Origin of the sequence: Dactylosporangium sp. CA-139114 (genome assembly GCF_050955725.1) — a bacterium.
Taxonomy (GTDB): domain Bacteria; phylum Actinomycetota; class Actinomycetes; order Mycobacteriales; family Micromonosporaceae; genus Dactylosporangium.
The window spans coordinates 9,640,919-9,863,382 of sequence record NZ_CP192080.1 but is presented as its reverse complement, the minus strand read 5'-3'; the positions used below and the strand labels follow the sequence as shown (position 1 = coordinate 9,863,382).

The 222,464-nt window shown below is 71.8% G+C and carries 214 protein-coding genes, 5 tRNA genes, 1 other RNA gene and 6 pseudogenes (1 of these 226 cut by a window edge); 130 read left to right on the top strand and 96 right to left on the bottom strand.

Features of this window, described 5'->3' with window-relative positions; all coding sequences use genetic code 11:
- The first annotated feature begins 2 nt into the window (after positions 1-2).
- Both ACQP2P_RS44430 and ACQP2P_RS44425 read left to right on the top strand, forming a co-directional pair.
- Positions 3-1,061, top strand: coding sequence for a Glu/Leu/Phe/Val dehydrogenase dimerization domain-containing protein (locus ACQP2P_RS44430; RefSeq protein WP_433611486.1), 1,059 nt, complete (start codon positions 3-5; stop codon positions 1,059-1,061).
- A 230-nt stretch (positions 1,062-1,291) separates the two neighbouring features.
- A complete protein-coding gene (locus ACQP2P_RS44425; RefSeq protein ID WP_350620607.1) occupies positions 1,292-1,516 on the top strand; it encodes a DUF3073 domain-containing protein in 225 nt (74 codons plus the stop codon).
- Positions 1,517-1,821: 305 nt separating this feature from the next.
- Here ACQP2P_RS44425 and amcA read toward each other — a convergent pair whose 3' ends face one another.
- The 5 genes from amcA to ACQP2P_RS44400 all read right to left on the bottom strand — a co-directional run bounded on the left by amcA (position 1,822) and on the right by ACQP2P_RS44400 (position 6,633).
- Positions 1,822-2,031: a multiple cyclophane-containing RiPP AmcA gene (gene amcA, locus ACQP2P_RS44420; RefSeq protein WP_433081323.1), complete on the bottom strand. Its 210-nt coding sequence runs from the start codon at positions 2,029-2,031 to the stop codon at positions 1,822-1,824.
- Positions 2,015-3,106 carry a cyclophane-forming radical SAM peptide maturase AmcB gene (gene amcB, locus ACQP2P_RS44415; RefSeq protein ID WP_433619535.1) on the bottom strand — a complete coding sequence of 364 codons (1,092 nt, stop codon included), beginning with the start codon at positions 3,104-3,106 and terminating at the stop codon, positions 2,015-2,017. Before amcB ends, amcA begins: the two co-directional genes overlap by 17 nt.
- A 182-nt stretch (positions 3,107-3,288) precedes the next feature.
- A complete protein-coding gene (gene purM / locus ACQP2P_RS44410; RefSeq protein WP_433611483.1) occupies positions 3,289-4,443 on the bottom strand; it encodes a phosphoribosylformylglycinamidine cyclo-ligase in 1,155 nt (384 codons plus the stop codon).
- A 47-nt stretch (positions 4,444-4,490) separates the two neighbouring features.
- A complete protein-coding gene (purF, locus tag ACQP2P_RS44405) occupies positions 4,491-6,053 on the bottom strand; it encodes an amidophosphoribosyltransferase (RefSeq protein WP_433081319.1) in 1,563 nt (520 codons plus the stop codon).
- Between the two features lie 226 nt (positions 6,054-6,279).
- Positions 6,280-6,633 (bottom strand): sterol carrier family protein, encoded by a 354-nt coding sequence (locus tag ACQP2P_RS44400; RefSeq protein ID WP_433611481.1) that lies wholly within the window; start codon positions 6,631-6,633, stop codon positions 6,280-6,282.
- A gap of 314 nt (positions 6,634-6,947) precedes the next feature.
- Here ACQP2P_RS44400 and ACQP2P_RS44395 point away from each other — a divergent pair, with 314 nt between their 5' ends.
- Positions 6,948-9,050, top strand: a complete 2,103-nt coding sequence (locus ACQP2P_RS44395; protein WP_433611479.1) for a carboxypeptidase-like regulatory domain-containing protein — start codon at positions 6,948-6,950, stop codon at positions 9,048-9,050.
- A gap of 52 nt (positions 9,051-9,102) precedes the next feature.
- Here the strand turns inward: ACQP2P_RS44395 and ACQP2P_RS44390 are convergent, their stop codons facing one another.
- The 5 genes from ACQP2P_RS44390 to ACQP2P_RS44370 form a co-directional block, all read right to left on the bottom strand.
- Positions 9,103-9,267: a hypothetical protein gene (locus ACQP2P_RS44390; protein WP_433611477.1), complete on the bottom strand. Its 165-nt coding sequence runs from the start codon at positions 9,265-9,267 to the stop codon at positions 9,103-9,105.
- Positions 9,268-9,284: 17 nt separating this feature from the next.
- The gene (locus tag ACQP2P_RS44385; RefSeq protein WP_433611475.1) at positions 9,285-9,458 is read right to left on the bottom strand and encodes a hypothetical protein; all 174 of its coding nucleotides are present in this window, start codon (positions 9,456-9,458) and stop codon (positions 9,285-9,287) included.
- Positions 9,459-9,893: 435 nt separating this feature from the next.
- Positions 9,894-10,817, bottom strand: coding sequence for an anti-sigma factor RsbA family regulatory protein (locus ACQP2P_RS44380; protein WP_433611473.1), 924 nt, complete (start codon positions 10,815-10,817; stop codon positions 9,894-9,896).
- Positions 10,814-11,686, bottom strand: a complete 873-nt coding sequence (locus ACQP2P_RS44375) for an MEDS domain-containing protein (protein WP_433611471.1) — start codon at positions 11,684-11,686, stop codon at positions 10,814-10,816. Before ACQP2P_RS44375 ends, ACQP2P_RS44380 begins: the two co-directional genes overlap by 4 nt.
- A 41-nt stretch (positions 11,687-11,727) precedes the next feature.
- The gene (locus ACQP2P_RS44370) at positions 11,728-12,399 is read right to left on the bottom strand and encodes a hypothetical protein (RefSeq protein ID WP_433611469.1); all 672 of its coding nucleotides are present in this window, start codon (positions 12,397-12,399) and stop codon (positions 11,728-11,730) included.
- Positions 12,400-12,863: 464 nt separating this feature from the next.
- Between ACQP2P_RS44370 and ACQP2P_RS44365 the strand changes: the two are divergent.
- Together ACQP2P_RS44365 and ACQP2P_RS44360 are read left to right on the top strand one after the other, a co-directional pair.
- A pseudogene (locus ACQP2P_RS44365) lies at positions 12,864-13,817 on the top strand (helix-turn-helix domain-containing protein); the annotation flags it as partial.
- Between the two features lie 239 nt (positions 13,818-14,056).
- Positions 14,057-14,761 (top strand): HAD family hydrolase, encoded by a 705-nt coding sequence (locus tag ACQP2P_RS44360; RefSeq protein WP_433611467.1) that lies wholly within the window; start codon positions 14,057-14,059, stop codon positions 14,759-14,761.
- 28 nt (positions 14,762-14,789) lie between these two features.
- On the opposite strand, the gene ACQP2P_RS44355 is transcribed toward ACQP2P_RS44360, so the two are convergent.
- Both ACQP2P_RS44355 and ACQP2P_RS44350 read right to left on the bottom strand, forming a co-directional pair.
- Positions 14,790-15,443, bottom strand: coding sequence for a peptide deformylase (locus tag ACQP2P_RS44355; RefSeq protein ID WP_433611465.1), 654 nt, complete (start codon positions 15,441-15,443; stop codon positions 14,790-14,792).
- A 257-nt stretch (positions 15,444-15,700) separates the two neighbouring features.
- Positions 15,701-16,129: a pyridoxamine 5'-phosphate oxidase family protein gene (locus tag ACQP2P_RS44350; protein WP_433611463.1), complete on the bottom strand. Its 429-nt coding sequence runs from the start codon at positions 16,127-16,129 to the stop codon at positions 15,701-15,703.
- Positions 16,130-16,415: 286 nt separating this feature from the next.
- Between ACQP2P_RS44350 and ACQP2P_RS44345 the strand changes: the two genes are divergently transcribed.
- From ACQP2P_RS44345 to ACQP2P_RS44335, 3 genes are all read left to right on the top strand, one after another.
- Positions 16,416-17,528: a globin domain-containing protein gene (locus ACQP2P_RS44345; RefSeq protein WP_433611461.1), complete on the top strand. Its 1,113-nt coding sequence runs from the start codon at positions 16,416-16,418 to the stop codon at positions 17,526-17,528.
- Positions 17,529-17,592: 64 nt separating this feature from the next.
- Positions 17,593-18,354 carry a CPBP family intramembrane glutamic endopeptidase gene (locus ACQP2P_RS44340; protein ID WP_433611459.1) on the top strand — a complete coding sequence of 254 codons (762 nt, stop codon included), beginning with the start codon at positions 17,593-17,595 and terminating at the stop codon, positions 18,352-18,354.
- 28 nt (positions 18,355-18,382) lie between these two features.
- Complete coding sequence (locus ACQP2P_RS44335) at positions 18,383-21,280, top strand: S8 family serine peptidase (protein ID WP_433611457.1); 2,898 nt, start codon at positions 18,383-18,385, stop codon at positions 21,278-21,280.
- 10 nt (positions 21,281-21,290) lie between these two features.
- Here the strand turns inward: ACQP2P_RS44335 and ACQP2P_RS44330 are convergent, their stop codons facing one another.
- Together ACQP2P_RS44330 and ACQP2P_RS44325 are read right to left on the bottom strand one after the other, a co-directional pair.
- The gene (locus ACQP2P_RS44330) at positions 21,291-22,433 is read right to left on the bottom strand and encodes a mannosyltransferase family protein (RefSeq protein WP_433611455.1); all 1,143 of its coding nucleotides are present in this window, start codon (positions 22,431-22,433) and stop codon (positions 21,291-21,293) included.
- A gap of 400 nt (positions 22,434-22,833) precedes the next feature.
- The gene (locus ACQP2P_RS44325; protein WP_433611453.1) at positions 22,834-23,946 is read right to left on the bottom strand and encodes an EcsC family protein; all 1,113 of its coding nucleotides are present in this window, start codon (positions 23,944-23,946) and stop codon (positions 22,834-22,836) included.
- Positions 23,947-24,068: 122 nt separating this feature from the next.
- On the opposite strand from ACQP2P_RS44325, the gene ACQP2P_RS44320 reads away from it, so the two are divergent.
- Together ACQP2P_RS44320 and ACQP2P_RS44315 are read left to right on the top strand one after the other, a co-directional pair.
- A tRNA-Ser gene (locus ACQP2P_RS44320) sits at positions 24,069-24,159 on the top strand.
- Between the two features lie 45 nt (positions 24,160-24,204).
- Positions 24,205-24,277, top strand: a tRNA-Arg gene (locus tag ACQP2P_RS44315).
- Here ACQP2P_RS44315 and ACQP2P_RS44310 read toward each other — a convergent pair.
- On the bottom strand, positions 24,251-25,819 hold the full coding sequence (locus ACQP2P_RS44310) for a tyrosine-type recombinase/integrase (RefSeq protein WP_433611451.1): 1,569 nt from the start codon (positions 25,817-25,819) through the stop codon (positions 24,251-24,253). The genes ACQP2P_RS44315 and ACQP2P_RS44310 overlap by 27 nt on opposite strands.
- A gap of 262 nt (positions 25,820-26,081) precedes the next feature.
- On the opposite strand from ACQP2P_RS44310, the gene ACQP2P_RS44305 reads away from it, so the two are divergent.
- The 9 genes from ACQP2P_RS44305 (at position 26,082) to ACQP2P_RS44265 (ending at position 33,934) form a co-directional block, all read left to right on the top strand.
- A complete protein-coding gene (locus ACQP2P_RS44305) occupies positions 26,082-26,963 on the top strand; it encodes a helix-turn-helix transcriptional regulator (RefSeq protein ID WP_433611449.1) in 882 nt (293 codons plus the stop codon).
- 214 nt (positions 26,964-27,177) lie between these two features.
- On the top strand, positions 27,178-28,212 hold the full coding sequence (locus tag ACQP2P_RS44300; protein WP_433611447.1) for a zinc-binding dehydrogenase: 1,035 nt from the start codon (positions 27,178-27,180) through the stop codon (positions 28,210-28,212).
- On the top strand, positions 28,209-28,598 hold the full coding sequence (locus tag ACQP2P_RS44295; protein WP_433611445.1) for a DUF2255 family protein: 390 nt from the start codon (positions 28,209-28,211) through the stop codon (positions 28,596-28,598). Before ACQP2P_RS44300 ends, ACQP2P_RS44295 begins: the two co-directional genes overlap by 4 nt.
- Positions 28,599-28,612: 14 nt before the next feature.
- Complete coding sequence (locus ACQP2P_RS44290; RefSeq protein WP_433611443.1) at positions 28,613-29,380, top strand: carboxymuconolactone decarboxylase family protein; 768 nt, start codon at positions 28,613-28,615, stop codon at positions 29,378-29,380.
- A gap of 4 nt (positions 29,381-29,384) precedes the next feature.
- Positions 29,385-30,407 carry an aldo/keto reductase gene (locus ACQP2P_RS44285; RefSeq protein WP_433611441.1) on the top strand — a complete coding sequence of 341 codons (1,023 nt, stop codon included), beginning with the start codon at positions 29,385-29,387 and terminating at the stop codon, positions 30,405-30,407.
- On the top strand, positions 30,404-30,811 hold the full coding sequence (locus ACQP2P_RS44280; protein WP_433611439.1) for a (R)-mandelonitrile lyase: 408 nt from the start codon (positions 30,404-30,406) through the stop codon (positions 30,809-30,811). Before ACQP2P_RS44285 ends, ACQP2P_RS44280 begins: the two co-directional genes overlap by 4 nt.
- On the top strand, positions 30,808-31,692 hold the full coding sequence (locus ACQP2P_RS44275) for an aldo/keto reductase (protein WP_433611437.1): 885 nt from the start codon (positions 30,808-30,810) through the stop codon (positions 31,690-31,692). The genes ACQP2P_RS44280 and ACQP2P_RS44275 overlap by 4 nt, the downstream gene beginning before the upstream one ends.
- Positions 31,693-31,704: 12 nt before the next feature.
- Positions 31,705-32,358 carry a flavodoxin gene (locus ACQP2P_RS44270; RefSeq protein WP_433611435.1) on the top strand — a complete coding sequence of 218 codons (654 nt, stop codon included), beginning with the start codon at positions 31,705-31,707 and terminating at the stop codon, positions 32,356-32,358.
- Positions 32,359-32,515: 157 nt separating this feature from the next.
- Positions 32,516-33,934, top strand: a complete 1,419-nt coding sequence (locus ACQP2P_RS44265) for an MFS transporter (RefSeq protein ID WP_433611433.1) — start codon at positions 32,516-32,518, stop codon at positions 33,932-33,934.
- A gap of 86 nt (positions 33,935-34,020) precedes the next feature.
- On the opposite strand, the gene ACQP2P_RS44260 is transcribed toward ACQP2P_RS44265, so the two are convergent.
- The 3 genes from ACQP2P_RS44260 to ACQP2P_RS44250 all read right to left on the bottom strand — a co-directional run bounded on the left by ACQP2P_RS44260 (position 34,021) and on the right by ACQP2P_RS44250 (position 38,018).
- Positions 34,021-36,051 (bottom strand): DUF4209 domain-containing protein, encoded by a 2,031-nt coding sequence (locus tag ACQP2P_RS44260; RefSeq protein ID WP_433611431.1) that lies wholly within the window; start codon positions 36,049-36,051, stop codon positions 34,021-34,023.
- Between the two features lie 151 nt (positions 36,052-36,202).
- Complete coding sequence (locus ACQP2P_RS44255) at positions 36,203-36,517, bottom strand: hypothetical protein (protein WP_433611429.1); 315 nt, start codon at positions 36,515-36,517, stop codon at positions 36,203-36,205.
- A gap of 472 nt (positions 36,518-36,989) precedes the next feature.
- Entirely contained in the window at positions 36,990-38,018 is a 1,029-nt protein-coding gene (locus tag ACQP2P_RS44250; protein WP_433611427.1) for a LacI family DNA-binding transcriptional regulator, read from the bottom strand.
- 89 nt (positions 38,019-38,107) lie between these two features.
- Between ACQP2P_RS44250 and ACQP2P_RS44245 the strand changes: the two are divergent.
- Positions 38,108-38,188, top strand: a pseudogene (locus ACQP2P_RS44245) (hypothetical protein); the annotation flags it as partial.
- A 32-nt stretch (positions 38,189-38,220) separates the two neighbouring features.
- On the opposite strand, the gene ACQP2P_RS44240 reads toward ACQP2P_RS44245, so the two are convergent.
- Positions 38,221-38,454, bottom strand: a complete 234-nt coding sequence (locus ACQP2P_RS44240; RefSeq protein WP_433619594.1) for a hypothetical protein — start codon at positions 38,452-38,454, stop codon at positions 38,221-38,223.
- Here ACQP2P_RS44240 and ACQP2P_RS44235 point away from each other — a divergent pair.
- The 3 genes from ACQP2P_RS44235 (at position 38,453) to ACQP2P_RS44225 (ending at position 41,422) form a co-directional block, all read left to right on the top strand.
- The gene (locus ACQP2P_RS44235; RefSeq protein ID WP_433619533.1) at positions 38,453-39,223 is read left to right on the top strand and encodes a class I SAM-dependent methyltransferase; all 771 of its coding nucleotides are present in this window, start codon (positions 38,453-38,455) and stop codon (positions 39,221-39,223) included. The genes ACQP2P_RS44240 and ACQP2P_RS44235 overlap by 2 nt on opposite strands.
- Before the next feature lie 491 nt (positions 39,224-39,714).
- Entirely contained in the window at positions 39,715-40,698 is a 984-nt protein-coding gene (locus ACQP2P_RS44230; RefSeq protein WP_433611425.1) for a hypothetical protein, read from the top strand.
- A 4-nt stretch (positions 40,699-40,702) separates the two neighbouring features.
- Positions 40,703-41,422: a hypothetical protein gene (locus tag ACQP2P_RS44225; protein WP_433611423.1), complete on the top strand. Its 720-nt coding sequence runs from the start codon at positions 40,703-40,705 to the stop codon at positions 41,420-41,422.
- A 110-nt stretch (positions 41,423-41,532) separates the two neighbouring features.
- Here the strand turns inward: ACQP2P_RS44225 and ACQP2P_RS44220 are convergent, their stop codons facing one another.
- The 3 genes from ACQP2P_RS44220 to ACQP2P_RS44210 form a co-directional block, all read right to left on the bottom strand.
- A complete protein-coding gene (locus ACQP2P_RS44220; protein WP_433611421.1) occupies positions 41,533-41,988 on the bottom strand; it encodes a hypothetical protein in 456 nt (151 codons plus the stop codon).
- Between the two features lie 375 nt (positions 41,989-42,363).
- Complete coding sequence (locus tag ACQP2P_RS44215; RefSeq protein ID WP_433611419.1) at positions 42,364-43,200, bottom strand: hypothetical protein; 837 nt, start codon at positions 43,198-43,200, stop codon at positions 42,364-42,366.
- 128 nt (positions 43,201-43,328) lie between these two features.
- The gene (locus ACQP2P_RS44210) at positions 43,329-46,379 is read right to left on the bottom strand and encodes a BTAD domain-containing putative transcriptional regulator (protein ID WP_433611417.1); all 3,051 of its coding nucleotides are present in this window, start codon (positions 46,377-46,379) and stop codon (positions 43,329-43,331) included.
- Here ACQP2P_RS44210 and ACQP2P_RS44205 point away from each other — a divergent pair.
- The 3 genes from ACQP2P_RS44205 (at position 46,373) to ACQP2P_RS44195 (ending at position 49,861) form a co-directional block, all read left to right on the top strand.
- A complete protein-coding gene (locus tag ACQP2P_RS44205; protein ID WP_433611415.1) occupies positions 46,373-46,933 on the top strand; it encodes a hypothetical protein in 561 nt (186 codons plus the stop codon). The two genes, ACQP2P_RS44210 and ACQP2P_RS44205, sit on opposite strands and share 7 nt — an antisense overlap.
- Positions 46,934-48,011: 1,078 nt before the next feature.
- Positions 48,012-49,157: a sensor histidine kinase gene (locus ACQP2P_RS44200; protein ID WP_433611413.1), complete on the top strand. Its 1,146-nt coding sequence runs from the start codon at positions 48,012-48,014 to the stop codon at positions 49,155-49,157.
- Positions 49,154-49,861: a response regulator gene (locus ACQP2P_RS44195; protein ID WP_433611411.1), complete on the top strand. Its 708-nt coding sequence runs from the start codon at positions 49,154-49,156 to the stop codon at positions 49,859-49,861. Before ACQP2P_RS44200 ends, ACQP2P_RS44195 begins: the two co-directional genes overlap by 4 nt.
- Here ACQP2P_RS44195 and ACQP2P_RS44190 read toward each other — a convergent pair.
- The gene (locus ACQP2P_RS44190; protein ID WP_433611409.1) at positions 49,809-50,618 is read right to left on the bottom strand and encodes a CPBP family glutamic-type intramembrane protease; all 810 of its coding nucleotides are present in this window, start codon (positions 50,616-50,618) and stop codon (positions 49,809-49,811) included. The genes ACQP2P_RS44195 and ACQP2P_RS44190 overlap by 53 nt on opposite strands.
- 745 nt (positions 50,619-51,363) lie before the next feature.
- Between ACQP2P_RS44190 and ACQP2P_RS44185 the strand changes: the two are divergent.
- The 3 genes and pseudogenes from ACQP2P_RS44185 to ACQP2P_RS44175 all read left to right on the top strand — a co-directional run.
- Positions 51,364-51,561, top strand: a pseudogene (locus ACQP2P_RS44185) (cold-shock protein); the annotation flags it as partial.
- 36 nt (positions 51,562-51,597) lie between these two features.
- Positions 51,598-51,789: pseudogene (locus ACQP2P_RS44180) on the top strand (cold-shock protein); the annotation flags it as partial.
- Positions 51,778-52,341: a cold-shock protein gene (locus ACQP2P_RS44175; protein ID WP_433619531.1), complete on the top strand. Its 564-nt coding sequence runs from the start codon at positions 51,778-51,780 to the stop codon at positions 52,339-52,341. The pseudogene ACQP2P_RS44180 and the gene ACQP2P_RS44175, both read left to right, overlap by 12 nt.
- Before the next feature lie 548 nt (positions 52,342-52,889).
- On the opposite strand, the gene ACQP2P_RS44170 is transcribed toward ACQP2P_RS44175, so the two are convergent.
- The 3 genes from ACQP2P_RS44170 to ACQP2P_RS44160 form a co-directional block, all read right to left on the bottom strand.
- Positions 52,890-53,369, bottom strand: a complete 480-nt coding sequence (locus tag ACQP2P_RS44170; RefSeq protein ID WP_433611407.1) for a polyketide cyclase — start codon at positions 53,367-53,369, stop codon at positions 52,890-52,892.
- Between the two features lie 10 nt (positions 53,370-53,379).
- Complete coding sequence (locus tag ACQP2P_RS44165; RefSeq protein WP_433611405.1) at positions 53,380-54,129, bottom strand: class I SAM-dependent methyltransferase; 750 nt, start codon at positions 54,127-54,129, stop codon at positions 53,380-53,382.
- A 132-nt stretch (positions 54,130-54,261) separates the two neighbouring features.
- The gene (locus ACQP2P_RS44160) at positions 54,262-54,810 is read right to left on the bottom strand and encodes a TetR/AcrR family transcriptional regulator (protein WP_433611403.1); all 549 of its coding nucleotides are present in this window, start codon (positions 54,808-54,810) and stop codon (positions 54,262-54,264) included.
- 386 nt (positions 54,811-55,196) lie between these two features.
- On the opposite strand from ACQP2P_RS44160, the gene ACQP2P_RS44155 reads away from it, so the two are divergent.
- Positions 55,197-55,613, top strand: coding sequence for a hypothetical protein (locus ACQP2P_RS44155; RefSeq protein ID WP_433611401.1), 417 nt, complete (start codon positions 55,197-55,199; stop codon positions 55,611-55,613).
- A gap of 22 nt (positions 55,614-55,635) precedes the next feature.
- Positions 55,636-55,764: a hypothetical protein gene (locus ACQP2P_RS44150; protein ID WP_433611399.1), complete on the top strand. Its 129-nt coding sequence runs from the start codon at positions 55,636-55,638 to the stop codon at positions 55,762-55,764.
- A gap of 52 nt (positions 55,765-55,816) precedes the next feature.
- Here ACQP2P_RS44150 and ACQP2P_RS44145 read toward each other — a convergent pair whose 3' ends face one another.
- Together ACQP2P_RS44145 and ACQP2P_RS44140 are read right to left on the bottom strand one after the other, a co-directional pair.
- A complete protein-coding gene (locus ACQP2P_RS44145; RefSeq protein WP_433611397.1) occupies positions 55,817-56,878 on the bottom strand; it encodes a DUF2461 family protein in 1,062 nt (353 codons plus the stop codon).
- Entirely contained in the window at positions 56,875-57,228 is a 354-nt protein-coding gene (locus ACQP2P_RS44140; protein WP_433611395.1) for a VOC family protein, read from the bottom strand. Before ACQP2P_RS44140 ends, ACQP2P_RS44145 begins: the two co-directional genes overlap by 4 nt.
- A gap of 112 nt (positions 57,229-57,340) precedes the next feature.
- Between ACQP2P_RS44140 and ACQP2P_RS44135 the strand changes: the two genes are divergently transcribed.
- Together ACQP2P_RS44135 and ACQP2P_RS44130 are read left to right on the top strand one after the other, a co-directional pair.
- Entirely contained in the window at positions 57,341-58,273 is a 933-nt protein-coding gene (locus ACQP2P_RS44135; protein ID WP_433611393.1) for an RNA polymerase subunit sigma-70, read from the top strand.
- A 1,016-nt stretch (positions 58,274-59,289) separates the two neighbouring features.
- Positions 59,290-60,039: an SDR family NAD(P)-dependent oxidoreductase gene (locus ACQP2P_RS44130; protein WP_433611391.1), complete on the top strand. Its 750-nt coding sequence runs from the start codon at positions 59,290-59,292 to the stop codon at positions 60,037-60,039.
- A 362-nt stretch (positions 60,040-60,401) separates the two neighbouring features.
- Here ACQP2P_RS44130 and ACQP2P_RS44125 read toward each other — a convergent pair whose 3' ends face one another.
- Entirely contained in the window at positions 60,402-62,360 is a 1,959-nt protein-coding gene (locus ACQP2P_RS44125) for an IPT/TIG domain-containing protein (RefSeq protein ID WP_433611389.1), read from the bottom strand.
- 348 nt (positions 62,361-62,708) lie between these two features.
- Here ACQP2P_RS44125 and ACQP2P_RS44120 point away from each other — a divergent pair, with 348 nt between their 5' ends.
- The 4 genes from ACQP2P_RS44120 (at position 62,709) to ACQP2P_RS44105 (ending at position 65,760) form a co-directional block, all read left to right on the top strand.
- Positions 62,709-62,840 carry a hypothetical protein gene (locus ACQP2P_RS44120; RefSeq protein ID WP_433611387.1) on the top strand — a complete coding sequence of 44 codons (132 nt, stop codon included), beginning with the start codon at positions 62,709-62,711 and terminating at the stop codon, positions 62,838-62,840.
- Positions 62,841-63,249: 409 nt separating this feature from the next.
- Positions 63,250-63,765 carry a SigE family RNA polymerase sigma factor gene (locus ACQP2P_RS44115; RefSeq protein WP_433619529.1) on the top strand — a complete coding sequence of 172 codons (516 nt, stop codon included), beginning with the start codon at positions 63,250-63,252 and terminating at the stop codon, positions 63,763-63,765.
- Positions 63,758-64,963 carry a hypothetical protein gene (locus ACQP2P_RS44110; protein WP_433611385.1) on the top strand — a complete coding sequence of 402 codons (1,206 nt, stop codon included), beginning with the start codon at positions 63,758-63,760 and terminating at the stop codon, positions 64,961-64,963. The genes ACQP2P_RS44115 and ACQP2P_RS44110 overlap by 8 nt, the downstream gene beginning before the upstream one ends.
- 35 nt (positions 64,964-64,998) lie before the next feature.
- Positions 64,999-65,760 (top strand): SDR family NAD(P)-dependent oxidoreductase, encoded by a 762-nt coding sequence (locus ACQP2P_RS44105; protein WP_433611383.1) that lies wholly within the window; start codon positions 64,999-65,001, stop codon positions 65,758-65,760.
- On the opposite strand, the gene ACQP2P_RS44100 is transcribed toward ACQP2P_RS44105, so the two are convergent.
- The 3 genes from ACQP2P_RS44100 to ACQP2P_RS44090 are packed head-to-tail and all read right to left on the bottom strand — an operon-like array spanning position 65,757 to position 67,259.
- Entirely contained in the window at positions 65,757-65,939 is a 183-nt protein-coding gene (locus ACQP2P_RS44100; protein WP_433611381.1) for a hypothetical protein, read from the bottom strand. The two genes, ACQP2P_RS44105 and ACQP2P_RS44100, sit on opposite strands and share 4 nt — an antisense overlap.
- Positions 65,936-66,409, bottom strand: a complete 474-nt coding sequence (locus tag ACQP2P_RS44095) for a hypothetical protein (protein WP_433611379.1) — start codon at positions 66,407-66,409, stop codon at positions 65,936-65,938. The genes ACQP2P_RS44100 and ACQP2P_RS44095 overlap by 4 nt, the downstream gene beginning before the upstream one ends.
- Before the next feature lie 10 nt (positions 66,410-66,419).
- A complete protein-coding gene (locus ACQP2P_RS44090) occupies positions 66,420-67,259 on the bottom strand; it encodes a sigma-70 family RNA polymerase sigma factor (protein ID WP_433611377.1) in 840 nt (279 codons plus the stop codon).
- Between the two features lie 102 nt (positions 67,260-67,361).
- On the opposite strand from ACQP2P_RS44090, the gene ACQP2P_RS44085 reads away from it, so the two are divergent.
- Positions 67,362-67,823: a carboxymuconolactone decarboxylase family protein gene (locus ACQP2P_RS44085; protein ID WP_433611375.1), complete on the top strand. Its 462-nt coding sequence runs from the start codon at positions 67,362-67,364 to the stop codon at positions 67,821-67,823.
- A gap of 3 nt (positions 67,824-67,826) precedes the next feature.
- Here ACQP2P_RS44085 and ACQP2P_RS44080 read toward each other — a convergent pair whose 3' ends face one another.
- On the bottom strand, positions 67,827-68,003 hold the full coding sequence (locus tag ACQP2P_RS44080) for a hypothetical protein (RefSeq protein WP_433611373.1): 177 nt from the start codon (positions 68,001-68,003) through the stop codon (positions 67,827-67,829).
- Between the two features lie 97 nt (positions 68,004-68,100).
- On the opposite strand from ACQP2P_RS44080, the gene ACQP2P_RS44075 reads away from it, so the two are divergent.
- The gene (locus ACQP2P_RS44075) at positions 68,101-68,484 is read left to right on the top strand and encodes a hypothetical protein (RefSeq protein ID WP_433611371.1); all 384 of its coding nucleotides are present in this window, start codon (positions 68,101-68,103) and stop codon (positions 68,482-68,484) included.
- On the opposite strand, the gene ACQP2P_RS44070 is transcribed toward ACQP2P_RS44075, so the two are convergent.
- Positions 68,404-69,075 (bottom strand): class I SAM-dependent methyltransferase, encoded by a 672-nt coding sequence (locus ACQP2P_RS44070; RefSeq protein WP_433611369.1) that lies wholly within the window; start codon positions 69,073-69,075, stop codon positions 68,404-68,406. The genes ACQP2P_RS44075 and ACQP2P_RS44070 overlap by 81 nt on opposite strands.
- 277 nt (positions 69,076-69,352) lie before the next feature.
- On the opposite strand from ACQP2P_RS44070, the gene ACQP2P_RS44065 reads away from it, so the two are divergent.
- The 15 genes from ACQP2P_RS44065 (at position 69,353) to ACQP2P_RS43995 (ending at position 87,728) form a co-directional block, all read left to right on the top strand.
- Entirely contained in the window at positions 69,353-69,859 is a 507-nt protein-coding gene (locus ACQP2P_RS44065) for a hypothetical protein (RefSeq protein WP_433611367.1), read from the top strand.
- Between the two features lie 96 nt (positions 69,860-69,955).
- A complete protein-coding gene (locus ACQP2P_RS44060) occupies positions 69,956-72,193 on the top strand; it encodes a hypothetical protein (protein ID WP_433611365.1) in 2,238 nt (745 codons plus the stop codon).
- A gap of 193 nt (positions 72,194-72,386) precedes the next feature.
- Entirely contained in the window at positions 72,387-73,430 is a 1,044-nt protein-coding gene (locus ACQP2P_RS44055; protein ID WP_433611363.1) for a suppressor of fused domain protein, read from the top strand.
- A 57-nt stretch (positions 73,431-73,487) separates the two neighbouring features.
- Positions 73,488-74,477, top strand: a complete 990-nt coding sequence (gene mgrA / locus ACQP2P_RS44050; protein ID WP_433619527.1) for an L-glyceraldehyde 3-phosphate reductase — start codon at positions 73,488-73,490, stop codon at positions 74,475-74,477.
- Positions 74,478-74,544: 67 nt separating this feature from the next.
- Positions 74,545-74,886: a YciI family protein gene (locus ACQP2P_RS44045; protein WP_433611361.1), complete on the top strand. Its 342-nt coding sequence runs from the start codon at positions 74,545-74,547 to the stop codon at positions 74,884-74,886.
- Positions 74,883-76,097 (top strand): RNA polymerase sigma factor, encoded by a 1,215-nt coding sequence (locus tag ACQP2P_RS44040; protein ID WP_433611359.1) that lies wholly within the window; start codon positions 74,883-74,885, stop codon positions 76,095-76,097. Before ACQP2P_RS44045 ends, ACQP2P_RS44040 begins: the two co-directional genes overlap by 4 nt.
- Before the next feature lie 47 nt (positions 76,098-76,144).
- Positions 76,145-76,471: a DUF5808 domain-containing protein gene (locus tag ACQP2P_RS44035; RefSeq protein ID WP_433611357.1), complete on the top strand. Its 327-nt coding sequence runs from the start codon at positions 76,145-76,147 to the stop codon at positions 76,469-76,471.
- 354 nt (positions 76,472-76,825) lie between these two features.
- Positions 76,826-78,634 (top strand): molecular chaperone HtpG, encoded by a 1,809-nt coding sequence (gene htpG / locus ACQP2P_RS44030; RefSeq protein ID WP_433619526.1) that lies wholly within the window; start codon positions 76,826-76,828, stop codon positions 78,632-78,634.
- Between the two features lie 13 nt (positions 78,635-78,647).
- Positions 78,648-79,832, top strand: a complete 1,185-nt coding sequence (locus ACQP2P_RS44025; RefSeq protein ID WP_433611355.1) for an aminoglycoside phosphotransferase family protein — start codon at positions 78,648-78,650, stop codon at positions 79,830-79,832.
- 68 nt (positions 79,833-79,900) lie between these two features.
- Positions 79,901-80,392, top strand: coding sequence for a hypothetical protein (locus tag ACQP2P_RS44020; protein ID WP_433611353.1), 492 nt, complete (start codon positions 79,901-79,903; stop codon positions 80,390-80,392).
- Entirely contained in the window at positions 80,392-81,738 is a 1,347-nt protein-coding gene (locus tag ACQP2P_RS44015) for a hypothetical protein (RefSeq protein ID WP_433611351.1), read from the top strand. The genes ACQP2P_RS44020 and ACQP2P_RS44015 overlap by 1 nt, the downstream gene beginning before the upstream one ends.
- The gene (locus ACQP2P_RS44010) at positions 81,735-83,045 is read left to right on the top strand and encodes a vWA domain-containing protein (RefSeq protein WP_433611349.1); all 1,311 of its coding nucleotides are present in this window, start codon (positions 81,735-81,737) and stop codon (positions 83,043-83,045) included. The genes ACQP2P_RS44015 and ACQP2P_RS44010 overlap by 4 nt, the downstream gene beginning before the upstream one ends.
- A gap of 9 nt (positions 83,046-83,054) precedes the next feature.
- Complete coding sequence (locus ACQP2P_RS44005) at positions 83,055-84,167, top strand: ATP-binding protein (RefSeq protein WP_433081194.1); 1,113 nt, start codon at positions 83,055-83,057, stop codon at positions 84,165-84,167.
- Entirely contained in the window at positions 84,164-86,959 is a 2,796-nt protein-coding gene (locus tag ACQP2P_RS44000; protein ID WP_433611347.1) for a hypothetical protein, read from the top strand. Before ACQP2P_RS44005 ends, ACQP2P_RS44000 begins: the two co-directional genes overlap by 4 nt.
- Before the next feature lie 88 nt (positions 86,960-87,047).
- Entirely contained in the window at positions 87,048-87,728 is a 681-nt protein-coding gene (locus ACQP2P_RS43995) for a hypothetical protein (protein WP_433611345.1), read from the top strand.
- Positions 87,729-87,734: 6 nt separating this feature from the next.
- On the opposite strand, the gene ACQP2P_RS43990 is transcribed toward ACQP2P_RS43995, so the two are convergent.
- Positions 87,735-88,556, bottom strand: coding sequence for an SDR family oxidoreductase (locus tag ACQP2P_RS43990; protein ID WP_433611343.1), 822 nt, complete (start codon positions 88,554-88,556; stop codon positions 87,735-87,737).
- 58 nt (positions 88,557-88,614) lie between these two features.
- On the opposite strand from ACQP2P_RS43990, the gene ACQP2P_RS43985 reads away from it, so the two are divergent.
- Positions 88,615-88,995, top strand: coding sequence for a winged helix-turn-helix transcriptional regulator (locus ACQP2P_RS43985; protein ID WP_433611341.1), 381 nt, complete (start codon positions 88,615-88,617; stop codon positions 88,993-88,995).
- Here the strand turns inward: ACQP2P_RS43985 and ACQP2P_RS43980 are convergent.
- The 5 genes from ACQP2P_RS43980 to ACQP2P_RS43960 all read right to left on the bottom strand — a co-directional run bounded on the left by ACQP2P_RS43980 (position 88,992) and on the right by ACQP2P_RS43960 (position 96,562).
- Positions 88,992-90,365 (bottom strand): FtsX-like permease family protein, encoded by a 1,374-nt coding sequence (locus ACQP2P_RS43980; RefSeq protein ID WP_433611339.1) that lies wholly within the window; start codon positions 90,363-90,365, stop codon positions 88,992-88,994. The genes ACQP2P_RS43985 and ACQP2P_RS43980 overlap by 4 nt on opposite strands.
- Positions 90,362-91,039 (bottom strand): ABC transporter ATP-binding protein, encoded by a 678-nt coding sequence (locus tag ACQP2P_RS43975; protein ID WP_433611337.1) that lies wholly within the window; start codon positions 91,037-91,039, stop codon positions 90,362-90,364. Before ACQP2P_RS43975 ends, ACQP2P_RS43980 begins: the two co-directional genes overlap by 4 nt.
- Entirely contained in the window at positions 91,036-91,971 is a 936-nt protein-coding gene (locus ACQP2P_RS43970; RefSeq protein ID WP_433611335.1) for an efflux RND transporter periplasmic adaptor subunit, read from the bottom strand. The genes ACQP2P_RS43975 and ACQP2P_RS43970 overlap by 4 nt, the downstream gene beginning before the upstream one ends.
- 158 nt (positions 91,972-92,129) lie before the next feature.
- Positions 92,130-94,037 (bottom strand): IPT/TIG domain-containing protein, encoded by a 1,908-nt coding sequence (locus tag ACQP2P_RS43965; protein WP_433611333.1) that lies wholly within the window; start codon positions 94,035-94,037, stop codon positions 92,130-92,132.
- Positions 94,038-94,246: 209 nt separating this feature from the next.
- Positions 94,247-96,562 carry an AbfB domain-containing protein gene (locus tag ACQP2P_RS43960; protein WP_433611331.1) on the bottom strand — a complete coding sequence of 772 codons (2,316 nt, stop codon included), beginning with the start codon at positions 96,560-96,562 and terminating at the stop codon, positions 94,247-94,249.
- A 952-nt stretch (positions 96,563-97,514) separates the two neighbouring features.
- Here ACQP2P_RS43960 and ACQP2P_RS43955 point away from each other — a divergent pair.
- The 3 genes from ACQP2P_RS43955 to ACQP2P_RS43945 all read left to right on the top strand — a co-directional run bounded on the left by ACQP2P_RS43955 (position 97,515) and on the right by ACQP2P_RS43945 (position 100,849).
- Entirely contained in the window at positions 97,515-98,159 is a 645-nt protein-coding gene (locus ACQP2P_RS43955) for a DUF6230 family protein (RefSeq protein ID WP_433611329.1), read from the top strand.
- 62 nt (positions 98,160-98,221) lie between these two features.
- Positions 98,222-99,673, top strand: a complete 1,452-nt coding sequence (locus tag ACQP2P_RS43950; RefSeq protein WP_433611327.1) for a DUF6114 domain-containing protein — start codon at positions 98,222-98,224, stop codon at positions 99,671-99,673.
- A gap of 132 nt (positions 99,674-99,805) precedes the next feature.
- Positions 99,806-100,849 carry a PHP domain-containing protein gene (locus tag ACQP2P_RS43945; protein ID WP_433611325.1) on the top strand — a complete coding sequence of 348 codons (1,044 nt, stop codon included), beginning with the start codon at positions 99,806-99,808 and terminating at the stop codon, positions 100,847-100,849.
- Between the two features lie 72 nt (positions 100,850-100,921).
- Here the strand turns inward: ACQP2P_RS43945 and ACQP2P_RS43940 are convergent.
- A pseudogene (locus ACQP2P_RS43940) lies at positions 100,922-101,659 on the bottom strand (DMT family transporter); the annotation flags it as partial.
- 158 nt (positions 101,660-101,817) lie between these two features.
- Between ACQP2P_RS43940 and ACQP2P_RS43935 the strand changes: the two are divergent.
- Complete coding sequence (locus tag ACQP2P_RS43935; protein ID WP_433611323.1) at positions 101,818-103,488, top strand: DUF885 domain-containing protein; 1,671 nt, start codon at positions 101,818-101,820, stop codon at positions 103,486-103,488.
- On the opposite strand, the gene ACQP2P_RS43930 is transcribed toward ACQP2P_RS43935, so the two are convergent.
- The 3 genes from ACQP2P_RS43930 to ACQP2P_RS43920 form a co-directional block, all read right to left on the bottom strand.
- The gene (locus ACQP2P_RS43930) at positions 103,485-104,438 is read right to left on the bottom strand and encodes a hypothetical protein (protein ID WP_433611321.1); all 954 of its coding nucleotides are present in this window, start codon (positions 104,436-104,438) and stop codon (positions 103,485-103,487) included. The two genes, ACQP2P_RS43935 and ACQP2P_RS43930, sit on opposite strands and share 4 nt — an antisense overlap.
- 63 nt (positions 104,439-104,501) lie before the next feature.
- Complete coding sequence (locus ACQP2P_RS43925; RefSeq protein ID WP_433611319.1) at positions 104,502-105,170, bottom strand: VanZ family protein; 669 nt, start codon at positions 105,168-105,170, stop codon at positions 104,502-104,504.
- 44 nt (positions 105,171-105,214) lie between these two features.
- Positions 105,215-105,658, bottom strand: coding sequence for a hypothetical protein (locus ACQP2P_RS43920; RefSeq protein ID WP_433611317.1), 444 nt, complete (start codon positions 105,656-105,658; stop codon positions 105,215-105,217).
- A 107-nt stretch (positions 105,659-105,765) separates the two neighbouring features.
- Between ACQP2P_RS43920 and mtnA the strand changes: the two genes are divergently transcribed.
- Positions 105,766-106,755 carry an S-methyl-5-thioribose-1-phosphate isomerase gene (mtnA, locus tag ACQP2P_RS43915; RefSeq protein WP_433611315.1) on the top strand — a complete coding sequence of 330 codons (990 nt, stop codon included), beginning with the start codon at positions 105,766-105,768 and terminating at the stop codon, positions 106,753-106,755.
- Here mtnA and ACQP2P_RS43910 read toward each other — a convergent pair.
- Positions 106,714-107,718, bottom strand: coding sequence for a prephenate dehydrogenase (locus ACQP2P_RS43910; RefSeq protein WP_433611313.1), 1,005 nt, complete (start codon positions 107,716-107,718; stop codon positions 106,714-106,716). The genes mtnA and ACQP2P_RS43910 overlap by 42 nt on opposite strands.
- 114 nt (positions 107,719-107,832) lie before the next feature.
- On the opposite strand from ACQP2P_RS43910, the gene ACQP2P_RS43905 reads away from it, so the two are divergent.
- The 5 genes from ACQP2P_RS43905 (at position 107,833) to ACQP2P_RS43885 (ending at position 110,887) form a co-directional block, all read left to right on the top strand.
- The gene (locus ACQP2P_RS43905) at positions 107,833-108,966 is read left to right on the top strand and encodes a hypothetical protein (protein ID WP_433611311.1); all 1,134 of its coding nucleotides are present in this window, start codon (positions 107,833-107,835) and stop codon (positions 108,964-108,966) included.
- 22 nt (positions 108,967-108,988) lie between these two features.
- Complete coding sequence (locus tag ACQP2P_RS43900) at positions 108,989-109,498, top strand: hypothetical protein (protein WP_433611309.1); 510 nt, start codon at positions 108,989-108,991, stop codon at positions 109,496-109,498.
- Between the two features lie 47 nt (positions 109,499-109,545).
- Positions 109,546-109,713, top strand: coding sequence for a hypothetical protein (locus ACQP2P_RS43895; RefSeq protein ID WP_433611308.1), 168 nt, complete (start codon positions 109,546-109,548; stop codon positions 109,711-109,713).
- A 155-nt stretch (positions 109,714-109,868) separates the two neighbouring features.
- Positions 109,869-110,396, top strand: a complete 528-nt coding sequence (locus tag ACQP2P_RS43890) for a tRNA adenosine deaminase-associated protein (RefSeq protein ID WP_433611306.1) — start codon at positions 109,869-109,871, stop codon at positions 110,394-110,396.
- Positions 110,397-110,416: 20 nt separating this feature from the next.
- Positions 110,417-110,887 (top strand): nucleoside deaminase, encoded by a 471-nt coding sequence (locus ACQP2P_RS43885; RefSeq protein ID WP_433611304.1) that lies wholly within the window; start codon positions 110,417-110,419, stop codon positions 110,885-110,887.
- On the opposite strand, the gene ACQP2P_RS43880 is transcribed toward ACQP2P_RS43885, so the two are convergent.
- Genes ACQP2P_RS43880 through ACQP2P_RS43865 form a run of 4 tightly spaced genes read right to left on the bottom strand, consistent with a single transcriptional unit; the run spans position 110,801 to position 113,762 of the window.
- Positions 110,801-111,292: an acyl-CoA thioesterase gene (locus ACQP2P_RS43880; protein ID WP_433611302.1), complete on the bottom strand. Its 492-nt coding sequence runs from the start codon at positions 111,290-111,292 to the stop codon at positions 110,801-110,803. The genes ACQP2P_RS43885 and ACQP2P_RS43880 overlap by 87 nt on opposite strands.
- Positions 111,292-111,918 carry a TetR/AcrR family transcriptional regulator gene (locus ACQP2P_RS43875; RefSeq protein ID WP_433611300.1) on the bottom strand — a complete coding sequence of 209 codons (627 nt, stop codon included), beginning with the start codon at positions 111,916-111,918 and terminating at the stop codon, positions 111,292-111,294. The genes ACQP2P_RS43880 and ACQP2P_RS43875 overlap by 1 nt, the downstream gene beginning before the upstream one ends.
- Before the next feature lie 42 nt (positions 111,919-111,960).
- Positions 111,961-113,109, bottom strand: a complete 1,149-nt coding sequence (locus tag ACQP2P_RS43870; RefSeq protein WP_433611298.1) for a sensor histidine kinase — start codon at positions 113,107-113,109, stop codon at positions 111,961-111,963.
- Complete coding sequence (locus ACQP2P_RS43865; protein WP_433611296.1) at positions 113,106-113,762, bottom strand: response regulator transcription factor; 657 nt, start codon at positions 113,760-113,762, stop codon at positions 113,106-113,108. The genes ACQP2P_RS43870 and ACQP2P_RS43865 overlap by 4 nt, the downstream gene beginning before the upstream one ends.
- A gap of 88 nt (positions 113,763-113,850) precedes the next feature.
- Between ACQP2P_RS43865 and ACQP2P_RS43860 the strand changes: the two genes are divergently transcribed.
- From ACQP2P_RS43860 to ACQP2P_RS43845, 4 genes are read left to right on the top strand one after another with little or no spacing between them, the layout of a single operon-like run.
- The gene (locus tag ACQP2P_RS43860) at positions 113,851-114,342 is read left to right on the top strand and encodes a hypothetical protein (protein ID WP_433611294.1); all 492 of its coding nucleotides are present in this window, start codon (positions 113,851-113,853) and stop codon (positions 114,340-114,342) included.
- Positions 114,339-115,367, top strand: coding sequence for a peptidoglycan-binding protein (locus tag ACQP2P_RS43855; protein ID WP_433611292.1), 1,029 nt, complete (start codon positions 114,339-114,341; stop codon positions 115,365-115,367). Before ACQP2P_RS43860 ends, ACQP2P_RS43855 begins: the two co-directional genes overlap by 4 nt.
- Entirely contained in the window at positions 115,364-116,014 is a 651-nt protein-coding gene (locus tag ACQP2P_RS43850) for an ABC transporter ATP-binding protein (RefSeq protein WP_433611290.1), read from the top strand. Before ACQP2P_RS43855 ends, ACQP2P_RS43850 begins: the two co-directional genes overlap by 4 nt.
- Entirely contained in the window at positions 116,011-117,174 is a 1,164-nt protein-coding gene (locus ACQP2P_RS43845) for an ABC transporter permease (protein WP_433611288.1), read from the top strand. The genes ACQP2P_RS43850 and ACQP2P_RS43845 overlap by 4 nt, the downstream gene beginning before the upstream one ends.
- 194 nt (positions 117,175-117,368) lie before the next feature.
- On the opposite strand, the gene deoD is transcribed toward ACQP2P_RS43845, so the two are convergent.
- Positions 117,369-118,076, bottom strand: a complete 708-nt coding sequence (gene deoD, locus ACQP2P_RS43840; protein WP_433611286.1) for a purine-nucleoside phosphorylase — start codon at positions 118,074-118,076, stop codon at positions 117,369-117,371.
- 67 nt (positions 118,077-118,143) lie between these two features.
- Between deoD and ACQP2P_RS43835 the strand changes: the two genes are divergently transcribed.
- A tRNA-Ser gene (locus tag ACQP2P_RS43835) sits at positions 118,144-118,233 on the top strand.
- 161 nt (positions 118,234-118,394) lie between these two features.
- Here the strand turns inward: ACQP2P_RS43835 and ACQP2P_RS43830 are convergent.
- From ACQP2P_RS43830 to ffs, 4 genes are all read right to left on the bottom strand, one after another.
- Positions 118,395-118,850: a hypothetical protein gene (locus tag ACQP2P_RS43830; RefSeq protein WP_433611284.1), complete on the bottom strand. Its 456-nt coding sequence runs from the start codon at positions 118,848-118,850 to the stop codon at positions 118,395-118,397.
- 35 nt (positions 118,851-118,885) lie between these two features.
- Positions 118,886-119,476, bottom strand: a complete 591-nt coding sequence (locus ACQP2P_RS43825; protein ID WP_433611282.1) for a helix-turn-helix domain-containing protein — start codon at positions 119,474-119,476, stop codon at positions 118,886-118,888.
- A gap of 279 nt (positions 119,477-119,755) precedes the next feature.
- Entirely contained in the window at positions 119,756-122,452 is a 2,697-nt protein-coding gene (locus tag ACQP2P_RS43820) for a DNA polymerase III subunit gamma and tau (protein ID WP_433611280.1), read from the bottom strand.
- Positions 122,453-122,541: 89 nt separating this feature from the next.
- Positions 122,542-122,635: signal recognition particle sRNA small type (gene ffs, locus ACQP2P_RS43815), an RNA gene on the bottom strand.
- Positions 122,636-122,689: 54 nt separating this feature from the next.
- On the opposite strand from ffs, the gene ACQP2P_RS43810 reads away from it, so the two are divergent.
- The 5 genes from ACQP2P_RS43810 to ACQP2P_RS43790 all read left to right on the top strand — a co-directional run bounded on the left by ACQP2P_RS43810 (position 122,690) and on the right by ACQP2P_RS43790 (position 125,493).
- Positions 122,690-122,774 (top strand) — tRNA-Ser (locus ACQP2P_RS43810).
- Positions 122,775-123,237: 463 nt separating this feature from the next.
- Positions 123,238-123,510, top strand: a complete 273-nt coding sequence (locus ACQP2P_RS43805) for a hypothetical protein (protein ID WP_433611278.1) — start codon at positions 123,238-123,240, stop codon at positions 123,508-123,510.
- 278 nt (positions 123,511-123,788) lie between these two features.
- Positions 123,789-124,064 (top strand): DUF6232 family protein, encoded by a 276-nt coding sequence (locus ACQP2P_RS43800; protein WP_433611276.1) that lies wholly within the window; start codon positions 123,789-123,791, stop codon positions 124,062-124,064.
- Positions 124,065-124,328: 264 nt separating this feature from the next.
- Positions 124,329-125,240 carry a helix-turn-helix domain-containing protein gene (locus ACQP2P_RS43795; RefSeq protein WP_433611274.1) on the top strand — a complete coding sequence of 304 codons (912 nt, stop codon included), beginning with the start codon at positions 124,329-124,331 and terminating at the stop codon, positions 125,238-125,240.
- A 70-nt stretch (positions 125,241-125,310) separates the two neighbouring features.
- Positions 125,311-125,493, top strand: a complete 183-nt coding sequence (locus tag ACQP2P_RS43790) for a DUF397 domain-containing protein (protein ID WP_350618998.1) — start codon at positions 125,311-125,313, stop codon at positions 125,491-125,493.
- On the opposite strand, the gene ACQP2P_RS43785 is transcribed toward ACQP2P_RS43790, so the two are convergent.
- Entirely contained in the window at positions 125,490-125,723 is a 234-nt protein-coding gene (locus ACQP2P_RS43785; protein ID WP_433611272.1) for a DUF397 domain-containing protein, read from the bottom strand. The genes ACQP2P_RS43790 and ACQP2P_RS43785 overlap by 4 nt on opposite strands.
- A gap of 128 nt (positions 125,724-125,851) precedes the next feature.
- Complete coding sequence (locus ACQP2P_RS43780) at positions 125,852-126,325, bottom strand: DUF6232 family protein (protein WP_433611270.1); 474 nt, start codon at positions 126,323-126,325, stop codon at positions 125,852-125,854.
- Between the two features lie 313 nt (positions 126,326-126,638).
- Between ACQP2P_RS43780 and ACQP2P_RS43775 the strand changes: the two genes are divergently transcribed.
- Positions 126,639-126,959: a YbaB/EbfC family nucleoid-associated protein gene (locus tag ACQP2P_RS43775; protein WP_350619114.1), complete on the top strand. Its 321-nt coding sequence runs from the start codon at positions 126,639-126,641 to the stop codon at positions 126,957-126,959.
- A 12-nt stretch (positions 126,960-126,971) separates the two neighbouring features.
- Positions 126,972-127,565 carry a recombination mediator RecR gene (recR, locus tag ACQP2P_RS43770; protein ID WP_433081113.1) on the top strand — a complete coding sequence of 198 codons (594 nt, stop codon included), beginning with the start codon at positions 126,972-126,974 and terminating at the stop codon, positions 127,563-127,565.
- Between the two features lie 8 nt (positions 127,566-127,573).
- Here the strand turns inward: recR and ACQP2P_RS43765 are convergent, their stop codons facing one another.
- The 4 genes from ACQP2P_RS43765 to ACQP2P_RS43750 all read right to left on the bottom strand — a co-directional run bounded on the left by ACQP2P_RS43765 (position 127,574) and on the right by ACQP2P_RS43750 (position 131,405).
- Positions 127,574-127,780: a hypothetical protein gene (locus ACQP2P_RS43765; protein ID WP_433611268.1), complete on the bottom strand. Its 207-nt coding sequence runs from the start codon at positions 127,778-127,780 to the stop codon at positions 127,574-127,576.
- Between the two features lie 218 nt (positions 127,781-127,998).
- Positions 127,999-128,676, bottom strand: coding sequence for an HNH endonuclease family protein (locus ACQP2P_RS43760; RefSeq protein ID WP_433611266.1), 678 nt, complete (start codon positions 128,674-128,676; stop codon positions 127,999-128,001).
- An 84-nt stretch (positions 128,677-128,760) separates the two neighbouring features.
- On the bottom strand, positions 128,761-130,467 hold the full coding sequence (leuA, locus tag ACQP2P_RS43755; protein ID WP_433611264.1) for a 2-isopropylmalate synthase: 1,707 nt from the start codon (positions 130,465-130,467) through the stop codon (positions 128,761-128,763).
- Between the two features lie 158 nt (positions 130,468-130,625).
- On the bottom strand, positions 130,626-131,405 hold the full coding sequence (locus ACQP2P_RS43750) for a hypothetical protein (protein WP_433611262.1): 780 nt from the start codon (positions 131,403-131,405) through the stop codon (positions 130,626-130,628).
- Positions 131,406-131,566: 161 nt separating this feature from the next.
- On the opposite strand from ACQP2P_RS43750, the gene ACQP2P_RS43745 reads away from it, so the two are divergent.
- From ACQP2P_RS43745 to ACQP2P_RS43730, 4 genes are all read left to right on the top strand, one after another.
- A complete protein-coding gene (locus ACQP2P_RS43745) occupies positions 131,567-132,832 on the top strand; it encodes an aspartate kinase (RefSeq protein WP_433611260.1) in 1,266 nt (421 codons plus the stop codon).
- A gap of 11 nt (positions 132,833-132,843) precedes the next feature.
- Positions 132,844-133,902 (top strand): aspartate-semialdehyde dehydrogenase, encoded by a 1,059-nt coding sequence (locus ACQP2P_RS43740; RefSeq protein ID WP_433611258.1) that lies wholly within the window; start codon positions 132,844-132,846, stop codon positions 133,900-133,902.
- Positions 133,903-134,041: 139 nt separating this feature from the next.
- Positions 134,042-135,556: an MFS transporter gene (locus tag ACQP2P_RS43735; protein ID WP_433611256.1), complete on the top strand. Its 1,515-nt coding sequence runs from the start codon at positions 134,042-134,044 to the stop codon at positions 135,554-135,556.
- Positions 135,534-136,118, top strand: coding sequence for a TetR family transcriptional regulator (locus ACQP2P_RS43730; protein ID WP_433611254.1), 585 nt, complete (start codon positions 135,534-135,536; stop codon positions 136,116-136,118). The genes ACQP2P_RS43735 and ACQP2P_RS43730 overlap by 23 nt, the downstream gene beginning before the upstream one ends.
- A 76-nt stretch (positions 136,119-136,194) precedes the next feature.
- Here ACQP2P_RS43730 and ACQP2P_RS43725 read toward each other — a convergent pair whose 3' ends face one another.
- Positions 136,195-137,835, bottom strand: coding sequence for a DNA repair helicase XPB (locus ACQP2P_RS43725; RefSeq protein ID WP_433081094.1), 1,641 nt, complete (start codon positions 137,833-137,835; stop codon positions 136,195-136,197).
- Between the two features lie 242 nt (positions 137,836-138,077).
- On the opposite strand from ACQP2P_RS43725, the gene ACQP2P_RS43720 reads away from it, so the two are divergent.
- On the top strand, positions 138,078-138,287 hold the full coding sequence (locus ACQP2P_RS43720) for a hypothetical protein (protein WP_433611251.1): 210 nt from the start codon (positions 138,078-138,080) through the stop codon (positions 138,285-138,287).
- Entirely contained in the window at positions 138,284-138,475 is a 192-nt protein-coding gene (locus ACQP2P_RS43715) for a hypothetical protein (protein WP_433611249.1), read from the top strand. The genes ACQP2P_RS43720 and ACQP2P_RS43715 overlap by 4 nt, the downstream gene beginning before the upstream one ends.
- Here the strand turns inward: ACQP2P_RS43715 and ACQP2P_RS43710 are convergent.
- Positions 138,472-140,841, bottom strand: a complete 2,370-nt coding sequence (locus tag ACQP2P_RS43710) for a helicase-associated domain-containing protein (protein ID WP_433611247.1) — start codon at positions 140,839-140,841, stop codon at positions 138,472-138,474. The two genes, ACQP2P_RS43715 and ACQP2P_RS43710, sit on opposite strands and share 4 nt — an antisense overlap.
- 78 nt (positions 140,842-140,919) lie before the next feature.
- The gene (locus ACQP2P_RS43705; protein ID WP_433611245.1) at positions 140,920-142,560 is read right to left on the bottom strand and encodes a glycosyl hydrolase family 18 protein; all 1,641 of its coding nucleotides are present in this window, start codon (positions 142,558-142,560) and stop codon (positions 140,920-140,922) included.
- Positions 142,561-142,674: 114 nt separating this feature from the next.
- Here ACQP2P_RS43705 and ACQP2P_RS43700 point away from each other — a divergent pair, with 114 nt between their 5' ends.
- Both ACQP2P_RS43700 and ACQP2P_RS43695 read left to right on the top strand, forming a co-directional pair.
- Positions 142,675-143,334 carry an HAD family hydrolase gene (locus ACQP2P_RS43700; RefSeq protein WP_433611243.1) on the top strand — a complete coding sequence of 220 codons (660 nt, stop codon included), beginning with the start codon at positions 142,675-142,677 and terminating at the stop codon, positions 143,332-143,334.
- Between the two features lie 76 nt (positions 143,335-143,410).
- The gene (locus ACQP2P_RS43695; protein WP_433611241.1) at positions 143,411-143,809 is read left to right on the top strand and encodes a cold-shock protein; all 399 of its coding nucleotides are present in this window, start codon (positions 143,411-143,413) and stop codon (positions 143,807-143,809) included.
- A gap of 37 nt (positions 143,810-143,846) precedes the next feature.
- Here ACQP2P_RS43695 and ACQP2P_RS43690 read toward each other — a convergent pair whose 3' ends face one another.
- The 3 genes from ACQP2P_RS43690 to ACQP2P_RS43680 form a co-directional block, all read right to left on the bottom strand.
- On the bottom strand, positions 143,847-144,665 hold the full coding sequence (locus tag ACQP2P_RS43690) for a 1,4-dihydroxy-6-naphthoate synthase (RefSeq protein WP_433611239.1): 819 nt from the start codon (positions 144,663-144,665) through the stop codon (positions 143,847-143,849).
- Between the two features lie 95 nt (positions 144,666-144,760).
- Positions 144,761-145,441: a futalosine hydrolase gene (locus tag ACQP2P_RS43685; protein ID WP_433611237.1), complete on the bottom strand. Its 681-nt coding sequence runs from the start codon at positions 145,439-145,441 to the stop codon at positions 144,761-144,763.
- On the bottom strand, positions 145,438-147,105 hold the full coding sequence (locus tag ACQP2P_RS43680) for an MFS transporter (RefSeq protein ID WP_433611235.1): 1,668 nt from the start codon (positions 147,103-147,105) through the stop codon (positions 145,438-145,440). The genes ACQP2P_RS43685 and ACQP2P_RS43680 overlap by 4 nt, the downstream gene beginning before the upstream one ends.
- A 71-nt stretch (positions 147,106-147,176) precedes the next feature.
- On the opposite strand from ACQP2P_RS43680, the gene ACQP2P_RS43675 reads away from it, so the two are divergent.
- Complete coding sequence (locus ACQP2P_RS43675; RefSeq protein ID WP_433611234.1) at positions 147,177-148,028, top strand: DUF3027 domain-containing protein; 852 nt, start codon at positions 147,177-147,179, stop codon at positions 148,026-148,028.
- Positions 148,015-148,725, top strand: coding sequence for a helix-turn-helix domain-containing protein (locus ACQP2P_RS43670; RefSeq protein WP_433611232.1), 711 nt, complete (start codon positions 148,015-148,017; stop codon positions 148,723-148,725). The genes ACQP2P_RS43675 and ACQP2P_RS43670 overlap by 14 nt, the downstream gene beginning before the upstream one ends.
- 77 nt (positions 148,726-148,802) lie before the next feature.
- On the opposite strand, the gene ACQP2P_RS43665 is transcribed toward ACQP2P_RS43670, so the two are convergent.
- Together ACQP2P_RS43665 and ACQP2P_RS43660 are read right to left on the bottom strand one after the other, a co-directional pair.
- Positions 148,803-149,186, bottom strand: a complete 384-nt coding sequence (locus tag ACQP2P_RS43665; RefSeq protein ID WP_433611230.1) for a VOC family protein — start codon at positions 149,184-149,186, stop codon at positions 148,803-148,805.
- A 9-nt stretch (positions 149,187-149,195) separates the two neighbouring features.
- Positions 149,196-149,438, bottom strand: a complete 243-nt coding sequence (locus ACQP2P_RS43660; protein ID WP_433619523.1) for a DUF2530 domain-containing protein — start codon at positions 149,436-149,438, stop codon at positions 149,196-149,198.
- 140 nt (positions 149,439-149,578) lie between these two features.
- On the opposite strand from ACQP2P_RS43660, the gene ACQP2P_RS43655 reads away from it, so the two are divergent.
- From ACQP2P_RS43655 to thpR, 5 genes are all read left to right on the top strand, one after another.
- Positions 149,579-150,010 (top strand): MarR family winged helix-turn-helix transcriptional regulator, encoded by a 432-nt coding sequence (locus tag ACQP2P_RS43655; protein ID WP_350619045.1) that lies wholly within the window; start codon positions 149,579-149,581, stop codon positions 150,008-150,010.
- Positions 150,007-151,314 (top strand): MFS transporter, encoded by a 1,308-nt coding sequence (locus tag ACQP2P_RS43650; RefSeq protein WP_433611228.1) that lies wholly within the window; start codon positions 150,007-150,009, stop codon positions 151,312-151,314. The genes ACQP2P_RS43655 and ACQP2P_RS43650 overlap by 4 nt, the downstream gene beginning before the upstream one ends.
- A 311-nt stretch (positions 151,315-151,625) precedes the next feature.
- On the top strand, positions 151,626-152,489 hold the full coding sequence (locus ACQP2P_RS43645) for a maleylpyruvate isomerase N-terminal domain-containing protein (RefSeq protein ID WP_433611226.1): 864 nt from the start codon (positions 151,626-151,628) through the stop codon (positions 152,487-152,489).
- A 1,548-nt stretch (positions 152,490-154,037) separates the two neighbouring features.
- Positions 154,038-154,622: a hypothetical protein gene (locus tag ACQP2P_RS43640; RefSeq protein WP_433611224.1), complete on the top strand. Its 585-nt coding sequence runs from the start codon at positions 154,038-154,040 to the stop codon at positions 154,620-154,622.
- Positions 154,623-154,716: 94 nt separating this feature from the next.
- The gene (gene thpR / locus ACQP2P_RS43635; protein WP_433611222.1) at positions 154,717-155,274 is read left to right on the top strand and encodes an RNA 2',3'-cyclic phosphodiesterase; all 558 of its coding nucleotides are present in this window, start codon (positions 154,717-154,719) and stop codon (positions 155,272-155,274) included.
- Between the two features lie 69 nt (positions 155,275-155,343).
- Here thpR and ACQP2P_RS43630 read toward each other — a convergent pair whose 3' ends face one another.
- The 4 genes from ACQP2P_RS43630 to ACQP2P_RS43615 form a co-directional block, all read right to left on the bottom strand.
- Positions 155,344-156,330, bottom strand: coding sequence for an aldo/keto reductase (locus ACQP2P_RS43630; RefSeq protein WP_433611220.1), 987 nt, complete (start codon positions 156,328-156,330; stop codon positions 155,344-155,346).
- A 32-nt stretch (positions 156,331-156,362) separates the two neighbouring features.
- Positions 156,363-157,451 carry a septation protein SepH gene (gene sepH, locus ACQP2P_RS43625; protein ID WP_433611218.1) on the bottom strand — a complete coding sequence of 363 codons (1,089 nt, stop codon included), beginning with the start codon at positions 157,449-157,451 and terminating at the stop codon, positions 156,363-156,365.
- 117 nt (positions 157,452-157,568) lie between these two features.
- On the bottom strand, positions 157,569-158,687 hold the full coding sequence (gene serC / locus ACQP2P_RS43620) for a phosphoserine transaminase (RefSeq protein WP_433611216.1): 1,119 nt from the start codon (positions 158,685-158,687) through the stop codon (positions 157,569-157,571).
- 94 nt (positions 158,688-158,781) lie between these two features.
- Complete coding sequence (locus ACQP2P_RS43615; RefSeq protein WP_433081062.1) at positions 158,782-159,888, bottom strand: citrate synthase 2; 1,107 nt, start codon at positions 159,886-159,888, stop codon at positions 158,782-158,784.
- Between the two features lie 138 nt (positions 159,889-160,026).
- Between ACQP2P_RS43615 and pdxH the strand changes: the two genes are divergently transcribed.
- The 12 genes from pdxH to ACQP2P_RS43555 all read left to right on the top strand — a co-directional run bounded on the left by pdxH (position 160,027) and on the right by ACQP2P_RS43555 (position 172,376).
- Positions 160,027-160,686: a pyridoxamine 5'-phosphate oxidase gene (gene pdxH, locus ACQP2P_RS43610; RefSeq protein WP_433611214.1), complete on the top strand. Its 660-nt coding sequence runs from the start codon at positions 160,027-160,029 to the stop codon at positions 160,684-160,686.
- Positions 160,683-161,945 (top strand): MFS transporter, encoded by a 1,263-nt coding sequence (locus tag ACQP2P_RS43605; protein WP_433611212.1) that lies wholly within the window; start codon positions 160,683-160,685, stop codon positions 161,943-161,945. The genes pdxH and ACQP2P_RS43605 overlap by 4 nt, the downstream gene beginning before the upstream one ends.
- 16 nt (positions 161,946-161,961) lie before the next feature.
- On the top strand, positions 161,962-162,897 hold the full coding sequence (locus ACQP2P_RS43600; protein ID WP_433611210.1) for an aldose 1-epimerase family protein: 936 nt from the start codon (positions 161,962-161,964) through the stop codon (positions 162,895-162,897).
- 9 nt (positions 162,898-162,906) lie between these two features.
- Complete coding sequence (locus tag ACQP2P_RS43595; protein WP_433611208.1) at positions 162,907-163,524, top strand: nitroreductase family protein; 618 nt, start codon at positions 162,907-162,909, stop codon at positions 163,522-163,524.
- 57 nt (positions 163,525-163,581) lie between these two features.
- The gene (locus ACQP2P_RS43590) at positions 163,582-163,872 is read left to right on the top strand and encodes a type II toxin-antitoxin system VapB family antitoxin (protein ID WP_350619071.1); all 291 of its coding nucleotides are present in this window, start codon (positions 163,582-163,584) and stop codon (positions 163,870-163,872) included.
- 17 nt (positions 163,873-163,889) lie between these two features.
- Complete coding sequence (locus ACQP2P_RS43585; RefSeq protein WP_433611205.1) at positions 163,890-165,062, top strand: acyl-CoA dehydrogenase family protein; 1,173 nt, start codon at positions 163,890-163,892, stop codon at positions 165,060-165,062.
- Between the two features lie 75 nt (positions 165,063-165,137).
- The gene (locus tag ACQP2P_RS43580; RefSeq protein WP_433611203.1) at positions 165,138-165,926 is read left to right on the top strand and encodes a DUF4230 domain-containing protein; all 789 of its coding nucleotides are present in this window, start codon (positions 165,138-165,140) and stop codon (positions 165,924-165,926) included.
- Between the two features lie 160 nt (positions 165,927-166,086).
- A complete protein-coding gene (locus ACQP2P_RS43575) occupies positions 166,087-167,409 on the top strand; it encodes an ABC transporter ATP-binding protein (protein ID WP_433611201.1) in 1,323 nt (440 codons plus the stop codon).
- Positions 167,410-167,555: 146 nt separating this feature from the next.
- Entirely contained in the window at positions 167,556-168,020 is a 465-nt protein-coding gene (locus ACQP2P_RS43570) for a DUF4442 domain-containing protein (protein WP_433611199.1), read from the top strand.
- Positions 168,021-168,117: 97 nt separating this feature from the next.
- Positions 168,118-169,596: a glycoside hydrolase family 3 protein gene (locus ACQP2P_RS43565; protein ID WP_433611197.1), complete on the top strand. Its 1,479-nt coding sequence runs from the start codon at positions 168,118-168,120 to the stop codon at positions 169,594-169,596.
- A gap of 125 nt (positions 169,597-169,721) precedes the next feature.
- On the top strand, positions 169,722-170,453 hold the full coding sequence (locus ACQP2P_RS43560; protein WP_433611195.1) for an LppX_LprAFG lipoprotein: 732 nt from the start codon (positions 169,722-169,724) through the stop codon (positions 170,451-170,453).
- Positions 170,454-170,867: 414 nt separating this feature from the next.
- Positions 170,868-172,376: an MFS transporter gene (locus ACQP2P_RS43555; RefSeq protein WP_433611193.1), complete on the top strand. Its 1,509-nt coding sequence runs from the start codon at positions 170,868-170,870 to the stop codon at positions 172,374-172,376.
- Here ACQP2P_RS43555 and ACQP2P_RS43550 read toward each other — a convergent pair.
- Both ACQP2P_RS43550 and ACQP2P_RS43545 read right to left on the bottom strand, forming a co-directional pair.
- Positions 172,373-172,759 carry a DUF6401 family natural product biosynthesis protein gene (locus ACQP2P_RS43550; RefSeq protein ID WP_433611191.1) on the bottom strand — a complete coding sequence of 129 codons (387 nt, stop codon included), beginning with the start codon at positions 172,757-172,759 and terminating at the stop codon, positions 172,373-172,375. The two genes, ACQP2P_RS43555 and ACQP2P_RS43550, sit on opposite strands and share 4 nt — an antisense overlap.
- Before the next feature lie 358 nt (positions 172,760-173,117).
- Complete coding sequence (locus tag ACQP2P_RS43545; protein ID WP_433611189.1) at positions 173,118-173,318, bottom strand: PspC domain-containing protein; 201 nt, start codon at positions 173,316-173,318, stop codon at positions 173,118-173,120.
- A 228-nt stretch (positions 173,319-173,546) separates the two neighbouring features.
- On the opposite strand from ACQP2P_RS43545, the gene ACQP2P_RS43540 reads away from it, so the two are divergent.
- A complete protein-coding gene (locus ACQP2P_RS43540) occupies positions 173,547-174,272 on the top strand; it encodes a CAP domain-containing protein (RefSeq protein WP_433611187.1) in 726 nt (241 codons plus the stop codon).
- An 86-nt stretch (positions 174,273-174,358) separates the two neighbouring features.
- Positions 174,359-174,877 (top strand): hypothetical protein, encoded by a 519-nt coding sequence (locus ACQP2P_RS43535; protein WP_433611185.1) that lies wholly within the window; start codon positions 174,359-174,361, stop codon positions 174,875-174,877.
- Between the two features lie 37 nt (positions 174,878-174,914).
- Here ACQP2P_RS43535 and ACQP2P_RS43530 read toward each other — a convergent pair whose 3' ends face one another.
- Positions 174,915-175,235, bottom strand: a complete 321-nt coding sequence (locus tag ACQP2P_RS43530) for a DUF6401 family natural product biosynthesis protein (RefSeq protein ID WP_350619099.1) — start codon at positions 175,233-175,235, stop codon at positions 174,915-174,917.
- Between the two features lie 126 nt (positions 175,236-175,361).
- Here ACQP2P_RS43530 and ACQP2P_RS43525 point away from each other — a divergent pair, with 126 nt between their 5' ends.
- From ACQP2P_RS43525 to ACQP2P_RS43510, 4 genes are all read left to right on the top strand, one after another.
- Positions 175,362-175,832, top strand: coding sequence for a DUF6328 family protein (locus ACQP2P_RS43525; protein WP_433611183.1), 471 nt, complete (start codon positions 175,362-175,364; stop codon positions 175,830-175,832).
- An 80-nt stretch (positions 175,833-175,912) separates the two neighbouring features.
- The gene (locus tag ACQP2P_RS43520) at positions 175,913-178,456 is read left to right on the top strand and encodes a glycoside hydrolase family 9 protein (RefSeq protein WP_433611181.1); all 2,544 of its coding nucleotides are present in this window, start codon (positions 175,913-175,915) and stop codon (positions 178,454-178,456) included.
- An 82-nt stretch (positions 178,457-178,538) separates the two neighbouring features.
- Entirely contained in the window at positions 178,539-179,390 is an 852-nt protein-coding gene (locus ACQP2P_RS43515) for a spermidine synthase (protein WP_433611179.1), read from the top strand.
- A gap of 68 nt (positions 179,391-179,458) precedes the next feature.
- Positions 179,459-180,553 (top strand): branched-chain amino acid aminotransferase, encoded by a 1,095-nt coding sequence (locus ACQP2P_RS43510; protein ID WP_433611177.1) that lies wholly within the window; start codon positions 179,459-179,461, stop codon positions 180,551-180,553.
- 56 nt (positions 180,554-180,609) lie between these two features.
- Here ACQP2P_RS43510 and ACQP2P_RS43505 read toward each other — a convergent pair whose 3' ends face one another.
- Positions 180,610-181,617: a coiled-coil domain-containing protein gene (locus ACQP2P_RS43505; RefSeq protein WP_433611175.1), complete on the bottom strand. Its 1,008-nt coding sequence runs from the start codon at positions 181,615-181,617 to the stop codon at positions 180,610-180,612.
- A 198-nt stretch (positions 181,618-181,815) separates the two neighbouring features.
- On the opposite strand from ACQP2P_RS43505, the gene ACQP2P_RS43500 reads away from it, so the two are divergent.
- From ACQP2P_RS43500 to ACQP2P_RS43470, 7 genes are all read left to right on the top strand, one after another.
- A complete protein-coding gene (locus ACQP2P_RS43500; RefSeq protein WP_433611173.1) occupies positions 181,816-182,043 on the top strand; it encodes a hypothetical protein in 228 nt (75 codons plus the stop codon).
- The gene (locus ACQP2P_RS43495) at positions 182,040-183,461 is read left to right on the top strand and encodes a hypothetical protein (protein WP_433611171.1); all 1,422 of its coding nucleotides are present in this window, start codon (positions 182,040-182,042) and stop codon (positions 183,459-183,461) included. The genes ACQP2P_RS43500 and ACQP2P_RS43495 overlap by 4 nt, the downstream gene beginning before the upstream one ends.
- Before the next feature lie 59 nt (positions 183,462-183,520).
- Positions 183,521-183,886, top strand: a complete 366-nt coding sequence (locus ACQP2P_RS43490) for a response regulator transcription factor (RefSeq protein WP_433611169.1) — start codon at positions 183,521-183,523, stop codon at positions 183,884-183,886.
- Positions 183,883-185,937 carry an ATP-binding protein gene (locus tag ACQP2P_RS43485; RefSeq protein WP_433611167.1) on the top strand — a complete coding sequence of 685 codons (2,055 nt, stop codon included), beginning with the start codon at positions 183,883-183,885 and terminating at the stop codon, positions 185,935-185,937. Before ACQP2P_RS43490 ends, ACQP2P_RS43485 begins: the two co-directional genes overlap by 4 nt.
- A gap of 83 nt (positions 185,938-186,020) precedes the next feature.
- Positions 186,021-186,995: a hypothetical protein gene (locus ACQP2P_RS43480; RefSeq protein ID WP_433611165.1), complete on the top strand. Its 975-nt coding sequence runs from the start codon at positions 186,021-186,023 to the stop codon at positions 186,993-186,995.
- Between the two features lie 81 nt (positions 186,996-187,076).
- On the top strand, positions 187,077-188,465 hold the full coding sequence (locus ACQP2P_RS43475; protein ID WP_433611163.1) for an MFS transporter: 1,389 nt from the start codon (positions 187,077-187,079) through the stop codon (positions 188,463-188,465).
- Positions 188,458-188,889, top strand: a complete 432-nt coding sequence (locus ACQP2P_RS43470; RefSeq protein ID WP_433611161.1) for a MarR family winged helix-turn-helix transcriptional regulator — start codon at positions 188,458-188,460, stop codon at positions 188,887-188,889. The genes ACQP2P_RS43475 and ACQP2P_RS43470 overlap by 8 nt, the downstream gene beginning before the upstream one ends.
- A 128-nt stretch (positions 188,890-189,017) precedes the next feature.
- Here the strand turns inward: ACQP2P_RS43470 and ACQP2P_RS43465 are convergent, their stop codons facing one another.
- Positions 189,018-189,266 (bottom strand): hypothetical protein, encoded by a 249-nt coding sequence (locus ACQP2P_RS43465; RefSeq protein WP_433611159.1) that lies wholly within the window; start codon positions 189,264-189,266, stop codon positions 189,018-189,020.
- A gap of 138 nt (positions 189,267-189,404) precedes the next feature.
- Complete coding sequence (locus ACQP2P_RS43460) at positions 189,405-191,303, bottom strand: CHASE3 domain-containing protein (protein ID WP_433611157.1); 1,899 nt, start codon at positions 191,301-191,303, stop codon at positions 189,405-189,407.
- Between the two features lie 42 nt (positions 191,304-191,345).
- Here ACQP2P_RS43460 and ACQP2P_RS43455 point away from each other — a divergent pair, with 42 nt between their 5' ends.
- Positions 191,346-192,017: a response regulator transcription factor gene (locus ACQP2P_RS43455; RefSeq protein WP_433611155.1), complete on the top strand. Its 672-nt coding sequence runs from the start codon at positions 191,346-191,348 to the stop codon at positions 192,015-192,017.
- Here the strand turns inward: ACQP2P_RS43455 and ACQP2P_RS43450 are convergent.
- From ACQP2P_RS43450 to ACQP2P_RS43410, 9 genes and pseudogenes are all read right to left on the bottom strand, one after another.
- Entirely contained in the window at positions 191,977-192,339 is a 363-nt protein-coding gene (locus ACQP2P_RS43450; RefSeq protein ID WP_433611153.1) for a response regulator, read from the bottom strand. The two genes, ACQP2P_RS43455 and ACQP2P_RS43450, sit on opposite strands and share 41 nt — an antisense overlap.
- A 165-nt stretch (positions 192,340-192,504) precedes the next feature.
- Positions 192,505-193,986: a DUF1996 domain-containing protein gene (locus ACQP2P_RS43445; RefSeq protein WP_433611151.1), complete on the bottom strand. Its 1,482-nt coding sequence runs from the start codon at positions 193,984-193,986 to the stop codon at positions 192,505-192,507.
- A gap of 146 nt (positions 193,987-194,132) precedes the next feature.
- Positions 194,133-195,011 carry a diguanylate cyclase domain-containing protein gene (locus ACQP2P_RS43440; RefSeq protein WP_433611149.1) on the bottom strand — a complete coding sequence of 293 codons (879 nt, stop codon included), beginning with the start codon at positions 195,009-195,011 and terminating at the stop codon, positions 194,133-194,135.
- A gap of 153 nt (positions 195,012-195,164) precedes the next feature.
- A complete protein-coding gene (locus ACQP2P_RS43435; protein ID WP_433611147.1) occupies positions 195,165-196,514 on the bottom strand; it encodes an FAD-binding oxidoreductase in 1,350 nt (449 codons plus the stop codon).
- Positions 196,515-196,558: 44 nt separating this feature from the next.
- Positions 196,559-199,840, bottom strand: coding sequence for an ATP-binding protein (locus ACQP2P_RS43430; RefSeq protein ID WP_433611145.1), 3,282 nt, complete (start codon positions 199,838-199,840; stop codon positions 196,559-196,561).
- Positions 199,841-199,889: 49 nt separating this feature from the next.
- The gene (locus tag ACQP2P_RS43425; RefSeq protein WP_433611143.1) at positions 199,890-200,930 is read right to left on the bottom strand and encodes a hypothetical protein; all 1,041 of its coding nucleotides are present in this window, start codon (positions 200,928-200,930) and stop codon (positions 199,890-199,892) included.
- Positions 200,927-201,415 (bottom strand): SigE family RNA polymerase sigma factor, encoded by a 489-nt coding sequence (locus ACQP2P_RS43420; RefSeq protein WP_433619521.1) that lies wholly within the window; start codon positions 201,413-201,415, stop codon positions 200,927-200,929. Before ACQP2P_RS43420 ends, ACQP2P_RS43425 begins: the two co-directional genes overlap by 4 nt.
- A 16-nt stretch (positions 201,416-201,431) precedes the next feature.
- Positions 201,432-202,187, bottom strand: a complete 756-nt coding sequence (locus ACQP2P_RS43415; protein ID WP_433619592.1) for a hypothetical protein — start codon at positions 202,185-202,187, stop codon at positions 201,432-201,434.
- 28 nt (positions 202,188-202,215) lie between these two features.
- Positions 202,216-202,738 (bottom strand): annotated as a pseudogene (locus ACQP2P_RS43410) (response regulator); the annotation flags it as partial.
- A 62-nt stretch (positions 202,739-202,800) separates the two neighbouring features.
- On the opposite strand from ACQP2P_RS43410, the gene nhaA reads away from it, so the two are divergent.
- The 3 genes from nhaA (at position 202,801) to ACQP2P_RS43395 (ending at position 204,992) form a co-directional block, all read left to right on the top strand.
- A complete protein-coding gene (nhaA, locus tag ACQP2P_RS43405; protein WP_433611141.1) occupies positions 202,801-204,708 on the top strand; it encodes a Na+/H+ antiporter NhaA in 1,908 nt (635 codons plus the stop codon).
- A gap of 17 nt (positions 204,709-204,725) precedes the next feature.
- Positions 204,726-204,851 (top strand): hypothetical protein, encoded by a 126-nt coding sequence (locus tag ACQP2P_RS43400; protein WP_433611139.1) that lies wholly within the window; start codon positions 204,726-204,728, stop codon positions 204,849-204,851.
- A 68-nt stretch (positions 204,852-204,919) separates the two neighbouring features.
- A tRNA-Arg gene (locus ACQP2P_RS43395) sits at positions 204,920-204,992 on the top strand.
- A 393-nt stretch (positions 204,993-205,385) separates the two neighbouring features.
- On the opposite strand, the gene ACQP2P_RS43390 is transcribed toward ACQP2P_RS43395, so the two are convergent.
- The 4 genes from ACQP2P_RS43390 to ACQP2P_RS43375 form a co-directional block, all read right to left on the bottom strand.
- A complete protein-coding gene (locus ACQP2P_RS43390) occupies positions 205,386-207,317 on the bottom strand; it encodes an ArnT family glycosyltransferase (RefSeq protein WP_433611137.1) in 1,932 nt (643 codons plus the stop codon).
- Positions 207,318-207,380: 63 nt separating this feature from the next.
- Positions 207,381-208,100 (bottom strand): enoyl-CoA hydratase/isomerase family protein, encoded by a 720-nt coding sequence (locus ACQP2P_RS43385; RefSeq protein ID WP_433611135.1) that lies wholly within the window; start codon positions 208,098-208,100, stop codon positions 207,381-207,383.
- Positions 208,094-209,563: a glutamate-cysteine ligase family protein gene (locus ACQP2P_RS43380; protein WP_433611133.1), complete on the bottom strand. Its 1,470-nt coding sequence runs from the start codon at positions 209,561-209,563 to the stop codon at positions 208,094-208,096. The genes ACQP2P_RS43385 and ACQP2P_RS43380 overlap by 7 nt, the downstream gene beginning before the upstream one ends.
- Positions 209,564-209,727: 164 nt before the next feature.
- A complete protein-coding gene (locus tag ACQP2P_RS43375) occupies positions 209,728-210,057 on the bottom strand; it encodes a hypothetical protein (RefSeq protein WP_433611131.1) in 330 nt (109 codons plus the stop codon).
- A gap of 307 nt (positions 210,058-210,364) precedes the next feature.
- On the opposite strand from ACQP2P_RS43375, the gene ACQP2P_RS43370 reads away from it, so the two are divergent.
- From ACQP2P_RS43370 to ACQP2P_RS43360, 3 genes are all read left to right on the top strand, one after another.
- Positions 210,365-211,510, top strand: coding sequence for a helix-turn-helix domain-containing protein (locus tag ACQP2P_RS43370; RefSeq protein WP_433611129.1), 1,146 nt, complete (start codon positions 210,365-210,367; stop codon positions 211,508-211,510).
- A 5-nt stretch (positions 211,511-211,515) separates the two neighbouring features.
- Complete coding sequence (locus ACQP2P_RS43365; RefSeq protein ID WP_433611127.1) at positions 211,516-212,736, top strand: hypothetical protein; 1,221 nt, start codon at positions 211,516-211,518, stop codon at positions 212,734-212,736.
- Between the two features lie 87 nt (positions 212,737-212,823).
- On the top strand, positions 212,824-213,354 hold the full coding sequence (locus tag ACQP2P_RS43360; protein WP_433611125.1) for a GNAT family N-acetyltransferase: 531 nt from the start codon (positions 212,824-212,826) through the stop codon (positions 213,352-213,354).
- On the opposite strand, the gene ACQP2P_RS43355 is transcribed toward ACQP2P_RS43360, so the two are convergent.
- The gene (locus ACQP2P_RS43355; RefSeq protein WP_433611123.1) at positions 213,336-213,521 is read right to left on the bottom strand and encodes a hypothetical protein; all 186 of its coding nucleotides are present in this window, start codon (positions 213,519-213,521) and stop codon (positions 213,336-213,338) included. The two genes, ACQP2P_RS43360 and ACQP2P_RS43355, sit on opposite strands and share 19 nt — an antisense overlap.
- A gap of 89 nt (positions 213,522-213,610) precedes the next feature.
- Between ACQP2P_RS43355 and ACQP2P_RS43350 the strand changes: the two genes are divergently transcribed.
- Genes ACQP2P_RS43350 through ACQP2P_RS43340 form a run of 3 tightly spaced genes read left to right on the top strand, consistent with a single transcriptional unit; the run spans position 213,611 to position 216,935 of the window.
- On the top strand, positions 213,611-214,810 hold the full coding sequence (locus ACQP2P_RS43350) for a DUF4407 domain-containing protein (RefSeq protein ID WP_433611121.1): 1,200 nt from the start codon (positions 213,611-213,613) through the stop codon (positions 214,808-214,810).
- Positions 214,811-214,868: 58 nt separating this feature from the next.
- Entirely contained in the window at positions 214,869-216,479 is a 1,611-nt protein-coding gene (locus ACQP2P_RS43345; RefSeq protein WP_433611119.1) for a glycoside hydrolase family 10 protein, read from the top strand.
- A gap of 36 nt (positions 216,480-216,515) precedes the next feature.
- Positions 216,516-216,935, top strand: coding sequence for an SPW repeat domain-containing protein (locus tag ACQP2P_RS43340; RefSeq protein ID WP_433611117.1), 420 nt, complete (start codon positions 216,516-216,518; stop codon positions 216,933-216,935).
- Between the two features lie 54 nt (positions 216,936-216,989).
- On the opposite strand, the gene ACQP2P_RS43335 is transcribed toward ACQP2P_RS43340, so the two are convergent.
- The 3 genes from ACQP2P_RS43335 to ACQP2P_RS43325 form a co-directional block, all read right to left on the bottom strand.
- Positions 216,990-217,184 (bottom strand): CsbD family protein, encoded by a 195-nt coding sequence (locus ACQP2P_RS43335; RefSeq protein WP_433080946.1) that lies wholly within the window; start codon positions 217,182-217,184, stop codon positions 216,990-216,992.
- Between the two features lie 25 nt (positions 217,185-217,209).
- Positions 217,210-217,809, bottom strand: a complete 600-nt coding sequence (locus ACQP2P_RS43330; RefSeq protein ID WP_433611115.1) for a DedA family protein — start codon at positions 217,807-217,809, stop codon at positions 217,210-217,212.
- A 71-nt stretch (positions 217,810-217,880) separates the two neighbouring features.
- Positions 217,881-218,843 carry a sigma-70 family RNA polymerase sigma factor gene (locus ACQP2P_RS43325; RefSeq protein WP_433611113.1) on the bottom strand — a complete coding sequence of 321 codons (963 nt, stop codon included), beginning with the start codon at positions 218,841-218,843 and terminating at the stop codon, positions 217,881-217,883.
- 36 nt (positions 218,844-218,879) lie between these two features.
- Between ACQP2P_RS43325 and ACQP2P_RS43320 the strand changes: the two genes are divergently transcribed.
- The 3 genes from ACQP2P_RS43320 to ACQP2P_RS43310 all read left to right on the top strand — a co-directional run bounded on the left by ACQP2P_RS43320 (position 218,880) and on the right by ACQP2P_RS43310 (position 222,024).
- Entirely contained in the window at positions 218,880-219,572 is a 693-nt protein-coding gene (locus ACQP2P_RS43320) for an RluA family pseudouridine synthase (protein ID WP_433611111.1), read from the top strand.
- Between the two features lie 75 nt (positions 219,573-219,647).
- Entirely contained in the window at positions 219,648-220,862 is a 1,215-nt protein-coding gene (locus ACQP2P_RS43315) for a glycosyltransferase (protein ID WP_433611109.1), read from the top strand.
- 112 nt (positions 220,863-220,974) lie between these two features.
- Entirely contained in the window at positions 220,975-222,024 is a 1,050-nt protein-coding gene (locus tag ACQP2P_RS43310; RefSeq protein ID WP_433611107.1) for a hypothetical protein, read from the top strand.
- Positions 222,025-222,124: 100 nt separating this feature from the next.
- Here the strand turns inward: ACQP2P_RS43310 and ACQP2P_RS43305 are convergent, their stop codons facing one another.
- Positions 222,125-222,464, bottom strand: partial view of a PaaI family thioesterase gene (locus ACQP2P_RS43305; protein ID WP_433611105.1) — the 3' portion only. 167 nt of this gene lie beyond the right edge of the window; only the last 340 of its 507 coding nucleotides appear in the window; its start codon lies beyond the right edge, outside the window — the gene reads right to left on this strand; it ends in the stop codon at positions 222,125-222,127.

The following is a 222,464-nucleotide window of genomic DNA, read 5'->3' as shown; positions in this document are numbered from 1 at the left end:
CCATGGGCGTCTTCCAGACCAGCCACGAACAGGTCGTGTTCTGCCACGACCAGCAGTCCGGCCTGAGGGCCATCATCGCCGTCTACTCCACCGCGCTGGGACCGGCGCTCGGCGGCACCCGCTTCTACCCCTACGCGTCCGAGGACGAGGCCCTGCACGACGTGCTGGAGCTCTCGCGGGGCATGGCCTACAAGAACGCGCTCGCCGGGCTGGACCTCGGCGGCGGCAAGGCCGTCATCTGGGGTGACCCGGACAGGGACAAGAGCGAGCCGCTCCTGCGCGCCTACGGCCGCTTCGTGCAGTCCCTCGGCGGCCGGTACTACACCGCCTGCGACGTCGGCACCTACGTGCGGGACATGGACGTCGTGGCGAAGGAGACCCGCTTCGTCACCGGCCGCTCGGAGTCCCACGGCGGCGCGGGCGACTCGTCGGTGCTCACCGCCTACGGCGTCTTCCAGGGCATGCGGGCCGCGGCCGAGCACCGCTGGGGCGCGCCCACGCTGGCCGGCCGCCGGGTCGGCATCGCGGGCCTGGGCAAGGTCGGCAAGCACCTCACCAAGCACCTGCTGGACGACGGCGCCTCGGTGGTCGCCACCGACGTGTCCGAGCGGGCCCGGGACTGGGCCGCCGCGACCTACCCCCAGGTCGAGCTGGTCGACGGCAACGACGACCTGATCGCCGCCCCGATCGACGTCTACGCCCCCTGCGCGCTCGGCGGCGCGCTCAACGACGACTCCGTCCCGCTCCTGCAGGCCAAGATCGTCGCCGGCGCGGCCAACAACCAGCTGGCCCACCCCGGCGTCGAGAAGCTCCTCGCCGAGCGCGACGTGCTCTACGTCCCCGACTACGTGGTCAACTCGGGCGGGGTCATCCAGGTGGCCGACGAGATCGAAGGCTTCAACTTCGCCCGGGCGAAGGAGCGTGCCGGACGGATCTACGACACCACGAAGCAGATCCTGGAGCTCGCCTCCGTCGAGGGCGTGCCCCCGGCGCTGGCCGCCGACCGCCTCGCCGAACGGCGGATGGCCGAGGTCGGAAGGCTCCGTACCATCCTGGTGTAACCATGTGCGAGAGCGCGCGGCGGGCGTGACGACCCGTCGACCGCGGTGGTGCTTACCCGGCGGGTACCCGACCGGTCCGGTCGGGTAAGCAACGCCACCGAAATGGTCGGCAGGGGCGAGATGCCGAAAGGTGCCCTCGACATGTACCGTAAGAGCCACGAGAGATGCCTGACGTTGTCGGGGCCTGCCGGTAATGGCTGCCCCGTAATTCTGTGCGAGGGGGTCGAGCCATGGGGCGCGGCCGTGCGAAGGCCAAGCAGACTAGGGTGGCCAGGGAGTTGAAATATCACTCGCCTAACACCGACCTCGAAGCGTTGCAACGAGAGCTCGCGGCGGGCAGCCCTAAGTCAAGCGACGACTACGCCGAGTATGACGGGGTCGACGAAGAGGCTGACGACGAGGACGACTACGACGACTCCCCCAGCGACGGTGATTGGCGCTCACGGGGTCGTTGACCATCGCACGCCCAGTCTGGCTCGAACGGCTCCGCGCCTCGACTCAGACCGGGCGTAACCCGGCTCACGGGCACGTGGACATCCACGTGCCCGAGTCGTGTCCACAGCACCCGCACGGCGGTCGTTCTCTCGACGGCCCGTCGTGCGGGTGTCTCGGCGTAGCCACAGCCCGAGTGAGTTCTCACCCGCTCGCGGCGACCGGAGGCGGTGCAGCGGTGCACCGCCTCCGGCGTGGGTGGACCCTGCGTCGGGGCCGTGGTCCTTACATCAGGCACCGTGCGTCGACGCCGCCTGCCCGCACACGACTACCTGGGACGGTTGTTCCAGTTGTAGAACGTCGGGATGTTCTCGAAGTGGTTCCACGCGCACACGGCGCTGGTGCCCTCCGGGTCCGTGGTCTCGGCACGGGCGGCCCGCGCCGCGGCGGCCTCGTCCAGCAGGGTTCTCAGGCCGTCGGCGGCCCGGTGGACGCGCTCGGCGACGGTGTCGACGGCTGAGTCAGCGTGCTCCGGCATGGTCCAGCACTCCCTCCAGAAGGCGAATCTTGCTGTTTCGGCAGTGATTCGTCTCGGTACCGTCGAATCTGCCGTGCTCGAAGTAGCGGTTGGCCGCGTGCGCGCCGCCGCAGAACCCGAAGTAGGGGCACGTGCGGCGGCAGGACTCGACGCCGCGGAGGTACTCGCCGATCCACGGGGCCGAACTCGCCGCGCCGGCCAGGATCTCCGCCAGCGGGGTCGCCAGCACACTGCCCGAGGAGAAGTCGCCGTACCGCGGGTCGGTGAACCCGGCCAGCTCGGGCGAGAGCAGGAAGACGCGCCCGTCCGCGGCGATGGTCGGGATCGGGTCGAGGGCGCCCGGCAGTAGCCCATCCGCGCGGTGGTCGAGCACGGCGCCGGCGTACCGCAGCGTCCACTCGATCTCGCGGACGTGGATGCGCGGATCGCGGCGCCACGCGGCCACGAGCTCGGCCCAGAAGGCGCGCACGGCCTCGTCGGCGAACGCGTTCGCCCGGGCGTTGACGCCCTCCTGCTCCTCGATGTTGATGCCCAGCACCTCGCAGCCGAGGTCCAGGAAGTACTCGTAGAGCTCCGCGGCCAGCCCGGGCCGGGGGTCGCTGACCACGCACAGCGCCGAGAAGGGCACCCCGTGGCGGCGCAGCGCCTCGATGCCGTGCTGGATCGCGCCGTACGCCGGAACGCCCCCGCGGTTCACCCGCTGCGCGTTGCGGGCCTCGGGCCCGTCGACGCTGACGCTCACCCGCATGCCGTGCTCGGCGAAGAACTCGCACCAGGCGTCGTCGATGAGCGTGGCGTTGGTCTGCACGTGGTGCTCGACCCCGGTGAACGGCGCCATGAGCCCGGCGAGCGCGGCCCGGCCGGCCGCGAGGGGTTCGCCCGCGTGCCAGACCACGGAGAAGCGCCGGTCGGCGGCCGCCCAGGGGTTCACGGACGCGGCGACCGCGGCGGCCACGGCGGGGCTCATCCGCTCGTTACGCGCGCGGAACGGCAGGTAGCAGTACGTGCAATCGAGGTTGCACAGGGTCGTCGGCTGCATCACGACATACCCAGGGATCGGCGAGATGCCCCGCATGCCGCTCCACGACACCGCCCCCTCCTCCTTTTGGGCGTAGGGACGTGTCGCTTCAGCCTAGGTCCATCGCGGCGCCGCGGTAAGCCCCAGTTGATCGACTACGCGAGTTCGCACATTCCGACACATTCAGAAAACGCCTGCGGGGGCGGTGCCGGTTGCACCACCCCCGCACGAAGACCGGGTCAGCCGCGAGTGTGCGAGCCGACCATCTGCACGGTGCCGGTGCCCTCGATGACCTCGCCGACCTGCCAGGCCTCGAGGCCGCGGCCGGCCAGGAAGGCCAGGGTGCGGTCGGCGTCCTCGGCGGAGACCACGGCCATCATGCCGATGCCCATGTTGAAGGTGCTCTCCATCTCGTTGTCGTCGATGCGGCCCTTCGTGTGCACCAGCTCGAAGATCGGCTGCGGGCGCCAGGTCGAGCGGTCCACGACGGCGTCGACGTGCTCGGGCAGGACCCGGACCAGGTTGCCCGGGATGCCGCCGCCGGTCACGTGCGCGTACGCGTGGATGTCGGCCTCCTTGATGAGGTCGAGGCAGTCCTTCGCGTAGATGCGGGTCGGGGTGAGCAGCTCCTCGCCGAGCGTGCGCTGCTGGCCGAACTCGTCGATCACGCTGTCCAGGCGCATCCGGCCGGCGCCGAGCAGCACGTGGCGGACCAGGGAGTACCCGTTGGAGTGCAGGCCCGTCGAGCGCAGCGCGATGACGGCGTCGCCGACCTCGACCCGGTCGCGGCCGAGGATCGCGTCTTCCTCCACGACGCCGACGCCGGTGCCGGAGATGTCGTACTCGTCCGGCCGCATCACGCCCGGGTGCTCGGCGGTCTCGCCGCCCAGCAGCGCGCAGCCGGCGTAGCGGCACCCGTCGGCGATGCCGGCGCCGATCTCCGCCACCCGGTCCGGCACGACCTCGCCGCAGGCGATGTAGTCGAGCAGGAACAGCGGCTCGGCCCCGCACGCGACGAGGTCGTCCACGACCATGGCGACGAGGTCGATGCCGACCGTGTCGTGGATGCCCATGGCCTGAGCGATCGCCAGCTTGGTGCCGACGCCGTCGGTCGAGGAGGCGAGGATCGGGCTCTTGTACTTCTTGAGGTCGAGCCGGAACAGCCCGGCGAACCCGCCGATGTCGCCCATCACCTCGGGCCGGTGCGTGCGGTGGACCTTCGTGCGCAGCAGCTCGACGGCCTTCTCGCCGGCGTGGATCGACACACCCGCGTCCGCGTAGGTCACGGTCTTGCGGCGGCTCCGGCCGTTGCCGGCGGTCCACAGTTGCCGCTCGGGGGTGCTGCCCTGACCGGACTTCCCGGTCTCGTCGGCGCGCTCGTCCACGTGCGTCACTTTCTCCCCTTTGATTGCCTCTGCGGGCGGCTTTGATGGATGGGCGGTCACGGGCGCAGCAGTGCGCCGGAACCTCCGACGCTGGCGGCGACACTCGGGACACCGTCAGCGGTGGTCGGTGCGGCCCCCGCGGCGCGCGCGACCCCTTCCAGGACGTGCTTGCCGATCACATTGTCGGCCGGAAGCTCGATCGGATACTGCCCGTCGAAACAGGCGGCGCAGAGCCGGCTGGCGGGCTGCTCCGTGGCGGCGATCAGACCCGGCAGCGACACGTAGCCGAGGGAGTCGGCGCCGATCGAGCGCCGGATGCCCTCGAGGTCGAGCCCGTTGGCCAGCAGCTCCGCGCGGGTGGCGAAGTCGATGCCGTAGAAGCAGGGCCACTTCACGGGCGGGGAGGAGATCCGCACGTGCACCTCGATGGCGCCGGCCTCGCGCAGCATGCGCACGATCGCCCGCTGGGTGTTGCCGCGCACGATCGAGTCGTCGACGACGACGAGTCGCTTGCCCCGCACGTTGTCGCGCAGCGGGTTGAGCTTGAGCCGGATGCCCAGCTGGCGGATGGTCTGGGACGGCTGGATGAAGGTCCGGCCGACGTAGGCGTTCTTGACCAGGCCGTGGCCGAACGGGATGCCGGACTCCTGGGCGTAGCCGATGGCGGCCGGCGTGCCGGACTCGGGCACCGGGATGACCATGTCGGCGTCGACGTGGTGCTCGCGCGCCAGGGTGCGCCCGATCGCGACCCGGGCCGCGTGCAGGTTGCGGCCCGAGATGTTGGTGTCGGGGCGGGCGAGGTAGACGTACTCGAACAGGCACCCCTTCGGATCGGGCGTGCCGAAGCGGCTCGAGCGCAGCCCGTGCTCGTCGATCGCGATGAGCTCGCCCGGCTCGATCTCGCGCACGACGCTGGCGCCGCAGATGTCCAGGGCGGCGGTCTCGCTGGCCACGACCCAGCCGCGCTCGAGGCGGCCGAGCACCAGCGGGCGCACGCCGTTGACGTCGCGCGCGGCGTAGAGGGTGTCCTCGTCCATGAAGACGAAGCTGAACGCGCCGCGCAGGGTCGGCAGCACCTCCAGCGCGGCGGCCTCGACGGAGAGGTCGGGCCGCGCGGCCAGCAGCGCCGTCACCAGGGCGGTGTCGTTCGTGGCGTTGATCGCGTCCGGCTCCATGTCGGGCAGCTCGGCCACCCGGCGGGCGAGCTCCGCGGTGTTGACGAGGTTGCCGTTGTGGGCCAGCGCGATGGTGGTGCCCGCCCGGTCGCCGCCGGCGCGGGTCGAGCGCAGCGTCGGCTGCGCGTTCTCCCACGTGGAGCCGCCGGTGGTCGAGTAGCGCGCGTGGCCGATCGCGATGTGGCCGCGCAGGCTCGCCAGGGTCGGCTCGTCGAACACCTGGGACACCAGGCCGAGATCCTTGTAGACCACCACACCGGATCCGTCGGACACCGCGATGCCGGCCGCCTCCTGGCCACGGTGCTGCAGTGCATACAGCCCGTAGTAGGTCATCTTGGCGACCTCTTCGCCCGGCGCCCAGACGCCGAACACACCGCACTTGTCCTGAGGACCTGGACGCTGGGGGTCGAGCTCGTGGCTCAACCGGCCATCGCCTCGGGGCACTTGCCGCTCCTGTCGTCGCAGTTGCCATGGGGGTGGCTGAAGGGAAGACGGTGGGTGGGTGTCAGGAAGATGGCCATCCGGTTGACGTCAGCCATCCGACCGCGGGCTGGTCGACGCCACACGCTGGGTCGCCGTCGCAGGGGCCAGTGTACGCGAGGTTTCGGGCATGACGCAGAGCGACGAATCGAGGCCCTTCGGTGACTCGCCCGCGTGGCGATTCGCCGGGTTACAAGGGCAGATAGGCGGATAAATCCGCCCGAACTCCGCTCGCGCGAATCTTCCCGGCCGTGACGGCTTCGTGCCACGATTTCCGACCCGTGGCGATCTCGATCCACGTGACCGGGTCGGTCTCGACGACGTTGGGTGGCGTACCTCTCGTATGTCTGGGCCCCTCGATGCACTGAATCGCGCCGTACGGGGGAACGCGCACCTCCACCGAACGTCCGGGTGCTCGTGTCCGCAGGTCCGCGAGGAGTTCCCGGACGCCGTCGCGAACCGCGATCCGGTCCGGAGCGGCTCCGTCGTTCAGGGCATCAAGGACGGATTGCACCGTGCCGGAATATCGGTGCGGAGTGGACATAGCCGGACGATACGACCGCTTGTATGGAGCTGGCAACACGACGCGGGTTTCGCCGACCCCCGCGGACAGGGCATAGTTTGCTGCGGCGCACCATGCAAGGCGAGTCTCGCTCGCATGTTGGACCATAGACAGACATGTTCGGCAGCGACGCTCGGGTGAAAGTCAAGATCCGGAGGGGTGTGGACGTGACCGCGCACCGACGAACCCTGCTCCTCAGAGCGGGGACGGTGGCTGTTCTGGCTGCAGGCGCTCTGCTCGGCATGGCGGCACCGGCCTACGCCGACGCCACCGTAGTGATCAGTGGCGCCCCAGATGTGACACTGACCGTAGGCGGCGGAGCGCAGACCGTCAATGTCCAGATCAAGAACACAGGCGACACGCCCCAGCTGACGCCGGTCAAGCTCACGATCGACATTCCCAGCGATCTCGGCCTCACGATCTCGAGCAAGCCCAGCGGCTGCGACGGCAGCGGCACCCACCTCACCTGCACGGTGGACGGGCCGCTCGCGAAGGACGCGACCAAGAACCTGCCGGTCGGCATCGCCCCGCCGGCGCAGAGCTCCATCCCGGCCGGGCAGAGCAAGCAGGGCAGCGGCCAGGTGATCATCACCGACGGCGGCTCCGACACCAAGGGCTTCAACGCCACCCTCAAGGCCCAGGCCGCTGCGCCGACCACGCAGGCGGCGCCGACCACGGTCACCGAGGTCTCCGGCACCATCACCGACTCGCAGACCGGCAAGGGCATCAGCGGCGCCACGGTGGTCCTCGCCGACGGCAGCGGCAAGGAAACCCAGATCACGTCGGGCTCCAGCGGCTCCTTCAAGTTCACCGGCAGCGAGGCCAAGCCGATCGCGCCCGGCGCGATGACGATTACGGTCGGCGCGGGCGGCTACGAGAACTCCAGCCCCAAGTCGGTCACCGGCACGGCCGGCAAGGCCACGACCGGCATCAAGATCGGGCTCGTGGTGCTCGCCGACACCGCCTCGGCGGCCCCGCTGCCGAGTGCCAACGACAACGCGTTCGCCGACGGTCAGTCGGCCGGCGGCGTCGTGCCCCAGAACACGGCCACCAACAACGCCTCCAACGACAGCGGCGGCGGGGTCTCCTGGATCCTGATCGCGCTCGGCGTGCTGCTGGTCGGCTTCGGCATCGTCGCGATCGTGCTGCTCCTGCGCCGCCGCGGCGATGACGACGACGAGCCCGAGGACGAGCCCGCGCCGCGCCGCGGCGGGCCCGGCGTGCGCCCCGGCTACGGCGGCCCGCAGGCCGACCCGACGATGGTCGCCGCGATGGGCCCGGCCGCGACGATGGTCAACCGGGGCGGCAACAACGACGCGACGGCGATCGTGCGGCCCGGCCGGGTCTTCGACGACGTTCCCCCGGACCCCTACGGCGCGCCGATGCCCGGCCCGGGCGGCTACCCGTCCGCGGGCGGCTACGACGACCGCGCCGGCTTCGCCGCCGGCGGGTACAACGGCGGCGGGGCCAACGGCTACGGCGGCCAGCAGGCCCGTCCGGCCCCCGGCCCGGCGGTCGACCCGTATGCGCCGGACTACAACGGCGGCGGAGGCGGCGGCTACGCGGACGCGACCCAGCGCTACGAGCCCGGCGGCAACGGCTACGGCGACGGGAACAACGGCTACAACAACAACCCGGCGACCGGCGGCAACAACTACGGCGGCGGCCAGGGCGGCTACGGCGGGAACAACGGCTACGACGGCCCGGCGACCGGCGGCGGCTACGGGGGCGGCCAGCGCGGCGGTTACGAGGCCCCGCCCACGACCATCGGCGGCTACGACGGCCCGGCGGCCGGCGGCGGCTACGGTCCCGGCGGCGGCGACCGCGGCGGCTACGGCCCCGGCGGTGGTGGCGGCGGGTACGACGACCGCGGCGGCTACGGCCCCGGCGGCGGCGACCGCGGGGGTTACGACGGCCCCTCGGCGGGTGGCGGCTACAACCCGGGCGGCGACCGTGGCGGCTACGGGCCGAACGGCGGCGCTGGCGGGAACAACGGCTACGACGACCGCGGCGGCTACGGCCCCGGCGGCGGTGGCGGCGGGTACGACGACCGCGGCGGCTACGAAGGCCCGTCGGCGGGTGGCGGCTACAACCCGGGCGGCGACCGCGGCGGCTACGGCCCGAACGGCGGCGGTGGTGGTGGTGCCGGCAACAACGGCTACGACGAGCAGCCCTACGCGGGTCGCGGCGGCTACGGCCCCAACGACCGCGGCGGCTACGAGCCGGCCGCGGGCTACGAGCGCGACGGCTACGAGCGCGTGCCGGAGCCCCCGCGGGCCGGCAACGGCTACGGCCCGAACGGCGGCGGTGGCGGCGAGTACGACCAGCGCGGCGGTTACGGCCCGAACAACAACAACGGTGGCGGCAACCGCCGCTCGCTGGACTGGCTGGACGACTAGCCGGCGGAATCAGTGAAGAGGGGCGGCCCGGGTGGCCGCCCCTCTCGCTGTCTCAGGCATCTTCGGCGCGGTCGCCGTCGCCGTCGGTGGCCGGCTCGGCGTCAACGCGGTCCCGCAGGTCGAGGTCGTTGCGCGTGTTGCGCAGGTCCACGGCGTGCCGCGGAATGTACTCGTCCTCGTCCGGGCGGCGCAGAACCTTCGTGTGGCGTCGCATCATCGCTGGTATCCCCGTGGCTATCCGATGGTGGGTGTGGCGGCGCGGCGGGCGGCGTCGAGCTGCGGGCTCATCGGCGCCGATTGCCGCGGGTGCGTCACCCGGAGCCAGCGCACCTTGCGCAGCATCCGGGTCGCCGGGCCGGCGGCCCGGTGCCGCGCGGCGTGGCCGATGCCGCTTCGTTGCATACTCACGCCACTGAGTGTGCGGGGACGGACACGGGTTCGTTAGACCACGAACAGTCCGGAGACGGCGACCGTCCGGATTCCCCTGGAAGTAGGTGAGTACCCGCCAACGGGGGCTGAGTAAGTCGCTGAGCTGCGCTGACGGCCCTCGATGCGGCCCCTTCGCTCAGCGCGACGATCTCGATTACTCAAGCGCGGGCCGCGTCAATCCAATGGGGTACGCCGTACGCCCGCCGCAAGCGAGCAGGTCCGGTGATGGTGTCCGCGTCCGGGCCGGTGCAAAGGTGAGGGCAATACCGAAATGGTCAGCCGAAAGGGGTTGGTGCGCATAGCGGTTCGCGTCTCGTGTGCTGGGGGTGGCCCACGAGAGGAATGGACGGGCGGCGGTGTCCGCGCGGGGTGCCGCCGCCCGTCCGTTCACCGGTGCGGTGCGCTTCGGCGCGTTCAGGAGGCGCGGCGTATGTGCAGGCGAACCGTCGTTCCCGGGCCGCCGGTGCGCATTTCGAGCAGATCGCAGATCTGGCGAGCGATCCAGAGGCCGTGGCCCTGGCCGGCCTGCGGATCGGAGCGCAGGAATCCGAGGAAATTGTCCTGCGCCCGGCCCTGGTCGACGATTTCGCAGACGACCCGGCGATCGGTCGCCCACAGGCGCACCTCGCCCCGGCCGGCGCCGTGGCGGACCGCGTTCGTGGCGACCTCGTTGACCGCGAGCGTGAAGTCGTCGAGACGGTCGGCCGGCACGCCGAGGCGCACCGCGTGGTCGGCGATGAACTGCCGTACCGATGCCATGTCCGTGAAGTCGGGGAGCCATTCGACGTCCCGCTCGGGGCGCGGCAGCAGCGGGGTGTTGCGCTCGGCGTAGTAGGAGGTCGGGTCGGCGAAGGCGGCGCTGACCTCGCTCTGCTCGCCGATCGCGAGCGCCGGGTGGGTGCGCCGGGCGTCGTCGACGATCGCGGGCGGCAGGGTCCGGGTGTCGTACCCGCACATCAGCCACGCCCGCGAGTCGGCCAGGGCGACGTTCATGACCGACTCGTACCGGCCCCACTCCGACGTCTCGAGCGGGTCCAGCCCGTCCCAGATCGGCTCGCCGAGCACCCGCAGGATGCCCGTCGGCCCGGACAGCGCGTCGATGCGCCGGTGGTGGGCGTCGAGCGTGCGGCCGGGGGAGTCGAACCAGCCCGCGGCCGGCAGGAAGGTGACCCGGTCCGCGTCGGCGCCGATCTGCTCGCGCAGCAGGGTCTCGTTCTCGTCCGAGGTGACCGCGAGCACCGTGTCTCCCCGGTGCAGGCCCTCGGTCACGAATGGCACCGCCGCCGCGAGGAAGACCGCGGCCGAGTCGAAGACGAGGGCCTGGTGGATGAGGTTCACAGGGACTCGTCCGCCTCTTGCAGCGTCCAGCGCGCGATGCGCAGGACCTTGCGCATCGAGCCGGGCATGTGGCGCACCAGCACCCGGCGCTCGGGCGCGACCGACTCGGCGAAGCGCACCAGCGCCCGGATCCCGGCCACGTCGATGAAGGTGAGCTCCGCGAGGTCGAGCACGAGCAACGGCTCCCCGGTGGGCCACTGCGCCGCGTGCGCGAGCGCCTCGGCGAGCGGCGCCGCGGTGGAGTCGTCGACGACGCCGGCGATGCGCAGCCCGCGCGGCGAGTAGATGGGGATGATCCGCAGCCGCCGGTCGTCGTGCAGCGGGTCGATGCAGACCACGCCCTGGTGCACGGACACGAGGCCGCTCAGGGCCGCCCGTTCGAAGAGCCGTTCGTCGTACTGACACACAGCCGCCAGATCGCCCGAGTCCACGAGCGTCTCGGAGACCCCGGTCTCGAACTCGTGCAGCCGTGTGGCCCCCGGCACCCCGCGCAGCGCCCAGCTCATCTCGCCGGTGAGCCGCAGCCCCTGGAAGCCCGCCGCGCGCGCGTCGCGCACCGCGTGCCGGATGCCCCCGACGACCTCGGCCGGGTCGAACCCGTCGCGCCCGTCGGCGGCGCGGACCTCGAGCTGGCCGCGGGCGATCGCGAGCGCCCCGTCCACGCCGCGGGGGCCGAGCCAGTCCTCCAGCACCTCGGGGTGGGTGCGGTCGGAGAAGTACAGCACGCGCTCACCCCGCCGCAGGCCGTCGGCGATGAACACGGAGACCACCTCGCGCTGCTCGGCATCGCTGGCGAAGGGCAGGCACAGGTGATCGCCGGGTCGGACCCGCCCGGCGTGCGTGGTGATCGGCTCGCTGATGTGCTTCAACCTACGTGATCTACCCACCTGGCGTGGTCCGCGAAACCTCGTCAGCGGATGCAGCAGGTGGTGCAGACCTTCGGGGTGGGCAGGGTGAAGGCGAGGCAGCAGGTCTTGCGCTGGATGTCGAGCCCGCCCCCGGCCCGGGGCGTCAGCTCCACCAGGTCGTCGGCGTCCAGCACCCCGAGGATTCGGTGCGCGATCTCCAGCGTCGGCCCCGGCAGCGAGTCGGCGGCCCGGGACAGGCCGTAGGCCACGCCCGACGCGACCGAGCCCCACAGCGTCCGCCGCCCGATCCGGGCCCGCTTGCGGAACTCCTCCAGCAGCGGCTCGAGGTGCGCGTCGACCAGCGAGCGCCGCAGCACCCCCAGCAGCTCGTCCTCGTCCTCGACGATGAGCAGCCCGGGCGCGTCGGTGGCCACGATCGGGTCGGTGGCCAGGACCGCCGTCACCGGGGAGCGCAGGGCGAGGGTCAGGAAGGGCCGGGGTTCGCCGTACCGCACCAGCACGTGATCCGGCGTCATGAGCGGGACCCGGCGCGAGGCGGCGAAGCCGAGCACGGCGGGCAGCGCGCACCAGTAGGCGTAGCACTTCCACGCGAGCGCGGCGGCGGCGTGCGGCTGGGCGCTCCAGCGGCGGGCCGCGGTGTCGAGCAGGTCGCTCACGTCGATCTCGGCCGCGGGGCGCCACTGCGGGCCGTGGGCGCCGACCAGATCGGGCACCAGCCCCTGGAGTGAATCCTCACCGTGCCGATTCCGCAGTGCGGCGAGGGTTGCGACGACCGGGCGGAGCGGTTCGACCCCCTCGCGACTGATGAGCGCGGTCACGTTGGGTCGCCGAACTCGGCCGGGGGCACGACTCGCAAGCACCGCGCCGCGGCGTCTGTCATGTGCGTGCGGATGGTGCTCACCACCGTCTCGTACCCCCAGAAGTGCATGCCAAGCGCCCACGATACAGCTATTAGGTAAGGCTAACCAGCCTCGCCCTGTCGCGTTGTGGCAACCGGGATGTCGTAACGTTGCGTCACCGGTCCGACGGCGGTTGGTGACGAAAATGGGTTGATCAAGACCGATCGAGCGGTGGTGTCAACCATTTTGTCAGGAATCTGTCCGGCCGGCCTGGTCGAGAGCCGGACTCGTGGACACTAACCGGACAGGGGCCGTCTCCCTGTAGGGCTGGACCGGACATGACCACGAGCGACCCTTCTCCCGTGCAGCGGGCGGCGGAGGCGTTCGTCGCAGAGTTCGCGCGGTGGCGCGTCGAGCGCGGCATGTCCAAGAAGCAGCTCGCCGCGGCCATGGGCTTCGACGCCTCCTACGTCAGCCACGTGGAGGCCGGCCGGCACCGCCCCACCGAGGACTTCGCCCGGCGCGCCGAGGCCATCCTGCAGAGCGGCGGCTCGGTCTGGCAGCGGTACAAGGAGTACGACGAACTGCGGGCGACCGCGCGCAGCCGCGTGGGCGTGCCCGGGCGCGACCCGCCGGTGCCGGACCAGTGGCTGCCGCCGGGCACCGGACTCGTGGTCGAGCGCGAGACGGCGCGGCTGTCGTACGTCGACGGGAAGTACCGCTGCACGGTTCGCCGCGCGCTGTACAACGCCGGCACGGAGCCGATCACGCGGTACCTCGTGCGGATCTCGGTCGACCGCTACCCGGACGACCCGGCCCGCTCCAACCGCCACCATCACGATCACCCGCTCTCCCTCGACGAGCTCTCGCTGGTCGCCTCGTGCGCCGGGGAGCCCATGGAGTGGCGGGCCAAGACCGACCGCGACACCCTCAAGGAGCTGTGGCTGCTCTTCGAGAACGCGCAGGGGCGTTTCCCGCTCTACCCGGGGCAGCGCACCACCATCGCGTACTCGTGGCACATCGGCATCGACAAGTGGGGCAACTGGTTCGAGCGGGCCATCCGCCTGCCCACCCGTCACCTCACGGTCGAGGTCGAGTTCCCGGCCCGCATGCGGCCGGTGGTGTGGGGCGTGCAGACGTCGCTGTCGGCCGAGGAGGTGCCGCTGCGCACGCCGATCACGCAGGAGCTCTCGGAGGACGGGCGCGCGGTCTTCTCCTGGCACACGGAGGCGGCCACGCTGCACGACTACTACCGGCTCGAGTGGCGCTTCCGGGGCAGCCGGCCCGAGGGCGCCGTGGAGGACGTCGACGACTGGCCGGACCCGCCGTTCGTCCCGCCGTCCGCGCACCAGCTCTCCGCCTGAGCCGGCGCGGGCGGCGGTACGCGATCTGTCCGCAGGGGCCAGGCGGCCGACGCGCGGACGACCGCGAAACGCAGCGCGGAGGGAATGGCTACGGTGGGTACACCGTTGGCGTGAAAATGGTGTACTCCGCGTGAGACTCAGTCAAGGGCGTCGCTACGATGGCGCGCGTGGCGGAAGCGGTCTTATTCGACCTCGACGGCACGCTCATCGACAGCGAGCCCATCTGGGCCGCCGCGAACACCGCCCTGGTGCGCTCCCGCCGCGCCGAGGTGACCGATGAGCTGCTGCGCGGCCTGAGCGGGCTCGATGCGACGGTGGCGATGCGGCGCATCCACGGGCACTACGGCTGGACCGGCCTCGACGTGCACGCCGACGTGGCGTTCGTGCAGCGCAGGGTCCACGAGTCGTACGCCCGGGGCGTCCACTGGCTGCCCGGCGCCCGGGCGCTGCTCGCCTCCGTGCGCGCCGCGGGGCTGCGGGTGGCGCTGGTCACGTCGACCTATCGGGAGCTCGTGCGGTACGTGGTGCGCGAGGCCGGCCCGGGCACCTTCGACGTGGTCGTCTGCGGCGACGACGGCCACCGGCCCAAGCCCGACCCGGCGCCCTACCTCGCCGCGATGGACGCCCTCGGGGTCGCCGCGGCGGACTGCGTCGCCGTGGAGGACTCGGCCGTCGGCGTCGCGAGCGCGCACGTGGCCGGCTGCGCGGTGCTCAACGTGGCGCCGATGATGCGCTCCGACCTCGCCCACACGTGGGCGCCGTCGCTCGGGTGCGTCGGGGTCGAGCAGCTGCGGGCCGCCCTGGGCGCCCGGGCCGCGCTGACCGGGCCCTTCCCGCTGAGCGTCGCGCCCAGCCCGGCGATCGCGCACTGACCGGCGAGTGCCGGGCGCCCCGGGGCGTTCAGGCCATCGAGACGGTCAGCGCGCCCGGCTCCACGTGGTCCACGTTCAGGATGCCGCCCAGGTGGTCGACCTCGTGCAGGACGTCGCGGGCCAGGCGGCCCCGGTCGAAGGTGGCGATCGCCTCGTCGCCCGCGATGGTCCGGTAGCTGATCACCGCGGTCCGCGGGCGGCGCAGGGTGCAGCGGAAGTCGAAGAAGCTCAGGCAGCCCTCCGTCGCCTCCTCCCAGTCCGCGTGGCTGTCCGGCCCGACCTCGAGGACCTGGGGGTTGATGAGCACCAGCTGCGGGGCGCCCGCGGCGCGGAAGATCGCGATCGAGCGCGGCTCGCCGATCTGCGGGGCGGCCAGGCCCATCGCGCCCGTGCTGAAGTCGTGCACCCGCATGACCGCGTCGGCGGTCGCGGTCAGCCGGTCGAGGATGCGCAGCGCCTCGTCGCGCTCGCGGGGCAGGTCGAAGGGGCGGGTCCTGGCCGTGAGCATCGGGTCGCCCAGCTGCACGATGCCGAGCGACGCCATCACCTCGCTCGGCCGCCGGGTGTCGGGGGCGAGGGCGTCGTCGGGCCGGAGGCCACCGCTCGGGCCGGGTGCGCCGCCGGGTCGGCGGGGCGCGGGGGCCGGGGCGGTCTTGCGGTCGTCTGCCACGTCGCTGGTCATCGCTGCTCCTTCAAGGGGCGGTTACTGCAATCGCCACGTGAATGGGCGCGAGCCAGATGCGCAAACGCCGCGGCCTGGCGGGGCCGCGGCGCGAAGAATCGTACGGGTACGAGTGCGGAAATGCGACGGCCCGGCTCAGCGCCATCCACCCAGTGTGAGCGGCGGTGAGCCGGGTGTGAACCCCTTTAGGTCTCGTTGAACGTGAATGAATGCGTGCGATTCTTATGCGCTTAGGTAACGTTTAGTGGCGACGGTGCTCAGTGGAGTTCGCCGGCCGCCGACAGGAACGCCTCCGCTACGTCAACGGTGATCCAGCGGGTCGGCCGGCGATCGGCTACCAGGTCGAGAGCGGGGTCGAGGTTCAGCGAGCGGCAGGCCCGCCGCATCGCGTCGTCGTCCAGGACCTTCGCCAGGCCGGTGACGTGCAGCCCGATCGCGCCGCGGGCGAAGTCGACGAACAACAGGCTGATGCGCGGATCGCGCTGAATGTCGGCGACCGCCGTGGAAAGGGTCGCGTCGTCGAACTCGGGCCACGCGAGACGATTCACGCTCAGTATTCGAACGAAGCCCGCGCCGCCGGTGACGAACGTGCAGTCGTGGCTCTCGTCCGGATCACCGGTGGCGACGAACATCATCTCCTGGCGGCGGACGAAGTTCTGCATCCGTTCGTCCAGGGCGGTGAGCACCTCGCGGTCTGGACCTGTGCGGGTCGATGCTGCGGACACGGGACACCTCCGGGTTGCGAACGCCTTGCCGCCACGGTGACACCGGCGCACGGAATCAGCCGGACAGCCGGTGCGACCCCGCCGTTCGGTCGATGCGACGCGGTCTGTCCAGTGCCCGGGATCGGCGCGTCGCGGGGAAATCCGGTCCCGGGCACGTCTCGTCGCACAGTCAGTGCGATGCATGGTCTCCGCAGGTAGTGACGCTGATGGACACCACGGCACCGTCGTTTGACCGCGAAGGGCACCGATGAGCAATCTGTCGCGATTACTGAAGGAGAGTTGGACACTCGTCGAGGAGCAGCAGGACAAGCTCGCGAGCTACTTCTACGCGCGCATGTTCCTCAACAACCCGCAGCTGCGGGACCTGTTCCCCGTGCACATGGACGTCCAGCGCTCCCGGCTGCTGGGTGCCATCGTCTCGGCCATCCAGACCGTCGACGACCCGGATCACTTCGAGGAGTACCTCCGGTCGCTCGGCCGGGACCACCGGAAGTTTCACGTGCAACCGGAGCACTACGAGGTCGTCGGCGAGGCGCTGGTCGAGGCCCTGCGCACCTACGCCGGCGACCAGTGGAGCATCGAGTTCGAGCAGGCCTGGTCCGACGCCTACGCGAAGATCGCGGAGGTCATGATCGCCGGGGCCGAGGCCGACTCCGGCAACCCGCCCTACTGGCACGCCGAGGTGCTCCACCACGAGCGCCGAAGCCGCGACATCGCGGTGATGACCTGCCGCCCGATGCAGCCGATGGAGTACCGTGCCGGGCAGTACGTCAGCGTCGAGACCAAGTACCAGCCGCGGCTGTGGCGGGTGTACTCGGTCGCGAACGCGCCCCGCAAGGACGGCTCGCTCGACTTCCACGTCCGCGCGGTGGGGGCCGGCTGGGTGTCGTCCGCCCTGGTCCGGCGGGTGCAGCCCGGCGACATGATCCGCTTGGGCGCCCCGATGGGCCAGATGACGCTCGACCGCCGCTCGACCCGCGACATCGTGTGCGTCGCCGGGGGCACCGGGCTCGCCCCGATCAAGGCGCTCATCGAGGAGATGACCCGCGCCAACCGGACCCGCTGGGTGCACGTGTTCTTCGGCGCCCGGGACCGCGAGGACCTCTACGACCTGGCCTGCCTCAACCGGCTCGCGGCCCGCTACCCGTGGTTGTCGGTCGTGGCGGCGACCAGCGACGACCCCGACTTCCCGGGCGAGCACGGCAACGTGTCCGACATCCTCGCGCGCTACGGGCCGTGGCAGGACCACGACTTCTTCGTCTCCGGCTCGCCGAGCATGGTGCGGGCCACCCTGCGAACCCTCGCCGAGATGCAGGTCCCGGCGATCCGGATCAAGTACGACGCCTTCGGTGATGGCTGAGCGCCGGCGGGCGGCCGATGGTGCGGTGACCGCCCGCCGGCGCTGAGACCAGTACAGTTGCGCCGTGATCGAGCGTGATCGGCGGGAACAGCGGGGCGTCCGGTCCGAGATCCTGCTCGTGCTCGGCGTCTCGCTGGGCAGTTCGGCGATCTACGCGATCCTCAACATCATCAACCGGCTGACCTACGTCAAGCCCCTGTCGGAGCAGACCGCGACCCTGAACCCCACGGTGGTCGCGGATCGGCCCTGGCTCGATCTGCTCTATCAGCTCGCCGGCATCCTGCTCGGCGTCGTGCCCGCCCTGCTCGCCGTGCACCTGCTGCGGCGGGCGCACGACCCGCTGGAGGTCGGCCTGGACGCGAGCCGGCCGGGCGGCGACGCGGTGCTGGGGGTCGGCCTGGCCGCGCTCATCGGGCTGCCCGGCCTGGGGCTGGTGTGGGCGGCCCGGCAGCTCGGCGTCAGCGCCCAGATCGTGCCCGAGGCGCTCGGCGAACACTGGTGGTCGGTGCCGGTGCTGATCCTCTCGGCCGTCGAGAACGGGGTGCTCGAGGAGGTCGTGATGATCGCGTACCTCCTCACGCGCCTGCGCGACCTGCGGCTGGGCTGGTGGACGGCGATCCTCATCAGCGCCGTGATCCGCGGCTCCTACCACCTCTACCAGGGCTTCGGCGGGTTCGTCGGCAACCTGGTGATGGGGCTGGTGTTCGGGTACTTCTTCCGCCGCAACCGGCGCGTGATGCCGCTGATCGTCGCCCACTCGATCCTCGACATCGTGTCGTTCGTCGGGTACGCGCTGCTCAAGGATCATCTCCGTTTCCTGAGTTAGGGCAAATCCGGACAATTAGTCTGGCTGCGTGGGCCGAATCCTTCTCGTCATCACCCTGGTGCTGACCACCGCGTTCGCCTTGCCCTCGACGGCCGGGTCTGCCAGCTCCGCCAAGGCGGGGACGACGCTCTACATCGTGCAGCTGGCCGGGGACCCCGCCCTGCGCACCGAGAGCGCCCGCGCCGCCGTGCGCGCGAACCGGGAGTCGGTGCTGCGCCGGGCCGGCATCGGCACCACGGTCGTGGACTACGAGACCGTCTTCAACGGCTTCGCCGCGGCCCTCACGCCCCAGCAGCGCGAGCGGGTCCAGCGCACCCCCGGCGTGCTGCGGCTGTGGAAGAACGAGCGGCGCACCACGCAGACCATCTCCACGCCCGCGTTCCTCGGGCTGGACGGCCCGGCCGGCGCGTGGGTGAAGGAGTTCGGCGACCCCGCGCACGCCGGCGAGGGCATGATCATCGCGGACATCGACACCGGGTTCTGGCCCGAGAGCCCCAGCCTCGCCGCGCTGCCCGAGCCGCGCCCCGACCAGGCCGTCATCGACGGCAAGTGGAAGGGCGCGTGCGTCGAGGGCACGGGCACGGCGCAGCAGAAGGTCACCTGCAACAACAAGGTGATCGGCGCCCGCTTCTACGACAGCAGCGGCTTCGGCGACTGGAGCGGCGAGTTCCGGTCCCCACGCGATTACGACGGCCACGGTACCCACACCGCCACCACGGCCGCCGGGGACCACAACGTGCCGGCGACCATCAACGGCAAGCCGGTCGGGAGCGTCTCGGGCATGGCCCCGGCCGCCCGGATCGCGGTCTACAAGGCGCTCTGGCGGCAGGAGGACGGCGAGGGCTCGGGCGGCACCGTCGACCTGCTGGCCGCCATCGACGACGCGGTCGCGGACGGCGCCGACGTCATCAACTACTCGGTTTCCGGCTCCAGCCGCCTGGTCATCGACCCGGTCAGCCTCGCCTTCTACAACGCGGCCGCGGCCGGGGTGTTCGTCGCCGCGGCGGCCGGGAACGACGGCCCGGACGCGTCCACGGTCGCCCACAACGCGCCCTGGATCACCACGGTCGCCGCGAGCTCGCACGACCGCGGCTCGGACAAGAGCGTGACGCTCGGCGACGGCCGGACGTACCAGGGCGTGGGGCAGGGCGACGCGGTGCCGGACGCGCCGCTGGTCGACTCGGTGAAGGCCGGGCTGGCGAGCGCCGCGGCGGACCGGGCCGAGCTGTGCTACCCCGGCGCCCTCGACCCCGCGAAGGTCAAGGGGAAGATCGTGCTGTGCAAGCGGGGCGTGAACCCGCGCACCGACAAGAGCGTCGCCGTGCGCGACGCCGGCGGGGTCGGGATGGTGCTCTACAACCCCACCGAGAACTCCCTCAACGCCGACTACCACGTCATCCCGACCGTGCACGTGGACGACAAGGCCGGGGCGGCGATCAAGCAGTACGCCGGCGGAACCAACGCTCACGCGGCGCTCTCCGCCACCACGGTCACCGTCGCCCGCGCGCCGGCCATGGCCGCGTTCTCCTCGGCGGGCCCGGCCGACGCCGGCGACGGGGACCTCATCAAGCCCGACCTCGCCGCGCCGGGGGTCGACATCGTCGCCGGCGTCTCCCCGGCCGGGCACCACGGGAACCTCTTCGACGGCGAGAGCGGCACCTCGATGTCGAGCCCGCACATCGCCGGCATCGCCGCGCTGCTGCGCGCCCGGCACCCGCGGTGGACGCCCGCCGAGCTCAAGTCCGCGCTGATGACGACGGCCGGCAACCTCGACAACACGGGCGCCTCGATCCAGCGGGGCGACCGGGTGGCCAACCCGTTCGACGACGGCTCCGGCCAGGTCCGTCCGGCCCGCGCGTTCGACCCCGGGCTCGTCTACGACTCGGGGGCGCAGGACTGGGCGCGGTACGCCTGCGGGATCGGCCAGATGCAGATCGCGAGCGACTGGTGCCCGGCGGTGGGCACCATCGACCCGAGCGACCTGAACTATCCGTCGATCGCGATCGGCTCGCTGCCCGGCACCCAGACCGTCACGCGCACCGTCACCAACGTGACGGACCTGCCCAGCGTGTACGTCGCCGCGGTGACGCCCCCGCCCGGCACCACGGTCGAGGTGAGCCCGTCGACCATGACCGTGCCCGCCGACGGCACCGCGACGTTCACGGTCAAGGTGACGCGGACCGACGCGGCGTACCGCGAATACACCTTCGGGTCGCTGACCTGGACGGACCTGCGCGGACACGCGGTGCGCAGCCCGATCGCGGTGCGGCCCGTCGCCCTGACCGGCCCGGGCGAGATCACCGGCACCGGCGCCTCCGGCCACGCGACCATCGACCTGACGGCGGGCTTCGGCGGCACGGTCACCGCGCACCCCTACGGCCTCGCGGCGTCGAACGAGCACGCCCAGAAGCTGGTCGGCAGCACCGCCGCGTTCATACCCTCGTCGCCGGGCCTGTCCCCGGCCATTTTCAGCTTCGAGTTCACGCTGCCGCCGGCGGTCAAGCTCGCCCGGCTCGCGACCTACGACGCCGACGTGGCGCCGGGCACCGACCTCGACCTGTACGTCTACCAGAACGACAAGCTCGTCGGGCGCAGCGACGGCACCACCTCCGACGAGGAGGTGCCGCTGACCGGGGGATCCGGGACCTATCAGGTGTACGTCGTGCAGTTCGCGCTGCCCCCGACGCTGACCGAGCAGGTGGCGAAGGCGCACCTGTTCGTCGTCGGCGCCCCGGTCACCGGCAACCTCACCGTGTCGCCGAAGACCCGTCCGGTGGCGCCCGGCGACACCCTGCACTACGACGTGAACTGGCAGGGGCTGGCGCCCGGGAAGCGGTACCTCGGGATGATCGAGTTCGGGGACGGGACGGCGGCGCGGGCCTGGACCACCGTGGCGGTCGGCCCGCAGCCTCCGACGATTCCGTGAGCCCGGCGGGCTACGCGACGAACTGGATCTTGAGCAGCATCTGGGCCAGGAACAGGGCCTGGGCCATGAGCGCCATGAACAGGTAGAAGCGCTCGAAGGTCCGGCTCCGGCCCAGCATGCCCAGGATGATGAAGGCGGGGAACCACTCCATCGCGATGCGCGGCGCCGACATCAGATAGTTGGGCCAGCCGGCCTCGGTGCACAGGTAGACCAGGATCGGCACGGCCGCGTAGACCAGCAGGTAGTTCTGGTCGGGCCGGAACCCGAACCGGCTCTTGCGGCGCAGGGCGAGCAGCAGCAGCGCGACGGCGCCGACCACCGAGATGAGGTTGAACAGCCCGAGCAGGCGCCAGTCCTGCAGGTAGGGCTTGTCGTTGAGCAGCTTGATGGTCTTCCAGACCGGCTCGCCGGGCCAGCCGTACTTGCGGTGCCAGCCGTCCTGGGCGTGGCTGAACGCCAGCCAGTCGCCGGTGACGCTGTGCAGGTAGATCGAGAAGGCGACGACGCCGGACGGGATGGCCAGGAACCCGAGCGCGTCCCAGCGGATCTTGCGGAAGCTCCAGCCGCGCTGCCGCATGTATTCGTAGGCGATCGGGGCGGCCAGGAGCAGGCCGAACAGGCGCGTCGAGCCGGCGAGCGTGGCCGCGGCGTTGGCGACCCAGAAGTGGCCCTTGCGCGCGGCGTAGAGGGCGACGAGCACCAGCGCGATGTAGAGCGACTCGTTGTAGGCCGCGAAGAGGAAGAACCCCGCGGGGAACGCGGCCAGGTAGAACGTCGTCCGGCTGGCGATCTTGTCGCCGAACTCCTCGTCCACGAGCCGGTGCAGCATCACCAGCGTGACCAGGGCGAAGAAGATGCTGATGGCCAGCGCCGCGGGCAGGCCCCCGCCCGGGAAGACCGGGTTGAGGATCTTGATCATGGCGGGGTAGAGCGGATAGAACGCCGGGGCGAACTTGTAGAAGAGGTACCCGTCATCGGCGATGCGTACGTAGAAGACGGTGTCGAAGCGGTACCAGGACCCGATGAGGTCGCTGACTCCCGGCGTCTGCCAGGGTGTCAGCCGGTAGGCGTAGATGTTGACCATCAGGTAGGCGGCCCCGGCGGCCAGCCACACCACGCCCGCGACCCTCAGTGAGGCGAGCCAGGGCACCATCCACGGGCGAACCTTCGATCGCATCCATGTCCGCCATTTGGGGGCGGCGGCCGGAGCGTCGGCGACTTCGAGTTCAGTCGATGCTTTGACGGGGGGTTCGTCGATGGTCCTCGCCGGTGAATCTCGCTCACCGTGCAATGCATCAATGTCGATATCGTTCACGTCGGCGGCGTCAGATTCGATAGCGCCAGAGGAGAGCGACACGGGGCATGACTATACATAAGCGCTGTTCACGTTGCTCGACCCCGGATCGGCCACGAATGGTCCGCACAGTGACCAAGACGTTGCGGCCTCGTTTCGGGTTGCTGTCCACGACAAATTTCGAATCCACGGCGACGGCGCTCCTCACTCCCCGTACACCCAGTTCTACCCCGCTTCCGCCAGCCGGGGTTCAGGTGCTTCAGGGCCGGAAGCCGCGGTAGTAGCGCACCGCGCGAGCGGCCAGACGTTCGGTGCTGCGGGCCGCTGTGACGGATCCCACGACGAGCCCGGCGCCGGGCACGAGGCGCCGCGCGAGCCGGGTCGCGGCGGCGCGCAGGAGGCCCGCCCCGACCATGCGAGCCAGCGGGCCGGCGAGGCGCTCGGCCGCGACGCGCCGGTTCGCCCGCCGGGAGGCCGGCCGCTCGGCGGCCCGCACCGCGGCCTCGGCGGTCTCGACGGAACCGTGCACCCGCTGCAGCACCAGCAGCTCGGCGGCGCGCCGGCGGTCCTCGGGGTTGTGGCCGTAGGCGGCGGCCAGGTGCAGCACGAGCTTGGCCTGCAGCCAGGCGACGCCGGCCGCCTCGACGACCAGGCCGGTGGGGCCGACGAGACCGGCCGCGAAGCCCTGGCGACGGGCCCGGCGGACGAACTCGTGGGTGATGGCGCGCGAGAGGGCGTCGCCGTCGGCGTCGGGGTAGGTGAGCTGATACCAGGCGATGCGACGGCGGGCTCCGGCCCCGAGCCGCTCGACCGCCGCGAGGGCGAGGCTCTCGGGGATGTAGGCGGGGTCGATTCCGTCCGTTTCGCGAATTTGTTCAGCATCTGAAACGGGTTGCGGCGGTTCGACGGGCCGCGACTCTTCGATCACGGGGCGTGGGGGCTCGATGATCGGCTCGGGCTCCGGGGTGGTCGCGGCCGTTTTCGTGGCCTTTGTCACAGCTGTCTTCTTGGCGGGTGCCTTCTTCGCGGCCGGGGCCTTCTTGGCCGCGGGGGCCTTCTTCTCGGCGGCCTTCTTCGCGGGCGCCTTCTTGGCTGCCGCCTTCTTGACCGGCGCGGTCTCGGTCTCGGGCTCAGGCTCGTTCTTCGGCGGCGTGACCTGCTTCGGTGGGACCGCCTGCTTCGGCGGAGTGGTTCGCAGCGGGGTCGACTCCACGGTCGGGGTCGGCGGCGCGAACGGCGTCGTGGCCGCGGGCGTACGCGGTCGCGGAGGCGCCTCGGGCGTGTCGTCGCCGGGCGTGTCGGCCGGGGGCGGCTCGAACCGCAGCGCCGTGTCTCCGAGCTTTTTCGGCGGTACCTTCGAGTCCTCTCCCATCTGCAAGAGCGTAATGGCCAAGCGCCCTGAGCACCCGTTCTGCGCTCAGGGCGTACCCGCTTTGCCCGGCTAGGATGGGGGGCTGTATCCTCGGACGGCAGTCCCCGGTGACGGGGGCGGCTGGAGGCTTCGCCTAGTTCGGTCTATGGCGCCGCACTGCTAATGCGGTTTGGGTCTTAAAGCCCATCCCGGGTTCGAATCCCGGAGCCTCCGCGCAAAACCTGGTGTGCAAGGGTGTGTATGCTAGGCGAGCAACAAGCGCCCGTAGCTCAACGGATAGAGCATCTGACTACGGATCAGAAGGTTAGGGGTTCGAGTCCCTTCGGGCGCGCTTGATCGACAGGGCCTGAACTGCAGCGATGCGGTTCGGGCCCGTCGTCGTTTCCGTCTCTTGTGGACGGTGGGTGTCACGTGGGTGCGATGTGGGGGCCGCCTTGGGGACGGTCGTTTCGCGGCTGGGCCGGCGCGTGACCTGTGGCTTTCCGGCACGCTTACGTTTGGTCGCGGCGGGAGCACCTGTTTTCGGTGCCGGGGCCGGAGCTGCCGTGTTGGGGCGGTCGGGCCGGTTCTTGCGGGCCTTGGTCTTGATCTTCTTGCGGGTGCGCCGCGCGGCGTTGAGCACCAGCTGAGCGGTGGCGTCGGCGCAGCGGCGTTGGATCTGGGGTAGGACGCTGGTGTAGGTGTCGGCGGTGACCACGATGCTGGAGTGCCCGAGCAGGTCCTGCAGTGTCTTGAGGTCCGCGCCGGCTTCGTGGGCGAGGGACGCGGCGCCGTGCCGGAGGTCGTGAAGTCGGACCGGTGGTAGCCCGGCCCGGCGGACGAGGAGCCGGAAGCGGGTGGTGGCGTAGTTCGGGTTGATCGGCATCCCGTCGGGTCGGGTGAACACGTACCCGGAGTTGGTCCATGGTTTGCCGTTCGCGGCAGCCTCGGCCCGCCGGTCCTGCTCGTATCGGCGGTGCACCCGCAGGATCTGCACGCTGCGCCGGTCGACGGCGACCGCTCGACGGCCGGCTGGGGTTTTCGGGTCGCCTTCGACGACCTGGTAGCCGGCGGTGGTGCGGTTGCGTTCGATGGTCAGCACGGCGCGGTCGAGGTCGATGTCGCTCCACCGCAGCCCGCAGAGTTCGCCGCGGCGCAGGCCGCGCAGGCCGGCCAGCCAGTAGAAGGCGAACAGCGGGTCGTCGTTGACACTGCCGAGGAACTCGGCGAGCTGGTCGGCGGTCCACACCGCGACCGCCGGGTGGATCCCGGTCTGCTCCCATGATTCGACGCGGGCGTCGGTCCAGACCTTGGCGTGGGGCTGCTGGTAGCCCTTGATCTCGATGTGCCGGGCCGGGTTGCAGTCCAGGACGCCTTCCTTGACGGCGAGGTTGAGCGCGGCGCGCAGGGTGGTGCGCAGGTGGTGCATCGCTGAGACGGACTGCGGGCGGCCTTTGGTGTTGCGGGTGTCGGCGATCGCGGCGAACACGGTCCGCAGCACGCTAGCGTCGAGGTCGGCGAGCCGGTACCGGCCGAGGTGGGGGATGAGGACGGTGTCGACGTCGCGGGTGTAGTGAAACCGTGTCGTGGGCCGGATGTTGGTCCGGGAGTCGAGCCAGTGCCGCAGCCACCGTTCGACCGTCCAGCCCTCGGCGGTGCGGTCGGCAGCGGTGCCGGCCAGGAACGCGTCCCGGGCCTGGCGGGCGGCGGTCTGCGACGGGTAGCCGCCGCGACGGGCCCGTTCCCGGCGGCCGAGCAGGTTGGTCGCCGAACAATGGAAGTACCAGGAGCCGTGCCCGCGCTCGGTGAGCCGTGGGCAGTGCTGCTCGAGCCGTCGCTGGCTGGCGTCGCGGCATCCGCACCGTTTGAAGATCACACCGTTGCTCGATCGCATGACCGCCACCTCTTCCGCCGGTTCCGTCTGCGGACAGCATGGAGAGGCGGGCGTGATCAGGTGGTCACTCGGCTAGGCGACACCGCCTCAGTTCGAGGGCGTGGTTGGGCGTTGCTGGTCGGTGCAGCTGGGCAAGTGCTACCCGAAGGACGGGGGCGACTCTTTAGCAGAACCGCATCTCGGCGCTGGTCAGGGAGTTGCTGCTGTTCGGGGTAATGGCAGAACCTCCCAGACGCGGCCGTGCGGTCGTAGCGTCGAAGGCGTGGACAGCCGAGCCGAGATCCGTGACTTTCTCACCACCCGCCGGGCCAAGGTCACTCCGGACCAGGCGGGCCTGCCGAACTACGGCGGGCACCGCCGGGTCAGCGGGCTGCGGCGGGAAGAGGTGGCGCTGCTGGCCGGGGTGAGCGTGGACTATTACACCCGCCTGGAGCGCGGCAACCTCTCCGGCGTCTCCGACGGTGTCCTGGAGGCCCTCGTGCGGGCGTTGCAGCTCGACGACGCCGAACGGGCGCACCTGTTCGACCTGGCCCGTGCGGCCAATACCACCGCTGCGACAGCTCGGGGTCGGCGCCGCCCGACGTCGCAGCTGCGGCCGGTTGTCCAGCGGCTGCTCGATGCGATGACGATGGCTCCCGCATACGTGCGGAACGGCCGTCTCGACGTGCTCGGCGCCAATCCGCTCGGGCGGGCGGTGTTCGCACCGCTGTTCGACACCGCAGCCGCGACGCCGAACATCGCCCGGTTCATCTTCCTGCACCCGGCCAGCCAGGCGTTCTACCACGACTGGGAGAACCTCGCCGGCGACACCGTGGCGCTGCTGCGTGCCGAGGCCGGCCGCGACCCGTACGACCGGGCGCTGACCGACCTGATCGGTGAGCTGTCCACCCGCAGTGACGTGTTCCGCACCTGGTGGGCGGCGCACAATGTGCGGCTGCACCGCTCCGGCGTCAAACACCTGCACCACCCGGAGGTCGGCGACCTTACGCTGGCCTACGAATCCCTGGACCTGACCACCGACGTGGGGCTGCGGCTCAACGCCTACACCGCCGAACCCGGCTCCGCCTCCCAGGACGCCCTCAATCTGCTGGCCAGCTGGGTCGCGGCCCCGCACGAGCGGCCTGTCGCCCGCCCGGCCGACTGACCGGCGCGAGGCTGAGGGGTTCTGGCAGTACCTGGAACGGCAGCCACTGCCAGATCGACCACGCCGCCGCTTGGATGGACAGCACAGGGGTAGCCGGTCACCGAAAGACAGCAGTACGCGTCTGCGCATTGACACGGCCGGATTAACACCACGCCGCGGCACTCACCCACGGGCCCGCGCGGTCCGCTTAACGGACATTTCGGAGGAAACAACCATGCGTGCAACGTTGATCTACGGTGCCGGCGACGTCCGGGTTGAGGAAGTTCCCGACCCGGTGCTGCGGGAACCGACCGACGCGATCGTCCGTGTCGTGCGCTCGTGCATCTGCGGCAGCGACCTGTGGCCGTACGGGGCCCGGGAGGCCACCAGCATGGGGGACAGGATCGGTCACGAGTTCCTCGGCGTCGTCGAGGAGACCGGCCGGGACGTGTCCGGCCTGCAGGCGGGCGACCTGGTCGTGGCGCCATTTGTGTGGGCGGACAACACCTGCGACTTCTGCCGCGAAGGGCTGCAGACCTCCTGCCGGCACGGCGGCATGTGGGCCCGCGACGGCGTCGACGGCGGCCAGGGCGAGGCCGTCCGGGTGCCGCAGGCGCAAGGCACCCTGGTGAAGCTGCCGGTCGGTGAGGACTCCGCGTTGCTGCCGTCGCTTCTCGCGCTGTCCGACGTGTACCCCACCGGCCACCACTGCGCGGTCACCGCCGGCGTGAACGCGCGGACCACCGTTACCGTGATCGGTGACGGTGCGGTCGGTCTGTCCGCTGTCCTCGCCGCGAAGCGCCTCGGCGCGGAGCGGATCATTCTGATGGGCCGGCACAAGGATCGCACCGACCTCGGCCGGGAGTTCGGTGCCACCGACGTCGTCGCCGAACGCGGCGCGGAGGGCGTGGAACGGGTCCTGGAACTGACCGACGGCGACGGCACCCACACCGTCCTGGAATGCGTCGGGCTCAAGCCGGCGATCGAAACCGCGTTCGCCGTCGTGCGCAACGGCGGCACGGTCAGCCGGGTCGGCGCCCCGCAGTACCCGGACGTGCCCGCCGACTTCGGGGTGTTCTTCCGCAACATCACCCTCACCGGCGGGGTCGCCCCGGCCCGCGCCTACATCGACGAGCTCCTGCCCGACGTGCTGGAGGGCCGCGTGCAGCCGGGCAAGGTCTTCGACCGCACCGTCACCCTGGACCAGGTCCCGGACGGGTACCGTGCGATGGCCGACCGCAGCGCCCTGAAGGTGCTGATCCAGCCGTGAGCACGCCAGCAGCGACCTGGACCGATAACGAGCTGCGCCGGGTCGGCCAGGCCGAGGAACTGCAGCTGGCCTCTCGACGCGGCGACGGCACCCTGCGCCCGTACGTGACCATGTGGGTCGTCCGCACCGGCGACGAGCTGTACGTGCGCTCCGCCTACGGCCCCGACAATCCGTGGTACCGGCGCGCCAAGGCGGCCGGTGCCGGGCGCATCCGCGCGGGCGGCTTCGAGCGGGACGTGACCTTCGCCGACGCCGGACCGGACGTGCATGCCGGTATCGACGCGGCCTACCACGCCAAATACGACCGGTACGGCCAGGCCATCGTCGGCTCCGTCGTCGGCGCCAAGGCCGTCCCGGTCACCGTCCGGCTCGTCCCCGCCTCCTGAAAGGGCCTCCGGCTGTGGCACCCAACGAGCAGGCCCGCCAACACCACGACGAACTGTTCCCCGGGCACACCTCGACCCTGGCGGTCACGGACCCGGAGCTGATCGAGTACTTCGACAACTTCGCCTTCGACGAGGTCCTGCGCTACGGCACGCTCGACACCCGCACCCGGCTCATGGTGCAGCTCGCCGCGCTCATCGCCGTACAGGGGCTCAGCGAGTACCGGGTCATGCTCGGCGCCGCCCTCACCGTGGGCGTGACGCCGGTCGAGGTGAAGGAGATCGTGTACCAGGCCGTGCCCTACGTCGGCATGGGCAAGGTCTTCGACTTCCTGCACGCCACCAACGACATCCTCACCGCCCGCGGCGTCGCCCTTCCCCTGGACGGCCAGTCGACCACCACACCCGAGACCCGCATGGAACAGGGCCTGGCCGTCCAGCGGACGATCGTCGGCGCCGAGGTGGTCGACGCCATGTACGCCGCCGCGCCGGCCGACACCGCGCACATCCAGCGGTACCTGTCCGGCAACTGCTTCGGCGATCACTACACCCGCGGCGGCCTGGACCTGCGGACCCGGGAGCTGCTCACCTTCGCGATGCTCATCGCGATGGGCGGCTGCGAACCGCAGGCCAAGGGCCACGTCGCGGCGAATCGCAACGTCGGCAACGACCGCGCGGCGCTGCTGTCGGTCGCGACCCAGCTGCTGCCGTTCATCGGCTACCCCCGCACGCTCAACGCGATCCGGCTCATCGACGAGGTCGTCCCGGCCTCGGACAAGGAGTAGATCCATGCAGTACCGTCCGCTCGGACGCACCGGCGTCCAGGTCAGCAACCTGTGCCTCGGCACCATGATGTTCGGCGCGTGGGGCACCAAGGACCACGACGAGAGCATCCGCATCATCCACCGCGCCCTCGACGCCGGCATCAACTTCGTCGACACCGCCGACGTCTACTCCCAGGGCGAGAGCGAGGAGATCGTCGGCAAGGCGCTCAAGGGCCGCCGCGACGACGTGGTCGTGGCGACGAAGTTCTTCATGCCGTTCGACGACGACCCGAACCACCGCGGCGGGTCCCGCCGCTGGATCATGACCGCGGTCGAGAACTCGCTGCGCCGGCTCGGCACCGACCACATCGACCTGTACCAGATGCACCGCTACGACCCCGCCGTCGACCTCGACGAGACCCTCGGCGCGCTCACCGACCTCGTCCGGGCCGGCAAGGTCCGCTACATCGGCCACTCCACGTTCCCCGCCTCCGCGCTCGTCGACGCGCAGTACGTCGCCCGGGACCGGGGCCGGGAGCGGTTCGTCACCGAGCAGCCCACGTACTCGATCCTGACCCGCAACATCGAGCACGAGGTCCTGCCGCTGACCCTGCGGTACGGCATGGGCGTGCTCTCCTACAGCCCCCTCGCCGGTGGGTGGTTGTCCGGCCGGTACCGCAAGGATGATCACTCCGGGCCGATGTCCGAGGCCCGCAAGCGCCTCGCCAACCGGTTCGACCTGTCGCTGCCGGAGAACCAGCGCAAGCTCGACGCCGCCGACGCCCTCGCCACGCTCGCCGACGACGCCGGTGTCAGCCTCATCGAGCTCGCGATCGCGTTCGTCCTGCGCCACCCCGGCATCACCTCGGCGATCATCGGCCCGCGCACCATGGACCACCTCGACTCGCAGCTGGCCGCCGCCGACGTCGAGCTCAGCGACGACGTGCTGGACCGCATCGACGAGATCGTGCCGCCCGGCGTGACGCTCAACCCGGCCGACAACGGCTGGGTCAGCCCCTACCTGAACAAGGAGGCCCGCCGCCGATGATCACCCGCAGCGGTTCGCAGCCGTCCACGCCCGGCCCGGCAGAGAACTTCACTGGCGACGTCCGCGTCCAGCCGCTCTTCGCCGCCGAGGACACCGCCCCGTACACCGGCGCGTACGTCACCTTCCAGCGCGGCGCCCGGTCGGCCTGGCACACTCACCCGGCCGGGCAGCGGCTCGTCGTCACCGACGGCGTCGGCCGCACCCAGTCCGAAGGCGGCCCGATCGAGGAGATCCGCGCCGGTGATGTCGTGTGGTGCCCGCCCGGCGTCAAGCACTGGCACGGCGCCTCACCCAGCTCACCCATGACCCACCTGGCGCTCACCGGCGTCCGCGACGGGCAGGCCGTGCTGTGGCTGGACAAGGTGACCGACGAGCAGTACGACCCGCAAGGAGACCACCGATGATCATCCCGCAGTTGACGCTGAACAACGGCGTCGCCATGCCCGCGCTCGGGTTCGGCGTCTTCCAGACCCCGCCCGAGGAGACCCGCGCCGCGGTCGCCGCGGCGCTCGACACCGGTTACCGGCAAATCGACACCGCCGCCGCGTACGGCAACGAACGGCAGGTCGGCGAGGCCATCGCCGCGTCCGGCGTTGATAGGGCCGAAGTGTTCGTCGAGACCAAGATCTGGATCAGCGACTACGGCTACGAGCAGACCCTGCACGGCTTCGACAAGAGTGCCCGCAAGCTCGGCCTCGACCAGATCGACCTGCTGATCTTGCACCAGGCCCTGCCGTCGGAGCTCGGCAAGACCCTGGAGGCGTACCGGGCACTGGAGGCGCTGCTGGCCGACGGCCGGGTCCGCGCCATCGGGGTCAGCAACTTCATGGTCGAGCACCTCACCGCGCTGCTCCACACCGCGACGGTCGTGCCGGCGGTCAACCAGATCGAGGTCCACCCGTACTTCCAGCAGCGCCAGGTGCAGGACTTCGGCGCCGAGCACGGCATCCTCACCCAGGCATGGGCCCCGATCGGCGGCATCACCTTCTACCGCGACAGCGGCCACCGCAGCACCCTCGACGACCCGGCCATCGGCGAGATCGCCACCGCGCACGGCAAGACACCGGCGCAGGTGATGCTGCGCTGGCACCTCCAGCAGGGCCGCTCCGCGATCCCGAAATCCGTCCGCCCGCAGCGCATCGCGGAGAACTTCGACGTCTTCGACTTCGAGCTCACCAGCGAGCAGCTCGCCGCGATCGACGGCCTGGAGACCGGCAAGCGCGGCGGCCCGGAACCCGCCGACGTCACCCTGGCCACCTTCGGCCGGCCGATCCCGGAAGACTGAGGACCCCCGGTCGTGGCGGTGAAGCGCCGTGCCGTGCTGGGCGGTGCCCTCCTCGCCGGTGGGGTGCTGCTCGGTTCGGCGGCAGCGGGCTGCGGCGCCGCCGAGCCGGAGCCGCAACGCCCACCGGGCTCGACCGGCCCGTCGGCGCGGCGGGTGCTGCTGGCCTACTTCTCCAGGGCCGGCGAGAACTACTGGTACGGCGGCCGCCGGACGCTGCAGGTCGGCAACACCCAGGTCGTCGCCGAGATGATCGCCGCGCTGGTGCGCGCGGACGTGTACCGCATCGAGGCGGCCGATCCGTACCCCGACAGCTACGACGCGACCGTCGAGCGCAACGTCGCCGAACAGCGCGCCGACACCCGCCCAGCCGTCGCCGGCGCCCTGCCCGACACCACCGGCTACGACGTCGTGCTCCTCGGCAGCGGCATCTGGAACGGCCGCCCGCCCATGATCATGAGCACGTTCGCCGAACGTGCCCGCCTCGCCGGCAAGACCATCTACCCGTTCATGACGTACGCCGTCAGCGGGCTGGGCGCCACCATCGAGGAGTACCGCCGGCTGCGCCCCGACGCGACGATCGGCACCGGCCTCGCCATCCGCGGCGAGGAAACCGCCGACGCCCGGCCACAGGCCGAAACCTGGCTGCAGGAGATCGGCCTGCACTGAGCCGGCCGCCGTAGGAGGGAGGTACTGCCAGTACCGGGCCCGACCGGCACTGCCTGACCTGCGAGTTCTCGGGTTGTCTTGAGGTATCAGCCGTCACGATGAAGGGAAGTGCCCGGTGCCGACACCGCGCCACCCGGCCCACCCAGCCCGACCGGCGATGATCCTCACGATCATCTGCCTCAGCTACTTCATGGTCATCCTGGACAACTCGATCATCTTCACCGGGCTGCCCAAGATCGAGCAGGCGATGCGCTTCACCCCGACCGGCCTCACCTGGGTCCAGGACGCCTACACCCTGGTGTTCGGCGGGCTGCTGCTGCTCGGCGCCCGCTCCGGCGACATCGTCGGCCGACGCCGCATGTTCGTCATCGGCCTCGTACTGTTCGCCCTCGCCTCGCTCCTGGTCGGGCTCGCCCCCTACGCCTGGTGGCTGATCGCCGCCCGCGCCTTCCAAGGCATCGGCGCGGCGATCCTGGCGCCGTCGTCACTGTCACTGCTGACCGCGAGCTTCGCCGAAGGCCACCCCCGGGCCCGCGCGGTGGCCGCATACAGCGCCGTCGCCGGGATCGGCGCCAGCGCCGGCCTGGTCGTCGGCGGCGTCCTGGCCGACCTGGTGTCGTGGCGAGCCGGGTTCTTCCTCAACGTGCCGATCGGCGCCGCAATGGTGTACGCCGCCTATCGGTACATCGGCGAGACCGAACGCCGCCGAGGCCGCTTCGACCTGATCGGCGCGCTGTGCGCCACCCTGGGCATGACCGCGCTGGTGTTCGGCATCGTCGACGCCGCCGAAGTCGGCTGGGCCGCCCCGAGCACCCTCATCGCGATCACGCTGGGCGTCGTCCTGCTGGCCGGGCTGGTCGCCAACGAGGCCCGCGCCGCGCAGCCGATCATGCCGCTGCGCCTGTTCGCCGACCGCCGCCGCACCGGCGCCTACCTCGTGCGGATGCTCTACCTCGGCGCGATGATCGGGTTCTTCCCCTTCACCTCGCAGTACCTGCAGGGCGTCCTCGGCTTCAGCCCGCTGCAGGCCGGGCTCGCGTTCCTGCCGATGTCCGCGGTCAACTTCGCCGTCGCCCTGCTGGTCAACCGGGTCCTGGGCCGCTTCGGCGCGACGCCGGTGCTCATCGCCGGGGTCGCCGCCACCCTCGCCGGCATGGCCTGGCTCAGCCGCGCCGACGCCGGCAGCGACTACCTCCTCGCCGTCGCTCTGCCGATGGTCCTCATCGGCATCGGGCAGGGCCTCGCGTTCGCGCCGATGACCTCCGCCGGGCTGGCCGGCGTCGACACCGCCGACGCAGGCGCCGCCTCCGGCCTGGTCAACACCTTCCACCAGCTCGGTAGCGCGCTGGGCCTCGCGATCCTGGCCGCCGTCGGCTCGGCCGCCGTGCCGTCCGGCGCCGGGGACACCGCCGCGCTCGTCGACCGGATCGCCGCCGCCCTGACCGGCGGCAGCGTACTGCTCGCGATCGCCCTGCTGCTGGTCCTCGCCCTCATCGCCGGCCGGCAGCGGCGTCGCCCCGCCGTGGGAGCCGACCGGGCCGCGCTACAGCAGCAGCCCGAGTACGCCCGCGGCTGACCCTGGCGAGCTGTCGCCGACCAGTTCCTGCAGTGCTGTGGTCGGAGACCGGCCGAGTGATCGATTGAAGCGGCGCATGCGTTGGATCAGGTGAGGTTTTTAGGCGTGCGGCGGCGGGCCAGACGTACGCGCAGCAGGTCGACTGTCCACGCCGCCCGGCCAAGTCGGCCGGCAACCCAGCCGAGGAGCCGGTCGCTCTTTCCGGAAAGCGGCATCGGGGAGGCGAGCATGTTGAGGACGGTCTCGCGGTCGCGCGTGATGTTGTTGGAGGTGTGGACCCGGGTGCTCGTCGCGCCAACGACGACGGCGAGAACGGACACGGCGCGCAGCGTGAGGACTGCGACGGCGGGTGACATCTCCGACGGGAGGCCGTGGGCGATCGTGTTCCGGATGTTCGCGCCGTAGGGTCCGCCGAGGAGCCACCGGAAGAAGTAGGCCCAGGATTCGTCGAGCGCGAGCTTCTCCAACTCGGAGATCAAGGTGTAGAGGCCGGGATATCCGCCGGGTTCCTTCTCGGCCTGGGCGCGGTAGATCCCTTCGTCGAGTTCGATGAGCAGGTTCCGTGCGGCGCCTTCGAAGGCGGGCGCAGCCAGGTGGATGCTGGACTCGTAGTCGCCGTGCCAGAAGTGCCGGAACGCCTTCGCCAGGGTCCGGGCCGCCCGGGGATCGCGGCTGCCCCGGGACATGAAGTAGTCGACGAGGTCGTCTTCGCTCGGAATGCCGTAGTGGGCGGCGAGCCGGTCGAGTCCCTCGGCGGTCAACCGGGCGATGTTTTCGGCCCGCACGCCCGCGAAGAAGCTCATCTCGTGCTTCTCGTGGTCCGCGGCGGTGGCGGCCCTCATCCGCGGCAGACCGCCAGCGAACAGGAGGGGCGGCAGGATCAGGCTCAGGCCGCTGCGCGCTTGCCGGGCGTGACTCCTGAGGTCGTCGATGTCTCCGCTCGGCGGGTCGGACGCCAGAAAGAAGTCCAGGCCGTCGCGCCAGTCCGGGGACCTGGTGTACGGGTGCAGAAAGCCCTCCGCCACGTGGGTCGGCAGGGGTTCGGAGGCCGAGACGATTTGGAACCCGAGGTCGGCCGGCTTGATCGCCTGCATCCCGGCGGCTGCGAGCCGTTCCAAGTCGGGAAGGGACCGCTTCTTCGCGATCTGCGCGGCCTCCTCCAATCGGATCATCCGGACGGCTGCCTGTGGTGCGGCATCAGCCGCTCGGAAGCAGGCGGCCACCTCTTCCCGAGCGATCGCCTCCCGGGCGACCGGGTCCGAGGTCCGCGGGCGACGCAACCGGGCGATCTCGGAGGCGTGGCGACCGTCGTGGCAGTCTACGGCCGCTTGGCGGAGGAGCCCGTCGACGTCAAGAGGGTCGACTGTGGGTGTGCCCTTCACCTCGAGCGGACCCGCCGCGAGCGCGGCCAGCATCGGCAGGACGACGCCCGGACGCTCGCCGGGCCGCGCCGCCATCACGTCGGACACGGCGGTGAACATCGCCGACCGCGCGTCGGCGTCGAGGCCGGAGTTTCGCACGTTCCGCGCGAGTGTCCATGCCCGGACCAGCATCTCGACCACGGGGATGTCGACGGCACGGCCGTGGACGGTGGTCAGATACGCTTCGCCGGACCGGGTCGCACGATCCCGGCCGTTACCGTCGCGGCGGCAGAAGAGCAGATCCTCGAAATGCGCGACCGCACCCGCGGCGGACACGCTGGCGGCGATACCGCGCCACAGCCGCACAACGTCGTCGGGGGTCCCCTGGATGGCCGCCAACCCGCCGCTGCCGCCGCCACGGTCCGCAGGGTCGAGGAAACAGCCCGCCTTCTCACCACCGGGAGCCAGACGCAACGAGTACGTGAGCGCGTCGACAAGAACGGCGCGCAGGGACGCCGCCCGAACCGTGCCCGTCGGAATTGCCGCTTTCATAATCGACAACCCGGCATCGAAGCTGTCGACGGCGGTGGCGAAGGCGTCGTCGACCATGGACACCGCGACCGACACGTGCGCGGCGTCGAACTCGTACGGACCGCGCACCACCTCTCCTGCCGAGTCAGCATCAGGTTGCACGGTCTCATCCTGTGAGTCGCCCGAGGCGATCGCCGCGAGCGGCGCAAGGTTCTCGTAGTTCATGGCCACCGAAGACTGCCACTTCTACAGCCAAAAATCACCTCATTAACCACCAAGGCTACATATGTGAACAACTCTCTGAAAGGCCGAAGATCGGACTCCGCTGGTCACCGCACAGCGGATCGAAATTCGTCGCGGCAGCTGAACCTGACCGCTAGGACCGCACGGTTTCAGGATCCCAGCCGAGCAGGTTGCCGTTGACGAGGCCGTCGATGGTGGCGAGGTCGTTGTCGGGCAGCTCGTCGTCGGGTGTTCCAGGCCTGAAGCCATCGACCGTAGGGTCGGTCGTTGGGATCGCGTTGTGTTCCTGACGTGATCGGACGTAGCGCAACTGTCGAGCACAACCCGGACCGAACCAGCTCGTACGCCAAGGGTCCGCGAGTCTGGCTGTTTCCACCGAACACGAGATCGCGTAGACCTGCGGATACGCGCCGTACCGTTCAAGTACCGAGCCCTTGCGAAACGACACGCTTTCGTGAGAAGCTAAAGAAGTAGAGGACTGTCCTGGGCATCTGACTACGGATCAGAAGGTTAGGGGTTCGAGTCCCTTCGGGCGCGCAACATCAAGAGGCGGTTGACCTGCGGAAACGTAGATCAACCGCCTCTCGCGTTTCGTCCACTGTGGACCTGTTGTGTTCCGAAAGGGATCCCCGGATCGTGATCCACGCCGGCGCCGACCGTCTTCAGTGAAGATCATCTGCCAGGTCGCATCGCTGTGCGGACGTCCGCGACAGTGCCGGCCGTCTGGGCGGCTGGCTCCATCGCGCCAGCCGCACCCCAGTCCCCGCACCCCGGCTGGGGCGCCACCGCCAAGCCGACCCCCGTCCGGGCCCCTCACCGCAGCTGGCGGCCGACCATCTGACCGCACCACCGCAGGCACCCCACCGCAGCCGATACGCATCCGGATCTGGCCGATGTGCGTGCATCGGCCAGGTACACCTTCAGGACTTTCGGTGCCCATCATGCGTTGCATGGCAGCCGCAACTGCGCCGCACGGTGAGCGTGAGCGGGTGCTGTCGAACGGTGGGCCCTGCCCCGGAGGGGTTGAGCACGGTGTCTACGGCGTCGGCACCGAGGGTGTCGAATGGGGCGGTGACGGCGGTCAGGGCAGGGGTGAGGTACGCGGCGAGTTCTGTGCCGTCGATGCTGACCAAGGCGAGGTCATCGCCGATTCGGCGGCCGATCTCGGTGGCGGCGCGCAGCGCACCCACGGCGTGTTCATCCGTGGTGGCGCAGATGGCGGTGATCTGCGGGTGTGTGGTCAGCAGGTCCAGGGTGGCCCGATATGCGTCGTCGCGCAGGTTCGGGAAGGGGCACGTGAGCATGGACCACGGCGGAAGCGGCCGGTCGTGTTCGGTCAGTGTCGCGCTGGCGCCGCGAGAGCGCAGGCTGACGGGATCTTCGGCTCGGCCCACGCCGAGCAGTGCGATGTAGCGATGTCCGTGCTGGAGGAGGTGCTCGGCGGCCTGGCGACCCGCGCTGACGTCATCGCCGGCAATGCAGACGGTGTCGGGATGGGTGCGGTGCACGAGTGCATGGGGGATTCGGGCGCGGCGGAGCAGGGTTATGGAGGATGTCGGGTCTTGGGAGGGCACGAGGAACGCCGCGTCGACGCGAGCGTCGAGTAGTGCACGGAGTTGTTCGTCTTCACGGTCGGCGTCGAAGTGGGCACTGCCGACCAGCAGCCGTAACCCGCGGGCGAAGGCGGCGTCCTCGATGGCTCGGGTCAGCTCGGCGAAGAACGGCTTGGCGAGGTCGGGTACGACGAGGCCGAGAGTGCCGGTGCGGTTGGCACGCAGTGCCCTGGCGAGGTTGTTGCGCCGGTAGCCGAGCTCAGCGACCGCGGCGAGGACCCGGGCCCGGGTGGCGGGCGCTACCGGCCGGGGGCCGTCGTTGAGCACGTAGCTGACCACGGCGGTGGAGGTGCCGGCGCGCGCAGCGACATCGCGGATCGTGGGTCCGGTCGCCACAGTCGCCCTCCTACGAGCCTGGACACCTTGTGATTGTCGCCTATCATGCTAATGAGGATCTAATCGTTTAGAACACCACGGTGAGGACCATGTCTGGACCGGCAAGCGTCTGGGAAGCGCTCGACGTGCTCGGGGCCCGCCGCATCGGCCACGGCGTGCGCAGCATCGGTGACGCCGCTCTGCTCGACCGCGTCCGCCGCGATCAGATCGCGCTCGAAACCTGCCCCGCTGCAATGTCCTCACCGGAGCCGTTCCCACGATCACCGCTCACCCCGCCGACACCACCCTCGACCGGGAATTCGCAACCCTCGCGGCGGCCTTCGGCTGGACCCGCGCCGAGGAAGAGCTCTGCCAAGCCAACGCGGCACGCGCCGCATCTGCCGACCCGGCCGGCGTTGACCACGATACCCACGTCGAACACAAGGACGGTCGCCATGCTGAAGCGGATTGACTACGACGTGCAGCAACACACGGTGTACTCGGCCGGCCGAGCGCTGACCGCGGAGCAGGCGCAGCTCTGGTCCGGCGTGTTCGCCACGTGGGCGGGCGCGCAGAAGCCGTTGACCGTATTGGACCTGGGATCGGGCACGGGCCGGCTCACGCCGATCCTGGCCGACACCTTCGGCGGCCCGGTCTACGGTGTCGAGCCGTCCGAGCGGATGCGGCAACAGGCCGAGCGGGCAGCAGGGCACCCAAATGTCCAGTACCTGGCGGGCAGCGCGGAAGCCATCCCGCTACCCGACCGGACATGCCGGCTTGTGTTGATGTTTCTCGTTTTCCACCACGTCACCGACCGCCGGGCCGCAGTGACGGAGATTCGTCGTGTGCTGCAGCCCGGTGGACGGATCCTGATCCGCAGTGCATTCTCCGACCGCATGCCCGACCTGCTGTGGCATCGGTTCTTTCCCCGCGCACGGCGCATCGAGCAGCAGGTGTTTCCCTCCCTCGCGGAGGTGACACGACTGTTCGAAGAGGCGGGAATGGCCGTCATCGGCATCGACCGGGTACGCGAAACGCTGGCCCCCGACCTCGCCGCCTACGCCCAGCGGTTGCGGCTACGGGCCATCTCCACATTCGAGCACCTGACCGAGGAGGAGACCCAGCACGGGTTCGCCGCCTTGGACCAGGCGGTCGCGGCCGAAGACACCCCGGGACCAATCACCATGGACAGCGACCTCCTTGTGCTCGGCGCGCCACCGGCATGACCACCGCACGGCCGCAGCGGCACCGATGTCCTCAGAGTTGCCGCCGCGCGACCATCCTCAACGACCTCCCGCCGTCGGCAGACGGGTCACAGGCCGCACGCAACGGGCCACGTTCGGCAGCACATGATCCACAAGCGCCGAAGGCGCCCCAGCGAGATTCACTGACCGGGACCGCTTGATTCGCTGCTATGCCGCCGATCGCGCACTGCGGCTCATCAGTAATCGTGACGCTCCGTACGCCCGCTGGAGCCTGCGTGCCCATCGTGTGTCCGCGGCCACGGAATACTGGCCGTTGACAGTCGTGCCCGTGCGGATGAGCGCGCATCGGATCTTCGCCGGTCCGCAATCGGGACGGAAGGTCGTGTCTTGCCGTCCCGGGTCTGCTTGTGCTGCCGATGCTGCTGGCGTAGGGCTCGCATGGCCGATCGTCCGAGGCCGACGCCTCCGGCGTCGCCCGTATGATCCGACGTGTTGCGCGGGCGGGAGGGGCGATGAGGCAGGACGACGTGCCGGTGGAGGTCACGCTGGCCTGGTCGGACGAGCGGTTGGAGACGGCGATGCGGGCGTTGCTGCACCGCGATGCCCGCCCCGGGCTGGCGCTGCTCGCGGCCACTCGGTCCGACCCGCACCGCCGGGCTCTGTACGTCGAGGTTCTCGGCAGCGTCGGTGAGCATGCCCTGCGTGACCTGCGGGCGCTGGCGCAGGAGGGCGAGGATCCCGACCGCTGGCTGCTCTTGGGTGCGGCCCTGTCGTCTGCCGCTGCGAGTGCCCGCGGCGCGGACATCATCTCCCGGACGAGCGACGAGCAGATCGAGGGCATGCTGAACCTCGCCGGTCACGCCCGCACGGCGCTCCGCCGGGCCGCGCATCTCGCCCCGGCTGACCCGGTGCCGTGGAGCGAGCTGTTCCGGTGCGCGATGGGGGCCGTCGAGCACGACCGGGAGCTCGACGAGGTGTTCGCCCAGGTCGAGCGGCGTGCCCCGGACCTCTACAACGCCAACATCTGGCGGCTCGTGTCGCTCACCCGCAAGTGGTACGGCAGCCAGGAGCAGGCGCTGACCTACGCCCGCGGCCGCACCGAACCGCTGCCTGCGGGCCACCCACTCTGGGCACTCGTCGCGTATGCCCACATCGAGGGGCTCGTCGACCTCACCATGCGGGGCAACGTGCTCTCGCGGTTCTGGCGGTACACCCGCTACACGTCGAACAAGACGGTGCGGGCCGAGGTCGACGCCGCGTCGGACCGGCTGCTCGCGGATGCTCACCGGTTCGCCGACCATCCCGCCACCCGCCCCGCACACCAGGCGTTCGCCACGTTCTACTACCAGGCCACCGTGCCCGAGCGGGCTCGGCCGCACCTCGAGCGCGGCGGCCCCCGCCCGGCAGTCATGCCGTGGGGGTACTTCGGCGACCACGCCGAGGTGTTCGCGGTGGCCCGCAAGGAGGCAGGCCTGCCCGATCCCGCCACAGGCTGAGACGGTGGGCTTCGAACGGAACGCCAGAATCGCGCGCGACCCCGCACGGTCGCCGGCGGACCGGATCCGGGCGCTGCGGCGGTGCGTGTCGAGCTACGCACCGTACGGGTACACCGCCACGCTCGATTACCTGCGGGAGCGGTTCGGTCCGCTGGAGGACCCAGCGCGGCTCGTACCCGCTGTGGAGGCACTCACCGCGAGCCGGGAAGCGTGGCTGGCCGAGGTCGCGGTGTTCGCCGACCACCGCCGCGCTGCGAAGGCCCGTGGCCGGCGGCGGCCGGCCGCGGCGGAGGTCGCGCTGTACCGGTCAACCGGCTGGCCCGGCGGCGGCGCAGCGGCCGACCGCGTGGTGAGCCCGGTGTTCCTGCGGTCCTACGGCATCGCGGTCTGGGAGCCCGTACCGGTGAACCACCGCCGGCGGCTGCGCCGGGTGCGGCGGGTCGCGTGGCCGTTCACGCTGCCGGCGACGGTGCTGGGCGTCGGGCTCGTGCTCCTGCCGATGCTCGGCCTCGCGCTGCGGGCGGTGTTCAATCCGCCGCCGATCGCACTGTGGTCGTTCGTTCTCACGGCGCTGGTCGCGCTGCCCGTCGCCGTGGTGAGCCAGGCCCCACCCGGGTCGCTCCGGCTGCGCGCGGTCCACGCCCGCAACCGCAGGGTGGTGGCTGCCGCCGAGGCCGCCGAACGCCGCCTGGCGCTCGATCGCTCAAAGACCTTCCACCTGTGACCCCGCCCCTCGGACCACCAGCCCTCCACGGTGTCCCGCCGACTGTCGGTCGTGGTCGGCTTCTACCGGGTTTGCGTCATCGACCAGATCCTGCCGCACTCGCCCGCCGACTACGCCCGCCGGCCCACGGTACCGGCCGAGTCCCCAACCCTCGGGTTGGGGCATCTGCAGTTCGAAGCGCTGATCACGACCGCCCGGTTGTCGGCCAACCCGAACGACTTCGCCCTGATCGCGCTCCTCGGCCTGCTCGGGTTGCGGATCTTCGAACCTGCGGCGCCAGCATCAGCGACCTCGGCGAAGAATACGGCCACCGCGTTACGGGTGCGCGTGGCGACGGTGTGCTGCTGCAAAGCGGACGGACTGGCGCCGTGCGCATGCAGCCGCGCGGCCGCCGCCGGATCCAGATCCTTCCAGGGGCGCACCGTCTCGGCGGTGAACCCGTGCGCGGCCCATTGCTTGGCCAGCGCGTTGACCCGGTCGCTGACATGCTCCGGAATCACATCTCGATCACCGCGCCGGTCGCCCAGCAGCGCGCGGGCAAGCTCGGTGAGCCCGGCAATCGGCACCCAGCTGACCGGCGAGTCAACCCCCCGCCCACGAGCGTTCATCGTCGTTGCCCGGCACACGAACGCACGATCAGACCCAAATCCATGCAACCATGATCCCTGTGGGGTGCCGAAACTCGGCCAAGCCTGTGACCTGGCACTACGTCGCCACTCTTGATCGACCTGAACGCGTTCAGGAACCGCATCTCGTTGCTTGAACGCGTTCATCTTCAGAACGCCGCCGGTCGCCGTGCTTCGGAGAATGCCCAGGGCGCGGGCTTGCCTGAGTATTGGCACCCCATAGGGTGGCATCGGCTCTCACGGGTGCCGGATTCGGACGTCGTGTTCGAGGCCGGTGTCGAGCCGATGGTGGAGAGGGTGTCGACACCGCGACACTCACGCGGGATCGATCCGCAGCAGCACGCTCTTCGCGCTGGTTTCGGTCTCGGGCGTCGTGGCGAAGAGCGCGTACAGGCTGATGCGAGCCGGCCTGCCGGGGACCCGTATCGCGTAACCGAGCGTGTGCGACGCGAACGGCCCGGTGCGCGGCAGCACGTTTGCCGGTCCGAACGTCTCGTCGAGTTCGCGCCGTGTCAGCGTGCCGACCGCGAATCGTAGCTCCACGCTCGCACGCGAGAGCTCGCCGGCCGTAACCAGGCATTCGCTCGCACCCAACGGCGGTGGGGTCGTCGGGATGCCGAGCGCGCTGCGGATCTCGGCCTCGCTGCCGGTCGCCACCGCGCACAGGCGTTCGCCCATCGCGCGCAGCGCACCGACAACGGACGGCCTCTCGGGCGCGTCCTTCAGGATCGGCGCGAAATAGACCTTCAGGCGCGCGAGCTCGGGGTGATCCGGCGCCACGCCGTGCGCGTAGATCGCGAGCCCCTCGCTCGCGTGTCGCGCTGCATCGGCGAACCGCCGCTGCGCGTGGAGCAGCTTCGCGTAGAACAGCCTGCGCGTGCCCAGGATCACGGGCCGAGCCGGCGTGACCTGTGTTTCCGCTTCGATCGCCTGGACGATCCGTTGCTCGCTGCGCTGCTCGTCGCCGAGATCCAGCCACAGCGCCGACACAGACGCATAGCTGTCGGCGCGCGCCTCCGCGTCGGCGTCCATATCGGCGAGCATCGCGTCCGCGGCCGTCACGAGTTCGAGTACGCGCACGCGATCCGTGTCCAGGCGCAGCAGAACCTGAGCTTCGGTGACCAGCTTCCTGACTGTCGCTCGTTCACTCATCGTCCCCACGTCCTCCAGTCGGTGAACGAAACGTCCGCGCCGTCTCCTCGCGTCGGTTCACGCCCGCGCGGTCGTTGGTCGAGGCCAGGCCGTTGGTGCGCAACAGTCCGGCACGGGGGAGGTCCCCGTCAGCGTCCGGCGGCTGGTTGTAGCAGGTCCGCGATCTGCCGCGCGTCGGGATGGCCGAGTTGCTCGTAGCGTTCGTACGCCTCCCACCACGCCTGTCGGGCGTGGTCGGGCTGGCCGGATTCGTGCAGCACGTGACCGAGTTCGACAAGCGTCGCCGCCTCGTTGTAGAGGTCGCCGAGGGTCTGGTAGAAACCGATGGCGTTGCGGTAGCAGCGGGTGGCCCGCTCGTGGTCGCCGAGGTGGCGGTGTGCGTGGCCGAGCGTGTCCCACGTGGCCGCGACCGCTGGGGGGTCGTCGACTTGCTGGAACATCGCCAGTGCCTGCTCGCAATGGTTGACGGCGTCGGTGTGGCGCCCGAGGAGGGTGTGGAACCAGCCGATGGCGTTGTGCAGCCGGGCCAGGCCGGTGGTGTGGCCGGCGGTCTCCGCGATCACGAGGGCCCGTTCGACGAGGGCGAGGCCGCGCTGCGCGTCACCTTCGGCCTCCGCTCCCCAGGCCATGTCCTCCAGCACGATGGTCTGCCCGGGGACGTCGCCGTCCGAGGTGAACAGGTCGAGCGCCTGCCGCAGCAGTGGTGCGGCTTCGTCGTGCTGCCCGGACCGTGCGTGGGCCATGCCCATGCCGTGCAGCGAGTGGGCCAGTGCCCCGCGGTCGCCCAGTCGCCGGGCCGCGTCCGCGGCGATCTGACCGGCGGCGCGCTGTGCCTGCCAGTGGCCCTGTCGCAGCAGGTACGACGTCAGGGTCCACACGAGCCGCCATGCGTGCTCGTCAAGACCGAGTGCTGCCGCTCGGGCGGCGGTGGCGGCCATCGACTCGTGTTCGGTGCGGAACCATGCGAGCGCGGCGTCGGCGTGACCCGGCGGCTCGGCCACGACATCGTCCCGCCGTGCGGTCAGCGTGATGGGCACCTGGAGCGGGTCGAGCAGGCGTGCGGCGGGGTGCGCGGTGTGCAGGTAGTGATCGGCCAGCCGAAGCATCGCCGCTCGGCGTTCCTCCGCGCTGTCGGTCGCCTGCGACTGCTCGGCAGCGTATGCCTTGAGCAGGTCATGAAGCACGTACCTTTTGGCGGTGTGCTCGCTGACGAGATGCGCCGAGACCAGCTCGGCCAGCAGCGAGCGGGTGTACACCGTCGGCAGGCCGGCCAGGCTGGCGGCCGCCAGCTCCCCGATGTCGGCGCCCGGATGCGTTCCGAGCAGGCGCAACAGCCGGGCGGCGTCCCGGCCGAGGGCCAGGTAGGACCACGACAGCACGGCCCGCAGGTCGGTGACGGGATCGCCGCCGTCGAGGGCGTCGAGCACCGTGGACGCGTCACGCAGTTCCGCCGTGGCCTCTGCAAGCGGCAGATGCCGGCGCGTGGTGATCCGGGCGGCCGCCACCGCCAATGCCAGCGGTAGCCGGGCACAACGCTCGACGATTTCGTCGATCAGGGGTTCCGCGGCATGCGGCGGGCCGCCGATGCGGCTCGTCAGCAGGTCCCGGGACTGCTCGACGGTCAGCAGGCCCAGGACCAGCGGGGTGGCGCCCTCGATCGCGACCAGTGACCGCAACGGGTCCCGGCTGGTCACCACGGTCAGGCAGCCCGCCGCGCCGGGCAGCAGCGGCCGCACCTGTTCCGCGTGGCGGGCGTTGTCCAGCACGATCAGCAGCCGGCGGCCGGCGATGGTGCTGCGGTACACGGCGGCGCGTTCATCGGGGTCGGAGGGGATCTGCTGCGCCGGAACGCCGAGCGTGTTGAGGAACGTGCGCAGCACCGCAGCCGGATCGAGCGCGGGACCCGACGGGTCGAAGCCGCGCAGGTTGACATGGAGCTGCCCGTCCGGGAAACGCACAGCGGCGGTATGTCCCCACCGTACGGCCAGGGCGGTCTTCCCCACGCCGGCGGTACCGGTAATCACCGCGATCGAGGTGCCCGCAGCATCCTGTTCCGTGTTGCGTGCGAGCGCGTCGAGCTGGGCCAACTGGGGTTCGCGGCCGACGAGACCCGCCATCGCCGGCAACTGCGCCGGCACGGGCGGGCGACGAGGACCAGGGTGCCGCTCCAGCGCCGGGTCCTGCTGGAGGATCTGCCGCTCGAGCCCGCGCAGCGCCGGCCCCGGGTCCAGGCCGAACTGTTCGGCGAGATGGTCGCGCAGCCGGTGGTAGACGGCGAGCCCCTCGGCGCCGCGCCCGCACCGGTACAGCGCCAGCATGAGCTGTCCGGCGAGCCGCTCGCGTGCCGGGTGCGCCGCGCACGCATCGGCGAGCTCGTCCAGCAGCCGGGCGTGCTGTCCCAACCGCAGCCGAATGTCGAAGCGGTCCTCCACAGCTCGGAGGCGGGACTCGGTGAGGCCCGCGCCGAGCCGGTCGCGTACGTCGGGTTCTGCGGCGTCGGCCAGCGGCGTGGTGCCACGCCACAGCGCGAGGGACTGGTCCAGCAAGGTCAGGCGGCGCTGGTCCGAGGTTTCGGTGTCGGCCTCGCCGAGCAGCGTGCGGAAGTGTTGCGCGTCGACCGCCATCGGGTCGATCCGCAGCGCATAGCCGCCGCCGACGGCGACGATCGCGGCGTCGGCGGCGCTCACGGGTGCGAACGCGGCGCGCAGCCCCGACGCGCACACCCGCACCGCGTGCCGGGCGGTACGCGGAGGCGCCGCCGGCCACATCAGGTCGACGATCCGATCGACCGAAACGTGCCGGTTCGCCTCCAGAGCCAGGATCGCCAGCAGTAGCCGCTGCTGGCGAGGCCCGAGGTGCAATGGCCCCTGCGGTGTGTGCGCCGACACGGCACCGAGCAGACACACCCGCACCGGTACGAGCGGTGGCTCGGTGGGCCGCGAACGCATGATCACCCGTCCCGCGTCGTGAGGTTGGCTGCCGCCGCTCGACGCTAGCTCGCCCTCGCAACCCGGACGCCGTCGCGGCTTTGAACTGACGCTGATGTCGTTCTGAACCCGTCTGCCCATCCTTGATCGGAATGGCCCGGACCGGGCCGGTTCGCCTGGCCCGCGCTTCGCGGGCCAGATTTCGTGATCGGAGGACGAGCATGCGCCCCGCAAGTGCGAAGCGCTTGACACATTGGACCCTGCTGGCCGCGCTCCTGGGCGCCACCCTCACCGGCTGCGGGGCAGGCGCGGAGGACACACCGGGCACCCCCGCGACCGCGCAGAACGCGGCCGGCAGCACGTACCCGAACACTGACGAAGGCGCCAAAGCCCTGATGCAGGCGCTGGGGACAGGCAACGACCCCACGCTCGTACAGCAGTTGGAGCCGACGACCGCGGACTACCAAGCCGTGTTCGAGGGCGACGTCGCGGCCAAGGCCGAGCAGTACTACAAGGCGAAGCTGTGGAACGGCAGCGAGGTCAAGATCGCCGCGAAACCGGAACAGACCGACCTGAAGGTCTTCAAGGCCACAACCGAGGAGATCCGGTCCTGGTCATCAGCCGTCGCGGCGAACTTTCCCGGCGGCTACCAGCAGATCGGCCCGCACCTGAAGCCCGGCCTCACCGTGTACCGCTGGAAGTACACCGAGCCGGGCGACGACCTCGGGCTCGCCTTCGAGGGCCTGGTCAACGTCAACGGGCGCTGGGTCTGGGTCCCCAAGGTGTGGCAGGTCCTGGAGAGCTGACGCTGCGCTTGCCGAGAATGTCATCCGGGCAGTTCAGGCGGCATGTTCGTATTCGTGGGGGATGCCGCCGAGGTCCACAGTGGACGGACAATCCACTGGATTTCCGGTGTAATCGGGCCTGCTGCGCGAAGCTGATCAAGGCTCTGACCGGGAACGCCGACTACGGATCAGAAGGTTAGGGGTTCGAGTCCCTTCGGGCGCGCAACATCAAGAGGCGGTTGACCTGCGGAAACGTAGATCAACCGCCTCTCGCATTTCGTCCACTGTGGACCTGTTGTGTTCCGAAAGGGATCCGCTGTTTCGCAACGGTCCAGGTCGGGGCGTGCCGGTAGGGATCCGTTCATGCCGGCTGGTCCGGATCTTGGACTGGGGTGCAACGGCGTCAGCCAAGATCAAGCAGGGTCCCCGGACCGTGGTCCAGGCCGGCACCGACCGTCTTCAGTGAAGATCATCTGCCGGGGTCGCATCGCCGTGCGGACGTCCGCGACAGCGCTGGCCGTCCGGGCTGTTGGCTCCATCGCGTCAGCCGCACCCTCTGTCCCCGTACAGCTGGCTGAGGCCCACCGCCAAGCCGACCCCTCGTCCGGGCCGCTCACCGCAGCCTGCCGCCAACCCATCTGACTGCACCACCGCAGGCACCCCACCGCAGCCGATACGCATCCGGATCTGCCGAGAAGAGTAAATTCGATCATGGCTGGCAAAAGACTGCTTCTGCGCTTTTTGAATTGCTTTCTGATCTGCTATTCAAGATCTCGTAATCCGATTTTCACCCTGCGGTGAGGTGTTCTTGAATGATTTCCTGAGCGGCCAAGACGCGGGCTCCGCGTTCCGGGACGCTTCGGCCTGGAAGGTGTTCAGACGCGCCGGATAACGGGCCGCCAGCTCATCATGACGCCGGGCGTGTCCCGGGCGTGTGGTGCTGGTTATGGTGATCGCCTATGCAGATCCGTGTGATCGCGAGTCGCGGACCATGGCTAGGCTGGGGCCGGTGAGGCGCCGGCACGGTGGGAGGGCTGTGGAACCAAGTACGGTCCTCGCGGCCCGAGCCGACCGATGGTCGCGGGCGCGTCCACTGCTGGTGGATGGCCTTCTCACCGGTGTGATGTGGCTGGTATTCGGTGTGTCCAGCGTGCTCGGCGGGCCCGCCGGACTTGTCGTGGGCACCGTGACTATTCTGCCGCTCGTTCTGCGACGCCGATGGCCGGCCGCCCTGCTGGCGTGGTTGGCTGCGATCTTCGTGGTCCAGCTCGTGGTGCTACCTATTCCGCTGCCGGCCAACGTCGCCCAAGCATTTGTGATCTACACGGTCGCCGCGCACGTCCCGTCGCTGCCGATCCGATTGTGTGCGCTCGGCGCAGGGCTGGCCGGCAGCCTCGCAGCCGGCTTCCGATGGGGCACCGAGCCGGACTACCCCCGCAACGCCCTGGTCATCGCCGTGTTTCTCGCCGTGTTCACCGGGTTGATCTGGCTGATCGGGAACGTCGTTCGGGGTCGCGAGACCAACATGAGAGCGCTGAGCGAGGCCTATGCGCGGCTGGAGGAGAACAGCCGGCAGCGCGAGCGGTTCTTGGCACAGCGGGAGCGGGTCGCGGCCGCCCGGGAGATCCACGATATTGTCGCCCACTCGCTCACCGTCGTCATCGTGCAGGCCGACGGGGCCGAGTACGCCGCCGAGCATGCGCAGCCGTGGGACCGTGACCAGGCCCGGACCGCCCTCGCCACGATCGCGCGGACCGCGCGGACCGCGCTGACCGAGGTACGCGGCGTCATCGACGTGCTCCGCGATCCCGAAGCGGCCGACGACCCGGCCGGGCCGCCGGTGGGCCTCGCCGACCTGGAGCAACTCGTTGCGGCGGTCCGGTCCGCCGGTCTGCCGGTCGAGGTCCACGTCGACCCCGCCGTGTTCGAACGCACGCCCGCCGCAGTGCGCTTCGCCGTGCTTCGGGTGGTCCGGGAGTCACTGACCAATGTCCTGAAGCATGCCGGGTCCCAGGCCGTGGCGCGGGTGGCCGTCGAGCGGGCACCGCAGGCCGTACGGGTGCGCATCGACGACGACGGCGTCGGCCGAGCCGTCGGCGTGGTGGCTGCCGCACCGGGTCACGGGCTCGATGGGATGCGGGAACGACTGCGTGCCCTCGACGGTGCTCTGATGGCCGGTCCGCGTCCGGGCGGCGGATTCGGTGTGCAGGCCACCATCCCGGTCGCCGTCCAGGACAGGCGATGATGAGCCGGCCAGAGCCGATCCGGGTCTTCCTCGTCGACGATCAGGACTTGGTCCGTGCCGGTTTCGCGATGCTGCTGGGCGCGACCCCGGACCTGCGGGTGGTCGGGTCGGTCGGTGACGGCCAGGCGGCACTCGACGCGCTTCGGCAACCGGAGCACCGCGCCGATGTCGTTCTGATGGACATACGGATGCCCGGCCTCGACGGGGTGGAGACGACCAGGCGGCTACTCGCCGCCGCGGATCCGCCGCGAGTCGTGATGTTGACGACATTCGACTCCGACGACCTGCTCGTTGCCGCGCTACGGGCGGGCGCGTCCGGATATCTGGTCAAGGACGCCGGCCCCGCGGAACTGCTGTCGGCGATCCGGGCCGCGGCGGCCGGCGAGTCACCTGTCTCGCCACGGCTAGTCCGTCGTCTGATCGACTCGTTCGTCCTCGTGGCGCCGGCCGGGTCCACCGAAGACCAGCCGACCGCCGCGCCGTCCACTCTGACGCGGCTCACCGCCCGCGAACGCGAGATTCTCGCGGCGATCGGGTTGGGGTTGACCAACGCAGAGATCGCCGCACGGCTGCACGTGGCGGAGTCGACCGTCAAGACGCACATCGGCTCGGTGCTGCGCAAGCTAGAGCTTCGTGACCGGGTGCAGGCCGTCATCCTCGCGCAGACGCTCGAAGTGACAGACGGGCCGCTCGCGCCCGGCTGACACCGATCGCGGCAGCGCACGCGGCGGTGCCAAGCATCACGAACAGCCCCGAGTCGCCGCTGAGGTATTCGTTGACCACCACCGGCTGCTCGGTGGCGATCGGGATGGTCAGGGCGGCGAATGTGGCGTTGTGCGCGAAGTGGGCCAGCACGGCTGGCCACACGCTGGCGGACATGGTCCGCAGGTAGCCGATCAGGAACGAGAACGCGATCACGGAGCCGCTGAACAGCGTGAGCACCACGACCCGGTTCCCGTCGCTGTGGTAGTTCGGCGTGAACAGGATGTACGGCAGATGCCAGCCGATCCAGACGACACCGACGATGAGCATTGCCGCCCGTTCGCCCAGGAAGGCAAGTCTCGGCTGCAGGTAGCCGCGCCAGCCGATCTCCTCCGCGAACGCCAGGACTGGGCCGGCGGCGCACAGCGCGAGCACATCGGCCAGCCACGGCTGCTGCGGGGCGGCGAACCGAGCAAAGCCGAACGCGACGACCCCCACGGTCGCGAGCAGGCAGACGCCTGCGGTGGTGGCGATCGTCAGCGGCCAGTAGCGCAGCCCGAGCCGGCCCATCCCGAGCCGACGCCAGCCGTCACGCGTGTAGCCCTCGCGGGTGACTAGAAGGAGCATCACCAACACCACGAGCAGCGGAGACAGGGCCAGGATCAGCCCTCCTGCGACGTCGGCGGTCCCCAGCGAGACCCCCAAAACCAACAGGACGAAGACGATCGACGCGGCGCGATCGGAAAGCCTGGCTAACACGGGCGGACCTGCTTTCAGTAAGGTCCGCCCAGTGTCGGCGAGCGTCCGCCCCCGGCCATCCACCTGCGATCGGAAACATCGAGGCACAGTGCATGCTGCCTCCGCCCAAGGTGCTAGCACCACCGTCGTACGACCCGGCGTCGGCGGACCGCCGAATGCGTGGCCGCCGATACACCGCTGAGGGTCGGCAGAGCCGATCACGCGCGGACACGGAATAGGAACGACTCAAGTTCGCGCATGAAGTCACGCGAGCAGGGACTGAGTCAACGAGTCATTGACCTGTTTCAGGCTCACGCTGGGGACAGTGGCTCACGCGCCGATCCAGAGACCTGATCGGTGAACAATGAATCGGGTCACGTGGCCAAGATCGGTTTAACTATCATGCCGCCGTTGGTGTGCGGCGGCGCGGATCGGCAGCGTTGTCCACTGTGGACCTGTTGTGTTCCGAAAGTGATCGGCCGTTTCGGAACGGTCCAGACCGGTCCGTGCTGGTCGGCGCGGGTCTGTGCCGCCTGGTCCATCGTTCCGAAAAGGGATCCGACGGGTGACGGCCGGTGCGCGGCATCTGACCGGTTGTGGATTTCGAAGCTGTTGAAGATCCATCCGGGTGGGGCGGCGGAGCAGGTTCGATCTTGGGGGCCGGGCCTGCGCGAGGCTGGGGGCCGGTGGCCGGTCCCGGTGGTCCCAGGCGCGACGCCGTGAGCGAGACTGAGAGCAATGCCGCTCTTACGACCTGGAGCTTTCTATGCCGCAGGGGATCGTCCGCTGGTTCGACGCCGAACGGGGGTTCGGCTTCCTCGCGCCTGAGGACGGCTCGCCAGACGTGTTCGTGCACGCCTCCGAGATCGTGGGTGAAGGCGGCCCGAAGGTGCTCCGCGAGGGCCAGGCCGTCGAGTTCGAGGCCGGCGAGAACGACCGCGGTCCCCAGGCGCTGCGCGTCCGCGTCACCGCTGAGCAGGCCGCCGGCGGCGCCGTGGGCCTGCTCGGCACGGTCAACTGGTACGAGCCGGCCAAGGGGTACGGGTTCGCGTCGCCGGACGGCGGCGGCGCCGACATCTTCGTGCACAGCTCGGCCATCGTGACCGGCGGTGTGGTCAGCGACGGGCAGCGGGTGGCCTTCGTCGTCGTCGAGGGCGAGCGCGGCCCGCAGGCCGCGCACGTGGTCCCGCTCGGTCCCGGGGCCGGCCTGCACGCCGGGGCCGGCGGTGCCGACGGGGCGGACGGAACCGTCTCCTGGTACGACGAGGACAAGGGCTTCGGCTTTATCGCTCCCGACTCCGGCGGCGGGGACGTCTTCGTCCACGCCCGGTCCCTGGCCGAGGGCCTCACCTGGCTGGCAGAGGGCGATCGCGTGGCGTACGAGGTCGTCAGCGGCGACAAGGGCCCGCAGGCCCGCGATGTGCAGTTGGTCCGAGGGGTCGAGCCCGTACCGCCACCGCGACGGGCGCCGGTCGGGCCGGCACCCGCCAGGAGGGAGCCGCCGTCACGGGGCGTGCCCGCACGCGCGGGCGAGGGCGTCGTCGCACGTTACGACGGCGACCGCGGATTCGGGTTCATCACCCCGGACGCCGGAGGTGACGACCTGTTCGTCCACGTGTCCGTGGTCGCGGGGTCGGAACCGCTGCAGCAGGGCGACCGGGTCCGGTACACGGTGCGTCAGAGCGACCGGGGCCCGCAGGCCGACCGCGTAGAGCGCCTCCGAGGCGCTCCTACTCTCACTTGATGGTGCCCGGGGGTGCCTCGGCGGGCCGGTAGCATCCGGCGGTATGCAGCCGCGTCGGCACCGGATGCGTCAACGATCACGCCCGGATTCGGCCCGGGCCTGGATCGCCTCCGGTGCCGCGGTCTCTGTCAAGGCGTACGCGAAGCGGTATGGCGTGGACCGGTACACCGCGTTCGACGATCTTGCAGCGCTCGGTGTCCCTCTGCCGGCCTCCGCGCAGCAGTGCCGGTTGGTCTGGATCTTGGACTGGGCGCCACGGCGTCAGCCAAGATCAAGCAGGGTCCCCGGATCGTGATCCAGGCCGACGCCGACCGTCCTCAGCGAAGATCACCTGCCGGGTCACATCGCCGTGCGGACGTCCGCGACAGCGCTGGCCGTCCGGACTGTTGGTTCCATCGCGTCAGCCGCACCCCAGTCCCCGCACCCTGGCTGGGGCACCACCGCCAAGCCGGCCCCGTCCGGGCCCCTCACCGCAGCCGGCCGCCGACCGTCTGACGGCACCGCCGGAGCCGATACGCATCCGAATCTGCTTGATATGCGAGTGATCGTCACTCCGTACCGGCTTCGGCGAGTTGCTTGAGGGTGAGTAGCTGCCGTCGGGCCATGACCAGGTCCCCGACGGACAACCCGAGAGCGATCACACGGTTTGTCCGCATCACGACCTTGAGCAGCAGGCGCGTGGTGTTGTGCTCGTCGGGTACCAAGACGTAGGACATGAAGGCATTCATGATGCTTCCGGTCAGTTGTTTCCCGGGCTCGACCGAGACGATTCTGCCCCGCTTCCGCCCACCAGCGGTGGTGAACGCCTCTCCCACTCGAGGTTCGGGGAGGCCGACCAGCTGCCGAGGTGAGCGGCGGCCGAGATTGTCGATCCAGTCATAGGAGTAGGGCGCCAGCCGCACCTGGGCGACCCACGGCCATACCACGGTGGCAGGCGTGTTCACTCGTACGCCTCGCCATGCCTGCAGTGTGGGTGAGACGACCAAGTCGTCGCACGGATAGGCGCGCAAGATCTCGCTGTCGGTCACGCCCCACCGGTCACCGAGCATGTATCCGCCCTCCAGCCTGGCCCAGCACCAGCGTGGTGCGCAGATCGAGTACGACGGTGCCGCCGAAGTCGTCGACCAGCCGGCCGAGGGCGGTCAGTCCACGCTGTTGCTGCTCCGGCGACCGGGACAGGTACGGCCCGAAGGTACGCACCAGGTCGAGATAGCGTGCCTTGTCGAGTGGCAGGTCGCGCCGGAAGACCTCCTTGCGGACGTTGACGAACCGCCCGTGGTCGACGACGTCCTGGTGGAACCAGTCCGCGGGCCGCTCCCGTACGGTGGGGTCGATAGCGTGCAGCGCGGATCGGATCGCCGCCCGCTGGCCTGGGTCGGCGTAGTCGTAGCGATGCCCGAAGAGCGCCAGTGTGCCGCCGGGGGCGAGTGCTTGCCGCGCGTGCGCGTTGCGGGTGGCCGGGTCCAGCCAATGCCAGGCCATGGCGCAGGCCAGCACTCCGGCCCCACCGGCAGGTGGCAGCCACCGTTCGAAGGTGCTGGCGATGACGTGAATGTCGGGAAATCGCGTGGCCAGCAACGCCGCCATCCGCGGATCGGGCTCCAGACAGGTCAAGGGTGCGCCGATGCGGGCGAGCACCTCGGTTCCCTTGCCAGTGCCGGCGCCGATCTCAACCACGGACGCCGGCGTGCCGCCGTGGTAGGCGACGATCTCCCCGGCGATCTCGGGCGGATAGCCCGGCCGGACGGTCTCGTACAGGTCGGCCACCGGCCCGAAGACGTCCACCATCTCACTCCTCTCGATCAAGGTCGATGTGTGCTGTTACCACCCCGGCCTGGTGCCGGAATCCGGCTGCCCGAGGGGTGGAACCGGTCCGCGCCGAAGAGGCCGCGCGGGGGGAACCTTTCGGCGGCCCCGGATTCACGTCGTCCGCCCCGGGCCTCGCAGGGAGTCGATCGCGGCCTGACTGCCCTCGCTCAGATCCACGCTCAACGCCTGCAGCATCACCACCAACGCGCCGAGCGCGAGCGTGTCCCGTAACTCCCGCGATTCCGCCGTGGACCAATGCGCAGCCTCGTCCAGGATCCCGCCGATCACCGCCCGGCAACGCGCCGCGACCGCCTCGTCGGAGCGGGCCGCCGCGCAGGCCTGCAACCACAGGCCGGTGACGACGCCGTCGGCGATCAATGCCCGGAAGTCTGCGCGCATCGCCGGCAGCGGGTCACCCGGGTTGTGGGCCGCCGCCTGCCGGAGCACCCGCCGAATACGGCCCTCCATCTCATCCACGCAGGCCAGAAAGAAGTCGCTCTTACTGCCGAACAGCCGGAAAACGTACGGCTGTGACACACCCATCTGGTCAGCCACCTTTTGCACCGACGCCGTCGTCAGTCCGTGGTCGGCGAAGACTCGCATGCCGATGTCGACCGCGTCCGCACGACGCCGCGGTGCTGTGCTGCGCTGCGTTCCCATGCCCGCAGCCTCGCATTAGTAAGCACTTACAAACAAGATCGGTGCGTGACGTACAGCATCCCGGGCCACTCCTGATCGATGCGCCATCCGCCACTGTCCGTGCTGCCGTGCTGCGAGCGTCGGTTGGAAACAGTGAAACAGGAGGTCGCCCGCGTGGTCCCGACACTCATCCTGTTCGGCCTTGCACTCGGACATTGGTGGCGGTTGTCACTCATCGCCGCCGCTGTGGGATGGCCAGTCCGCCGCATCGCGATCATCGCCCTGACACGTAGACATGGGATGTCTGCGGCGATCGGCGCGCCTATGGAAACGTGCGGGGCAATCATCATTCCGGCACTGGTGCGGACCAGCCCGCGGCGACGGCAACCAACAAACTGAACACTGCCGTGAGGCATCCCGACCGCGGCTACGGCTGCGACGCGGCGGCAACCACCCGATGGGACAGCCGGCGCACGATGGGCTCCGGTCCGCGCCGATCCGGCCCGCTCGCGACGGTCGATCACGATCCCGGTCACCACGTCCACGGCCACACCCGGGTGCTACGACCGCCGGCGCGCCGAGCATGGACGAACCGGTACGACGTTACGCGCTCGTCGCTTGCGCGGCGACGGTTCGCCGTGCTCGGCGTAGTGCTTGAGGTCCTCGAGCAGGAACCGGCCGTCCCGGGCCACCAGTGCCAGCAGCGGCCGCCTGGCCAGCACACCGAGCACACCCCGGGTTCACAACTCGCCGGCGTATCGCACCTGCGTCCGCTGATCGTCCAGTGGCCTGAGCAGTCGGCGGCCGACTTCGTGGATCGGTGACCGCATCATCAAGATTATCGGGGTGGCCGCGCACTTCGACGCCACCACCGAGGTAACCCTCAACCAGCTGCGCAACGAGCTGCGCATCGAGCTGAGCTGTCTGCTCGGCCAGGTCAGCGATGCGTTCTTCCGCGCGCCGGTCACCGGCTGAGCGGTGGTGCCGCCGGTCAGCCGCGGGTTGACGTCGCCGCCCGGGCAAACTCCTACCGTCGCCTCGTCACCGCCGCCGGCGTGGTGTGCTCGACCAGCCAATGCAGCACCGATCCCAACGGTGTCAGCCTCTCGGCGCACCAGTCGACGAATCCGGCGCTGTTGACCACCGGCGGCACCTGCTCGATCCGCATCACGTGGAAACCGTCCCGGATCGCCCACTGTGCGGCCGTCCCGCCGGCCGGGAACCCGGCCGGCGGCCGTCGTCGGGTGGGCGGTGACACGGTCGCCCCGGCTTCGGTCAGCGCGTCGACGTGACCGTCGAGCTCGGCGAGCGCGACGGGATCGTGCAGCGCCGCCCGGTAGCGGTCCAACGCCGGGCCGGCCCGGAGAAACACCCCGGTCCCCAGATGGACCTCCTCCGGAGTGAGCCGGATCAGCAGCGCCGGATCGGTTCGCGGGCCGGCGTCGCCGACCCACAAGGCCATGTCCACGTGCGGCTTGTACGGTGGCTGATCCCGGTTGAACCGCACGTCGTTGGCGATCCGGAACAGACTGCCGCCAACCCGCGGATCCACCCGCAGCCCGTCGATCCGCGGACGCAATGTGTCGGCGAGCGCCGTCACGAACGCCTTCGACGGCTCCAGCAGCTCCCGCCGGTAGGCGTCCCGGCCGGCGTCGAAGTACGTCCTCGTGTTCGTGTCGGCCAAGCCGGCCAGGAAGGTCAGCCCGAACCCGGCGAACCGTGGCCCGATCGGAGCGAGAACCTCGCCGGCCACGTGGGTCTTCGCCTCGGCGAGCAGATCCCGCCACAGCTCCTCATCCGGGCGAGGCAGCGCCACCCACTCCCGGAACGTGCGTCCGGCCGGTGCGAACGGCACCCCGACACCGCCCGCGACGAGGTCGGCGACCCGGCCGGGCGGCAGCTTCACCAGCAGGGCCTTCGTCCGGTGATCGAGCGAGGCGAAGAACCGCCCGTCAAGACGCACGCACGGCAGCCCCATCATCGTCGACCGCGTCACCGCCGGATCGGAGAACATCGGTTCGACCAGATCCCAGAACAATGGCTCACCGTCGACGTCGCCCTCGACGTCGACGGAGTCGTCCTGGGTCACGCCGCCGGCCCGGCCGGGACGAACAACGCCACCACCGCCCCACCCGGGTCGGCCACCAGGACAGCCGACCCTGCCGGCCCGGCCCGCTCCTCCCGCACCACGCGTCCACCGAGTTCCACCGCCCGCTTCGACGCCGCGGCGAGGTCGGCGACCACCACGTACGGCACCCAGCGGCCGGGCCGTTCAGCATCGACCGTCAGCCCGGCCCACGGCTGCTCTCCGTCGACCAGCCACCTGTCGTAGCCGCCCATCCCCGGTGCGGAGGTCCACCCGAACAGATCCCGATAGAAGTCGGCCACCTGCCCACCGTCGGCCACAGTCAGGTCGAACCACACGAACGGCGTCGTCATCCGCCCTACCCCATCCACGCTCACAGGCCCGGTCGAGCCTCCTACCCCGATAGATCCCGCCCGGGCGGTGAACTCATCGGTCCCGTCACACCGGGCAGGTACCGTCCGAAACGTGGATTCGGAATTCCAAGACCTCGTCGCACCGCATCTGCCAGCGCTGCAGCTGCACTGCTACCGGATGCTCGGCTCCTACCACGATGCCGAAGACGCGCTGCAAGACACCCTGCTGCGGGCCTGGCGAGGCCTACCCGGCTACCAGCACCGCGCGCCGCTACGGCACTGGCTGATGCGCATCGCCACCACCACCTGCCTCAAGGCCATCGAACGACGCGGCCGAACACCGGCTGCCACCGTCGAGATCACCTGGCTGGAGCCCTACCCGGACGCGCTCATCGACCAGCTCACCGACCCCGACGCCGACCCCGCCGCGATTGTCGGCAACCGTGAAAGCGTCGCCCTCGCGTTCATCGCCGCGCTGCAACTGCTCCCCGGCAGCCAACGCGCCGTCCTCATCCTGCGCGACGTCCTCTCCTGGCCCGCCGCCGACGTCGCCGCGCTGCTCGACACCACCGTTCCGGCCGTCAACAGCGCCCTGCAACGGGCCCGCGTCACCGTCACCAACGGCGCCGCGACGCCACGGCCTCTTGACGACCGGGACAAGGTCGTCCTCGACGCGTTCCTGCACGCCTGGCATACCTGCGACATCCCCGCCCTCGCCGCACTGCTGCGCGACGACGCCAGCCTCACCATGCCGCCCGAAGCCATCGAGATCACCGGGCGCGACGCGGTCGCCGCGTTCTTCGCCACCGTCCCCGCCAACGGCCGCCTCGACACGATCCCGCTCCTCGTCACCGCCGGCAACGGCCACCACGCCGTCGCCGCTTACCTGCCCGACCCCACCGGCACCTGCCGCGGGTACGGCATCATGCTCCTCACCACCCATGCCGGGTCCATCACCACCATCACCGGGTTTCCCAGCCCGACCCTGTTCCCGGTCTTCGACCTGCCGGCATCCCCGCAGGCAACACTTCGTTACAACCAGTGACGTCTCCGACGCGCGAGGCCCGTTCGGTCATCGACCGTGCAGGCGTTCGGCGGGATCGAAATGTGTTCCTGATGTGATCAGACGTAGCACAACCGTCGAGCACAACCCGAACCAAACCAGCACGGGCGCCCGCCGCCTGCGAGCCTGGCGCTGCCGGTGGGAAGGTGGATCGCGTGGATCTGCGGAGGGGTTCGAGTCCCTTCGGGCGCGCCACATCAAGAGGCGGTGACCTGCGGAAACGCTGATCAACCGCCTCTTGCGTTTCGTCCACTGTGGACCCGTTGGGTTCCGAAGGGGATCCGCTGTTTGGCAACGGTCCAGGTCGCGGGGCGTGCTTTGAGATCCGTTCGTGCCGGCTGGTCCGGATCATGGACTGGGATGCCATGACGTCAGCCAAGATCAAGTGGGTCCCCGGATCGTGGTCCAGGCCCAGTCCCCGCACCCTGGCTGAGGCACACCGCCCAGTCGACCCTCGTCCGGGCCGCTCACCGCAGCCGATACGCATCCGGATCTGATGCCGATGAGCGCGCACTCGATCTTGGTGGCAGCAACGCGGCCTGCTGGCTGTTGCACGTTGCACCTCCGAGCGCCTGGGCCGTCGTCGGCCAAGACCGGGCTCACCGGTCCGGCCGACCGCTCGAGTGGGTCACGCTGACCGGGACGGGCACGTTCCCGCACGCTAACGTCCGCCTCGACGCCCTACCGCGCTGGTGGAGGAGGCTCAGCTGGGCCTCGGCCGACGGCGACGCCGCAATTGCCAGGCCGGCCCTGGAATTCCTGCGCGGCTGCGACCCCACCGCCGTACCCTTCAGCGCCTCGACACCGCGCATCCGGAAGACGTCCGGGGCGAGGAAGGCACACTGCGCGTACGCCTCGCATCGCGTCAGGTTCACCACGACCCTCATGACCCCAGCGTCGGGCGAAACCGGCCCATCCCGCCCCGCCCCAACGGGTGAGGGTTGGGGCACGGGGTCGCGGAAAACTGGAACAAGGTCCTACGACGGGAGGGCATCCACATGACGCAGACCAAGGGCGCGGCGATCGTGACCGGTGCGAGCCGGGGGATCGGCGCCGCGATCGCGCAGAAGCTGGCCGATGACGGGTACGGCGTGGTGGTCAACTACGCCGCGGACGCCGACGGCGCCGAGTCCGTCGTCTCCGACATCCGGGGTCGCGGTGGGCGGGCCGTCGCCGTGCGCGCGGACGTCACGGCACCGCGCGACGTCGCGGAGCTGTTCGACCGGGCACGACAGGAGATCGGCCCGCTGGCCGCGCTGGTCAACAACGCCGGATCGGCCGGCGACCAGGCTCGTATCGACGAGCAGGATGCAGAGCACCTGACCCGCCTGATGCAGACCAACGTCGTGGGCCCCATGGTCTGCGCCAAGCACGCCGTGCAGGCGATGTCCACCGCGCGGGGCGGCACGGGCGGCTCGATCGTGAACATCGCCTCGATCGCCGCCCAGGCGCCCCCCGGCATCCAGGGATTCGTGCCGTACGAGGCCACGAAGGGCGCCGTGGTGTCGTTCAGCCGTGGCCTGTCGCACGAGGTCGCCCCCGAAGGGATCCGGGTCAACAGCGTCTCGCCAGGTGTCATCGACACGCAGATGTCGGCCGGAACTCGAGGAGCCAAGGAATCCGCCGTGAGTAGTCCACTCGGTCGCGCCGGTCGGCCGAATGAGATCGCCGACGCCGTGTCGTGGCTGATCTCCCCAGCGGCGTCGTACGTCACCGGCAGCGATATCACCGTCTCCGGCGGGCTCTGACCGACCGATCCCGGACGGGTGATCGCGTCAAAACGTGCGGCAACGCCGCCAACCTCCGCGCCTCACGCGACCGACGGCGCACCGCGAGACCAACCACCGACTGACCACGCACACAGCCAGCGAGAGCCGGTTCAGTGCCGGCGGACCACGTCCCACGCCGTGACGAGGCGGTGCGGAGGCCACCACGGATACGGTCACGGACGCATCGTTCAGCCCGAGCCGGCCGGCGACCGGTCATGCACCCTCCGAGCTACCGGGGGAGCCTCAGGTTCGTTGTCTCGACCAGGTCGGGCTGATGAAGACGGGCGCCCCGGGAGGTTCCCGGGGCGCCCGCTGCGTGCTGTTTGTTCAAGCCGGTACGGTCACAGGCCGGCGTGGTTGGTCATCGACATCGCGATACGGGACCACCATGCGAAGTTGTTCGTGTTCTTGGTGGTCTGGACTCGGTGCCAGATCTGGCCGTCGCCACCGATGGCAAAGACCTCGATCAGGCCGTCCTGGCGATTGAAGAGCGTCGGGTTGCTGTAGATGAGACCGCTCAGGTTCTCCCATGCGGTCCACGAGCTCGGGTCGGATGTCGAGGCCTGCTTGATCGACCACAGGTTGTCGTCCTGGCCGCGGCCCATGATGACGACCGTGCCGTCGTCGTTCTGGGTCAGCGCGAGCGAGTGCAGGTACTTCGGCGAGCCCACCGGGACCCACCAGGCGAACGAGCCGTCGCTGTTCTGCAGGCGGTTCCAGATCGAGTGGTCACCGCCGACGGCGAACACCTGCAGCCGCCCGTTGTTGTCCAGCACGGCGACCGGCTCGCTGTAGATGAGTCCGCCCAGGTTCGTCCAGGCGCCCCAGGTGCCGTCGACGGCCTGGACGCTGGTGTACAGGTTGTTGTCCGAGCCGCGCGCGAACATCTGCGGACGGCCGTCGCTGTTGCGCACGATCGGACCCGACATCTTCATCGTCGCGCCCGGCGCCACGTAGACGTCCAGGCGCAGGTTCCGGGCGGCGCCGTCCGAGTCCACACCCGCTGCGACCAGCGCGTGGCTTGTCGCGTCGAGGTCGCTCGGGATGGCGACCGTCTGGGTGAAGTCACCGCTGCCATCGGTGATGACGCTGCCCAGCTGGACCGGGGTCGAGTACATCGTGATGATCACCGTGGAGTACGGCGCGTAGCCGGACCCCTTGATCGTGACCTGCTGTCCCGGCTCTGCGGCGTTGATCGGGCCGGCGTCGGTGGTGAGCGACGCATCCGCCGTCGGTGCCGTCGACGGCGTCGTCGGGGCCGTCGGCGTGACGGAGTTGGACGCCGCGCTCGCCGCCGAGTTGCCGACGGCCGACTGGGCCACGACCGTGACGGTGTAGGGCACGCCCGCGTTCGCGCCGAGGACACAGCTGGTCTCGGTCTTGGACTTCGTGGAGCAGGTGGCCGGGCCCGGGTTCGCCGTCACCGTGTACCCGGTGATCGGCGAGCCGTTCTCGGTCGGTGCCGTCCAGGTAACCTCGATCGACGACACGCCGGCCGTCGCCGTCGGTGCCGCCGGTGCGTTCGGGGCGTTCCCCGGCGCGGGGGTCACCGTCAGCGTCGCCGCGCTGGTGGTCGCGCTGCCGAGCGAGTTCTGGAACACCGCACGGTACTGCGCGCCGTTCTGCTGTTCATTCGTGGTGAACGTCAGCGTCGTATTCGTTTGGCTGCTCATGTCGGTCCAGCTGCCGTTCGGGAGCTTCTCCTGCCACTTGACCGTCGGGGTCGGGTTGCCCGAGGCCGCCGCCGTGAACGTGGCGGTGCCGCCGGCGCTGCGCGACTGCGCGAGCGGCTGCGTTGTCACCGCCGGCGCCGCCGTGTAGGAGAACAGGGTGTTGTTGCTGCTGGACATGCCACCCGGCGCGGTGACCACGACCGCGGCGTCGCCGGCGGCGTGCGCCGGGGTGGTCACCTTGAGGCTGGTGGCGGTGACCGCCGTCAGGCCGGTGCCGTCCGTGCCGTCGAAGGTGACCTTGGTGGCACCGGTCAGGTTGGTGCCGGTGATGGTCACCTCGGTACCGCCGGCCACCGGGCCGGTCGGCGGTGACACGTCCGTCACCGTCGGCGCGGCCATATAGGTGTACTCCACTGTGCCGTCGGACGTGCCGTCCGGCGTTGTCACCTCGACCGCGGCGTTGCCGGCGGCGTGCGCCGGGGTGGTCACCTTGAGGCTGGTGGCGGTGACCGCCGTCAGGCCGGTGCCGGCCGTGCCGCCGAAGGTGACCGCGGTGGCACCGGTCAGGTCGGTGCCGGTGATGGTCACCTCGGTACCGCCGGCCAGCGGGCCGGCCGCTGGTGACACATCCGTTACCGTTGGTGCTGATGCTGCGTGTGCCGGCGTGGCCACCGCGACAGCCGCCGCGGTGAGGGCGAGGGCCAGCGCCGTGCCGGCCCAGGTTCGTCCGCGGGATGCCGGTCCCCTGCGGATGTTCGTCGTTGCGAACACTTTCCCCCCGTACAGGTGTTGGAGCGGCACCTGGTGTCGCTCGTTCTCCCCGAACGTAGATCAAATGCGAATATCTTTTGTGACCCTCCGCCGGATTCGCACCCGAAACGCCGGGCCGAACCGGTGGCAGATCCGTCGGCGCTGCGCAGACGGCAGAACCGGCGAGTGACGTGGTTCGGGTGCGGCAGGCGGCCGTCGGGGCGAGTGGGACGTTGTCCCGCCACCCCCGGCCCGCTGGTCGCGAACCGCGCCGTGGTCGGCGCGTGGGAGCGGTTCAAGCTGGTCACCAACCCCGACGGCAGCCTCGGCACGTCGGCGTGCGTGGCGATGTGGTAGCCGGCGAAGTCGCCGTTGACCTGCCGGCCGGTTCCCGGGTCCCGGACACTCGCCTCGTGGAGAGCCGTGGACAAGCCCATGAAGAGCAGCATCGCGACCGTGTCATGGCCGAGATCCCGACGGGTCGCCGCGAGGGCGATCGTCTCGGGTAGCGGACGAGGCCGTCGGTCTCGGGCCGGTTGAGGAGTTCGGCGCGGACCCGGTGGCGGGCGGCTGCGCTCGGAACCGGCGTCGTGCTCTCGCCGGGCGCCCCAGCACCGGCCGAGCGCGCCGCCGTAGCTGTCGCCTGGATGACAGAGGATCGACTGCAACCACTCTTCGGGCTGGGGCGTGTTGTCGCCGTACGACCGGAACGCCGGTCGCGATGGGGAGGAAGGGCAGTGTGAGCACCTTGCTTGACGGGGGCAGAGTGGAGAGTCCGTCCGACAGCGGACCGCCCGCCCGCACCAGCGGGTTCGACGAGTTCTACGCGGCCTGTTTCCGGCCGCTCACGGTCCAGCTGTTCGCCTACACGGGTGACATGGCCGCGGCCCAGGACGTGGTGCAGGAGGCGTTCTGCCGCGCGCTGTCGCGGTGGAAGCGGGTCGCCGAGCTCGACGATCCCGCCGGGTGGGTCCGGCGGGTCGCCTGGAATCTGGCCACCAGCCGGTGGCGGCGCGCCCGCACCGCGATGGCCTTCGCGCGCCGGCACCGCGAGGAGCACGTGGCCGCGCCGAGTCCCGATCGGGTCGCGCTCGCCCAGGCGCTGGCGACCCTGCCGGAGCAGCAGCGCCGCGCGGTGATCCTGCACTACCTCGCGGACCTGCCCGTCGCCGAGATCGCCCGCCAGGAAGGTGTTGCCGAAGGCACCGTCAAGTCCTGGCTCCACCGCGGCCGTGCCGCGCTCGCCGCCCAGCTCACCGAGAAGGAGCCCCGCCGTGCCTGAGTTCGACAACGACGCCCTGCTCACCAGCGCCTTCGCCGACTTCAACAGCGAGGTGTCGACCTTCGTCAAGCCCGCCGGCACGGCCGCCGCACGCACCACGGTGCAGCACCGGCAGAAGGTGCGGACCATCGCCGCGGGGGCCGTCGCCGCCATCGCGATCGTGACGCCCGTGGCGGCGTACGCGGCGATCGGTACCGACTCCAATGGTCCACCGGCCACGCCCGGCGTCTCCGTCAGCCCGGTCGAGACGACGACGTCGCCGGCCGCGCCCTCGACGGCGCCGAGCGCCACCGCCACCGCGCCGGACGGGCGGATCAGCAAGACCGACCTCGGCAACGCGACCCTCACCATTCCCGCCTGGCCCAAGGGCTTCGACGAGGGCTGCGGCAAGGGAGCGGTGAAGTTCAGCGGCGGCAACGGCGGCGCCCACCCGCCGTTGAAGTTGGAGGGGGACCCGGCGTACGTCGACGTCGACCACGACGGGGCGCAGGAGACGGTCATGCTCCTGTCCTGCAGCCCGCAGGGGTCGGACTACAAGGTGCTCGCCTTCGACCGCGACGCGAGCGGCAAGATCGTCACCCTGGGGCAGGTGGTCGGCAGCGCCGGCAGCGAGGGCAAGCAGGGCGCCGACATCGAGACGATCTGGTCCGTCCAGGCCGGCGACGACGGTCAGGTCAAGGTCGACGTCGGCGAGTTCCGGCCGTGCTGCGACATGGCGCAGGCGTCCCAGCACCAGTGGCGCACCTACGGCTGGAACGGCAATGCGTTCACCCAGACCGGCGGCCCGCCCGTGTTCGGCCCGAACCCGAACACCGTCGAGGTGTCCGTCACGGTGGACAAGCTCACGATGACCGCGGCCGGCCCCGGCACCCGCGAGGGCACGCTCAAGGTGACCGTCCACAACACCTCGCAGTTCGCCACGCCCGGCAAGCTGCGGGTCACGGTCGGGCTCCCCGACTCGTGGACGATCCAGGCGATCTCGGGCTGCACGATCAAGCCCGGCGAGATGCCGGTGCCCTGCCTGAGCGGCAGCATTCCGGCGGGCGGCAGCAAGGTCTACGCCATCAAGGTGGTCGCGCCGATCGAGTCGAACCAGTCCCAGGGCGACGTCTGGGTCGGCGCGCAGGACGACAAGGGCGCCACCTACCCGGACAAGCGGACCAGCACCACCGCGAACTTCCAGATCGTCCAGGGGTGACGCTTCGGTTCCCATGCCCGGGGTAGTTCCCGGGCATGGGAACTCTGGAAGGAACTGTCGCGCTCGTGACCGGCGCCTCCAGCGGAATCGGCGAGGCCGCCGCGCTCGCGCTGTCCGAGCGGGGGGCCGCCGTGGCGCTCGCGGCGCGGCGGGCGGACCGGCTCGCCGCGCTCGCCGGGCAGATCGAGGGCAACGGCGGGCGGGCGTTGGTCATCGAGGCCGACATCACCGAGCGGGAGCAGGCCGAGGCGGCCGTGCGCCGGGCCGTCGACGAGCTCGGGCGGCTCGACACGCTCGTCAACAACGCCGGGGTGATGCTGCTCGGGCCCGTGGTCGACGCGCCGGTCGAGGAGTGGGAGCGGATGATCTCCGTCAACGTGATGGGGCTGCTGTACTGCGCCCGAGCCGCCCTGCCGCACCTGCTCGAAAGCGCCGGGCAAGAGCCGCGCCGGGTGGCCGACATGGTCAACGTCAGCTCGGTCGCCGGACGCATCGCGCGCAGTGGCAGCGGCGTCTACAACGCCACCAAGCACGCCGTCGGGGCGTTCAGCGAGGCCCTGCGCCAGGAGGTCACCGGGAAGTTCGTGCGCATCTCGCTGGTCGAGCCCGGCGCCGTCGCCACCGAGCTGGCCAGGCACAACCGGCCGGAGATCCTCGAGACGATCAAGCAGCGGTTCGAGGGCCTCGAGCAGCTCCAGGCACCGGACATCGCGGACGCCATCGCCTATATCGTCGCCCGGCCCCGGCACGTGGCCGTGAACGAGATGCTGGTACGGCCCACACAGCAGCAGAGCTAGCCGTACGTCGCGGACCGGTCGGTCGGCACGAAGATCCCGCTCGCGGTGCTCGTCGTGGCGCTGGTCAGCGTCGGCGACGGCATCGTCGGGCCGGAGGGTCTGGTACCGACGCGCTGGAAGCCGCCCCTGCCGCTGACGCTGCGATCGCGCGCGCGGATACCGTCGGCGGAAGCTTTCACGAGCTCCGGATCTCGGCCGACGCGTAGAACCACACGCTGTCCTCGGAGCCGTTGGCCAGATACTTGATCACCTTGTTCAGCGGCAGCGTGAACCCGCCGTCGCCGGTCGACAGCACCGACGCCACGGGCAGTCCCCGGTCGCCGAGCACGCGCCGGACGTCCGGGTACGCCGCGGTGAACACGTCGTAGTCGATCCAGTCGTAGCGGCGCTCGGCGGTGTGCCGGATGATCTCGCCGGTGTAGGCGCCCGCGCGCAGCACGGTGCGGGCCCAGTCCGGGCCCATGCGCTCGGGGCGGTGCTGGTGGAGGTACTCCAGGTAGGCGTCCACGACCTTCAGGCTCTCCAGCGTGCCGTCCAGCGCGGCCCGGTCGAGCCGGTCGGCGTGCACGACGTCCTCGCCGTCCGGGTCGCGCAGGTGCCCGGTGAAGAGCGCGGCGAAGTCGTTGAAGATCTCGTTGACGTCTTCCATTCGCGCGAGTCTAGATGAGTCGGATGGCCATTTCGTCCAGGTCTTCGGGGTCGGCGACGGCCTCGATCGCGGTGATCTTGCCGTTGATGACCGTGAATGCCAGGGCCAGGTTCACCGCGGCGACGAACGCACCCGGCAGGCCCTCGATGTCGGCCAGGCGCGCGCCCGTCGCGCGGCCGTTGAAGAAGGCCGCGACGACCTCCGCGCCGCGCGTCTCGCCGTGGCCGCCCATCCGCGCCGCGGTCTCGTCGGCGCGCATGACCACGTCGGGGTCGAGCAGCGTCAGGAGGGTACCGAAATCGCCGCACCGGGACGCCTGGAGAAACGCCGCCACCACCTCCCGGTTGCGGCGCTGCTCACCGGGGCGCGCCGGGCCGTCCTGGACGCGGCGCCGGGCCCGGCTCGCGAGCTGGCGGGCGGCGGCCGGGCTCTTGCCGACCACGACGGCGATGTCGTCGAACGACACCGCGAACATGTCGTGCAGGACGAACGCCAACCGCTCGGCCGGGCTGAGCGTGTCCAGGACCACGAGCAGCGCCATTCCCACCGAGTCGGCCAGCAGCACCTCCTGCTCGGGGTCGTCGGCCGTGGCCGTCGCGCCGGCCTCCGGCAGCGGATCCTCGCGACGGCTGGTGCGGGCGCGCAGCATGTCGAGGCAGATTCGCCCGACCACGGTGGTGAGCCAGGCGGCGAGGTTGTCCTTCTCCCGGTCGTCGCGGGCCAGCCGCAGCCACGCCTCCTGCACGGCGTCGTCGGCCTCGGCGGCCGAGCCGAGCATGCGCTGGGCCACGGCCCGCAGCCGCGGTCGCAGCTCCTCGAACTGCCGGGCCAGCGCCTCGTCGCCGGTCATGTCCACCCCTTTTGTGGCCTACGCCACATTCGTCACGTTATCGCGAGTGCGCTCGTCAAACGGGCGACGAAGCAAACCGCCCCGATGTGACAGGAGACGACGATGTCGAAGGCTCGAATCGACACCACCACGACGGCCAGTGCGGACGTGGTCAAGGCGATCAACCTGCTGTACAAGGCCGCGCACTCGGCCGGCGTGCCGCAGAGCACGCTGGAGCTCGTGCACCTGCGGGCGAGCCAGATCAACGGCTGCAGCCCGTGCGTGGACTCGGGGGCGCGGGCCATGCGCAAGGCCGGCGAGACCGACGAGCGCCTGTTCTCCGTCGCGGCCTGGCGCGAGACGCCGTACTTCACCGACGCCGAGCGCGCCGCCCTGGACCTGGCCGAGCACGCCACCCGCCTCGCCGACAAGGGCGACGCGGTGCCCGACCCGATCTGGAACGCGGCCGCGGAGCACTTCACGGACGAGCAGCTGGGCGCGATCGTGCTGTGGATCGCGACCACGAACTTCTTCAACCGCATCAACGCGGCGACCCGCACCCAGGCGCCGCAGATCTGGGGCTGAGCCTCACTCGCAGACCGCGGTGTACCGCCCCCAGCCCCCCTCGACCTGCTGATCGGTCACGTCGACGTCCACGCCCGGCAGCTCCGCGGCCGGCCCGTCGACCTCGGGCAGCGGCTCGCCCGGCGCCACGTCCACGACGGGCCGCCCGGCAAACGTCTCGGCGCTCGCGTGGAGCGTCACGGCCCGAACCTAACGGGCGGCACCATGACATCGGTCATGGTGCGGCGATGACGACGGGCAGGAGTGCGGCGGCCCGCTCGCTCATACCGTCGTAGCCATGACCGAGAAGAACATGAACCGCACCCTCGCCGCCGTCCTCGCCATCGCCGCGCTGCACGTGCTCGCGATCGGGGTGACGCTCGTGGCGCTCGGGTCCGCCGGCATCGGGGCCGCCGTGCCGCACCTCGTGCTCGCCGTGCTGCTGCCGCTGCGCGCGTACAAGCTGCGCAGCGGGCGGCCCAAGGCGCGCCGCATCCTCACGCTCGTGCTCGGCATCCAGATTCTCGCGCACGCCGCGCTGCCGGGCGTGATCGCGCAGATGCCCGGCTACGCGGTGCCGATCGTCGCGCTCCAGGCGCTGTCACTCGTCGGCGAGGTCGCCGCGATCGTGTTCCTGTGGGCGCCCGCCGGCCGTCGCGAGCAGGTGGCCATGGGGCGTTAGCTCGCCCTCCCGGGCGGGGCGCACGGCCTCGTGGGACACCTGGAATCCGGCCTCCCGCAGCAGCCCGGCGAGCTCGCCGGGCTGCTGGCGATACCAGGTCACGTCGAGCTCGAGCCCGTCGTGGGAGTCGCGGTGTTTGGCGTCGGAGCCCACCTGGTACGCCAGCATCAGCACGCCACCGGGGCGCAGGACGCGGCGGAACTCCTCGAACACGGCCGGGCGCAGCTCCCACGGCACGTGAATGATCGAATAGCAGGCGAGCAGGCCCGCGAGGGAGCCGTCGGGGATGTCCAGGTCGAACATCGAGCCGACCTCGAAGCGCAGGTGCGGATTGGCCGCGCGGGCGATCGCGATCAGGGCGGGGGACAGGTCCACGCCGAACGCGTCCAGCCCCAGCTCGGCCAGGACCGCGGTGAGGCGGCCCGCGCCGCAGCCGACGTCGGCGACCGGGCCGGGCGCGTGCAGTACCGCCGCCGCGAACAGCTCCAGGTGGGCGCGATCGGACGGGTCCGAGCTGATGATGTCGAGATGGCCGGCGGAGAGCGCGTCGTAGGAGCGGGCGGTCGCGGGTTCGAAATCCGGGCGCGTCATGTCGGGCACGTCATCAGCCTTCAGGAGCATGGCTGACATCGGCAAGGTGCCGCGTGCGAGACCGTGACCGGATCGGCCGTCGACCCCGCCCTGCGCCGGTCCCGCGCACCCTCCGCGCCGCGCTCGACCTGCTCGCATGGCGGCGCCGAGGCTCACGTGAGGCAGCGCGAGGACATCCCCGGCTGCTACGCTCCGGCGTCCGCCTGCTCCCAGGGCCCCGGAATGCCCGGAGCTACGCCAAGGCGTGACGCAACCCACACATTGAGGAGACTCCCACGTGCGACGGCTTTTGACCGTAGCCATCCTCACCGCGCTCGTCGGCACTGCCGCCGCCTGCGGTGACACCTCCGACAGCGGCACCTCGGCCGCTTCCTCCACCGGCGCCACCGCCGCCGCCACGTCGAGTCCCACGCCCGACGTGAAGGCGAACACGAAGCAGGTCTGCGGCAAGGCCGAGGCCGTCATCACCGAGGCGAACGTGAAGCCCATCGGTGAGCAGATCGGCATCATGATCGCGGCGAAGGGCTCGAAGAACAAGCAGGCCGAGACCGCTGCGGCGGCCAAGGCCAAGGAGCTCGCCGACGCGCTGGCCGAGCAGCTGCGCGCCCTCAAGGCCGAGGCCGTGGACCCGAAGCTGCAGGCGGCGCTGGACAAGGGCGCCGACGGCATCAAGCTGTTCGGTTCGCCGGAGTACCTGTCGAAGATCAACTCGATCGCCGACATGGACAAGCTGACGAGCGACATCGACGCCGCCAGCAAGGACCTCGAGGCGATCTGCGCCTGACGCTGCGTGTGGTGGTGCCCCGCTCTGCGTCATCGCGGGCGGGGCATCGCCGTTTTTCTCAAGCCGAAGTTGTACCGCTGTGGCAGGCTTCCCGACGTGGTAGATCCGTCGGGTGTCTCCACCCTGGACGAGCTCTCCGGACTCCTGCGTGACCTGCGACGAAGGCAGGCGCGGCGGGTCCGGTCGTCCCCGTTGACCTTCGGCGAGATGGCCGCGCGCACGGGCTGGCCGCACGCCGTCATCGGCGCGTACTTCGACGGCCGCGCCCTGCCGCCCGCCGAGCGCCTGGAGGCGCTGCTCCGCCTGCTCGGCGCCTCGCCGGCCGAGTGCTTCGCCTTCGCTTCCGCCCGCTCGCGCATCGAGACAGTCCTGCCCTGGTCCCCGGCCGCCGCCCGCTCGCCGGCGCTCGGGAGCTCGGCGCCCGGCGCCGGGTCGCGGGCCCTCCCGCCGCCACCGCCCGGTTTCGCGGGGCGAGCCGGTGTCGTCGCGCGCCTGGACCGCCTCCTGCCCGGCGCGCGGGCCGTGGTCATCGGCGGCGCGGCCGGCGTCGGCAAGACGGCCCTGGCCGTCCACTATGGACATCGCGTCGCCGACCGCTTCCCGGCCGGCGCCGTGTTCCTGGACCTGCGCGGTTCCGACCCGTCCGGCCCACCCCTCCCGCCGGCCGAGGCGCTGCGCGTCCTGCTCGACGCGCTCGGCGTGGCCCCGGCCGACCTGCCGCTCGGGGTGGCCGCCCGCACGGGCCTGTTCCGCACCCTGACCGCCCGCCGCGGCGTACTCTTCGTGCTCGACGACGCCGCCGACGCCGCCCAGGTGCGTCCGCTCCTGCCCGCCGCGGGCGACAGCGTCGCCCTCATCACCGGCCGCGGCGGCCTGTTCGGGCTCGACGCGGCTGGGGCGCGGCCCGGACGCTCCGCCGCGGTCGAGGGCGATACCGTCGACGGCGTCGGCGGCCGCTCCGGCGGCGGCCTGGCGAAGCTGTCCGAAATGGACGGTGCGGCCACGGTGGTGCTGGACGCCATCGACCGCACCGAGGCGCGGGCCGTGCTGGCCGCGCGCGTCGGCGCCGAGCGGGTCGCGGCGGAGCCGGACGCGGTGGACCGCATCATCACGTCGTGCGGCCGGCTGCCCATGGCACTGGCGGTGGTCTCGGCGCGTGTGGCGCTGCACCCGGACCTTCGGCTGGCCGCGGTGGCCGACGCCCTGACCGAGGCGACGGCGTTCTCCTGGGCCTACGACCGGCTGACCCCGGACGCCCGCCGCCTCTTCCGCGGCTTCGGCGCCCACCCGGGCCCCGACCTGTCACCCGCCGACGCCGCCGTCCTGATCGCAACCGCCGCAGACCCCATGGAAGGCACCTCTTCCGCGCGTGTCTTCAGTGGACGGTTAGCGGCCGATGCTCTCGCCGAGTTGGGGCGGGCACGGCTCGTCACCGAGGTGCGCCCCGGCCGATACGCGATGCACGCCCTGCTCCGCGAGCACGCGGCCGCCCGCACCTCCGACGCCGAGCGCGGCGCGATGCAGGACCGGCTCGTCGAGCACGGCGCCGAGTTCGCGGTGCTGGGCCTGGCCATGCGACGCGGCCGGCACCGGGATGCCTGGCGCATCGCCGAGGCCGTCGACGCCGAGCTGGACGCCGCCGGTCGGTGGGACGACCGGATCGCCGCGCAGGCGATCGCCATCCGCGCGGCCGAGCGCCTGGGCGACCCGGCCCTGCTGGCGAGGGCCCAGCGCGCCCAGTCCGCCGGGTACCTGCGCACCGGCCAGCACGAGTCCGCCCTCCGCCGCCTGCGCGAGGCCGCCGACTGCTTCCTGGCCCAGGGCGAACCGGCCGCGGCCGCCCGCTGCCGCCAGGACCTCGCGGCCCTGCTGGAGTCGATGGCCCGCTTCGCCGAGGCCATCGTCCACGACGAACTGGCGCTGGCCCTCTTCCGCCGGGCCGGCGACCGCCACGGCCAGGCCGCCGCCCACGCCGCCGCGGCCTGGCACTACGCCCAGGCCGGCCGAGCCGCCGAGGCGGTGGCCCACGGCGAGGCGGCCCTGTCGGTGCGCGGCGACCTGGACGACCCGCACGAGGTGGCCGCGGCCCTGGCGCACCTGGGCCGGGTCCACGCGGCCCTGGGCGAACGCGACCGCTCCCTGGAACACCTGCGCGCGGCCCTGGACCGCTACACCGAGCTGGGCGACCGCCTGGACGAGGCCGACACCGCGACCCGCCTGGGCGACGCCTTGGACGGCGCCCCGGCAATCGGCCTGTGGCGACGGGCCCACGCCATCTACGAGCGCCTGGGCCACCCGTCCGCCGAGACGGTCGCCGCCCGCCTGGGCATCTAGCCTCACCGCGCTCGGCCGGGGTCGCCAACGTCCCATCGCCAGTGCGCACAGTGTGCCGATCGGCGAACCAGCTCATCCACGGTGCCCGTCCGACGGGATCGGCCTCTCCTCGGACATGATCGACTCGGCGGTGTGGAGGTGAAGGATTTTCGCGGGACATGCCGGACGGCCATCGAACGGGTTTAATCACCGCATGACCTCCGAAACGCCCGGCTGGGACGCGATCGACGCGGCGCTGGAGCGGATCTACCCCGGCGTCGAGCCACGTCACCTGGGCACGGTCCGCAAGTGGGCGCTCGGCGGCCCGGATCCGCTCGACGGCATCAGCTTCTATCCCCGGCTCGATCCGGTGCCCCACTGGCACGCGATCTCCTACGGCATGAGCGAGCTCTACGGCAAGCAGTCCGACAACCCCGACGAGTCCGGCTGGGGCTTCGAGTTCACCTTCCGCATCGCCCGCGACCGGGGCGAGACCGAGCCGCCGATCTGGGCCGCGAACTTCCTGCAGAACCTGGCCCGTTACGTCTTCCAGACCGGCAACTGGTTCGAGCCCAACCACCACATGGACCTCAACGGCCCCATCGCGCTGGACCGCGAGACGCTCATCCGGGCCGTCGTGTTCACCGAGGACCCGGAGCTGGGCGCCATCGACTCGCCCAACGGCGCCGTGCAGTTCCTGCAGGTCGTGGGGATCACCGCCGACGAATACGCCGCGACCCAGGCCTGGAGCGTGCGCGACTTCCTCGAACTGCTCGCCCGGCGCATCCCCTTGCTGGTCACCGACCTCGCCCGGGCGTCCGTGGCCGCCGACCCGGAGGTGGCCGAGACGGTCGAGGAGGGCCGCCGCCTCGACGGCTCCGCCACCGCGACCCTCGCGCTGGCGGAGTTCGGCTGGCGCCCCGACGGCGACCTGGTCCGCCTGGTGATGGGCGCGCACGTGGTCCCGGTGGTCGCCGAGACGCTGCTCGGCCGCCTCCCGTTCGGCCGCACGCTGCGCCTGGACGGGCCCGAGAGCAGCGCCGAGTTCGCCTCCGGCAGCTTCTTCGTCGGCACCGCGCCCGGCACCGAGGACCTGCTCGAGGTGGTGCTCACCGGCGAGGCGCTCGACGGGCTGCTGCAGGTGCTGGTGCCCGTGGCCGGCGTCCGCGCGGCCCCCGGCGCGGAGCCGCTGGTCGTCGAGGTCGTGCGCTCGGAGATTCGCGACCCGCAGGGCGACATCGTCCGGACGATCGGCTAGCCCCGTCCTACTGTGAAAGCCGTGACGTACACCGCAGATGGTTCACGCTACGAGCAGATGCAATACCGCCGGACCGGCCGCAGCGGATTGAAGCTGCCGGCCGTCTCCCTCGGGCTCTGGCACAACTTCGGCCACGACCGGGCGTTCGACGGGCACCGGGCGCTGGCCCGCCGCGCCTTCGACCTGGGCATCACCCACTTCGATCTGGCCAACAACTACGGCCCGCCCTACGGCTCGGCCGAGGAGAACTTCGGCCGGATCATGGCCACCGACCTGCGCCCCTACCGCGACGAGCTCGTCATCTCCTCGAAGGCCGGCTACGACATGTGGCCGGGACCCTACGGCGACTGGGGCTCCCGCAAGTATCTGACCGCGAGCCTCGACCAGAGCCTCAAACGGCTGGGCCTGGACTACGTCGACATCTTCTACTCCCACCGCTTCGACCCCGAGACGCCGCTGGAAGAGACCATGGGCGCGCTCGACGCCGCGGTGCGCGCGGGCAAGGCGCTCTACGTCGGCGTCTCCTCCTACTCCCCGGAGAAGACGGCGCAGGCGGCGGAGATCCTGCGCGGGCTCGGTACCCCGGCCCTCATCCACCAGCCGTCCTACTCGATGCTGAACCGCTGGATCGAGGACGGCCTGCTCGACGTGCTCGACCGCGAGGGCATGGGCTGCATCACCTTCTCGCCGCTGGCCCAGGGCATGCTCACCGACCGCTACCTCAACGGCGTGCCGGCGGGCTCCCGGGCGAGCGAGAACAGCTCGCTGTCGGCCGACTTCCTCACCGAGGAGAACCTGGCCAAGGTCCGAGCCCTGCGCGACATCGCGGCGCAGCGCGGCCAGAGCCTGGCCCAGATGGCGCTCGCCTGGACGCTGCGCGACCCGCGGGTCACCTCGACGCTCATCGGGGTGAGCAGCATCGCCCAGCTGGAGGACAACGTCGCGGCCCTGGCCAACCTCGACTTCTCCGCCGAGGAGCTCGCCGCGATCGACCGGCACGCCACCGAGTCGGGCATCAACCTCTGGGCGAAATCCAGCGCCCACTGATGTCGATTTCGGGGCGGCCCGGTTCGTACAGCGGGTGGAAGTCGCTTCGTTCCGTCTGGAGGAGACCATGAAGCAGTACCTGCTGGCCGTCATCGAGCCGAGCGTCGGCGAGCCCCCGGCGCCCGCGGAGCTGCAGAAGATCATGGAGCGGGTCGCCGAGTTCGAGCGCAGCGCCAAGGAGGCCGGGGTCTGGGTGTTCAGCGGCGGTCTGCACCCGCCGTCGAGCGCGACCACGCTGCGGCCCAAGGGCGACGACGTGCTCGTCACCGACGGCCCCTTCGTCGAGGGCAAGGAGCACCTCGGCGGCTTCACGATCGTGCAGTGCGAGGACCTGGACGCGGCCCTCGAGTGGGGGCGCCGCTGCGCCGAGGCCACCACGCTCCCGATCGAGGTGCGGCCCTTCCGATGATGAGCGGGGCATCCCCGACGACCATCGAGCGGGTCTTCCGGGAGGAGTACGGCCGCGCCGTGTCGGTGCTGGTCCGCAGCTTCGGCGACCTCGACCTCGCCGAGGAGGCGGTCCAGGAGGCCTTCGCGGCGGCGGTGCAGCGCTGGTCGGAGGGGGTGCCCCCGAGTCCGGCCGGCTGGATCATCACGACCGCGCGCAACCACGCGATCGACCGGCTCCGGCGCGAGGCGCGCCGCGCGGAGAAGCATGCCGAGGCCGACTTGATCTACAACCTTCCCCCGGACGAGCCCGACGACCGTCTCCGGCTCATCTTCACCTGTTGCCATCCGGCGCTGGCCCGGCACGCGCAGGTGGCGCTCACGCTGCGGCTGCTCGGCGGTCTCACCACGACCGAGATCGCCCGGGCGCTGCTCGTGCCGGAGGCGACCCTGGCCCAGCGCATCGTGCGCGCCAAGAACAAGATCCGCGACGCCGGCATCCCCTACCGGGTGCCGCGCGCCGCCGATCTGCCCGACCGGCTGGCCGCGGTCCTCGCGGTGGTCTACCTGATCTTCAACGAGGGCTACGCGGCCAGCTCGGGCGACGGGCTCGTCCGCGACGACCTGTGCGCCGAGGCGATCCGGCTCGGGCGGATGCTGCGCGGCCTGATGCCGGACGAGCCCGAGGTCGCGGGGCTGCTGGCGCTCATGATCCTGGCCGCGGCCCGGCGCCCGGCCCGCGTCGACGAGGCCGGGGCCCTGGTGCCGCTGCCACACCAGGATCGCTCGCGGTGGGACCGGGTGGCGATCGCCGAGGGGCACCGCCTGGTGCGGGAGTGCCTGCGGCGCGATCGTCCGGGGCCCTATCAGCTCCAGGCGGCGATCAACGCGGTGCACACCGACGCATCCGAGGCCGAGGCGACCGACTGGGGCCAGATCGTCCAGCTCTACGACCAGCTCCTGACGGTCGCGCCGTCGCCGGTCGTCGCGCTCAACCGCGCCGTCGCGGTCGCGGAGGTGCAGGGCCCCGAGGCGGGCCTGCGGCTGACCGAGGGTCTCGACCTGCCCGGCTACCACGTGTTCCACGCGGTGCGGGCCGACCTGCTGCGGCGGGCCGGTCGTTCGTCCGAGGCGCAGAAGGCCTACGAGAAGGCGGCCGAGTTGGCCGGCAACAGTGCGGAGCGTGATTTTCTGCTGACGCAACGCTCGAACCTCCCTCCTGCTACCAACTGACCGCGCCGGCGCTCGACCATCTTGCCGCCGAGTGGGATGCTCGAAAGATGACCCATCCGGTGCTCGCCCAGTTGCTCGCGGTCGCGTTGATCGTCGCGATCTGTGCGCTGGCCGTCGTCGTCATCCCGATCAACCGCCGGGGCGCCCCCATCAGCGCCCGCACCCGGCCGGGTCGCCGCGACGATGAGCGCGGCTGGTACGGCTTCATCTACGCCAACCCCGACGACCCGAACCTGGTCGTCCCCAAGCGGCTCGGCCTGGGCTGGACGATCAACTTCGGCCACCGCCGCGCCTGGCAGACCGTCTTCGGGCTGCTCGCCTTCATCGCGCTGAGCATCGCCATCGGCACCGTCGCCGGCCACCAGGGCCGCTGACGATCGGTCCGCTCCGGGCCAATCCACACCCCGGCCGCAGGAATATGCCCGGCCGGTCGCTGACCGCCCGGATCCCGGCGATCCGGCCCTCCCGCATGGTCAATGATCCAGATCTGTTCCACCTCGCACGACCGGCCCGTGGGCTCCGGGATCCGCGGGTGAAGGCCCGTGTGCGGGCCGCGCAGAGAGACCGCGGGTCGGCCCGGCCTCACACCGGCGGGAGTATCGGAACCTGGCCACCCTGCGACGAGCCCCGGAGTGAGTATTCTTTTCGGCGGCCACAGCCTTCGAGAGGGAGTCGGAGTGAGCGAGACGCTGGAGTTCCAGGCCGAGACGCGGCAGCTGCTGCAGTTGATGGTCCATTCGATTTACTCGAACAAGGACATCTTCCTGCGCGAGCTGATCTCGAACGCCTCGGACGCGCTTGACAAACTGCGCCTGGAGTCCATGGTGAACAAGGAGCTGGAGGTCGACACCAGCGACCTGCACATCCAGCTCGAGATCGACAAGGACGAGCGGACGCTGACCGTTCGGGACAACGGCATCGGGATGTCCCACGACGATGTCGTCTCGCTCATCGGCACCATCGCCAAGTCCGGCACCGCGGAACTGCTCAAGCGGCTGCGGGAATCGCCCGAACAACAGCAGCGGGCGGAGCTCATCGGCCAGTTCGGCGTCGGTTTCTACTCGACGTTCATGGTCGCCGACAAGGTGACGCTCGTGACCCGCAAGGCCGGCGAGAGCCAGGGCACGCGCTGGGAGTCGGCGGGCGAGGGCACCTACGAGATCGAGTCGATCGAGGACGCGCCCCAGGGCACCAGCGTCACGCTGCACCTCAAGCCCGAGGACAGCGAGGACCAGCTCTTCGACTACACCGCGGAATGGAAGATCCGCGAGATCGTCAAGAAGTACTCGGACTTCATCGCCTGGCCGATCCGCCTGGCCGGGGCCGAGTCGGCGGCTGAGTCCGGCGCGCCGATGAACTCGATGAAGGCGCTCTGGGCCCGGCCGCGCAGCGAGGTGGCGGACGAGGAGTACAACGAGTTCTACAAGCACGTCAGCCACGACTGGACCGACCCGCTCGAGACCATTCACATGCGCGGCGAGGGCACCTTCGAATACGAGGCGCTGCTCTTCATCCCGGCCCGCGCCCCGTTCGACCTCTTCATGCGCGACGGGCACCGCGGCGTGCAGTTGTACGTCAAGCGCGTGTTCATCATGGACGATTGCGAGGCGCTCACCCCGCGGTACCTCCGATTCGTGAAGGGCGTCGTCGACGCGCACGATCTCTCGCTCAACATCTCCCGCGAGATCCTGCAGCAGGACCGCCAGATCCAGGCCGTCCGGCGCCGGCTCGTCAAGAAGGTCCTCTCCACCCTCAAGGACATGCCCGCGGAGCGGTACGCCACGTTCTGGAACGAGTTCGGCCGCGCGCTCAAGGAGGGCCTGCTCGACGACGCCGAGAACCGTGACACCCTGCTGGACCTGCTGCGCCTGCCGTCGACGCACTCGAAGGACGAGCCCACCTCGCTGCGCGAATACGTGGAGCGCATGAAGGAGGGCCAGAGCGACATCTACTACATGACCGGCGAGACCCGCGCGATGGTCGAGAACTCGCCGCACCTCGAGGCGTTCCTCGCCAAGGGTTACGAGGTGCTCATCCTCACCGACCCGGTCGACGAGGTGTGGGTCGAGCAGGTCACGCAGTACGACGGCAAGCAGCTGCAGTCCGTGGCCAAGGGCCAGGTCGACCTCGGCAGCGAGGAGATTCCCGCGGAGCGCAGTGAGGGCTTCGCGCCGCTGCTGCGGTGGCTCGGCGAGAAGCTCGAGGCGGACGTCAAGGAGGTGCGCCTCTCCACGCGCCTGACGACGTCGGCGGCCTGCATCGTCGGCGACGAGCACGACATCACGCCGACGCTCGAGAAGATGTATCGCGCGATGGGTCAGGAAATGCCGCACACCAAGCGCATTCTCGAGCTCAACCCCGACCACGCGCTCGTGTCCGGGCTCCGCGACTCGTTCGCGGCCGACGCCGAGGCGCCGGCGCTGGGCGAGACCGCGGAGCTGCTCTACGGCATGGCGCTGCTCGCCGAGGGCGGGGAGCTGGCCGACCCGTCGCGCTTCACCCGCCTGCTCGCCGACCGCCTGGCCCGATCGCTGTAGCGGCGACATCGCGATGAGCCTGCCCACACGGACCGCCGTCCTCGTCCTCGTCGACGGGGACGGCGCCGTGCTGGGCCGGCTTCCGGCGTTCGACGTGGAGATCCCGTACTGGCCCGAGGTCGAGGAGCTGGTCGAGGGGGCTCGGCGCTACGGGGCCGAGATCAGCGTGCTGCGGCTGCTGCACGCCGACCGGCCCCACCCGCCCGGGGGCGTCGTGACCTACCTCGCCCAGCTGGAGCGCGGGACCCCCGAGCTCGAACCGACGTCGTTCCGCCCGCTGCCGCACGAACGCCGGGCGCCCTTCGCGGAGGTGGGCGGGCCGGCGGCGTCGATCGCCTGGGCGCGGGACGCGCTCGAGGCGGCTGGATACGGTACCCCCGAAGCGACCCGGCAGCGAAAGACCTGGAATCTCTCGGCGCTGTGGCGGCTGGAGACGGCGTGGGGAACGGTCTGGCTCAAGCACCTGCCGCCGTTCCTGCGGACCGAGCACGAGGTGCTGGCGTGGCTCGGCGCGGTCGCGCCCGGGGTCGCGCCGCCGCTGATCGCCGCCGACGGGACCGGCCGCGAGCTGCTCGGGCACCTGCCGGGCGAGGACGGTTTCGGCGCCCCGTTCGCGGCCCGCGTCGCCATGGCGGACCAGCTGCACGGCCTGCAGCAGCGGGCGCTCGACGACGTCGAGGCGCTGTCCGAGCGGGGCGTGCGGGACCGCCGCGGATCGCTGCTGTGGGAGCAGATCGAGGCGGTCACGGAGCCCTGGCTGGTCGACATCCTCGGGCTCGGCGCGCTGCTGGAGAGCCTGCCGGACCGCCTCGCCGCGGTGGAGGCGTGCGGCCTGCCCGAGACCCTCGTGCACGGGGACTTCCACGCGGGCAACGTTCGTTTCGCGGCATCCGTACTGCCGGTCATCCTCGACTGGGGCGACGCGTTCCTCGGTCATCCGGCGTTCGACGTGCTCAGGCTCCGTGAGGGGCTGCCTGCCGGGGAGGCGGACGCGCTGGTCGAGCACTGGGCCGGGCTCTGGCGGCAGGTCGCGCCGGGCAGCGACCCGGCCCGGGCGGCCCGCCTGCTGGAGCCGGTGGCCGCGCTCCTCGGCGCCGTCGTCTACGCGACGTTCGTCCAGAACATCGAGCCGAGTGAATGGCCGTACCACGCCGACGACGTCCCGGCCTGCCTGCGAAGGGCCGTCGAACTGGCCTGACGCGTTTTTGTCGTACCCATGCGATACAACATCCAGCGTCAGGGATCACCCCCAAACGCTGGAGGTAGATGGTCTTGAGCGTCGAAACGCGCTCGACGGCGGTGGTCATACCGCCCGTGCAGCCCCGCAAGCTGGCCAAGGTGCCGTTCGTCGAACTCGCCGACGGCCGCCTGCAGGGCGTGGTGTCGAGCGGATCGGACATCGAGCGGGTCTACGTCTCCTCGATCGGCGCCGGCTCCCACGGCCTGAGCTGCAGCACCAACAACAACCGGCCCTGCGGTGGCCTGCGCGGCGACAGCCCGTGCAAGCACCTGGTCGCCCTGCTCGACGAGGCCCAGCTGCAATACGGCCGCGAGCGCGTCGCGCGCTACCTGCGCATCGAGGTCGACGACGCCACCCCGCTGGTCCGCGGGCTCAAGGCGCGCCACGAGCCGACCCCGGCCGCGACCGTGTTCAGCGGCTTCCTGCGGCACCTGGCCTACCTGGAGCTGCCCGGCAGCGACGAGCCCATCCCGGAGCTGCACTGGTTCCCGTCCGTCGCCCCGGCCGGGGAGCGCTGATGCTGTCCACACTCTTCACCGACGCCGGCCCGGACACCGGGATCGCCGCGGCGCTCGAGACCGCCGGCGCGGTCGACGACGGCCTGCTGCACGGCTTCGCCCGCATCGACGAGGACCGGGCCGCGGCGCTCGCCGCGCTGGCCGGGGCGTTCTCCGGCAGCCCGCTGCGCGAGTCGGTCGCCGAGGCCGTCGACAAGATCGTGGCCGGTTCCGTCGCCGACGACCACCTCTTCGCCCTCGCCGCCGCGAGGATCGCGCTCTTCGGCTCGGTCCACGACGCCCTGCTCGCCCGGGCCGACGCGGCGCTGGGGCGCTCGCGGGCCGACTGGCACGGCGAGCGGCAGGACGGGGACCGACCGGCCGCGGCCGCCACCCCCGTGCTCGGCGGCGCCCGGTCATGGCTGCGCGAGCTCGCGATCACCGGCTGGCGGGGCGTCGACCACGACCTCGTCGCCGCGGCCGGCCAGGCGACCGAGGCCGCGCTCGGCGACCCGGGGCTGCGCCGCCTCGCCGTCCTGCTCGACGGGCTCGCGGCGGAGCTGCGGGCCGGCAGCCCGATCGCGACGATGGACCCGGTGCCCCTGCGGCGCTGGGCCGACCTGTGGAGCCGCGCGCTGCTGCTGGCCCGCGAGTCGCGGCGGTCCGCGCCGGCCGAGACGGTGACCGGACGGCTCTACGTCCTCGGCACCGACGTCCACGAGCACCCGACCGCGGTGCAGGTGCAGGTCCACGGCGTGCTGGAGGTCACCGGCGCACCCACCCGGCTGGTGCGCGCGAGCGTCTCCGCGGCGAAGGTCGACACGATCGTCGGCCCGGCGATCTGGCGCCTGCTGGCCGGCCACCCGATGCTGCTCACCGCGCTCGCCGAGCACCGCGCGCTCGACCTCACCGACATGCCGCTGCTGGCCGGCGGCGACCTGATCTGGCGCGACGCGCAGGCCCGGCCCGGCGACCCGGCCGACCCCTTCACCACCGCCCGGGTGCACCTCGGCGCCGCGCTCGCCCCGGCCACCCCGCCGCTGGAGCGCCACCCGGTCCGCATCGCCGAGCCGGTGCTCGTCGAGGACCTCGCCGCCGTCACCCTCGACACGACCCGGCTGCCGGCCTGCGGGCCGCTGACCCCGGCGGCCGTCTCCGCCGCGACCGCGGCCATCGGGCTGCTGCGCTGGGACGACGGCGCCTGGACGGTGCAGCCGCTCGGCGTGCAGGCCACGGTGAAGAAGAAGCCGGTCGGCGTGCACACCGGCGACTGGGCGCTCGGCCCCGCGGACGCGAAGGCGGCCAAGTCGGCCGGCGAGGCGGTCGAGGTGCTGCGCGAGCGGGCCGGAAGGTTGCTGCGCAAATGACGACCGCCGACGAGAACCGGCGCCAGGTCCTCTACTGGCGCATGCTCGGGCGGCTCTTCGAGGCCGACGAGCAGATGTCCCTGGAGTCCGCCAGCGTCGCGATCGTCGACGACATCGGCCTCCCGCCGGCGCTGCTCGACCCGGGCGTCACGGTCGACAACCTCGTCCAGCGCCACCCGGAGCTGGCCGCCGAGTTCGAGGGCCTGATGGCCCCGGCGCCCGGCGGCGACCAGGAGGGCGACGGGGCCGCGGTGCGCCGGGCGGCGCTGGTGTCCAAGCTGCTCATCAACGTCTTCAACACCGGGCACGGCAACGTCAGCGCGGCCCAGCTGAGCAACTGGCAGGCCGACGCCGGGTGGTTCGAGAAGGCGCTCGGCATGGCCCCGGGCGAGCTGCGCGGGCGGCCCAGCGCCGGCGGCCTCGCGGGCGTGCTCGGCGGCATCGAGGGCGACCTGGTCAAGCGGATGCACCTGCGGGAGGTGCTGGCCAACCCGGCCCTGGCCAAGCAGCTGACCCCGAGCATGTCGCTCATCGAGCAGCTGCTGCGGGACAAGAGCAACCTGTCGGGGGTCGCGCTGGCCAACGCCAAGGCGCTGATCCGCCGGTTCGTCGACGAGGTGGCCGCGGTGCTGCGCACCCAGGTGCAGCAGAGCAGCGTCGGCGAGATCGACCGGTCGGTGCCGCCCAAGCGGGTCTACCGCAACCTCGACATCGAGCGCACGATCTGGAAGAACCTGACGAACTGGAGCCCCGAGGACGAGCGGCTCTACGTCGACAAGCTCTTCTACAAGCAGACCGCCAAGCGCACCACCCCGGCGCGGCTGATCGTGGTCGTCGACCAGTCCGGCTCGATGGTCAACGCGATGGTCAACTGCACCATCCTCGCCTCGATCTTCGCGGGCCTGCCGAAGGTGGACGTGCACCTCATCGCCTACGACACCCGGGCGCTGGACCTCACGCCGTGGGTGCACGACCCGTTCGAGGTGCTGCTGCGCACCAAGCTCGGCGGCGGCAACGACGGGCCGGTCGCGATGGCGATGGCCCAGCCGAAGATCAGCGATCCGCGCAACACGGTGATGGTCTGGATCTCGGACTTCTACGAGTTCGACCGGTCCCAGCCGCTGTTCGACATGATCCAGGCGGTGCACCGCTCCGGCGTCAAGTTCATCCCGATCGGCTCCGTGAGCAGCGGCGGCGAGCAGAGCGTCAACCCCTGGTTCCGCCAGCGCTTCAAGGACCTCGGCACCCCCGTGCTGTCCGGGCACGTCCGCAAGCTCATTTCCGAACTCAAGAGCTTCCTGGCCTAGGAGACCCTCATGACTGACATGCTTCGCGCCCCCGCCGAGGTCAAATACGCCGAAGAGCTCGACTGGCTCGAGTCGATCGACGACGGCCCCAAGCCCTTCTCGTGGCGGCTCAGCCCGCGCATGGTCCGGCTGTTCGTCCTGGGCTCCGAACGCGCCGACGGGCTCGACCGCGAGATCTCCCAGAAGTGGTTCGGCGACCGCAGCTTCGTCGAGCGCAGCATCGTGACGCTGGCCTCCGACCGCGGCCTGCTGCTCATCGGCGACCCGGGCACCGGCAAGAGCTGGCTCGCCGAGCTGCTCGCGGCCGCGATCTCGCGCAACTCGACGCTGGTGGTGCAGGGCACGGCGGGCACGACCGAGGACCACATCAAGTATTCCTGGAACGTCTCGATGGTCATCGCCAAGGGGCAGTCGCGGGCCTCGATGATCCCGTCGCCGATCATGACCGCGATGGAGAAGGGTGTCATCGGGCGGTTCGAGGAGCTGACCCGCTCGACGAGCGACGTGCAGGACGCGCTGATCTCGATCCTGTCCGAGAAGTACGTCTCGATTCCCGAGCTCGACGACGACAACATCGTCTTCGCCCAGCCCGGCTTCTCCATCATCGCCACCGCCAACAGCCGCGACCGGGGCGTCAACGACCTGTCCTCGGCGCTCAAGCGGCGGTTCAACTTCGTGCGCATCCCGGTGGTGACGAACAAGAAGAGCGAGGCGGAGATCGTGCGCTTCCGCACCACCGAGCTGCTGCGCCGGCACGAGATCGAGCTCGACGTGCCGCCCAACCTGCTCGACATCCTGCTGCAGAGCTTCGCCGACCTGCGGGCAGCGGCCGCCTCGGCGACCAGCGACGACGAGAAGCTCGAGTCGGCGCTGTCGACCGCCGAGCAGATCGGCGTGCTGGAGGACGCGATCCTGCACAGCACGTTCTTCGGCGACCGCAGCCTGCGGGCCGAGACGCTGGCCGGGTCGCTGGTCGGTTCACTGGCCCGGCGCAGCCCCGAGGACCTGGCGATCCTGAACAAGTACTGGCACGGGGTCGTCGAGCCGCGCAGCAAGGAGGACGGCGGGGAGTGGCCGGCGTTCCTCGAGGGCGGCCGTCAGGCGATCGCCACCCTGTCATGACCGCGACCCAGCCGTTCGACGCGCTCCGGTCCCAGCTGGTGGAGGCGGCCACGGCCTTCGCCGAGGGGCCGGACGTGGTCCCGGAGATCCTCGCCGGGATCGTCGACGACGTCGACCGGGCGCTGCGCGAGGAGCTGGAGATCTTCCCGGTCTGCCACCACTCGCCGGCGTCCGGGCTGGCGATGGTCCGCCGCCTGCGCGAGAAGCAGCCGAAGGTCATCTACCTGGAGCTGTGCGAGGACCTCGGCCCGCTGCTGACCGAGCTGCGCAACTGCCGGCTGCCGGTGGCGCTGCAGGCGTTCGCGTCGCAGCTGGACGGGTTCCCGCAGGAGTGGGGGCCGCTGAGCATCGTCGCGCCGATCACCGAGGCGTCGGCGGAGTATCAGGCGATCGCCTACGCGCTGGAGACGCCCAGCGTGGAGCTCGTGCTCGTCGACCGCTCCACCGACCATGTCTTCCAGTGGCAGTCGCGCGAGGAGCACGACACGCCGCCGGCCGAGGGCGGCGAGGAGTCCGAGGACACCGACCTGCACGGCGACGCGGTTGGCATCGAGATCGGCGACCTGCGGCCGCGCTTCGCCGAGCTGGAGCGGCACCTGCTGCACCACGGCAAGGTGCGGCACTGGTCGGAGTGGTGGGACCAATACGTCGAGCAGCCCCTGGCCGGGGCCGACTACGCCACCTACCGGCAGGTCATGGTGCTCATCGGCAGCCTGTTCCGGCGGCTCTCCCCGCCGGACCCGGGGCGGGTCAAGGTCGACGAGGACCGGGAGCGGTACATGTGGACGCGCATGCGCGAGCACCTGGCGCGCACCGGCGTCGACCGGGCCGACTGCCTGTACGTCTGCGGCGCCTTCCACGCGGCGAGCCGGGTCGAGGAGTTCGGCACCGCCGAGGGGGTGCCCGACTTCGACATCAGCCCGCGCACGGCCACGAAGTGGCTCTACGGGCTGATCCCGTCGAGCCATTCGGCGATCGAGGCGCAGTTCGGCCTCGCCTCGGGCTCGGTCTCCATCGCCGCGGCGACCTGGCAGAAGTCGATCACGCGAGCCCGGCTCACGCCGTTTCAGCTCGAGGGCCAGAAGGGCAGCCGCAAGCGCAAGGCGGTCGCGGCCGGCACCGCGGCGGCCGACGAGCCGGTGGCCGACCGGCTCACCGGGTTCCTCGCCAGCCCGCCGACGCTCGACGCGCTCGACGAGGAGGAGCTGCTCGGCTGGTGCGTCGACATCGTGCGGCTCGCCCGGCGCAACGGCTACCTGTCCAGCACCGCCGACGCGATCGCCGTGTTCGAGACGTCGATCCTGCTGGCGGGCATGCGCAACCGGGCGCGGCCGACGCCGTACGACTTCCAGGACGCCGCGGTCACGTGCATCGAGAAGGACGTGGTGCCGGGGCGGCGCGACGTGCGGCGGCTCTGCGAGATCCTGCTCGGCGGCGACCGGGTCGGGCAGGTCGGCTACGAGGCGCTGCCGCCGCTGGCCCAGGACGTCTACGACCGGCTCGCCCCGATCGGGCTGGACCTGACCCGCTCGACGGTCCAGCGGGCGCTGCTCGACCTGGCCGGGCGGCCCGAGCTCGGGCCCGCCTCGCATCTGTTGTGGATGCTGCGGTATCTCCTGCCGGAGGGGGCCGTCCGGCCGATCATGGGCACCCGGCGCCTGGGCGAGAAGTCGATCCAGGAGAGCTGGGACCTCGCGATCGGCAAGCACCAGCGGTACATCATCGAGCTGGGCTACGAGGGCGTGACCGTCGAGCAGGTGGTCGAGCAGCGGCTGCGCCGAGCGGTGTGGGCGCCCGACGCCACGGCCGCGGTGGCGCTGCGGGCGGTCGAGGACTCGATCCTGTTCCTCGGCAGCCGCCGCTTCACCGACGAGCTCGGCGCCCGGGCGGTGGAGCTGCTCGCGGCCGAGCGCACCGTGGACGAGGCCCCGGAGGTGCTCAAGCGCATCCGGCGGCTGCTGGCCCACTACCGCGCGACCGAGCCGGCGCTGCCGGCCTGGGCGGAGTCGTTCGTCACCGCGGGCTACGCGCACTACTGCACCCTGCTGCCGACCGCGTTCGTCGACGACGAGACCGGGGTCCGGCAGGTCGCGGCGATGCTCGGCTTCCTGTTCACCATGGAGAGCCTGGCGCTGGCGCTCGGGTGCGACCGGGCGCAGCTGGAGATCGCCGTGCGGCAGTCGCACCCGGAGAGTCCGGCGAAGGTGGCGCTGCTGTGGTCGGCCCACCACCAGCTCGGTCTGCTGCCGCTGGCCGACCTGCGGGCGCGCGGGGCCGAGCTGCTGGCCAACCCGCTGGTGGTGCCGTCGGTGCCGCAATACCTGAGCGGCTTCATCCAGGCGCTGGACCCGGCGCCGAAGCTGACGCCGTTCGTGGTCGAGTTCATGTCGAACGCGTTCGCGAAGCTGCCCGACCCGGTGCTGCTGCCGTGGCTGCCGACGCTCATCACCACGCTGCGCGACCAGGCGGGCGAGCTGGTGCCGGTGCTCATCCGCGAGGCGGGGCGGACGTTCCCGGCCGGTCTCGCGGCGGTGGACGCGTTCGTGCCGCCGTGGCGGGCCGCGCGAGGACCGGCCCCGGTGGCGGCCGCGGCTCCCGCGACCGGGCCGGTCGTGGGGTTCCTGGCCGCGCACCCGGTCACGACGGACGCGCTGGCCTCGGCCCTCGGGCTACCGGTAACCTGGCAGCCCGCCACGGCGGCGGCCGCCGGTGGCGACGGGCCGCCGGCGCTGCTGTCCGAGCATCCCGCGACGGCCGACGCGTTGGCCGCTCTGCTCGCCGCTCCGGTCTAGGCCGTACCGGGGCGGCGCGCCGGGCCCTCGATGACCGCAACGGTCGTCGAGGGCCCGGCCCCTTGCCGGGTGCTCGTAGCGTGGGTGCATGGACGCGTCCGTGTTCGTCGTCGGAGGCGTGTGCGTCGCGCTGGCGTTCACGCTGATGGTCGTCGCGGTCGTCGTGTCGCGGCGGCGGGAACGGCAGCGGCGCGAGCTGCTCGAGGTCTGGGCGGTGCGCAACCGCTGGCAGTACGTGCCGCGGCCGCCGGCGGACTGGTGGCGACGGCTGCCGGGGCGCAACCCGCGCGGCGTCTCGCTGGCGCTCAGCGGCACGGTCGGCGGACGGCCGGTCTCGGTGGGCGAGTACTCGTACACCACGACGAGCACGACCTCGGGCGCCGACGGCACGACGTCGACCAGCAGTCAGACGCATCACTTCGTGGTCTGGGTGGTGCGCGTGCGGGGATCGTGGCCGGCGGTCTCGGTGCACCGGCGCGGGGCGATGTCCCGGTTCGGGCGGTCGCTGTTCGGGGACCGCTCGACGGCGCTGGGCTACGAGCCGTTCGACAGCGCGTTCCGGATCTCGGCGGAGCGGCCCGAGATGGTGCGGGACCTGTTCGGCCGGGACCTGGTCGCCGAGCAGCTGTCGGGTTGGCTGCCGGACTGGAGCCTCTTCGGTGACGAGCTCATGGTCGTGCAGAGCGGGCGGCTGGGCGAACCGGACGGGATTCCCGCCCGGTTCGGGCCGCTCGTGCGCGTCGCCGATCTCATCGAGGCGCCGCGGTAGTTCGCCTTACAGCTGGCGCAGGAACTCGGCCAGCGTGATCGTGGGCCGGCCGATGAGCCGGCTGAGGTCGCCGGTCACCACGTCGAGCGCGCCCTTCGCGATGGCCGCGTCCGAGTGCGCGAGCACGTCGGCGAACGCGCTCGGCACGCCGAAGCCCTCGAGCGCCTTGGCGTAGTCCGCGACGGGCAGGTCCTGGTACGCGACGGGCTTGCCGAAGCGCTGCGCGACCGCCTCGGCGAATTCGCTCATCGTGAAGGCCTGGTCGCCGCCGAGCTCGTAGATCTTGTTCTCGTGGCCCTCGGTGCGCGCGACCACGGCGGTCGCCGCGGCGTAGTCGGCCCTGGTCGCGGCGGCGATGCGGCCGTCGCCGGCGGAGCCGATGACCACGCCGTGCTCGACGGTGCCGGCCAGGTTGCCGGTGTAGTTCTCGAAGTACCAGTTGTTGCGCAGGAACGTGTACGGGATGCCGCTGTCCTTGAGGAGGGCCTCGGTCGTCTTGTGCTCGGGCGCGATCGGGATCGGGCTGGTGTCGGCGTGCGTGATGCTCGTGTAGACGATCCGCCCGACCTTGGCCTCGACGGCCGCCTCGATGACGGCGCGGTGCTGCGCCTCGCGCCGGCCGACCTCGCTCGCGGAGATGAAGACGAGCGTGTCGGTGCCCGCGAACGCGCTCGCCAGGGTCTCCGGGCGGTCGTAGTCGCCGAGGCGGGCCTCGACGCCCTCGATCGCCTCCGGTCGGCGGGCGACGGCGCGGACGTCGTATCCCTTCAGCTCGGTCAGGATCAGCTGTCCCAGGTGCCCGGTCGCGCCGGTTACGGTGATGGTCATTTCCAGATAGTAGGCACTAACTTTTAGAAAGTGCAACCCGTTCGGTTATCGTAGTGACATGTCCCTCGACCCGTTGGTGTTCGACGTCTTCGCGCGCAACTGCACGTCGCGGCCCGTCATGGAGACCGTCGCCGGCCGGTGGGGAATCCTGACCCTCGCCGCGCTGCACGAGGGCACGCACCGCTTCAACGAGCTGCGCCGGCGGGTCGACGGAGTGAGCGAGAAGATGCTGTCGCAGACGCTCCACGCGCTGGTGCGCGACGGGCTGGTCGTGCGGGAGGTGCACAGCGCGATCCCGCCCCGGGTCGAGTACAGCCTGACCGACTCCGGGACGAGGATCGCCGCCAAGCTCGTCGAGCTCATCGAGCTGGTCGAGGCCGAGATGCCGCAGATCACCCTCGCCCAGGAGCGCTACGACGCCGGTGAGGATCCCGCCTAGGCGCGCATCACCGTCGCGATGGGGATGCGGGCCGCTCGCAGGGCCGGGATCGAGCCGCCCAGGATGCCGGCGATCAGGCCCGCGATCACGCCCGCCACCCCGGCCTGCCAGGGGAAGGAGACGTCCCGCAGCTGCGGGATCCGGTCGCCCAGGACCTGCGTGGCCACGCTGACGCCCGCCGCGGCCGTGCCGATCGCCGCGCCCGCCGTCAGCAACCCGGTCAGGAGCGTCTCGGCCAGGACGATGCCGGCCAGGAGGATGCGCGGGGTGCCGACCGCCCGGCGCAGGGCGAACTCCTCGACCCGCTCGCCCACCGTCGCCAGGCCCACGTTGAGGATGCCGGCCACGCCGATCAGCAGCACCAGGCCCGCCATCGCCAGGAAGATCGCGTTGAGGATGGCCAGCTCCTGCTCGAAGTCCTTGCGGGCGTTGCGCTCGTCGACGTGGAGGGACTCGCGGGGCACGCCGGCGGCGATCAGCTTGCGGGTCAGCAGCGCCTCCAGCTCGCCGTTGCCGGGCGCGAAGCTCACCTCCAGCGACGGGCCCGAGATCATCATCGCGGCCTTGGGGTCCGCGGGGGTGGGCGGGGCGGCCGTGGCCGCGGGCAGCCAGTTGTCGATCTCGTCGGCCCGCGCGTAGGCGGTCGGCTGGGAGCTGCCGTCGTCGACCACGCCGATGATGCGCGGGGTCGGGTTGGCGGTGGCGCCGTCCAGGCGCATCTCCGCCGGGACGCGGTACTTCGCGAAGCCGACCGCGGCCGCCTTGTTGATCACCAGGCGGGGCGAGTACGAGGGCTCGCCCGAGAAGTCGAGGAACGTCCCCGCCACCGGGCGGAAGGGGCGGAACTGGCGGACGTCGTTGACCAGCGCGACGAGCTGCACCTCGATCGCCGCGCCCTTGGGCAGCGCGGCCGAGGCGTTCACGGGGACCGGGCGGCAGGCGCCCGTGTCGTCGCACTGCATCTCGAACCTGGTCTCCGGGCCGTACACCTCGCCGCCATCCATCTGGTCCAGGTGCTCGAACGGCATCGCGCCCGGGTTGATCGGGCGGACCCGGGGCTCGCCGATGATGGCCCGCAGGCCGTAGGTCGCCGCGGCGCCGGGGCGGCCCGCGATCGTCTCCTTGGTGATCTTCGTGGCGTCGCCGAACGGCTGGACGTACATGACCCGGGTGCCGTCCCGGCCCTGCTGCAGCTCCACGTCGGCGAGCCGCAGGGTGCGCACGGTCTCCGCCCCCGCCTGCACCGTGACGACCGCGAGCACCCCGAGGAAGAGCGAGATCATGGACAGGAACGTGCGCATCTTGCGCGCGCGGATGCCCTGGAACCCGATGATGAGCGCGGACCGGAACCGCCCCGAGAGCCGCATCATGCGACGGCCCCGAGCACGCCGTCGGACAGGCGCAGGACCCGCTGCATCTTCGCCGCGTGGGTCTGGTCGTGGGTGACCAGGATGAGCCCGCAGCCGCGATCGGTGGCCGCGCGCATCACCTCGATCACGAGGTTGCCGGTCTCGGTGTCCAGCGCGCCGGTGGGCTCGTCGGCCAGGAGCAGCCGCGGCCGGCGCACCAGCGCCCGCGCGATCGCGACCCGCTGCTGCTCGCCGCCGGAGAGGCGCGCGGGCCGGTTCTTGGCCAGGTGCGCGATGCCGACCAGCTCGAGCGCCTCCATGGTGCGGGCGCGCCGCTTGCGCCGCGGCAGCCAGCCCTGGCCGTTCACCAGCGCCATGGCCACGTTCTGCGCCGCGGTGAGGTGCTTGAGCAGGAAGAAGCGCTGGAAGACGAAGCCGAACTCGGCGCTGCGCAGCGCGGCCGCCCGGCGCTCGGAGATGCGGGCCAGGTCGCGGCCGCCCATCAGGTAGGTGCCCGAGTCCGGTCGGTCGAAGAGCCCGATGAGGCTCAGCAGCGTGCTCTTGCCCGAGCCCGAGCGCCCGAGGATCGCCACGCTCTCGCCCTCGTCCACGGTGAGGTCGACCCCGTCGAGGATGGTGCGCGGCTGGGACTGTCCCTTGAGCGTCTTGGTGATGCCGGAAAGTTCGATGATCACTTCCCGGCCCCCTGGCCGCCGCTCTTGGCGTCGGGGATGTTGGGGCCGGGCACCGCGACGGTCTCGGCCTCGGTGATCCCGCTCTTGATCTCGATGACCTTGCCGTCCGTGAGCCCGAGCGTCACCTCGCGGATCTCGCGCGACTGGTCGGCCTTGACCACCTCGACCTTGCCCTTGCCCTGCGAGCCGGCGACCGCCTCCACCGGCAGCACCAGCACGCCGGACGCCTTCGCGGTGACGATCTCCACGGTGGCGGCCGCGCCGTTGATGAGCTTCGCGTCGGCCGGGCCGGTGCACACCAGCCGCATCCCGGTCGCCTCCGACGGCTGCTGCGTCTGCCCCTGGGTGGGCTGGACGACGGGGGCCGCGCTCGGGTTCGCGTTGGCCGCGGGCGCCTTGGGCTCGGGGATCGTCCCGCCCGGCAGCGCGGCGAGCGTGCCGAGCACGGCGCACGGGAACGGGCCGGGGCCGCTCTTGATCTGCGCGGTGACGGACTGCAGCGAGTCGGTCACCTGGTAGGCCTGGGCGCCGTCGATGTCGGCGACGATCCCGTAGCCGCCCTGGCGTGCCGAGACGATCGGCATGCCCGCGGTCACCTTGGCCCGGTCGTCGACGAGCCGTCCGGCGAACGTCGCGCCAGCCGGGACCTCGACCGCGGTCGCCTTCCCGCCGGCCCAGATGTTGGCCACCTTGGTCGGCTTGGTGGGCGTGCCGGTCGGCGCCTTCACGTCGAGGAACCGCACCTCGCCGTCGATCGGCGCGACGAGCCCGAAGGTCGGGTTGAGCGCGACCTTCCCCCCGAGGCTCACCTTGTTCGTGAGGTCCTGGCGGCTCGGCTTCGCGGTGGTCACCGCGGTGCCGCGATCGGCCAGGCCCGGGGGCGGCGACTCGCGCGCCCCGGACGCGGTGCACCCGGCCAGTAGGCCGAGCACCGCTAGTACAGGTAGGAACCCTCGCATCCGGCAACCCCCGGCTCATCGAAGTAGGGCACAGGCTAACCGCCATTGGTATGACGCCGTTGCCCCATTCGGGGGATGCACGCAATCGGCCCCATCCCCCGAAACGGGGGATGGGGCCGGTGGAGCGAGGGTCAGACCTTGTAGGTGAAGGTCGCGCCCGCCGCGGCGGCGCTGGTGCCACCCGGCGTCGTCACCTGCACGGTCGTCGCGCCGGCCGCGTGCGGCGGCAGGACGATGCGCAGCTGGGTGTCGGAGACCTTGGTGAAGCTGACCGTGGCGCCGTTGACGGTCACCCTGGTCGCGCCGCCGAGGTTGGCGCCGGCGAGCGTGACGGTGGTCGAGACCTTGGTGCCGCCCGAGCTCGGCAGGAGCGAGGCGACCGACGGCGCGGCCGGGGCCACGTAGGTGAACGGCAGGGCCGTCGCCTCGTAGCTGCCACCCGCGTTGGTGAGCTTCAGGGTGACCTTGCCGGCCGCGTGGATCGGCATCGTCACCTTGATCTGGGTGTCCGAGGCCTTGGTGAAGGCGAGGTTCACCCCGCCCGCGGTGACGGACTTGAGCGTGCCGAAGCCGGTGCCGGTGACCGTGACGGGCGTGGCCGCGTAGGTCGGGCCGGTGCTGGTGCTCAGCGAGGCCACGGTCGGGGCTGCCGGGGCGACCAGCGTGAGCCGGCCGGCCGGGACGACCGTGCTGACACCGTACGGCGTGGTGACGGTGACGTCGTAGCCGCCCGCCGCGAGCTTGGCCGGGACCGGGAACGTCAGCGTGGTCGGCGCGGCGACCTTGAAGCCGGCGACCGCGGAGTTGCCGAGCTTGACCCCGGTGGCCCCGGAGAGGTCCGTGCCGGTGACGGTGATGACGTCGCCGCCCGCGGTCGAGGCCGAGGTCGCCGAGAGCTTGGTGACGGCCGGGGCCGGCGGGAGGTACGTGTACTTGGCCAGGGCGTTGAGCGCGCTGGTGCCGGTCGGGTTGGTCACGGTCACGTCGACGCTGCCCTTGGCGTGCGCCGGGGTGGTCGCGACGAGCGTGGTGATGCCGTTCGCCTCGGCCCTGGTGAACGCCGCGTCGACGCCGCCGAACTTCACCGCGGTCGCGGCCGAGAGGTTGGCGCCGCTGACGACGACCTTGGTGCCGCCGGCGACCGGGCCGCGGACCACGGACAGCGAGGTGACCGCCGGGGCCGGGACGACCGCCTTCTCCGGGGAGCGCAGGCCGCTGACGGTGTACGCCGCCTGCACGTCGGTGGTGACGAACGACCACGAGAGGTGCGCGTCGCCGCTCGCGCCCCAGTTGGTGCCCCACTGGTTGCGGATCCACACGCCGTCGGCGTCGTACGCGTACGCCGTGATCATGTGCCCGCCGAGGCTGGTGCCGGTGAGCGTGTTGTAGAGGGAGTTGCCCTTGAGGTACATGAAGTCCTTGAAGACCGGCATGCCGATCGCGACCGGCGAGCCCGCGGCGATGGCCGTCTTGATCGCGGTCTTGGCCTTGTCGCCCTGCTTGTCACCGACCCACAGCGCGTTCCAGCCGGAGAGCTTGTAGTTGGCCGCGTTGGCGACCTCGGCCGCGGTCGGGGCCGTCTGGTAGCCGTAGACGCCCTGGACGTAGTCGTCCTGGGTGTCGACGCCGTAGGTGGCCGCCTCCTGGAGGGCCCGGTCGGGGTTGAGGCCGGCATTGGGCGCGCCGCCCTTGGCGACCGAGCGCATGTAGAGGTACAGCGGGGCGTAGGGGGCGCCCGTGCCGCCGTCGCGCTTGGCGTAGTACCCCATGATCGAGTGGGCGATCGTCCACGCGACGCACGAGGAGATCTGGCCCTGGTCGCCGACGGGGGGAAGGTTGGCGACGAGGGAGGCGCTGTCCGGCAGCGCGTCCTGCGCGCGGAAGGCGGGGACGCTTGCGTTGACCCGGGTCGTGGGGGCCGCGAAGCCTCCGACGGCATGGGGCAGCGCGGTCGTGTCGGCCAGCGCGGGCGACGCGCCGGCGAGCAGCGAGCCGCCCGCCGCCAGCGCGAGGCCCAGGGCCGAGGTGAGAAGGCGCATCCGTGCTCCTAACGGGGGATTGGTGACCGCGATACGCCGTAGATCGGCGTGCCCGGGGCCGCCCTTCGTTCGAGCAGGGATGCATCAGGGTGCAGAAGAGTTTTGCTCGGGTCCGCGGGACTGGCTGACCGTCGCTCCCGCCAGGAATCCCGACGTCCGTGGTGCGAAAACGGCCGGCTCCTTCGGAGCCGGCCGTCCTCAGAGCACGTTCACGGTGCCCAGGGCGCGTCGACGGACCAGGTGGTGTCCTCGACGAACAGCCCCGCCGCGTCGTACGGGTTCGGCCCGCCCGGCGTGGCCAGCCACAGCTCCGCGTTGTAGTGCCGCAGGTACTGCCCCGGGAAGTTCCAGGCCGTCAGCCGGACGCCCCCGTTGCCCTGCTGCGCGCAGAACGTCGCGTCGGCCTTGAACAGCGCCGAGTTGTCGTTGGCGTCCTTGCGCACCCGGAACGCCTGGTGCCGCAGGTACTGCCCCGGGTAGTTGCGCGACTCGAACGAGTAGCACGACGAGTCCGCGAGGCCGGGCACCACGCGCCAGGTCGCGTCCTGCTTGAGCAGCGCCGCGCTGTTGGCGTCGACCACGTCGGTGTAGCCGAGGCCGTCGCGGTGGCGCGCGTACCGGTTCGTGCAGCAGGCCGTCGTCGCGCGCAGCGACTTGTAGACGCCCGTCTGCAGCGTGGCCGAGCCGACGGGGCTGGCCGAGGCGTTGATGAGCGCCTGGTTGCTGGCCCGCAGCCGGGCCGCGTCCACCTTCACCACCTGCCGGTCGTAGGTGAGCAGGCCGTTGCTCTCGTTCTCCACGTCGGTGATCTCGGTGTAGACCGAGGCGGAGAGCCCCTGCGGCATGCCGCCGGTGCGGATCTGCTCGTAGAGCCCGTTGAGGCGGTCGTTGAGCCGGGCCGCGCTGGGCTGGTCCTCGTAGGAGAAGCCGTTGCCGGGCGACCACTCGTGGCCCGAGACCCGCAGGCCCAGGCCGCCGAACTCGCCGAGGACCGCGGCGCGGGTGCCGGACGGGCGGGTCGCGCCCGGGCCGACGTAGATGTGGTTGTCGAGCACGTCACCGTTGCCGCCGTCGACCGAGCCGCAGCAGTTGATCCCGCTCATGTTGTCGACCAGGCGCGACGGGTCGTAGGCCTTCACGTCGCTCGCGATGCGGGCCTGGTCGTACTGCCCCCAGCCCTCGTTCTCGTCGACCCACATGACCAGCGCGGGGGAGCTGCGGTGCTGGTCGATGATGCGGTGGTACTCGGCCTCCCACTGGGTGCGCGCCGCCGTGTCCGGGTTCTTGCCGGTCGGCATGGCCGGCATGTCCTGCCACACGAGCAGGCCGAGCTGGTCGGCGGCGTAGAACCAGCGCTGCGGCTCCACCTTGATGTGCTTGCGGACCATGTTGAAGCCCAGGTCCTTGTGCGCCTGCAGGTCCGAGCGCAGCGCGGCGTCGGTCGGGGCGGTGTAGATGCCGTCCGGCCAGTAGCCCTGGTCGAGGGTGCCGCTCTGGAACACGAACTGGCCGTTGAGCAGGATGCGCAGCTTGCCGTTGACAGTGCCGATCGAGATCGAGCGCATGCCCGCGTAGCTGCCGACCGAGTCGACGACCGCCGCGCCGCTCTTCAGCTCGACCTTCACGTCGTAGAGGAACGGGTCGTTCGGGGTCCACCGGTGCGCGTTGGGGACCGGGACGCTGAACGCCGAGCCGGCGCTGCCGTTCGCGGTGCCGACCGTCGTGCCGCCCGACGACACGGTGGCGGTCACCGTCTGCCCGGACAGGCCCGTGCCGAACGCGGTCACCGAGAGCGTGTTGTTGCTCAGGTTCGGCACCAGGTCGACCCGGGTGATGCGGGCCGTCGGCGTCGGCTCCAGCCACACGGTCTGCCAGATGCCCGAGGCGCCGGTGTAGAAGATCCCGCCGCCCGCGTGCGGCAGCACGTCGTTGCGCCGCTGCTTGCCGACGGCCTGGCTGCCGGCGTCGGTCGGGTCGTACACCCCGACGACGATCGTGTTCGTCCCGCCGCCCAGCAGCGGGGTGATGTCGTAGGTGAAGGCGTCGTAGCCGCCGCTGTGCACCGCGCCCGCCTGGGTGCCGTTGACCCAGACCGTGGTCTGGAAGTCCACGGCGCCGAAGTTGAGCTGGACGCGCTGGCCCGACCAGCCCGCGGGGACGGTGAAGGTGCGGCGGTACCACATCCGGTCGTTCTCGGTGATCTTGCGCTGGATGCCGGACAGCGCCGACTCGACCGGGAACGGGACCCGGATCTGCTCGCCGAACGTGCCCGGCGGGGTCGTCTGCCCGCTGCCGGTGACGGCGAAGTCCCAGATGCCGTTCAGGTTCTGCCAGTTCGCCCGGGTCATCTGCGGCCGCGGGTATTCGGGCAGCGGGTTGGTGGTCGGCACCGAGTTGGTCCACGGCGTCGTCATGGGCGGGGTCTTGGGGGTCCAGGCGCTGGCCGGCTGCGCGGAGGCGACCAGTAGGCCGGCGGTGGCGACGAGCGGGGCGAGCGCGAGCGCGACCCGTCTGGAGAGCTGCATGCGAACACTCCTCGAGGCAACGGTGGCGGCCGTAGCCGGTCCGCGAGGGCTCTCATACACCCTCACGGACCAACACATCCACTCATATTCCAACGAGAAGTGTCAACGTCTACCGATACGTATTACTGGGCGGTTGTGCATCGCTCCCAGGGCCCGATCGCGTCCCGATCGGCGATCAGCGGGCCGGCGCCATTGTTCTCCGCCGCCTGCAGGCTGACGATGCCGTCCGGGTTGCGGATCGGCCTGAACGTCTCCCAGCTGCCCGCCCTTGTCTGTGTAGGAGGCGTCGTCGGAGGCGGGGATGGGGATCGCGGCGGCGGCCGGGGCATCGGACACGACGGCCACGGTGGATCCGCCGAGGACGAGCGACGCCGCGGTGGGCAGCCGTCGCCATCGGCGCGGGAATGGTGCCATGTGCGGGGGTGTCCTTCCTGAGCTGCGGGGTTCGGCCAGCCAAGACGCGCGCCGACCGCGCTTGCGCACTTGTGGGCCGCTGGCGGGGGCGCCGACCCTTCGCGTCAAACGGTTCGTTGTGAGGGCTGACTAGCCATCGACCTCGCTGGCAGCGCTCAATGTCGATGCACCTTCTGAAAAAAGAACCCCGCGGGTTTGTCGTTATGAAACCGTGACAATCGCCGGAATCGGTCACGTGTGGTAGCGGTCACAGTGGGCTTCTGTCCGATTTGATGGCGTAGGCCGCGCGTCGCTCCGCGGAAAGCCGCCCGGAACCGACTACGGAGCGTATGAATTTCCGAACTGCAGGGTTACCCGTCGGTAACGAGCGCTCTTGTACCCGCGCGAGGTACCCGGCAACATCGTCGGCACGCCCCGACCCCGGCCCCTGGACCCCCCGCCCGGCAGCGTCCAGAGACCGGCCCCGAAAGGCGCGATGCGAGCGCCCGCACAGCAGGAGCGCCGCACCACCAGCACCCCGCGACAAGAGGAGCCCTACGTGTCCGTAGCTCAGGGCAGCGCGGCGACGGGCCGCACGCGATGGAAGCGGTTCGCGACCGTCGTCGTGCCGGCCAGCTTCATCGCCGGCGCCATCGTGTTCGGCCAGGCGACCGGCGCCATCGCCGCGTCGTTCAACGTGTCCGGCAGTCAGTTCAAGGTCTCCGCCGACCGGCTGGAGGGGACCGGCTTCGTGCAGTACGGCGGCATGGCCACGGAGAAGGGCGGCAACGCCTCGAACCCGGCCGACCCGAAGAACCACCCCGTCGCCGTCTCCGGCATCGCGAAGGCCAAGCTCTACAACCTCTGCCAGTCGGTGAAGGTGCCCGGTCTGCCGGTGACCATGGTCATCCACGCGGGCAAGGACGCCAAGAACCCGGCCGAGGCCACCGACCTGCTGATCGACCTGACGTCGCTGAAGGGTGACGCCACGTTCGACAACATCCAGATCGGCATCGACGCCTCCGACCTCACCAAGGGCGGCGCGAACGCCAAGGGCCTCCAGGGCGGCTTCGCCCAGCAGGCCGACGGCGTCGTCATCACCAACCTCAAGCAGGTCGCCTGGTCGACCACCGCCGGCACGTTCAAGCTGAGCGGCCTCGACCTCGGCATCTCGACGGGCGCCAACGCCGAAGAGTGCTTCTAGCAGCTCCACCAGGGCCCGCGGGGTGATGCCCCGCGGGCTCCCTGTTTGTTTTGGAGGACCGAGTGACCCCCTCGCACGCTTCGGCCGGCTGGCGTGCCCAGCGGCCGTTCTGGGGCGGGCTGTTCCTGTTGCTGTCGGGCGTGGAGCTCTTCGTCAGCGGAAACCTCAAGCTGGCGCTGGAGGTCCACTTCGGACCGACCGGCTTTCTGTCGTACGTGATTCCGCTGATCATGCTCCTCTGCGGGGGGCTGACCTGGTTCAGCCCGCAGCAGCGGCTGTTCTACGGCATCCTGGGCACGGTCACGGCGCTGTACTCGCTGATCGGCCTCAACCTCGGCGGCTTCTTCCTCGGCACCGTGCTCGGCCTGGTCGGCGGCGGCCTGGCGGTCGCCTGGACTCCTTCGGCCGCGCCCGCGGCCGAGGGGGCACCGCCGGTCGAGCCGGCACCGGCGATCGAGTCGCCCTACGAGGACGCGCCCCTCGACGACATCCTGGCCGAGCAGCCGGACGACCCCTACGCCCGGCCGCCGTCCGGGGTGTTGCGGGACGAGATCCCGACCGCGCAGTTCAGCCCCCTGCACGACCGCTACGAAGGGGGCGGTGCGGGCAGCGCCGATGAGCAGCTCCCCCCATCGGCCGGCCCAGGTGACCTGCCCAAGCGGCGTTACCTGGGCCCGCTGCTGATGGTCGTGGCGGTCGCGGTGGCCCTCGTGGGCACGGTCAACCGGGGCGGCTCCGCGTACGCCGCCCCGGCCGCCTGCCCGTCGTCGTCCGCCTCGGCCGCGACGAAGCCCTCCTCCGCCGGCTCCCAGTCGGCCACCCCCGCACCCTCCGCCAGCCCGACCCCTTCGCCCACGCCGACGGAGGAGAAGAAGGGCCTGCTGGGCTGGCTGGGTGACCTGTTCACCGGCGGTGACAAGAACGAGGCCACCGCCGAGGCCACCGCCGAGGCCTCCGAGCCGCCGGCCTCCGCCGCCGCGCCTGCGCCCCCGTCCGCGGCCACCAGCAAGACACCCGCCAAGCCTTCGACGTCCACCCCGCCCTGCGCCTCGGCGAGCACGTCGCCGACCCCGAACAACAAGAAGGCCCAGCTGGCCGCCGGTCAGCCCTTCGTCGCCGCCCAGCCCTCGATCCTGAAGGCGGACGTGATGACGATGGACTCGCTGACCTACGAGGGCGTGGTCGACCTTCCGCGCAAGGACGGCAGCACCGTGAAGGTGCTCGCCTTCAGCATGAAGAACTCGGTGTCGACGCCGTTCGAGCTCGACACCCCGGGCGGCCCGAGGAAGCTGATCACGACGAGCTCGAAGCTGACGGTCGAGGGCGACGTGAAGTTCTACACCACGAGGTTCACCGCCAACGTGCTGGGACTGATCCCGATGACCTTCACCCCGTCGTTCCCCCCGCCCCCGATCCCGCTGCCCGGCTTCTACACGGCCTGCGACATCGAGCTCGTGTTCGTCCGGTCCAACGTGCTGAAGGGGCCGGCGCTGAACATCGCCTACGCCAACTGACCCACGGCACGTGCAAGAGCCCGGCGCCCTCGGCGCCGGGCTCTTGCGCAACCACAGCGGCAAGGGGCTGTCGGGCAGCGGGCGAGGGCGGCGATGCCCAGGCAGCCGGCCCCACCGGTTAGCGTGGAGCGCATGCCGTCAGCGCGTGATCCGATCGCCGATCTGCGGCGCATCGCGTTTCTGCTCGAGCGCGCCCACGAGAAGACCTACCGGGTCCGGGCCTTTCGCGGGGCCGCGGCCAAGCTGGCCAAGCTGCCCGACGGCGAGCTCGCCGCGCGGGTCAGGGCGGGCACGCTCACCGAGATCGCGGGCATCGGCGACGTCACCGCGCGGTGCGTGGCCGAGTCGCTCAACGGCGAGGAGCCCGTCTACCTGCGGCGGCTCGAGGCCACCGCGGGGCAGGATCTCGACGCCGAGACCGCCGCGCTGCTCATGGCGCTGCGCGGGGACTGTCACGCGCACTCGGACTGGAGCGACGGGGGCTCGCCGATCGACGAGATGGCGATGGCCGCGGCGCAGCTCGGCCACGAGTATCTCGTGCTCACCGACCACTCGCCCCGGCTCACGGTCGCGCGGGGGCTCAGCGCCGAGCGGCTCGCCGAGCAGCTCGACGTGGTCGCGGACGTCAACGCCGGGTTCCGCAACCTCGGCATGTCGTTCCGGCTGCTCACCGGGATCGAGGTCGACATCCTCGCGGACGGGTCGCTCGACCAGACCGACGAACTGCTCGACCGGCTCGATGTCGTGGTCGCCTCGGTGCACAGCAACCTCAAGGACGAGCCCGAGGTCATGACGCGGCGGATGGTCACGGCCCTGGCGAACCCGCGGATGGACATTCTTGGGCACTGCACCGGGCGGCTCATCACCGGCGGGCGGGGCACGCGGCCCGAGAGCCGGTTCGACGCCGAGGCGGTGTTCGCGGCCGCGGTCGAGCACGACAAGGCGATCGAGATCAACTCGCGGCCCGAGCGGCTCGACCCGCCGAAGCGGCTGTTACGGGTGGCGCTGGAGGCCGGCTGCCGCTTCACCATCGACACCGACGCGCACGCGCCCGGGCAGCTCGACTGGCTCGCCAACGGGTGTTCCCGGGCCATCGCCTGCGGGGTCCCCGCCGACCGCATCCTCAACACCCGGCCCGCGGACGAGCTGCTGGCGTGGGCGGCGTCGCACCAGTAGGCCCTGGGAGATGCCCACGCCCAGCAGCACGATCAGGCCGCCCACCGGCTGGTGCCAGGTGAGGTGCTCGCCGAGGAAGAGCACGCCGGCGAGGGCCGCCACGAAGGGCGGGAAGTAGGTGACCATCGAGCCCGTGGTCACGCCCGCCGTCTGCACGACGTAGTAGTTCAGGCCGAAGGCGATGCCGGTGCCGAAGACGCCCAGCGCGAGCACGCCCAGCCAGACCCGCGGGGTCAGCGAGAGCGGCGACGACGGCAGCCCGGCGATGATGGGGGCGGCGACGACCAGGTGCAGCGTGGACATGATCAGCTGGCCGGCCGAGAGCTGGAACGGCGAGATGTCGAAGTGCTGCATCAGCCAGCGGGTGTAGTTGAACGCGATCCCGTAGCACAGGACCGCGCCCAGGAGCATGAGCTGCCCGGACAGCGAGCTGCCGCCGACGCCCTCCCAGACGCCGAGCACGACGAGCACCCCGACGAAGCCGGTGAGCAGGCCCCAGATCTGGCGCCGGCCGGGCCGCTGGGACCGGACCGCTACCAGGGACACCAGCAGGGTGGTGAGCGGCGCGGTGCCGTTCCAGATGCCCGCGAGCACCGACGGCACGCGTTGCTCGGCGTATCCGAAGAGGGTGAACGGTACCGTCGCCGCGAACGCCGAGAACAGGAACAGATGACCCCACAGCCGGGCCCCGCGGGGCAGCGGGATCCGGCGGACCGCCAGGAACAGCAGCAGGGCGAGGGCGCCCAGGGCGATGCGGTAGAGCGCGATGTAGACCGGCGCGAGACCCGTGAGCGCGTCCTTGATGAACATGAAGCTCGTGCCCCAGATCAGGGCGACGGCGGCGAAAGCGGGCAGCCAGCGCTTCGTGTCAGGGGCGGGACTCGTCATAGTCCTTACTCTGCACCAATCCGGAAAGACTGTCTCCAGTGCCGAGCCACACGTTGCGAATTGGCCTGTAGGGTCGGCCCGTGGGTTCTATCGATGACATTGCCAACCGGTATGTCGAGCAGTGGGCGCCCCTCGATCCGATCGGGGCGACCTTCGTCGGCGTGGCCGGCCACGACCACGAGCTGACCGACCTGTCGCCCGACGGCTTCGCCGCGCTCGCCGACCTCGACCGCGCCACGCTCGCCGCGCTGGACGCGCAGACCCCCGCGAACGAGACCGAGCGGGTCGCCAAGGAGGCCATGCAGGAGCGGCTCGGGCTGGCTCTGGAGCGCTACGAGGCCGGCGATCTCGCCAGCGACGTCAACGTGATCTCCAGCCCCCTGCACGGGGTGCGGAGCTCGTTCGACCTCATGCCGATGAGCGGCGAGGAGGCCGTCGCCAACATCGTCGCCCGGCTGGGCGAGGTGCCGCGCGCCCTCGCGCAGTGGCGCCAGACGCTCATGCACGAGGCCCAGCGCGGCAACGTCGCCCCGGCCAAGCAGATCGTCGAGGTCGCCAAGCAGTGTGAGGTCTGGGCCGACCTCGAGGGCGACAACTTCTACCCCGACCTGGCCGCCCGCATCGGCGCCGAGAACCCGGCGCTGGCCGGCGAGCTCGCGACCCGGGCCGAGGCCGCGCGGGCCGCCACCGCGGAGACCGGCGAGTTCCTGCGCCGCGAGCTCGCGCCGCTCGGCCGGCCCAAGGAGGCCGCCGGACGGGAGCGGTACCAGCTCGCCTCCCGCTACTTCCTCGGCGCGACGGTCGACCTCGACGAGGCCTACGCGTGGGGCTTCGACGAGCTCGCGCGCCTCGAGTCGGAGATGCGCGCGGTGGCCGACAAGATCGTGCCGGGCGGCTCGGTCGACGAGGCGGTCGCCGCGCTGGACTCCGACCCGAACCGGGTCATCCAGGGCAAGGAGGCGTTCCGCGACTGGATGCAGCAGCTCGCCGACGCCACGGTGCAGGAGCTCAACGGCCGCCACTTCGACATCCCGGAGCCGGTGCGGCCGATCGAGTGCATGCTCGCCCCGACGTCGGACGGCGGCATCTACTACACCGGCCCGAGCGAGGACTTCAGCCGCCCGGGCCGCATGTGGTGGGCCGTGCCCCAGGGCGTCGACAGCTTCTCGACCTGGCGCGAGGTGACGACCGTCTACCACGAGGGCGTGCCCGGGCATCACCTGCAGATCGCCCAGACGTACGTGCGGGCCGAGCTGCTCAACCGCTGGCGCCGCGTGCTCGCCTGGTCGTCCGGCCACGGCGAGGGCTGGGCCCTCTACGCCGAGCGGCTCATGGACGAGCTCGGCTACCTCAGCGACCCCGGCGACAAGCTCGGCATGCTCGACGGCCAGGCGTTCCGCGCGACCCGCGTGATCGTCGACATCGGCATGCACCTCGAGCTGGAGATCCCGCGCGACAACCCGTTCGGCTTCGCGCCGGGGGAGCGCTGGACGCCGGAGCTCGGCTGGGAGTTCCTGCGGGCGCACTGCCGCGTGGAGGAGAAGAGCCTGCGCTTCGAGCTCAACCGCTACCTCGGCTGGCCCGGGCAGGCCCCCTCCTACAAGCTCGGCGAGCGCGCCTGGCTGGGGGCACGGGCCGACGCCCAGGCCCGCAAGGGCTCCGGCTTCGACCTGCGGGCCTTCCACCGCGACGCGCTCAACCTGGGCTCCCTGGGCCTGGACCCGCTGCGCGCGGCCCTGGCTCGACTTTAGGGCCGGAACCCGAGCAGCAGGGCGTTCTGGAGACCGGCCGGGTCCCGGATCTCGCCCTGGTGCTGCAGCCGTGCGTCGAAGATCACCGTCTGGCCGGCCTGGTGCGCGAGCACCAGGCCGCCGGCCGTGAACACCACGGAGTTCTCCTCGCCGCTGCCGGGCAGGGCGACGGCCTTGCCGGTGGTCGTGTCCACGATCGCGAAGGTGTCGCGCCAGCGGCTCGGGTCGGTGCCCTCCCAGCCCGCGGCGACGTAGCGCCCGTCCGCCGACAGCCCGCGCGCCGACCAGCCGTCGTAGTGCTCGGCCATGGCGGCCGGGGGCGTGTACTTGTACGACTTCCCGTTCGCGACCCGCTGCTGCCCGACCGTCTTGGCCACCTTGGAGCCGTCGGGGGAGTACGACTCGACCTGCTCGGTCGTGGGCAGCGCGGTGTCGGCCCTGGTGGCGATGTCGACCAGGTGCTGCTGGTTGCCCTTGGTCAGGACCAGCTGGTCGTCGCCCTTCCAGATGAGCGTGTCGGCGCCGAGGCAGAGCACGCCGGTGCCGAGCGTCTGCCGGTGGCTGCCGTCGGTGTCGGCCACCTTGAGCGTGCCGTTGAGCTCGTCGCTGCCCTCGACCCAGGCCAGCCGCTTGCCGGTGGGCGAGACGGTGATGGTCTGCGAGACGCAGTGGGCGTCGTTGCTGTCGCCGGGGATGCGGGCCGTGACCTTGTCGTCGGTCCCGGTGACGGCGTGCACGACGTACTCGGTCGGCGTGCTCGCGAGATACCACCGCGTCCCCTTGAGCACGGTCTCGGTGACGCTCGGGGGAGCGCTGGACTCCACCTTCGCGGGCGGGCCGGTGGTCGCGCCCGTGGTGGCGCTCGTGGCGGTGGAGGCACCGGGAAGGGGCGCCGGGGCGATGCCATGGAGGTGGTTTCCTCGGGGGTCGATGACGCGGGCGCACACCATGACGCGGGTTTGATCCCGAACGGTTGCCGGTTTCCCGAGGAATTTCGGCCGGGCCCGCGGCGGTCAGCCCGCGGTGCGCCACCAGCGGCGCGAGGCCAGCCCGGCCAGCACGCAGCCCACGGTGTTGAGCAGTACGTCGTCCACGGAGGAGACCCGGTCCAGCCGCAGCACGTACTGCAGCGTCTCGATCAGGATCGAACCGCCCGCCCCGAGCGCCAGGATCCGCGGCCCCGACGCGAGCGCCGCGAACCGGATCGGCGCGAAGAACCCCAGCGCCGCGAGCACCAGCAGGTTGCCGCCGATCCCGAGCAGCCCCATGTCGACCAGGTCCCGCAGCGGTATCAGGCTCAGGCGCCCCGGCACGACGCCGGCCCCGGGCCCGGGCATCATCGTCAGCCAGATCCACGGCACCGTCCCGTGCACCATGCCCACCTCGGCCAGCGACAGCCGCCACGGTGACGCGACCCCGGCCGCCCGCCGCAGACTCGCCAGCGCCCACGCCACCAGCCCGGCCACCGGCAGCAGGACCAGCGTCATGAGCACGACGCCGTTGTCCGTGTCGAAGCAGCCGTGCCACCGCCCGGCCATGCACGCCGGCGCGGCCATCGTCAGCATCCGCCGGAAGGTGAACATGACGAGCGCCAGGGCGAGGATGACGAGGATGACCAAGCCGAGGAGCACGACCCGGCGCGTGCGGCCGGGGCGGGCGGACAGGATCGCGCTGCGGTTCATGCCCCCATTGAAGACGGCCCGATGTTGCGGCAGCGTATGCGTTTTCAGGCGGCGGAGCGGTGGGGGTGCGGTGCGAGTACCGTTCGCGTGCGGGTCAGCGTCGCGAACGGATTCGCGAACTGCAGCACCAGCGTGTCGAACTCCGCGCTCGAGTGGCATTGGATGATGAGCAGCTGGTCGCCCCGCCGGACGTCCCAGAATGTCCGGCCGTGGGTGCCCGCTGTGATGATTCCCGGCAGGTGCAGGGGATTTCGGCGCTCCGGCAGCGGCGGGGCCTCGGAGCGCGGCGCGATGCGAATGGAGGCCACCGCGGTCAGTGGGACTTCGATGCGGTCGCGCCGGGTCCAGAGACGATCCAGGCCCTGCGGCTCGATGACCAGGGCGCTGTCGGTCACGGTCAGCTGGAGGTTCGTCGGGACCTTCATCAACGCGAGCAGACCCGCGGCCAGCACGATCGGGGCCGCCGCGAGCGCCAGTGCGGAGCTCATGAAAACCGAATGTACGCGCGTCGACGTGCGCTGTCGGGGGTTTAGGGAAACCGATGCGGTGAAGCTCCGTTCGGACGAATTCCAACGGGCGACGGAAGGCAGATGCATTGAAGTTCACAATTGACTGGAATGACGGCGCCGTGGTCCTGGTGGATCAGACCCGGCTCCCGCACGAGCACGTCGTGCTGCGGCTCGAGACCGTCGACTCGCTGGTCGAGGCGATCCAGCGGCTGCGGGTGCGGGGAGCGCCGGCGCTCGGGGTCGCGGGGGCGCTCGGGGTCGCGCTCGCCGCGAAGCAGTTCGAGGGGGAGCGGGAGCGGGCTCGGGCGGTACAGCTGCTGCGGACGGCGCGGCCGACGGCGGTCAATCTGGCGCGCGGCGCGCAACGGGCGGCGGCGTTGCTGCCGTCCTTCGACGCGGTGCTGGCGGAGGCGCTGCGCATCCGGGACGAGGAGATCGCCAGCTCCGGGCGCATGGCGCGGCGCGGGGCCGACCTCGTGCAGAAGCTCTGCGGGGACAGCCCGCGGCTGCTCACCCACTGCAACACGGGCGGCCTGGCCACGGTCGTGGACGGCACCGCGCTCGCGGTGGTGTTCGAGCTGCACCGGCGGGGGCGGCTCGGCGGGGTGGTCGCCAGCGAGACCCGGCCGCTGCTGCAGGGGGCGCGGCTCACCACGTGGGAGCTGCGCCGGGCCGGGGTGCCGCACCGGCTCGCCGTCGACTCGGCCGGGCCGTTCCTCATGGCGCGCGGCGAGATCGACGCCGTCATCCTCGGCGCGGACCGGATCTGCGCGAACGGGGACGTGGTGAACAAGATCGGGTCGTACGCCCACGCGCTCGGCGCCCGCGCGGCCGGCATTCCGTTCATCTGCGTGGCGCCGGAGTCCACGGTGGACCTGGGCACCGCCCGCGGCGCGGACGTGGAGATCGAGGACCGGGGCGCGGCCGAGGTCGCGGGGTCCACGGCGCCCGAGGGCACCGACGCGGTCAACCCGGCCTTCGACGTGACACCGGCCGAGCTGGTGACCGCGGTGGTCACCGACGCCCGCACGTTCTCAGGCCGGGCGGACGGCCCGGACGGTCTTGCGGTCGGCTGACACGGACTCGATCCAGCCGCCGACCCGGCCCAGGCGCAGCAGCACGTCCGCGCGCGCGGGCAGGTCGGCGGACTCGCCCGGCTCCGGCGGCCAGGCCAGCCGCGCGGTGTGGCCGGGGGTGAGCCAGGGGGTCAGCGCGCCGATCGGGTCGGACCCGTCCAGCGCGGCGCGGGCGGCGGCCAGGTCGGCCAGCACCGTGTCGAGCGTCCGGCCGACGGCGGGCGCGTTGCCCCCGCACATCGCCGCGGTGAGCTCCGGGCGGGAGGCGGCGACGCGGGTGCCGTCGCGGAAGGAGCCCGCCCCGAGCGTCCCGGCGAGCGGATCGTTGGAGATGAGCGCGGCGACCGCGGCCGCGACGAGGTGCGGCACGTGCGAGATCGCGGCCGTGGCGGCGTCGTGCTCGTCCGCGGTGGCCGGCACGACCCGGGCCCCGAGCCCCGTGACGAGCGCGGCCAGGTCGACCCAGTCCCGCAGCCCGGCGCCGTCCTCGGTCAGGCACAGCACCCAGGCGCAGCCGTTGAACAGGCGGGGATCGGCGGCGGTGAAGCCGGACGTCTCGCGGCCGGCCATCGGGTGCCCGCCGATGAACGTGGCCAGCGCCTGCCCGCCGGTGCGCAGGCGGTCGGCGGCCAGGTCCCGCACCGGCCCCTTCACCGAGGTGACGTCGGTGACCACGCCGACGTATCCGAGCGACGCGAGCTCGTCGAAGACCGCCCCCACGGCCGGCAGCGGCACCGCGACGACGGCCAGCTCGGCGTCGCGCACGGCATCGGCGATCGAGCCGGTCACGTGCCAGCGCGCGTTGGCCGGGGCCTGGGCCGCGGCCGTGCGCGCGGTCGCCCTGGTCGCCGGGTCCGCGTCGTAGCCGCTCACCCGGTGCCCGTGCACCGCGAGCGCCCGCAGGACCGACCCGCCGATCAGCCCGAGGCCGATCACCGCCACGTTCAACGTCGCATCACGCACTGCGGAACTGTCGCACACCTCCCGATCCTCCGTTCGGCTCGGGACGGCCGCCGAACGCCTTATGCGGACCGGTTCGTTCCTGTTCGTGCGACTACATCCCGTTACCGTGCGTTCATGCGACTTATCCCTTTTGTGGCGGCTGCCGTCGCGGCCGTCGCCGTGCTCACCGGCGGCATCGCGAGCGCGGCCGGGGTCGAGCGGAGCCCGAGCGTCTCCCCGCAGTTCGACGGCACCGTCCACACCACCGTCTACCTGGGCGAAACCGTCTACGTGGGCGGCTCCTTCGGCAACGCGATCGTGGGCGGGCGCAGCGTCGCCCGGTCTCGCCTCGCGGCCTTCGACGCGCGCACCGGGGCGCTGCTGGACTGGGCCCCGAAGGCGGACGGCACGGTGCGGGCCGTGGCCACCGACGGTCACGCTGTGTATGTGGCGGGTGAGTTCTCACGCATCTCCGGCGCCAAGCGGGACTCGCTCGCGAAGCTGGACGCGAGCTCGGGCGCCGTCGATGCGTTCAGCCACGCGATCGCCGGTTCGCCGGTGGCCCTCGCGGTGCAGGGCGGGCGACTGTACGTCGGCGGCCGCTTCACCCAGATCGACTCCTCCCGGCGCACCAACCTCGCGGCGTTCGACACGGCCACGGGCGCGCTGGACGCCCGGTGGACCCCCACGACCGACGACGCCGTGGAGTCGCTCGCGGCCGGGAATGGCCGGGTCTTCCTCGGCGGCTCCTTCCACCGGACCGGCAACGTCTCGAACTCGCTGCGCCTCACCGCCGTCGACCCCGTGACCGGCGCGCTCGACAAGGGCTTCCTGCCGCGCCCCGAGGCCGTCGTGCACTCCGTGGCCGTCGGCGCCGACGGCACCGTCTACGCCGGCATGGGCGGGCAGGGCGGCCGGGCCGCGGCCTACTCTCCCGACGGGCGGCAGCGCTGGCTGCGGGTCTTCGACGGCGACGTGCAGGCCGTGGCGGCGCTCGGCGACGTGGCCTACGTCGGCGGGCACTTCGACCGCGCCTGCGAGACCGCCCGCAACGGCAGCCAGGGCGCCTGCACCGACGGCTCGCTCAGCCGGGTCAAGCTCGCCGCGATCGACGGCTCCGGCCGCCTGCTGGACTGGGCGCCGCAGGCCAACGGCGTCGTCGGGGTGCGCACGCTGAGCGCCGCCGAGCCGCTGCGCCAGGTCGTTGCGGGCGGCGAGTTCACCATGGTGGCCGGGGCGAGCTGGAAACGGCTCGCGGTCTTCGGCTGACGCACCGGGCTAAGCTGCAGATGTGGCAGTGAGCGAGTCGCAGTGGAAGGAGCCGGGCGGTCCCACCGCGGCGACCGCCCCGCCCGGCCCCTGGCCGGGTGCCATGGGGCCGCCGGTCGTGGGGCCTCCGCCGCGCCTCAGCGCGCAGCCGCCGACCTCCCGGCCCCCGACCCCCGCCGCGGCCTACGGGGCGTGGCAGGGCGCGCTGAAGCCGCCCGTGTTCAAGGTCAGCCAGCCCCGGCCGACCTACCGGGAGCCGCTGCCCGTCCGCGGCCAGATGGTCGCGCTGGGTGGCGCCGCGGGCGCGGCCTGGATGCTGCTGTTCGGGCTGCTCATGAACTCCTCGGCCCGCGCCTACGTGTGGACGAGCATCGTCGCCGCCTTCGTCGCCTGGGGCGCGGCCGCGATCCTGGCCCGCTTCGGCGACCGGGGCGTGGCGGTGGGGGTGGCCGCCGCGAGCGGCGTCGCGCTGGCGATCGCGGGCATCCTCGTCGCCTACCGTCTAGCGGGCGGCGACTGGCTGTTGTGGTGAACATCGCGCTCTTGACGAGCGTTGCGACGAGGATCACGCTCAGCGGCATGGCTTTGAGGCTGCAGCGGCTCGACCCCGAGCGGCGGCGACGGCGGCTCGCGCTGCTCGTCGAGCTCGCGGAAGCCAAGGCGCTCCGCGAGCGACTCCACCCCCGCCGGGTGCGCGCCGACCGCCTGCGCGAACTCATCGCCAACCGGCGCCGCATCGCCGGCTGAGTCCCCTGTTCGGTGCTTCGGCCCGTTCGAGTTCACCCGGACGGACGTAAGGGAGAGGACGACTCGCCGAGGCGGACTCGGGGGCCCTTTGCCAGCAAGGCGCAACCCGCTCGAATAGTGTTCACGCGTACCGACGAGCACCGACCGGGGGGACCGTGTCGCACTTCGCTGCCGCTGTCACGCGCGGCGCTGAGGGCTGGGCCGCAGCCGAGCTCGACCTCAGCGGCGTCGCCGACATCGAAGAGATCACCGATCGTCTGCGTGACGCCGATCCGGAGGCGTCCGTCTCGCTGCTGTTCGTCGAGTCCGACGACGCCTACCTCGCGATCCTGCGCCTCGACGAGGGTGAGGACCTGCGGGTCTTCGGCTCCGACCAGGTGTTCGCCGAGGACTCGCGGCTGGGCGCGATCCTGCTCGGCGACATCGAGGAGCAGCTGCCCGAGATCGCCGACGCCGATGCCGACGAGGCCGACGAGGGCGACGACGAGGACGAGGACCGGCCCTCGGCCGAGCCCGACGTCGAGCCCGTCGGCGACCCCGAGCTCCTGGCCGACCTCGGCGTGTCCGGCGGCCGGCTGCTGGAGCTGTGCGCCCAGGAGGGCATGCTCCCGGCCGACATCACGGCGGAGATCTGCCAGGCCGTCGGCGCCGGGGACGAGATCGAGGAGCTGCGCGAGGCGTGATCCGCCGGTGGGAGACGGCCATGCGTCGCGCGCTGGAGGTCGCGGCCGGCGCCGGGGCCGACGTTCCCATCGGGGCGGTGCTGCTCGGGCCGGACGGTGCCGAGCTCGCCGCCGCGCACAACGAGCGCGAGCTGACCGGCGACCCGACCGCGCACGCCGAGATGCTGGTGCTGCGCCGGTCGGCCAAAACCGACGGCTGGCGGCTCGAGGACTGCACGCTCGTCGTCACCGTCGAGCCGTGCACGATGTGCGCGGGCGCGATCGTGCTCGCCCGCGTCGGGCGGGTCGTGTTCGGCGCCTGGGAGCCCAAGACGGGCGCGGTCGGCTCGCTGTGGGACGTCATGCGCGACCGGCGCCTCACCCACCGCCCGGAGGTGATCGCCGGGGTGCTGCCGGACGAGGCCTCAGCGCTGCTGCGCGAGTTCTTCAGTGACCATCGCTTGCGGGACGATCGCTTGCGGGACGACCGCTTGCGGGACGACCGCCAGTAGCGGCCGGGCCGCGGTCCGGGCCGCCTCGGTCCACGGGGCGGGGCGCAGCGTGCCGGGGTCGAGCTTCACGTTGACCCGCCGGCCCTCCGCGTGGACCGTGGCGCCGTCGGCGGAGAGGATGCGGAAGCGGTACACCGCGCTGCTCTCCCCGAGCGACTCGAGCCAGAAGTGCACGCCGATCTCGCCCGTGCCGCGGACCGGGGCCCGGTAGGCGATCGAGTACTCGGCGACGGCGTGCACGGCATCGGGGGTCGAGGGCCGCCCGCCCGCGAACGAGACCCCGCGCTCGGCCCACCACCGCGACAGCGCGCGCTCCAGGAAGACCGCGTACCGCGCGTTGTGCACGATCCCCATCGGGTCGAGGTCGTCGAAGTGCACCGTGAACGGCTCGACATGACCGGACATCACGCCTCCAGAAGGTGAGGTTGCGGGCTCAGGCCGCGCAGCCGGACCAGGGCGGCTGCGCGCGCGTGCGCGAAGACCTGGCGACCGGGCAAGAGCCGGGACTCGTACACGGCCGCCGTGCCGTGCGCGTTGAGCTCGAAGGACAGCTGCTGCGGGTCGGTGCCGGGGTCGAGCTCGCCCAGCTCGACGGCCTCGGCGATGAGCCGCTCGAGCAGCGCGTGCCAGCGCTCCAGGGCCGCGGCGAGCCGGTCCTGGACCGGGCCGGGCCGGCCCACGAACTCGAACTGGGCGATGCCGAAGAAGCATCCGCCCGGCAGGTCGCCCGAGGCGATGTCGGCGAGCCGGTGCTCGTGCAGCGCCCACAGCCGGCGCACCCCTCGCGGCCGGTGCAGGGCGGGGCGCACGACGCGCTCGATGAAGCGCGCCTCGGCGTGGTCGGCCGCGGCGAGCTGCAGCTCCTCCTTGGTGCGCCAGTGCGCGAAGAGGCCGGACTTGCTCACCCCGAGGCGCTCGGCGAGCTGGTTGAACGACAGCCCCTCGAGGCCGGACTCGGTGGCGAGCGCGACCGCGGCGTCGAGGGCGGCGGTGCGGGAACGCTCGCCGCGCGCAAGTCGGCCGTCAGTCATGCTCAGACCGTACCAACAAAAAGTGCGATCGATCGGATTGTTTTATGTGGGCAGGGTCACCGTGACGCGGAGGCCGCCGCCGTCGCGCGGCTCGGCCTCGGCCGTCCCGCCGTGCGCGACCGCCACCGAGCGGACGATCGACAGCCCCAGGCCGGTGCCGCGGGCCGAGCCCGTCCGGGACCGCAGTCTCCGGAAGGGCTCGAAGAGGCCCGGGATCTCGTACGCCGGGATGACGGGCCCCGTGTTCTCCACGACGAGCCGCGCGCGGTCACCGGCCCGCGTGGTCGTCACCCAGACCTTCCCGTCCGGCACGTTGTACGCCAGCGCGTTGTCCACCAGGTTCTGCACGACCCGCTCCAGCAGCACCGGATCGCCGACGACGACCACCGGCTCGAGCTCGGCCGAGACCTCCTGACCGGAAACCACCTGACCGGAATCCACCTGACCGGAAACCACGTGCCGCGCCACCGAGGCCAGGTCGACCCGGTCGTGCACGGTCAGCGGCTGGTCCGAGGCGACGAGCGTGAGCAGCCCGTCGATGAGCCGCTCGTGGCGGGCGTTCACGGCCAGCAGCGTCTCGCCCAGCTGCACCACCTCCGGCGGCGGGTCCGGCCGGCCGAGTGCCACCTCGATGAGCGTGCGGTTGATGGCGATCGGCGTGCGCAGCTCGTGGGAGGCGTTGGCGGCGAACCGGCGCTGCCCGTCGAAGGCCTGGTCGAGCCGCTCCAGCATCGAGTCGACGGTGTCCGCGAGCTCCTTGATCTCGTCCCGCGGCCCGCGCATCGCGATCCGCTCGTGCAGGTTGCCGCCGGCCACCCGCCGGGCCGTCTCGGTGATCCGCTCGACCGGCCGCAGCGCACGCTCCGCGACGAGCCAGCCGAAGCCGACCCCGATCACGGTCACCAGGCCGAGCGCGATCGACCCCTGGGTGACGAGCGCGTCGAGGGTGGCCTGCTCGACCTGGTCCTGGCGGGCCTGCAGCTGCTGCACCAGGTCGAGGAAGCGCCGCTGGTCGACTCCGAGGGTCTGACGCACCTCGGGCGGCACGTCGTCGAGCTTGACGCTCGAGTTGCGCTGGTGGATGTTCTGCTGGACCAGCAGGTACGTCACGCCGAGCAGCAGCACGCCCCCGGCCAGGAACAGCGCGCCGAACAGGGCGGTCAGGCGGACGCGGATGCGCAGGTGCTTCACGGGATCTGGTACCCCACTCCGGCGACGGTCTCGATCACGGGCGGATCGCCCAGCTTGCGGCGCAGCGTCATCACGGTCACCCGCAGCACGTTGGTGAACGGGTCGATGTGCTCGTCCCAGGCCCGCTCCAGCAGCTGCTCGGCCGAGACGACGGCGCCCCCGGCCCGCAGCAGCTCCTCCAGCACCGCGAACTCCTTGCGGGTCAGGCCCACGTAGTGCCCGGCGCGGAACACCTCGCGCCGGTTCGGGTCCAGCCGCAGGTCGCCGCGCTCCAGCACCGGCGGGGCGGCCGCGCGGGCGCGCCGGCCCAGGGCCCGGACCCGGGCCACCAGCTCGGTGAACGCGAAGGGCTTGCCCAGGTAGTCGTCGGCGCCGAGGGACAGCCCGGCGACCCGCTCGGCCACGGCCGAGGCCGCGGTGAGCATGAGGATGCGGGTGTCGGGCAGCCGCGCGCTCACCTGGCGGCAGACCTCGTCGCCGTCGACGCCGGGCAGGTCGCGATCGAGAATCAGCACGTCGTACTCGTTGACGCCCAGCCGGTCCAAGGCCCCCGATCCGTCGTAGGCGACGTCGACCGCGAACGACTCCCGGCGCAGGCCCTCGGCGACGGCGTCGGCCAGCAGCTGCTCGTCCTCGACCACCAGCACTCGCATGCCCTCATGGTGCCCGCCGCGGCCGTAAGGCGGGGTTAAGCGCCGGTGCTGACGCCCCCCTTACGGCCGCGCGCCTTGACTGGGCCGCATGAAGAAGCTGCTGGTTCTGCTCTGCTGCGCGCTGCTGTTCGGGTGCTCGTCGAAGCCGTCCGGCCCGTCGGTGGCCTCGGCCGACCGGGGCGCCGCGAAGCCCTCGGCCTCCGCCACGGTCGACAAGGCTGAGGCCAACCGTCAGTTCGCGAAGTGCATGCGCGAGCACGGGGTCGACGTGCCCGATCCCGGCCCCGACGGGAACATCCAGTTCGACCCGGACGCCACCGGCGGCGACCGGAACAAGGCGGTGTCGGCGGCTTCGGCCTGCCAGCGGTACCTGCCCAACGGCGGGACCCTCGAGAACCTCTCGCCGCAGCAGCTGGAGCAGGCGCGGGCCTTCGCCAAGTGCATGCGCGAGCACGGGGTCGACATGCCCGACCCGGACCCGGACACGGGCGTCTCCGCGATCCTCAACAGCGGCGTGGACTTCAACTCGCCCACCTTCAAGGCCGCGGCCGACGCGTGCAAGTCGGTGGTGGGGCGGTGAAACGTCTGGTGTGGCTGGTGCCCGTCCTCGTCGTGGCGGGCGTGGTGGCATACGCCGGCCTCAACCGTCCGGCCCCCGCGACGAGCGTGGCGCCGGCCCTGAAGACCGTCACCATCACCAAGGGCACGCTCACCGCGACCGAGACCGTGGACGGCACGCTCGGCTTCGGCGATCCGGTGACGGTCAACGGCCGCCTGCCCGGCATCGTCACCGGGCTGCCGGCCGAGGGGTCCACGGTGCGGCGCAACGAGGTGTTGTACCGCGCCGACGGCCGCCCCGTCGTGCTGTTCTACGCCGCGGCCCCCTTCTACCGCGCGCTGAAGCCGGGCGATGAGGGCGAGGACGTGCGCGCGTTCGAGGCCAACCTGGCCGCGCTCGGGTACAAGGGCTTCACCGCCGACGACTCGTTCACCGGCGCCACCTCCGACGCCGTGCGCGACTGGCAGTCGGACCTCGGGCTGCCGGAGACGGGAACGGTCGAGCTCGGCCGGATCGTCGTCGCGCCCGACGCCGTGCGCGTGGGCGAGCTCAAGGCCCACCTCGGCGACAACGCGGCCGGCCCGATCCTGCAGTGGACGGGCTCGACCCGGCTGGTCACCGTCCAGCTCGACGTGACCGAGCAGCGCCTCGCGGCCGTCGGGGCCGACGCCACGGTGAAGCTGCCGGACGACCGCGAGGTGCCGGGGAAGATCGCCGCGATCGGGGCGGTGGCCACGGCATCCGTGCGGAACAACCGGACCGAGGTGACCGTGGACGTGACCGTGACCGTCGCCGACCAGGAGAAACTGGGCACCTACGACGCGGCGCCGGTGACCGTGACCCTGGTGTCGCAGCAGCGCCCGGACGTCCTCATCGTGCCGGTCGGCGCGCTGGTCGCACTGGCCGAGGGCGGCTACGGGCTGCAGGTCGTCGACGGCGGTACGACTCGCACCGTGGCGGTGTCGACCGGCCTCTTCGCCTCCGGGCGCGTCGAGGTCTCCGGCCCCGGCCTGACCGCCGGCCTGACGGTCGGAGTCGCCGGATGATCGCGCTCGAGGCGGTCCGGAAGGTGTACCCGGGCGGCGTCGTCGCTCTCGACGACGTCTCGCTGCGCATCGAGGCGGGCGCGCTGGTCGCCGTCGTCGGCCCGTCGGGCTCGGGCAAGTCGACGCTGCTGCACCTCATCGGCGCGCTGGACGTGCCGACGAGCGGCACCGTGCGCATCGACGGCCGCGACGTGTCCGCGCTCTCCGACGCCGGCCTGTCCCGGCTGCGCGCCACGACCATCGGGTTCGTCTTCCAGCAGTTCCACCTCGCGCCGGGGCGCTCGGCGCTGGACAACGTCGCCGACGGGCTGCTCTACGCCGGCGTGGCCCTCCCCTCCCGCCGCCGCCAAGCGGCCGCGGCCCTGGAGCGCGTGGGCCTCGGGCACCGCCTCGCCCACCGCCCGCACGAGCTCTCAGGCGGCGAGCGGCAGCGGGTAGCGATCGCGCGGGCGGTGATCGGCTCGCCGCCGCTCCTGCTGGCCGACGAGCCCACGGGCAACCTGGACAGCGCGGCCGGTTCCCAGGTCATGACCCTGCTGCGCGCGCTGTGCGCATCGGGGACGACGGTCGTGGTGATCACGCACGACCGTGACATCGCTTCGTCGCTGCCCCGGCAGATCTCGCTGCTGGACGGTCGTCTGTCATGAAATTTCCGGACATTCTGCGCCTCGGCTCCGCGGGGCTGCGGACGCGGCCGCTGCGGGTCGTGCTCTCCGCGCTCGGGATCGCGATCGGCATCGCCGCGATGGTCGCGGTCGTGGGCATCTCGACCTCCAGCCGCGCCGAGGTCGACCGCCGCCTGGCCGCGCTCGGCACCAACCTGCTCACCGTCGGCCCCGGCAAGTCGTTCTTCGGCGACGCCTCCCACCTGCCCGAGGAGGCCGAGGCCATGGTCGCGCGCATCGGCCCCGTCACCACGGTGTCGGCGACCGGGCGGGTCACGTCGGCGCACGTGTACCGCACCGACCGCATCCCCTCCTCGGAGTCCGGCGGCATCGCGGTCCTCGCGGCGCGCACGACGCTGCCGGGCACGGTCGGCGCGACCGTGCGCGCCGGCACCTGGCTGGCGGCGCCGACCTACCCCACCGTGGTCCTCGGCTCGCGGGCGGCCGGGATCCTGGGCCTGACCGACGGCCTGGGCCTGAACGTGTGGCTCGGCGGGCACTGGTTCACGGTGGTCGGCATCCTGGATCCGGTGCCGCTGGCGCCCGAGCTGGACTCCGCCGCCCTCGTCGGCTGGCCCGTGGCCGCGTCGGTGCTCGGCTTCGACGGCTACGCGACGACCATCTACAGCCGCTCGCGCGACGACGCCGTATCGTCCGTGGCCGACGTGCTGGCCGCGACCGCCAACCCCGCCGCGCCGAACGAGGTGCAGGTCTCCCGCCCCTCGGACGCGCTGGCGGCGAAGGCCGCGACCGACCAGGCGTACACCGGTCTCCTGCTGGGCCTGGGCGCGGTGGCCCTGCTGGTCGGCGGCGTCGGGGTGGCGAACACGATGGTCATCTCGGTGCTGGAACGGCGGTCGGAGATCGGTCTGCGGCGCGCTCTGGGCGCCCGGCGGCGCGACGTTCGCGCCCAGTTCCTGGCGGAGTCCTTGCTCCTGGCCGGCCTGGGCGGCTTCTTCGGCGTGCTGCTGGGCCTGCTGGTGACGGAGTCGTATGCGGCGTGGCGCTCGTGGCCGGCGGTGTTGCCGCTCTGGGCCCTTGCCGGCGGCTTCCTGGCCACGGTGGTGATCGGGGCTGGGGCGGGGCTGTATCCGGCGATGCGGGCCGCTCGCCTGTCCCCGACGGCGGCGCTGGCGTCCTGATGCTGTTGTGCTCTTAGGGCCCTTGGTCGGCCCTTTTGCGGACGATGGTCCTCGCGGCGCGTGTCTTGAAGGCCGGCGGTCCGAGAGGCTTGATGTGGATCAAGCCTCTCGCCTGTCTCCGGCGGCCTGGTGTAGATCCGATATGTCGGGCGCTCCGCGCCGCGACATATCGGATTTATACATTATGCCGGTTTCTACTGGATGATCGTCTTGAGCGCGATCTCGACCATCTGCGAGAACGTCTGCTCGCGCTCCTGCGCCGTGGTGCGCTCGCCGGTCTTGATGTGATCCGAGACCGTGAGCAGCGTGAGCGCGCGGGCGTTGTAGCGAGCCGCGATCGTGTAGAGCGCCGCGGACTCCATCTCCACCGCGAGCACCCCGTAGTCGGCGAGGCGGTCGTAGAGGTCGGGCCGGTCGGTGTAGAACGCGTCGGCGGCGAGGATCGGCCCGACGCGCATCGAGACCCCCTGCTCCGCAGCGACGTCGACGGCCGTGCGCAGCAACCCGAAGTCCGCGACGGGCGCGTAGTCGATGAGCCCGTCGAACCGCGCGCGGTTCATGTTGGAGTCGGTGCTGGACCCGATGGCGGCCACGACGTCGCGAAGGTTGAGCTCATCGCGGATCGCCCCGCAGCTGCCGACCCGGATCAACGCCTTGACCCCGTAGTCGTTGATCAGCTCGTGCGCGTAGATGCTTGCCGAGGGCATGCCCATGCCGGACCCCTGCACGGAGACCTCGACACCCTCGTACGTCCCGGTGAACCCGAGCATGTTCCGCACGGTCGAGTAGCAGCGGGCATCCTTGAGGTACGTTTCGGCGATCCACTTGGCTCGCAGCGGGTCCCCAGGCATGAGGACTCGCTCGGCAATCTGACCCGGCTCGGCGCCGATGTGCGTGCTCATAGGCTGATCCTGCCAAACGGCGAGCCCCCGCGCGGACGGCCCCGGGGGGTCAGGTAACCTCATCGGCGGTGGCGTGTCCGAGTGGCCTAAGGAGCACGCCTCGAAAGCGTGTGAGGGTTTACGCCCTCCCGGGGTTCGAATCCCCGCGCCACCGCCAGCAAGCAGGCCAAACGCCCGGCACCTCCGCAAGGAGGCAGCCGGGCGTTCGGCTTTCTTGCCTCTTTTCCGTCTCGGTTGCGTCGCCGCGATGCGCACCAGCGATTCACGCCAGGATGTTTGCTGCTCGGCGCGTGCACCCAGGCACCGCGGCGTCGTGTGTCAGAAGAAGCTCAGATGCGGCATGAGCTTGCCGGCCGCCTCGACGATCGATCGAGCCTCGATGTGCGCATCCCTCGCCTCGGCCGGAGTCGTGGCGACCTCCTGGGCGGATGGGTACTCCAGCTCATTACGCCGCCTTCGTAGCGTGCCGAACCCGCGGAAGTGGCCTTGAAACTGGGCTCGCATCGCTTGCTCGACCGCATAGTGGCCGCCCTTGCTCGTCGGCCGCAGGCCCTGTTGCGCAAGCAGCGCCGTGCATGCGAACCGGGCTGCGTCGTAGGCCAGCGTGTAGCTGCTGTCGGGGTCCTCATCGCACAGAACGGCGGCCGAAAGCAGCGTGCGGACCGCCTTGTCGAGCAATGGTTGGCCGTCTGTATCTGCGCCCTGAATCTTTTGCAGGTCGCCAAGGTCAAGCAGTTCGCGCACCTTGTCAGCACCCTGCGCCCACTGGGGCATCTCTGGGTCCTTCCTGGATGGTGTGCCGCCGTGGGCTAGTCGGTGGCATCACGGTCGATGACGGTCACCAAAGGTGACGCCTTGATCTGTTGCACGAGAGTGTCCGAAGCATCCTGCCACTGCTGCGGCGATCGCACCGTCGGGTTCACCGGGAGGCCGAGGCGATCCTGCGCGGCGTCCGCAGCCTCGTAGACGGCGGTCCGAGTTGGGGTGCCGATCACCAGAACATCCACATCATTGGGCAGGGCGCCCGGTTCGCCGTCGTACCGCGCGGCCCAGGAGCCGTAGATGTACACGCGCCGCACATCCCGTACGTCGGTAAAAGCCTCACCGACGACCGTCTGCGGGCCGAACGTGAGCAACAGCAACTGCGTGAGGGCGTTCGCGACTCGGTGCCCGGTGGCTGCCCTCCAAAGGCGAGTCCGGCCGATCTTCCGGTCATGGATCAGGCCCGCGGCGACCAAGCGTTGCGCCTCGCGGTGCAAGGTCGACAGCGGAACGCCTAGCCGAGTCGCAAGTTCGGTGGCTGGATACTCGTCGCGCGGGTGGAGATACAGCCAGGTCAGCAACTCGGCCTGGTGCTGCGAACGGAAGAGCGGCAGCAAGCTCGGCGCTTCACTACGCATACTTGCAATTTATATCCCAGTTAAGTGGAACGTCCGCGAGGCTGGCCAGAGCGAATCGTCGCCAGCGAGCGCGTCATGTTGCCTGCCCGCGCTCGACGGGGGGCGCGGCACGGCGCAATGGGACTCCGTAGAGTGACGCGCCGCGGCGGTGGCGCGGACTCACGCCGGAGTCGAAGTCCGCGGCCCGAAGCACCGCAACAGCTGGTTGCACTCGCGAGAGCCTCATGGACATCGTGCCGGTCGACCCGCGAGGCCGACGGGTGTGGTTCGGCGGCGGAGTTAGCTGCTGATCTCGGTGATCTTCTCCGCGCCGAACGTCTCCATCAGCAGCCGAACCGCCGCCTCCTCGCTCGTCTCCCGCACCTCCGACGCGTCGTCGAGCAGTTCGTCGCCCGGGTCCAGGCCAGGGAAGCGCGGGTCGGCGACCGGCGAGTCGTACTCAGGGTCGAACGGAGGCTCGTCCGCGGCCGTGCCGTCCCAGGCCGAGTTGCCCCCGCGCCCCGCAGGCTGGCCGCCGGCCGCCGCGGCCGGTCCGGCGTTGGGGCCCGCCGGGCGCCGGGTGCCCCCGGCCGCGGACGCCGCAGCCCGGCTCGCGGCCTCGCGGGCCTTCTCCAGGGCGCTGGAGCCGCCCTGGCGTGGCCGGGCGGGCGCGGCGGTGTTGGGGCCGCCCGTCGTCGCCGTGTGCCCGCTGGAGACGGATGCGGCCGGGTTTGGCGCGGCGTTTCCGGCATATGCGGACGAACTGGACGGGGTGGGCGCCGTGGGAGGGGCCGCGGTAACGGGGGGTGCCGACACGGACGCGTGGGCGGGCGCGGTGTTCGGCTGAGCGACGACGGCCGGCGGGGGAGAGACGGCGACGGGCGCCGGTGGGGTCACCGGAGTCGGCCAGTCCTCCGCCGGGGCGGGAGCGCTCGCCACCGCGCCGCCGGGGACCGCGGCCACTGGCCACTCCTCGTCCGCCGTCGAGGACGCCGCCACCGAAGCGGAGGCGGAGGGAGCCGTGGCACGGGAGGCGCCGACCGGCTGCGGAGCGCTCTGGGAACGCGCCTGCTGCGGCGGTGCGCCGTACGACTGGCCGCCGACCGGACCCGAAGGCGGGCCGGACGTCGGGGCCGAAGGGCCGGAGGGCTGAGGCGTGGGCTTCGGGGGCGCGGGGCGGTTGCCGCCGCCTCCGCCGCCCGGCTGGCCGCCTACCTCGCAGCGCACCTGCCAGCGGCCGCCCAGCAGCTCCTGCAGGGCCTTCAGCAGCACGTCCGGGGAGGCGTTGAGCATGTCGGCGTGCGTCGAGTACTTGAAGCCGAGCACCAGCGTGGTGCCCTCGACGTCCTGGACCGTGGCCTCGCGGACGATGGCGCCGGCCTTCTTGCTCTTGTCGTTCACCAGGGCCAGCAGGTCGGGCCAGACTCGGCGGATCGCCTCGGCGTCCATGCCTCCGCCGCCGCTGTTCACCGGAGCGGCCGGAGCCGGAGCGGCCGGAGCCGGAGCGGCGGGGGCCGGTGGGGCCGGAGCGGCAGCCGGGGGCGCAGGCGTGGGTGCGGGCGCAGGCGTGGGGGCCTCGGACCAAGTGCTCGGAGGCGTCGGCGCCGCGGGCGGGGCGACGTTCGAGCGGGCGTCGCGGATGTAGTCCAGCCCCCGGTTCCCGCTGTCGGCCGGTGCCGGGGCTGGAGCCGGAGCGGACACAGGAGCGGGCGACGCGGGTGCGGCGGAGACCGGGGCGGCGGCGGGAACAGTGGCAGCGGGAGCAGGGGCGGCGGCGGAAACAGTGGCAGCGGTGGGAGCAGGCGCGGGGGCAGGGGCAGGGGCCGGGACGCCGCCGGCCTGGAGGCGGCGCTCCATGCGCTCCAGGCGCTGCAGCAGGGCCGAGCTCGAATCGTCCGCGCCGGGCAGGAGCATGCGCGCGGTGATGAGCTCGAGCAGCAGGCGCGGGGCCGTGGTGCCGCGCATCTCGGTGAGGCCGTTGTGCACGATGTCGGCGAAGCGCGAGAGGGTGGCCTGGCCGAGCTGGGAGGCCTGCGCGCCCATGCGGTCGAGCTGGTCGTGCGGGGCGTCCAGCAGGCCCTTCTCGACGGCGTCGGGCACCTGCTGCAGGACGATCAGGTCGCGCAGGCGCTCGAGGAGGTCGGAGGCGAAGCGGCGCGGGTCGTGGCCGGCCTCGACCACGCGGTCGATGACGCCGTAGGCGCCGCGGCCGTCGTCGGCGGCCAGGGACTCGCACATCTCGTCGATGAGGGCCACGTCGGTGACGCCGAGCAGGGCGACCGCGCGGTTGTAGGTGACGCCGTCCTCGCCCGCGCCCGCGATGAGCTGGTCGAGCACCGACAGGGTGTCTCGGGCGGAGCCGGCGCCGGCGCGGACGACCAGCGGGAAGACCGCGGGCTCGACCTTCACGCCCTCCGCGGCGGTGAGCTGCTCGAGATAGGGCCGCAGGACGCCCGGGGGAATCAGCCGGAAGGGGTAATGGTGGGTCCGGGACTTGATCGTCCCGAGGACCTTCTCCGGCTCGGTCGTGGCGAAGACGAACTTGACGTATTCCGGGGGCTCCTCGACGAGCTTGAGCAGCGCGTTGAAGCCGGCCGAGGAGACCATGTGGGCTTCGTCGATGACGTAGACCTTGAAGCGGCTCGACACGGGGGCGAAGAAGGCCCGCTCGCGCAGGTCGCGCGCGTCGTCGACGCCGCCGTGGCTGGCCGCGTCGATCTCGATGACGTCGATCGAGCCGGAGCCGTCGGGTGCGAGGTCGCGGCAGGACTGGCACTCGCCGCACGGCTCCGGCGTCGGGCCGCGCTCGCAGTTGAGGGAGCGGGCCAGGATGCGGGCGCTACTCGTCTTGCCGCAGCCGCGCGGGCCGGAGAAGAGGTAGGCGTGGTTGAGTCGTCCGGAGCGCAGCGCCTGCGACAGCGGCTCGGTGACGTGTTCCTGGCCGATGACCTCGGCGAACGTCCGAGGCCGGTACTTGCGGTAGAGCGCGAGCGCCACCAGCGGTCCTCCGTTCGACTAGAGCCGGGACCACCGTACTCCCGACCACCGACACTTTCCGGCGGGCGTCACGCGGGCGGGCTCGGATATGAAACACCGCTCGTGCACCCGACAGAGCTCACTTATCCTTGCTGCCTTCCGGCCCTGGGGAGGTTCATGAGGTGTCGCCGCACGAGCGGCTTACGGACCACAATACCCGGTGCACGAACCCGGCGAGCGATGGGTATCCTGGCGCACGGAGGATTCGCCTAGAGGCCTAGGGCGCACGCTTGGAAAGCGTGTTGGGATAAAACCCTCACGAGTTCGAATCTCGTATCCTCCGCCGGTTCTACCAGGGGAAACGCCGGGCTACCGCGCAACGGGGCCCGGCGTTGCCGCTCCTGGCGCGAAGGCCGCAGATGGCGCACAGCCGAGTGTGGCGAGCGTCTCACGCCCTGATGCGCCCCCGATCCCACCTTCGCGTTGATCACCTTCGCCCGCACCCTCGGACACGCCCCTCGCGGCGAGCGCGGGGGAACCGCGGGGGACGCGGGGGACGCGGCGGAACCCGGACACACCCTCGCGGTGAGCGCGGGGGAACCTGGGGAACACGGGGGAAGCCGGGCGAAGAGATCCAGGGAACCGGCGCCGAAACCGTCGTGCTCGTATGGCTCGACGCCGCACTCCCGGAACGACATCCGCCAGACAGGCAAACGTCATGTCGCCATCTGCGATATAGCAGGTCGATGCCTTCTCCGGCGTGACACCGCATGCGACCATCTGATTACCTGTCGGAGGGGGCAGCGATGTTCTACCGGAGCTCGGACATCCTGATCACCAGCACGCACGTGATAGTCCTGCACCCGCGGGAGCTGCGGTACCCGCTCGAGCAGATCGTGTCGCCGTATGTCGTGAAGCACGGTCGGGGGGCCGGCTTCCGGGCGGCGCACGAGATTCGCGCGCGCCTCGGCTCGGCCGACGTGCGCCTCTTTTACACCACCGATCGGGCCGCGTTCGGCGCCGTGCGCAGGGCCCTGATCCGCGCCCTGGAGTTCCGCACCGATCCGCTGCCGATCTGACGCCGTCCGCCCGGGCGTGGCCGCGTGATGCAACCGGCCTTCAGGCAATCTGCGATATGGCAGATTGAAAGCTAGCGCACAGGCATGCGGCCATGCAACCATCGATGGAGAGCCACGAGGGGGCGAGTGGCGGAAACGCAACAGCGCCCGGCGGTCACCGGGCGCTGTTTCTGTTGCGGCCGCCACTTCGGTCACGCGGAGCGGCAGCATCGATACCTGATGTCATCCTTACCGCACGACCGGCCCCTTGAGCAAGGCCGAGGGGAAGGGATATGCGCATGTTCTATCAAGGCCCCGACCTGATCGTGACCACTGATCACGTCGTGATCTTGCATCCGTCACCCGTGCACTACCGCCTGGACTTTCTCGAAGGCGTCTACGTTCTGCAGCATCCGCGCTCCGGCCGCTCCCGCCCGTCCCAGGAGATCCGCGCCCGCTACGGCCTGCAGGACGTGCGGCTGTTCCACAGCACCGATCGGCAGACCTTCGGCCAGGTCCGCCGCGCCCTGATCCGTGCGCTCGAATGGCGCGACCGCACCGGCGCGGCGAGCTGACCACTTTCGCCGGATCGTGGCCCTACTGTCCGGTAGGTAACGATCCGGCGAAACCGCTATATCACCGATTGCCGTATGGCCGTTGGGTTCTACACTGGGCCACGGCCCGAGCGGGCCACCCGAGTGAGCGACCATATTTCCCGACAAGGCGGGGTATGGCCGGACTCGGTTCTTTTCATGTCTTACCCAAACGCCTCGACCAGGCGCGTAGGCTGAACACGTTTTGCGATATGGCTAGTAGGCATACGTCCAACGAGGGACACGATGAGTTCGGGTGACGCGCCCGCGGCTGCTCGCCGGAAGGTTCGGCTGGCGATCAAGGACGCCCGCTCCCGAAAGGGAGACACCCAGTCTCAGGTCGCCGAGGCGATGGAGTGGTCCCTGTCGAAGGTGATGCGGATCGAGTCCGGCGAGGTCACGATCTCCGCGAACGACCTGCGTCCGCTGCTGTCCTACCTGGGCATCAGGGACCGCGACACCGTCGAGGATCTGATCCAGGCGGCCAAGGCGTCCAAACGGCAGCGGAAGCAGTGGTGGGACGACCGGCGCTATCAGGACTTGCTCACGCCGGCCCTGCGTCAATTGATCAGCTTCGAGGCCGAGGCGACCGTGATACGGAGCTTCGCGCCGGCGGCGATCCCCGGATGGCTGCAGACCGAGGCCTACGCCCTCGCCGTGACCAGCGGCTTCGTGGGCGACCTGACCGATGACGAGATTCGCACGCGCGCCGAGATCCGGACCGCGCGTTGGAAGGCGCTGCGCGATCGCGCCCCGCGCCCCAAGCTTTTCGCACTGTTCGACGAGTCGGTACTCCTGCGCCGGTATGGCGGAGCCGAAGCGCTCGGTGAGGCATTGTCCGCGGTCAGTTCGGCCATTGCCGAAGGCTGGCTCAGCGTGCGCCTCCACCCGCTTTCGAGTCCGTATCCGCCTTTCGGTCAATACGACCTGCTGTACTTGTCGAGCGAGGACAACAGCCACGCAGTGTTGTACCGAGAGAGCTATACCATCGACGAAATCGTCGACGATTCCGTCCGCATTGCGCGACACCGCGAGGGCTGGGATCGGATGTGGGATGCCTCGATCGGGGAAGTCGAATCGGCCCGGAGGATAGCCGCCGCCGCGAAGGCTCCCGCCACCGCGGACCTCTGGCCGGCCGATGAAGGATCTTCGGCCTGACGCCGAAGGACCCGACCGGAGGCGAGTGCCTCCCCGTCAGAAACCCAGGTGAACCATGCACGAATCGGCCATGCCACGCGTCTTCCGCCGCAGCTCCTACTGTGGCAACACGACGTGCGTCGAGGTCGCCACCGCGAATGATGTGCACGTTCGCGACGGCAAGAACCCCGGCGAGGCGGTGCTTTCCTTCGAGTCCGGCCCGTGGCGGGCGTTCGTGGCCGGCGTGAAGATCGGCCAGTTCGACCGCGGCTAGGCCTCGCCGGCCGTCAGACTCGCGATGAAGGCCCGCCAGTCGTCGGGGTTGAATTGCAAGCGCGCCGCATCCGGATGCTTGCCGTCCCGGATCAGAACCGAATTCGCGCTGAACGCGACTTCCACGCACGATTGGTTGCCGCAGAAACGGGACCTGCGCCATTCGAGGGCTTTCCTGTTCTCGGCCATCGGGTCGGCCTCCTCAAACCCTAGGACGTGAACCTTCAGCATACGGAGCGCGTCGCACAACGACACGTGAGTATGCGAGGTTGGCCCATGAATGCATATATCCGGCAAACCGGGCAACGGGCGTTGCCCGCGGGACTACAAGTCCCGCGGGCAGGTTCTGGGGCCGCCCCTCAGAGCAGGGAGTTCAGCCTCCTGTAGGCCTCGGCGTAGCCGGTGCGGTCGAGGCGCTCCACGTTGGCCGCGTTCGCCGCGAAGGCACGCATCAGGCTGCGCCGCACGCGCAGCAGGGTAATCGCGTTGTTCGATGCGAACAGGGTGATGCCGGCCCCGGCGTAGCTGGCGCGCAGGAGCCAGACGACGGGGGTGAAAATGCGGATCGCGCGGCCCGTGAGCGGAGGCACGGACAGCACGGCCGCGGCGATGACGTATTGACCGGCGCCGTCGGTGAGCGTCATTGCGGCCGCCGCCCCCACGGTGACCAGGGCGCCCGCGGCGAGGAGTACCATTCGTCCGGGGCGACCGTCGTGCTCCACGCGCAGATCTTCGAGGGCCTCCAGGTCGAACACCTGGGGCTCGGGTTTCCAGACCGCGTAGACATCATCAGTGATGACGATGTCGTGACCTTGATAGAAGACGGTCGGCATCGGTTCCCCCCTTAGCCTCGTCAAACAGTATGAGTCGGCTGCGTCACAGATCGCCAGACCACAAAGTGCCATATCGCAACCTGCGAAACTCCCACTCGCCGTGCCACTGTTGTCACCCAGGGTGGCGTCGCTGGTGGAGCTCGACCTCAGTCGTCGGTGAAGCTCAACCTAGCGTGACCGCGGCCAGCGACGTGGGCAAATGGAATTTCCGCTGGCGGGTCGGCTCGGAAGCGGACGCTCGGCAGGCCCTAAGCTTTGATTGAAGAATCCGACCATGAAGGAGCGCTCTGTGCGGCCCGGTGGACAGCCCAACCTGCAGCAGATGATGAAGCAGGCCCAGAAGATGCAGCAGCAGATGGTCGCCGCGCAGGCGGAGCTGGCCGAGGCCGAGCTCACCGGGACGGCCGGGGGTGGGCTCGTCACGGCGACCGTCAAGGGGACCGGCGAGGTCGTGTCGGTGAAGATCGACCCCAAGGCGGTCGACCCGGACGACGTCGAGACCCTCGAGGACCTCGTCGTCGCGGCGGTGCACAACGCGGCCCAGGCCGCCCGTGATCTGACCGAGCAGAAGATGGGCCCGCTGACCGCCGGGCTCGGGGGCCTGGGCGGCGGTCTCGGGCTGCCCGGCTTCTAACGGGCGACCGGCGTGTACGAAGGCGCCATCCAGGATCTGATCGACGAACTCGGTCGCCTGCCCGGGGTCGGGCCGAAGAGCGCGCAGCGCATCGCGTTCCACGTGCTCTCGGCCGATCCCGCGGACGTCAAGCGCTTGGCCCAGGCGCTGCAGCGGGTCAAGGAGCTCGTGCGGTTCTGCACGCGCTGCTTCAACGTGGCCGAGGCCGAGCTCTGCCGGATCTGCCGCGACCCGCGCCGCAGCGACGAGGTCTTCTGCGTGGTCGAGGAGCCCAAGGACGTCGTGGCGATCGAGCGCACGGGGGAGTTCCGCGGGCGCTACCACGTCCTCGGCGGCGCGATCAATCCGCTCGAGGGCGTCGGCCCCGACAGCCTGCGCATCCGCGAGCTGATGACGCGCCTGGCCGAGGGCACGTGCAAGGAGCTCATCCTCGCGACCGACCCCAACACCGAGGGCGAGGCGACGGCGACGTACCTCGCCCTGCTGGTCAAGCCGATGGGCCTCAACGTCACCCGGCTGGCCAGCGGCCTTCCCGTCGGCGGCGACCTGGAGTACGCCGACGAGATCACCCTGGGCCGCGCCTTCGAGGGCCGACGGGCGGTCTAGGACAGGGCCTAGCCCTCGGGGCGGTTGAGGATCCCGACGACGACGGCGTGGACGGCCGCCAAGTCTGCCGGGTCCTTCAGCGTGCCCTTGGCGCCCGTCACTGTGTACCATTCATCGGCGTCTTTGTATTGAACCTTGACGACGAAGGCCCCGTCGGGGCCGATCTCGGACTGCAGGGTCAGCTCCCCGGTCACGACTCCGACTTCGTCGGTCATGACCCCACCCGGGCCGGCCACGATGTCGGTCCGTAGCACGTCCGCGGAAGCCGGTGCCGTGGCGGAAGCCGGGGCCTCGGTGGAAGCGGCCGCCTCGGTCGATGCCGAAGCGGCCGTCGCCTCCGAAGAAGCCGAGTTGGGTGCCGGTGGAGGAACCGGGTCATCCGGGGCCGAAGCGGGTGGGGTCGTCTCCGTCATCCGGTTCCTCCAGAAGCGCATCAGCAGGTCGCCAGCATGTCCGAGAGCGCGGTCTTCTCCGCGGTCGTCACGGACAACTTGTAGTAGGACTTCACTGTTACCCAGTCGGTGGCGTACGTGCACCAGAACGCGTGGTTCGGTGGCTTCCACGCCGACGGGTCCTGGTCACCCTTCGACCGGTTCGACTGGAGACTGACCGCGAACAGCTGCGGCCGGGTGAGGTCGTTGGCGAAGTCCTTGCGCTGCTCGTCGGTCCACTTCGCGGCGCCGGAGCGCCACGCGGCCGCGAGCGGCACCATGTGATCGATGTCGAGGGACTGCGGGTCGGTCAGGTCCTTGTCGTCGTACGGGCTGTGCCAGGAGCCCGCCGTGATCTTGCAGTCGGCGGTGGCCTTGACGTTCTTGCCGTCTCGCTTCAGTACGACGTCGCGCGTGTCGCAGCCGTTCCCCTGGCTGATCCAGTGCGTGAACTTCTCGCGGCTGTAGCCGGACATCGAGGCGGCCGTGGCGACGGTCAGCGCGTCCAGTGACGCCTTCGCACCGCCACCCCCGCCCCCGGTGCCGGTGTTCGTGCCCGTGTCCGAGGAGCCCGTGGCCGAGCCGGGGGTGGAGGAGACCTGGCAGCTGCCGGCGCCGGTGAGCACCGTGGCGAGCGCTAGAGCGATGAGAACGGCCTTGCCGTTGGTGGAGGGGCGCACGTCCCTACTGTGCGGCATCAATGCGAACAAGTGTTGGAGGACCCGCCCGTGTCGATCGCCACGGGCGGGTCCGATACGCGACTGTCAGCCCCGGTTGGCCGCGCTGAGCACCGCGCGCAACGAGGCCGTCACGATGTTCGCGTCGATGCCGACGCCCCAGTACGTCCGGCCGTCGACGGAGCACTCGACGTACGCCGCCGCCTGCGCCCCTTCGCCCGACGTCAGCGCGTGCTCGGCGTAGTCCAGCACGCGCACGTCCACGCCGACGTCGCCGAGGGCGTGCACGAACGCGTCGATGGGCCCGTTGCCGGTCGCGTCCACGCTGCGGGCCTGCCCGTCGACGGTGATCTCGGCCTGCAGGGTGACCTTGCCGTCGACCGTGTTGGCCTCGTACGACGTCAGCGTGAACCGCCGGTCCGAGAAGTACTCGCCCGCGAAGAAGTCCCACATCTGCTGCGGGTTGACCTCGCCGCCCTCGTCGTCGGTGTGCCGCTGCACGACGCCCGAGAACTCGATCTGCAGCCGGCGCGGCAGGTCCAGGTGGTGCTCGGACTTCATGACGTACGCGACGCCGCCCTTGCCCGACTGCGAGTTGACCCGGATGACGGCCTCGTAGGAGCGGCCCAGGTCCTTCGGGTCGACCGGCAGGTAGGGCACGCCCCACGTGAACTGGTCGACGTCGACCCCGGCGGCCGCCGCGTCGCGGTTGAGGGCCTCGAAGCCCTTCTTGATCGCGTCCTGGTGCGAGCCCGAGAACGCGGTGTAGACCAGGTCACCCGCGTACGGGTGGCGCTCGTGGACCGGCAGCTGGTTGCAGTACTCCACCGTGCGCTTGATCTCGTCGATGTCCGAGAAGTCCACCTGCGGGTCGACGCCCTGCGAGAACAGGTTCAGCCCGAGGGTCACCAGGTCGACGTTGCCCGTCCGCTCGCCGTTGCCGAACAGGCACCCCTCGACCCGGTCGGCGCCGGCCAGCAGGCCCAGCTCGGCGGCCGCGACCGCGGTGCCCCGGTCGTTGTGCGGGTGCAGGGACAGCACGACCGACTCCCGGCGCGGCAGGTTGCGCGACATCCACTCGATGGAGTCGGCGTAGACGTTGGGCGTGGCCATCTCCACCGTCGCCGGCAGGTTGACGATCAGCGGGCGGTCCGGCGTCGGCTGCAGCACCTCGATGACGGCGCTGCAGACCTCCAGCGCGTAGTCCAGCTCGGTGCCGGTGTAGGACTCGGGGGAGTACTCGTAGAAGATCTCGGTGTCCGGGGTGATCGCCTCGGCGTACTTCTGGCACAGCCGCGCGCCCGTGGTGGCGATGTCGGTGATCCCGGCCCGGTCCAGGCCGAACACGACCCGCCGCTGCAGCGTCGAGGTCGAGTTGTAGAAGTGCACGATCGCGCGGCGGGCGCCGACCAGCGACTGGAAGGTGCGCTCGATCAGGTTGTCCCGGCACTGGGTCAGCACCTGGATGGTGACGTCCTCGGGGATCAGGTCCTGCTCGATCAGCGTGCGTACGAAATCGAAGTCGGTCTGCGAGGCGGCCGGGAACCCGACCTCGATCTCCTTGTACCCCATCCGGACCAGCAGGTTGAACATGCGCCGCTTGCGCTCGACCGACATCGGGTCGATCAGGGCCTGGTTGCCGTCGCGCAGATCCACGGCACACCACCGGGGCGCGACCGTGACCTCGTTCGCGGGCCATTGCCGGTCGGTCAGCGGGATCGGGAACTGTTCGGAGAACGGCCGGTAGCGGTGGATGGGCATACGGCTGTTGGTCTGACGGGCGATCTCGGACATGCTTTCCTGCTCCTGGGTTGTCGCGCACGATGCGCGGAAAGGTCTGGGGAAGTCAGACCGGCAGGAGCGCGGACGCGCGCGTCATCCCCGCGACGAGGTGCCGGCCTGTCGGGCCCCGTCGCGGCGACGAAGAAGAAGCGTCTGCCACATGTCAAGACCTACCCTACGGGCTTTGCCGACGCGGCGCCACTGGGTCCGCCACTGGCCGCGGGCGGCGGGGGCGGCGGGGCCGACGTGCCCAGCGGCGCGCCGTCCGCGACCGGGCCGGGCAGCGAGATCGTCGCCGGGGCGGCCACCACCTCGCCCGTCAGCATCAGCTGGCCGAACGGGAGCCTGGCGGCGGTGAGGATGCCGTTGTCGTTGTAACAGAAGGTGCCGGGGTCGATCGGGGGTGCGATCGCCGTGACACCGGGCTCGACGGCGAAACACGGCGCCGAGGTGCCCGCGAGCGGCTCGGCGGGCGCCACCGACAGCGGGATCTGCCGGTCCAGCAGCACGTCGAGCCAGCTGACGAAGACGTACTGCACCCGCGGATCGATCGCCGCGGGCAGCTTCTTGCCGGCCGCCGCGACCTTCACACAGCTGCCGGAGGGGTTGATCGGGCACTGGTACTGCCCCTCGGGCCGGCTCGCGATGGCCACGTCCGCGGTGCCGCCCAGCGCGCCGCCCTGGATGTCGACCCGCCAGGTCCGGTCGGAGGCGATCGACACCAGGATCGAGCGGGGCGCCTTGCCCTGGACGGTGAGCGTGTACGCGGCGACGTACCGCTGATCCTTCGCCACCGCCACACGCGCCGCGAGCATCCCGCGCGGGTCCGGCTGGGCCGGCAGCGGGGTGCCGGCCGGGGTCGTCGTCGAGGTCGACGGCGGGCCGCCCGACGAGCTGCACCCCGACAGGAGCAGGCCGGTGAGCACGGCCATCGCCGTGCCGGTGATCACAGTGATCGGATAATGGCCGACCCGTCGCGCAAGCACCCGCGTATTCTCGCCCGGCGGGGCGGCCGGATCGTGGAACGCCACTCCCGGCGGGCATCCCACCCCGGTACGCTCGGCTGCGTTGACCATGTGTTGACCTTGCCCCGGAAAGGAGCTCGACGGCGGTGGCGCTGATCGTGCAGAAGTATGGCGGTTCCTCCGTCGCCAACGCCGAGCGCATCAAGCGCGTCGCCGAGCGCATCGTCGACACGCGAAAGGCCGGCAACGAGGTCGTCGTGGTCGTCTCGGCCATGGGCGACACGACCGACGAGCTGCTCGACCTCGCGTCGCAGGTGAGCCCGGTCCCCGCCGGTCGCGAGCTCGACATGCTGCTGACCGCCGGTGAACGCATCTCGATGGCGCTGCTCGCGATGGCGATCAACAACCTCGGGTACGAGGCCCGCTCCTACACCGGCAGCCAGGCCGGCGTGATCACCACGTCGACGCACGGCCGGGCCCGCATCATCGACGTCACCCCGGGCCGCCTGCGCAGCGCGCTGGACGAGGGCGCGATCGCGATCGTCGCCGGCTTCCAGGGCGTCTCGCAGGACACCAAGGACATCACCACGCTGGGCCGCGGCGGCTCCGACACCACCGCGGTGGCCCTCGCCGCCGCGCTGCAGTCCGACGTCTGCGAGATCTACACCGACGTCGACGGCATCTTCACGGCCGACCCGCGGGTCGCCAAGAACGCCCGGCACATCAAGCAGATCACCTACGAGGAGATGCTCGAGCTGGCCGCGTGCGGCGCCAAGGTGCTGCACCTGCGCAGCGTGGAATACGCGCGGCGGTTCTCGCTGCCGATCCACGTGCGTTCCTCGTACTCAACCGCCAACGGCACCATGGTCACCGGATCGATGGAGGACCTTTCCGTGGAGCAAGCGCTCATCACCGGCGTCGCGCACGACCGCAGCGAGGCGAAGATCACGATCGTCGGCGTGCCCGACCAGCCCGGTGTCGCCGCGCGGATCTTCCAGACGGTCGCGGCCGCGGAGACCAACATCGACATGATCGTGCAGAACGTGTCGACCGAGAGCACCGGCCGCACCGACATCTCCTTCACGCTGCCGAAGACCGACGGCGCCGCCGCCAAGGCCGCGCTCGAGCGCATCAAGTCCACCGTGGACTACAAGTCGGTCCTGTTCGACGACCACATCGGCAAGGTCTCGCTCATCGGCGCCGGCATGCGCTCCAACCCGGGCGTCGCGGCCAAGCTCTTCGCGGCCCTGGCCGAGGCCGGCGTGAACATCGAGATGATCTCCACCTCGGAGATCCGGGTCTCGGTCGTGTGCCGCGACACCGACCTCGATGTCGCCGTCCGGGCGATTCACGACGCGTTCGAGCTGGGCGGAGACGAGGAAGCCGTGGTGTACGCGGGGACCGGAAGGTAGGTTCGTCCTTCATGGGCGGTCTGCCGAGCCTGGCTGTTGTCGGGGCCACCGGGGCCGTCGGCTCCGTGATGTGTGAGCTGCTGTCGTCCCGCAAGAACGTGTGGGGCGAGATCCGGCTGGTCGCCTCCAAGCGCTCGGCGGGCCGCAAGCTCACCGTGCGCGGCGAGGAGCTGCTCGTCCAGGAGCTGACCCCCGAGGTCTTCGACGGCGTCGACGTGGCCATGTTCGACGTGCCCGACGAGGTCTCCGCGGAGTGGGCGCCGATCGCGGTCGCGCGCGGCGCCATCGCGGTGGACAACTCGGCCGCCTTCCGGCTGGACCCGGACGTGCCGCTGGTGGTGCCCGAGATCAACCCGGAGCAGGTGCGCAACCGCCCGAAGGGGATCATCGCCAACGCGAACTGCACCACGCTCACGATGATCGTGGCGCTCTCCCCGCTGCACCGCGAATACGGGCTCAAGGAGCTCGTCCTGGCCTCCTACCAGGCCGTCTCCGGCGCCGGCCAGAACGGCGTCGACACGCTGCTCGACCAGCTCGGGCGCGTCGGCGGCGACCGCACCCTGGGCTCGCGCTCGGGCAACGTCCGCCGGGCCGTGGGCGACGACCTCGGTCCGTTCCCCGCGCCGCTGGCGTTGAATGTCGTACCGTGGGCAGGCTCCCTCCGCGAGGCCGGATGGTCTTCGGAGGAGCTCAAGCTGCGCAACGAGTCCCGCAAGATTCTCGGCCTGCCCGACCTCAAGGTCTCGGCCACGTGCGTGCGGGTTCCCGTCGTCACCGGCCACTCGGTCGCCGTCCACGCGGTCTTCGGCACCGAGGTCGACGCGGAGGGCGCCCGCGAGGTCCTGCGCCACGCCCCCGGCGTGATCCTGGTCGACGACCCGGCCGCGGGCGAGTTCCCGATGCCGATCGACGCGGTGGGCACCGACCCCTCGTGGGTCGGCCGCATCAGGCGCTCGGTCGACGACCCGAGGGCGCTGGACTTCTTCGTGACGGGCGACAACCTGCGCAAGGGCGCGGCGCTGAACACGGCCCAGATCGCCGAGCTGCTCTCGGCCGAACTCACCGCCTGATCCGCTTCCGGCCGAAAAGTCGGGCGCTGCGCATCCCAACTTTTCGGATTTGTCGCCTGACGGGGTATTAGTCCGGCTCCGTCGTTGTGAAGTAGCTCTCGGTTGACGGCCTCCATCAAATGACAGTTACTCTCAAAAAATGGATGCTGTCACTTCGAGCCCCCGACGCTGGTGGGCGCTCATCGCGATCGTGCTCAGCGTGCTCACCGTCGGCTTCGACACCACGATCCTCAACGTCGCCCTGCCCACGCTCGCCACCGCGCTCGACGCCGGCTCGGACGACCTGCAGTGGATCGTCAACGCGTACGTGCTGGTCTTCGCCGGCCTCCTGCTCCCCATGGGCGCCCTGGGCGACCGGTACGGCCGGAAACGCCTGCTCATGATCGGCCTGGCCCTGTTCGCCGGCTCGTCGCTGGTGGCCGTCTTCGCCACGGACGCGCTTCAGGTGATCGCCGCCCGGGCGCTGATGGGCATCGGCGGCGCCATCCTGACCCCGCTGACCATGGCCGTGCTGCCGGTGCTCTTCGACGAACACGAGCGCGGCCGGGCCATCTCCGTGCTGAGCATGGGCATGGGCGTCGGCCTGCCGCTGGGCCCGATCATCGGCGGCTACCTGCTGGAGCACTTCTGGTGGGGCTCGATCTTCGTGATCAACGTTCCCGTGGCCCTGGTCGCCCTGGTGGCGGTCGCCTTCCTCGTCCCGGAGTCGCGCGCGGCGAAGCCGAGGCGCGTCGACCTGCTCGGCGCCGGCCTGTCGACGGTGGGCCTGGTCGTCCTGGTGTACGGCGTGATCGAGGCCCCGACCCGCGGCTGGACCGATGCGAGGGTCCTCGCCGGCCTGGTCGGCGGCGCCACGCTGCTGGCCGTCTTCGTCCTGGTGGAGCGCCGGGCGAAGAGCCCGATGATCGACCTGAGGCTCTTCCGGAGGCCGCGTTTCGCCTGGGGTACCGCCGCCGGAACCCTGTCCTCGTTCGCCCTCTTCGGCGTGCTGTTCATCCTGCCCCAGTACCTGCAGGCGGTCCGCGGCGACGACGCCCTGGGGGTGGGGCTGCGCCTGCTCCCGCTGATCGCCGGCCTGTTCGTGGGGGCACCCCTGGGCGAGCGGCTCGCCCACCTGACCGTCACGCGGGTCCCGGTGGCGGGGGGCCTGCTCATCGGCGCGCTGGGCCTCGGCCTGGGCGCGCGGACCGAGGTCGGCTCCGGCTACGGCACCGTGGCGACCTGGCTGGCGATCGCCGGGGCGGGGATCGGCCTGGCGATCACTCCCGCGATGGACGCGGTGCTGGGCGCCCTGCCGCGCGACGAGGCCGGCTCGGGCACCGCGATCACGATGACCTTCCGCCAGGTGGCGGGCGCCCTCGGCGTGGCGTTGCTCGGCAGCCTGACCAGCGCCGTGTACCGCGGCCGGCTGAACGACGCCCCGGAGGCGGCCCGGCGCTCGGTCGCCGCCGGCGTGACCCTGGCCGCCCGGACCGGCGACGCGGCCCTGGCCCTGGCCGCCCGGACGGCCTTCGTGGACGCCATGGCCGCGGTCCTGCTGGTCTGCTCCGCCATCGGCGTCATCGGAGCCCTCCTGGCGGCCCTGTTCCTGCCCAATGCCCAGCGGCGCCCCGGTGCGGAAGAATCGGTGGATGGGCTCACCAGGGTTGCGTGAACGCAAGAAGCAGAAGACCCGCTGGGCGATCCAGGAGCACGCGGTGCGCCTGTTCGTCCAGCAGGGCTACGACGCGACCACGGTCGAGCAGATCGCCGAGGCCGCGGAGATCTCCCCGAGCACGTTCTTCCGATACTTCAAGACCAAGGAAGACGTGGTCATCCAGGACCGCTACGACGAGCTGATGGCGGAGAGGATCCGGGCGGCACCGGCCGGCCTGACCCCGCTGGAGGTGCTGCGGCATGCGTTCGCGGACGCCTTCAAGGCGACCACCCGGGACGAGGTGGACCAGGCCCTGGAGCGGGCCAGGCTCCAGCTGGGCGTCCCGGCGCTGAGGATGCGCGCCCTGGACACCCTGCAGGACTCGATCAGGTTTCTGGCGGTCCCCCTGGCCGAACGCCTGGGCCGCCCGGCCGATGACTTCCGGTGCCAGGCCTTCGTCGGCGCCTGCGTCGGGGCCATGATGAACGCCCTCCTGACCTGGGCCAGGGACGGCGGCGACGCGCACGAGGCACTGAAACTGATCGACCAGGCCCTCGACGTGGTGGCCGAGGGCCCATAACGGCGCTCAGGGCGACAGCGACGCTCAGGCGACAGCGACGCTCAGGCGACAGCGGCGCCAAGGCCGACAGCGACGCTCAGGCGACGACGTCGTCGGCGTCGGTGATCGTGTAGGCGTAACCCTGCTCGGCCAGGAACCGCTGCCGATGAGCCGCGTACTCCGTGTCGATGGTGTCCCTGGCCACCACCGTGTAGAAGTGCGCCTGGCGGCCGTCCGCCTTGGGCCGAAGCACCCGCCCCAGCCGCTGCGCCTCCTCCTGGCGGGACCCGAACGTCCCCGACACCTGCACGGCCACCGCCGCCTCGGGCAGGTCGATGGAGAAGTTGCCGACCTTGGAGATCACCAGCGTCCGGAGCTCCCCGCTGCGGAACGAGTCGAACAGCTTCTCCCGCTCCCGGTTGGTCGTGGCCCCCTGAATGATCGGCGCCTGCAGGAACTCCCCGAGCTGATGCAGCTGGTCGATGTAGCCCCCGATGACCAGGACCTGATCGTCCTTGTGCCGGTCGATCAGCGCCCGGACCACCGGCAGCTTCGTCCGGGCCGTGGCCGCCACCCGATAGCGCTCCTCGGGCTCGGCGACGGCATAGGCCATCCGCTCCTCGTCGGTCAGCGTCACCCGCACCTCGACACACTCCGCGGGGGCGATCCACCCCTGCGCCTCGATGTCCTTCCAGGGCGCGTCATACCGCTTGGGCCCGATCAGCGAGAACACGTCCCCCTCGCGCCCGTCCTCCCGCACCAGCGTCGCCGTCAGGCCGAGCCGCCGCCGGGCCTGCAGATCGGCCGTGAACCGGAAGATCGGCGCCGGCAGCAGGTGCACCTCGTCGTAGACCACGAGGCCCCAGTCGCGGGCGTTGAACAGGTCGAGGTGGGCGAAGGCCCCGCCGCGCCGGGTCGTCAGCACCTGGTAGGTCGCGATCGTGACCGGGCGGATCTCCTTGCGCTCGCCGGAGTATTCGCCGATCTCCTCCTCGGTCAGGCTCGTGCGCGCGATCAGCTCGCGCTTCCACTGCCGCCCCGCGACCGTGTTGGTGACCAGGATCAGCGTGGTCGCCTTGGCCTGGGCCATCGCCGCGGCGCCGACCAGCGTCTTGCCGGCCCCGCAGGGCAGCACCACGACGCCGGAGCCGCCGGCCCAGAACGACTCGACCGCCTCCCGCTGGTAGGAGCGCAGCACCCAGCCGTCCTCGGCCAGGTCGATCTTGTGGGCCTCGCCGTCGACGTAGCCGGCCAGATCCTCGGCCGGCCAGCCCAGCTTCAGGAGGGCCTGCTTGAGCCGTCCGCGCTCGGACGCGTGGACGATGACGGTGTCCGCGTCGATCTGGCTGCCCAGCATCCCGGCGAGCTTCTTGCTCTTGGAGACCTCGATGAGCACCGCGCGGTCGGACGCGTGCAGGACGAGCCCGTGCACCGGGTCGTTGCGCAGCTGGAGCCGCCCGTAGCGGTCCATCGTCTCGGCGATGTCGACCAGCAGCGCGTGGGGCACGGGATAGCGCGAATAGCGCAGCAGGGAGTCGACCACGCCCTCGGCGTCGTGGCCCGCGGCGCGCGCGTTCCACAGGCCGAGCGGGGTCAGGCGATAGGTGTGCACGTGCTCCGGCGACCGCTCGAGCTCGGCGAACGGTGCGATGGCCATGCGGCACGCCTGGGCGTCGGGGTGGTCGACCTCGAGCAGGAGCGTCTTGTCGGACTGGACGATCAGTGGACCTTCTGGCACCGGACCAGTGTCGCATGCGGGTATGACACTTCCCGGATAGTGGGAACGATGGATACCCGTGCAACGAACCGGCCCTTCCCGTGCGTTCAACACTTTGACGGCTTCGGCGGCCGTCGCCGCGGAGCCGGACGCACGCGCTCGAATGGAGTTCGGGGGCGAGCGCGTACGTCCGATCCCGCGACCGGCGAACATCGGGTGATTCACCGGAGTCGTCGCCCGCGCCGGCCGCCTAGCATCGAGGCATGCGTCCGAGGGTGACCTTGACGTTCGGTGGATTCGCCGCCCTCGCGGTGGCGGTCGGCTGGTTTCTGCTCTCCCATCGGGTCGCGCACACGGACGTCGAGACCGCCGTGAGCGAGTCGCTCGGCGCGATCCTCGTCGTCATGCTGCTGGGCTCGATCGTCGGCTCGGTCGTCGGCTCGACCCGCCGCAGCGGTGGGAAGCGGAAATGAGCAACCTGGCGAAGCTCGGCGTCACCGTTGTCGCCGTCGCGGCCCTGAGCTGGTTCTTCGTCTCCTGGCTGGTGCTCAAGAGCCCGCTGACCGACGCCATCGGCGAGACGATGGGCAGCCTGGCCGCCGTCATGCTGATCGTGTCCGTGATCGGCTCCGTGATCGGCACCGCCCGGGCCGAGAACTAGGCCTCCGCCTCCGGGACCGCGCCGGTGATGCGGTGCAGCGCGAAGGTGTGCAGCATCTCCGTGCGCTCGTCCTCGGCGCGCAGATAGCCCGAGCCCATGGACACCGGCCGCACGAGCCGCGACGCCGTGGCCCCGTGCGCGTCGACGTATCCCACCCAGACCCGGGTCTTCTCCCGCAGCGCCTGCTGCAGCACCTCGAGCGCCTCCGTGTGCGAGGCCCCGGAGGCCCCGTTGGCCCGCACGGTCACGGGCGCCCGCCGCGCGACCCGGGCCGCCGCGTCGCCCCGCCGGATCTGCTCGATGACGCCGGCGAGCCGGGGTCCCGAGAGCCGTACCGCCGCCGTGGGGTCCTCCACCCCGCGCGACGCCCACGACGGGCGCGGAGCCCCCCGGCGCTGCTTCGGTCGGCTCAGCACCGCGGCGCCGGTCGAGTCCTCCTGCACCGGCGGGTATCCGGCCTCCCGCAGCGCCTCCAGCAGCCGGGCCGGCGTGTGGCGGCAGGCCAGCACCGTCGGGGCCAGGCGGCGCAGCCCCAGCGTCTGCAGCCGCCGGTCGGCGAGGACCTCGGCGATCATCGACTCGTCGTCGCTGCGCACGTAGGAGTTCGCCGACCCGATGCGCATGCCGCCGTGGCGGCGGGCGACGTCGTCGATGAGATAGGTGAGCGTCTGCGGCACCGGCGTGCGCGAGCGCCGGGCGAGCAGCGCGTGCAGGTCGGCCGCGGAGTAGCCGGCGTCGAGGCTCCGGCGGATCGTTTCGGCCGTGATGCGGAACACGCTGGCGCTCTCCTGCAGCCCGAGCAGCTCCAGCTCCCCGGCGAGGGTGGGCTCGGGCGGGCCCGGGACGATCGCGGACAGGTCGGCCTGCAGCAGCACGTGGTCGACGGGGGTCGGCAGCAGCGTGTCCAGCAGCGCGGCCGAGCCGGAGAGCGCATAGCCCTCGGGCGAGCCGATCCCCAGCGGGTCCTCGGGGTCGGGCGCCTCGGCGGCGAGCTCGGCCAGCAGCAGCCGCCCGTATGCGGTCAGCCCGCCGAACCCGGTCAGCCCGACGAACGCGGCCTCGGCCAGGCTCGCCTCGATCGCCGCCGACGTGGCCCGGTTGATCCGCCGCGGGGTGCGCCAGGCGAGGGTCTCCACGACGCCGGCCGGCGCCGCGGTCAGTCCGGGGGCCAGGTCGGCCAGCACCTGCAGGGCGGACTTGCGCTGGGCCGGGGCGCCGGGGCGGGACAGCTCGGGCGCGAGCGCGTTGAGCGGGCGGTCGCGGTCGTCGCGCTGCCCGACGAGTGCGGGCGCGCGGGTCATGGTCAGCCAGGCCACCGCGAGCCGGTGCCAGCGGGCGGCGATGCCGAACGCGCGCCAGGCGTCATAGGCGACGGTGGGCAGGAAGACGCTCTCGACCCGCTTGTTGTCGATGATCTCCTCGCCGATCAGCCCCGCGGCGGTGACGATCTCGACCAGCAGCGCCGCCTGCTGCTCCTCGACGCCGACGGTCTTGGCGTAGCGGCGCAGCTCCCGGATGCCCAGGCCGCCCGAGCGCAGTACGGCCGGCGGCTCCTGCCCGATCGTCTCGATCAGCGTCTCGGCGTTGCGGACCAGCTCCAGCACCTGCCCGGCCCCGGCCCGATCCAGCTGGGCGGGGTCGCGCTGCGAGGTCTGCAGCGCCGGCGGCTCGGGGTGCAGCTGTCCGAGCGGCCCGGCCTCGCGGCGCAGCAGGAGCGCGACCTCGACCGGCAGTTCCACGGCGTCGCGCCCGACGGGCACGAGCAGGTGTCGTTCGACCAGCCAGCGCACCGGCGAGTCGGAGTCGGGCAGCAGGGCGGTCGCGGCGACGGTGCCGACGGGCGGGCCCGCGGCGAGGCGGTCGAGCACGGCCCGGGCGGCGGGGGAGGCGGCCAGCAGCGCCCGGCGCAGCCCGGCGGCGTCGGCGACCAGCGCGCCGGCCATCGGGTCGAGCTCCTCGGCGGGGCGGCCCAGCCCGGCCGGGAAGGGCGAGCACACCTCGTCGACGGCGCCCACGATCCGCAGCGCCGGGTCGGGGCCGTAGACCACCGCGAAGGTCCGCAGCCGGTCGATCGCCGCGCGCACGTGCACCGCGTCGACGCCGGACTGGGCGGTGAGCGCCAGCACCGACTCGGCCGACGAGGCGTGGCCGACGCGCGTGTACCGCAAAGCGTCCAGGATCTCCAGCGTGAACTGGTCGAGCGCGTCGAGCGCGCGGGCCACCGCCACCCGCGACTGGGCCCGGTGCGCGAGCGCCGAGAAGTCCGACGGCGGCGGGATGACCAGGTCGGGGCGCAGCCGGATGAGCGCCGTCAGCTCGTCGTCGGGCAGGGCGCGCAAATGGTCGGCCAGCGAAATCGTCGTCATCTCGCCTCATACGCTAACCGGCGCGTACGACAAAAGAGGGCGGGCCCGGCGGGCCCGCCCTCGATTGCTCGCTCGGAGTTACTTCAGGCCGTTGCTGACGGCGGTGATCAGCTCGCCGTTGCTCGTGTCACCCGAGAGCTCCCAGAAGAACGCACCGCCGAGGCTCTGGTTCTTCGCGTACGTCATCTTGCCGGCGATGGTGGACGGAGTGTCGTAGCTCCACCAGTTGTTGCCGCACTTGGCGTAGGCCGTGCCGCCGACGGTACCGGTCGCCGGGCAGCTGTTCTTGAGGACCTTGTAGTCCTCGATGCCCGCCTCGTAGGTGCCGGGGGCGGCGCCGGTGGCCGAGCCGCCGGGGGCGTCCTGCGTGACACCGGTCCAGCCGCGGCCGTAGAAGCCGACGCCCAGCAGCAGCTTGTTGGACGGGATGCCCTTGCTCTTGAGCTTGGTGATCGCCGCGTCGGAGCAGAAGCCGGCCGTCGGGATGCCCGAGTAGCAGGTCAGCGGCGAGTGCGGGGCGGTCGGGCCCTGCGCGTTGAAGGCGCCGAAGTAGTCGTACGTCATCGGCATGAACCAGTCGAGGTTCGCGGCCGCACCGGCGTAGTCGGTGAGGTCGATCTTGCCGCCGTTGCTGCCGTCCGCGGTGATGGCCGAGGTGACGAGCTTCGACGGGCCGAACTTGGCGCGCAGCGCGGCGATCACGCTCTTGTAGGCGTTCGGGCCGGAGCCGTCACACTGCAGGCCACAGGCGTTCGGGTACTCCCAGTCGATGTCGATGCCGTCGAAGACGCCGGCCCAGCGGGAGTCGTTGATCAGGTTGTAGCAGGAGTCCGCGAACGCGGTCGGGTTCTGCGCGGCCTGCGTGAAGCCGGCCGACCAGGTCCAACCGCCGAACGACCAGATGACCTTGAGGCCCGGGTGCATCGCCTTGAGCTTCTTCAGCTGGTTGAACGAGCCCCGCAGCGGCTGGTCCCAGGTGTCGGCGACGCCGTCCACCGAGTCGGCCGCGGTGTAGGCCTTGTCGTAGTCCGCGTAGCTGTCACCGATCGAGCAGCGCCCGCCGGTGGTGTTGCCGAACGCGTACAGGATGTGGGTGAGCTTCGCGGCCGAGCCGCTCGTCTCGATGTTCTTCACGTGGTAGTTGCGGCCGTAGACGCCCCACTCCGCGAAGTAGCCGACGACCTTCTTGCTCCCGCCGGCCGGCGGCGTGGTCGTGGTCGGCGGCGGGGTCGTCGGCGGCTTGGTCGTCGGCGAGGTGGTCACCGGCGGGGTCGTCGGCGGCTTGGTGGTGCTGGTCGTGGGCGGCGCCGTGGTCGGGGTGCCCCCGCTGCAGGAGACGCCGTTGATCTTGCAGTTGGTCGGCGGCTTGGCGCCGGAGCCGTTCATGCCCCAGCTGAAGCTCGCGCCCGCCGCCAGGGTCGGGGACCAGGACTTGTTCGTGGCGACGTAGTGCTGACCCGTGCGGGTCACGTCGGCGTCCCAGAAGCTGGTGATCTGACCGCCCGCGGGCAGGTCGAACTCGAGCGTCCACCCGTTGATCGTGCTCGAGGTCCCGTTTGTGATCTTGTAGGTGGCGCCCCAGCCCGAGCCCCAGTCCTGGTCGACCGTGAACGTGGCGCTCAGGTTTCCGGCGGCATTGGCGGTGACGATGGGAACGACGGCTCCGGCCACCGCCAGAGCGGCGGCGACGATGAGGCCGTTGCGGACGGATCGTTTCATCGCGTCTCCTGGATGGTCTCTTAGGAAACTTTCCTAAAAGTGAAGGTGACGGTAGTGGCCTGGATCTCACTCGTCAATAGGAAGTCGAGCGTGTGTTTCGATGGCATACCTACTGTGACCTGGGCATCCTTAAGAGTGTCTCAACAACCGGTTGTCATTGGCTTTGACCTCGACATGACGCTCCTCGACACCAGGCGCGGCATCGCCGCAGCGTGGCGGGCGCTCACCGCGACGACCGGCGTCCATGTCGACGCCGACCTCGTGATCACCCGGCTGGGCCCGCCACTGCGCGAAGAAATGGCACAGTGGTTCCCGGCGGAAAGGGTCGACGAGGCTATTCGGATCTATCGGTCCCTCTACCCGGACCACGCCATATCGCCCTCGGTGGCCCTCCCGGGGGCGTTGGAGGCGCTGGCGGCGGTGCGCGCGGTGCCCGCCCGGATCGCGGTCATCACCTCGAAGCTCGGCCGCCTCGCGGAACTCCACCTCGCGCACCTCGGCATCGAGGTCGACCACGTCTACGGCGACGTCTTCCACGCCCAGAAGGCCGAGGTCCTGCGCGAGATCGGCGCCGCCCTCTACGTCGGCGACCACGTGGCCGACATGCAGGCCGGCGTCCTGGCCGCCATTCCGGTCGTCGGCGTCACGTCCGGCCCGTGCTCGGCCACCGAGCTCCGGGCCGCCGGCGCGACGGTCGTGTTCCCCGATCTGCGCCCGTTTCCGGCGTTTCTCCAAGGCATGATCTCGGTTGGCCGTCCCGTTTCGGATGACTAGCCTTGGTGTGCAATCCCGGGCACCGCGTGTGACGCGAGGTCGCCGGGACGGGTCCGACACTGGGGAGCAGGGCAGCGTGCCGACGGGTCGAGTGAAGTGGTACGACCAGGAGAAGGGTTTCGGATTCCTCACCAGCGACGACGGTGGAGACGTCTTCGTGCACAAGGCGGCGTTGCCGTCCGGCGTGGGTGAGTTGAAGACGGGTCAGCGGGTCGAGTTCGGGGTGGTGGAGAGCCGCAAGGGCAGCCAGGCGCTGCAGGTCAAGCTGCTGGACGCGCCGCCCTCGGTCGCCGAGGCCCGCGCGGTCGCGAACCGCCGCCCGCCGGAGGAGCTGCACGGCCTGATCGAGGACATGATCAAGGTCCTGGAGGCCAAGATCCAGCCCGACCTCCGGCGCGGCCGCTTCCCGGACCGCAAGACGTCCCGAACGGTGGCCGAGGCCGTGCACCTGGTGGCCCGGGAACTCGAGGTCTGACGCCGCGCAGAGGGGGCCTGCGGGCCCCCTCTGACGGTCAGGCGCCGACCAGCGGCGTGGCGGGCACCAGGCCCTCGGCCGCGGCCCGGTTGAGCAGCGCGTCGACGGCGGCGTGCCCGTCGGGGCCGAGCGACGAGGTGAACTCGTTGACGTAGAGCGCGATGTGCTGATCGACGACGCTCTGCTCCATCTCCTGCGCGTGCTCGAGCACGAACGCCCGGCTGGCCGCGGGATTCTCCCAGGCCAGCCGCACCGACTCCTTGATCCAGGCCGTCGCCTGCTCCGGGTCGACACGGTCCCGGTGCGCGAGGATCGCCCCGAGCGGAATGGGCAGCCCGGTGTCGTTCTCCCACCACTCGCCGAGGTCGGCGAGGGCGTGCAGCCCGTACCGCTGGTAGGTGAACCGCGCCTCGTGGATGACGAGCCCGGCATCGTACTTCCCGGCGGCCACGGCCGGCATGATCTCGGCGAACGGCACGACCTCGATGCGGGCCGGCGGCTCGGCGGCCGACCAGAGCCGCATCAGCAGGTAGGCGGTGGTCCGGTCCCCGGGAACGGCCACGGTCCTGCCGCCCAGGGAGGTGATGCCGGCGTCCTTGACCAGCACGAGGGGCCCGCAGCCGCGCCCGAGCGCCCCGCCGCAGGGCAGCAGCGTGTACTTGTCGAGCAGCCACGGCAGCGCGGCGTAGCTGACCTTGACCAGGTCGAACTGCCCCGAGAGCGCGGCCGTGTTGGTGACGTCGACATCGGCAAAGGTCACGTCAAACGCCGGCGCCCCGGGCACGAGCCCGTGCGTGAGCGCGTGGAAGACGAACGTGTCATTGGGACACGGCGAAAAAGCGAGCGAAAGCGTCACAACCCCGAATCTAGACCGAACGCGCGGGACCGCACCCCAAGCACCAAAAGAGCACCTGTGACCCTTGCGACACAGCGGGCGGGGCTCCGTGAGGATCAGCGGATCGCGGCGAACACCTGGCGAAGCAGGCCCAGAGCCTGGGGAATCTTCCAGGCCGCGCGGTCCCGCGGCCCGACCGCGTTCGAGATCGTCCGGATCTCGCCGAACGCCGCACCGGGCCAGAGCTTCGCGGCCGTGCCGACCCCGAAGCCCTCCATCCCCTCGGCGACCGCGTCCGGGAACCGCTTCAGCAGGCCCTCGGAGCTCGCCCCGGTGACGGTCGACACCGTCAGGACGGGCCCCCCGACGGCCTCCGGCAGCGCCATCCGCAGCGACCGCAGCAGCTGCGAGTCCGCGTCGATCCGCGAGGACCCGAACCCCAGCTCGTCCACGCTCAGGAACCCGTCCGGCCCCTCGGCCCCGAGATCGGCCGCGATCGACTCGGTCGCGACGACCAGCCCGCCGATCTCGACCCGCCCGGCGAACCCGCCGGCGATCCCGGCCGAGAGCACCAGGTCGAACGCCGGGCCCATGAACGCGGCCGTGGTCAGGTAGTGCGAGGCGACCGCCGCCGACGCCGCCGGGCCCACTCCGCCCGCGACCACGACGACCGGCGAGCCGTCCTCCAGGGCCTCGGAGCCCTGCGACCCCAGCCCGAGCCCGCCGAGCACGGCCTCCCGCTCGGCCTCGACCGCCGTGACGACCAACGCCCTCGAATACCCCAGCAACGCCCTCATCGCCCGTCGTCCTCCAGCCGGGCCGTCGGGTCCGTCCCCGATGGCCGATACAGCGTGTACCCCGGTGGTGCGAGCGGCGAACCGTCCTCCACGTCCACCACCGGCATCTTCCTCGTCTCGGTCGCGGCCGGTGCGGGGCCCGGGGCCGTCGGGTTCTCGCGCCGTTTGCCGAACCCGAACCGCCGCCTCTCCCCGTCGTCGTCCTTCGCGGTCGCCGGGCGCGGCACCGTGGTCGCCTCGGAGGCCGGCGCGGCCGGCGCGGCAGGAGCAGCAGGAGCCGGGACCGTCGGCGCCTCCGCGGCGTCGGGCACGTCCGGCGGCGCACCGCGCAGCCGCTCCTTGCGCAGGGCCACGGCGGCCCACGCCGCCCGCACCCCGCCCAGCGCCACGAACGCCGCGGCCACGAACAGCCCCCACGCACCGCCGAACGGGATGAGCCCGATCGCCCCGCCGATCACCCACGCGATCATGAGCAGCGTCTCGGAGTGCGCGAACGCGCTGGCCCGCACGTTCTCGTCGACGCGCTCCTGGATCGAGGCGTCCACGGCGAGCTTGGCCAGGCCGCTGGCGACCGCCGTGAACAGGCACAGCAGCGCGACCGTGCCGAGCGAGTGGCGGTTGGCGGCGAGGACGGCCACGAAGGCGGTGAGCAGAATCCCGATGGCCTGCAGCAGCACGGGCCGGTGGATGCGCAGCCGGGTGCCGATCGCGGTGGCGAGGAACGAGCCCACACCCAGCGCCCCCGCCACTACGACGACCGCCACCTGCTGCGAGAGCTGCCAGGCCAACAGCTTGACCGGGAGCGTGCCCTCCTTGATGGCGAAGGCGAGATAGAGCGTCAGGAAGCCGTAGAGCCCGCGCAGCGTGGCGCTGCCGACCAGCGCCGCGACGACCACGCGCCCGCTGAGCACCTTGACCCCGCGCCCGGCCGGCCGCAGGACCCTGGGCATCGTCTCGGGCGGGTCGGAGTCGGCGCGGGGCGGCAGGCGCAGCGCGGTGACCATGCCGTAGATGAAGACCAGGATCGACACCCGCAGCGGCCACTGCGGCCCGAACTGCCCGGCGAGGAGCCCGATCGGCAGCGCGATGGCGCCGGCGAACGTGCCGAAGACCGAGGCCCGGGCGCCCGCCTCCGACAGCCCGAGCCCCGGCGGCAGGACCCGGGGCACGGCGGCGCTGCGGGCCACGCCGTAGGCGCGGGACAGCACGAGCATGCCGAACGCGGCCGGGTAGAGCAGCCAGCTCGTCAGGTGGTCGGCCAGCATGAAGGCGAGAAAGGCGCGGCCCAGCATGGTGACCGCGAGTGCGTATCGGCGGCCGTGGCGGAACCGGTCGAGCACCGGCCCGACGACCGGGGCGAGCAGCGCGAACGGCAGCATCGTGACCAGGAGATAGAGCGCGACGCGGCCCCGGGCCTCGCCCGCCGGCACCGAGAAGAAGACCGTGCCGGCCAGGCCCAGCGCGACCAGGGTGTCGCCGGCGCAGGAGGCCGCGTGCAGGTCGAGCAGGCGCAGCATGCCGGTCTCGCCGCCGGCCCCGCGCTCACGCACGCGCAGCAGGTTGCGTCCGAGGTATCGACCCGCGCGTGTGGTCCCGACCGTCGCGACCCGTGCCGCGCGCACGGTGGTCACCACGCTCTGGGCCACTCCCCGAATCACCGACATGCCACCATCCTGAACCATGGGTACGACAGTTTCGGGGCGCGCCGGGGCCGCCGTGCTCACCGGGCGTGGCGATGAGGAAGAATAGAGGTGTGACTGCCTCGACTGCGCCCACGCGAGGAAGCGGCCGTGCCGCCAAGCCCGACCAGGTCCTGACGGATGCGGTCGAGGTCGCACGGCAGGGGCTCGACGTCGTCGACCCCGACCACATCGGCGCCCATCTGGGCGTTGTCGCAGAAGGCGAACGCCTGGTCACGCACTTCTTCGAGTGCGGCCTGCCCGGATACCGGGGCTGGCGCTGGGCCGTCACCGTCACCCGCATCCCGCGCAGCAAGCAGGTCACGATCTGCGAGTCGACGGTGCTGCCCGGCCCCGACGCGCTCCGCGCGCCCGAGTGGGTGCCGTGGCAGGAGCGCCTCCAGCCCGGCGACCTGGGCGTCGGCGACCTGCTGCCGACCCCGGCCGACGACCCGCGCCTGCAGCCCGGCTACGTGGAGTCCGACGACCCCGCGGTCGAGGAGGTCAACTGGGAGCTCGGCCTCGGCCGGGCCCGGGTGATGTCCCGCGACGGTCGCCTCGACGCGGCCCAGCGGTGGTATGACGGCGACCGCGGCCCCAACGCGCCCATCTCGGTCGCGGCCCCGGCCGCGGCCCGGTGCGGCTCGTGCGGCTTCTACCTGCAGCTCGCGGGCTCGCTGCGGCCGGCGTTCGGGGTGTGCGGCAACGAGTACGCGCCGGACGACGCCCAGGTGGTCTCGGCCGACCACGGCTGCGGCGCGCACTCCGAGGTGCTCGTCGAGCAGGCCCAGCCGGTCGACGAGCTGCCGACGGTCTTCGACGACAGCGAGGTCGAGGCGGTCGCGGTGAGCCGAGCCCCGGGTTCGGTCGACGGCGACGAACCGGCCGAGCCCTATGGACACGGCTGAGTTCGGTTACGCGGAGCGAGCGTCGCGGCTGCGCGGCGCGGTCGTCTGGCGCCACCGCGCGCGCGAGGGCGGCGCGAAGCGCATCCTGCCCGACGGCTGCATGGACGTCATCCACAGTCCGGGCGGGTTGATCGTCGCCGGACCGGACACCGTGGCCCACCTGGCCGGCGTCCCGGCCGGGTCGCGCTCGGCGGCGGTGCGGTTCGCGCCCGGCCAGGGCCCGGCGGTCCTCGGGGTCGCCGCGCACGAGGTGCGTGACCAGCGGGTGCCGCTCGACGCCCTCTGGCCCTCCGCCCGGGTGCGGCGCCTGACCGAGCGGCTCGACGAGGCGTCCGACCCCGGTGCCGTGCTCGAGTCCGAGCTGCTCGCCGCGGACCGTGCGCCCGACCCGCTGGCTCCGCGGCTGCTGGACCGCCTGCGCGCCGGGTGGTCGGTGGCCGGGATCGCGGCGGACGTCGGGCTCAGCGAGCGGCAGCTGCATCGGCGGGGGCTGCAGTTGTACGGGTACGGCCTCAAGACGCTCGCCCGCATCCTGCGCCTCGGGGCCGCGATGGAGCTGGCGCGGGGCGGGGTGGCGTTCGCCACGGTCGCCGTGAGCAGCGGTTATGCCGACCAGGCCCATCTCGCACGCGACGTCAAGGCGCTCGCCGGGGTGACGATGCAAGAGCTGGTGCATGGCTCGGGTCCGCGTCAGTAACCAACCGTTGCTCCCGCCAGGAATCCCGGCCTTCGCAGTGGCAGGAGCGGCGCTCGCCCCCGGCGTCCAGAGCGCGCTCAGAGCCGGGCGTACAAGTCGACGCCGACGCCGTCCGGATCGTGCACCACGGCGTACCGCATTCCCCAGAACGCGTCCCAGGGCTCCTTGTGCCCCGCGTATCCGGCCGCGAGGAGTTCGGCGTACACCTTGTCGACCTCGGCCGGCGACTCGCACTCGAACGCGAGCCCCATGCGGTTCCCGCCGACCGGGGTCGTCCATTCGGGGTCGAACGAACGGATGGTTTCGACGGTGTCCCAGGTCAGTTTGACCCCACCGTCGAGCACGTGCTCCACGTGCGGGCTGGCGTCCTCGGCCGGGGGCACGTCGAGCCCGAGCCGGCGGTAGAAGGCGAGCGAGCGCGGCATGTCGGCCACGACCAGGCCGAATACGTTCAGTCTCATGGCCTCAAGCTAGGGCGCGGCGGAGGTGTCCGTCTTGAAGGAATCGGACGCGCCCGCGGCCGCCCGGCGCCGCCGCCGGTTCCGGTCGTGCACGACCATCGTGAGCAGGCCCGGGATGCCCCACAGCGCGCCGGCGACGGCGATGCCGAGCCAGTTGCCGTGGCCGTGCGCGGCCAGGTCGTCGCGGAACACCAGCATGATCAGCGCGGCGACGATCCACAGCCCGATGCCGGCGACGGCGAAGGGCACCATCGGCGGGTCGAGCGGCTTGGGCGGCGTGGTCACGCGCACACGGTACCCGTCCGGGTCCCCTCCGCGCAGGACCACCGGTGATCGAGCGCACAGGTCGTTAGCCAGGCTCATTAGGTAAGCTAACTATTGTGATGGTTCGCGTGCCCAGACTCGCCGCCGCCCAGCTCGCGGCGGCCCTTCGGGACAGCATCACCCGCCTCAACCGCCGACTGCGACAGGCCCGCCCCATGGGCGACCTCACGATCACGCAGCTGTCGGCCCTCACGAGCCTGGAGCTCGCCGGCGCGCTGACGCCCCGGGAGCTGGCCGAGCACGAGCGGGTGCAGCCGCCCACCCTCACCAAGATCGTGGCGAAGCTGGAGGAACGCGGTCTCGTCCAGCGCTCGCCGCACCCGACCGACGGGCGGCAGGTCATCCTCGCCGCCAGCGAGTCGGGGCGCGCCGTCGTGGCCGAACACCGCCGCACCCGCGACGAGTGGCTCGCCAAGCAGCTCATGGCCCTCACCCCGGAGGAGCGCGAGGTGCTCACCAAGGCCGCCGAGATATTGGGGAGGATCGGGCGCAGCGCATGACAGGGACCACGTTCGGCTCACTGCAGGTCCGCAACTACCGTCTGTTCACCATCGGCCAGCTCGTCAAGCTTCTCGGCACCTGGATGCTGTTCACCGCGCAGGACTGGCTCGTCCTGCAGCTGTCCGACAACTCGGCATCCGCGCTCGGCGTCGTCACCGCCCTGCAGTTCATGCCGGTGCTCCTCCTCACCCTCTACGGCGGCCAGCTCGCCGACCGCTTCGACAAGCGGCGCCTGCTGCTGTTCGCCAACGCCGGGTCCGCCATCGTCGCCACCCTGCTCGGCGTGCTCGTCGTGACCGGGATCGTGAACCTGTGGTGGGTGTTCGTCACCGCCGCGCTGTTCGGGGCGATCAGCGCGATCGAGACCCCGGTGCGCCAGTCCTTCGTCTCCGAGCTGGTCGGCAAGGACCTGCTGCCCAACGCGCTGTCGCTGTCGTCGGCGACGTTCAACACCGCCCGCATCGTCGGGCCGGCCGCCGCCGGGCTGATCATCGCGACCCTGCACGACAAGACCGGCCCGATCTTCCTGCTCACCGCGGTGCTGTGCACGGCCCCGCTGATCTCGCTGGCCCGGATGAGCCCCGCGGAGCTGTTCCGCATCGAGCGCGACGCGCTGGCCGCGAGCGAGGCGCGGACGATCGACGGGCTGCGGTACGTCCGGCAGCGTCCCGACCTGAGCCTCGCCATCCTGCTCGTGTTCCTCGTGAGCCTCTTCGGGTTCAACTTCCAGCTGACCCTGGCCGTGCTCGCGCGGGTCGAGTTCCACGTCGACGCGAAGTACTTCGGGCTGCTCTCGACCGCGATGGCCATCGGCGCCCTCTCCGGCGCGCTGGCCAGCTCCCGGCGCCGGAGCCGCCCGTCGGTCTACCGCGTGCTCGCCGCGGCCATCCTCTTCGCCGGCTTCGAGTCGCTGGTCGGCCTCGCCCCGACCTTCGTGATCGCGGTGGCCCTGCTCCTGCCGACCGGCTTCTTCATGATCTACTTCGCCCAGGCCGCGAACCAGCGAGTCCAGCTCGGCGTGGACGCCGCCTTCCGGGGCCGGGTGATGGCGCTGTACGTGCTCGTCTTCCTCGGCACCACCCCGATCGGCTCGCTCATCATCGGCTGGTGCGCGGAGCACTACGGCCCGCGGTCCGGGCTCTGGGCGGGCGGCCTGATCTCGCTCGTCGCGGCGGTGATCCTGGGGGTGCTGCAGCTGCGGCGGACTCACGGCCGCATCCACGTGGCCTGGCGGCCGCGCCCGAGCGTGCACGTCCACGAGCGCGCCACCGGCGTGCCGGCGGTTCGTCCCGCCGTGCGCTAGATCGGGCCTCGGGTCCGTTTCACCGTGGGCCGTTCGCTCCATCGGGACGCGCGGCCTGCGATCCGGAACGCGCACCTAGTCACGGCGTTGGCGCCATTCGCCCCGGCGGGTCGTTCGCTCGCGCCGGGACGTCTGGTTGCGAGCCCGAACGCGCACCTGGTCACGGCGTTGGCGCCATTCGCCCCGGCGGGTCGTTCGCTCGCGCCGGGACGTCTGGTTGCGAGCCCGAACGCGCACTTGGTCACGGCGCTGGCACCGGCACGATGCGGCTGCGACGGTTTTTGTCGTACCCATATGGTTGAGTCACGGTCATGGAGCGATCGCGACTGCTGCAGTGCCTGGCCGCCGATTACATGCGCCTGCGCGAGGTGGCCGGGGCCGGGCTGACCGCCAAGGTCCCCACCTGTCTCCCCTGGACGGTGGGGGACCTCGTGCGCCACGTCGGCCAGGTATACCTGCACAAGGCCGAGCTCATGCGAACCGGTGACTGGCCGACGCCCTGGCCGCCGGAAGACATCCTGAGCGAGCCCCCGATCGCCCTGCTCGACCGAGCCTACGGCGCGCTGACCCACGAGTTCTCTCGCCGCCACGACGCCGACGCCATGCCGACCTTCTACACACCCGACCAGACGGTGAAGTTCTGGATCCGCCGCATGGCCCTCGAAACGGTCATTCATCGCCTGGACGGCGAATTCGCCCACAAGGTCATCGACCCGGCCCCCATCGCCGACGACCTGGCCGCCGAGGGCGTGGCCGAGGTCCTCGAGATCTTCGTCGGCTACGCCTCGGACGCCTGGCCGGAGGAGTTCGCGAAGGTCATCGAGCAGGCCAAGGGCCACGCGGTGGAGGTGCGCATGCTCGCCTCCTCGCCCGCGACCTCCGGCGACCCGGCGACACCCGCCACGCCGGCCGCCGCCTCCGATCCCGCCCCGGTCCCCGCCCGCTCCTGGCTGGTGCGAGTGACCGACGGCCGCGCCTCGGTGACCCCGCTGGACGGCTCCCCGCTCGACCCGCCGCCGGCCGCGACGGTAACGGCCTCTCCGGTCCCTCTGCTGCGATGGCTTTGGGCACGCGAATCAACCCCAACGACCGATGCGCATTCCCCGATCGAGGTGAAGGGTGACGAGGAGGCCATCGCAGAACTCCGATCCCTGCTGCGGGCCGGCACACAGTAACCCGCCGTCCCGGCGCACCCCGCGACCCAGGCACGAGGCCGGGTAGGCGACGACGAGGGGGCGCCGCCAACCCGGCCTCACCAGCCACTTCCCGGCCGCACCCACACCCGCCGGCGGCGCCCACTTCGCGCGGCGCCCACGCCCGCCCGGGCGCGCCGCCCACTTCGCGCCCGCCTCCCGCTCCCGCGCCAGCCACCCGCTCCCGCCCGCGCGTGGGCGCCCTTTTCGCATGGCGCCGTTCGCGCCGGCGCGCGGCGCCGCCTTCCGCCCGCCGCTTCCGCCCGCCGCCACCCGCCCGGGCGCCCACCTCCGCCCGTGTTCGTCGCCCATTTCGCGCCCGTCACCCGCTCCCGCGCCAGCCACCCGCTGCCGTCCGCGCGTGGGCGCCCGTTTCACGTGGCCCCGTTCGCGCCCGCGCGCGGCGCCGCCTCCCGGCTCCCGCCCGCCGCCTCCCGTCCGGGCGCCCACCTCCGCCCGTGTTCGTCGCCCATTTCGCGCCCGTCACCCGCTCCCGCGCCAGCCACCCGCTGCCGTCCGCGCGTGGGCGCCCGTTTCACATGGCGCCGCTCGCGCCCGCGCGCGGCGCCGCCTCCCGCGCGCCGCGTCCCGCCCGGGTGCCCACCTCCGCCGTGCGCGTCGCTTATTTCGCGCCCGTTGCCCGCTCCCCGATCGCGCTTGGGCGCCTATTTCGCGCGCGGCGCCCGCTTCCGCCTGCGCATGGCACCGGATCGCGCCCGCGCGCGGCGCCGCCTCCCGCCCGCCGCCTCCCGCCCGGGCGCCCACCTCTGCCCGTGTGCGTTGCCCATTTCGCGCCCGTCGCCCGCTTCGGCCTGCGCGGCCGCCCGCTCGCGCCCGCCCGCGACGCCGGCCTCGGTGCGGGTGAACACTCTCCTGCCCGTGTGCGTCGCCCATTTCGCGCCCGTCACGCGCTTCGGCCTGCGCATGGCGCCCGCGCTCGGCGTCGGCCTCGGTGCGGGCGAGCACTCCTGCCCGTGTGCGTCGCCCATTTTCGCGCCCGCCGCCCGCTACCGACCGCGCTTGGGCACCCATTTCGCGCGTGGCGCCTGCTTCGGTCGGCGCGTGGCGCCCGCTCCCAATCGCGGCGTGCACCTCGCCCGGCGGCCGCCCGTGGGCGGAGCGCACGGCCACGCGCGCACTTCGCCTGGGGGCAACACTTGCGGCATAGCTGCCCTTTTTCGTCGGCGTCTTGTCCGAGCCCGACAACGAGTGCTCGCGCCGGCCGTCCGACCGGGCCGGGCGCGCGGAAACCTCGGCGCTGCCAGTCCAGGCCCGCAGCGCAGCGCCACGGTCGCTGATTCCGCTCGACGCTCGCGGGGCCACTCGTCCCCGGCCGGGACCAGCTCGGCCACCCGTCGCAAAACGGCGCGCGGGCCACCTCGATCGCTCGTGCCGCACGCGCTCACAGCGTCGCGGTGCATCTTCCGCAAACCCGCACAATCCGGTATTGATCGGCCGAAGGTTGACCCGGCCGAAGTCCTGGAATCGGTGGCGATCGTTGTCGTGTGAGCTTAGTCTCATCTCGTGGGCGTGCTGCACGGCCTGCTCGTGGCCGTAGTCATCGGGCTGATCGCCGTTGCTCCGTGTCTCATCTGCGCGCTCCTCATGTCGGCCGACGAAGTGCTCGCCCGCGGCTGGGAGCTGACCCGACGCCTCCTGCCCAAGCGCCTTCGGCAGCGTCTCGACGAGCGTGCCCGGCGGCGGTACGAGGCTCGGTCAGGCCGGCGCTGGAAGGAGTCGCGGACCGAGCGGGGAGAACGGGCGGAGCGGTCGCAGGTCGGCGGCTGGCGGCTCAACCGGGTCGGCCGCGGTGCCGGTGACGCCGCGCGCGGCCGGGGCGAGTGGGCCGCCGGGCCGCCGATCGAGCAGGTGGCCGGCGATCTGCGGCGGCTCAATCGGCTCCGCGAGAGCGTGGCCATGCGGTCGAGGGTGTGGTTCGTGGCGGTGCAGGAGGCGTACGACGAAGGACTGCGCGTCGCCTGCGCCCAGCTCGGTGTCGAGGAGCACCTCGGCGAGCTTGGCGGCATCGATCTCGAGGTCGAGCGGCTCCGGGTCGAGGGGGAGTTGCAGCGGGCCGGGCTCGTGTTGCGCAATGCGAGTGCGCAGTCGCGCTGAACCGGCCGTTCGCGCGGGCCACTGCAAGCGCGGCTCGCGCGGCGGCATCTCACCGTCGCGCTGAGATTGGTCGTCCTAGTGGAAACGGAGTGCGTTGAGGGTCTTCATGGCGGTCTACCCGCCGGCTGAGGTGCGCGAGCACTTCAAGCGCGTGGTCGACGGGCTCGCGGTGGCCCGGCCCCGGGAGCGGTCCGTCCGGCTCGCCGCGCCCGAGCGTTGGCATCTCACCGTCGCGTTCATCGGGGACGTCGACGACGAGGTCGCCGCCACCGAGGCGCTGGAAGAGCTCGCCTCCGTCCCGGCGCCCGTCGTACGGATCGCGGGGGGCCGGACGCTCGGGCGCGGACAGTTCAAGCATCTCGTCGCCGAGCTCGAGACCGAGGACGACGGGGTGGGGCTGCGGCGGCTCGGAGCCGCGGTGCGCAAGGCGCTGCGGCGGCACCGGCTGCCGTTCGACCGGCGGGGCTGGCAGCCGCACGTGACGATCGCTCGGCCCGGGAACCTCGTCGGGGACGAGGAGCTCGCGGTGGATCTCGAGGTGCTCGCCGCGTACCGGGGGCCGGCGTGGCGGCTGGACGAGGTACGGCTGATGCGGAGCCATCTCGGGCCACAACCCGAATATGACGTGCTCGCGGCCGTCCACCTGCAATAAAACAGAAGCGGCCGTCCACCTGCAACAGGAGAACCTGCGACAAGCGGACGGCCGCGGTAAAGCCGCGAGTTACCAGGCCCAGGCCTCGGGGCCGGGGCCGCCCTTGCCGACCGGCGGGAAGAGCTCGTCCAGGCGGTCGAGCGTCGACTGCTCCAGCTTCAGCTCCAGCGTGCCGAGCGTGCTGTCCAGCTGCTCCTGGGTGCGCGGGCCGATGATCGGGGCCGTCACGCCGTCCTGGGCCAGCAGCCACGCCAGGGCCAGGTTGGCCGGGTCGGCGCCCAGGTCCGCGGCCAGCTTCTCGAACTGCTCGATCGCCGGCCGGTGCTTCTCCAGGTCCTCGGCCGCGCGGCCCTCGCCGCTGCGGCCCGCCGAGCCCGCGGCCAGCTTGGCCAGGGCGCCGCTGAGCAGGCCGCCGTGCAGCGGGGACCACGGGATGACGCCGAGGCCGTACTGGCGGGCGGCCGGCAGCACCTCGAGCTCGACCGTGCGGGCCATGAGGTTGTAGATGCACTGCTCGGCGACGAGGCCCAGGAAGTGGCGGGACTTCGCGGACTCCTGCGCGGCCGCGATGTGCCAGCCGGCGAAGTTGGACGACCCGACGTACAACACCTTGCCCTGCGCGACGAGCACCTCCATGGCCTGCCAGATCTCCTCCCAGGGCGTGCTGCGGGAGATGTGGTGCATCTGGTACAGGTCGATGTAGTCGGTCCGCAGGCGCCGCAGGGAGGCGTTGGCCTCGGCGATGATGTGGCGCGCGGAGAGGCCCTGGCCGTTCGGCCACTCCTGCATCTTGCCGTAGACCTTGGTGGCCAGCACGACCTTCTCGCGCCGGCCGCCGCCCTGGGCGAACCAGTTGCCGATGATCGTCTCGGTGATGCCCTCGCCGATCTTCCAGCCGTACACGTTGGCGGTGTCGAAGAAGTTGATGCCGTGCTCCAGCGCGCGGTCCATGATCGCGAAGCTGTCCGGCTCGGTGGTCTTCGGGCCGAAGTTCATGGTGCCCAGGCAGAGGCGGCTGACGGACAGGCCGGTCCGGCCCAGGTTGGTGTACTCCATGCACACCAACCTATCGCGGCGCGCCGCGCGGCTCAGGAAGTCTCGCGGGCCGCCGGGGCGCCGCCGAAGAGCACGTCGTCCCAGCTGGGCAGACGCTTGCGGGGCTTCTCCGTCGTCGCCGAGGGCTGCTCCACCGGGCCGGCCGCCGAGGCCGTGTTCCGCCGCGGGCGCAGGACGGCCAGCGAGGGAACCGCCGGCACCTCCTTGCTCTGGTCGGTGTCCTCGTCGAACGGCGAGCGGCCGATGAGCGCGGCCGCGCCGCGGGCCCGGTTGTCGTGCTTGGCCGGCGGCGTCACGACCGGCGCCGCCTCCTCGCCCGGCTGCGAGCCGAGCGGGCGGTCCAGCGAGGCCAGCAGCGCGTCGCGCCCGGCGCGGATCGGGTCGTTGCCCAGCCCGCGGCCGCCGGGGCGGCGCTCGGGCGCGGCCGGCCGGATCGGCTCGTGGCCGCCGCTGCGCACGGCGTCGGGGCGCAGCCCGAGGTCGCCGCGGCTGGTCTCGCCGCGGCTGGGCAGCGCGCGCTCGGGCGCGGGCGGCTCCTGGCCGAGGACGCCGGGGCCGCGCTCGGTGCACAGGTACTGCGCCATGTCGTCGTGCGGCGCGACCAGCTGCCGGGCCTTGTCGAGCTCCCACACGGCCTGGGCGGTCGCCTTGCCGCTCGGCCACGTCGCGGTGATCCGCCACGTGCCGTCCTCGCGGCGGTAGGCGTCCCAGGAGATCTTCTCGGTGTCGATCCCGTGCTGCCCGAGCCGCGTGTCGACGACCTCGGCCAGGGACGAGCCCCGGTCCGACGTCTTCAGCCGCGTGCGCCGGGCGTGCTGGGCGAGCATGGCGCGCTCCTGCAGCACTGGGCCCGCGTAGCGCAGGACCCGGTCCACGGGCACGCCGGCGACCCGCGCGACCTCCTCGGCCGACTCGCCGGAGCGGATGCGGGCCTGGATGTCGCGGGGCGCGAGCTGGGACGAGCCGGTCTCGGGGGCGCTGGCCGGATGGTGGCCGTGGTCCGCGCGCAGGGCACCCTGGACACGCTCATCGATGGGCAGCGCCAGCAGCCGCCCTACCTCGTCGGCAAGGACGAACGCCTGGCCGTCCTCCGAGAGGGCGACGAATCGCACAGGCCGCATCGCGTGCCTCCGTCCCACCCGCTTCAGGCGCCATCGGCCGGCGCCTGCTGGTCACAGTACGGCAACCCTAGCTGGAAAGACGTCCGCCGCGCCGAGAGAAACCCCAAAGCCAGCAGATCAGAGCCGTTCGATCACGTAGTCGATGCACACGGTCAGCGCCTCGACGTCCGCCGGGTCGACGCCCGGGAACATCGCGATGCGCAACTGGTTGCGGCCCAGCTTGCGGTACGGCTCGGTGTCCACGATCCCGTTCGCCCGCAGCGCCTTCGAGATGGCCGCCGCGTCGATCGAGTCGGCGAAGTCGATGGTCCCGACCACGTTGGAGCGCACCGTCGGGTCGGCGACGAACGGGGTCGCCACGCTGGAGCGCTCGGCCCAGCCGTACAGCAGCGACGCCGACTCCTCGCTGCGCTTGGCCGCGAAGGAGAGCCCGCCGCCGGCCAGCATCCAGTCGACCTGCTCGGCGGCGATGAAGATGGTGGCCAGGGCCGGGGTGTTGTAGGTCTGCTCGAGGCGCGAGTTGTCGATCGCCGTCTGCAGGTCGAGGAAGTCGGGGATGTAGCGGCCGGACTCCTTGATCTGCGCGGCCCGCGCGATGGCGGCCGGCGACATGAGCGCGATCCACAGGCCGCCGTCGGAGCCGAAGCCCTTCTGCGGCGCGAAGTAGTACACGTCGGTCTGGCTGACGTCCACGTCGAGCCCGCCGGCGCCCGAGGTCGCGTCGGTCAGGTGCAAAGCGCCCGCATCGGTACCGTGCAGCCGCTGGACCGGCACCGCGACGCCGGTCGAGGTCTCGTTGTGGGGCGAGCAGTACGCGTCCACGCCCTCCTCCGCGCGCAGGAACGCGCCGGTGCCCGGGTCCGCCTTGATCACGGTGGGCTCGCCGAGGAACGGGGCCTTCTCGGCGGCCGAGGCGAACTTGGCGCCGAACTCGCCGAAGCTGGCGAACTGGGCCCGGTCGCGGATCAGGCCGAAGGTCGCGACATCCCAGAACGCGGTGCTGCCGCCGTTGCCGAGCACCACCTCGTAGCCCTCGGGCAGGCTGAACAGCTCCGCGAGGCCGCGCCGCAGCCGGGCGACCTGGTCGCGGACCGGCTTCTGGCGGTGGCTCGTCCCCATCCACGTCGAGGCGACGCCGGCGAGCGCCTGCACGGCCTCGGGCCGCACCTTGCTCGGGCCGGCGCCGAAGCGCCCGTCCTTGGGCTTGATCTCGTCGGGAATGCGGATTTCGGCCATGGAAAGACTCCCGGGATGCGGCGGCAGCGGGTACCTGGCGGATCCTGCCACTTTTCCGCCGCACCCCCGAGAAAGATAACGAGCGTCACACCGTTTACACGCCGTGCGGGATGCGGTCCCAGCCCTCGACGTCCTGCGGCTTGCGCGGCGCCGGGCCGACGTACTTCGCCGACGGGCGCACCAGCCGGCCCAGGTCCTTCTGCTCGAGGATGTGCGCGCTCCACCCGGCCACGCGGGCGCAGGTGAACATCGAGGTGAACATGTGCGCGGGCACCTCGGCGAAGTCGAGCACGACGGCCGACCAGAACTCCACGTTCGTGGCGAGCACCCGGTCGGGCCGGCGGCTGTGCAGCTCCTCGAGCGCGGCCTTCTCCAGGGCCTCGGCGACCTCGAAGCGCGGCGCGCTGAGCTCCTTGGCGGTGCGGCGCAGCACGCGGGCGCGGGGGTCCTCGGCGCGGTACACCCGGTGGCCGAAGCCCATCAGGCGCTCGCCGCGGTCGAGGACGCTCTTGACGTATCCCTCGGCGTCCCCGGAGCGCTCGACCGCCTCGATCATGCCGAGCACCCGCGACGGCGCGCCGCCGTGCAGCGGGCCGGACAGGGCGCCGATCCCGGAGGAGATGCACGCGGCCGCGTCGGCGCCGGTGGAGGCGACCACGCGGGCGGTGAACGTGGAGGCGTTCATGCCGTGCTCGGCGGCCGAGATGAAGTAGGCGTCGACGGCCTTGACGTGCCGCGGGTCGGGCTCGCCGCGCCAGCGGCGCATGAACCGCTCGACGACGGTCTCGGCCTTGTCGATCTCCTTCTGCGGCACGGCCGGCAGCCCGAGGCCGCGGGCGGCCTGCGCGACGAACGACAGCGCGGTCACGCTGACCCGGGCGAGGTCCTCGCGGGCCTGCGGGGTCTCGATGTCGAGCAGCTGGCCGAGGCCCCAGTAGGGCGCCAGCATGGCGACCGCGGACTGCACGTCGACCCGGATGTCGCCGGAGTGCACGGGCACCGGGAACGGCTCGGCGGGCGGCAGGCCCGGGCCGAACTTCCCGTCGACGAGCAATGCCCAAACGTTGCCGAAGGACACCTGGCCGATGAGATCCTCGATGTCGACCCCGCGATAGCGCAGGGCGCCGCCTTCCTTGTCGGGCTCCGCAATTTCGGATTCGAAGGCGATCACGCCCTCGAGTCCCGGCTTGAAATCGGACATGACTCACTCCTGCGTGAAATCGGGGTGTCAACTCCCAGCCATCTTCGCCCCGGAAGGCGGCCGCTGCCGACTGAACGGTGACTCAGATGTGTCCTACGTGACACATCTTCACGCAAATTCGATCGCCGGAGGAAGGATGTGAGCGTGAGCCCCAGCACATCACCGCAAGATTTGTCGCGCATGCGCACCGAGTACTCCGGCGAGCTGGATGAGGAAACGCTCGCCGCGACGTGGTTCGACCAGTTCGCCACCTGGTTCGCCGACGCCGTCGAGGCCGGGCTTCCGGAGCCCAACGCGATGCTCCTGGCCACCGCCTCCGCCGAGGGCCGGCCGTCCGCGCGCACGGTGTTGCTCAAGGGGTACGACCGGCGCGGATTCACGTTTTTCACGAACTACGAATCGCACAAGGGGCACGATCTCACCGGGAACCCGCGGGCCACGCTCGTCTTTCCGTGGTACCACCTCCACCGCCAGGTCATCGTGAGCGGGACGGTGGCGAAGGTGCCGCGCGAGGAGACCGAGGAGTACTTCGCGGTGCGCCCGCGCGGCGCCCAGCTCGGCGCCTGGGCGAGCCCGCAGTCGACGGTCATCGGGGCCCGGGCGGACCTCGAGCGCTGGCTGGCGGCGGCCGAGGAGCGCTTCGGCGACGGGCCGATCGAGGCGCCGCCGCACTGGGGCGGGTTCCGGGTCGCGCCGGACGAGGTCGAGTTCTGGCAGGGCCGGGGCAGCCGGCTGCACGACCGGCTGCGCTTCGTCATCGCGGACGGTGCCACCAAGGTCGAGCGGCTCGCGCCGTGACCGCGGTCGAGGACGAGCAGCAGCAGGGGGAGTCGCGGGGCTGGCTGCGGCGGCACGCGATCGACGTCCGGCCGCTGCGCCACGGGCCGTACCGCCGCATCTTCGTCGGCAACGCGGTCAGCTTCTTCGGCGTGCAGTTCACCGCGGTCGCGGTGCCGGTGCAGGTCTACGCCATCACGAAGTCCGCGCTCTGGGTCGGCGTGGCCAGCTTCGTCGGCCTCGTCCCGCTCATCGTGTTCTCGATCTGGGGCGGCGCCATCGCCGACGCGTACGACCGCCGCAAGGTGCTGCTGGTCAGCTCCGTGCTGATGTGGCTCACGACGCTCGGGCTGCTCGCCCAGGCCGTGCTGCACCTGGACAACGCGTGGCTGATGCTCGGGCTCATCGCCGCCCAGTCGGCCGCGTTCGGCATCAACAGCCCGGTGCGCCAGGCCATCATCCCGTCGCTGGTCGGCCCGGAGGAGGTGGCCTCGGCCAATACGCTGGGCTTCACCGTGTCCAACGTGGCCGCGATCGGCGGGCCGGTCGGGGCCGGGGTCGTCATCGCCGCGTTCGACTTCTCCGCCGCCTACGCCGTCGACGCCGTGCTGTTCACCGTCGTGCTGTGGGCCACCCTGCGCCTGCCCGCCCTGCCGCCGACCGGCGAGAAGAAGTCGGCCGGTCTGCGGGACATCGGAGTCGGGCTGCGCTTCCTCGCGGGGCACCGGCTGATCCTGCTCACCTTCGCCATCGACATCGCGGCGATGGTGCTGGCCATGCCCAAGGCGTTGTTCCCGGTCGTCGCCGACGAGCGCTTCGGCGAATCCTCGCTGGGCTGGCTCTACTCCTCCATCGCCATCGGCGCCGTGCTGGCCGGGCTCACCTCCGGGTGGATCAACCGGGTGCACCGCCGCGGCATCGCGCTCGTCGGCGCCGTGGTCGGCTGGGGGCTCGCGGTCGCGGCCGCCGGCGCGGTTCCGTGGCTGTGGGCGTGTGTAGCTTTCATGGCGCTGGCCGGTGCGGCGGACATGATCAGCGGGGTGTACCGCCAGAGCGTGCTCCTCAGTGCGCCCGACGCGATGCGTGGCCGGCTGCAGGGTGTCTTCTTCGCCGTGGTCGCCGGAGGTCCACGTCTGGGTGACCTTCGGGCCGGCTCGGTGGCCGACGTGGCGGGCGCGACATTCTCGTGGGTCGCCGGCGGAATCGCCGCCGCCGTGGTGGCTGTGCTGCTCGCAGCGGCCTTCCCGGTGCTCCTCCGCTACACCGACACGTCTTCGTGACGATATTGTCACGCTTATGGAAACCGCCGCCGCCGCGCAGCTGCAGCACGCCCCTTCGGGTACACAGTGGACGATCCGCTCCGGGGGCCATGAGGCCGTCATCGTCGAGGTGGGCGGTGGCGTACGCACCTTCACCTCGAACGGGCGCGAGGTCGTCTCCGGCTACGAGGAGCACGAGCGCGCCGTCGGCTGCGCCGGGCAGGTGCTGGCCCCCTGGCCGAACCGGATCCGCGACGGGCAGTTCGCCTTCGAGGGTGAGCAGCAGCAGCTGCCGCTGACCGAGCCGGAGCGGCACAACGCCATCCACGGCCTGGTGAACTGGGTCCGCTGGGCCGCCGTGGACGTGGCCGAGGACCGCATCACCGTCGAGCACGACCTGGTGCCCCAGCCCGGCTACGGATGGCCCCTGCGGCTGCGGACCACCTGGTCGGTCGGTGAGGGCGGGCTGCGCGCCGAGCACGAGGTCACCAACACCGGCGACCGGGCGGCCCCGTTCGGGCTCGCCACGCACCCGTACGTCCTCGTCCCGGGCGTGCCCGTGGACGAGCTGACCCTCCGCGTGCCGGCTCGCAGCCGCCTGCTCGTCGACGTGCGGCTGCTGCCGGTCGGCGGGGCCCGGGTGGCGGGCACCGAGTACGACTTCGTGGACGGCCGCCGGCTCGGCGCCACGGTGCTCGACACGGCCTTCGGCGACGTGGACGCGGCGGCCGACGGCGGCTCGCAGGTCGACGTCACCGCGCCCGACGGCCGGGGCGTGACCGTCTGGGCCGACGCCGCCTTCTCGTGGTGGCAGGTGTACTCCTCCGACACGCTGCCCGCCGACCGGCTGCGCAAGGCGCTGGCGATCGAGCCCATGACCTGCCCGCCCGACGCGTTCCGCTCCGGCCGCGACGTCGTCGTGCTGGAGCCGGGTTCGACCTGGCGTGGGAGCTGGGGGATCCGCGCGATCTAGGCTTCAGGCATGGAGCTCTCCGAGGTGATCCGCCGGCGGCGGATGGTGCGCAACTACGACCCCGACCGTCCGGTGCCGGCGGAGATCGTCGAGCGGCTGCTGGGGTATGCGGTGCACGCCCCGTCCGCGGGCTTCTCCCAGGGCTGGGAGTTCCTGCTGCTCGACACCCGCGCGGACGTCGAGCGGTTCTGGACCGCCACCACGCCCGAGGAGCACCCGCCGACGGGCTGGATGGAGGGCATGACCAAGGCGCCCGTCATCGTTGTGCCGCTGAGCCACCGGGACGCCTACCTCGACCGCTACGCCCAGCCGGACAAGGGCTGGACGGACCGTGACGAGGCCCGGTGGCCGGTGCCGTACTGGCACATCGACACCGGGATGGCGAGCCTGCTGGTGCTGCTCGGCGCGGTGGACGAGGGGCTGGGCTCGTGCTTCTTCGGCATCACGCCGGATCGGATCCCGCAGTTCCGGGCCGAGTTCGGCGTCCCGGAGGCGTATACGCCGATCGGGGCCATGACGCTCGGGTACCGCGCGCCCGACACGCGCTCGGCGTCGCTCAAGCGCGGCCGGCGGGAGTCACCGAGTGTTACGCACCGCGGGAATTGGGGTAACCGGGCAGGCTCGTGACGCGGTTTCTGTCGCACCCAGTCGGTACCCTGGCACGGTCAGGGGGGTGACGCGTTCATGATCTTCAAGGCGGTCCGTGAGGGTCGGCCGTATCCGGAGCATGGGCTGACACTGAAGCAATGGTCCGAGATCCCGCCGCGCCCGGTGCGGCTTGACCAGCTCATCACCACCAAGCGGGAGCTGGCGCTCGACCACCTGCTCGCCGAGGACTCGACGTTCTACGGCGACCTGTTCCCGCACGTGGTGCAGTGGGAGGGCGCCCTCTACCTGGAGGACGGCCTGCACCGGGCGCTGCGGGCCGCTCTGCAGCAGAGGACCTCGATCCACGCACGGGTTCTGCAGGCTTAGTGCATATTCTGGGGGGCGTGACGACGACGGCGCGCCCCCTCGACCTGCTCGACATCGACGGATTGCATTCCGAGGAAGAGCTGGCGATCCGGGCACTCGTGCGCCGGGTCGTCGACGATCACGTCCGGCCCAGCGTCGCCGAGTGGTACGAGCGCGGCGAGGTGCCCGTCCGCGAGCTGGCCAAGGAGCTGGCCGGGGTGGGGCTGCTCGGCATGCACCTCGAGGGCTACGGGTGCGCCGGGGCGAGCGCCGTGGCCTATGGGCTCGCGTGCCTGGAGCTCGAGGCCGGCGACTCGGGCGTGCGCAGCCTCGTGTCGGTGCAGGGGTCGCTGGCGATGTTCGCGATCTGGAAGTACGGGTCCGAGGAGCAGAAGTCCGAGTGGCTGCCCCGGATGGCGGCCGGCGACGCGATCGGGTGCTTCGGGCTGACCGAGCCCGACCACGGCTCCGACCCGGCCGCGATGACCACCCGGGCCCGGCGCGACGGCGACGACTGGGTGCTCAGCGGCGGCAAGATGTGGATCACCAACGCCCCCGTCGCGGACGTGGCCGTCGTGTGGGCGCGCACCGACGACGGGGTGTGTGGCTTCGCGGTACCGACGGACACCCCGGGATTCAGCGCGCGGGTCGTGCACCACAAGCTCTCGCTGCGGGCCTCCTGCACCGGGCAGATCTTCCTCGACGAGGTCCGGCTGCCCGCCTCGGCCCAGTTGCCCCTCGCGCGCGGGCTGAAGGCGCCGCTGTCCTGCCTGACCGAGGCGCGCTACGGCATCGTGTGGGGCGCGCTCGGGGCCGCGCGGGACAGCCTGCACACCGCGCTGGACTACGCCGGCGCCCGGGAGCAGTTCGGCCGGCCGATCGCCGGGTTCCAGCTGACCCAGGCCAAGTTCGCGGATGCGGCGGTGGAGCTGCAGAAGGGGTACCTGCTCGCCCTGCACCTCGGCCGGCTCGCCGACGCCGGGCGGCTGCGGCCCGAGCAGGTCAGCGTGGGCAAGCTGAACAACGTGCGGGAGGCGCTCGGGATCGCCCGCCAGTGCCGCACGATCCTGGGCGCCAACGGCATCAGCGCGGAGTACCCGATCATGCGCCACGCCGCGAATCTGGAGACGGTGCTCACGTACGAGGGAACCTCGGAGATCCATCAGCTGGTCATCGGGCAGCGCCTCACCGGGCTCGCCGCGTTCGCCTGAGATCGATTCGCGGCGCTTTACCGCTCCCCTTACCGTTAGCGGTAGGTAGATCCTCCGCACCCGGGAGCCGTCAGCATGGCCGACAACGAAGAGTCGAAGACCTCCGAGTATCCCGAGGTTGCCTCAGGCCCCGGGAACCGCCTGGAGATCGGCGACCGGCTCGACCCGCGCGACGACCGCAGGCCGGCCGACCCGCCCCAGCCGGTGATCATCAAGCAGGGCGGCGGCGCGATGCGCGGGCTGTTCTGGCTCGTGGCCGCGATCGGCCTCGTCGTCGCGCTCGTGCTCGGCGCGAAGACCATCGGGCTGTTCCCCGGCCTGAAGAACCCGTTCGCCCAGGAGCAGACCGACCGCTCCGGCCCCGCGCTGCTGAAGTCCGTGCAGGACCTCAACCAGTTCGTCGCGGCGGAGGGGAACTTTCAGGTCATCGTCGACGTGCAGAAGGACCGCAAGTACATCCCGGACTTTCTGCTCAATGAGCGCATTCTGTTCGTCGCGGCCGGCTCGGTCGAGGTCTACGTCGATTTCTCCAGCATCGGCCAGGGGGCGGTGAAGGAGTCCGAGGACCGTCGCTCGGCCGAGATCAACCTGCCGGCCCCGCAGCTGCGGCCGGTCCGGATCGACAATGATCACAGCTACGTCTACCAGGAGGAACGCGGCGTCTTCAACCGCATCGGCGACGCCTTCAGCTCGGACCCGAACCGTCTGCAGGAGGTCTACAAGCTCGCCGAGCAGAAGATCGGCGACGCCGCCAAGGACGCCGGCCTGCAGAAGCGCGCCGAGGACAACACGCGCAAGATGCTGCAGCAGTTCCTGGGCGCCCTGGGGTACTCATCGGTAACGGTGAACTTCCCGGCGGGCTGATCTCGGCGTCCACCAGGAAAATTTCGCGACAGTAGTTGCGCGGTAACGCGGCGAACACTGGTCATTCACCCGATGGACCAACTTGCGTGCCCCTCATCACAGTATTTGACTCGGGGTAACTGGCCGAATCGCGAATTGCTGACCTGGGGTGGAGGTGACGGTGGCTACCGTCGCACTCAAAGATGTGATGAAGGTCTTCGCCGATGGCACGGTTGCCGTCGACCGAGTGAACCTGGATGTGGGACAGGGCGAGTTCATGGTGCTCCTCGGTCCCAGTGGCTGCGGGAAGTCGACGCTGCTGCGCATGGTGGCCGGGCTGGAGGACCCCACCTCCGGCGCGATCATCATGGACGGGGAACTGGCCAACGACCTGCCGCCGCGAGAGCGGGGGGTCGCGATGGTCTTCCAGGACTTCGCCCTCTACCCGCACATGACGGTCGGCGAGAACATCGGCTTCCCGCTGCGGCTGTCGGGCATCGAGCCCGAGCCGCGGGCGGAGCAGGTCGCGGAGGTGGCCAGCGCGCTGGGCATCGGCGACGTGCTCGCGCGCAAGCCCGGCCAGCTCTCCGGTGGTCAGCGGCAGCGGGTCGCGATGGGGCGGGCCATCGTGCGGCGGCCGAAGCTGTTCCTCATGGACGAGCCGCTGTCGAACCTCGACAGCGGCCTGCGCGCCGAGCTGCGGGCCGAGATCTCGGGCCTGGTGCGGGAGCTCGGCGTCACGACGATCTACGTCACGCACGACCAGGCCGAGGCGCTGACCATGGCCGACCGGGTGGCGATCCTGCGCAAGGGCGTCCTGCAGGACGTGGGCACGCCGACGCAGGTGTACGGCCGCCCGGCGACCCTCTACGTCGCCGCCTTCCTCGGCAGCCCGCGCATGAACCTGCTCGAGGCCGAGGTCTACGTGCACCTCGACCGCCACATCGCCCTGCACATGGGCGACCAGGTGCTGCACCTGCCGTGGAACGACCTGCGCTCGCGCCAGGTCGCGCACTTCCACGGCGAGCGCATCGTCATCGGGGTGCGGGCGGAGGCGTTGACCCCGGTGCCGGACTCGACCACGGGTGACGTGCTGCGGGGCCGCATCCGCTATCTCGAGCACCACGGCCACGAGTCGCTGGCGTTCCTCGACATCGGCGCGACCGCCGTGATCGTCGACGAGATCGGCAAGCCGCCGACCGACATCCCGATCAACGGCGGCGGGCTGCGCCGGTTCGTCAGCAAGATCACCGGGCGCGGCGCCGAGGACGAGCTCGTCGGGGCCGGCGTCAACGGCCGCGGCGGCACCCAGCGCCGGCCGCAGAACCGCGAGAGCGTGCTGAGCGACCCGGGCCGGCACCACCGGCGCCCGGCCGAGCTCGCCGTGCGCCTGGCGCCCTACCCGAATGTCACGCACGGTCATCCGTTGACCGTCGCTGTGCGCATGGAAGCGCTGCACTTTTTCGACGAAAGGGGACAGCGCATCGACGTGGGGTGGCGGTGAGTGACTGCGGCCGTTCTTCGGCTCGCCGGACGAGCCGTTCCAGATATTTCGGCAGATCGAGGGCAACTTCTACGTCGAGATCGTGCGGGCCGTCGGTCGGCTGTTCTCCTGATCCCGCCGTTGCTACCCGTCGGTAACATCGCGGCATGACCCTGGACTCGAAGACGCTCGGCGAGAACCTCATCGCGGCCGTACCGTTCGCGCGCACCCTCGGCATCGAGATCACCGACCTGGACGCCGAGGGTGACGTCGTCCGGGCGGTCGCGACGCTCCCGGACGAGGAGCGCCTGCACAACCACGTGGCCGGCCCGCACGCCGGTGTCCTGTTCGCGCTCGGGGAGACGGCCTCGGGCGCCGTGGTGATGGCCGCGTTCGGCCCGCACCTGCACCTGGGCACGCCGCTCGCGGTGCGCTCGGACATCGCGTACGCGAAGCTGGCCCGCGGCCCCGTCGCCGCCACGGCCACGCTGGGCCGCCCGGTGTCGGAGGTCATCGATGAGTTGCAGGCCGGTGGGCGCCCCGAGTTCCCGGTTTCCATCGAGATCACCCGAGCTGACGGCGCCGTCACGACGACCATGACGGTGGTGTGGACCATCCGCCCGCACGGGTGATTCCGGACTGGGAAGAGCCTGTTAACTACTGGAAGGTTTCTTGACTATTACCGAGCCGTGATGTGACCATTTTCGCCAAGCGAAGGGGTGGTCACGCATGGACGCACGCACGGGGGTCGAACTCAGGAGCATGGCCGACGCCGTGCTCCAGCCCGGGTTCGTCGGCAAAGAGCCGCCGGCGTGGCTTCGTCGCCGCCTCGCCGAAGGGCTGGGCGGCGTCGCGCTGTTCGCCCGCAACGTGGTCGACCGTGACCAGGTCGCCGAGCTGACCGCGGCCCTGCGCGCCGAGAAGCCGGACGTCATCGTCGCCATCGACGAGGAGGCCGGCGATGTCACCCGGATCGATGCGTACACCGGCAGCCCCTGGCCCGGCAACCTCGCGCTCGGCGCGATCGACGACCCGGCCCTGACCCGCGAGGTGGCCTGCCACCTCGGGCGCGATCTCGCCGCGGCCGGCATCACGTTCGACTACGCGCCCGACGCCGACGTCAACAACGACCCGAACAACCCCGTCATCGGCTCGCGCGCGTTCGGCGCCGAGCCCGAGCGCGTGGCCCGGCACACCGCGGCCTGGATCACCGGGCTGCAGGAGGCCGGCGTCGCGGCCTGCGCCAAGCACTTCCCGGGGCACGGGAACACCAACGTCGACTCTCATCTGGACGTGCCGCTGATCAAGGCCGGCCGCGCCGACCTCGAGGCCGTCGAGCTGATCCCGTTCCGGGCCGCCATCGCCGCGGGCGTGCAGGCGGTGATGAGCGCGCATCTGCGAGTACCGTCGCTGGACCCCGATCTCCCGGCGACCCTCAGCCGCAGGATCATGACGGACCTGCTCCGCGGCGAGCTCGGCTTCGACGGCCTCATCGTCACCGACGGCATCGAGATGCGCGCCATCTCCGACCGGTTCGGCCTGGCCAACGCCACCGTGCTCGCGCTCGCGGCCGGCGCCGACGCCATCTGCGTCGGCGGGGAGCACGCGGACGAGGAGACCGCGACCATGCTCCGCGACGCGATCATCGCCGCGGTCCGCTCCGGCCGGCTCCCCGAGGAGCGCCTCGCCGACGCCGCCGCGCGGGTCGCCCGCCTGGCCGCCTGGTCGCTCGCGGCCCCGAAGGTCGCCCCGGACCCGCGCGCGGCCGCCGTGGGCCTGTCCGCGGCCCGGCGCGCGCTGCGCATCTCGGCCCCGGAGGCGACGTTCCCGCTCGCCGCCGCGCCGTACGTCATCGAGTTCCAGCCCCAGCTCAACCTCGCCATCGCCCCCGAGACGCCCTGGGGCCTGCTCGCGCCGCTGGCGGAGCTGGTGCCGGCCACGACGGGCGTGCGCCTGTCGTCGTCGGAGGGCCTGCCCGACGCGCTGGAGGCGTCCGGCGACCGGCCGCTCGTGCTGGTCGCGCGGGACCCGCACCGCTACGCGTGGATGACGGAATCCCTCAAGGGCGCGTTATCGGTACGCCCTGACGCCGTCGTCGTCGAGATGGGCGTCCCGGCCTCTCCGCTGGGCGACGTGCACATCGCGACCTTCGGCGCGACGGCCGCGGCCGGCCGCGCGGTGGCCGATCTGCTCGCCGGCCGGCCCTGACCGGGCGTCGTCGGCGTCGGGTCCTCGTCGGCGTCGCCGGTTCGTGGCCGAGGTCGGGGGCCGGCTGAGAGGGCGCTCAGCGGCGCTGATCGAGTTGTTACCGGGGCGGGTCTAGCATGCCGGGTATGTCCCGCACCCAGTCCCGCCCCGGTCTGCTCGTTGCCGGCATCGCCGCGCTGACGGCCACGCTCGTCGCGCTCTCCGGCTGCTCCTCCGACGACAAGAAGAGCTCGGCCCCGTCGGCCGACCCGAACCTGCCGGCCGCCGACGGGCTGCTCAAGGACTCCTCGACCGCGATGGGCGCGATCAAGAGCGCCAAGTTCCTCATCGCCGCCGACGGCACGATCGCGGGCATCGCCCTGAAGCGCGCCGAGGGCGTGCTGACCAAGGAGGGCAACGCCCAGGGCACCGCGCAGATCGAGCAGATGGGCGCGGCGACCGACCTGAGCTTCACGATCGTGGGCCAGACGATGTACCTCAAGGGCCCGACCGGCGACTACCAGCAGATCCCGCTCGCCCTGGCCGCGTCCGTCTACGACCCGTCGGCGATCCTCGACCCCGAGCGCGGCATCGCCAAGGTGCTGAGCACCGCGACCGACGGCAAGACCGAGGCGTCGGAGAACGTGGACGGCCAGGCGACGTACCGCGTGAGCGCCAAGTTCCCCGCCGACAACCTCTCCAAGATCGTGCCGGGCGTGACCGGGTCGGTGCCGGGCCGGGTGTGGATCGCCAAGGACAACAAACGCCTGCTCAAGGCCGCGTTCGATCTCCCGGCCGTCGGTGACGCGAAGGGCGGCACGGTGACGGTGACCTTCACCGAGTTCGACGCCGCCGTGACGATCACGCCGCCGAAGTAGGCCGCGCCCGATGCCGTTCGCCGACCGCACCGCGCCGCGGCTCACCGTCGACTCGTGCGGCGGGGATATGTCGGGCGCTGCGCGCACCGACATATCCGACATTTCCGTATCGCCGGTAGGAGCCGGACTTCGCGCTGGTCAGGGGCCTGCGCCTTCGCTTGCCGGTGATGGAAGGTCTCGCCTCGGTCTTGGGTCGGCGGTGAGCGAGGCGTGACCGCGGCCGGTGAGGAGCGGGCGGTCGAGGCGGTTGACGCCGTCGACAGTGGCGGCGGCAGAGCGCATGAGACTGGCGGCGCAGTGAGCGCGGACGGTGGCGACGTGGGTGCGGCTCCCGGTCGAGCGGGCGCGGGCGGCGGCGGATTGGGTGCGGCTCCAGGCGGCGGTGCAGTGAGCGTGACCGGTGGCGGGGTTGGTGTGGCTGCCGGTGGCGGGGTTCGGGTCCGGCGGGGGCTGGCGATCGGGGTCGGCGGGGCGACCGTGCTGCTCGCGGCCCTGGACGCGTACGTGGTCGTGGGGGTGCTGACCGACATCCTCGACGCGCTGCACATCGCGACCAACCGGCTCGAACGCGTGACGCCCGTAGTGACCGGGTTCCTGCTCGGGTACATCGCCGGGATGCCCCTGCTCGGGTCGCTCTCGGATCGGCTCGGGCGGCGGGCGGTGATCGTCGGGTGCCTGGCCGGGTTCGCGGCCGGGTCGGTGCTCACCGCGGCCTCCGGGGACTCCATCTGGCTGCTGAGCGCCGGGCGCACCGTGCAAGGACTGGCCGGCGGTGCGCTGCTGCCGGTCACCCTCGCGCTGGCCGGAGATCTCTGGGCCGAGCGGCGCCGGGCCGGCGTGCTCGGGGCGGTCGGGGCGGCTCAGGAGCTCGGGAGCGTGCTCGGCCCGCTGTACGGGGTCGGGGTCGCCGCCCTCTTCGGGTCGTGGCGAGGGATCTTCTGGCTCAACCTCCCGCTCGCGGCGGTCGCGATCGCGCTCGTGTGGGTGGCGCTGCCGGGGCGGGCCCAGGGGGTACCGCAGCGGAAAACCGATGTTGTGGGCGGGCTGCTGCTGGCCCTGACGCTCGGTGCCGCGGTGGTGGGCCTCTACAACCCGGATCCCGAGCGCGCGGTGCTGCCGCCCTGGGGTGCGTGGGCGCTGGGCGGCGCCGGGGTCGGGGCGGCCCTGTTCGTGGCGTGGGAGGCGCGGGCCCGCACGCGCCTGGTCGACCTGCGCGGGGCGCTGCGGCGGCCGTTCTTCGCGGCGCTGGGGGCCAGCTTCTGCGCGGGGGCGGCGCTGATGGTGACGCTGGTCGACGTGGAGCTGGTGGCGCAGACGCTGCTCGGGCGGGGCGGGGTGCGGGGGACGCTGGTGCTGACCCGGTTCCTGATCGCCCTGCCGGTCGGCGCCGTGCTGGGCGGATGGCTGGTGTCGCGCCTGGGCGAGCGCTTCGTCGCCGTGGCGGGGCTGGTGGTGGCCGCGGCCGGGTACGTGCTCGTGGCCGGCTGGCCCGCGAACATCCTCGAGGTGCGCTACCTCGGTCTGCTGCCCCGGCTCGACACCGACCTCGTGATCGCCGGCTTCGGGCTCGGGCTCGTGATCGGCCCGCTGTCGGCCGCGGTGCTGCGCGCGACGCCCCCGGCGCAGCACGGGGTGGCGTCGTCGGCGGTGGTCGTGGCGCGGATGATGGGCATGCTGATCGGCGTCGCGGGGCTCACCGCCTGGGGGTTGCACCGCTTCCACGAGCTCACGGCGCACCTGAACTTTCCGCTGGTGTTCGGCAAGTCGCCGGATGAGCAGCGTCGGCTCCTGGATGCCTACAAGGCGGCGTTGCAGGGGGCGCTTCGGACGGAGTACCGCGAAATCTTCCTGGCCACGGCGGTCATCTGCGTCGTGGGTGCCCTGTGCGCGCTGCTGTTGCCGGGGCGCTCGCGAACGACCTAGACGAAGCCGCCCGCCCGGGCGAGCGCGCAGATCGCGATCAGGCGCAGGGCGGGCCACTCCAGGGCCGGCCAGTCGAGCTCGCTCGTCGGCGGCAGCTGCCACTGGGCCTCGATGAGGGCGTCGCGCACGCCGGTGGCGTAGCCCGCGAGCGGGACGGCGCCGGGGCCGTGCTCGGGGTCGCCGAGGGCGTCGCGCACGGCGGCGGCGTGCTGGTCGATCGTCGCCTGCAGACCCGCGGACTCGCGCGCCGCGGCCAGGCCCGCCTCGCCGAGCCAGATCATGAGGCCGTTGAGCGTCGAACGGGCGACGCTGCGGCGGGTGGCCTCGGCGAAGTCCCCGGAGGCGGCCGGGCCGGCTGCGGTGTAGCTCGTGTCGTTGGACATGCCACCGACTTCGGCCGCCCCGGACCCGGCTGAACCGCCGGACCCGCCCCGCACCCGGTGCGACCCGCCCCGCTCCCAAACGCCGCGGAATCAGTCGAGAACCGGCGAATGGTCGGAGCGCGCCACGCCGGGTGCCGCGCCGGATGAACCGTGACAAACCGCCCCGGTCGCCGGGAACACACGGCGACAAACGCGAAGATCGGTCATATTCTGACCTATGCCCCGCCAGGCGATAAATGCGATAAGTCGTGGCACGCAGTGCCCGACTTGTCGGTCTGGAGCGCAGCGCGAACGGAAACGGGGCCCGGGCCGCACACCGGACCCCGTCCGCCAGGGAGAGCCGTGGGAAGGAGCGGGCTCAGTTGTAGCTGCGGGCCTTGGACTCGTCCGGCATCAGGACCCACAGCACCAGGTAGATCACGAACTGCGGGCCGGGCAGCAGGCACGAGATGACGAAGATCAGCCGCATGATGTTGGGCGACATGCCGAAGCGGCGGGCAAGGCCCGAGCAGACGCCGGCGATCCAACGGTTGTCACGGGGCCTGACGAGACTGGACATGACCGCGCTCCTTCGTCGATGTGTACCTCAACCGTAGAAATGCCCGGCCGCCTCGCCCTCCAACCTTTGACCGAAATCGCGTGCCCCTCCCACTAGGGAATGCTCCGCACGGGTAGCCGGTCGGTTGCCGCGCGTTGCCTGCCGGTTGACCAGCTCAGGCCGGGTGTGACGGGCCCGATACCCAGTGCGTCAGACCTCACCTGTTCCCGAATGGAAGGCCTACGTACAGTGACCCGGTTCGCCCGCCGCGCCACCACCATCGCCGCCGCCCTCATCGCGGCGCCGCTCGGCTTCGCGCTCGTCACGACCGCCGGACCACAGGCCCTCGCGGCCGGCGCGCCCGTCTCGGCCGGTGTCGCGCACGTCATCGAGGCCGTGGGTGCGCAGGCCGCGGACGACGCGGCCGCCAAGACCTCCTACACGTCGAAGAAGAAAAAGAAGAAGAAGTCGGCCGCGAAGAAGACGCCCACCAAGACGACGCCCACCAAGACGACGCCCACCAAGACGCCGACGACCGCGCCGACGAAGCCGGCCACGCCGGTGACGACCGCGCCGGCCACGGGGCAGTACGCCGCGATGGAGAACGAGGTCGTGACGCTCACGAACAACTATCGCCAGGCCAACGGCTGCGGGGCGCTGCGCATCGACGCGCGCCTGGTCACGGCCGCGCGGGCGCACAGCACCGACATGGTGACGAAGAACTACTTCGATCACACCGGCTCGGACGGCAGCAACTTCGTGCAGCGTGAGGCGGCCGCCGGCTACACCACCGGGGCCTCGGCCGAGAACATCGCGTGGGGCTACCGCACGGCCCAGGACGTGGTCACGGGCTGGATCAACAGCCCCGGTCACCGGGCCAACATCCTCAACTGCCAGAGCGTCGCGGTCGGCGTCGGCCTGGCCTACAAGGCCGACGGCACCCCGTACTGGACGCAGGACTTCGGCCGAGTCTGAGAAGCCGAGTCTGGGAAGCCGAGTCTGAGAAACAGCCGAACCCGCGAGCCTGGAAACCCGGGTCGCTCAGCGGGTAGAAAGCACGAGTGACCCTCACTGTTCGCAGAGTGCTGCTGCTGGCGGGCGCCATGCTGGTGCTCGCCGGCTGCGGTGACGACAAGGCGGCCGCGCCACCCGAGGCGAAGTCCAACGCGGGCGCCTACGACCACGTCGACGTGTGCTCGCTCGCCAGTGATGAGCAGTACAAGGCCGCGCTCGGCGAGAGCCTCGCCGACAAGGAGCGCCGCGACACCGACAGCCTCAAGGCGTGCGCCGTCGACGGTTCGTCCGGCGCGTTCTACATCTTCCTGAGCGTGATGCGCCCGTCGATGGCCGCGGCCGAGCAGGTCGACTTCGACAAGGCCGCGGCCAAGGACGCCAAGGGCGTGGACGCGACGACGTTCTCGTTCTTCGATGACAGCCAGGCGTACGTCGAGACGTACGACGGCGACCTGGTGCTGCGCGCGTCGTTCGTCTACTACGTCGACAGCGGCAAGATCACCGATGGTCCCGGAACCGTCAACCGCCTGCATGCGCTGCTCGGGCAGATGACACAGAAGATCTAGGAGCGGTAACGCCTTCTGCGGCCTCGGGCCGCGAGACTCACGGAACGAGGCTGCACACCGCGAGCAGGCGCAGCATCGCCCACGACGGGCGCGACCAGTCCTCGAGCGGGTCTCCGGCGTCCCGGGCCGCGTCGCGGATCGCCGCCGAGTAGCCGGCCAGCGCGACCGGATCGAGCAGCGCCCCGCCGAGCGAGTCGCGGATCGCGGCCGCATGCTGGTCGACCCGTGCGAGCAGGTCGGGGCGCTCGGTGACCGCCGCCCGGCCGGGGCGGCCGATGGTGGCGGCGAGCTCGGCGAGGCCGGCGCGTGCGATCCACGCCCGGCGGCCGGCGGTCAGCTCATCGAAGGGGGCACTCACGTCGCGACGATAAGCCGAGCGTGCGCAGTTGCACAGCCCCGACATGGCCGCACGCGCGCGGCACCGGCGCAGGATGAGCCAAACCGCCAGGTTCGCCCGGTTGTTCCGGTGGGTAAATGGACCCGCATGGCCGATCGCGAGGAGCCGGGTGACCGGCGCGAAGAGACGCGTGACGAGCGGTTTGACCGGAATTGGGCGGAACTGCTCCAGGAGCTGCGAGTCGCGCAGACCGGTGTGCAGATCCTCTTCGCGTTCCTGCTGACGCTGCCGTTCAGCCAGCGATTCGCCATCGTGACCCCGGGACAGAAGGTCACCTATGTCGTCACGATCCTCTGCACCGGCCTCGCCACGCTGTTCCTCATCGCGCCGGTGAGCCACCATCGCATTCTCTTCCGGCGGGGCCGCAAGGGAGAACTGGTGGAGACGAGCAGCAATCTCGCCGGCGTCGGATTGTGGTTTCTGTGGCTGTCGATCGTCGGTGCGATTTTCCTGATCTTTCACGTGGTCGTCGGAGTGTCCTGGGCGATCGGCGTGAGCGCCGCGTTCGCTGCAGCTTTCATCGGGATCTGGTACGTCCTGCCCGCGGTCAAGCGTTGAAGCGCTTCACATCTTGACAGCCCCGCCGTGCTGCGACACCTTGGGAACGCTCCCACATCTTTTCCGCCAAAGGGGTGTCCGTGCAGCGCAAATTACCCATCGCCATTGCGGCGGCTTTGCTGGTCGTCCCGCTGAGTGCGGCCGTGGCCCACGCCGACCCAGCGGAACAGGTCATCAACGGAACTTTCGACAACGGCACCGACCCGTGGTGGTGGACCGGCAACTCGCCGGCCTCGGTCATTGACGGGCGACTGTGCGCGAACATTCCCGCGGGCACCACCAACCCGTGGGACGCCATCATCGGGCAGAACGCGATCACGCTGCAGGCCGGCGAGTCCTACCGCCTCGCGTTCACGGCCAGCGCGTCCGTCCCGGTCACCGTGCGCGCGAACGTGCAGCTCGCGGACCCGCCGTACACGCAGGAGATCTCCGAGGCCCCGCAGCTCACGCCGCAGCCGCAGGACTTCGCCTACACCTTCACCGCGGCCGCCGACACCACCGGCGGGCAGGTCGCGTTCCAGGTCGGCGGCAACGCGTCGGCCTACCAGTTCTGCGTCGACAACGTCTCGCTGCAGGGAGGGGCACCGCCGCCCGTGTACGTGCCGGACACCGGCCCGCGGGTGCGGGTCAACCAGGTCGGGTATCTCGCCAACGGCCCGAAGCAGGCCACCGTCGTGACCGAGTCCACCTCGGCCCTGCCCTGGCAGCTGCGCAACGCCGCCGGCACCGTCGTCGCCAGCGGCAACACGACCCCGCGCGGCCTGGACGCCACGAGCGGGCAGAATGTGCAGACGGCCGACTTCTCGCAGTACAAGGTCCAGGGGAAGGGCTTCACGCTCACCGCCGACGGCGAGACCAGCGTGCCCTTCGACATCGGCGCGAACGCCTCCTACGCGCGGCTGCGCGCCGACGCCCTGTCCTGGTTCTACGTGCAGCGCAGCGGCATCGAGATCTCCGACGCGATCGCGCCCGGATACGGCCGCAAGGCCGGGCACCTCGGGGTGGCGCCGAACCAGGGCGACACCGACGTGCCGTGTCAGGCGGGCGTGTGTGACTACCGGCTGGACGTGCGCGGCGGCTGGTACGACGCCGGCGACCACGGCAAGTACGTGGTCAACGGGGGCATCGCGGCGTACCAGCTGATGAGCACCTTCGAGCGCTCGAAGGTCGCGCCCGGCGCCAAGCCGCAGGACCTCGCCGACGGCTCGCTGCGCCTGCCGGAGCACGGCAACCAGGTGCCCGACGTGCTCGACGAGGCCCGCTGGGAGCTCGAGTTCCTGCTCCGCATGCAGGTGCCCGCGGGTCAGCCGCTGGCCGGCATGGTGCACCACAAGGTGCACGACCAGAACTGGACCGGCCTGCCGCTCGACCCGGCCGCCGACCCGCAGCCGCGCGAGCTGCACCCGCCGTCGACCGCGGCGACGCTGAACCTCGCGGCCACGGCGGCGCAGGGCGCCCGGCTCTTCGCCCCCTACGACAAGGCGTTCGCGGCCCGGCTGCTCGCGGCCTCCAAGGCGGCGTACGCGGCGGCGGTGGCCCACCCGGCCGTCTACGCGCCCGGCAGCGACGGCAACGGCGGCGGCGCGTACGACGACAGCGACGTCACCGACGAGTTCTACTGGGCGGCCGCCGAGCTCTACATCAGCACGGGCGAGAAGGTGTACCGCGACGCGGTCACGAGCTCGAAGTGGCACACCGCGGACATCTTCAAGCCCGAGGGCTTCAGCTGGGGCTTTACCGCGGCGCTGGGCCGGCTCGACCTGGCGACCGTCCCCAACGGGCTGCCGGACCGCGACCGGGTGCGCCAGTCCGTGGTGGACGGCGCGAAGGGGTACCTCGCGAGCGTGCGCGCCAACCCGTACGGCATCGCGTACGCGCCGAGCTCCGGCAAGTACGAGTGGGGCTCCAACAGCGCCGTGCTCAACAACCTCGTCGTCATCGCGACCGCCTACGACCTGACCGGGTCGGCGGACTTCCGTGACGGGGTCGCGACCGGCATGGACTACCTGCTCGGGCGCAACGCGCTCAACCAGTCCTACGTCACCGGCTACGGCGAGCGCGCGTCGCAGAACCAGCACACGCGCATGTACGCGCACCAGCTCAACGCGGCGCTGCCGCACCCGCCGGCGGGCTCCCTCGCGGGCGGCCCGAACTCCAACCTGCAGGACCCGCTCGCGCAGAAGCTCCTGCCGGGCTGCGCGCCGCAGTTCTGCTACGTCGACGACATCAACTCGTACTCCACCAACGAGATCGCGATCAACTGGAACTCGACGCTGTCGTGGGTGGCCTCGTTCATGGCGGACCAGGGCGAGGGCGGCGCGCCGGCGGCGTCGGGGTGCTCGGTGCGGTACAGCACCGTGCTGAACCTCGGCGGCGTCTACATCGCGCAGGCCACGATCAGCAACACCGGCAAGCAGACGCTGAACGACGTGCGGGTGCGCTTCGCCTACACCGGCACGCAGAAGGTCGAGCTGGCCGTGAACGGCACGGCGAAGCAGACCGCCGCGGACGTCGAGCTGACGCCGCGCAACTCGCGGCTGAAGCCGGGCGAGCAGACCACGGTCCTGCTCGCCGGGACCGTGGCCTGGGGCCCGAACGCGACCCCGGCAACCTTCCGCTGCTGACCGACGCCGGCCCCGGCCCGCCTCCCGAAAGGGTGGCGGGCCGGGATCCAGGGCGAGCCGGGGTCCAGGGCAAGATTGCCGGGTGGGCGGGCGCAAGCGCGAGACGGGGATCGTCGAGCAGGTCGATGGCGGCGTGGCGCAGCTGTGTCCCGACGACGGCCGGCCGGGGCGGTGGACGCTGCTGCTGGACGGCTATCCGCAGTCCGCCCTCGACCTCGACGACCCGCGGCGGCTCGACTTCGAGTACATGCGTCGCGTCGCCTCGATCATCGACGCCATGGCCCCGGCCGGCGCACCGCTGTCGGTGCTGCACCTGGGCGGCGGGGCGCTGACCCTGCCGCGGTACGTGGCGGCGACCCGGCCCGGCTCGTCCCAGCGCGTGGTCGAGCGCGACGCGGCGCTCATCGACTTCGTCCGCCGTGAGCTGCCGCTGCCCCGCAATGCCGACATCCGGGTCCGCGCGGCCGACGCGCGGGAGGCGGTCGAGTCGCTCGCGCCGGGCCGTTTCGACCTCGTCATCGCCGACGTCTACGGCGGGGCCCGGGTGCCCGCGCACCTGGCGTCACTGGAGTTCCTGACCGCGGCCGCGCGGCTGCTGCGCCCGGACGGGGTGTACGCGGCCAACCTGGCCGACGGCTCCGGGCTCGCGTTCGCCCGCGGCCAGGCGGCCACGCTGCGGCGGGTGTACGGCGAGGTGGTCCTGCTCGCCGAGCCGGCGGTGCTGCGCGGGCGCCGCTTCGGCAACGTGATCCTGGCGGCCGCGGCCTCGGCCGGGCGCATCCCGGTGGCGCCGCTGGCCCGGGCCGGTGCGGCGGACCCGTTCCCGGCGCGGCTCGTGGCCGGCGACGACCTGACCGACCTGATCGCGGGCGCCCGCGTGGTGACCGACGCGACCGCGACCCCCTCGCCCGCGCCGCCGGCCAATCTGTTCTGAGTGGTTGTTACCGACCAGTCCCCGGGATGGAGCTTAGGGATCGTTCAGCAACCGCATACAGTTCCGGAATGCTCGAATTCGACATCGCCCCGGCCGAGCGTCGCCCGGCGGCCGAGCGCGCGGCTCTGCTCGCCGATCCCGGGTTCGGTCGCGTCTTCACCGACCACATGGTCACGATTCGCTACGGCGGCGGGGACGAGGGCGAGGGCTGGCGGGACGCCCGCCTGATCCCGTTCGGGCCGCTCTCGCTCAGCCCGGCCACCGCGGCGCTGCACTACGGCCAGGAGCTGTTCGAGGGGCTGAAGGCGTACGTGCTGCCGGACGGCGGCATCGGGCTGTTCCGCCCCGAGGCCAACGCGCGCCGGCTGAACGCGACCGCCGACCGGCTGGCGATGCCGCAGCTGCCGGAGGAGCTGTTCCTCAAGGCGGTGCGGACCCTGGTCGAGGCGGACCGGGACTGGGTGCCGGCGGGCGAGGGGCAGAGCCTCTACCTGCGCCCCTTCATGATCGCCATGGACCCGTTCCTGGGGGTCCGGCCGTCGTCGGAGTACCTCTTCGCGGTGATCGCCTCCCCGGCGGGCGCGTACTTCTCCGGCGGCGCCAAGCCCGTCACCGTCTGGATCTCGCAGGACTACTCGCGGGCCGCGCCGGGCGGGACGGGCCACGTGAAGGCCGCCGCCAACTACGCCGTGAGCCTGCGCGCCCAGGCCCAGGCCCAGGACGCGGGCTGTGACCAGACGGTGTTCCTCGACGCGGTCGAGCACCGCTGGATCGAGGAGTCGGGCAGCATGAACCTCTTCTTCGTCTACGGCTCGGCCGAGGCCCCGGTCCTGGTGACCCCGCCGCTGAACGGCTCGATCCTGCCCGGCGTGACCCGCGACTCGGTCCTCACGCTCGCCCGGCACCGCGGCTGGGCCGTGCGGGAGCGGCCGTACTCGGTCGACGAGTGGCGCACGGACGCCGCGAACGGCACGCTGCTGGAGACGTTCGCCTGCGGCACCGGGGTGGTCATCACCTCGATCGGCCGGGCCCGCTCGCACGACGGCGAGTTCGCGATCGGCGGCGGCGCGGAGGGCCCGGTCACGGCCCAGATCCGCGACTGTCTCGTCGGCATCCAGCGCGGCCGCGCGGAGGACCCGTTCGGCTGGTCGGTCCGCGTCTGACGCGCACGTCCCCGGCCGGCCGCGGGCCGTCGCGCCCGCGGCCGGCCGGGACCGTTCTACAGCACGGACAGGTGCACGTGGTTCGTGTGGTCGCTGGACGGGTCGCCGTTGCCCCCGCTGTAGGCGTGCCAGCCCGCCGCCGGCGTCCACACCTGGCGGAACCAGATCACGTAGAGCACGCCCAGCGCCGAGGCGTTCTTGACGAAGTAGGCCGCCAGGTTCGTGCCGTAGGTCTTGTCGGCCCCGCTGGCCACGCCGCCGAAGCCGTCCGAGGCCGCGGCGAAGTCGCAGGCCCGGCCCTTCGGGTGCTCATAGGGCCCGGACGGGCGGAAGCACGAGTAGAAGTGCGTGAAGCCCGCCTTGCGCGCCTCCTGGGCCGCGTGCAGCATGCGCGGGGTGACGCAGCCCGTCGTCGTCGGGTCGTCGATGATGCAGTTCTCGGCCGGCCAGGAGCCGTCGGCGTTGCGCGGGGCCGGGGTGGCCAGCGGTGAGTTGACGCTGACGTAGCCGTCCGCCCTGCCCCGCATCCTGGCCAGGGCCGCCTCGGCGTCGGCCTTCTTCTTGGCCTGGATCGCGGTCTGCGCCTGCTGCTTGGCCACCTCGTCGTCGGCCGCCTTCTTGGCGTCGGCGAGGTCCTTCTCCAGCTTGGTCAGCCGCGCGATCTGGCGGTCGTTGTACTGCGCGATCGTGTTCACCAGCAGCACGCGGTCCATGAACCGCTCGGCCGAGTCCGTGTTCACCAGCGCGGCGGTGAGCCGGACGCTGCCGCCGGTGCGGTAGGCCGCGGCCGCGATGACGTTCACGCTCGCGCGGACCGGCTCCAGCTCCTTCCGCATCGCGTCCATCTGCGCGTTCAGCTCGGCCTGGCGCTTCTTGGACGCGTCCAGCACGGCCTGGGCCTGCACCCACTCCGTGTTGGCCGCGTCGAGCTTCTCGCCGAGGGTGAGGTCGTTGCCCTCGTTCGGCGCGCCCGTCGGATCGCCCGGCGCGGCGCCCGCGGGCACGGCCCAGGCGCCGATCAGCACGAGCGCCGTGAGCATCAGCATGAGGACCCGGCGCCGCATGCGGGTGAGCGTACCGAACCGCGAAGGCCCCGGACAGGCTCAAGAACGCGGCCGGATGACTACCGAAAGTCACGCTGAACCTTCGTGGAGCGACGACCGTAAGGACCTTTCGGGTTCGAACAGTTGTGCGGCGTGTCGGATTCGGTCATCGACGGCTGCTTTGCTAGCGTGCCCGCTAGCAAACGGCTAGCGGGAGTGATGTTGGAAGCGACGGAGAAGACGGTGGCGATGCCGCCGCGGCGGCCGCGGTTCGAGCGGGTGCAGCTCAACACCCGGGTGCGGGTCGAGATCGAGCAGACCCTGCAGCGGTTCGTCGTCGACCACAACACCACCGTGCAGAGCTCGGTGGACCTCGCGCTGGCCGAATTCCTCGAGGCCCGGGGCTATCGGCTGCCCCAGCCCGACAACGACGGGAGAAGCCGGTGAGCACGCCGGGCATCAACCAGCTCGACGCCGATCTGCAGAAGACCGTCAAGCGCACGTCGTACATGCGGCAGCTGTTCTACGTCGTGGTGCTGCTCGTCGCCCTGGCCGGGCAGGTGTCCGGCGCGGTCGAGGCGCTCGGCATTCCACTGATCTGGGCGATCCCCGCGGTCGGGGCGCTGGAGCTCGGCGGCATCGTCGTGCTCGCCAACGCCGACGTGCGCCGCCGGCTCGGCGAGAAGGCGACCGCCTCGCGGATCCTGTCGGTGGTCATCGCCGCGTTCGCGGTCGCGTTCAACTGGATGGCGCACGACAACAAGCTGCTCGCCGGGTTCTTCGCGGGGATGTCCGCGCTGGGTTACCTGGTGTGGCTGATGCACACGGAGAACCAGCGCCGGGACCGGCTGCGGGCCAAGGGTGACCTGCCCCCGACCACGCCGGCCTACGAGGTCGTCGGGCACTGGGTCCGCCACCCGTGGCTGACGCTGCGGGCCAAGAACCTCGCGAAGGCCGACACCCGGCTCGGGCTCTACTCCTCGATCGCGGCGGCGAAGGCGGAGAAGCGCAAGGAGCAGCGGACCGCGGCGATCGCCAAGGTGCTGCACCGCAAGATCCGCGCCGCGGTCGACCCGACGACCGCCGACATCGCCGTGGCCGTCTACGACCTCGACGAGATCGCGGTCCGCCTCGCCGACGGCGCCGACTACGACGGGCTGACCGCGCTCATCGCCGCCGACCTGGCCCCGGCCCGGCTCGCCGCGATGACCGAGAGCGCGCTCCCGCCGGCGCCGCCGCCGGCCGCCGCGCCGCAGTCGGCCCCCGCGCCGGAGCGGCTGCCGGTCATCGACACCCAGGAGCAGCAGGCCCTGCCGACGGCGCCGCAGCCGATCCCGGTGCCCCGGCCGGCCCGCGAGGAAGACGAGCGCCGCGCGGCCCGGGAGGCCGTGGCCAGGGCGGCGGAGGCGGCCGCCGGGCCGGAGCCCGCGCCCGAGCCGGTGGTCGCGACGGCGCCGGTGGTCTCGGCCTCGCCGCTGGGCGGGCTGCGCGCCGACCTGGAGGGCATCCTCCCGGCCGCGCCCGCGCCGCGCCGCACCCGCAGCCGGACCGCCCCGGTGACGCACGACGCCGGCGAGGTGCTCGAGATCGCCGAGGAGCCGACCCTCACCCCGTCGACCGTGGTGCGGGAGGGGTCGCTGCGCAATCAGGTGCACCAGTTGCTGCACGACAACGTGCCGCCCAACGACCGCCGGGACGTGGTGGCCCTGACGACCATGGTCGGCGACCTGCTCGACCTCGACGACGTGGAGCGGCTGACCGCCTCCAACTACGTGCGCACCTGGAAGGCCGAGGTCGACGCGGGCCGGCGCGCCGCCGTGAACGGCCGCCACCTGCAGGGGATCGTGCCCGGCTCGCCCCGCTAGCCCGTTAAGGCCCGTCTCTGCGCTGCCGATCTGGGTGGTGGAGAGGCGGGGGGTGCCGAATGGCCCGGTTGCTCGTGGTGGACGACGAGCCGGACGTCCGCGACCTGATCGTCAAGCGGCTGACCGCCGACGGCCACGACGTGCTCGCCGCCGAGAACGGCGCGGCCGCCCTCGCGGCCGTGGCCGAGCACGGGCTGCCCGAGGCCGCGATCCTCGACGTCGACCTGCCCGGCATGGACGGCATCGAGCTGCTGCACCGGCTGCGGGCCGCCCGGGCCGACCTGCCGGCGATGTTCCTCACGGTGCTGTGGGACGGCGCCGTGGCCGCCCGGGCGCGGGAGACGGGCGCGGAGTACGTCCGCAAGCCCTTCACCGCCGACACGCTGCGCGCCGGGCTGGAGCGGGCCCTGCGGGGCGCCGGATGACCACCTCGCTGCTGCGGACCGCGGCGTGGGCACTGGTGTACCTCCTGGCGACCGTCGCCGGCCGCAAGACCATCATGGACGGCTCCAGCCTGAGCCTGGTCTGGCCGGCCGCGGGCGTGTCGGTGCTGTGGTTCGCCGCCCAGCGCAAGGCCCGCGTGCGCTGGGTCGACCCCGTGGCGCTGGCCGTCATCACGCTCCTCGTGAACCTGGCCACGGGCGCCACCCCGCTGCTCGCGCTCTGGTTCGTGGTCGCGAACCTGGCCCAGGTGGCGATCTTCACGCGGGTCCTGCACCGCCTGAGCCCGCACCTCTGGGGCGCCGGCGGCGACGAGCAGCTCTCCCGCTCGGCCGACCTGTGGCGCCTGCTGCTCGCCACGTTCGCCGGGGCCGGCGCGGGCGCGCTCGTCGGGCCGACCGCCATCTGGCTCACCACCGACCGCTTCCTGTGGACCGACGGCGTCGTGTGGTTCCTGCGCAACGGGGTGAGCATCCTGCTCATCGTCGCCGTCGGGCTGCGCCTGGGCTACCAGCGCGCGCGGGGCTGGCGCTGGACGCGGCCGGGCGCGGCGCGGCTGGCCGAGTACGTGGCGCTCCTCGTGTGCTCGCTGACCGCCTACGGCGTCGCGTTCGGCGCGGCGCACCTGCCCCTGGCGTTCCCGCTGCTCGCCGTCACCGTGTGGGCCGGGCTGCGCCTGCACACCACGTTCGTCGTGCTGCACGACCTCGGGCTGGGCATCCTCGCGGTGCTGTTCACGCTGCACGGGAACGGCCCCTTCGCCTCGATCCCCTCGCACGCGACCCGGGCGCTGATCGCGCAGGCGTTCGTCGGCATGATCGCGGTCGTCGGGCTGTCCATCGCGCTCGGCCGGGACGAGCGGGCCGAGCTCATGCGGCGGCTGACGGCCGCGGGCCACGAGACGGAGGCCCAGGCGCGGCTGCTGACCACGATCGTCAACTCGATGCACGAGGGCGTCTCCGTCGTGCGCCCCGATCACTCCTGGATCATGCGCAACCCGGCCGCCGTGGCCCTCGTGGGCGGCGTGACCAGCAGCGACGGCACCGTGGGCCGGCCCGATCACTACGGCCTCTTCCACCTCGACGGCACGCCGCTGCCGCCCGGGGAGATGGCCCACGTCCAGGCGCTGGGCGGCCACGACGTGCGCGGCCAGGAGGTGCTCATCCGCAACGCCGGGGTGCCCGAGGGCCGCATCCTGCGGGTGAGCGCGACCCGCCTGCCGTCCGGCGAGACCGAGGAGGAGGGCGGCGCCGTCGTCGTCTTCCACGACGTGACCGCCGAGCGCCGGCACCGCGACGAGCTCTCCGCCTTCGCCGGCGTGGTCGCGCACGACCTGCTCAACCCGCTCGCGACCATCGACGGCTGGGCCGAGAACCTGGGCGAGACGCTGCACACCATGCCCGCGGACGATCCCGCGGTCGGCGACGCCCTCGACAGCCTGGTGCGCATCACGCGCGCCTCGGCCCGGATGCGCCACCTGATCAACGACCTGCTCGCCTACACCACCGCCCGCAACGCCGCCATCGCGCCCGTCGACGTCGGGCTGCACGAGCTGGTGACCGAGGTGACGAACGCGCGCACGGACCTGGCCGCGGCCGCGGGCACCCCGCGGCCGGAGTTCACCCTCGGCCGCCTCGACGACGTGCGAGCCGATCCCGTGCTGCTGCGGCAGCTGCTGGACAACCTCGTGGGCAACGCGGTGAAGTACACGGCCCCGGGCACGACTCCCCGGATCGCCATCGCGTCGGGGCTCGACGGTGACGGGCTGGTGCGGGTCGAGCTGGCGGACAACGGCATCGGCATCCCGCCCGGCCAGCACGACGCCATCTTCACCAACTTCCACCGCGCGCACCGCTCGAGCGGATACGCGGGCACCGGCCTCGGCCTCGCGATCTGCAAGCGCATCGTGGAGCGGCACGGCGGGACGATCCGCGCCGAGGACAACCCGGGCGGCGGGTCACGGTTCATCTTCACGCTGCCGCCCGCGTCCACGCACGCCCCCGCGGCCAAGGTCGTGACCGGCGTCTCCCCGTAAAAGCGAACGTTCGTTCTTGACGGGTGAGCACGGGCGGTACACCCTGAAAAAAACGAACGAACGTTCTTTCATGGGAGATGGTCATGCGAAAGGTCGCGGGCGTCGTGCTGCTGCTCACCGCCCTGCTCAGCCTCATCATGGTCGCGTTCGCCTGGCCCGCGACCCGGGCCGGCGTGCACGACATCCCGCTCGCCGTCGCCGGGCCAGCGCCCGCGGCCGCCCAGGTCGTGCAGCAGCTCGAGGCGAAGCGGCCCGGCGCGTTCGACCTGCGCACGGTGCCCGACACCGCCGCGGCCGAGCGGCTGATCAGGGACCGCGAGGTCTACGGCGCCATCGACCTCACCAGCGGCAAGCCCCAGGTCATCGTGGCCTCGGCGGCCGGTCCGGCGGTCGCGCAGGCCCTGCAGCAGGTCGCCCAGGCGCTCGCCCCGGCCCCGGACGGGACGGTCGTGCGGGATCTCGTGCCGTTGCCGGCCGACGACCCGCGCGGGGCCGGGCTCGCGGCCGGGGCGCTGCCGCTGGTGCTCGGCGGGATCGCCGCCGCGGGGCTGCTCACCAACCTGATCGTGGGCGCCGGACGGCGGATCGCGGGCGCGCTCGCCTTCGCCGTGACGGGCGGGCTGGCGCTGGTGGCGATCCTGCAGTACTGGCTGGGCTCCCTGAACGGCGACTACTGGCTCAACAGCGGCGTCGTCGCGCTGTCCATCGCCGCCACGGCGCTGACCGTGCTCGGCCTGGAGTCGCTGCTCGGCACCGCCGGGCTCGCGATCGGGGCGGCGACCATGATGCTGCTGGGCAACCCGCTCTCGGGCCTGTCCAGCGCGCCGGAGATGCTGCCGTCGGGGTGGGGTGCGCTCGGGCAGTATCTGCCGCCGGGTGCGGCCGGGTCGCTGCTGCGCAGTACCGCCTTCTTCGACGGGGCCGGCGCCGGGCCGCACGTCCTCGTGCTCGTCGCGTGGGCGGCCGCGGGCCTGCTCCTGGCCGGGCTCGCCGCGCTGCGCCGTCGCCCCGCCCCGGTCGCCGACGCGGATGCGAAGGCGGCGTTGGTCACGGCCTGACTCACAGTCCGAGATCAAGGGGAAGTGATCTGAGCCGCAGATGGTTGGCGCCGGCCCGTTGCTTGTACGAACATAATAGTTATGGCCGTACAAGCACGCGGCCGGCGACTGCTCATCCTCGGCATCTGCTGCATGAGCCTGCTGATCGTCGGCCTCGACAACACGATCGTGAACATCGCGGTGCCGGCGATCGGGCGCGACCTGAACGCGCCGCTCTCCGGCCTGCAGTGGGCGATCGACGCGTACACCCTCGTGCTGGCCAGTCTCTTGATCATGGGGGGCTCGACCGCGGACCGCCTCGGCCGGCGCCGCATCTTCCAGACCGGGCTGGTGGTCTTCGCGCTCGGCTCGCTGCTGTGCGGGCTGGCCCCGACGCTGGGCTGGCTGATCGCGTTCCGCGTCGTCCAGGCGATCGGCGGCTCGATGCTCAACCCCGTCGCCATGTCGATCATCACCAACGTCTTCACCGACCGCCGCGAGCGCGCCCGGGCCATCGGCGTGTGGGCGGGCGTCGTCGGCCTCAGCATGGCGCTCGGCCCGGTCGTCGGCGGCCTGCTGGTGCAGACCGTCGGCTGGCGCACGATCTTCTGGATCAACGTGCCGATCGGCATCGCCGCGGTCGTGCTCACGGCGCTCTTCGTGCCCGAGTCGCGGGCGCCGCGGCCGCGCCGGGTCGACGTTGCGGGCCAGATCATCGTGCTCGTCCTGCTCGCCAGCGCGACCTTCGCCATCATCGAGCACGAGCCGATCGCCGGGGCGGTGGCCGTGGTCGCGCTGGTGGCCCTGCTGCTGGTCGAGCCGCGCCGCCCCGAGCCGCTGGTCGACATCACGCTCTTCCGCAGCCCGCCGTTCGCCGGCGCCACCGCGATCGCCGTCGCCGCGTTCGGCGCGCTGGCCGGGTTCCTGCTGCTCAACACGCTCTACCTACAGGAGGTGCGCGGCCTCTCGCCGCTGCACGCGGGCCTGCTCACGCTGCCGATCGCCGCGATCACGGTGGTGCTCGGCCCGGTCTCCGGCCGCATGGTCGGCGCCCGCGGGCCGCGCGCGTCGCTGCTCGTCGGCGGGGCCGGCATCCTGGTCAGCGGGGTGCTGCTCACGGGGCTCACCCCGCACACGCCGCTGCTGTGGGTCGTGGCCGCCTACGTCGCGTTCGGCATCGGCTTCGCCATGGTCAACCCGCCGATCACCGTCACCGCCGTCTCGGGTCTGCCGGTCGCTCAGGCCGGGGTGGCCGCGGCGTTCGCCTCGACCAGCCGCCAGTTCGGCTCGGTGCTGGGGATCGCGGTCCTCGGCGCCGTGGTCACCGCGGGGCTGCACGGCCGCGCGATGCCCGTCGGGTTCAGCCCCGCGAGCCATGTGGGCTGGTGGATCGTCGCCGGGTGCGGCGCCGCGATCCTGGTCATCGGTACGCTCACCACCGGTACGTGGGCGAAAAGCCGAACCCCTGATGCGGAGCTCGTCGATGCCTGAGTCGCATGTGCCCGATGCGCGGGAACGCGCCGGTGAGGTCTGGCGCGCCATGCTCGCGCTGGTGCACGAGCGCCACGACCGGCGCAAGGAGGTCTGCGAGGCGCTGGACCTGAGCTTCGTGCGGATCAAGGCCCTGCGGCGTCTCGCGGGCGAGCCGATGACCATGCGGGAGCTCGCCGGGCGGCTGCAGACCGATGCGCCGTACACCACGCTGGTCGTCGACGACCTGGAGAAGCGGGGTCTTGTGCGACGGGAGCCGCACCCGTCGGACCGGCGGGCCAAGCTCGTGACGACGACCGACCTGGGTCGTCGCGAGGCGGCTCGGGCCGAGGCGATCATGACCCAGCCGCCGCCGCAGATGTTGGCGTTGCCGCCGGAGGAGCTGGACGAGCTGGCGCGATTGGTCGCGAAGCTCGAATCCTGACGCGAAAGTCGATTCCTGACGCGAAGATCGATTCCTGGCGGGTAGCGCCGATATGCCGGACGCGGTGCGCCGCGACATATCGGGTGCATCTCCCGGTCAGGGCGCGAGGCCCTGGGGAAGCCGGTGCGTCAGCGGGCGCCGGCTGGGGTGAGGGCTTCCTCGCAGAGCTCGCGCGCCCACTGGATGCGGCTCAGGGCGACGTCCGGGCGGTCGCCGAAGACCTCGGCGGCCTGTGCGTAGCACTCGTCCCGGCCGAGGCGGCTGAGGGTCGAGGACACCGTGGCGCGGACCGTCTCGGCGTCGGGGTGGGAGTAGCAGGGTGTGTCGGACACGAACAGTGCCATGCACAGTGCCGGGTCGACCGGACGAATCGTCATGGTGGATCACCTGTTCAAGGGGGCGTGAATGACTGTTCCACCGTGCCTCCGGACGGTTGTCCGGTGCCTCGCGGCCAGCGGGGCTTCTGGCTTCTGGGTTTGCCCACCCCCGCATACCTGCTGGCTGCTATAGGCACCTCAACCGCTTGCATCCTCCGTGAGGGGGATCGTGATGGACAGGCGGGTGCCGTTGCCGCGGCGGCTGGCGATCTGCATGGTGCCGCCCAGGGCCGCGACGCGGTCGCCGAGGCCGGTCAGGCCGGTGCCGGTCCCGGGATTGGCGCCGCCCACCCCGTCGTCCTCGACGGACAGCGACAGCGACGCGTCCGTGGCCGACGCGGTCACCGAGATCAGCGTGGCGTGCGCGTGGCGGATCGCGTTGGTGAGGGCCTCGGCGACGACGTAGTACACCCCGATCTCCACCGACGCGTCGAGCCGGGACGGCAGGTCCAGCCGCACCTCCACCGGAACCGGGGAGCGGCGGGCCAGGGAGCGGATCGCCGGGCTCAGGCCGCCCGCGGACAGGATCGACGGGTGGATGCCGCGGGCCAGCTCGCGCAGCTCGTCGATGGCCTCGGACAGGTCGCTGCCGATGCCGTGCAGGCGGTCCTGCAGCCCGCCGCCGGCCTCGGTCTCCGTCGCGCGCAGGGCCAGCAACAGGGCGATCAGCCGCTGCTGGGTGCCGTCATGCAGGTCGCGCTCGATGCGCCGGCGGCTCTCGTCGGTCGCGGCCACGACGCGGGCGCGGGAGGCGGTCAGGTCGGCGCGGGCCTGGGAGTTGGCGATCGCGCTCGCCACCAGCTCGGTGAACTCGGCGGCCCGCTCGGCGTCGTGCTCCCGCAGCGGCGACGCGCACGTCGACAGGGCCTTCAGCACGCCCCAGGTGCGGCCGGCCACGATGACGGGGGCGCCGATCGCCGAGCGGATCGTCAGGTCGCCGAACTCGCGCTGCAGGAAGTCGGCGCTGTGCGTGCCGGAGAGGCGGATCGGGCGGCCGGAGCGCAGCACCTGGCCCGCCACCCCGTTGTCCTTCAGGTGCACGCGGCCCAGGTCGACGCGGTGCGCGGGGTCCCGGCTCCAGCTCGCCACGATGGTGCCGCTGCCGTCGGGCTCGAAGCGCAGCAGGACGGTCGCGTCGGCGTCGAAGAGCTTGCCGGCCTCCTCGGTCACCGCGGCGAACACGTCCTCGGCGGGGCGGCCGCGGGCGGCGACGGTGGCCACCCGGCGCAGCGCCGCCTGCTCGGCCGCGACCGTGCCGAGCATCGTGCGGTTCTTGTCGAGGGCGGCGACCATCGCGTTGAAGGTCCGTTGCAGCGCCCCGACCTCCACCGGGGCGTCGGTCGGCACCCGCACCTGCAGGTCGCCCCCCGCCACCCGGTCGGCCGCGAGGACCATCCGGTGCAGTGGCCGCACGACCATGACCGCCAGCGAGCGGGTGAGGAGCGCGACCGCGAGCAGCGCCACCACGAACCCGGCGAGCCCGGCGACGAGCGCCCGCCGCCCGGCGTGGTCCGCGGCCGCGTGCATCCGGTCCACGCTCATCCGCTGGTTGTTGATGAAGTCGTCGAACTCGGTGCGCAGGGCGGCGATCTGTTGCTGGCCCTCCTTGATCGACTGCGGGTCGATCTTCGCCGGATCGCCCGACTGGTCGTCGGCGATCGCGGGGTCGGCGAACTTGTCGAGGTAGGCCGTGACGTCGCTGTTCAGGCGGGCCACCCGCGCGGCCTGGGCCGGGGTGTCCGACACCGACGAGGCGAGCTCCTCCTGCCGCAGGGGGATCTGCTGCTGAGCCTGCACCCAAGGCTCCAGCAGCGTCCGGTCGTGGGTGAGGGCGTAGCCGCGCCGCGCCGCCTCCACGTCGAGCACCAGGCGCTCCAGCGTGCTGCCGGCCGAGACCGCCCGCTCGGCCTGGCTGACGACCGCGACCGAACCGCGCAGTTGGTACACCGACACGAGGATCATCGCGAACGCCGCCGTGATCAGCACGGTGAACAGCGCGCTGGTCACCGCGAGCCGGACGGTCAACCCCCCGTGCATGGGGAGGTGTTTACCCGGGATCGCGGGGATATGTTGGATTTGATGGCATCCGAGTCAGTTGTGATCGCGGACGACGACGTCCTCCTGCGCGAGGGGCTCGCGAGCCTGCTCGATCGGCAGGGGTTCGCCGTGACCGGGCTGGCCGACGACGGCCCGCACCTGCTGGAGCTGGTCGAGAAGCAGGCCCCCGACATCGCAATCGTCGACATCCGCATGCCCCCGACGCACACGACGGAGGGGCTGGGCGCGGCCCGGGAGATCCGCCGCCGCTTCCCGTCGGTGGCGATCCTGGTGCTGTCCGCCTTCGTGGAGGTCGAGCACGCGATCGAGCTGCTGGCCAGCGGGGAGCGGATCGGCTACCTGCTGAAGAGTCGCGTCACCGACGTCGACGAGTTCGTGGAGACCCTGCGCCGCGTGCACGACGGCGGGACCGTCGTCGACCCCGCGGTGGTGCAGGAGCTGGTGGCCGCGCACCGCCGCCGCGACCCGCTCGGCGGCCTCAGCCCGCGCGAGCGGGAGGTGCTGGCCCTCATGGCCGAGGGGCGCTCGAACGCGGGCGTGGCCAAGGCGCTGTGGGTCACGGAGGGCACCATCGAGAAGCACGTCCGGTCGATCCTGACCAAGCTCGACCTGCCCGAGACGGACGAGACGCACCGCCGGGTGCTCGCCGTGCTCACGTTTCTCGAAGCGGCGTCTTCTGCAACAGGTGGCTGATCGCGCTGCCGGACAGCTGGTCCTTGGACAGATAGCCGATCGCCGGGCTCTCGGCGAGCAGTTCGGCCAGGTCGTCCGGGTCGAGGCTCGAGACCATGATCACGAAGCTGTGGCGGATGCGGTGGGCCAGGTCGAAGCCGCTCTCCGCGCCCAGGCCGACGTCGACCAGCACGACATCCGGCTCGTGCTCCTCGACGGCGAGCAGCGCCTGGCGGATGTCCGATGCGGTCGCGACGACCGCGATGCCCTGCGCCGTCAGAAGCCTCCGGGCGCTCACCCGGAAACGCTCCGAGTCGTCGACGATGACGCAACGGATCGTCATGCGGTAACCATGCCACCGATGCGGGTGGGACCGCCTTGATGTTAACGGGAAAAAAAGAGGCCCACCCGTGGCGGCGGGTGGGCCTCCGGCTCTCGGCGGCTCGATCTTCCCTGACTAGAACGTTCCCCTGACTAGAACGTTCCCCTGACTAGAACGTTCCCCTGACTAGAACGTTCCTTGGGCGTTGCACTTGTAGCCCTGGTCGAGGCAGTCCCGCACCCGCTGGGCGAGGGCGTCGGGCTCCCAGGCGTTGAAGAAGTCGGCGTGCATCGAGTAGCCGTTGCCCGACGAGAGCGTGATGCCGTTCGTGTCGGTGTTCAGCGGGTAGGCGATGACGAAGGAGACCGACGGGATCGGCACCGGGTGGCTGGCCGGGCAGGCGCCGGTGTGGTCACCGTTGGCCATGTGCGCCTTGTGGTCCGGGCTGTCCAGGTGCACGCCGTCCCAGCAGTCCGGGAACGTGATCTGCCGGACCAGTTCGGCGGTCTTGGCGCAGATCGGGTATTCGCCGTTGGCGGTGCGCCCGACCTCGCCGCCGACGCCCGCGCACCAGAAGTGGTTGCCCTGGTGGTCGGGGGTGTCGCTCTGGTTCTTGGCGTCCCCGCTGATCATTCGCAGCCCGAACGGGAAGGGCTGGGTCCTGCTCGGGTCCTTGAGCCGGGAGCCGTAGTAGACCGTCACCTCTTTCGGGTCCACGACCTTGCCGTTGCGTGACAGCGTGGGGATCCAGTACGCCGAATGGTCCTGCGCGGGCGTGCAGGTCGTGCCCGCGGCGATCAGCGACTCGGCCGTGGAGTTCGCGTTCGTCGACCGGTTGCCCAGGAACGTGTGGTCGTGGGAGGCGCCGGCCAGCCCGGGCAAGACGATCGGGTCGTCGGGGGCGTGGTGGCTCACCGTGCAGGCGGCGTGGAACTCGGGCACCTTCACCGGGTTGTTGGTGATCGGCGCGGGCCGCCGGGCGAAGAACGCCGCGGTGTCGGCCTGCTGCTTGGCCGGGTCGACGCTGGGCCAGCCCGGGACCGCCGTCGGGCTCTGCGACGGGGACGACGGCGCCGGGGCCGAGGGCGAGCCAGGCATCGTCGCCGTCGGCGTGCGCTTGAACCGCAGCCAGTTGACGTTGACGAAGTCCCCGGCCTGCGGGCTCTTGAGCAGCAGGAACACGGTCTGCCGGCCGGTGCGCCCGGTCGTGCTCACCGCGGTCTTCGTGGTCCAGGTCTGCCAGCCGCCGGTGTACCCGACCGGGTAGCTCGCCAGCAGCTCGCCGTCGCGGGTGGCGGCCCGCAGCTCGATCGTGCCGCCCGTGCGGCTCGCCGCGGCGACCCGGACGCTCGCGGTGAGCGAGCCCGGGCCGCCGAGGTCGACGTTGTCGTAGCGCATCCAGTCCCCGTCGGCGAGCCAGCCGACGTTCTTGCCGCCGCCGACGTCGCCGGTGTTCTCGGTGCGGGCCCCGCTCTGCGCGCTCCACGCCTCGGCCTGCACCATGCCCGCGGTGTCGACCTGCTCGGCGCCGGCGGTCGTGGTGAGGATGAGGCTGGTCGCCACGGCCCCCGCGATCGGCACCAGCAGCAGGGCGAGCAGGGTCCGGCGCCGTTTCGGCGGGCGGCTCGGCGTCACCACGTACGGGTTGAGCCGGGGGTCGAGCGGCATGGCCAGACCGTATGCATGGGAGAGCGCTCTCTCAAGGTCCCTAAGTCGAAACTAAACCGGGTCTAAGGCGGCCCAAGGCGATCAGGCGTCTCGTCGGCGCAGGGTGACGTACCGCCGGCCGGCGCGGCGCGGGACCTGGCGGGCATTTAGGCCCTGTCCTGAGCGTCGGCCAGCATCGTGGTCGACACCTCGATGCCGGCCCGGACCGTCACACGGCCCGCGCTGGTCGGGAGCGGCCGGTCGAACGCGGCCCGCAGCCCGGCCGCGAGCCGCTGCGCCGCCCGCGCGTCCGCGCCCGGCAGCAGCACCGCGAACTCGTCGCCGCCGAGCCGGGCCACCACCGCGCGGGCCGGGGCCGTGCGGGTCCCCGCGTACGCGGCGTCGCGGAGCCGGTGCGCGGCCGCGGTCAGCACCTCGTCGCCGACCGCGCGGCCGTGCAGGTCGTTGACGGTGCGGAAGTCGTCGAGGTCGACCACCAGCACCGCGTAGGGGCGCCCGTCGGCGGCGGCCGCGTTCAGGTGCTGCCAGAGCAGGGCGCGGTTGGGCAGGCCGGTGAGGGCGTCGTGGTAGGCCGCGTGGTGCAGCGACTCCTCGTAGACCCGCTGGGCGCTGATGTCCTGCAGCGTCCACACGGTGCCGGCCCCGCCCTCGACCGGCAGCGCCTCGATGAGGACGTCGCTGGTGGAGCCGTCGGCGCGGGTGAGCCGCGCCTCGTAGGTGTCCCGGCCCTCGCGCGCCAGGTCGGCCAGGCGCAGCGGGCGCCCGTCGAACGTCTCGAGCGCCGGCTCGCCGCCGATCAGGTCCCGCGCGGCGGGGTTGGCCAGGACCACGGTGCCGTCCGGGTCGGTCACCAGCACGGGGGAGGGAAACCGGCGCAACACCGTGTGCAACAGCGCCGACTGGGCCCGGTGCCGGTCCCGCGCCTGGCGCAGCAGGGCGTGCGCGGCGATCCCGAGGAGCGCGACCACGGCCATCGACCCGAGGACCGGGATCGGGGTGAACGCGGCGGCCGCGACCGTGGCCATGGCGATGGCTGTGACTGTGGCGATGGCTGTGACTGTGGCTGTGGTCATGGCGGGCTTGACGCCCAGCGTCCACATCGGGTCCCGTCGAGCCATGCCCCCGACATCGGCCCGCACCCGGCCCGCGACAGTGCGGACCGGGTGCAAGCCGGGAGTTCAGCCCAGCAGCGGCTGGCCGCTGGAGAACACGTTCGCCGGGTCGTAGGCGTGCTTCACCCGCAGCAGCCGGTCCCGGTCCGCGGCCGACCAGTTCGCCCGGATCGTCTCCGCGTCCGCGCCGCCCGAAAAGTTCAGCAGCCCGCCCGGGAACCGCTCGACCGCGAGCACCCGGTCCGTGGCCGCGTCCACCGCCGCCTCCAGGCCGGGCGCGCCGATGCCGATGACGAACAGCGAGTACGCCGCCCCGCGCCCGCTGACCGCGTTCGGCACGGCCGCCGGGCGCCCCAGGGCCCCGCCGAGCTGACGGATCTCGACCATCGGCAGCGGTACGTCCACGCCCGCCCCGGCCGCCGCCAGCACGTGCTCGACCGTCTCCGCGGTGAGCTCGGCGAGCAGCACGCCGCGCTCCCGGCTCGGCATCGGGTCGACCGGGTCGCGGTGCACGGCGTCGACCGCCGGATACGGCAGCATCGCCACGTCGTCGATGACCGCCGGGGCCGCCGCGCGCATCGGGGCCAGCAGCGCGTCGCCCGCCTCGGCGTCGCCCAGGAAGAAGACGCGCAGGTGGGCCACGTTCGCCCCGCGCAGCGGCGGGGGCAGGGCCGGCAGGTCGGGCAGCCGGAGCAGGGCCACCGACGTGCTCATCTCCTCCGGCAGGGTCGCCGACCACTCGCGGTACGCGTGCAGCACCTCGCCGGCGTGCTCCATCGGGAAGTAGATCCCGCCGCCGTAGAAGCCGGCCACCTCGACCAGGCCGAACTCGATCGCGGTGACGATGCCGAAGTTGCCCTTGCCGCCGCGAACCGCCCAGAACAGGTCGGCCTCGTGGTCGACGTCGATGGTCCGCAGCGCGCCGTCGGCGGTGACGATCTCCACCGAGCGCACGTGGTCGGCGGCGAAGCCGAAGCGGCGCCCGAGCGGGCCGACGCCGCCGCCGAGGGTGTACCCGACCACGCCGACCTGCGTCGCCGAGCCGTTGAGCATGCCCAGCCCGTGCGGGGCGCCCGCCGCGTTCACCTCCACGCAGTGCACCCCGGCGGCGGCCCGCGCCGTGCGGGCCACCGGGTCGATGGTGAGCTCGGTCATCCGGTTCGTGGTGATCAGCACCCCGCCGCGGACCGGGCGGACCGCGCCGTGGCCGGTGGACTGCACCGCGACCGGCAGCCCGAGGGTGCCGGCCCAGCGCACCGTCTCGGCCACGTCCTGGGCGCAGGTGGCGCCGACGACGGCGAGCGGCTCGTGGACGGTGGCGACGTTCCAGGCCTGCTTTTCGGCCTCGTATCCTTCGTCGCCGGGAACAAAGACGGGCCCGGCGACCGCCGGGAGAGAAGTCAGAGCAGTGGTCATGGGCCTACGGTGCGCCCGGCCGGTTGGTCAGGACTTGGCGACGACTAGGGCCGCGACTTGAGCCTCGGAGATCTCGACGAGATGGGCGGCCCCGAGACGCCGGTGCGCCTCCAGGGCGGCCCGCGCGTGCCCGAGCGCGCGTTCGGGCTCGCCCAGCGCCGCGGCCAGCTCGGCCAGCGCGAAGTCGAACGTGCCCCAGGTGGTGCCGCCGGTGCCGAGCGGGGGGAAGCGCCCGGCGACGGCTCGATCTCGGCGTAGAGCTCGCGCGGGTCGGGCGTGCCCAGCCGGGCCGAGACCAGCGCCCACTGGAACACGACGAAGTCCCAGCACCAGAGCTTCTCCCGGGCGGCGCCCCACCGCTCGACCAGTGCGCGGGCGCGGGCCTCGTCGCCCGACTCGCACGCCGCCAGCACCGCGGTCGGGCGCAGCAGCTGCAGGTGCGGCTCGTCCGCCCGGCGCACGAGCTCGTCGACCAGCTCGCCGGGGCGGCCCTGGAAGCGGCGGCTGGTGTAGAGCAGCGCGAGCCGGATCCACTGCGTCCCCCACAGGGTCGTGTGCTCCTGCAGCGCGAACGCCTCGTCGACCAGCCGCTCCCCGGCCACCCAGTCCCCCGCCAGCATCGCCCGGCCCGCCTGCGCGTAGCGCACCTGCGCGGCCAGCACCGGGGCGCGGATCCCCTCGGCGAGCCGGACGCAGTGGGTCAGGTCGGCGTCGAAGCCGGCCGCGTCCCCCATGCTGACCTCGATCATCATCCGCTGCAGCCGGGCCATGATCTCGGCCGTGCGCGGCAGGCCGGGGAGGGTCAGCAGCTCGTCGGCGCTCGCCCGGCGTTGCGCCAGCCGCTGCGGCACCAGGGTCGCGCACATCTGGTTGTTCAGCGTGCGGGCCAGCAGCTCGGGGTCGCCGAGGCCGCGGGCGAGCCGCACCGCCTCGGCCGCGTGGGCCTCGCCGAGATCGCGGTCGGGGTGGTGGTACAGCTCGACGGCGAGCGTGCCGAGCAGCACCGCCCGGCGCTCGACGTCGTGCGGGCCGAGCCGGTCCAGCTGGTCGCGCAGGGTGGCGATCATGCGTTCGTCGACGGTGAGGTACGGCCGCCAGGTCCACAGCGTCGCCCCGCCGAAGAGCGTCGCGGCGTCCATCGCCAGCCCGTCGTCGCCGATCTGCCGGGCCAGGGTCAGGGCCTCGTCGAGCATCGCCCGGGTGCCGTCGACGTCGCCGGCCGCCCGCCGGGCCGTGCCCAGCTGGACCAGCAGCCGGCATCGGGCCCGGGCCGCGCCCGGACGCGTCGGGTCCAGGGCGCCGAGGGCGGATTCGAGGTACCGCGCCGCCTCGTCGTACGCCAGCTGCGCCATCGCCAGCTCGGCGGCCCGGGTCGCGTAGCGGACCGCCCGGTCGGCGACCCCGAGCCGCGCGGCCATCGTGAAGTGGTGCACCAGGAGCCCGAGCAGGTCCGGGTCGTCGGGCCGGTCGAACGCCTCGAGCGCCTCGCCGACGCGGCGGTGCAGGCGGGCCCGCTCCAGCCGGCTCAGCCCGCCGTAGACGGCGTCCCGGACGAGCGCGTGCGAGAAGCGGTAGTCCCAGCCGTCGGGCAGCTCGAGCAGCACACCCGCCCCGACGGCCGGCTCCAGCCCCGCCATCACCACCTCGTCCGGCCGGTCGGTCGCGGCCGCCAGGAGGAGCAGGTCGACGTCGCGGCCGATGACGGCGGCGGTCTCCAGCAGCTCGCGGGTGGCCTCCGGCAGCCGCGACAGCCGCCGGGTGATCACGTCGCGGACGCTCTCGGGCACCCCGGACGCGGCGACCGCCTGGGCGTCGCCCCAGCCGTCGGGGTATTCGCTCTCCAGCAGCCGCAGCAGCTCCTGCAGGTAGAACGGGTTGCCGCCGGTCCGCTCCAGCAGCGCGTGCGCGACCGCGCCGGGGCGCTCGACGAACTCGGCGACGTCGCCCTCGGTCAGCGCGGCCAGCCGCAGCCGCTCCGCGCCGCGCTCGTTGGCCAGCAGCGCGAGGGTCTCCCGCAGCGCCGGGCCGGCGTCGGTGGTCTCGGGGCGCAGGGTGGCCAGCACCAGGATCGGCCGCTGGGGCAGCGCCGGCGCCAGGTGCGCGAGCAGCTGCAGCGACGAGGGATCGGCCACGTGCAGGTCGTCGATCACGATGAGCAGCGGGCCGGGGGCGCGGCGCAGCGCCTCGCCCACGGTCTCGTGCAGGTGGAACAGGGCCGTGGCCGGGTCGCGCTCGTGGGTCGTCGCCTTCCCGGCGAGCATGTCCCGCACGTCGGCGGTGCCCGGCAGCGCGCGCAGCACCTGCTGCCAGGGCCAGAACGCGGGGGTCGCGCTCGCCTCGACGCAGCGGCTCCACGCGGTGGTGACGTCGGCGCCGGCCAGCTCCACGGCCCGCTCGGCGAGGCTGGTCTTGCCCAGCCCGGCCTCGCCGACGAGCAGCAGCACCCCGCCGTTGCCCTGGCGCGCCTGCTGGATGCGCGCCGCGATGCGCTGCTGCTCCGCCTGCCGCCCGACGAGCCGGGTCCGCCGCGGCTCCTGGTGGGGCGCCGGCCGGTGGGCCAGCTTCGGGTCCTGGCGCAGGATCGCCGACTCGAGCGCGCTGGGCTCCGGGCCCGGCGGCAGCCCCAGCTCCTCGTCGAGCACCGCCCGGGCGCGGCGGAACGCGGCGAGCGCGTCGGCCTGCCGGCCCTCGCGGTACAGGCCGAGCATGAGCTGGCCCCAGGACCGCTCGCGGAACGGCCGGCGCTCCAGCAGCGCCTGGGCGTCGGCGATGGCCGCGGCCGTGTGCCCGGTGCCGAGCCGCACCTCGGCCAGGTCCTCCAGCGCGCCGTCGCGCAGCTCCTCGAGGCGGGCCACGGCGGCCGCGGCGAACGCCTCGTCGGCGAAGTCGGCCAGCGGCGCGCCCCGCCACTCCCGCAGCGCCGCGTGCAGCCCCTGCTCGGCCGCGGCGAGGTCGCCCTGCGCGAGCCGGGCCCGGGCGGTCTCGACCCCGGCGGCGAAGCGGGCGGCGTCCACCTCGTCGTCGTCGACGGCGAGCAGGTAGCCGGGGTCCCGCGTGAGCAGGACCGCCGGCGGCGTGCGCGGCGCCCGGTCGGGCTCGAGCACGCGGCGGAGCTGGGAGATGTACGCCTGGAGCGTCCCGTACGCACTCGCGGGCGCGTCCCCGGCCCACAGCCCGTCGACGATCCGGTCCACGGACACGACCCGGCCGGGCTCGAGCAGCAGCATCGCGAGCACGGCCCGCTGCTTGCGCGCGCCGAGGTCGAGGGTGTCGCCGTCCGGAGTCCGAGCCTCCAGCGGGCCGAGAATCCGGAAGTCGAGCCGCACGGTCGCCACCATAGCCGCGGCCGCTGCTCGCGGAGATCGTCTTTCGGACTCACCGGGTCAGCGGGTCAACGGTTCCAGGGCTGAGCTGGATGCTCGTCAGCATGTGCTGCAGGACGTCCTTCGGCGTCCCGGACGAACCGGCGTCGATCACGAAGGCCCGGCCGCCGACCTCGATCGCAGAGCCGTCGCGGCCGGACTGGAACGGGACGCCGCCGTAGGAGGCGTTGGGGTGCACGTCGCCGGGGGTGATCTCGGTGAGGTAGAAGGGGGAGCCGTCGTCGGCGGAGCCGAACACGAAGCCCACCGAGCCGGTCCGGCCGGACCAGTCCAGGCGGCAGCCCACCGTCCGGGTGTTCTCCGGGGCCCAGCCCAGGCGGAAGTCGGCCGCGCAGCGCAGCACGCGGTCGAGGCGGACCCAGCGCGCGATCTCCAGCAGGCCCCCGCGCGCGTTCGGGGCCGGCTTCGGGTCCGCTTGCCGGAACTCGAGGCGGGCGGTCGCCCAGATGCCGTCGATCGGTTGCCAGCGCAGCGCCGCCCAGCCGTCGCCCGTCTTCATCTCGCCCTTGCGGCCCGCCTCGGGCAGGGGTGCCACGGCGCCGTCGCCGGTCCAGAGATCCGCGGAGTCGCCCAGGCTCAGCTGATACGTGTCGTAGCCGTTCGGTGACGTGCTGCCCCGGGTCACGCGCAGCGACTCGAGGCCGGCCGCGGAGGAGTACGAGAGGTGCAGGACGTCCGGGTCGGTCACGTCCAGGTGGATCTGGAAGGCGTCGCCCACCGGGGCGCCCGCCGGCAGCGAGCGCTCGGAGCCGGCCATCGGCGGGCGGGGCAGGACGACGGCCGGGGAAGCGGAGGCGGACGGCCGGGGTGGGGTGCCGGCGGGTGCGGGCGGATGGGTGGCCCGGGGCAGCAGGGCGGTCGTGGCCAGGATCGCGGCGACCGTCGCGGCCGCGGCGCCGCCGATGAGCAGGCGGCGGTTGCGGCGGTGGCGCACGCCGTGGCGCACCGAAGCGGCCAGGAGCGACTCGATGTGCACCTCGCCGTCGGCGCGCGCGTGCAGCGCCGTGGCGAGGCGGGGGTCGAGATCGTTCACGGGAGGACCTCCTCGCGGTCGGCGAGCCGCCGGCGCAGGGTCGCCAGCGCGCGCATGGACTGGGAGCGCACGGTCGCCTGGGAGCAGCCCAGGATGCGGGCGATCGTGGCGTCGTCGAGATCCTCGTAGTAGCGCAGCACGATCGTGGCGCGCTGCTTCGGCGGGAGGTCGGCGATGAGCGCCCAGGCGGCCGAGCGCTCCGCGGCCTCCGCGCCGACGTCCGTGGCCGCCGCGAGGTCGCCGAACTCGTCCGTCGCCACCTCGGCCGAGCAGCGGCGGCGGCGCCAGGAGATGTGGCGGTTGACAAGCATGCGGCGCACGTACACGTCGATGTCGTCGGCCCGGCTCACCCGGTCCCAGCGCACGTACGCGCGGCCGAGGACCTCCTGCACCAGGTCCTCGGCCAGGTGGCGGTCGCGCACCAGCAGGCGGGCCAGGCGCACCAGGCGCTCGCCGCGCAACCGCACGTACTCCTCGAACCCGATCACCGCGTCACCGCCCTCATACCCGGCACGACGCTGCGGCCACGGAGCGCTGTTGCATCCGCTGGCGACGATCTTCCCGCACTATCGTCCAGGCGAGGGAGGGCCGCGACGAGGACGGCCGCGGATCCGGCCCAGAACAGCGGGCCCGGGCCGCCGTGCAGGATGCCCATGAAGATCGTCGATGCGGGCCCGCGCCGAGCGTGTGGAGAGGCCCTTGACCGCGGCGAGGTAGGTGAGGAACTCGACCGCGGACACGGGTGACCTCGTGCGCCACGAGGTCGTGCAGGTCCCGGGCCGGCTCCAGCCGCTGCGAGCGCCGGGCCGCGGCCAGGGCGCGGGCGCGCCGGGCGTCCCCGGCCCGCAGGAAGAGCCCGAGCCCGGCGGCGGCCACGGCGCACGCGAACGCGGCGGCGACCACCAGCACGGATCCGTCGAGCCGGTGCTCGGGCTGGTGCAGGGTGACCCGCAGCGGCAGGACGGGGACGGCGAGCGCGGCCAGGGCCGCGACCCACCGGCCCGCCCGGGCGGTGCGCGTCACCGGGATGAGCAGCGGGGTGAACTCGAAGATGAACCAGAGGCCCGCCGGCCGCGGCGGACCCCGGTAGATCGCGGTCACGGCGATCGAGACCACGGCGCCCAGCGCGAGGGCGGGCCGCGCAGCCGCCGCCACGGCGAGCATGGCCGCGACGCTCACGAGCACGCCGGCGGCCCGGGTGAACGGCAGCCCGCACAACACCGGGACGATCAGCAGCAGCAGCCAGAGCGCCCTCACGGCGCGACGACCCCGTGGTTCCAGGCCCCACCCGGTTGCGGACCCCGAGCTTGCGCTGGACCGCGGCGACGTGCGTCTCCACGGTGCCGGGCGAGATCTCGGCGTTGGTGCGGCCCGCCCCGACGTGCGCGGCGATCTCCAGCTCGCGCTCGGTCAGCGGCTCCGGCGACTCCGGGCGCGGGCCGGACAGGTGCCGCAGCAGCTTGACGGTGATCGCGGGGCTGATCAGGCTCTCGCCGGAGACGGCGGCCCGGACGGCCTCGGTGAGCAGGGCCGGGCCGGAGCGCTTGAGCAGGAAGCCGGCCGCCCCGTTGCGCGTACACGTACTCGTCGAGGTCGAACGTCGTCACGACCACGACCCGGGTGGGGCCGCCGGCCAGCTCGCGGGTGAGGGTGAGCCCGTCCATGCGGGGCATCCGGACGTCGACCAGTGCCACGTCGGGCCGCACCGTGCGCACCAGCTCGAGCGCCTCGACCCCGTCGGCGGCCTCGCCCACGACCTCGATGTCGCCCGCGGCCCCGAGGATGCGCCGCAGCCCGTGGCGCACCATCGCCTGGTCGTCGGCGATCACCAACCGAATGCTTACGGTCACTGAGCCTAGACTTTGCCGATATGGCCGACCCGTCGTCCGAAGGCGGCAAGTCCCTCTGGCGCCGCGACATCGCCGCACCGCTGCGCAGCTTCATCGCGACCGAGTCCGGCAGCGCGGGTGTCCTCGTCGCCGCCATCGTCGCCGCGCTGGTCTGGGCCAACGTCGACGCGGACGGGTACGAGCGGGTCTGGCGCACACAGCTCGTCATCAAGGTCGGCGGCTGGGAGCTCGCCCAGGATCTGCGGACCTGGGTCAACAGCGGGCTCATGACGCTGTTCTTCCTGGTCGTGGGCCTGGAGGCGCGGCGCGAGCTGGACCTGGGCGAGCTGCGCGACCGGCGCCGCTTCCTGCTGCCGCTCGCGGCCGGGGTCGCGGGCACGGTGCTGCCGGTGGGCATCTACCTCGCCTTCAACGCCGGCGGCGCGGGCGCGCACGGCTGGGGCGTGGCGATGTCGACCGACACCGCGCTGGCGCTGGGCCTGCTGGCGCTCGTCGGCCGGGGCGTGCCCGAGCAGGCCCGGGTCTTCCTGCTGACCGTGTTCGTCGTCGACGACCTCGTCGCGCTGATCGTCATCGCCGTGGCGTACTCCGAGCACATCGCGGCGATGCCCCTGGTCCTGGCCCTGGCGGTGTTCGGTGCGCTGCTCGGCCTGCGCGCCCTCGGGGTGCGTTCGGGGGCCGTCTACGCGCCGTTGTGCATCGTGCTGTGGTACCTCCTGCTGCGCTCCGGCGTCGACCCCGTCGTCGCCGGCCTGGCCATCGGCGTCACCGCGCCCGCGTACACCCCGGCCCGGCGCGCCCTGGAGGCGGCGAGCGGGCTGTTCAAGCTCTTCCGTGAGCAGCCGACGGCGGAGCTGGCCCGCTCGGCGTCGGTGGGCCTGACGCGCACGCTGTCGCCGAACGAGCGCCTCCAGCGGATGTACCACCCGTGGAGCAGCTACGTGATCGTCCCGCTTTTCGGCCTGGCCAACGCCGGCATCCCGATCGACGGGGCGTTCCTGGTGAAGGCGTTCACCTCGCCGGTGACGCTGGGCGTGCTCGCCGCCTACGTGCTCGGCAAGCCGGTCGCCGTCGTCGGCACGTCGTGGCTGGTCACGCGCCTGTCGCGGGGCCGGGTGCGGCCCGGGGTCGGGTGGGCGGCGGTGCTCGGCAGCGGCACGATCGCGGGCATCGGCTTCACGGTGTCGCTGCTGATCGCCAGCCTGGCGTTCACGGGCGACATGCTCGCCGAGGCGAAGCTGGGCGTGCTCGCGGCGGCGGTGCTCGCGTCGCTGCTCACCTGGGTCGTCTACCGCGTGACGGCGCTCCTGCCCAAGCACCGCCGGGTCCGGGCCCTGCTGGGCGACGCCGAGGTGCTCGTGGACCTCATCCCGCCGGTGGACGAGAGCGTCGACCACGTGCGCGGGGCGGCCGACGCGTCCGTGACGATCGTGGAGTACGGCGACTTCCAGTGCCCGTACTGCGGCCAGGCCGAGCCCGTGGTGCGCGCACTGCTCTCGGACGCCGACCTGCGGTACGTCTGGCGGCACCTGCCCCTGACCGACGTGCACCCGCAGGCCCAGCTCGCGGCCGAGGCGTCCGAGGCGGCGGCCGCGCAGGGCGCCTTCTGGCCCATGCACGACCTGCTGCTCGACCACCAGGACGACCTCAGGCCGGTGGCGCTGGTGTCGTACGCCGAGCAGCTCGGCCTGGACCGCGAGCGCTTCCACAAGGACCTCGTCCGCCACGTGCACGCGGGCCGGGTCGCGCGGGATGTCGAGTCCGCCGACCTGAGCGGCGTCGGCGGCACGCCCACGTTCTTCATCAACGGCCAGCGCCACTACGGCGCCTACGACCTGGCCACCCTCACGGAGGCGGTGAAGGTGGCCCGGGCCCGTGCCCTCATCGGCAGGTCCCCACGTATGCCGTCGAACCGCTCCGATCGTTAGGCATCTCGCCCGCGATCGTGCGCCCGCCGTCGCTGATCGTCTCCGGCTGGATCAGCGAGGTCCCGGAGGTCTGCGCGGGCACCCGCAACGAGGTCAGGACCGTGGACACCTCGTCGCCGGGCTGCAACGAGCGGGGTACGTGACAAGGTTGCACGGATACGCGATTTCGGTCGATGCCATGGTTCCCCTAGACTCGGAGCAGCAGCACAACGGCCTCGTAGCTCAGGGGATAGAGCACCGCTCTCCTAAAGCGGGTGTCGCGCGTTCGATTCGCGCCGGGGCCACCTCTTCGGCGGCCCCTGCTTCGCGGCGGGGGCCGCTTGCCGTTGGCTTCGGTGGGTTCTTCGCGCTCGCTTCGCTCGCTCCCCAGCGGGGGGCTCCGCCCACCCGCACCCCCCGGGGCCGGTGTTCGCGGTGTCCCGGGGGATCGCGCCAGGGGCGCTTCGCGGTTTCTTGCGCTCGCTTCGCTCGCTCCCCAGCGGGGGGCTCCGCCCACCCGCACCCCCGGGGCCGGTGTTCGCGGTGTCCCGGGGGATCGCGCCAGGGGCGCTTCGTGGGTTTCTTGCGCTCGCTTCGCTCGCGCTCGTCGTGCTCGGCCGGGCGAAGGGCCGCCGGACGGGCGAAGGCCCGCCGGCGGGGGAGCCGGCGGGGCTTCGTGGTCGGGAGCGAAAAGGGGTTCAGCTTGTGAGGTCGAACAGGGTGGTGTCGCCGATCGTGGTGGCGGTGTAGTTGGCCTCGACCCAGGCCGCGATCTCCGCGCTCACCCTGCTCCCGCCGTTGCCGCGCCCGCCCGGCCCGGAGCCGCCGATGAAGTAGTGGATCTTGCCCTCGCGCACGTACTGCTGGAACTGCGCGAGGCTCGGCGCCGGGTCGCTGCCGTTGAACCCGCCGATCGCCATCACCGGCAGCTCGGTCGCGAGCTGGTAGCCCGAGGCGTTGTTGGAGCCGACCGCCGCGGCCACCCAGGTGTACTTGGCGCTGCCCTGCCGCAGCGCGGCGACCACCTCGGTGCTCGGGGTCGTGGCGTTGAGCAGCCCGCCCATGCCGCCGCCACCCATGCCCCCGCCCCCGCCGGGGAAGCCACCGCGGAACGCGCCGACCCCGCCGCCGGGGAAGCCGCGACCCCTGCCGCCGAAGCCGTTGCCGCCCGCGACCGCCGGGCCCGCCGTGACGATCGAGCCGGTGTGCGCGGTCGCGGCCGTGTTCAGCGAGTAGGCGATCGGGCCGCCCAAGACCGCGAACAGGGCCAGGGCCGCGGCGGCCAGGCGCGGGCCGCGGCCGAGCCGCTGGCTGAGCAGGATGCCGGCGGCGCCCAGGGCCCCGGTGGCGAGCACGGCGACGCGCAGCCACGGGTGGAAGTCGGTCGCGCGGTTGAGCAGGATGTACGACCACACCGCGGTCACCGCCACGGAGCCGCCGAGGACCAGCAGGGCGTACAGGTCGCGGCGTCGCCGCCACAGGGTCGCCGCCCCCATGCCGGCCAGCGCGCCGATCGCCGGGGCCAGGGCCACCGTGTAGTAGTCGTGGAAGATGCCCCGCATGTAGCTGAACACGAGCGCGGTGGTGACCAGCCAGCCGCCCCACAGCACGTAGGCGGCCCTGCGCGCCGACCAGACCAGGCCCGCGACGGTGAGGATCAGCGCCGCCGGGAGCAGCCAGGACGCCTGGCCGCCGGTCTGCCCGTCGAGCAGGCGCGACCAGCCGGTCTCGCCCCAGCCACCGGCGGCGCCCCCACCGCCGCCGCCGACGCTGCCGGTCTCGTTCCCGGTGAGCCGGCCGAAGCCGTTGTACCCGAGGGTGAGCTCCAGGATCGAGTTGGTCTGCGAGCCGCCGACGAAGGGCCGCCACGACGCCGGGGTGAGCGACACGATCGCCACCCACCAGCCCGCCGAGACGATGACCGCCGCGCCCGCCACGAGCAGCTGCACCAGCCGGCGCACCCACCCGGTCGGAGCGAAGAGCAGGTAGGCCAGGCCGAACGCGGGCACCACGAGCAGCGCCTGCAGCATCTTCGTCAGGAACCCGAAGCCGACCGCGGAGCCGGCGAAGACCAGCCACCAGGTGCTGCCGCGCTCGATCGCCCGCAGCATGCCGTAGACGCCCGCGACGAGCAGCAGCATGAGCAGCGCGTCCGGGTTGTTGAACCGGAACATCAGGGTGGCGACCGGCGTGGTCGCGAGCACCGCCCCGGCGAGCAGGCCGGCGGCCGGGCCGTGCCAGCGGCGCACGGTGCAGTACAGCAGCCAGACGGTCGCGACCCCGATCAGCGCCTGCGGGGCGAGGACGCTCCACGAGCTGAGCCCGAAGATCCGCACCGCGAGGCCGGTGACCCAGAGGGCGGCCGGCGTCTTGTCGACCGTGATGAAGTTCGAGGCGTCCGAGGACCCGAAGAACCACGCCTTCCAGCTCTCGCCGCCGGCCTGGGCCGCGGCCGCGTAGAACGCGTTGCCCCAGCCGGACGCGCTGAGGTTCCACAGGTACAACGCGCCGGTGGCGAGCAGCAGGAGCACGAGGGCGGGCCGCACCCAGACGGGATCACCGGCCCGCGTCTCGGCCCGGGTCGCGGCGGGCGCCGGGGGCGCGCCCGGCGGGGTCAGCGTGGTTGTCATGCCGCTTACGCTGCGGCCCGACCCTTCCGGCGGCGTGGGGAGAAGCTGCGGACCGGCTGTGAGTCAGGTCCAGTTCGGCGCCCGGCGCTCCCGGAACGCGCCGATGCCCTCCGCCATCTCGGCCTCGTCCTGCTCCGCAACCGCCAGACCGCCCAGGACGGCCTTCGCGGCGCGCAGGGTGAGCCGGGAGCGGGACGCGATCGTCGCGGCGAGGTCGTCGACGGTCGCCGCCAGGGCGTCGTCCGGGACCACGAGGTCGGCCAGGCCCCAGCGCTCGGCGGACCGCGCGTCGAACAGGTCCGCGGTGTAGAGCAGCAGCTTCGCGCGGGCCGGCCCGACGAGCGCGGCCAGGCGGCGGGTCGGCACCGGCGGGTACACGATGCCGAGCTTGGCCGGGGTGACCCCGAAGCGCGCCGACTCGGCCGCGACCCGCAGATCGCAGGCGACGGCCAGCTGGCAGCCGCCGCCGACGCAGAAGCCGTCGATGCGCGCGATCGTCGGCCGCGGGAAGTCCGCGAGGGCCCGCTCGGCCGCGACCGCCACGCTGTCGTCGCCGGCCCGGGCGATCGCGGCGGCCTCCATGAGGTCGGCCCCCGCGCAGAACGTGCCCCCGGCCCCGGCCAGCACCAGCACGCGCACCGAGTCGTCCTTGGCGAGCGTGGCGAGGATCTCGGGCAGGGCGGCCCACATTCCGGCGCTCATCGCGTTGCGCTTGGCCGGGTTGGTGATCACGAGGGTGGCGAGCGGGCCGTCCTGGGCCAGGACGAGCTCGCCGGTCACCATTCGTGCACGGGGATGTTCGAATGCATCCTCGGAAGGTACTCCGCGAGCAGCTTGCGCATCGTGTCGTCCCGCTGCACCGGGCCGCTGCCCTCGATCGCGTGCGCGGCCTCGACCAGCCAGGCGGCGCCGTTGCGCTGGGCGAGGCAGCGGTGCTCGATGATGCCGAGCAGCCGGTCGCGGTGGCCGGGGTCGACGCCCCAGTCGTCCAGGCCCTCGTAGGCCAGCGGCAGCAGCCGGCGCAGCACCAGCTCGGTCACCGGGACCGAGCCCAGGCCCGGCCAGAACACCGAGGACTCGATGCCCAGGCGCGCCGCGGTGTGGAAGTTCTCCTCGGCCGCGCCGAACGACATCTGGGTCCACACCGGCCGGTCCTGGCTCGCGAGCCGATGCACGAGGCCGAAGTAGAACGCGGCGTTGGCCATGCTGTCCACGACCGTCGGGCCCGCCGGGAGCACCCGGTTCTCGACCCGCACGTGGGGCCGGCCGTCGACGACGTCGTAGATGGGCCGGTTCCAGCGGTAGATGGTGCCGTTGTGCAGCTTGAGCTCGCCCAGCCGCGGTGCCTCGCCGCGCTCGAGGGTGTCGATCGGGTCCTCGTCCTCGCAGATGGGCAGCAGGGCGGGGAAGTACCGCACGTTCTCCTCGAACAGGTCGAAGATCGAGGTGATCCAGCGCTCCCCGAACCAGACCCGCGGGCGCACGCCCTGGCTCTTGAGCTCCTCCGCGCGGGTGTCGGTGGCCTGCTCGAACAGCGGGATGCGGGTCTCGCGCCACAGCTCCTGGCCGAACAGGTAGGGCGCGTTCGCTCCCAGCGCCACCTGCACGGCCGCGATGGCCTGGGCCGCGTTCCAGTACGCCGCGAACTGCTGCGGCGCCACCTGGAGATGGAACTGCACGCTGGTGCAGGCCGCCTCGGGCGCGATCGAGTCGCACCGCACGTGCAGCCGCTCGACCCCGTCGATGGCGATCAGGAGGTCCTCGCCGCGGGCCGCGAAGATCTGCTCGTTCAGCAGCGCGTACCGCGGATTGGCCGACAGCACGTCGGGCGTGAGCAGGTCGCGGCGCAGCGTCGGCAGGATGCCGATCATCGCGAGCCGGGTGTCGACCTGGGCCGCGTGCTCCTCGGCCGCGTTGAGGCTCTCCCGCACCTGGGCCTCGAACCTGGCCAGCCCGTCCCCGGCGAGCCGCTGCGGGGTCACGTTGATCTCGATGTTGAACTGGCCGAGCTCGGTCACGAACGCCGGGTCGGCCAGCGTGTCGAGCACCCGCTGGTTGCGCAGCGCGGGGTCGTAGTGCTCGTCGACGAGGTTGAGCTCGATCTCGAGGCCGCTCATGCCGTCGCCGGCCTCGAACGGGTTCTCGGCGAGCATCCGGGCGAACGCGTCCAGGCAGCGGCGGACCTTGTCGCGGTACCGCATCCGGTCTTCCCGGCTGAACACGGTGGACTCGACGTCCTTGCCCATGGGGGTACACCTCCGCGTGGGGAAGCCGTGCCCTCTGGCATACCACGCTGCGCGCTTTTTTACTCCTGCCCGTCCGGTCGGCGCCGCCCGGCGGGCGGCGCCCCTGGGAAGGGCGGTCGTCGGGGGACGGCCGCCCTGGACTTCGGTGAAGTTCGTTCGTCGCTTCAGTGGTTGCTCAGCACCAGGAAGATCACGCCGGCGAAGAGCACCGCACCGAGCAGGGTCGACCACACCGCCGCCCGCACCTTGGCCAGGGCCAGGTTCCACTCGTTGCGGGCCACCTCCCGGGCCGAGGTCAGCCAGTTCTTGAGCAGGTAGATCGCGGCCACGAAGGCCACCACGGTCAGCGCGGGGTAGACCGGGTTGCCCCCGCCGGCGCCCGAGCCGGGTTCGGTCGCGCAGCCGCCGAGCGCCAGGACGGTGTTGCACGCCCAGAACCCAATCGCAACACGGCGATTGTTTACTCGGTGCTCGCGGCGCGTTAGGTTGGACATGAGCCATTCCTCCTCAGGAATCGGTTCCGACGGGCCCGTGGTGCCTGGTCCTTGCCGGGAGAGGGCGCCACGAGCCTGATGTTCTGTGGAGTGTCTTCTTCTGGACTTCGTCCGATCTTCTGCACTTCGGTGAAGTTCACCTCCTTACCAAACACGGTAGGCGCAGGGCATCCCCCACACAAGCTTTCGAGCGATCCCTCTGTATGCCTCCCGCCATCCGAAACGACGGGCTTATCCCGTGGCCCGCCGGTTTGCGGTCCCCGTATACTCATCAGTCGACCGAAGTTCGGCGAACGAAGGTGAGACGGTGCAGCCGAGCGAAACCCCACCGAACCGCGCGTTGGCGCGGTACCTTCGCGACCTTCGCAAACGCCACTGGCCGCAACTTCAGGTCACCCAGCGCCAGATCGCCGAAGCCCTGGGCGGCGCCAAGCCGCTGAGCCTGTCCGTCATCTCCTCGTGGGAGCACGACCGCACTCCGGTCACGCCGCCCGAGGGCCGCCTCGCCGGCTACGCGCGCTTCTTCGCCACCCGCCGCTCGGTCGAGTCCGACCCCGCGCGGCTGCTCGACGAGGACGAGCTCACCGACGAGGAGCGCGACAACGAGGACGCCATCCACGCGGCGCTCGCGCGGCTGCGCACCCCGGAACCCAGCGACACCGGGGCACTCGCGGCGGCGAACCCGCAGGCGGTCCTTCGCGACGGCGGCGAGATCCCGCTCGGCCCGGGTGACACCATCGGCGGCGGGACGTGGTACTTCGGCCCCGACGCCAAGCGCATCGTCATCGTGTGCGCGCGGCTGCCTGAGGACCTTCGCGAGCGGATGCCCTACGCGCACAAGAGCGACCCGGACTACGTGCGCGCCTACACGTATGCCGACGCCGACTCGGTGATCGAGCTCTTCGGTCACATCCGGGCCGTCAACCCCACCGCCGACGTGCGCATCCGCACCCACGACCGGCTGCTCGCCGACGACTACCACAGCCATCTGGTCCTGCTCGGCGGCATCGACTTCAACCCGGTCACCCGCGAGCTCGTCCAGGCCTTCGCCGACCTGCCCGTGCGTCAGCACGCCCGCAGTGCCGAGGAGGACAACGGCTACTTCGAGGTCGGTGGCCGCCGCTACGCGCCGGTCGTCGAGGTCGACGAGGAGACCGGCGCCCGCACCCTGCTCGAGGACGTGGCCTACTTCTTCCGCGGCCCGAGCCCCATGAACGTCAAGCGCACCGTGACCTTGTGCAACGGCATGTTTGGCCGTGGCACCTACGGGGCAGTGCGCGCGCTGACCGATCGCAGCTTCCGCAACCGCAACGAGGACTACCTCACCAAGCGCTTCGGCGAGGCCGTCAGCTACAGCCTCCTGTTCCGCGTCACCGTTTTCGCGGGAGAGACCTTGACCCCTGACTGGACCGTTGCGCGCAACCGGTTCCACGAGTGGCCGGACGCGGGGTGAACGGGATGGGCACGACCACCGAGGAGCAGCTCCTCGACCACGAGGGTCTGCTGTCCTCCGGCGACACGCCCGGCCCCGGGGGTCGGCGGCTCGACGCGATCGTGGTGCCGAGCGCCCGCCCGGCCTCGTCGCTCGTGCACGCCGCCGGCCTGGCCGAGGAGCTCAACGCGCCGCTGATGGTGCTGGCCAGCCGCCAGGCCCGCGCGGACGCGATCGTCCGGGAGATCGAGGACAATGGCATCGTCGCCGACGTCGTGGCGATCGACGTCGACAGCGTGCCGAAGCGGATGCCGGTGCTGGAGACGGCCGGCCTGCTCGACCGGACCCCGTTCCGCCGGGGCACCGACGTGAGCATGAAGCGCAACCTCGCGCTCATGCTGTCCCGGGCCATCGGCTGGCGGCAGGTGATGTTCCTCGACGACGACATCACCGTGCCCGACGCGCTCGACCTGCGCCGGGCCGCCGACCGGCTGCCCACCCACGCCGCCGTCGGGCTGCACATCGGCGGCATGTGGGACAACTCGGTGGTCTGCCACGCCCGGCGCGAGCTCGGCGACAAGCAGGGCACCTTCGTCGGCGGCGGGGCGCTGCTCGTGCCCGTGGACCGCAACGACGGGGCGTTCTTCCCCAACATCTACAACGAGGACTGGTTCTTCCTGCTCGACGAGGCCGGCATCCGCCCGGTCGCGCGCACGGGCCGGGCGCTGCAGCAGTGGTACGACCCGTTCGTCAACCCGGACCGGGCGCGCGGCGAGGAGCTCGGCGACACCCTCGCCGAGGGGGTTTTCGCCGCGCTGAGCCACGGCAAGCTCGAAGACGCGCTGCGGCCCGGCTACTGGGTCGACTTCCTGCAGGTCCGCCGCCGCCTCATCACCGACCTCCTGCGCCGGGCCGAGGCGACCGAGCCGGGCGAGCGGCGCGGCAACATGATCATCGCGCTCAAGGCCGCCCGGGGCCGCTCGTTCCTCATCGAGCCGCACGGGTGTGCCCGCTTCCTGCGCGCCTGGGAACGCGACCAGGCCGTCTGGCGCCGGGCGATGGACAACACCGGCGTCGACCTCGGGATCCACGGCGCGGTCGGCTACTTCGGGCTCCGTCGATCGGCCACGATCAGGCTCAACCGCACGGGCCCGGCGCCGCGCGAGCCGCGGCTCCGCCAGCAGCGCAAGCGGCTCGACGCCGCGGAGGAGGCCCGGGAGCGGAAGCTGGAGGATATCCGCCGGTAGAGATCGCGGACTATGATTGGCCCCCTCCGATACGCCTGAGGCAGCGGCGCCGACTGGCAACCACGGCGCTTGAGGTGGGGTCCGGCGTTGAGCGGTGCGACGGCCGACGCGGGGTCCGTGCTGGTGCGCCCGGCTCGCCCCGACGACCTGCCCGGGCTCGTCGCCGTCCACAGGCAGCCCCACTACTTCGCCCAGCGCCTCGCCCGCCAGCCCGGTCTGGGCATCCTGCTCGTGGCGGAGTGCGCGGGGGCGGTGGTCGGGAGCGCTTTCCTGCGCCTCGCCCCGGCCGAGGAGTGGCAGCTGCGCGAGTGGCTGCCCAAGGTGCCCGTGCTCTCGCACGTGGAGGTCGCGCCGGACTATCGCGGCAACGGCGTGGGCACCGCCATCATCCAGGCCGCCGAGGCCGAGGCCCGCGCCCGTCAGCGGCACCGGATCGTGCTCGGTGTCCGGCCCGGCGACCGGGCCGCCTACGGCCGCTACGAGCGGCTGGGTTACGTGGACTGGGGCCGCGGCCGGATCAACGCCCTCGTCGTCGAGTACGACGACGAGGGCGTCCGCAGTGTCGGTACCGAACCCTGCCTCATCATGATCAAAAACCTTCAGACGGTGAGCAGTTGACGCACGGACGGGTCCTGGAGGTCCTCGCGCGTGCCCGTGCGCACCACCTCCCCGGCGTCGAGGACGACGAAGGCGTCGGCCAGGCCGCCGGACAGGAACCCGGCCTTGTCGCGCAGCAGCGACTTCAGCGCCGGGAACACGTCCAGGGCCTCGTCCGGCGAGGGCATTGCACATCTCCGCTCACAATCGATTGTCGACAGATGCCGTTTCGTCAAACGCCCATAAATGCGACTTATCCTCGCGTACCGTCGCTAGCATGGCAGGCGGATCCGCACTTCTGAGAGTCGCCAACGTCAACCCGGCGAGCGTGCGGACCCACACCGATCGGGCGCTCTACAGCTCCATCGGGGTCTTCATCCTGCTCTACGGCGTGTACGCGATCGTCGGCGCGGCGAGCTTCGTCGACGCGTCCACGAACTACGCCCACCCGTGGTGGCAGTGGCTGGTCGGGCCGCCGGTCGCGCTGGCGGTCATCGCCTACGACCGGGCCGTGGTCGGGCGCGTCGCGGTGAACTTCGAGCAGCTGGACTCGGCCGACCCGCAGCATCTGCTGCGACGGCGCACGATCGGGCTCTACGCCGGGCGCATGCTGCTCGCGCTGCTGTTCGCCGTGGTGATCACCGAGCCGCTCATGCTCGCCCGCTACAAGGGCGAGATCGACGCGTACCTCGGCACCGTGCACAACCAGCAGCTCAGCCGGCTCGAGCAGAGCGGCGCCATCGCCACCTTCCAGCGCCAGGTCGACGCGCTGCGGGCGCAGGACGCCGCCGACGACAAGGCCGTGGCCGACCTGCACCAGCTCGCCGCCGACAAGCGCAAGGAGTCCGCGGTCATCTACGACCAGGCCCTGGCCGACTCCCGCGCCGGCGGTGTGACCCGGCGGGCCGGCTGCCCGGCCGGCGGCTACTGCGACACGCTCGTGCAGCAGTCCCGCACGCTCATGGACGAGGCCACCCGCCTCGACGGCGAGGCCGCGACGCTGCGCACCGGCCAGGAGCCGGGCCGGCAGTCCCGGGCCGACCAGGTGCGGTCGCTGCTCGTGCAGATCGCCGAGCAGCGCGGCGCGAACCGGACCTCGGTCGAGGCCGGGGCCGGCTTCGGGGCTCGCACGACCGCGATGTGGCACCTGGTGACCAGCGACTTCTGGGGCTTCGGCTTCTTCTATCTCGGCGTCGCCGCGCTGCTGGTCTGCCTCGACTGCGCCGCGGTCTGGCTCAAGCTGGTCTCGCACGGCAACGGCTACGAGCGCACCGAGGCCCGCGAGGCCCGGCGCAAGGAGCTCTCCGAGACCCGCCGACACGAGCAGGAGCTGCTGGTCACGGACCGGGCGCAGGCCCTGGCCGGCGACGGCCTGGAGACCGTGGTGGCCGAGCGGCGGCTCATGGACGCCGCCGTGAGCCGGGCCGCCGAGCGGTTGATGGCGGAACTGGAGGACCAGTCCCGACTGGTCCGTTAGGGCAGAAGTTGCCCCGATGTCTTGCTTCCGGCCCCCGCCCTGCGGGCAGACTGGGCCGGTGCATCACCGCCTGCCCGCCCGCACGTCGGTGCTGCCGCTCGTGATCGGCCTCGTGCTGGTCCTCCTGGGCGGTGTCGGGCTGGCCCGCATGGTCTGGGACGACGCCATCAACGCCTCGGCCGGCCCGCCCTCCACGGACCGTGTCGACCGCACCGCGGACCGGGCCGACCGCGCCACCGACCCGCGCGCGTCCCGCTGCGGCGGCGTCCCGCTGAGCGCGCCCCGGGAGCTGCGCGGCGTCTGGATCACCACGGTCGAGAACATCGACTGGCCCAGCCGCCCGGGGCTGCCCGCGGACCAGATCAAGCAGGAGTACCTCGGCTGGCTGGACCTCGCCCAGCGCCGCAACCTCAACGCGGTCTTCGTGCACGTCCGGCCCAGCGGCGACGCGCTGTGGCCGTCCGACTTCGCGCCCTGGTCGGAGTGGATCACCGGGGTGCGCGGCCAGGGCCCCGGCTTCGACCTGATGCAGTGGATGATCGACGAGACGCACCGGCGCGATCTGGAGTTCCACGCCTGGTTCAACCCGTATCGGGGCAGCCAGCCCGCGCCCTCCGGGGCCGGCCCGGACATCAACGCGCTCGCCCCCGACCACCCGCTGCGCAAGCACCCGGAGTGGGCGGTGGTCTACCCGTCGGTGGGCACCACCGGCAGCCGCCTGCACTTCAACCCGGGCATTCCCGAGGCGCGCAAGTTCGTCGAGGACTCGATGCTGGAGGCGGTGCAGAAGTACGACGTCGACGGCGTGCACTTCGACGACTTCTTCTACCAGTACCCGGTCGGCAAGCAGGACTACCCCGACGACGGGGCGTACCGGCAGTACGGCGGCGGCAAGAGCAAGGCCGACTGGCGCCGCGAGAACGTCAACCTGCTGGTCAAGGAGGTGAGTCAGCGGATCAAGCAGCTCAAGCCGTGGGTGAAGTTCGGGATCAGCCCGTTCGGCATCTGGCGCAACGACGGCACCGACCCGGCCGGCTCGCCGACCCGCGGCCTGCAGAGCTACGACGACATCTACGCCGACACCCGCAAGTGGGTGCGCGAGCAGTGGCTCGACTACATCGTGCCGCAGCTGTACTGGAACATCGGCTTCGACGTCGCCGACTACGCGAAGCTCGTGCCCTGGTGGGTCGACGTCGTCAAGGACACGAGGGTGCAGCTGTACATCGGGCAGGCCGACTACCGCGTCGGGCAGGCCGGCCCGTGGTCCGACCCCGCCGAGCTCGACCGCCAGCTCGCCCTGAATCGCAAGTACGCCCAGGTCACCGGCAGCGTCCACTTCAGCGCCAAGAACCTGCGGGCGGACGCGCTCGGCTCCGTCTCGAAGTACGCCGGCGACTTCTACAGCACGCCCGCGCTGCCGCCGCTCATGCGGTGGCTGCCGAACAAGGCCCCGGCCGCACCCACCCTGTCCACCGCGGCCGACGGCGACAACGTGAAACTGACCTGGAAGGGCCCGGGCGTCTCCGCGGCCGTCTACCGGGTCGACGGCAGCGCGGCCAAACTCGTCGCCACCCGGCGCGGCGGCGACGGGGAGTTCACCGGCCCCAAGGGCACGTACTGCGTCACCGCGCTCGACCGCTCCTGGAACGAAAGCGCTCCGGCGGGGTGATCACCGCTCATCCGGCCGCCCCGAAGGCTGTCGGCCATGAGCAGCTTCATCTCGGAACAGGACTTCACGACGCCGGCGCACATCCGCCTGGATCCCGTCGCGCCCGAGCGGCCCCCCGCCGCCCGCGCGACGCGGACCCTGCCGCTGGCCATCGTGTTCCTGGCGGCGGTGTGGCTGGTGGTGTCGGCGGTGCCGTTCGGGTACATCGGGGCGGGCCGCTACGACATCTTCTGGAGCGACGCGGTGACCGGCATCGCGCTCGCCGTCGCGACCCTGGTCCGGCTGCTCAAGCCGGGCGCGGCCGGGTTCACCCCGATCATCGGCGGGCTCGCCGGATGGGTGCTCATCGCGCCGCTGGTGCTGCGGTTCGGCTGGTCGGCCTCGACCGCCAACGACATCGCCGTGGGCCTGCTCATCCTCACGTGCGCCGCGTTCGGCCCCGAAGAACGGGCCTGAGACGCGGGCGGGCCGCCCCGAAATCGGGGCGGCCCATCTGCGTCGCGAGTGCGATCAGCGGTCGAACGCGTCGGCGACGTTGCGCCCGGCGTCCTTCACGTGATCGCCGGCCTGCTTGGCCTTCGCGGCGGCGCGCTCAGCGGCGCCTTCGGCCTGCAGCCGCTCGTTGTCGGTCATGTCGCCGTACTTCTCCTTGGCGGCACCCTTGAGCTCTTCGGCCTTGTGCTCGACCTTGTCCGTGAAACTCATCGCACATCCCTTCCACGTATTCCGGTCACGCCTTGCTGATGAGTGGTTGCCCGGCCGGGCGCGTTCGCAAACGTAGCCGCCGTCCCAGCGTCGTCACGCCCGTCACGGTGAACGACAGCGCGATCCCCAGCCCCGCGGCCGCGAGCGGGTTGCCGGTGAAGACGTTCCCGCCGAGGTAGCCCAGGCCGGCGATGTAGACGCTCCACAGCACGGCCCCGGCGGCCAGGGCGGGCAGCAGGCGTCGCCGCGGGAACCGCGCGTAGCCGCTCACCAGGGCGACCGTGGTGCGCCCGAGGGGCACGAACCGGCCGCCGGCGACGATCGCCCCGCCGTGCCGGTCGAGCAGCCGCGAGACCCAGCCGACGGCCTTCCACGAGCGCTCGCCGCGCAGGAGCCGCTCGACCAGCCGCCGCCCGCCGCGCCGGGCCACCTCGTGCATGAGCACGTCGCCGACGAACACGGCGGTGATCGAGGAGAGCAGCACGACGGCCAGGTGCAGGTGCCCGCTCGCGGCGAGCGCCCCGCCCGCGATCACGCTCGTCTCCGCCGGTACCGCCGGGATCAGGCAGTCCAGCACCAGCAGCACGAAGATCACCAGGTAAGCCCAGCCGGCCATCGCCTCCATGCCGTCAACCGTGCCGTCCGCGGGCCGCGAAATCAGCGGTGCCAGCCCGCCGATCGGCAGGGGGGTTTCCCCTACCCCGCCCGGTCGCGAACGACGAAGAACTCGAAGACCCGCGGGTCGTGGAAGGCGGTCAGCTCCGTGATCAGTCCGCCCTCGACGCGGATGACCCCGACGGCGAAGGGGCGCTCCACCGTCTCGCCCGGCGGCGTGTGGTAGACGAGCATCGCCGGGTCGCGATTGGCGCGGGTGAGCTCGGCGCGGACCCGCCCGACGTGGAACGGCGAGCCGGGCGGGACGCTCTGCGCGAGCGTGGTGGCGATGGCGTCCCGGCCGAGGTACCACATCGGCAGCGGCGGCATCACCGCGCGCGCCTCGTCGGCGAGCAGCCGCGCCATGCCCCGCACGTCGGCGCGCTGGAAGGCGTCGACGTACCGTCGCAGCACCTCCTGCTCGTCCGGGTCGGGCCCACGCTCGGGCGTCCAGTCGTCGCCGCGCTCCGGCAGCCGCTCGCGGAGGGTCGCCCGGGCCCGTTGCAGGGCGCTGTTGACCGCCGGAACCGTGATGTCGAGCAGCCCCGCGGTCTGCGCCGCCGACCAGCCGAGCACGTCCCGTGCGACGAGCACGGCCCGCTGCCGCGGCGGCAGGTGCTGCAGCGCGGCCAGGAACGCGAGCTCCACCGTCTCCCGGGCGACCGCGCGGGTCTCCGGGTCGGCGTCGAGCACCCGGTCCGGCAGCGGCTCCAGCCAGGCGACGTCGGCGCGCGGGGGCCGGTCGTCGCCGGGGCCGGACGGCGGCCCGAGGTCCATCGGCAGGATGCGGCGTTGGGCGCTCTTGAGCACGTCGAGGCAGGCGTTGGTGGCGATGCGGTAGAGCCACGCCCGCACCGACGAGCGCCCCTGGAACGCGTCCCAGCCCTTCCAGGCCCGCAGGAACGTCTCCTGCACCAGGTCCTCGGCCTCGTGGTAGGAGCCGAGCATCCGGTAGCAGTGCAGCTCCAGCTCCCGCCGGTGCGGCTCGATTTCGCTCAGGTCCATGCGAGCCTCCTCTTCCCTCCGTGCGAGATTAGGACGATGTGGGCCGAGTTTCGTGAGCGCGTGCTGCTGGAGGACGACGCGATCCTGGTGCTGGACAAGCCGGTGGGCGTCTCCGTGATGGGCGAGCGGCACGAGTCCGACCTGGTCCGCATGGCCGCGGACGCCGGCGAGCAGCTGTTCCCGGTGCACCGCATCGACAAGGTCACCTCGGGCGTGATCCTGTTCGCGAAGGACCTGGCCGCGCACGGGGGCCTGACGCGGCAGTTCAACAAGTGCACGGTGGAGAAGGCGTATCTGGCGGTGACGGCCCCGGGCGACCTGCCGCCGTCCGGCCGTGTCGAGCTGCCGCTGAGCGTCGGGCGCAAGAACCGGGTCCGGATCGCGGCGCCCCGGGAGAGCATCGTGCTCACCGACGGCACCTGGAGCGTGCCGGCGTCGGCGGTGTTCGACACCGTGCCGACGTACCCGTCGACGACGACCTTCACCGTGCGCGCCCAGACCCCGCAGCGCGCGCTGCTGGAGGCGTATCCGCACACCGGCCGCCGCCACCAGATCCGCGTGCACCTGGCCTGGATCGGCCACCCGATCGTGGGGGACCCGCTGTTCGAGAAGAACCCGGCCGGCCGCACCTTCCTGCACTCGTGGCGGCTGTCGTTCGACCACAACGGCGCCCGGGTGACCGTGGAGGCGCCGATGCCGGACGAGTTCGCGCAGGCCGCGGGCGCGTAGCGGACGCGGAGAATCACAGCCGGGGCACAGGTTCGCCGCACGTTGCCGGAAGGTGCGGGCCCGAGGCTTCGCCGCATGAGCAGTGTGACGCTTCCTCGCGCGGTCGGCGGGGGCGCCGGCAACACCGGCGCCGTCCTCGACGTCGTCATCCCGGTCTACAACGAGCAGGCCGGTCTCGCGCCCTGCGTGCGCCGCCTGCACCGGCACCTGGCCGAGAGTTTTCCGTTCCCCTTTCGCATCACCGTCGCCGACAACGCCAGCACCGACGGCACGGCCGCGGTGGCCCGGGCGCTCAGCCAGGAGCTGGACGGCGTGGAGGTGCTCCGGCTCGCCGAGAAGGGCCGCGGCCGCGCGCTGAAGCAGGCCTGGTCCGCCTCCGACGCGCCCGTGCTCGCCTACATGGACGTCGACCTCAGCACCGACCTCAACGCGCTGCTGCCGCTGGTCGCGCCGCTGCTGTCGGGCCACTCCGACGTGTCGATCGGCTCCCGCCTCGCGCGCGGGTCGCGGGTCGTGCGGGGGCCCAAGCGCGAGTTCATCTCCCGCAGTTACAACCGCATTCTTCGGACCACCCTGAGCGCCGGCTTCTCCGACGCGCAGTGCGGCTTCAAGGCCCTCCGCCGGGAGGTCGCCGAGCAGCTCCTGCCGCTCGTCGAGGACCCCGGCTGGTTCTTCGACACCGAGCTGCTCGTGCTCGCCCAGCGCGCCGGCCTGCGCATCCACGAGGTGCCGGTCGACTGGATCGACGATCCTGACAGCCGGGTCGACATCGTCGCGACCGCCGTCGCCGACCTCAAGGGCATCGTGCGGCTGGGCCGGGCGCTGGTCACCGGCAAGGTGCCGGTCGCCGCGCTGCGCAGCCGGCTCGGGCGGGCCCCGCTGGTCGAGGGCGTCCCCGCCGGGATGCTGCCGCAGCTGCTGCGCTTCGGCGGCATCGGCGTGCTCTCCACCGTGGCGTTCCTGGTCCTCTACGCCCTTCTGCGCCCGGCGCTCGGGGCCCAGGCGGCGAACTTCGTGGCGCTGCTGAGCACCGCGATCGCCAACACCGCGCTCAACCGCCGGCTCACGTTCGCCATCCGCGGCGGTGAAGGCGCGATCCGCCACCAGCTCCAGGGCCTGATGCTCTTCGCCCTCGGGCTGGCACTCAACGCGGCCGCGCTCGCCGCGCTGAACATGGCCGCGCCGCGGCCCGCGCACGCGGCCGAGCTCGTGGTGCTCCTGGTCGCGAACGCGGTCACGACGCTGCTGCGGTTCATCCTCATGCGGGTGTGGGTCTTCCGCGCGCCCTGAAGGACGCGCCCGCCGAGAAGCCCGAGTTACCGACAAAACTGGTCAAGTCTGACACGCCGGAGTCGCCCGTACGATACCGTCAAATGTGGTGAAAGCGGGATTTCTTCATGAAGTGCGCGACGGCGTCACGCCGCGCGCGGGTGCGCTGGTCCTCGCGGTCCTGGCCCTGCAGATGGCGTTCATCGCCAGCTACATCGGGGCCTTCCACGAGCCGACCCCGCACCGGATTCCTGTGGCCGTCGCCGCGCCCCCCGAGGCGCTCGACGACCTGGTCGGCAAGCTCGACCGGCTGCCCGGCGAGCCGCTGGACGCGCGACCCGCGTTCAGCGAGGACGCCGCACGCCGGATGATCGACCAGCGCGAGGTGTACGGGGCGTTCGTCGTCTCCAACACCGACGCCACCGATCGGCTCATCATCGCCAGTGCCGCCGGCGCGAGCGTGGCCACCGTGCTCGAGCAGATCATCACGCCGCTCGAGGACGCCCAGGAGCGCGCCTTCACGACCGAGGACGCGCGCCCGGCCCTGCTCGGCGACGCCCGCGGTCTCTCCGGCTTCTACCTCGCGCTGGGCTGGGTCGTGGGCGGATACCTGGTCGCCCTCGCGGTGAGCATGAGCAAGGGTGCCCGCCCCGCCAACCCGCACCGGGCCCTGGTCCGGCTGCTGTCCCTGGCGGTCTACTCGGCCGTGTCCGGCGTCGGCGGCGCCTTCGTCGCGGGCTCGCTGTTCGGGGCCCTGGACGGCCACTTCGCGCAGCTGTGGTGGTTCGGCGCGCTGCTGGTGTTCGCCGCGGGCTGCTGCACGATGGCGCTGCAGGCGGCGTTCGGTTTCGTCGGCACCGGCCTGACGGTCCTGCTCTTCGTGGTCCTCGGCAACCCGAGCGCGGGCGGCGCCTACCCGGCCCCGCTGCTGCCGCCGTTCTGGCGGGCGATCGGGCAGTGGCTGCCGCCGGGCCTGGGCACCGAGGCGATCCGCGGCATCGTGTACTTCGACGGTGCCGGCGTGCAGCGCGCGGCGATCGTGCTCGGCGGGTACGCGCTCTTCGGCCTCGTCGGCACGCTGCTGGTGGCCCAGATCGCCCAGCCCCGTCAGGTGGTCATCACGCCCGGGCAGAGCCTGGTCCCGTCCGGTCGCCGCGACCCGGTGCCGTCGTCCCGTTCGTGACCGAAATGTCGGGCGCTGCGCGCCGCGACATTTCGCATTTATGCCCAGCCGGGGTATAGATCCGATACGTCGCGGCGCGAAGCGCCCGACTTGTCGGTCGTCACGCCATCTCGAACAGCATGCACGTCGACGTGGCGTGCGCGATCAGTGCGCCGCGGCCGTCGGTGATCTGGGCCTGGGCCAGGGCCGTGCGCCGCCCCTTCGACAGCACCGTCCCCTCGCACGTCAGCACGCCGGAGGCGATCGAGGCCGGGCGCAGGAACTTGGTGGTGAGGTCGAGCGTCGTGTACCCCACGCCCGCCGGCAGGGTCGAGTGGACCGCGCAGCCCGTGGCGGTGTCCAGCAGGGTGGCCAGCACCCCGCCGTGCACGGTGCCGAGGGGGTTGTAGTGGTACTCCTGCGGCTCCAGCGTCACCGTGACGCGCCCCTCCTCGGCGTCG

Coding starts and splice junctions, on each gene's coding strand:
- ACQP2P_RS44430 (WP_433611486.1), top strand. CDS start 3: ATGGGCGTCTTCCAGACCAGCCACGAACAGGTCGTGTTCTGCCACGAC.
- ACQP2P_RS44425 (WP_350620607.1), top strand. CDS start 1,292: ATGGGGCGCGGCCGTGCGAAGGCCAAGCAGACTAGGGTGGCCAGGGAG.
- amcA (WP_433081323.1), bottom strand. CDS start 2,031: ATGCCGGAGCACGCTGACTCAGCCGTCGACACCGTCGCCGAGCGCGTC.
- amcB (WP_433619535.1), bottom strand. CDS start 3,106: ATGCGGGGCATCTCGCCGATCCCTGGGTATGTCGTGATGCAGCCGACG.
- ACQP2P_RS44400 (WP_433611481.1), bottom strand. CDS start 6,633: ATGTCCACTCCGCACCGATATTCCGGCACGGTGCAATCCGTCCTTGAT.
- ACQP2P_RS44390 (WP_433611477.1), bottom strand. CDS start 9,267: ATGATGCGACGCCACACGAAGGTTCTGCGCCGCCCGGACGAGGACGAG.
- ACQP2P_RS44355 (WP_433611465.1), bottom strand. CDS start 15,443: ATGACCAGCGACGTGGCAGACGACCGCAAGACCGCCCCGGCCCCCGCG.
- ACQP2P_RS44345 (WP_433611461.1), top strand. CDS start 16,416: ATGAGCAATCTGTCGCGATTACTGAAGGAGAGTTGGACACTCGTCGAG.
- ACQP2P_RS44330 (WP_433611455.1), bottom strand. CDS start 22,433: ATGGTGCCCTGGCTCGCCTCACTGAGGGTCGCGGGCGTGGTGTGGCTG.
- ACQP2P_RS44325 (WP_433611453.1), bottom strand. CDS start 23,946: ATGGGAGAGGACTCGAAGGTACCGCCGAAAAAGCTCGGAGACACGGCG.
- ACQP2P_RS44310 (WP_433611451.1), bottom strand. CDS start 25,819: ATGCGATCGAGCAACGGTGTGATCTTCAAACGGTGCGGATGCCGCGAC.
- ACQP2P_RS44300 (WP_433611447.1), top strand. CDS start 27,178: ATGCGTGCAACGTTGATCTACGGTGCCGGCGACGTCCGGGTTGAGGAA.
- ACQP2P_RS44285 (WP_433611441.1), top strand. CDS start 29,385: ATGCAGTACCGTCCGCTCGGACGCACCGGCGTCCAGGTCAGCAACCTG.
- ACQP2P_RS44280 (WP_433611439.1), top strand. CDS start 30,404: ATGATCACCCGCAGCGGTTCGCAGCCGTCCACGCCCGGCCCGGCAGAG.
- ACQP2P_RS44275 (WP_433611437.1), top strand. CDS start 30,808: ATGATCATCCCGCAGTTGACGCTGAACAACGGCGTCGCCATGCCCGCG.
- ACQP2P_RS44265 (WP_433611433.1), top strand. CDS start 32,516: ATGATCCTCACGATCATCTGCCTCAGCTACTTCATGGTCATCCTGGAC.
- ACQP2P_RS44260 (WP_433611431.1), bottom strand. CDS start 36,051: ATGAACTACGAGAACCTTGCGCCGCTCGCGGCGATCGCCTCGGGCGAC.
- ACQP2P_RS44235 (WP_433619533.1), top strand. CDS start 38,453: ATGCTGAAGCGGATTGACTACGACGTGCAGCAACACACGGTGTACTCG.
- ACQP2P_RS44240 (WP_433619594.1), bottom strand. CDS start 38,454: ATGGCGACCGTCCTTGTGTTCGACGTGGGTATCGTGGTCAACGCCGGC.
- ACQP2P_RS44230 (WP_433611425.1), top strand. CDS start 39,715: ATGAGGCAGGACGACGTGCCGGTGGAGGTCACGCTGGCCTGGTCGGAC.
- ACQP2P_RS44215 (WP_433611419.1), bottom strand. CDS start 43,200: ATGAGTGAACGAGCGACAGTCAGGAAGCTGGTCACCGAAGCTCAGGTT.
- ACQP2P_RS44195 (WP_433611411.1), top strand. CDS start 49,154: ATGATGAGCCGGCCAGAGCCGATCCGGGTCTTCCTCGTCGACGATCAG.
- ACQP2P_RS44165 (WP_433611405.1), bottom strand. CDS start 54,129: ATGGTGGACGTCTTCGGGCCGGTGGCCGACCTGTACGAGACCGTCCGG.
- ACQP2P_RS44160 (WP_433611403.1), bottom strand. CDS start 54,810: ATGGGAACGCAGCGCAGCACAGCACCGCGGCGTCGTGCGGACGCGGTC.
- ACQP2P_RS44140 (WP_433611395.1), bottom strand. CDS start 57,228: ATGACGACGCCGTTCGTGTGGTTCGACCTGACTGTGGCCGACGGTGGG.
- ACQP2P_RS44130 (WP_433611391.1), top strand. CDS start 59,290: ATGACGCAGACCAAGGGCGCGGCGATCGTGACCGGTGCGAGCCGGGGG.
- ACQP2P_RS44105 (WP_433611383.1), top strand. CDS start 64,999: ATGGGAACTCTGGAAGGAACTGTCGCGCTCGTGACCGGCGCCTCCAGC.
- ACQP2P_RS44095 (WP_433611379.1), bottom strand. CDS start 66,409: ATGGAAGACGTCAACGAGATCTTCAACGACTTCGCCGCGCTCTTCACC.
- ACQP2P_RS44090 (WP_433611377.1), bottom strand. CDS start 67,259: ATGACCGGCGACGAGGCGCTGGCCCGGCAGTTCGAGGAGCTGCGACCG.
- ACQP2P_RS44085 (WP_433611375.1), top strand. CDS start 67,362: ATGTCGAAGGCTCGAATCGACACCACCACGACGGCCAGTGCGGACGTG.
- ACQP2P_RS44075 (WP_433611371.1), top strand. CDS start 68,101: ATGACCGAGAAGAACATGAACCGCACCCTCGCCGCCGTCCTCGCCATC.
- ACQP2P_RS44070 (WP_433611369.1), bottom strand. CDS start 69,075: ATGACGCGCCCGGATTTCGAACCCGCGACCGCCCGCTCCTACGACGCG.
- ACQP2P_RS44055 (WP_433611363.1), top strand. CDS start 72,387: ATGACCTCCGAAACGCCCGGCTGGGACGCGATCGACGCGGCGCTGGAG.
- mgrA (WP_433619527.1), top strand. CDS start 73,488: ATGCAATACCGCCGGACCGGCCGCAGCGGATTGAAGCTGCCGGCCGTC.
- ACQP2P_RS44045 (WP_433611361.1), top strand. CDS start 74,545: ATGAAGCAGTACCTGCTGGCCGTCATCGAGCCGAGCGTCGGCGAGCCC.
- ACQP2P_RS44040 (WP_433611359.1), top strand. CDS start 74,883: ATGATGAGCGGGGCATCCCCGACGACCATCGAGCGGGTCTTCCGGGAG.
- ACQP2P_RS44035 (WP_433611357.1), top strand. CDS start 76,145: ATGACCCATCCGGTGCTCGCCCAGTTGCTCGCGGTCGCGTTGATCGTC.
- htpG (WP_433619526.1), top strand. CDS start 76,826: ATGGTCCATTCGATTTACTCGAACAAGGACATCTTCCTGCGCGAGCTG.
- ACQP2P_RS44025 (WP_433611355.1), top strand. CDS start 78,648: ATGAGCCTGCCCACACGGACCGCCGTCCTCGTCCTCGTCGACGGGGAC.
- ACQP2P_RS44020 (WP_433611353.1), top strand. CDS start 79,901: ATGGTCTTGAGCGTCGAAACGCGCTCGACGGCGGTGGTCATACCGCCC.
- ACQP2P_RS44015 (WP_433611351.1), top strand. CDS start 80,392: ATGCTGTCCACACTCTTCACCGACGCCGGCCCGGACACCGGGATCGCC.
- ACQP2P_RS44010 (WP_433611349.1), top strand. CDS start 81,735: ATGACGACCGCCGACGAGAACCGGCGCCAGGTCCTCTACTGGCGCATG.
- ACQP2P_RS44005 (WP_433081194.1), top strand. CDS start 83,055: ATGACTGACATGCTTCGCGCCCCCGCCGAGGTCAAATACGCCGAAGAG.
- ACQP2P_RS44000 (WP_433611347.1), top strand. CDS start 84,164: ATGACCGCGACCCAGCCGTTCGACGCGCTCCGGTCCCAGCTGGTGGAG.
- ACQP2P_RS43995 (WP_433611345.1), top strand. CDS start 87,048: ATGGACGCGTCCGTGTTCGTCGTCGGAGGCGTGTGCGTCGCGCTGGCG.
- ACQP2P_RS43990 (WP_433611343.1), bottom strand. CDS start 88,556: ATGACCATCACCGTAACCGGCGCGACCGGGCACCTGGGACAGCTGATC.
- ACQP2P_RS43985 (WP_433611341.1), top strand. CDS start 88,615: ATGTCCCTCGACCCGTTGGTGTTCGACGTCTTCGCGCGCAACTGCACG.
- ACQP2P_RS43980 (WP_433611339.1), bottom strand. CDS start 90,365: ATGATGCGGCTCTCGGGGCGGTTCCGGTCCGCGCTCATCATCGGGTTC.
- ACQP2P_RS43965 (WP_433611333.1), bottom strand. CDS start 94,037: ATGCGCCTTCTCACCTCGGCCCTGGGCCTCGCGCTGGCGGCGGGCGGC.
- ACQP2P_RS43960 (WP_433611331.1), bottom strand. CDS start 96,562: ATGCAGCTCTCCAGACGGGTCGCGCTCGCGCTCGCCCCGCTCGTCGCC.
- ACQP2P_RS43945 (WP_433611325.1), top strand. CDS start 99,806: ATGCCGTCAGCGCGTGATCCGATCGCCGATCTGCGGCGCATCGCGTTT.
- ACQP2P_RS43930 (WP_433611321.1), bottom strand. CDS start 104,438: ATGGTGTGCGCCCGCGTCATCGACCCCCGAGGAAACCACCTCCATGGC.
- ACQP2P_RS43925 (WP_433611319.1), bottom strand. CDS start 105,170: ATGAACCGCAGCGCGATCCTGTCCGCCCGCCCCGGCCGCACGCGCCGG.
- ACQP2P_RS43920 (WP_433611317.1), bottom strand. CDS start 105,658: ATGAGCTCCGCACTGGCGCTCGCGGCGGCCCCGATCGTGCTGGCCGCG.
- ACQP2P_RS43905 (WP_433611311.1), top strand. CDS start 107,833: ATGCGACTTATCCCTTTTGTGGCGGCTGCCGTCGCGGCCGTCGCCGTG.
- ACQP2P_RS43895 (WP_433611308.1), top strand. CDS start 109,546: ATGGCTTTGAGGCTGCAGCGGCTCGACCCCGAGCGGCGGCGACGGCGG.
- ACQP2P_RS43885 (WP_433611304.1), top strand. CDS start 110,417: ATGCGTCGCGCGCTGGAGGTCGCGGCCGGCGCCGGGGCCGACGTTCCC.
- ACQP2P_RS43880 (WP_433611302.1), bottom strand. CDS start 111,292: ATGTCCGGTCATGTCGAGCCGTTCACGGTGCACTTCGACGACCTCGAC.
- ACQP2P_RS43875 (WP_433611300.1), bottom strand. CDS start 111,918: ATGACTGACGGCCGACTTGCGCGCGGCGAGCGTTCCCGCACCGCCGCC.
- ACQP2P_RS43865 (WP_433611296.1), bottom strand. CDS start 113,762: ATGCGAGTGCTGGTGGTCGAGGACGAGCAGCTGCTGGCCGACGCCGTC.
- ACQP2P_RS43860 (WP_433611294.1), top strand. CDS start 113,851: ATGAAGAAGCTGCTGGTTCTGCTCTGCTGCGCGCTGCTGTTCGGGTGC.
- ACQP2P_RS43850 (WP_433611290.1), top strand. CDS start 115,364: ATGATCGCGCTCGAGGCGGTCCGGAAGGTGTACCCGGGCGGCGTCGTC.
- ACQP2P_RS43845 (WP_433611288.1), top strand. CDS start 116,011: ATGAAATTTCCGGACATTCTGCGCCTCGGCTCCGCGGGGCTGCGGACG.
- deoD (WP_433611286.1), bottom strand. CDS start 118,076: ATGAGCACGCACATCGGCGCCGAGCCGGGTCAGATTGCCGAGCGAGTC.
- ACQP2P_RS43830 (WP_433611284.1), bottom strand. CDS start 118,850: ATGCCCCAGTGGGCGCAGGGTGCTGACAAGGTGCGCGAACTGCTTGAC.
- ACQP2P_RS43825 (WP_433611282.1), bottom strand. CDS start 119,476: ATGCGTAGTGAAGCGCCGAGCTTGCTGCCGCTCTTCCGTTCGCAGCAC.
- ACQP2P_RS43805 (WP_433611278.1), top strand. CDS start 123,238: ATGTTCTACCGGAGCTCGGACATCCTGATCACCAGCACGCACGTGATA.
- ACQP2P_RS43800 (WP_433611276.1), top strand. CDS start 123,789: ATGTTCTATCAAGGCCCCGACCTGATCGTGACCACTGATCACGTCGTG.
- ACQP2P_RS43795 (WP_433611274.1), top strand. CDS start 124,329: ATGAGTTCGGGTGACGCGCCCGCGGCTGCTCGCCGGAAGGTTCGGCTG.
- ACQP2P_RS43790 (WP_350618998.1), top strand. CDS start 125,311: ATGCCACGCGTCTTCCGCCGCAGCTCCTACTGTGGCAACACGACGTGC.
- ACQP2P_RS43785 (WP_433611272.1), bottom strand. CDS start 125,723: ATGCTGAAGGTTCACGTCCTAGGGTTTGAGGAGGCCGACCCGATGGCC.
- ACQP2P_RS43780 (WP_433611270.1), bottom strand. CDS start 126,325: ATGCCGACCGTCTTCTATCAAGGTCACGACATCGTCATCACTGATGAT.
- ACQP2P_RS43765 (WP_433611268.1), bottom strand. CDS start 127,780: ATGACCGACGAAGTCGGAGTCGTGACCGGGGAGCTGACCCTGCAGTCC.
- leuA (WP_433611264.1), bottom strand. CDS start 130,467: ATGTCCGAGATCGCCCGTCAGACCAACAGCCGTATGCCCATCCACCGC.
- ACQP2P_RS43740 (WP_433611258.1), top strand. CDS start 132,844: ATGGGCGGTCTGCCGAGCCTGGCTGTTGTCGGGGCCACCGGGGCCGTC.
- ACQP2P_RS43735 (WP_433611256.1), top strand. CDS start 134,042: ATGGATGCTGTCACTTCGAGCCCCCGACGCTGGTGGGCGCTCATCGCG.
- ACQP2P_RS43730 (WP_433611254.1), top strand. CDS start 135,534: ATGGGCTCACCAGGGTTGCGTGAACGCAAGAAGCAGAAGACCCGCTGG.
- ACQP2P_RS43720 (WP_433611251.1), top strand. CDS start 138,078: ATGCGTCCGAGGGTGACCTTGACGTTCGGTGGATTCGCCGCCCTCGCG.
- ACQP2P_RS43715 (WP_433611249.1), top strand. CDS start 138,284: ATGAGCAACCTGGCGAAGCTCGGCGTCACCGTTGTCGCCGTCGCGGCC.
- ACQP2P_RS43710 (WP_433611247.1), bottom strand. CDS start 140,841: ATGACGACGATTTCGCTGGCCGACCATTTGCGCGCCCTGCCCGACGAC.
- ACQP2P_RS43705 (WP_433611245.1), bottom strand. CDS start 142,560: ATGAAACGATCCGTCCGCAACGGCCTCATCGTCGCCGCCGCTCTGGCG.
- ACQP2P_RS43685 (WP_433611237.1), bottom strand. CDS start 145,441: ATGAGGGCGTTGCTGGGGTATTCGAGGGCGTTGGTCGTCACGGCGGTC.
- ACQP2P_RS43680 (WP_433611235.1), bottom strand. CDS start 147,105: ATGTCGGTGATTCGGGGAGTGGCCCAGAGCGTGGTGACCACCGTGCGC.
- ACQP2P_RS43675 (WP_433611234.1), top strand. CDS start 147,177: ATGAGGAAGAATAGAGGTGTGACTGCCTCGACTGCGCCCACGCGAGGA.
- ACQP2P_RS43670 (WP_433611232.1), top strand. CDS start 148,015: ATGGACACGGCTGAGTTCGGTTACGCGGAGCGAGCGTCGCGGCTGCGC.
- ACQP2P_RS43665 (WP_433611230.1), bottom strand. CDS start 149,186: ATGAGACTGAACGTATTCGGCCTGGTCGTGGCCGACATGCCGCGCTCG.
- ACQP2P_RS43660 (WP_433619523.1), bottom strand. CDS start 149,438: ATGGTGCCCTTCGCCGTCGCCGGCATCGGGCTGTGGATCGTCGCCGCG.
- ACQP2P_RS43650 (WP_433611228.1), top strand. CDS start 150,007: ATGACAGGGACCACGTTCGGCTCACTGCAGGTCCGCAACTACCGTCTG.
- ACQP2P_RS43645 (WP_433611226.1), top strand. CDS start 151,626: ATGGAGCGATCGCGACTGCTGCAGTGCCTGGCCGCCGATTACATGCGC.
- ACQP2P_RS43630 (WP_433611220.1), bottom strand. CDS start 156,330: ATGGAGTACACCAACCTGGGCCGGACCGGCCTGTCCGTCAGCCGCCTC.
- sepH (WP_433611218.1), bottom strand. CDS start 157,451: ATGCGGCCTGTGCGATTCGTCGCCCTCTCGGAGGACGGCCAGGCGTTC.
- serC (WP_433611216.1), bottom strand. CDS start 158,687: ATGGCCGAAATCCGCATTCCCGACGAGATCAAGCCCAAGGACGGGCGC.
- ACQP2P_RS43615 (WP_433081062.1), bottom strand. CDS start 159,888: ATGTCCGATTTCAAGCCGGGACTCGAGGGCGTGATCGCCTTCGAATCC.
- ACQP2P_RS43600 (WP_433611210.1), top strand. CDS start 161,962: ATGGAAACCGCCGCCGCCGCGCAGCTGCAGCACGCCCCTTCGGGTACA.
- ACQP2P_RS43595 (WP_433611208.1), top strand. CDS start 162,907: ATGGAGCTCTCCGAGGTGATCCGCCGGCGGCGGATGGTGCGCAACTAC.
- ACQP2P_RS43590 (WP_350619071.1), top strand. CDS start 163,582: ATGATCTTCAAGGCGGTCCGTGAGGGTCGGCCGTATCCGGAGCATGGG.
- ACQP2P_RS43580 (WP_433611203.1), top strand. CDS start 165,138: ATGGCCGACAACGAAGAGTCGAAGACCTCCGAGTATCCCGAGGTTGCC.
- ACQP2P_RS43570 (WP_433611199.1), top strand. CDS start 167,556: ATGACCCTGGACTCGAAGACGCTCGGCGAGAACCTCATCGCGGCCGTA.
- ACQP2P_RS43565 (WP_433611197.1), top strand. CDS start 168,118: ATGGACGCACGCACGGGGGTCGAACTCAGGAGCATGGCCGACGCCGTG.
- ACQP2P_RS43560 (WP_433611195.1), top strand. CDS start 169,722: ATGTCCCGCACCCAGTCCCGCCCCGGTCTGCTCGTTGCCGGCATCGCC.
- ACQP2P_RS43550 (WP_433611191.1), bottom strand. CDS start 172,759: ATGTCCAACGACACGAGCTACACCGCAGCCGGCCCGGCCGCCTCCGGG.
- ACQP2P_RS43545 (WP_433611189.1), bottom strand. CDS start 173,318: ATGTCCAGTCTCGTCAGGCCCCGTGACAACCGTTGGATCGCCGGCGTC.
- ACQP2P_RS43525 (WP_433611183.1), top strand. CDS start 175,362: ATGGCCGATCGCGAGGAGCCGGGTGACCGGCGCGAAGAGACGCGTGAC.
- ACQP2P_RS43510 (WP_433611177.1), top strand. CDS start 179,459: ATGCTCGAATTCGACATCGCCCCGGCCGAGCGTCGCCCGGCGGCCGAG.
- ACQP2P_RS43505 (WP_433611175.1), bottom strand. CDS start 181,617: ATGCGGCGCCGGGTCCTCATGCTGATGCTCACGGCGCTCGTGCTGATC.
- ACQP2P_RS43500 (WP_433611173.1), top strand. CDS start 181,816: ATGTTGGAAGCGACGGAGAAGACGGTGGCGATGCCGCCGCGGCGGCCG.
- ACQP2P_RS43490 (WP_433611169.1), top strand. CDS start 183,521: ATGGCCCGGTTGCTCGTGGTGGACGACGAGCCGGACGTCCGCGACCTG.
- ACQP2P_RS43485 (WP_433611167.1), top strand. CDS start 183,883: ATGACCACCTCGCTGCTGCGGACCGCGGCGTGGGCACTGGTGTACCTC.
- ACQP2P_RS43480 (WP_433611165.1), top strand. CDS start 186,021: ATGCGAAAGGTCGCGGGCGTCGTGCTGCTGCTCACCGCCCTGCTCAGC.
- ACQP2P_RS43475 (WP_433611163.1), top strand. CDS start 187,077: ATGGCCGTACAAGCACGCGGCCGGCGACTGCTCATCCTCGGCATCTGC.
- ACQP2P_RS43470 (WP_433611161.1), top strand. CDS start 188,458: ATGCCTGAGTCGCATGTGCCCGATGCGCGGGAACGCGCCGGTGAGGTC.
- ACQP2P_RS43465 (WP_433611159.1), bottom strand. CDS start 189,266: ATGACGATTCGTCCGGTCGACCCGGCACTGTGCATGGCACTGTTCGTG.
- ACQP2P_RS43460 (WP_433611157.1), bottom strand. CDS start 191,303: ATGCACGGGGGGTTGACCGTCCGGCTCGCGGTGACCAGCGCGCTGTTC.
- ACQP2P_RS43455 (WP_433611155.1), top strand. CDS start 191,346: ATGGCATCCGAGTCAGTTGTGATCGCGGACGACGACGTCCTCCTGCGC.
- ACQP2P_RS43450 (WP_433611153.1), bottom strand. CDS start 192,339: ATGACGATCCGTTGCGTCATCGTCGACGACTCGGAGCGTTTCCGGGTG.
- ACQP2P_RS43445 (WP_433611151.1), bottom strand. CDS start 193,986: ATGCCGCTCGACCCCCGGCTCAACCCGTACGTGGTGACGCCGAGCCGC.
- ACQP2P_RS43440 (WP_433611149.1), bottom strand. CDS start 195,011: ATGGCCACGGTCGCGGCCGCCGCGTTCACCCCGATCCCGGTCCTCGGG.
- ACQP2P_RS43435 (WP_433611147.1), bottom strand. CDS start 196,514: ATGACCACTGCTCTGACTTCTCTCCCGGCGGTCGCCGGGCCCGTCTTT.
- nhaA (WP_433611141.1), top strand. CDS start 202,801: ATGGCCGACCCGTCGTCCGAAGGCGGCAAGTCCCTCTGGCGCCGCGAC.
- ACQP2P_RS43390 (WP_433611137.1), bottom strand. CDS start 207,317: ATGACAACCACGCTGACCCCGCCGGGCGCGCCCCCGGCGCCCGCCGCG.
- ACQP2P_RS43385 (WP_433611135.1), bottom strand. CDS start 208,100: ATGGTGACCGGCGAGCTCGTCCTGGCCCAGGACGGCCCGCTCGCCACC.
- ACQP2P_RS43380 (WP_433611133.1), bottom strand. CDS start 209,563: ATGGGCAAGGACGTCGAGTCCACCGTGTTCAGCCGGGAAGACCGGATG.
- ACQP2P_RS43375 (WP_433611131.1), bottom strand. CDS start 210,057: ATGTCCAACCTAACGCGCCGCGAGCACCGAGTAAACAATCGCCGTGTT.
- ACQP2P_RS43365 (WP_433611127.1), top strand. CDS start 211,516: ATGGGCACGACCACCGAGGAGCAGCTCCTCGACCACGAGGGTCTGCTG.
- ACQP2P_RS43355 (WP_433611123.1), bottom strand. CDS start 213,521: ATGCCCTCGCCGGACGAGGCCCTGGACGTGTTCCCGGCGCTGAAGTCG.
- ACQP2P_RS43350 (WP_433611121.1), top strand. CDS start 213,611: ATGGCAGGCGGATCCGCACTTCTGAGAGTCGCCAACGTCAACCCGGCG.
- ACQP2P_RS43340 (WP_433611117.1), top strand. CDS start 216,516: ATGAGCAGCTTCATCTCGGAACAGGACTTCACGACGCCGGCGCACATC.
- ACQP2P_RS43335 (WP_433080946.1), bottom strand. CDS start 217,184: ATGAGTTTCACGGACAAGGTCGAGCACAAGGCCGAAGAGCTCAAGGGT.
- ACQP2P_RS43330 (WP_433611115.1), bottom strand. CDS start 217,809: ATGGAGGCGATGGCCGGCTGGGCTTACCTGGTGATCTTCGTGCTGCTG.
- ACQP2P_RS43325 (WP_433611113.1), bottom strand. CDS start 218,843: ATGGACCTGAGCGAAATCGAGCCGCACCGGCGGGAGCTGGAGCTGCAC.
- ACQP2P_RS43320 (WP_433611111.1), top strand. CDS start 218,880: ATGTGGGCCGAGTTTCGTGAGCGCGTGCTGCTGGAGGACGACGCGATC.
- ACQP2P_RS43315 (WP_433611109.1), top strand. CDS start 219,648: ATGAGCAGTGTGACGCTTCCTCGCGCGGTCGGCGGGGGCGCCGGCAAC.